The following is a 182,246-nucleotide window of genomic DNA, read 5'->3' on the forward strand; positions in this document are numbered from 1 at the left end:
TGCAGAATCCGTAGTTCATGGTCCGCGCGAGAGTACAGTTGAAAATTTGCAAAAGAATATCGGTATGTTACGGCAGCGGTTAAAAACTCCTAATTTTAAATTAGAAAAGTTTACGCTTGGGGTAGAAACCAAAACTGAAATCAATATCGCTTATTTGATAAATACAGTTAATATGGAAGTCTTAGCTGAGTTAAAAGAGCGGATTTCCAGACTAAAGCAAGTTAATGTTCTTGAGACCTCTTTTATTGAAGAGGGGATTGAGGATTCGACTTATTCTCCATTCCCTCAATACCGCTATACAGAACGGCCGGATACCGCTACTGCAGCTATGTTGGACGGTAAAATCATCGTGCTCGTCGAAGGCACAGGTTCGATTTTAATATGTCCGGGACTATTTACAGAAATGTATCAATCCTCGGAAGACTTTTACCAAAGAAGTATAATTGCCTCCCTAATTCGCTTAATGAGGATATTTGCATTTTTTATTGCTTTAAGTTTGCCCAGCATATATATTGCTTTAACGACTTTTCATCCGGAATTAATTCCTACTGTTCTTTTACTTGCCATCATGAATGCGCGTGAGGGAATTCCTTTCCCTGCGTTTTATGAAGCCGCCATCATGGAATTTTTCTTTGAACTTCTTCGGGAAGCCGGAGCGCGATTGCCAAGACAGATTGGCGCCACGATAAGTATTGTTGGCGCTCTCGTTATTGGTGAAGCAGCCATATCTGCAGGTATTGCCTCTCCGACGATGGTCGTGGTCGTTGCATTAACCGGAATTGCTTCTTTTGCCATTCCTCAATACAACATGGCTACCGCTTTAAGAATTATAAAGATTCCGCTCATGATTTTAAGCACATTCCTGGGCGGATTCGGTCTGATGATAGGTTTTCTCTGGATCTTGCTGCATTTAACGAGTCTCAGATCCCTTGGGCAGCCATATCTAACCCCTGTAGCACCTCTTCAACCGAAGCAATTATTGGATGCATTCATTCGTGCCCCGTTTAAAATTTTGCTGCGTTCACCGCGCAGCAAGAAGATATTCGGATCTGAAAAATAAAAGACAGTTTTTTTGAAAGAAGGCCTATTATGCGAAAAATCGCATTTGTCGGCTGTCTGATGGTATGCGTTCTATTGCTGCCGGGTTGCTGGGATAAGACAGAACTTACGGATCGGTCCTTTATCTTAGGACTTGCCATCGACAAAGCCGATAAAGGAATGGTTGATCTTACGGTGCAAATATACAAACCGGTACATTCCGGCGGTTCACAAGGAAAGCAAAGCGGAGATATTTCCTATATCAATGTGCAAACAAAGGGTGAAACGATGTTTGACGGGATTCGGGATATTATCCTTCATATAGGACGCAAAGGACAATGGAGCCATTTGAGAGCTATCATTGTAGAAGATCAGTTAGTACAAATACATCCTATCGGCGAGGTTTTGGATTTCTTTTATCGGGATCATGAGGCTAGACTTAGTTCTTCATTTTTTATTGCCCACGGGAAAGCATCGCAATATTTGAAAATGAAGCCTTTAATCGAAAAAACAGTAAGTCAACAGTTGTTGCAAATTTCAAAATATTCCGATCGGCACAATTACAAAACGACTAACACTTCTTTACTTGATCTTTTCGTCGGTCTTCGCAGCCAGACGGGGATTTCGTTAGTTCCTTACATCACTAAAGGCGGAAACAAAGGAGAGGATCTGGTAGCTGCCGGAATGGCAGTTTTAAAAAAAGGAAAATGGGAGGGGGTCGTTTCTCCTCAAGATTCGCAAATGATACAAATGTTACACAATAAGTACAAGGGAGGAATTATCCGCGTGCCGTGCGAAACTCAAAGCGATTCGAGCGATGCAAGCGATAGTTCCCTGGAAGTATTATCCTTCTATTCCAAACTAACTCCACAAATTGAAGGGGAAGCAGTCAAACTTCAAATATTCGTTTATTTCTCGGGAGCTATTGGAGAAATGAGGTGCATGAAGTTAAAAACTCCGGAAGATGAAAAAAAATTTGCCGCGGCCGCGGCTCGGGCAGTTGAACAATCTTTAAGAAAAACTTTGAACCGAATGAAACAAAAGAAATTAGACCTAATTGGATTAGGGGACCAAATATATCGTAAAGACCCAGCCTTATGGAAACGATGGAAGAGGAATTGGGAAGAGCGTTTCGCTAATACTCAAATCGATATTAAAGCAAAAATTGAAATAAAAAATAGCGGAACTGCAATATCAAAACCGCTTTCTATAGACAATTAGTGAAGGAGCACGAACGGATGGCTGAAAAAATGATTGTTGTGATCTCGAGTTATTTGTTAATGACGTTCTATAATCTTGCCAAAATAAAGAAAATGGCGCTGCGCGACAAGATCGCATATGGAGTGACCGTTATTGCCTCTATTTATCTTGGTATTGAGTATGTTGGGGAATTTGGAATGCCGATTCTTCATGACATCGCATCATGGCTGTATAAAGATTTGGCTCATCATATAGTTGAGTATTTAGATAAAGATTCTTAGAAAAGGAGCAACATGACCTTTATGAATAAACAAATCATAAGTCAAGATCAATTGATCGTATTGTTTTTTGTTTATTTGACTGGCTCAGTTATTGTAAACCTTCCCGGTCCATTAATTGGATTCGCCCATAACGGTGTGTGGATATCTCTGCTGCTCTCCGGCACGGTTGCCATGATTCAATTACTGTTTGTTCTTTACATGGATAAGGAATATCCCGGACTATCTTTTAGTGAATATAGCCAAGCCGTTTTGGGAACCTGGCCCACCATTGTTATTGTTATTCCATTTATTTCGCTCTTATTTGAAATGAGTACAGATATCGTACATGAAGTAGGTAAATATGCTAACAGTTCTTTAATGAGGCAAACCCCTCAATACATATTTGATATCTTTATCTTCACCACAGTGGCCATAACTGTACGTGCAGGGATTGAAGTCATGAGCAGAATGTTTACCATTTTAATTTTCATCGTGATGCTGTTCATCATCTTGACTTTGCTGTTGTCCATTCCTAATTATCACAGAGAATTTCTTTTACCTGTTCTTCCTGATGGCATAAAACCTGTATTACATGGCGCTTACCTTTCATATGGTTTCACCCACGCAGAACCGGTCTTACTCGCCCTACTTCTTCCTTTTGTTCGTCGGCCGGCCCGGGATTTACATAAAAAGCTGGTTATTGCGTTTGGTATCAGCGTCATCACATTGATTGCGGTCTCTATATCAACCATTCTTGTTTTCGGACCCTTAGCCGGGGAAAGAAAGTATTCGATGGTAGAGGTTGCACGAATGATTGATGTACAACCTATTCTTCAGCGGGTAGAATTCATTATTGGGATAGCTTTAATCGTAGGTTCTTACATGAAAGCTTGCATTATACTTTTCATATTAAATCATTTAGTTGTACGTATATGTAAATTAAAGGACGAGAAAGTGTTTATATTACCTCTGACTTTTATCAATATGATATTTGCTTTTCTTTTACAAAGAAGCGAAGCAAAATTGACCGAGCACATCACGGTAATCCTTCCAATTTGGAAGTTGACCGGATTTACAATTCCTTTGTTACTCGTGGTTACAATTCATCTGCTAAAGAAAATGTTGTTATACAAACAATAAAGTCGCCTCGACTTCTCAATGATACAATGAGTATTGTTTGATGAGGAGGGGCGAATTTCTCTACCCTTTACTCTAGATCGCATTTACGCAATCTTATCAATGGACTATATTGAAAATGCCTGAGGCATATATTACGATTCCCTTAAGATTTAACTCGGAAAGGTGAACTAAAGAAGGGAGAGGGAGTTTGGTGGCAATCCATCGCAAGATCAAACAGCTCAAGACGGGGCTCTGCCTTTTGTTTCTGCTTCCGTTCCTATGGATGATTTCAACTTCGTTAAAACAAGGTTCTCAGATATACATCCATCCCCCGCAATGGATACCGAATCCGGTTCGATGGTCGAATTACCCGGATGCCATAGAACATATCGCGGGTATTCGGGCAATAGCGCGAGCTGCCCGGCCGATGCGGCGGTGGAGGTTCGGATAGGCGGCGTCAACGGTACGCTGATCGGGAAGGTTAACACGCCTCCGACAGCCGCATCGTGGGGCACTTACAAAACCGTTACGGCGCAGCTCACCCAAACGTTGTCGGGTATCCAGGATGTCTACCTCGTGATGACGGGCACGGGCAGCGCGGCTTACAAATACATCGGCAACTACGACAACGCGAGCTTTACGTTAAGCCCGCAAGCGCCCGAACAGGATGTGACGGTCGAATTTGAAGCCCGTTCCGCTTGGACAACGGCGGTGAACACGTTTAATAACAATCCGTTAAAAACGGAAAGCAATAATAACGGGACGACCGTGGGCAACACGTTTAACGGCGCTTGGATGACCTACAACGATGTGGATTTCGGGGCAAAGGGCAAAAACTATCTTGAGATCGTCTATGATGCGCCCAGCCAAAAATCGCCGGCCAACGTATTTGCGGAAATCCATGTGAACGATAAAGACGGTGCTATCATTGGCACAGTAAGCTTGCCCAATACGGGCACCGGCTGGGGAACCTACAAAACGGCCGGCGGACGCCTGGATCAACTGGTGAGCGGCAAGCAAACCATCTGCGTCGTGTTCAAGGGGACGACGACATCCGGTCTTATGTATGTAGGGAATCTGGATCGGATGAAGTTTTCCTTGAAGGAGTAAATTGTAAAATAAAAAATTTTCGAAGGTTTCAATTCCTCTTAGCGCTTGGGCTTCCAAGCGTTTTTGTTTTTCTTCGGCGAAATCAATTGAAAATTGAGGAGACAGTGTTCTTTTGAAACTGTCGAGCATATTTTCCCGGAGCCGTACCTACGGCATTACTAAAAGTACGTATGAAATGAGCATAATCATTAAAACCGCTTTCATAACATGCTTGAGTTGTGGATATGCAGCCCTGCTCTAATAGTTCCCGTGCCTTTATAATCCGCGTATTCACCAGATATTTATGAAAGGAAATGCCGGTAACTTCCTTGAAAAGCCGGTTTAACTGATGTCGGTTTAGACTGAAGAGTTCAGCAACCTGTTGAGCATTTAAATCCTGTTGATAATTGCTGGCGATAAATTCCATAACATGCATCAAGACATGATGGGAAGCAGTTTCAGCGTTATTAGAATCTGTTGAACGTATTCCCCGCATAACCACTTCATTGAGAAAGATAAGGATTTCAGCCAGAAGAATCCTTCGCTTGATATCCCATGCATATGAATTCGAATTCACATCAGCATCTAACAATTCGTCACCATAGTATGATAATAGCTTTTGGGCTTCCTCCGTAGTTAGTTTAAGGCAGTGGGTACGGTTTGAAGCAAGTATGTCGAAACATTCCAGCAGATTGGTATTAGAAGTGCAAAGAGGCTGGATATATAAAGGATTAAAATAAAGAAAGTATCTTTCATACCCTTTTCGGTCATGAATGATGACCCGGTGCTGGTCGCGAGTACTCAACAGGAAAAGGTCATTGGCGGAAACCATGTATCGTTTATTATCGATCCACATTTCTGCTCCCGGAGTGAGGGCCAGATAAATTTCGAAAACATTGTGGAAATGGTAATAGTTCATCACTTCCTTATCTGTCCCAATGACGTGTTCCAATTTAAGATCTACATCGTAGGGTTCTCTGACTTTTTTTAGGCCAATTATGCTATCCAATAGTATCAGCCCTTTTTGTTAGATATATTTGAGTAAATTCTAATCGCGCTTAAACAAAAATGCAATAAATAAAGACAATATTGCAATAATATTTTTTTACAATTCAATATAATCGAAATATGGCGAAAAAATATTTTAAATATGAGCGAAGCGGAAGGAAGAGATGTAATCATGAGAAGAGACGAATTGCTGAAACTATTTGAAAAAGTATCCTACAGGATGCAAACCCTCGACAATGAAACAGGTGTCAATGAGATCTGTCCAATAAGCATCATTGATATGGGGACCTGGGAGTGGGCTCAGGGAGTCGGTTTATACGGTATGCAAAAATACTATGCCGAAACGGGTAATCAAGAAGCGCTTGATTTCTTGATCAAGTGGTTTGACACCAATATCGCAAAGGGCCTGCCGGAAAAAAATATTAACACCGTATGCCCTCTCTTGACACTAACCTATGTGTATGAATATACAAATAATGGAATTTATTTAGATGTTTGCAGGGAATGGGCTGAGTGGGTCATGAAGGAACTGCCTCGGACCGAAGAAATGGGTTTTCAGCATATCGTTTCCGGAGTAGAAAATCCGGGACAGATCTGGATCGATACGCTTTTTATGACGGTACTGTTCATGGCACGAATGGGCAAATTATTAGATCGAGAAGATTATTTGGAAGAGTCATCCAGACAATTTCTGCTCCATATTAAATACCTGACGGACAAGAACACGGGGTTGCTCAATCATGGTTTTGACTTTAACGGACGACACAGCTTCGGTGAAATTCAATGGGCTAGAGGTAACAGTTGGTATACCTCTGGCGTGGTAGACTACCTTGATATCATAGGGAATTCAAACTTAGGGGTAAAATGGTTCTTATTAGATACTCTCCATGGTCAGATTAAAGCTTTGGAACAGTACCAGAACGAAAACGGCATGTGGCATACTCTCATCATAGAACCGGAATCCTATGTTGAAGCTTCAGCTACAGCCGGCTTTGCTTATGGAATCTTGAAAGCAGTACGGATGGGGTACATTCCCGAAACATATCGTGAATGTGGTATTAAAGGGCTTCATGCTATCCTGGATAGAATTTCGGAGGATGGGACTGTGACTGAGGTATCATACGGCACGGCTATTAGCGACCGACTGCAGGACTACAGGGATGTTCCCATTTGCCCCATGACATACGGCCAAGCGTTAACACTTCTTCTTTTAACAGAGGCATTAAAACTGAAAGCGGACTATTCTATACAGGGGCTGAATATATGAAAATGAATAGAAAAGCATACCTCGATAAAGAACATAGATTTACAATACAAGAAGAGGAAATTCCGGTACCGAAAGCAGATGAAGTTTTAGTCAAAATTAAAGCAAATGGTATTTGCGGATCAGATATTCATTTTTACCGGGATGGAAGATTAGGCAATTTCGTTGTAGAAGAGCCCTATGTTCCAGGACACGAATCCAGTGGAATTATTGAAGCGGTGGGAAGTGAAGTTAGAGGCTTTTCTGTAGGCGAACACGTTGTTATCGAGCCTGGTATTACTTGTAGGACTTGTATCTATTGCAAATCCGGGCGTTATAATTTATGCCCGGACGTTATCTTCCTATCAGCGCCTCCGGTCAATGGTACCTTTTGTGATTACATTTCTATACGTCAAGATATGGTATTTCATATTCCCCAAACACTATCCTTTGAAGAAGCGGCAATGGTTGAACCAGTTGCAGTGGGGCTTCACGCAGTAAATCGAGCCAGATTTAAAAATGGCGATACGGCAGTAATCCTTGGTGCAGGTCCCATTGGTCTGCTTACTGCGCAAGCTTTTAAAGCGGCAGGCGGAGGAAAGGTAATTTGTGTTGATTTTAATGAAGCTAGACTCATTTTGGCCAAAAAAATAGGAATGGATAAGGTAGCCTTACCTAGTGATACAGGTATAGAAGGTGCTGTCGTTTTTGAAACTGCCGGATCAAGTAAAGCTACAGCATCGACAGTAAATTATTGCCGTCCAGGTGGCTGTGTTGTACAGGTAGGTTGGCCAGGCGGAAATATCGTGGAGATGAACATTGCTGCCTTTATAGAAAAAGAATTGGACTATGTCGCAGTACATAGATATGTAAACGCATATCCTGCTGCGATACAATGGATTTCCGATGGCAAGATCAATGTAAAAGATCTAATTACGGATACTTTCTCATTTCATCAAATTGCTGAAGCTTTTGAGTATTCAAGTACACATCCGGATAAAGTTGTGAAGACCGTAGTTGTTAATGAGTAAGCGATACATGGGGATAATCACATGGGGAAAAGAGCTTTAGTCATGCAAGCGGTTGTGCTGGAATGACAGGAAGATCCTATCAACCACATTAATTGGAATAGATACAATAAGAAGGCAGCGCTTTGGAAGCACTTACGTTAAGATATTATGTGGTTTCCGAAACCATATAGACAAAGTTAATTATCCATTGTTATATTTTTGGGGAATAAGTCGAATTTTGCGTTCAAGTTTGAAAGGAGTCATCATGTTACGAAAAAAAGTGCTTTCCTCTCTGTCGATTGCTTCCCTGCTAACAGGCATGTGGGCCCCCAATCTAGCTGTTCCAACGGTACACGCAGCATCGGGTGACCCATCTGCAGACTCAACTTCCGCAAGCGCAGGAAGGTGGATGACCGGTGAGTACCATGCCCATACCGTAGAATCGGATGACGCGAAGACGGCGTTGACGGATGTATTGGACAATGCATTTGAGAAAAACGGTCTGGACTGGCTGGCGCTCTCCGATCATTTGCGCTTATCGAGCCATGATGACACCGGAGCATCCCTGTCCGGTTCAATCCCGTTGTCCATGGGTGTTGCTCAATATCAAGCGCCGAAAATCAAGCAGCTCCAGGATGCCGGCAAATACCCGGGCAAAACGATTTTCACCGGATTCGAGTGGGACATGCCTACTCGGGATCACAGTTCTGTCGGAATCGTTACCGACACGCCGGGATCGAATGAAGCGCTGAAGGCGATCCAGCACTTCGAGTATTTATTCTCAAACCGGGCCGCCAATTTGTTCGATCCCGCGGATGTTGCAACATGGAGCTCTGAAACGAGAGCTTATTCGACGCTGGACGATACGAAGAAAGGTTTTCAATGGCTTCGTGACAATTATCCGAACAGCTATGCGCTCTTCAACCATCCTTCAAGGAAGAATGGCACGTCTTCGGAATTGAAGGTTGCGGACATTCGCGACATCAATAATTTGGCACCTAATGTTGCGTTTGGCTTTGAGGGGATGCCGGGCAACCAGATGGCCCCTGATCGGGGTGAGACGACCGACTTATACGGCGGCGCAGACGTTAGAATCGCCAAGGTTGGCGGCGAGTGGGATGCGCTTTTGGGTGAAGGCCGCAGATTTTGGAACTTCGCCAACTCCGACTATCACTTTAAAATCGACAGCACGCGTTCCTATTCCAGCGGATACTATCCGGGCGAATATTCCAAGAACTATACGTGGGTTAACGGTTCCGGCATGAATGCCGTCGTCAGCGGCATGCGTTCGGGCAAGTCGTTTTCTGTATTCGGGGATATTATCAACGCGCTTGACTTCAAAATCTCAAACAACGGCACCTCCAAGGGAATGGGCGAGGAGCTGCAGGCTGCACCGGGAGACAATCTGCAGCTGACCATCCGGTTCAAAAGCCCTGAGAAAAACAATAACGGCGACCCGGTTCAGCTGGATCATGTAGACCTGATTGCCGGCGATGTAACCGGCAAGGCGCAGCCGGGAACGGATGCATACAACAAAGATTCCAACGATACGACCAAGGTCGTCAAGCGTTTCACCAGCGCAGACTGGACGACAGATGCCGAAGGCTATCACACGATTACTTATGCATTGGGTTCGGCGAGCAAGAACCAGTACTTCAGGCTGAGAGGCACCAATCTGGGGACGGATATTCCTGGCGAAACGAGCAACGGCGAGCCGATGATTGATGTGAAAAACGTGACCAAGGACAACGAAACCCGGTTTACCGAAATCAATAAACGCAATTATACCGATATGTGGTTTTACTCCAACCCGATCTTCTTGAACGTGCCGTATTCCGATAGCCAAGCTGTCTCCAGTACGCTGGCCAACCTGAATATCGCCACATCGGGTGTGACCGCGGATTTCCTGCTGCCTTCGACGAGCGCATACGGCAGCGCGACGATCCAATGGAATACATCAGATTCCAGCGTTATATCGATAGCGAGTGGAACGGCGCATGTTACTCGCCCTGCAAACGGCCAACCGGATGCCCAGGTGACGCTGACCGCGACAGTTACATCCGGAGCGGCAAGCCAAACGAAGACGTTCGTGGTAACAGTCAAGGCTAATAATGTTACTGCCAAGGATTCCATGCTGTTGTGGTATAAATTCGACAATAATCCCGGAAACGGCGTTACTGTTCCTGATGCTTCGGGAAATGGCAAGAACGGTACGCTGCTGAACGGCGCAGCGCTAACCGGCGAGCATGGCGGAGCGGTAGCCCTGGACGGTACGGATGATTCCGTGAAGATGCCCGATGAACTGTTGAAGGGCTTGACGAATGCCAGCTTTACCATGAGTGTGAAAGTGGACCCGGCGTATGCCAAGCCTTACTGGTTATATTCGTTTGGCACGGCTGATGCGGCTTGGACCGGCCAAAAGTATCTAGGTATGGTGGAGGACGGGAGCGACGTATTCCGGGTGGCCACTGCAACAAACGGATGGGTCGGAGAATTGAATGTCTCCAAAGGCTCGAAGCTCGCGGCAAATGTATGGAAAAATGTTGCCTATACGGTTTCCGGCACTACGGCGTCGCTGTACGAAGACGGCGTTCTGGTAAAGCAAGGCACCGTTGCGACATTGCCGAGCGCTATCGAGAAGACAATCGCCAACTATCTCGGCAGACCGGCGTATTCAGGCGATAAATATTTCAAAGGCAAGATTTCCGACTTCCGTATTTACAACAAAGCTTTGAGCGCGACGGAAATTGCCGCAGTAGCGGCAGAAGAAAACGCAGGGGTCGTATACGATGACAAAACGGCTTTGACTCTTGGGGATACTAGTGCCGTAACCTCCAATCTGACTCTGCCTGCAACTGGTACGAACGGAAGTACCGTCAGCTGGCAGTCCAGCGATCCTGCTGTCGCAGCAGCAGATGGAACAGTCAGCCGAAGCGGCGCAACGGCGAACGTTACGTTAACGGCAACGATTGCCAAAGGAACGGCATCGGATACCAAAACATTTACGGTTACGGTATTGGGAACAGGTGACGCAGGAATCGTCGGTCTTGATGCACAGACGCTCAGTCTCGGAACGTCGAACATCATTTCAACGAGCACCCTGACTCTGCCTGCAACCGGGGCAAACGGCTCTGCGATTAGCTGGTCCAGCAGTGACAGTACACTGATCGAACCAAACGGAACCGTGCATCGTCCGGCCGGGGCTAACAATGGCAAGGTTACTCTAACAGCTGCTCTTTCTTATGGCGGTGCAGTAAGCACCAAAACATTCGATCTGGTCGTGCTGTCGCAAACGCCGGTCTTGGCGGATTGGAAATTCAGTCAGGATAATGTCATCTCGGGCTCCTTGAGCAATGGGGACATGCAAATCGGAGACCTGTCCGGCTATGGCAACACGCTTTCGCTGGTAACGACAGGCAACGGTCTGAACGCAGCCGCTTCCAGCATGATGAGATGGTCTGACGATGGTAAAAGCCTTATTTTTAACAACTTCCGCGGCCAGTCGGTCGGCAAGTATTTGAAGACCATTTCCGGCGCGCCGATTAACAACGAGACTTTCATGAACGGTTTTACGATTGAAGTTCTGTTCAAAATGCCCGAAGGCTTTACGGCCGCCAACAACCAATGGTCAGGCATCCTGACCCGGCAAGGGACGGGTACGGCAATTGGAAAAACGGGCGGGGAAAAAGAAATCCTTACGACTCTGTCGGTATCCAATATTAGGGAGCTTCAGTGGGAAAGCTTTCCGACCAATTTGAACTATAATCCTAATGCCTGGTCCTTCGCTCTGGATAGTGCAAAGAACTGGTACCATGCCGCCGTCGTAAATGATGGTCACAAATCAAAAATCTATATCGACGGTGTCACCGATTTCCGTAATCCTTCCGACGAAGTGAATGGTATTGCACTCAATAGCGGCAAGGGATGGAATATCGGGGCGTCCGAATGGAACGGTGCGCTTGACGGGCTTTTTGCAGGAACCATTCAGGAAATCAAGATTACGGCGAACGCATTGGATAAGAGCCAATGGATCACCACGAATTTTGATACCGATGGAATTATCGACGGCAACAATAATAACACGCCGGTTGTCAGCAATAGCGGTACGTACAGCTTTGCATTTTTACCGGACACCCAAAATATGGTCAGGTATCAGCCGGAGATTTTTAGCAGTGAGCTGGGTTGGATTGCGGACCATCACACGGACAACAATATCAAAATGACCGTGTCGCTCGGGGATATCGTAGACCAATACGATCAAGTTGCACAGTGGAAGGCCGCCGCTGCCGGCTTCGACAAGCTGGATACGGCAGGAGCGCCTTATATCACGATGAGGGGCAATCATGACTCGCGCGGCTCCAGTGTTTATAATAATTACTTCGGAAGCAGCCGATTTGCCAACAAGACCTACTGGCACGGAGGGTCGCCGAGCGGATACAGCTCCTACGCCATCTTTGAGGCCGGCAGCTATAAGTACTTGATCCTCAGCGTCGACGGGTACAATTTCAAACAAGATTTGTCATGGGCACAGGGTATATTAAGGGACAACCCGAAAATTCCTACTATTCTTGTTTCGCACCAAATTCTCATCTTGGACAGCTCTGGCGTGCTTAGTTACGACACTACCGACTATGATTCCGGCGTATCGGGCAACGGACAATCGATATTCGATAATTTGGTTAAAAACAATAATCAGGTGTTTATGACTATCTCCGGTCACAATCACGGTACGAATTACCGGACTGTGAAGAACGCCAGCGGAAACGATGTTCTCGAGATGCTGGTTGACTATCAGTCGTATTATCACGGAGGCAACGGATGGCTCAGACTGATGGAGTTCGACGAAGGCAACAACCACCTGAACTTCAGAACCTACTCTCCGTGGGTGGCATCCATGAGTGAAGCCGACCGGACGGTGTTTGACCTGACAAACCTGACCGGAAGCAAGGACGCTTTTACGTATAATTTTGATTTTAACAAACGGCTCAGTTTCTTCAACAAAATCGGTAACTTGACCGGTACGGTAACCGATGGAACGAATCCGCAGGGAGATGCCAAAGTAAGCCTGACGGTTGGCGGAGTTGAATATTCCGCAACATCGGCGTTAGACGGAAGTTTCACGATCAGCAATATTCCTGTCGGCACAGGCTATACGGTAACGGCAAGCAAAGCAGGATACGGAAACGCAAGCCTGACGAATATGAGCATAGCATCCAATAAAACCACTTCCGGCACCATGGCCTTGACTCCTTTGTCATCCACCTATTATGCGGTGACCTTTGACAAGAATGGCGGAGACACGGAAGCGATCCCGGCAGCAAAGACGATCATTGTAAACGGACCGGTGGGTTCGATTACAACGAAGCCGACCAAAGCTGGTTATGTCTTGTCAGGCTGGAATACGAAGCCGGATGGAAGCGGCACACAGGTTACGGCAAGTACGCTCGTTACCGGCGATATGACCTTGTATGCCCAATGGACGGATAAGCTTTTGTGGTATAAATTCGATAACAATGCGGCAAACGGCACAGTTGTAACGGACTGGTCCGGGAATGGCAATAACGGTACGCTGCTCGGAGGCGCTGCTGCATCCGATGAGCATGGCGGATCGTTAACCTTCGACGGCTCGGATGATTCCGTACAGATGCCTAATGGCCTGTTAGCGGGATTATCGGATATCACCATATCCATGAACATGAAGATGGATCCGTCAATCGTCGATACTGCTTGGATCTACTCCTTCTCGAACGCTCCCGCTGCTGTTGCCGGCACAAAATACTTGGCACTGCTGGAGTCTACGTGGGGCGGTTATTTCAGGGGCTCGATCACGAAAAACTGGTACACGGATGAACAGTCTGCGGGCAAGGGTGCGCTCCTTAATCGGGGCGTCTGGAAGAACATCGTCTACAAGATCTCGGGAACCACAGCAACGCTGTACGAGGACGGACAGCAGATCGGGCAGGTTGCGGGTTTGACCGTATTGCCCAAAGATATCGAATCCACCATTGCAAATTATATCGGCAGACCTGCATATAGCGGCAGTGGCGATAAGTATTACAAAGGTAAAGTGTCTGACTTCCGTATTTATACGAGAGCTTTGAGTTCCAACGAAATTACGGCGCTTGCCGCAGAAGGTCTTGCGGACCAAGGTGCGGTTAAAGGTAATGTCACAGACGGAAAGAACCCGCTCCAGGGAGCTGTCGTAACACTGACGACGGGAAGCCAAGGCGTGTATACCGCAACTACGCTGGCGGACGGCAGCTATACGATCCCTGATGTCCCGGTAGGCACGGGCTATACGGTGACAGTCAGCAAGAATGGTTATGAGAGTGGCAGCGCAGGGAATGTGAACGTTGCTGCGGATGCAGCCACAACGGGAGTGAACGTCACGTTGGCTGCACTTCCAGGCACGATCGGCGGAACGGTAACAGACGGGACGAACCCGATTGAAGGGGCAACCGTAAGTCTGACGGTTAACCAAAGCGTGTACTCGGCAACTACAGCGGCAAACGGCAGCTACATCCTCATCGGAGTCCCGGTAGGTACGGGGTATACCGTAACAGCCAGCAAGAACGGTTATGCAAGCGGCAGTGTCGGGAATGTGAGCGTAACGCCAAATGCAGCCACAACGGGAGTGAACGTCACGTTAACTTCTCTTCTGGGTGCGATTAGCGGAACGGTAACAGACGGGACGAACCCGATTGAGGGAGCAACCGTGAGCCTGACAGTCAACCAAAGCTTGTACTTGGCAACTACAGCGGCTAACGGCAGCTACACCATAACCGGAATTCCCGTAGGTACGGGCTACACGGTCACAGCCGCCAAGAACGGTTATGTAAGCGGCAGTGCGGCGAACGTGAGCGTAACGGATGGCACAGCTACGACCGGCGTGAACTTTGCTCTGACCGCGATTCCCGTTGTAGTTATACCAGGCTCCATCAGCGGAACGGTCACCGACGGAGCAATCCCGATCGCGGGGGCGACCGTAAGCCTGTCCGTTTATCAAACAGTATACTCTGCCACTACAACGATGAACGGCAGCTACGTCATACCGGGCGTTCCGGCTGGAACGGGCTATACCGTCACGGCGGTTAAGAGCGGTTATGAGAGCGGCAGTGTAGGGAACATAAGTGTGACGGAAGACAGAGCGACGACCGGCGTGAACTTTACTTTGAGTCGGACTGTGTCGCATCGTTCGGACTTGACGGCCCTGGCGCTTAGCAGCGGCACCTTGAAACCTGTATTTAACAAAGATGTTTTAACCTACCAAGCCCAGGTTGGAAATAGTGTGGACAGCGTAACGGTAACCGCATCGGTATATGATCCGGCTGCAACCTTGAAGGTGAACGGTGTATCCATAACAAGCGGTATGGCAAGCCCGCCGATCCGTTTAGTCTCGGAGACCACTAGTCTGACCGTAGAAGTGACGGCGCAGGACGGTGTTACCAAAACCGCTTATGTTATTGCCATTACCAAGGATAAAGCGGACAACAGCAGCTCGCCTTCCACTTCACCAAGTACTACGCCAGCCAATCCGGATACGAAGATCGACATTCCGGCAAGCGTCAACGGACGGAATGCGGAACAGCTTGCAGCAGGCGAAATGGTGAAGCAGGATGGAAGATCTGTCATTAAGGCGACAATCGACGGCTTCAAGCTCCAAAACAAGCTGGCCCAAGAAGCTGCAAAATCACATGTGGTCATTCCGGTAACACAGGCATCGGACGGCGTCATCGTCTTGTTGACAGGAGACACGGTGAAATCTATGGAGAACAAGCAGGCGCTCCTGGAAGTTCAGACTCCACACGCCAACTATAAGCTGCCTGCTTCGGAAATTGTGATTGACCAAGTATCCAAGCAGCTTGGCAGCTCAGTCAAGCTCACAGATATCTCTGTACAGGTAGCTATTACCAAGAGTGATGCGAAGACGGTTCAGGATGTTCAGAACAGGTCGGAAAAAGAACGGTTCTCCGTCGTGGTGCAGCCTGTAGAATTCACGGTAACGGCTTCGTACAATGGCAGAACCGTAACCGTGGGCAAATTCAGCTCCTACGTGGAACGTGAGATTCCGCTGCCTGCAGGCGTCAGCCCGGATAAAGTGACAACGGCTATCGTGATCGAGCCGGGCGGAACTACCCGTCATGTTCCGACTTATATTACGAACCGTGACGGCAAATATTACGCGGTGATTAACAGTTTGACCAACAGCGCCTACTCGTTGATCTCGCATCCGGTGACATTTGCCGACCTGCAGGGGCATTGGGCGAAAGCGGCTGTTCATGATCTGGCATCCCGTATGGTAATCAAGGGAACGGATGAAAGCCGCTTCAGTCCGGATGCTGCGATTACCCGTGCAGAGCTTGCGGCAATCGTCGTTCGGGCCCTCGGCTTGGCGGAGGACGGCAGCCATTTGTCGTTCACCGATGTGAAATCCGGCGATTGGTTCGCAGGCGCAGTGGAAAAAGCGCGGGAATACGGTATTATCAACGGATACGAGGACGGAGCCTTCCATCCGGAGAACATCGTTACCCGCGAAGAAGCGATGGTCATGATCGCCAGAGCAATGAAGCTGACCGGCCTTGACGCCAGCGCCGACAAACAAGAGCAGCAGCAAGCGTTCGCTCCGTTTGCCGACCGCAGCCTTGTGTCGGAGTGGGCGAAGCAAGAGATGGCGGCCGCTATCAAAAATAAGCTGGTAGAGGGCTCCGCAGGAGCGAAACTGCTCCCCGGCAGCAGCATTACCAGAGCGGAAACGGCAGCCATCATCGAACGGATGTTGGTACAAGCCAAGCTGATCAACTAAGTCAACCGGAAGCCTTCATCGTCATACGCCATGTGTGACGATGGGAGCTTCTGTTTGTATATCCGCGGCAGTGGATAAGCAAAGTCCGGTGCCGACGATCATTAGATTCTGCGAAGTGGTTTTTATCGACCTGTCATTATTATAAATTTATTAACAAAAAATAGGAGGTTTTTCTCGATCTATATCGAATAGTGTGATTAGTTGGGAAAATGTTGTAAAATAAGTCTGACAATAATGATACGAAACGTATCAAAAAGAGGTGGGATTTGAATGTTAAAAAGCATGCTGAGTCTGTTGTTCGTTGTGTTCTCCGCTTTTATCTTTGCAGGAAGTGCGAATGCGGCGGGAGAGGTTCGCGTTACGATCGTGTACCTGAATCAATCTACCCCACTTGAAGGAGATCCGTTTTACAAGGACTTGAAGATCAGCGCTCAAGTAAAGTCCGACAGTGAGCTGAAAACTGTTATCGCCAGAGTGGATGATAGGGAGACCGCTCTTCAACAAGATTGTGAATCTTGTATGTGGACAGGGACACTTTCGCTGGATGGTTTGGCAAAAGGGAAGAAGACGCTTATCGTAGAAGCGACCAATCAATTGAATCGAACGGGACAAGCGTCTTTTAAGTTTGTCCATGACGCTCCCCCAGAGGTGACTGTCGCACCTGCGGACCAATCTGTGATCGATGCATCAAGTCCATTTAAAGTCACCGTTACAACGGAGGATGACCGTTCCGTTCCGAAGATCTACATGGAGCTCTCTGTACAAGATGGAGTCGGATTCGGGACCTTAATCGGGGAAGGGAGCTTGGAGCATACGTTTGACCTTAAGGATTATCTGGGGAAAACGATGCAGTTGAAAGTGGAAGTATACGATTACGTGGACGGAGTAAATTCACTGGAACGGTTTAGAGGGTATTACACTTATCATGTCGTGTCGGGGGCATCGCTTGTAAAAGCGGATGAAGCCGACGGCATCGTTATTGATTATAACGATACCCAAATCCTTTACAGACAAATAAGCGACGGTTCGCTGTATGTGAAAAACCGTTCTACGGGCAAGAGTACGCTTGTCTACAAGGGTTACGGTCATATAACTGAAACCAAACTTACGTCGGAGGCTATCGTTCTTTGGCTTTTAGATACCTCGACCAGGGATGGCCGAATTTACATATGGAAAAACGGTGTGCTTACCGACACGGATGTCAAGTTCACCGAGAGATGCTGCACTGATTCAAACGTCATGCAAATAGAAGGAAAGTATGCACTGATTCCAATACCGTCAGATCAAGTAGTTTGGATAAATACGGAAACCGGTGAAGTGGACAAATCTGTCAAAAATGCCGGAAGAGCGAGCCTTGCTGCTAACGGGCAATTTGTTTTTGATTATAAACCTGGCGGAAGCAGCCTAACCAACATTTATCGTTTTGCAGCCAAAAATCAGATAGAACCTTTTATCCAAGATCCCAACTATTCGAGCCTTGATCCTGCTTGGGACGGTGACACCTTGATCTATACCCGTTCGGACGGAAAGCTGATCAAACAGTCGAACCAATCGGTTTCGGAGGTGGCCGCTTCAACTTCTTCCGATCATTACTTGGTCAATCAGGGGTGGGTCGCTTTTCCGGGAAGAACAAATGAAGGTACGAACCAAATCTTTTTGCAAACGCCTCAAGGTACGGTGACTCAACTGACCTACAATTTTACGGGTAATCCTCGCCTTGATCGATTGGCGGCGGATGGATCCGTTACGCTTACGAATGCGAACAAATTATACATTCGTACACCTGATAATGTAACACCGGTCCAATTAGGCTCCGATCAAGGGAACGCGAAAAATTTGAATGGAACATGGTACGCGGCATACGGGAAAGAAATTCTTAAGGTCAAGCAAATAGTCTCGGATACCATTCCGCCAACGTGGCCTGCACAGGGTGGACTGAAGGTATCGAGCATCACAGCGCAAACTGCATTTCTTCAGTGGGAGCCCGCTGAAGACAACTTGGGCGTGATCGGCTATAACGTCTATCAAAACGGCAGCCTGGTGACGACGAGAGCTCGTTATGAGCCTGACATAGTCGTATACGGGCTTACCCCGAATACGACATATACGTATGAGGTCGAAGCTTTTGACGATGCCGGCAATAAAAGCCCCAGGCTGAGTGTAACGTTCAGTACAGCTCCCGTTTCAACCAAAGACACCATTCCTCCGAAATGGTTTGCCGGTGCTGAGTTTTTTGTTACTGGTCTCACCTACAGCACAGTGACGTTCCAATTGCCTTTGGCCTTCGATAATGTAGGCGTAACTCAGTACCGAATTTACCGCGACGATGAATTAATCGATACCATTGCCGGATCGGTATACAGCTACCAGGCTGTCGGTTTGGCTCCGCAAACCACTTATGTATTCTCCGCGGTGGCGCTTGATGCAGCAGGGAACGCCAGTGTGGATAATCCAAGCTTGAGCGTTACAACACTCACGCAAGATACGGGTTCGGCCGCTGCAATAGCTTTCAGCTCGGGCTCGGAGATTGCCGAAGTCGGCTCCACAATCGATGTGCAGATACGCGCCAACGACGCCAAGGACTTGTACGCGTTCTTGCTGAAGCTGCAGTACGATACGAGCCGCTTGAAGCTGACGAAGATTGCTTACAGCAGCGAGTTCGGCACGGAGAACGTTACCGCTGTGTTCGGCAAGGACAACCAAGCGGCCGCTGGACTCTTGAAGCTGACCGGCGTGCAGCTGGGAGCTGTGCCGGGCAAGAACGGCAGCATCGGTTTAACGACCTTGAGTTTCACGGCGCTCAAAAACGGTGAAACGGCGCTTACGCTGCAGCCGGAGTCAGCTATAACCGACAGCAAGGGGCAGCAGCAGAATTTATCGGCAGCCTCGTTCAATATCGCAATCGGCGGCGGGGATTTCGATCATGACGGCAAGGTAGGGCTTAGCGACCTCTTCCTCATATCGCAAAAAAATGGTTTAAAGAAAGGGCAGCCGGGCTACGAGGAGCAGTTTGACTTAAAGCTGGATGGTATCATCGACAGTAAAGATATTCAGTATGTTGCCAATAAGGCGGCGAAAGGATAATAAATCGAAAGGTGGAAATTGTATGAGAAGAAATATTCTCGGTTTAAGTGTGTTCAGCTTGTTGTTTGCTATCGTGGTCAGTTTATTATTTTCAAGCAGCACCTATGCTGCCGGGGAGATCAGTGTCAAAATCCTCGAACCAAAGACAGCAGGAGACCCTATCCCTGTTGATACTAATTTCGTTGTCCAGGCGGAAGTAAATCCACCGGATATTGAGATCAAGACCGTTAAGGCAAAAGTTGAAAGCAAAGAGATTTCTCTACAAAAAGAGTGCCGGCGTGAGTATGATTGCGTATGGAAAGGCGAAATTCCGTTGGAAGGACTCGAGAAAGGCAACAAGACACTTGTGGTTACAGCAACGAATCAGATCAATCAATCCGCACAGGCGACCAGAGCAATCAAATACGACTCGGCGCCGGTGCTGACCATTGATGAACCGAAAGATCAGTCTGTCCTTACATCGAACAAGCTTCATATCGGTATGAAGGCAACGGATGATTTTTCGGTGCCTGAGATTAAGGTGGAATTGTTCAGCATAGATGATTTTAAAGTGGTTGGGACGGCTACCGGCAATGGAGTTATCGATCATTGGTTTGATGTTACGGATTATGCAGGTAAAGCTCTTCAGCTTTATATTGCGGTCTATGATAATAATTATGTTGACGGGCGCCCGTTTCCACGAATTAACAAATATGACACAACCATATATGCCGAGATTAGCGATCGATTAAACAAGGTCGACCAGGCAGAAGGGGAAATTCTCGACTTTGATGACAATCGCCTGTTGTACAAAGTGTACAATTCCGGTTTATATATTAAAAATCGTTCTACCGGTGAGATTACACTTGTGAAGCCATTAGCCCAGGAATATGTGGTTGAGGCCAAGCTAACAGCGGGTGGGGCAGCTCTTTTGATCAAAAGCACCGCAAATATAGAAACCAGGCTGTATACTTGGAAAAACAATAAACTGACATTTACCGGGATCGAATCTAAAGATTATTGCTGCTCTAATACAGACCTAATGCAAATTAAAGGCGATTACTTTCTCTACCCCTCTGGTATTCAGATAAATACGGTAACGGATGAACAGGTCGCACTTAAAGGATTCGAACAGAATCTAGCGGCAAATGGAGAATTTGTATACGTTAGTAGAGCAGATGAGAGTCAGAAGTACAACATTTACCGTTATCGCTCTAATGGCCAGACAGAAACAGTCGTTCAAGACAAAGATTACGATAGCCATTTGCCGAAATGGGATGGAAATGTGGTCGTTTATCAACGAGGAGGCAGCAGTATTTTCAAAATAGAGAATGGCACCAAGACAGAGCTTAGCTCTAATTCATCTCAAATTGATTACGAAATCAATCAAGGCTGGATCGCGTTTACAAAGGAATTGCAGGGGCAAACACAGCAAATTTACCTGCAGTCTCCAGAGGGCACAGTGACTCAGGCGACCTACTATTTTACCAATAAGCCACAGATTGATAACCTTGCGGCGGACGGTACGTTCTCGTTCACGCATTCCAATCAGTTGTATATACGCACGCCGCACGATGAGACGCCTGTTTATTTGGGATCATCCAGAGGCAGAACCAAGATCGTAAATGGCAAGTGGTACAGAGCCGTTAGTAAAGATCTATTCGAAATCAAATTAACCCCGGGAGATTCGACTCCGCCGGCATGGCCGTCACCGGATGTGCTTACGGCGGCCGATGTCACTGGACTAAGCGCGCGCTTGCAGTGGCAGCCTGCTATAGACGATGTTGGCGTGACTACTTATAATATTTACCAAAACGGCGTCCTGCTCGATACGGTCAGCGGCGATATACGCAGCTACTACGTAAGCGGACTTGCGCCGAACACAACGTATAGGTTCGAAGTAGAAGCCGTTGATGCGGCCGGCAACAAAAGCGCGGTAAAGCCGGCGGCATCGGTTACGACACCACCGGTTTCGGCCGGCGATAATGTCGTTCCCATTTGGCCGGCCGGCGCACAGCTTTCCGTGTCGGACGTAACCTACAGCAGCGCGAAGCTGCAGTGGCCGCAGGCGTCGGATAATGTAGGCGTGAGCCAGTACCAAATTTTCCGAAACGGCGAGCACATCGATACCGTGAGCGGATCCGTATACAGCTACCAGGCTGCCGGCTTGGCTCCGAAAACAACGTATACGTTTTCTGTAGTTGCGCTGGATGCGGCCGGCAATGCCAGCACAGGCAATCCGAGTGTGAGTGTGACGACACTCAGCAGTGTCCCGGCCCAGACTGCGGGAATCACGTTTACATCCGCTTCTGAAATTGCCGAAGTCGGCTCCACGATCGATGTGCAGATACGCGCCAACGACGCCAAGGACTTGTACGCGTTCTTGCTGAAGCTGCAGTACGATACGAGCCGCTTGAAGCTGACGAAGATTGCCTACAGCAGCGAGTTCGGCGCGGAGAACGTCACCGCTGTGTTCGGCAAGGACAACCAAGCGGCCGCGGGACTCTTGAAGCTGACCGGCGTGCAGCTGGGAGCTGTGCCGGGCAAGAACGGCAGCATCGGTTTAACCACCTTGAGTTTCACGGCACTCAAAAACGGTGAAACAGCGCTTAATCTGCTGCCGGAATCAGCGGTAACGGACAGTAAAGGGCAGCAGCAGAATTTATCGGCAGCCTCGTTCAACATCGCAATCGGCGGCGGGGATTTCGATCATGACGGCAAGGTAGGGCTTAGCGACCTTTTCCTCATATCGCAAAAAAACGGTTTAAAGAAAGGCCAGCCGGGCTATGAAGAGCAGTTTGACTTAAAGCCGGATGGCATCATCGACAGTAAAGATATTCAGTATGTTGCGAATAAGGCAGCCAGGAGTCTGTCCTATGAACCTCAGTAGAAGGTATCAATATCTTGTAAATCAGGAATGGTAAAATATGAATTAACAAAGAGACTGTCGCGGCACATTAGCGACAGTCTTCTGCGTATTTGTATCTCTCATCCGGAAGACTCGGGTTAGCGGCGGTGGCAGGCTGCTTCGCGCAGATCATCGGCTCCGCACGCGTTTCTTCAAGCGGACGTCCAGCACGAAGTTGCCGAACGGCAGCAGCGACGCCAGGAACGCAACGATCGTCAGTCCGTAGCTCCAGCGGTCGGCGAATTTCACGTAAACGAGGGCGAGCACGTAGATGCCGAACAACCAGCCGTGCATAGTTCCGGCAAACGCGACGGCCTCCGGGATCTCGGCCCAATATTTTAGGGGCATGGCGATAAACAGAAGCACTAAGTATGAGATGCCTTCGAGGTAGCCGATTATTCTGAACCGGCCGAGTGGTGTTCTTAGCATGCGGGCTTTATCTCCTTTTGTATTGAAAATGTCAATTTAAGTATAAGAAAGTCCCGGCGGTCTGCATAGTGAACAATAAGTGACATATCTCACATACCGCCGGGTTTGCCTGGCAGCACTCAATTGGTATCAAGGGTTATTTGAGATGCCTTGGCTAATGCTCTTATCTGTAATGATGGGGCTGGCATCAATCAGAATCCCACGAAATTTCCCGCTTGACAAAATAAAAGGTTACATTTACTATTTTAGTTGCATGCACATGCATATAACATCTAAAAGGAGAAATGAACAAAATGAGTAGAACGACATTGAAAGACTATGAAGAAATCGTCAATGCACTGAAAGGCTATATTGAAGGTAACATTTCAGGGAAAAGTGAAGTCATGAAATCGACTTTCCATGATGACGCAATTATGTATGGTTACACAAACGACGGCAACCTCAGTGCGGGATCCATTCAAAACTTGTATGATTTAATCGATCAGTTGGGGCCTGCAAAAGATCTCCAATATAGAATTGATGTTCTGGACGTCGCAGTCACTGTTGCTGTTGTTCGTGTCATTTTGGAAGGTCCAGGGGTTGTATATACGGATTACCATACTCTTTTGAAAGTAAATGGCGAATGGAAAGTGATTTCTAAAATATTCCATCAGCACTAATGTACAATAAGCAGCATCTGCCTCTGCTCGATTCATGCCTTTTTAGGCTTTGGATCGAGCTTTTGGTTTATGAAATGCGGTCATAAGGGATTTTTCTAAAAGTATACTTTTATATAGATCGGGTGTGCTGAAGTTGAAAGCGAAAAACAGACTTTTGGATACTTGGCTGTCTTTGACTCAAATTCACTCCAACATAAACGATGAACTGGAACAAGCGCTGCAACAACAGTATGATTTATCTTTGAAAGAGTTTTACGTTCTGTATTTCATATCTCAATCAGAACATAAGGAATTGCGGTTACAGCAGCTGCAAGAAATGGTTGGTTTAAGCCAGAGCGCTGTATCGAGGCTTATAGTAAGAATGGAAGCCAAAAACTGCGGGGCCCTGGAAAGACATATATGTGAGGACGATCGCAGAGGTATTTATACTGGAATTACTGAATTAGGTGAAAATAAATTACAACGGGCACTGAAAACTTTTAACGAGGTTTTACAATCTGCACTTCAAAAAGATGGAGTGGCGTACTGTGTGAGTTGACAAAAGAAAATAAAATGGTATTATATATGCGTGTGCATGCATATTTTAATTCGCTATCCAAACAAATAGAGAGGAGTCTTTCTCATGAAAGATTTATTTAGTCCTTATACAATTAAAGGCCTGGAATTAAAAAACCGCATTGTAATGTCCCCGATGTGCCAGTACTCGGTCGACAAAAAAGACGGTATTGCAACAGAGTGGCATTATTTACACTATGTAAGTCGCGCGGTTGGCGGTGCCGGATTTATTATGATTGAAATGACAGATGTAGAGCCGGATGGACGTATTTCCGACTATGATCTTGGATTGTGGTCAGATGAGCAAATTCCGGCTTTAAAACGAATTGTCGATGCTTGCCACAGTTATGGCGCCAAAGTGGGAATTCAGATTGCTCATGCCGGTCGCAAAGCGGAAGATGCCGAAGTTCCCGTAGCGCCTTCCGCCATTGCTTTTGATGAAAAATCAAAACAACCTAGAGCTCTTTCAACAGAAGAAGTTAAAGGTCTAGTGGAAAAATTCCGCAGTGCCGTAGCTCGCGCTGTTAAAGCCGGATTTGATGCCATTGAACTTCATGGGGCTCACGGATACTTAATTCATCAATTTCATTCGCCCCTCACAAACAAAAGAGACGATGAGTACGGTAAAGACCTCACTAAATTTGGTCGGGAAATTATTGCGGCAGCAAAAGCAGAAATGCCGGAAGACAGGCCGCTTATGATGCGCATTTCCGCTAAAGAATACGTTGAGGGCGGATATGGGATCAAGGAAAGCATTGCTTTCGCTAAAAAATATCAGGAAGCGGGAGTGGATATGTTTGATATCTCATCCGGCGGAGAAGGACCGATTGCTGCATGGGGCAGACCTGGCAGCCACGCGGCTTATCAAGTACCTCTAGCTCGAGAAATCAAACAAGCCCTTAATATTCCGGTAATAGCTGTCGGAAGACTCGATGATCCAATTTTGGCGAATGCCGTAGTAGGCAATGAAGACGCCGATCTGGTCGCTGTGGGAAGAGGGCTGCTAAGAAACCCTTACTGGGCACTGGAAGCCGCAGCGAGTCTGAGAAAAGAAACAGCGGTCCCTAAACAGTATACGACAGGGTTTTAAGATAGAAAGTTGTGTTGAATAATGTATCCCTTCATACACAATAATACCGTTACAGGTTTGTAATTGATGCGTCCACGTTGTAATCTTTAATTAACTATTATAAGAAAAAAGCTCGGAGGTACACTATGTCTTATTCCGAATCTGTGCATTCATTATTCCGTCCATTCTCATTGGGAGCGGCTCGGATTTGACGGGGTTGAAATTCACGGCGCCCATGGATATTTGATCGACCAATTTTTCTGGGAGAAAACAAATACACGTACGGATAGTTATGGCGGCAGCATGGTAGCACGCACCCGTTTTACAGCAGAGGTTGTTAAAGCTTGCCGTCTTGCTGTGGGTCCCGATTTCCCGATCGTGCTGCGTATCTCGCAGTGGAAAGGATCGGACTATACAGCGAAACTGGCCAAAACACCGGACGAACTGAAACAATTTTTGGCACCGCTGGTCGAAGCGGGAGTTGATATGTTCCACTGCTCGACACGTCGGTTCTGGGAACCCGAATTTGACGGTTCTGATCTAAATCTTGCCGGTTGGGTTAAAAAACTTACCGGTAGACCAACCATTACCGTTGGCTCTGTCGGCCTGGACGGTGATTTTATGACACTCTTTACCGAAGGAAAAGGTGCCGGCAACGCAAGTGTCGAGGGATTGGTGGGTAAGTTAGAGAATCATGAGTTTGATTTGGTAGCCATCGGAAGAGCATTGCTGGTAGACCCTGCGTGGGTCAGCAAAATTCGCGACGGACGAACAGACGATTTAGTTCCGTTTAGTCCTGAAGCACTCAAAACGTTATATTGATTTGGTATCCGAAAATTGGATTATGACAAATTTTTCCAATATGAACCGGAGCTGGGGCGATTGATTCGATCCAGTTCCGGTTTTTTAGCTTTTCCAAGGATGCCGGATGGAAATGATGACATTTTCCTTCTACGCTCAGCTGCTTCCAGAAATGCCGGAGTTGTTCCTTCCGCAACAAGATGTATAATGAATAATCGAAAGTCTAATGGAAAGCCGGTGAATCGTCATGAGCATCATTCAGCGAAGCAGTCTGTCGCAATGGTTCCGCAACCAGCGCATTCGAACGAAAATATTCGCGGTATACATTCCCTTGATTCTAGTCCCTCTCCTCGTTCTGGGCTACACCTCCAAGGTTATCTACTCGGAGGCGATCATCGAGAAGACGAAGAAGAACGTGTCGGACAACTCCTCGCTCATTATTACGCGGCTGAGCGGAATGCTGACGAACGCGGAGAGCTACGCCAATATGTTGACTCTGAACCTGAACAAGCTGGCTCCGGAGCTGGCGACGCCCTCAGAGCAGTTGAATCTGCAGCGCTACACCGCGATCACGAATCAGTTGAGCTTCGGATTGCTCGTGTTTCCCGATGTGGATTCGGCGGCATTCATCGACGAGCAGGGGGGCGTGTACGGCTCGACCGCACGCGTGGAGGTCAATTCCGCCACTGCTGTCGATAGCCCGCTGCATCGTCAGGTTCTCGACACGAACGGCCTGAATGTGTGGCTGCCGATGCAGCGACGCGACTATCTCGTAACGGACCCGTCCGTACCGGTGTTGACGCTTGGGAAGAAAATCGTCAATATCAATACAGGCCAAACGCTGGGCGTTCTGATTGTGAATGTCAAAGAATCCTCGCTATCCGCTGTGTACCGAAATATGGGCGCACTCCCTTCCGGCAGTTATTTCATCGCGGACAACGAAGGGAGAATCGTCTCCTCTGCGCAGCCGTCCGAGCTGCTGAAGCCGATTGCCGACCCCAGCCTGTGGCGGTGGGTGCATGATACGGAGCATGCTGCCGACATTCGTTCCATGGAGGGGATGGATCGGCTCGTCACGAGCCATAGCTTCCCCCAGCTCGGCTGGAAGCTGGTCAGCATGATTCCGCTGCGCGAGCTGACGGCGGATTTGGACCAGATCACGCTGGTTATTGCGGTTATCGGCGCACTGTGCTTGCTGTTCGCGCTGGGCGGCGCTGCGCTGCTCTCGAAGTTGATCGCCGGCCCGATCATCAAGCTGGCCAAAGGGATGAAGGGCTTCCATGAGGGCAACCTGGATGTGCGCATCGAGGTCAATTCCGCCGACGAGATGGGGCTGTTCTCGCAAGGCTTCAATACGATGACCCGGCGCATCAAGGAACTGGTGGAGAACATTACGCAGGAACAGAAGAAGAAGCGGGAGTACGAGCTTGCGCTAATTCAGGCGCAGATCAAGCCGCATTTTCTATACAATACACTGGATGTCATCTATGCCCTGGCCGAAATGGGCCGCACCAAAGATGTATCTCGGACGACGAAGGCGCTCGCCGATTTCTACCGGGTGGCACTCAGCAAGGGACGGGAGCGAATCCGAATCGATGAGGAGCTGCGCAATGTGAAGGATTACCTCGCCATTCAGCATATCCGCTACTCGGATGTATTCACGTACCAGTTCGAAGTGGAAAACGACATTATGCTGCAAGAAATTCTCAAGCTGACGATCCAGCCGATTGTGGAGAACGCTATCTACCACGGACTTAAGGAGAAGGGGGACATGGGGCGGCTGCTAATCCGAGGCTATCGGGACGCAGATTCGATCGTCCTTGAGGTGCATGATGACGGCGTCGGGATGACGCGGGAGGAACTGGCGGAGTTAAAGCGGCACATGACGGCTCGGGATAGCGGCGGACAGAGCGGATACGGATTGCATAATGTGGACGACCGGATCAAGTTGTTTTACGGAGAGGAATACGGCCTGCATATTGAAAGCGCCCCCGGCGAGGGAACGGTCGTTACGATCACGCTGCCGGCGCAGCAGGTAAATGTGGAAGGATAGGTGGAGCCAGTATGCTCAAAGTCATGATTGTCGATGATGAAGTCATTTTCAGAGATTACCTGCGAACTAGCATTTCGTGGGGGGAGTACCGTTTAGAAATATGCAGCGAGGCGAAGAACGGCGTCGAGGCGCTGGAGCTTGCCCGTGAGCACCGGCCGGCCATTGCGCTGATCGACATCAATATGCCTTTCATGGACGGTCTGGAGCTGACGGAGCGGCTGAAGCGGGAGATGCCGGATATCGGGATCGTGCTGGTGACGGGCCACAGCGAGTTCGAATATGCACGGCGCGCGCTGAAGCTGGGGGTCGAGGATTACATTCTGAAGCCGTTCTCCAAGGAGGAGCTCATCCTTACGCTGTTAAGGCTGCAGACGAGCATCGTCCGCGCCCGGGAGGAGCGGATGACGCTGCAGGCCAACCAGGTGCTGCTGAAGGAGGGCTTCCTGAACCATCTTGTCAGCAGAGACTACAACCTGACGCAGGAGGAGACGCGTCAGCGTCTGGAAACCCTTGGGATTAAGGCGCTATCTGGCCCGCTTCAGGTGGCATGCATCGAGATCGACAGTATGGATCAGAAGTGGAACAAGGTCAGCGACAAGCTGCTCTGGCGTTTCGCGGTCACGAATATTCTTCAGGAAACGATGGCTGCGGGAGAGCCGCCGCTTGTATTTAACGGCACGGAGGGCCGTATTCTCTGCATTCGGGAGCGGCAGGCCGGACAGGAGCCGATGCAGGAGCAGGAAGGCTATGAGAAGCTTTGCTTCCTCATCAAGAAGTATTTGAAATTCACCATTACCATCGGCATAGGCGGGTGGCATGAGGGCTACGCAGGGATTCGTACGTCGTATGAGGAGGCGCTTAATGCGCTTCAGAAGAAATTTCTGCTGGGCAACGACCGAGTCATTCGGTACGAGCAGCAGGGGGGCGGAGGAGCCGTAACCGATCCCAGCGGCTTCATTTCGCCGGAGACGAACGAGGAACTGCTGATCCGGCTGCGCATGAGCGATTGGAGCGCGGTAAGAAGCGGGCTGGAAGCGATTTTTACAAAAATTAACGAGCAGCGGCTGTCCATCGAATATACGTATGTCATCTGCATGGGCTTGGTATCGCTATGCCTTTCGTATGTGTCGGAAAGCGGACATCCTATTGAGGACTGCTTCGGGGAGGATTTTTTCCCGTACAGCGAGATTACCCGGATGGAATCGATCGACGCTGCAGGCCAATGGATCGAGGGATTGTTCCACAAAGCGCTGCAATACGGGCAGATGCACAAGCAGACAAAGTCGCGCAAAATTGCGGAAGCGGTGAAGAAATATATCGAGGATTATTATCAGGACTCGGAGCTGCAAGTGGAGCAGATCGCGCAGCATGTATTCATAAATTCGAGCTATTTGCGGGCGGTATTTAAGAAGGAGCTAGGCATGACGGTGACCGACTATCTTACACATACGCGGATGCAGCGGGCCAAGGAACTCATCGGCCGCGGAGGAAGCAAGCTATCGGACATTGCCGAGCAGATCGGCTACAATGATCCGGCCTATTTCAGCAGAGCTTTCAAAAAATATTACGGCTATTCGCCAAGCGATTACGAGAATCAGCGCAGTCATTAGCCGATATGCGCGAATAGTGCAAGAATGCATCGTTTAATCCATTAACGGAATGGCCGATTCCCGGTAAACTCATGACTTGCAGGGAAGATAAAAGGGAGGTTATACAAATGAAGAAGGCGCTTTCGACTATTCTAATTGCAGGTGTGGTGGCAAGCCTGGCGGCGTGCAGCTCAGGCGGGCAGAAGCCGGCGGAGCAGGCGGCCGGCGGCAAGGACGCGTCGACAACCGGCGGCACAACCAAGCTGCGCATCTACGCGCAGTATGCCGATGACGATACAAAGCTTCCGTACGACTACGCCGTTGCGGAGCTGAAGAAGGAAATGCCGAACGTGGAGCTGGAGCTTGAGGTTCAGGCGCAGGATGACGGCCAGAAGCTGAAGACGTATGCTGCGACAGGCAACCTGCCGGATATTTTCCAAGCGGGTTTGGATCAGATCAATACGTTCAAGAAGTCAAACAACATTCTGGTGCTGGACGAGTATGTAGATAAGTTCAAGTTTAAGGAGAAAATGCAACCGAGCGCGATGAACACGCTGTATGCTCCGGATGGCAAGGTGTACGCGTTCCCTTACGCGGGTAACGAGCTGGTGCTTTTGTTCTATAACAAGGAGTTGTTCGAGAAGAACAGCGTGAAAGTGCCGACGACCTTTGATGAGATGATGACTGCGGTGAAAACGTTCCAGGAGAAAGGCATCACGCCGATGTCCCTGTTCGCGAAGGAAAAATGGCCGACAGTGGCGCTGTATGATATTTTTGCAACGCGTTATAACCCGGCTGGAATTACGGCGCTCGACCAAGGCAAGGCGAAGCCTTCCGACGAGGCGTACAAGAAGGCGGCTCAAAACGTTGTGGACTTGGTGAAGGCGGGTCTGCTGCCGAAGGGCGCAACGAACCTGAACTACGACCAAGCTGCGGCCATGTTCCATGAGGGCAAGGCGGCGATGTTCTTGAACGGCCAGTGGGAGATCGAGGCGGCAACGAAGGCGCTTGGCGATAAGGCAGCCTATATGTACTACCCGGCTCCGGACGCGGCTTCCTACGAGAAGAGCAAGCTGGCATTCAGCGGCTCCGGCGGTCCTTCCGGCTACGCGGTATCGGCGAACACGAAGGATAAGGAGCTGGCTGCGAAGGTGGCAAGCTTCATGTCCCTGAAATACGCCGAGTACAAGTACACGCAGCGAGCCAACCCAATCGTAGCGACGAAGGTAGACAAGCCGATTGAGAAGAAATACCCGCCAATGATGGAACAGCTGTCCAAGGACATTCCCAACATTACAAGCACTACCGCTTTCACATGGGGCTTGTCCAATCCGAAGTTCAAAGCCGCTGTAGAGGATGCGGCGCAAAACCTGATGACAGGAACCTACACGGCAGATCAGTTCGTTAAAGATTTGGAAAATGCAGTGAAGTAAACGTCGTCTCCCTCGCACCGGTCATGCAGTTTTGTGGCCGGTGCGAGTACTTTCTAGGCAGGGGAGAGAAATGCTATGAAAAAATTTATGGGCAATAAGCTGGCGATCGCGCTTTTCACGTTGCCGACGCTGCTGCTGTTTACCGTCATGGTGTTCTGGCCGATTATACAGGTTTTTTACCGCAGTCTGTTCGATTGGGACGGACTTACGCCAGGCACGTTCATCGGACTCGACAATTATGCGCGGCTCTTCAAAGACCGCATTTTCTATACGTCGCTCTATAACGGTATCGTTTTCGCAGTCGTGCTGGTGGTGCTGCAGATCGGGATCGGTACGCTGCTGGCGCTGGCGGTATCGGATGCGAAGCTGAAGGGGCGCAAGCTGCTGCGAATCAGCTACTTCATACCGGTAGTGCTCTCGATCACTGTAGTATGCCAGCTGTGGTTGGCGATGTATAACGGGCAATACGGTCTCATCAACAAGCTGTTCGAGATGTTCGGCTGGGAATATCGTCAGGACTGGCTGACGAACGAGACTACGGCGATCTTCGCGATTGCGGCTGTCAATGCATGGCAATATATGGGCTACCACTTTGCTTTGCTGTTGGCGGCGGTTCGCTCCATCCCTGAGCAGTATCTCGAAGCGGCGCGCATTGACGGAGCCGAGCGCTGGAAGGCACACTGGCATATTACGATTCCGCTCATGGCGGAAACGTACAAGTTCTGCCTGGTGCTCGCGGTGACGGGCGGGCTGAACGCCTTTGCCAACATGTTCATCATGACGGGGGGCGGTCCGGGTACGACGACGTATACGCTCACATATCTGATGTACCGTGCGGCGTTCCGCGTCAATGAGTTTGGCTACGGCAGCGCGGCTGCGGCGTTCCTGGTCATCGAATGTCTTTTGGTGACGCTCGTGATTAACCGTCTGGTGGCTCGAGAACGGATCGTATATTAGAGGAGGTGAGGGAGAATGATCTGGGCAGCCAGAATGAGAAAGAAGCAACCGGTTTTACAATTGTTTCTGTGGATTTATGCAGTCATTTCGGTGTATCCGTTACTTTGGATGGTTTTTTATTCTTTGAAAAATAATAACGAAATTTTCGTCACGAACCCTTTCGGTCCGCCGACGAGCTTCCGCTGGGAAAACTATATGCAGGCGTGGTCCAAATTCAACGTGCCGATGTATTTTATGAATAGCCTGTTTGTTTCTGTAGTAACGGTGGTGGGGACAATTGCGCTATCCGTCATGTTCGCTTATGCGGTATCAAGAATGCAGTGGCGCCTCAAGGGAATTGCGAACACCTATGTGATCATCGGGATGTTCGTACCGGTACAGGTCATCATGATTCCGCTGGCGATTCTGGTGAGAGATTTTCATCTCGCGAATACTTACTTGGCACTGATCGTGCCGTATATTGCGTTCAACTTGTCGTTCTCCGCGATGGTGTTCTACGGCTTTTTCCGCAGCATTCCGGTGGAACTGGAGGAATCCGCCTGTATCGACGGGGCGACGATCTACCAGACTTTCCTGCGCATTATGCTGCCTATCGTGAAGCCGGCGATTGCGACGATGGTCATCTTCGTCTTCCTCGCTGCGTGGAACGAATTCCCGATGGCGCTAATGCTGATTACGAAGGAGACCTTGAAGACGCTGCCTCTAGGCCTGCTGTTCTTCCAAGGGCAGTTCACGACGGAGTGGGGCGCGATGGGCGCTGCCATGACGATTGCGAGTTTGCCGACGGTGCTGATTTACGTGCTGTTCAGCGAGCAGGTGGAAAAGGCGCTCACGGTCGGCTCGGCGGTGAAGGGGTAAGCGTTGCGTACATGAGCAGACGACGGCAAACAGAGGAAAGAGGCTGGTTCCCTGGGCAAACAAGTGTTGCCTATGGGTTAGCCTCTTTTTGTATTGGCTTATTTTGCAAGCTGAGTCTGTTTAGATGATCGCCTATGCCGATAAGCGTTAAGCTAAGCGAATTGGAAGGCTTTTAAGAGATTGGCCCATCGCTGAATCGGTCAAATGTTCGGTCACCGCGAATTCCTCCACCGAATGAATATTAGTGAACCGTTTCACAAATGCGGTTAAAGCAGTGTAAGCTTCCATACGAGCCAGCGGAGCGCCCAAGCAGAAATGCGGGCTGGACCCGAAGGTGAGATGGTGTTGATTTCCAGGTCGATGGATATCAAACTTTTCCGCATGGGCAAATTGAGATTCATCGCGGTTGGCGGCGCCGGTCCATACCATAATCATTTGACCTTGCTTCATCTCGGGCCCAAAAACTGAGTGATCAAACAGCACACGCTTGACATGTTCATATAAAAACACATTCCAGACGTCCTGCTCGGCGGCAAATTCCTCCTTATGATTTACTCACACGGGTTAAAATATCCGAATCAGAGGGGAGTCATTACAAATTATGGAAAAAAAACGATGAACGGGACCGGTTGAAAATCCCTTATCCAAGCTGTCCCATAAACTTTATTCCATTTTGAAATTTTTACAAGCCATTTCAAAAGAATTTTCACGGAAATTTCAAGGAAATTTCGCCATGCTTCTATTTTTCTTAACATGTTTTTATCTTTTTGAATTTTAGTAGTTGCACAACGTTCTGTTTTGATTTAAAATTGAGTCAAGAAAGCGCTCGCTTTTTATTTTTTATAAAATGTAGAAGCGCTTCCACAAAAACAAATCACAATAAGTATTCGTTTTTAGCGATAAGCTTGGTGTTTTTTATTCAATGTGGAAGCGCTTCTAGAACAGGGCGCTCAATCTTACCTTGGATGGAGAGAAATCAGAGATGAACACGAAAGCAGGACGGCAGACAGCAGTATCGATCGGCAAAATGAATATGGGAGGTGAAGCATGATGCGGGCTATCATGGTGATGTTTGATTCGCTGAATCGTCATATGCTTCCGAACTATGGGTGTGAATGGACCATTGCCCCGAATTTTAAGCGATTGGGTGAAAGAACGGTTACTTTTGATCAATGTTACGTCGGGAGTATGCCTTGCATGCCGGCTCGACGGGATCTTTTGACAGGACGCTATAATTTCTTGCATCGAAGCTGGGGGCCCATTGAGCCATTCGATGACTGTATGCCCGAGAGACTCAAAAAGAATCAGGTGTATACGCATCTTGTTACCGATCATCAGCATTATTGGGAAGATGGTGGGGCAACATACCATACCCGTTATAGTTCTGCCGAGTTTTGCCGGGGGCAGGAGGGCGACCCGTGGAAAGGGGAGGTTAATCACCCTGATATTGCGGAGTCCGAGATTCCTGTCGCAAAGCATCCCGTGTTTCAGAATATGCTCCGGCACGACACGATTAATCGCAAATATATGCAAGATGAGGAAAAACATCCGCAAACAAAAACCTTTAAATATGGTTTGGAGTTTATAGAAAAAAATAAAGATGCGGACAACTGGTTTTTGCAATTGGAAACGTTTGATCCGCATGAACCTTTTTTCACTTATCAGCAATATAAAGATTTATACCCTCACGAATATAATGGAAAACCGTTTGATTGGCCGCCGTATTATTTTGTTCAGGAATCCGAGGAAGTAGTCCAACACGGAAAATATCAATATGCCGCACTGCTTAGCATGTGTGATCGTAACTTGGGCCGGGTACTTGATCTGATGGATGAACACGACATGTGGAAGGACACGATGTTGATTGTCAATACGGACCACGGCTACTTATTGGGGGAACACGGATGGTGGTCCAAGTCGGTCATGCCGCTTTATCAGGAAATTGCCAACACTCCATTGTTTGTCTGGGATCCCCGGGCGGGCGTTAAAGGGGAGAGAAGGTCGGCGCTTGTCCAAACCGTGGATCTGGCTCCTACGCTGCTTGATTTTTTTGGTGTACCGCTTCCGGAACATTTGAGCGGAAAGCCGTTGAAAGATACCATACGGTCGGATGCTAAAATTCGCGATGCGGCATTATTCGGCTTTCACGGCAGTCATGTAAATATAACGGACGGTCAATATGTATATATGAGAGGCCCGGTATCTCCGGACAACGGCCCGCTATTCGAATATACGCTCATGCCCACACATATGCGTAGCTTATTTTCACCGCAGGAGCTTCAGGATATTGAGCTGCAGGACCCTTTTTCATTCACAAAAGGCTGCCGGACCATGAAAATTCATGCAGGACAAGGCAGGACAAATCCTTTTCAATACGGTTCAAAACTGTACGATCTGCTGCAAGATCCGAAACAAACCGAAGAGGTGGAGGATCTCGACGTAGAATTGCGGCTCATTCGGATGATGGCCGAAATGATGAATCAGAATGATGCTCCGATGGAGCAATATGAGCGTCTGGGCATTCCGGCGGACGGAAACATGAGCCCCTCCGAATTAATTGTTCAAAAACAAGAAGTAGCGCAAGCGATCGTACTCCCGGGCCTTGAACATCTTTCCTGGACCAAGGGAGCAAAATATCAAATGTGGACGCTTCTAAACACGGTTCCTCAAGAAATGAGAGAACAGATGCTGGAGAGTTTTGGGCATTATACGAATGGCGGAGGCATAACGGAAATCCAAGAGGATGTCATTTTGGGTTTTGTGAACTTGAAGCTGCCGCCTGAAAGAAAAGATATGGCCCTATACTTTATCCGGCTCGCAGGAAGGATAGTCTGACATCACTTGCTTTCAAAATATAATGCCCAATATGGAGGACAATAACCATGAGCACCGGTAAGCTGCAACTTGCCCAAAAAAGCGAAATTTTTCAATATGCTTTCGGCGGACTTGGCTCTAACATATTTTTCTACATTCAGCTATCGTTTCTCATGTATTTTTATACGGACGTTTTCAAAGTATCCCCGGTCGCAGTAGGGTCGCTGTTCCTGGGGGTTAGGCTCCTTGATGCCATATTCGATCCCATTATGGGAATGCTCACCGACCGTACGCGAACGAAGTGGGGCAGTTTTCGGCCTTATCTTATTTTTGGGGCACCGCTGCTGGCGGCAGTAATGATCTTGATGTTCACAGCGCCGAATTTGAGCCCAACGGGCAAAATTGTCTACGCAGCTCTCACTTATTTATGCTATTCGTTCATGTCTTCCGTTGTTAACATTCCTTACCACTCACTGACGGCGGTCATGAGTAAAGATCCGAATCAAACGACCACAATTACGATGGCCAAGCAATTTATGCTGGTTCCGGCAGGCCTCATCGTTAACGCAGGGGTTCTCCCGATGGTTGCTTTTTTCGGAACAGGCCAGCAAGGATGGTTTGTTACCGTATTTATTCTTACCATTATTGCATCGCTTTCTTTCTGGATTTGTGCAAATGGCGTAAAACGCCATGATATGACGGCGGATCGGAAGAGTACTCAGCATCAGCATCCTCCCATCAAGAAACAGTTGAGCTTGATTGTGCAAAATAAGCCTTTATTGATCTTGATGTTATCCTTTTTCATGAACTTGACGGCAACGACAACCAATGGCGCGGTATCTCTTTACTTTTGGAAGTACAATGTAAATCATATGGAACTGTATTCCCAAATTTCGCTGTGGGGCACGATATTATCTCTTCCGATCTACGCGTTTACCCCGTATTTAGCCAGGAAGATCGGTAAAAGAAATGTATTCCTTTACGGTAGTCTTGCAGCGGCCGTACCGACCTTAATCATGATGCTGATTCCTACTGATAATGTGACCGTTATTTTAATCGCGACGATTTTGAAGCAGGTTCTTGGTACATTTTGCGGTTCGATCGTATGGGCATTGATTCCCGATTGTGTGCAATATGGGAATTGGAAAACCGGAGTTGAAGGTGCCGGAACGGTTACTTCCGCCTGTACGTTCGTGAATAAGCTCGGATCGGCCCTTGGCGGCAGCTTGACGGGAGCGATCTTGGGCGCTGTCGGTTACGTGGCCGGACAGGTACAGAGTCCCGAGGTGCTTAAAGTCATTCTGTACTTATATGCTGGGGTTCCGCTTGTGGCCTACATTGGCACCGCAATAGCCTTAAGATACTTTAAAATCCCGCAAGAAGTTTTTCAAAATTCCTCAACAAAAAAAGAGCATTCAACAACGGCGGAACTCCATGCTTAATGCCTTTTTTTGATATACTGAATGAAAAAAGGTTTTGGTGGTTGGAAAAATGAAAGTTTCTATTTACGATGTGGCAAAATTAGCGGGCGTGTCCATTTCTACTGTATCAAGAGTGCTCAATAAAAGCGGGTATGTTAGCCGTAAAACGGAAACGAAGGTAGATCAGGCTATGAAGACGCTGGGGTTCGTTCCGAGCATTACCGCTCAAAACCTGGCGAAACACCAAACTATGCTGATCGGATTATATTTCCCTCATTTTATTAGTTCGAAGCACGGATTTTCGACCTATCCCATGGAGTTTATAAGGGGAGCTACTGAAAAGGTTATGGAGCAAGGATATCACTTGCTCCTTATTAACGAACCCTGTGAAGAGGATAAGCTGGCATCCGGCGCATGTCTCCCGCAGTATACGTCCTTTTTGAAACAAAAAAGAATTGACGGGCTGTTGTTCGGAAGTGCTCCATTGAGAAATTCCTCATTCTTTGAGCTGATCGAGAGCGAAGCGCCGATGGTCTATATTGGGGAAAGGCTCGTTTCGGACCGCGGGTTGAATGTGTACGCACAGTTCAAACAAAATATTTGGAAATCACTGGATTATTTATATGAACGAAATCATCGAAAGATAGCGATATTTAATTTCGTTCGGTCGGAAGTCTCCACATTCGTCACTCAATACAAAGAGTGGAGAAAAGACCCGCTTTTGCAGGTGGAAATCCGAGAAAGCAGGCGTGACCTTGACGCGCATATCGAAGTGCTTTCAGAAGTGTTTTCGCGGAATGAGAAACCGACAGCGCTTATGATCAGGGACATTGGCAAGGTGCAGCCTACCATCAATTATTTGAATAATATCGGGATGCGCGTTCCGGAGGATGTTTCGATTATAACGGAAGAACATCACTATAAAGATGGGGAACAATGCTTCCCGGCTGTTACAAGCGTATATGTACCCGTTTACCAAATGGCCGTTGAAGCGGCCGGATTGCTGTTCGATTATATAAATGAGAAGGAAAATTACGATAAGCAAATTTTATTATCTCCACAAATTATTGAACGCCAATCTGTAGCGATTCGCAGAGCGTCGGAAGAAAGATCGCTGATATAGGGCAAAACGGATCTTAAATAAGAAAGGACGAAAGTAAATGAGAATTTTATTTCTGGACTTGGATTCTACCAGTCCCGACCATTTAAGCTGCTACGGGTATCATCGGAATACTTCTCCCAATATTGACAAAATAGCTAGTGAAGGGGTTCGTTTCACCAACTATTACACTTCGGATGCCCCTTGCGCTCCTTCCCGGACAGCGCTCATGAGCGGCCAATTCGGGATTCGCAACGGTTTGGTTGGCCATGGCGGTACAGCGGGAGACATGAAGCCCGAAGGCAGCAAGCGGGAATTGATGGGGAAGCTTACACGCGGAGGTTCGTTCCCTTCTTATTTGCAGCTGATGGCAGACATGAATACCGTTTTAATTAGTCCGTTTGCCCAGCGCCATTCCACCTTCGGATTTTATGCAGGCTTTAACGAGATTATCAATACCGGAAGATATGGCAATGAATCGGCAGAGCATGTCACGCCGGTAGCTCTTGACTGGATCGAGCGAAATGCGCAGAAGGATGACTGGTTTTTGTATATCAATTATTGGGACCCGCATACCCCTTATCGTGTACCTATGGATTACGGAAATCCGTTTGAGAATGATCCGCTGCCTGATTGGCTGACGGAGGACGTTCTGGAGAAGCATAAGCAAAAAGTCGGTCCGCATTCGGTCCATGAACTAAATATTGATTTCCGCAACAAAACGTTTAACAACGAGACCGCTCCTCATTTCCCGCGTCATCCGGGGGAGATTGCCGACATGGATGGAATGAGAACCATGATCGACGGCTATGATTGCGGAATCCGCTATATGGATGAGCATATCGGACGTTTAGTCGCGGCACTTGAGAACCACGGTGTCATGGAGGATCTGATCATTATTATCACCGCCGATCATGGCGAAAATATGGGGCAGCTCGGCATCTACGGGGAGCATGGCACCGCCGATCAAGGGACCTGCCGGTTGCCGATGATTATCCGCTGGCCGGGAATGAAGCAGGGAATCGTGAATGAAGATCTTCATTACCATTTGGATTTGCTTCCTACGGTGGCGGAGATGTTGGGTACCCCGGCGATGCCGGATTGGGACGGCGCAAGCTATGCCCCGGTGCTTAAAGAAGGAGCAGACTGCGGACGGGACTATCTGGTTGTATCGCAATGTGCCCATGTGGTGCAGCGCAGTGTCCGTTTCCGTGACTGGATCTACATCAGAACCTATCATGACGGCTTCCATCTCTTTGATCAAGAGATGCTGTACAACCTGGCGGAAGACCCTCATGAGCAAAATAATGTGGCGGCAAAACACAAAGAGATTTGCATGGAAGCCGTTTACTATTTGAACGAGTGGCATGATGAGATGATGCGCCGCTCCGGTGACGATACGGACCCCTTATGGACTGTGATGAAGGAAGGCGGGCCTTTCCATGCCAGAGGGTATCTGAAAGGATACATGCAGCGGTTGGAAGAAACAGGCAGGGGCCACCATGTAGAGGAATTAAAGCGCAGGCACCCGAGCGAGTTTCCGGAAGAAACGAATCAGATTGCTGCAGCCGTTCAAAAGAAAATCGGACAAAGAATGGCCGGGCATTAAGCACACGGAAGTATGTTTAGAAAGGGTGTACATGTTGGCGATTAACTATGTGAAAAATGAAAAAGGACCTATGTTAGGATATTCGACAACTTCAGGAATCGGAATCCTTTATATAGAAGGGCATGCTTTCAAAGACTTGAACAAAAGCGGAAAACTAGAACCTTATAAAGACTGGCGTTTATCCGCAGAGGAGCGGGCTCGCGATTTGGCCTCGAAGATGACCGTTGAGCAAATAGCCGGTCTTATGTTGTATAGCCGCCATCAGTCGGTTCCAGCTGTAAAGAGAGGGCAGTTTGACAGCACCTACGGCGGAAAACCTTTTGCTGAAAGCGGAGCTAAGGCTTGGGATCTTTCAGATCAGCAAATCGAGTTTTTAACTGAGGATAATCTCCGTCATATACTCGTCACTACCGTCGAAAGCCCGGAGGCTGCCGCTCGTTGGAATAATGAGGTACAAGCTTTGGCAGAAGGTATTGGCTGGGGAATTCCGGCGAATAATAGTTCCGATCCCCGACACGGTTCCGACTCAAGCAAGGAATTTAATGAAGGTGCAGGCGGAACGATTTCCATGTGGCCGGAAACCTTGGGGCTTGCGGCCGCATTCGATCCTGAAGTGGTTGAAAAATTTGGAGAAATTGCCTCGAAAGAATACAGGGCTTTAGGTATCGCAACCGCCCTGTCGCCTCAAGTGGATATCGCGACTGATCCTCGCTGGTATCGGTTTAGCGGGACGTTCGGCGAAGATCCCAAGCTATCGGCGGATATGGCCCGTGCTTATGTGGATGGATTCCAAACTTCTGCGGGAGAGCAGGAGATCAGTGAAGGCTGGGGCTACGATAGTGTAAACGCTATGGTCAAGCATTGGCCCGGCGGGGGATCCGGTGAAGGTGGACGGGATGCACACTGGGGTTTTGGAAAATATGCAGTGTATCCGGGAAATAATTTTGAAGAACATCTGATTCCTTTTGTGGACGGCGCTTTTCAGCTATCCGGCAAAACAGCAAAGGCTTCTGCCGTGATGCCTTATTATACGATTTCATTCAATCAGGATACAGTCAATGGGGAGAATGTAGGGAATTCTTACAACTCTTATCTGATCCAGGATTTACTTCGCCGGAAATATGGTTACGATGGCGTTGTTTGTACCGATTGGCTCATCACCGCGGATGAACCCGAAACTGTGGATCAGTTTGCGGGTAAACCTTGGGGCGTGGAACAATTAACGGTGACCGAAAGACATTATAAACTGCTGATGGCCGGTGTGGATCAGTTTGGAGGCAACAATGAAGCGGGTCCCATAATCGAAGCTTACCATAAGGGAGTCGAGGAACACGGGGAAAGCTTCATGCGCAAGCGTTTCGAAGAATCGGCTGTCCGTTTGCTCAAAAACATTTTCCGCCTTGGGTTGTTCGAAAATCCTTATCTCCAGGTGGAAGAAAGTGCAGCCGTCGTTGGGTGCCCCGAGTTTATGGCAGAAGGATACCAGGCTCAGCTGAAATCGATTGTCATGCTGAAAAATAAAGATCATGTTCTTCCTCTGGCGAAAGGCAAAACCGTGTATATACCGAAGCGGTATTTCCCTGCTCAAACCGATTGGTTCGGCAACCGGATCGAAGGAAAAGTGGATAATCCCGTGAATCTGGATGTCGTAAAGAAATACTTTAACATAACGGATCAACCTGATCAGGCTGATTTCGCTCTTGTTTTCATACATGGTCCTAATTCGGGCAGCGGTTACAGCAAAGAGGACCGTGAGGCGGGAGGGAACGGCTATGTTCCGGTCAGTCTCCAGTATGGACCTTATACCGCTGCACAAGCCAGAGAGACGAGTATTGCAGGGGATCCGCGGGAAGTGCTCAATCGTTCCTACAAAGGCAAAACCGTGGTCGCAACCAACTCCACCGATCTTGATCTTGTTTTGCAAACCAGAAAAGTCATGAAGGGAAAACCGGTCATCGTATCGATGCTATTATCGAACCCGGCGGTCGTTGCTGAATTTGAAAAAGAAGCAGACTCCATTCTAGTGAACTTTGGCGTCCAGGATCAAGCTATTTTGGCAATCGTAACGGGTGAAACGGAACCTTCCGGGCTGCTTCCGATGCAGATGCCGGCCGATATGAGTACGGTTGAAGAACAAAAGGAAGATGTTCCCCATGACATGGAGTGTTATGCGGATTCCGCAGGCAATCGCTATGATTTTGCCTTTGGTCTGAATTGGAAAGGCGTCATTGCGGATCAAAGGACGGAGAAGTATAGAAAATTTGTCGATTTCACCCGTTAGAAAGAGAGGCCATAACTATGACAGATCCGATAAAGCCTTCTTGCTGCTCCGTTTCCAGAATGGAGGCTTCCTTGACGATCAACTCCGGCGTAGTGGACAAAGAGGATAAGGGGAACCAGGTTGCTCCCGCCACTCCCGCCGCACAACCGGCCAAACAGGATATGATTTATTTGCCGGGCGGGGAGTTTCTGATGGGGACCGACGATCAAGAAGGCTTTCCATCGGATGGAGAAGGTCCGGTGCGGGCCGTCACCATCGATCCGTTCTACATCGATCCGTATACGGTAACGAACGCGGAATTCAAGAAGTTTGCAGACACTGCCGGGTATTCGACGGAAGCGGAGAAGTTTGGCTGGTCGTACGTGTTTCATCTGTTTGTTCCCGAAGCCGGAGTCAAAATTTTAGGTGCGCCCAGGCAAACGCCTTGGTGGCTGGCAGTCGAAGGCGCCAGTTGGCGCGATCCGGAAGGGCCCGGCTCAGGGATTGAAGGCAGGCTCGACCACCCGGTCACTCATATTTCCTGGAACGATGCGCAAGCTTACTGCAGATGGGCCGGCAAACGGCTGCCGACGGAGGCGGAATGGGAGTTTGCCGCGCGGGGAGGACTCGTTCAGAAGCGATATCCGTGGGGAGATGAGATTAAACCCGGCGGCAAGCACATGTGCAATATATGGCAGGGGAAATTCCCGAAAAAAAACAACGCCAGTGACGGATTTCTCGGGACGGCGCCCGTGCAATCCTTCGAACCGAACGGATACGGACTGTACCAAGCTGCCGGCAATGTTTGGGAGTGGTGTGCGGACTGGTTCAGCCCCACCTTTCACTTGAACGGGCCGCGGGTGAACCCGATCGGTCCGGCGAAAGGGACGAGCCGTGTGATGCGCGGCGGCTCCTATTTATGCCACAAATCCTACTGCAACCGATACCGTGTGGCTGCCCGCAGCCAGAATATGCCGGATAGCTCGTCAGGAAATATGGGCTTCCGCTGCGCAGCCGATGCTTAGGTTTTCAATGTCGCAAGCCCGTGCCTTGATGGTGCGGGCTATTTTTCATTTTCGACATTCGTTCTAAAACCTGTTACAGCTTATGTATTATTCGCCGTTGTCTGATAACTTTTGTTGGATTTGACGCTCGTATTCGGTAAACGCTTCCGATGCCAGCCATCCCCGTTCGGACATCAGTGATTGGTAGCGGAGCCTCTTGGCCGACAACTCACGTTGAAGCTTTGTGTGCTCGGAATCGTCCCGGCAGACGGTGAGCAGGTAGCCAAGCGTTACCATTTCTTTGCGAAGCTGCATTTCCTCGGGAATGAGCCCGGCATTTTTGAGCAGCTTGAAGCCGATTCGAAGCTCCTCCGGGACGTTCTCCAGATCATCAGGGGGAAGCGGCTTGCCTGCGCCCGGCAGATTGTTTAATTCCCCGCGACGGATGGACTTCAGGATTTTCTCCTCTGCGATCGTGCGCATAAATTCCATCGGTGTATCAACTCCTCGAAATCATTTTACCATACTACAGTAAATTTCTTCATGCATATACCATTTTGAAAACCTGGATTTAAATTGGGCTGCCACAAAAAATCAAAACATTTTCGAATCATTTTCTATTTTCTAAGCATCAAAAAAAGATTACAATAATGAGTACTGCAAGCGCTTTAATTTGGTGGGCGAGAACGATGAAACCCGGGGGTACCTTCATGAGATTGTTTCGTTGGATATCCTCCAGTTTGAGGGCGAAAATGTTAGTCATGTTTGTGATGCTGACCGCCATCCCTTTAATTGTCGTAGGGATTATCAGTTACACCAAATCGTATAATACCGTTTCCAGGCATAGCATTGCCACGACAGAGCTTGTGGCGGAGCATCTGAAAAACGATATCGACGTGCTGTTTTCGGACAACCGCAAATTTTTGGACATTAGCAAAAACTCAAATGTACTGCGGTTTCTGCTGATTCAAAGCGAAACTTATGATGAAGCTAAAGATATATTAAAAACGTTCAGCCTGTATCGGGATACGTACCGGTTCAGCAACGGCCTGACGAATATTATACTTTTTAACAGGTACGGCAAGGGGATTAGCGAGAAAAAGGGCATTTTCCAAATCGATGAGGACCCGTTTCTTTATCCGGAGTTCAAAAGCTTGTTGGCCCATCGTGATGAGGTGCTTATCATACCGCCTGCCGGTTCGCGGGGGATCAGCAATTTGGACCGGGCGGAGGAGGATAATCCTCCCCTAATATCGATCGTCTCGACGGTAAAACAGGAGATTACGGACGAAGTCATCGGATTTATGGTGATGAACTTGGATGTGTCGGTCATCGAAAACTTTTGCAACAATACAAAGATGGGCGACAGCGGCTTCTTTTACGTCATGGACCCGCAGGGGAAGCCGATCATCCTGCCTGAGAGTATGAAATCAGCCGGTGCCGCTGTGGGCTTAACGAAGCAACAATTGGGAGCGGCTTCGGGCAACGACATTCGTGAGGTGGCAGGACGCAGGCAATTTATTGTGTATACGACTTCGGAGTTGACGGGCTGGAAGGTCGTCGGCGAAGTGCCTTTGCAGGAAGTGATCAAAGATGCAAAACAGATTGAAACGCTCATTTTTGTCAGCGTTATCTTCACGATTATGTTTACTATTTCGCTCTATGCCTATGTGTCCAACCGGCTGATCCGTCCGATCCGGTATTTGAAAAATAAGATGCGCCAAGCGGCGTCAGGCTATTTGGATGCCAAAGTGCCCGGCGGAGGGCAGGATGAAATAGCTGATTTGGGCGTCAGCTTCAATACGATGCTCGACAAAATCAAGCTGCTGATCGAAACCAGCATGAAAGAGCAGGAACAGATGAAGCTCGCGGAGCTGCGGACGCTGCAGGCCCAGATCAATCCGCATTTTTTGTACAACACGCTGGACTCGATTATTTGGCTGGCGGAAAATAAAAAAAGCGAAGAAGTCATCGGCATCGTGAACGCGCTTGCAACTTTTTTCAGGATTTCATTAAGTAAAGGTAAAGATGAGATTACGCTCAAAGAGGAATTGGATCATATCGCCAACTATTTAACGATCCAGCAGATGAGGTACAGGGACATTCTCGACTACGAGATCGATGTGCAGGACAATGTGCTGGGCTGCCTTATTTTGAAAATGACGCTTCAGCCGCTGATCGAAAACGCTTTGTACCACGGCATTAAAAACAAGCGGGGCAAGGGCTGCATTCGCATTACAGGAGGCTATGGAACGAACGGCAATATTGAGCTGCGAGTCTCGGACAACGGCGCGGGCATGACGAAAGAGAAGCAGGAGCAGCTTAGAGAGCTGCTTGCCGAGAGTAAGCATACCCAGGCTCAACCGGCAGGGTTTGGGATTATCAATGTGCATCAAAGAATCAATCTTTATAACGGAGATCCGTACGGTATTCGGATCGAAAGCGAATATGGCTTTGGCACGACAGTGTTCGTGAGCATACCGATAAGGAGAGAATTTGATGAAAAAAGTGTTGTTGGTGGATGATGAGGTCCTTGTCCGAGAAGGCATCCGCAACCGGATTGAGTGGGAAAAGGAGGGATTTGTGTATTGCGGTGACGCGCCGGACGGCGAAATGGCGCTTCCTTTAATCGAAAGTCTGGCGCCGGATATTTTGCTGACCGATGTTAAAATGCCTTTTATGGACGGGCTGCAGTTAAGCCGGATTGTGAAAGAGAAGATGCCGGCGATCAAAATCATTATTTTGAGCGGTCATGACGAATTCAACTATGCAAGGGAGGCTTTGCGGATCGGGGTGGAGGAATATTGCCTGAAACCGATCAATGCGATGGAGCTGATCCAAGTGCTCCAAAGTGTTGCAGCCAAAATCGATATGGAGCGCGAGGAGCTGAAAAAGAAAGAGCTGCTGCAGCTGAAAGCCAGCATCAATCAGGAAACGGTCAGGGAGCAATTGCTGATCGATTTGTGCTCCGGCTCCATCCCGACAGCGGAGGCTATTCATGCCGCGGAGACATTAGGCATCGGTCTGATTGCGAAGCATTATCTCGTGGTGCTTGCAGAGATGCCCGGCGGCGTTGAGACGCATCCGCTATTTCAAGAAGCGATGCGCGACATGGCGGACCATTTGCATATGAGGCGCAGTAAAAAAGAACATGTGTGGATTTTAAAAGGAGACGATCCGGAGCATGTGGAGTTTGCGGCCCAAAGCTTTATCCGCAAGCTGAAGCTGCTGGAGGAGCGGGTTGGCGGCACGTTTTATCACGGCAAAGGAACGGTCAGAGGGCGGGTCCAGGAGATCGCGGTCTCATTTTCCGAAGCGGAACGAAATAAAAGCTACCATTATTTTTTGCGCAACCGTCCGATTGTCAGCATCGATAAAGGAGGATTGGCCGGTTACGACCGTAATCAAGTGCCCAATTTTTTGAAAATGGGCGATGTCTCCAAGATCGACAGTTTTGTTTGCGGTTACATACAAGGTATCGGCGATCATACGGAGGCTGAAAGCAAGTTTTATTGGCATTATCTCATTTTGGATATGATTGCAGCCGTAACTGCGTTTATCCACGAGTCCAATGGAGACGTGCAGTCTTTTTTGTCGGAGATGGCCGCGGTGGAGGAAGCGCTGTTGATCAGCAATAGGCTGGAGGAGGTGCGGGCCTGCGCTGTCTCTGTACTTGCGCTCGGCCTTAAACATCGTGACCGCATTACGGACAAATATGGCGAGCTGCTTGCCAAGGCCAAAAACTATATCGATAAAAACTTTGACAATCCGGATATTTCCTTGCAGGTTGTTGCGGCTTATGTGAACGTAAGCGCAAGCCATTTTAGCGGGATTTTTTCTCAAGGAATCGGGCAAACGTTTATTGATTATTTAATTAAAACCCGCATTAAGAAGGCGATGGAGCTGCTCAAAACGACAAACGCCAAGTCATACGAAATTGCCGCCATGGTAGGCTATAGCGATCCGCATTATTTTAATTCGGTATTTAAAAAAATCGCCGGCGTCACAACCAAAGCATTTCGTAATCAGGTGTAGCCATGTGAAGGAGGAAACGGCCATGCGGGCTCGCTATAGGAATATGGCATTCCTGTTTCTATGCTGCATCCTCGTGAGCCTGACGGCGGGCTGCGGGCTTGAGCCGGCAGCGCCCGCCGGTCCGGAGCATAAGGAATCCGCCGTTGAAGTGCAGAAGCCGGGACGGACGTTCGCCATCGTTTATTCGACAGCCGATGTTTTTCATAAGGTGGTGACGAGCAGGGCGGAGGCAGTCTCCCGCAATCTCGGTACTGAGCTTATTGTCAAGGCGCCGGATGAAGCCAATCTCGAGCAGCAGATCCGGATGATGGAAAATTTGATCAAGCAGCATGTCGACGGCATAGCAATCAGTCCGGTGAACGCCGCCGCGCTGGAGCCCTACATTAATAAAGCCGTTGACGCCGGCATTCCAGTCATTTGCTTCGATAATGACGCTCCGCAAAGCAAACGCGCCGCCTTCATAGGAGTCAACAATTACGAGGCCGGCCGTATGCTTGCTGCGTATATCGATCGCGCCTTGGGCGGAAAGGGCATGATCATTGCCGAGACGGGCACTGCCTCGTTTTCCAGCATTCAGCAGCGGGTTGCAGGCTTCAAAGATTATTTGGCCAGACTGCCGGATATACAGCTCCTTGAGCTGAGAACGAACGGAGACAGTCTGGATAAAGCGATCGTCAATTTGGAAAAGATGATAGACGCGCATCCGCATTTTGAGGCTTATGTCGGGCTGGATTCGTTGGCGGGTTCCGCGGCTATCCTCGTCTGGAAAGCCAAGGGCTTAAGCCAATTATCGGTTACGACCAGCGGTTCGCCGGAGCTGCTGGACGGAGTTGCGAACAAGCAGATTACCGCTTTGATGTCGCAGCAGGAAGAGGCTTGGGGAGATATGATTGTCAATCTGCTGAACGACGCTTGCGACGGAAAAGCGGTGCGGGAACTGAATCAGTTAGAGCCGACTTTTGTTACGCACCAGTCGCTCAAGAGCATCAAGTAAAATTCGTGAGTCTTCATTTCAGGAAGGAGGGTGAATTTGTGCATAAGCGTTGGGGGAAGGCGGTCATCCTTTTGTTCGTGTTTCTCTGTGCTTGTTCATCTGTGCCCGGACCGCAGGAGAGCCCTGCGAAGACTCCCATCATGCTCCAAACGGATTCCAGAACGACAACAGCTCCCGAGGCAGAGGAGAGGCCGGTCGTATTGGGGTTTTCGCAGGTTGGTTCGGAAAGCCGTTTTCGAAACGCCAATACCAAATCGATTCAAGACGCCGCCAAACAGGCAGGCATCGATTTGAGATTTTCGAATGCTGAACAGCAGCAGAACAAACAAATCGAAGCGATTCGTTCGTATATTGCGGCAGGGGTGGATGTGATTGCTTTTTCACCCGTCGTGGAGACCGGTTGGGACAGCGTGCTGAAGGAAGCGAAGGAGGCCGGCATTCCTGTTATCGTAACGGACCGCTCGGTGGATGTACAGGACCACTCACTGTATGTCACGCTCATTGGCTCTAATTTCGTGGAAGAAGGCCGTAAAGCCGGCAAATACGTACTTGACAAAATGAGGGACGTTAACGGACCGATTCATATTGCGGAAATTCGCGGCACGGAAAATTCGGCGCCGGCTTTGGACCGGAAGCGGGGCTTTGAGGAAGTCATAAAGGAAAATCCGAATATGAAAATCATCGCCAGCGAAACGGGCAATTTTACGAGAGAAGAGGGCAAGGAGGTCATGACGCGTTTTTTGCAGCAGCATGGTCATGATATTCAGGTGTTGTTCGCCCATAACGACGACATGGCGTTCGGTGCGATGGAAGCGATGGAGGCCGTCGGCTTGAGGCCCGGGAATGACATCGTTATTGTCTCGGTGGACGGGGGGAGAGAAGCGTTTCAAGCGCTGCTGGACGGCAAGCTTAACTGCACGGTGGAGTGCAACCCGCTGTTCGGGCCGCTTCTAATGCAAGCTGTCCGCGAGCTTGTGGCGGGAAGAAATTTGCCGAAGCGGATCGTGGTAAAGGAAGGCGTATTCACCCAAGGGACCGCCGCCCGCGAGATCGAAAACCGCAAATATTGAGATAAACCAGAGCCGATCGTTACAATCTGCCATGCACATTGCAAAAAATGCCTGGAAAAACTCCCATGATGTCGTGACGTCACTCCATAGAATGAAGATATTCAGGTCTGCTGCGTTCTATTTTCGTATAAAGTGCAGCTTTTTGCCCGCTGACGCTACCCTGGCCGCAAAATATTTCTGCAATTGTGCAGGCTGTGGAAAAAACCACACGTTAGAGGGGGAACCATAATTTGCTCTCCTGCACGAAGATAACCTGCAAAAATACATGAATTTGCGTCCTTGATCGCCGTCCACGAACAATTCCTGCAATAGTGCAGGCTTTTCGCCGAACCCATAGGCTCATACTCACTTTCAGCGAAAATTCCTGCACTTTTGCAGGTTTTTCGCCAAAATAAGCCGATTTCCGATGAAAAACCTGCACTTTCGCAGGTTTTTTCCCTGTCAGTCTGCCTTGTGCCCCCCTGCATCAGATACGCATCCCGTGCAGAAGAGGCGCGGGGCGGGGATGCGTGCTCTAAGATGCATCTCTCAACAGACCTGAAGCCTCATAAAATGAGGCTTATTTAACCATTTATAAGTTTTGGGGTGACCGAGGGGTTGGGTTACCCCTTATTTATTCGCGCCGTGCCGAGTGACCGGCCGTCGAAAAGCTGTTGGGGCCAGGACAACGCCGGCCTTGCGAAAAAAAACTGCAAAAGTGCATCCTTTTGCCCCAAGATGCGCTTGCAGCGATAAATTCCTGCAAATATGCAGTTTTTTTCGCCGAATTCGGGGCTCAGTTCTATCTGGAGCGGGAATTCCTGCACTATCGCAGGCTTTTCCTCCAAACGAGCCGCTTTTGCCGAAAAAGCCTGCACTTTTGCAGGCTTTACGGCTAGCGAGCCGCTTCACAAACGGCAGCCCCGGTTTCTGGGAGGTAAAAGAATAGTTACCCGCGCGTCCCCACGCAATAGCGGACTTAGCCGTCCTGGTCGGCCGCCCCCCCACGCAATAGCGGACTTAGCCGTCCTGGTCGGCCGCCCCCCCACGCAATAGCGGACTTAGCCGTCCGCGTCGGGCCGCCCTGCGCTCGCGCTCAGCGTGTTAGGCTGCCAGCTAAAATCCTTGTTCTTCAATTATGCCTTTCAGTACTTTGACGAACTCTTGGGCGGCTCGGGATAAATGTTTGTTTTTGGGGCGGATCCAGCCGAAACAGAGGATCAGATCGTTGTTTTCGATCTCCAGCGGGATGACGTCGCCGGACTGCACGTAGGCGTCTTTTTTTATTTGCAACCCGCTATATGGAGGGGTATTCCGGGTCTCTCCAGCTAGACACGTGAAAAAATTCAAATTGATTCGTAAAAAAACAATATTTTGGTTCCCGCCGCCGCAAATAACCGAATAAGAGTCTAATTTATTCAGAATGGATTCTATTCATTCGCAGTTGAAAGCGTTTTAAAATGAAGCTACGCCAAACGATGGTGAACCATAAGGAGGGTTTAACGAATGAAAAAGATGTGGAAATCAGGCGCTGCCGTTTTGATGGCAGCAACGATGCTTCTTACTGCGGCTTGCGGAAGCGCACCGGCAAGCGGGACCAAGGACACGGCAGCCAAAGGAGCCGAGGCGACTAAGCCGGCCGACAAAAAAATTACGCTCGGCTTCGCGCAAGTTGGTGCGGAAAGCGGCTGGCGGACAGCGAACACCAAGTCGATTCAGGATTCGGCGAAGGAAGCGGGAATTGATCTGAAGTTTTCCGACGCCCAGCAAAAGCAGGAAAACCAAATTAAGGCGATCCGCAGCTATATTGCGCAAAAGGTGGACGTTATCGCTTTTTCCCCGGTTGTTGAATCCGGTTGGGATACGGTTTTGAAAGAAGCGAAGGATGCGAACATTCCGGTCGTGCTGACTGACCGTGCGGTAGATTCCAAAGACACCTCACTCTATAAAACGTTCCTTGGCTCCGATTTCGTAGAAGAAGGCCGCAACGCGGGCAAATGGCTGCTTGGCAAAGTGAAGGATCAGAAGGGTCCGATCAACATTGTCGAGCTGCAAGGAACGACTGGCTCCGCACCGGCTATCGACCGTAAAAAAGGCTTTGAAGAAGTCATTAAAGATAACCCTAACCTGAAAATCGTAAAATCCCAAACCGGCGACTTTACGCGCGCTAAAGGGAAGGAAGTCATGGAGGCGTTCATCAAATCCGCGAAGGCGGAGAACACCAAAATGGACGTGCTGTACGCGCACAACGACGATATGGCGCTGGGCGCTATCCAAGCCCTTGAAGAAGCAGGCATTAAGCCGGGCAAAGATATTCTCATCATCTCTCTGGACGGAACCAAGGACGCTTTCCAAGCAATGAAAGACGGCAAAATCAACGTGATTGTCGAATGCAACCCTCTGATGGGGCCGCAAGTGATGCAAATCGTAAAAGATGTCGTAGCGGGCAAAGAAGTGCCTAAACGCATTTTGACCAAAGAAGGCGTATTCCCGCAAGAAACGGCGGAAAAAGAATTGCCGAACCGCCAGTACTAATTTGATCTGACTGTAACATGGATTGGACCGGGATGACTCTCGCAAGCTGCCAAACAGCTCACTACGCCGCATCAAAGTGCAGCTTGGCGAGAGATTTTCCGGTTCCGGATCGTTATTCAGGATAGGAGGCCAAGAAGGTGACAGATAAAAAACCTCGCTTGCGCATGGAGCATATTCATAAGCAGTTTCCCGGAGTCAAGGCTTTGACCGATGTGAACTTTCGCCTGTTTCCGGGGGAAATTCACGCGTTGATGGGCCAAAATGGTGCAGGTAAATCGACCCTCATTAAAGTGTTAACCGGCGTGCATGCCATTGACGAAGGCCAAATTTGGCTTGACGACCGGCAGATTCGCGCGGAAAGCCCGCTGCAAGCGCAGGAGCTCGGCATCAGCACCGTTTATCAGGAAGTCAATTTATGTACGAATTTAACGGTTTCCGAAAATATTTTTATCGGCCGCGAGCCGATGCGCAGAGGCTTTATCGATTGGAAAGAAATGAATTCCCGTTCCAAGGAGCTGCTCAAACGATTACATATGGACATCGATCCGTCCAAGCTGCTTGGATCGTATTCCGTAGCGATTCAGCAAATGGTGGCGATTGCCAGAGCTTTGAATGTTTCGGCGAAGGTCTTGATTTTGGATGAGCCGACGTCCAGCTTGGATACGAATGAAGTGAAACAATTGTTTCATGTGATGCACAAGTTGAAATCGGAAGGCTTGGCGATTTTATTCGTCACGCATTTCCTGGATCAAGTCTATGAAATGTCGGATCGGATTACGATTTTGCGAAACGGCCAATTTGAAGGGGAATATTTGACCGAAGAGCTGTCGCGCATGGATCTCGTATCCAAAATGATCGGCAAAGATATGAGTGAATTGGAACAGTTGCCTAATAGAATGGCTTCACATAAAACGAACAGCGCAAAGCAGCCTTTCCTGCAGGCCAAGCAGGTTGCGCGCAAAGGCTCGATCGAGCCGTTCGATTTGAATTTGTACCCGGGAGAAATATTGAGCCTGGCCGGTTTGCTGGGTTCCGGCCGAACGGAAATCGCCCGCATTTTGTTCGGAGCGGACCGTGCGGATCAAGGGGAAATTCAAATAAACGGCAAAGCCGTCCAGTTGAATTCGCCGCGCCAAGCGATAGACGCAAGGATCGCCTTCTGCCCTGAAAACCGGAAAACGGAGGCCATCATCGAGGATCTGACAGTGCGGGAAAATATGATTCTCGCCATGCAAGCGACACTCGGCATTTTCCGGTTTTTACCGAAGAAGAAGCAGACCGAGCTTGCGGATCAATATATCGAGCTGCTCAATATTAAAACGCCGGGTCCCGAGGCATTAATTAAAAACTTAAGCGGCGGCAATCAGCAAAAGGTGATTCTTGGGCGGTGGCTGCTGACGAATCCGGAGCTGCTCATCCTGGATGAGCCGACGCGGGGGATCGATGTCGGAGCGAAGACGGAAATCCAGAAGCAAATGGCGCTGCTGTGCGAGGAGGGAATGTCGATTCTGTTTATTTCTTCCGAGCTGGAGGAAGTCGTTCGTTCTTCCCAAAAAATTGCCGTCCTGAGGGACCGGCGTAAAATTGCCGAAATCGCAAACGTTGGCATAAGCCAGCAAGATATTATGAAAGCAATCGCAGGAGGGGAAGCCAAATGAGCAGCCGTTTGTTCTGGCCTTTAGTCACTTTGGCTTTCTTATTGATCGCCAACGTCATTCATAATCACGATTTTTTTTCCATTACGATGAAGGAAGGTCATTTGTTCGGCAGCCTGATTGATATTTTGAATCGCGCGGCGCCCCTCGTACTCATCTCGATCGGTATGACTTTTGTCATCGCCACTAAAGGGATCGACTTATCCGTAGGCTCCGTCGTTTCCATCGCAGGCGCAATGGCCTGCCTGCTCATTTCCAAGCAAGGCGCCGGCGATATGAGTACGTTGTTTATGGCTGTAGGTATTGCGCTATTACTTTCCTTGGCTGCAGGGGCATGGAACGGGCTGCTTGTCAGCTTCCTCGGCATTCAGCCGATCGTTGCAACGCTGATCCTGATGGTCGCCGGACGCGGCGTAGCGCAATTGATCACGAACGGACAAATCATCACCGTCTCCTCCAAACCTTATTCCTTTATCGGAGGCGGATATTTGCTAGGTCTCCCGTTCTCGATATTTATTATCGCGTTCTTCTTCATTATAGCTGCAGTCTTAACAAGAAAAACTGCAATCGGGCTGTTTATCGAATCGGTCGGTTCCAATCCGACGGCGAGCCGCCTGGCAGGAATCCGGTCGAGCTCCATCATTTTTACCGTCTACGTGCTGTGTGCTTTCTTGAGCGGCCTTGCCGGCATCATTTTGAGTTCCAACGTATCCAGCGCAGACGGAAACAATGCCGGGCTATGGTATGAGCTCGATGCCATTTTGGCGGTCGTTATCGGCGGCAATTCGCTGAACGGCGGAAGATTTTATTTGTCCGGCACGATTATAGGTGCGCTCATTATTCAGACGCTGACGACTTCCATCTACTCGATCGGCGTACCGCCGGAAATTACGCTGGTCGTCAAAGCGGTCGTCGTACTGATCGTCTGCCTGATCCAATCGGAAGCGTTCCGCAAATCGCTCGCATCCAAACGCAAATCCAAACAAAAAACAGTGGAACAGGAGGTTGCCGCATGAGGCTGCGCACCATAGATAAAAGATATCTTCCGCTGCTCGCGACCGTCGCTTTATTTATTGTCATGTTTGCGGCGGGCTCGATAGAGTACAGGGGATTTTTCTCTCTGCAAGTATTTTTTAATCTGCTGATCGATAATTCATTTCTGCTCATTGCAGCCATCGGGATGACCTTCGTCATCATTTCGGGCGGCATTGATTTGTCAGTCGGCTCGGTAATCGCTTTAACTACAATGATATCGGCAAGCCTGGTACAAAATCATCACTGGTCGCCGGGCGTCGTTATTCCGTTAGTACTGGTCATGGGCAGCGTATTTGGCTGGTGCATGGGCAGCCTGATACATCACTTTAACCTGCAGCCTTTCATCGTGACTCTGGCGGGGATGTTCCTGGCGAGAGGATTGTGCTACGTCATCAGCATCGAGAGCATTACGATTGAGAACGAATGGTACAAAGCGGTTTCGCAAACCAAAGTGTATGTACTTGGCGGCTCGTATGTGTCCATAAGTGTCATTATTGCCCTATGCGTGGTGGCGGGGGCGATCGTGCTGGCTCATTACACTCGGTTTGGCCGCAACATTTATGCGTTAGGCGGCAACGAGCATTCCGCCATGCTGATGGGTTTGCCTGTAAAACGGACAAAAGTGTTCGTATATACCCTGAGCGGTTTTTGCTCTTCCCTGGCCGGCGTCGTCTTCACCTTCTACATGCTGTCCGGTTACGGTTTGCATGCGCTGGGCGCAGAGTTGGATACGATAGCTGCTGTTGTGATCGGCGGTACGCTGCTGACCGGCGGAACCGGCTTTGTGGCGGGAACACTGATCGGTGTTCTTATTCAAGGCATCATCCAGACGCTGATCATGTTTGAAGGCACCTTAAGCTCCTGGTGGACGAAAATTGCGATCGGACTGCTTCTGTTCTTGTTCATCGTTTTGCAAAAAGTGCTTGGGGTAAGAAAGAAGGTCGGCGAGGAGGCCGCTTAACATGCATAATACGACGGAAATCGGTTGGGAAATCTCGAAGACGGCGAATCAATTCGAATCCTCATGCGTACTGAAGTTCGGGAATGTGATTGTTGACGCCAAAAGCATTCTCAGTGTTTTTGTAACACTGGCGGATCATCACAATTACGAGCTGTACGTCATGGGGCCGGACGCGGCGGAAGCCAAGAAAGCGATGTCGGATTTATTTGCCCGTTATGATTTATCGTACGCGATTAAATAACCCGGACCCGGGTGGCAAGCAGCAGAGAAAAAAATGGAGACGGTCGGCAACGATGGCGGGCCATTTTTTTTGTCTATTTTTGACGTAAATATTTACATATAAAGGATTTATTGTTTGGGTCTAATGAATCATTGATAAAAGATATACGGATAACTTAAAATATATACTAATGGTATAAAAATATACTAAAAGTACAAATTTCGGATATTTCAAATTTCTAAATGGAGGTGCATTTCTTATGAACAAAGAATTGATTTCACTCCAAGACATTACCAACTTTCAAACGAGATCCGAACAATTTTTCCCGCTTGAATGGTACAAGAAGATGCTGCTTGATAACCCTGTACATTATCATCAAGAAACAGATACCTGGAATGTATTCAGGTACGATGACGTCAAACAGGTATTGAGCAACCATGAACTATTTTCAAGCGAAGGCTCGAGAACGACGTTCATTGTCGGAGCGAATAATAAAGAAGGATCGGCACCTGAGAAAACAAGTATTTCAAACATGGATCCGCCGCGGCATCAAAAATACCGTTCCCTGCTGTCGGGAGCTTTCACCCCTCGCAGCTTGAAGATATGGGAACCGCGGATCCAACAGGTTGCGAATAAACTTGTCGATGACATGGAGGCAGGCGCCACGGTCGATATCGTCCACGCACTGGCAGGACCCTTGCCTTCCATGGCAATGGCTGACTTGCTTGGTATCCCTTTAGAAGATAGTTATAGGTTTAAAAGCTGGGTCGATATTTTATTCCAACCTCCCACCGCAGAAAACAAACAGGAAATCGAGTATAATAAGCAGGTTGCTGCCAAAGAGTATTACCAATACCTGTATCCGATCGTCGTTCACAAACGATTAAATCTAGCTGATGATATCATCTCGGACTTGTTGAATGCCGAGCTCGACGGCGAGAGATTTACGGACGATGAGGTCGTTCGAACGACAATGCTTTTATTAGGAGCGGGCGTCGAAACGACTAGTCATATGCTTTCAAGTACTTTTTACTCCCTTCTGTACGATGACGAGACTTTATATGAACAATTAAGAAACGACTTGGAACTCGTTCCGAAAGCTGTCGAAGAAATGCTTCGCTACAGGTTTCATATCTCGAAAAGGCATCGTACCGTCAAACAGGACAACGATATGTTGGGTGTCAAGCTGAAAAAGGGGGATGTTGTCATAGCGTGGATGAGCGCGGCCAATATGGATGAAAGTATGTTCGAGAATCCGTATGCACTTGATATTCATCGAAATAATAACAAAAAGCATTTAACCTTTGGCAATGGCCCGCATTTTTGTCTTGGCGCACCTCTCGCAAGATTGGAATTGAACGTTGCCTTGACAGCATTCCTGCAACGAATTTCTCGCATTGAGCCGATTGAGTTCGACTTGGAAAACAATCTGGTTGCTTCCGCTCCGGGCCAATCCTTGAAACATCTACCGTTGAACATATATAAATGAGTAAATGACATCGTACCAAGCAACAAGCAGCAAGCCGTATGTTAAAATATTGTTATATTTAAAAAAGGCATTGTGCAGGGGTCTACGTTCCTGTACAATGCCTTTATGCTATTGTTGATGCAAGCTGCAGAGGCCCTGCTAACATAGCAATCGATAAGAAATGACGGTCTGGGCCGCATGTTACAATAGTTTGGCATGCAGAACCGGCTTACCGGAAAAGGAGAGAGGAGAAAGAGAGTGGATACAGTAAACAAACAAGCGGCGCATCCCGGCAGTGAAGGGATGTTCGGGAGCAAAGGCAATCTGCTGGTCGTCATGGTGATGATTCTTGGCGTGTTCGTTGCGATCCTGAATGAGACGCTGCTGAATGTAGCTTTGTCGAAAATTATGGCGGACATCGGGATTTTGCCGAGTACGGCTCAATGGTTGACCACCGGCTATTTGCTGGTGATCGGCGTGCTGATTCCGGTCACGGCTTTTCTCATCCAACGCTTTACAACAAGAGCATTGTTCCTTACGGCTATGTGTCTGTTTTTCGCAGGCACAGCCATAGCGGCACTAGCTCCGGGGTTCGCAACGCTGTTCATAGGCCGGATGCTGCAGGCGTCGGGAACGGGGCTGCTCTTTCCGCTGCTGACCAACGTCGTATTCTCCGTCGTGCCGATGGAAAAACGGGGCTCCGCTATGGGCACGATCGGCATCGTCATCACGTTTGCTCCGGCGATCGGACCTACTTTGTCGGGGATTATCGTCGAACATTTCAGCTGGCGGGTTCTTTTTTACAGTGTGCTGCCGGTTGCGTTATTAGTCATTGTTTTCGCCTTTATCAAGCTGAAAAATGTAACCGAAACGACGAAGCCGAAGATCGACTTGCTGTCCTTGCTGCTCTCTACGATCGGTTTCGGCGGTATCGTATACGGCTTCAGCAGCGCGGGCGAGGGCCAGGGAGGGTGGTCTAGCCCTGAAGTTGTTGCCCCTGCGGGCATCGGCGTCGTTGCGCTGGCGCTGTTCACCTGGAGGCAGCTGACAATGGAGCAGCCCCTGCTCGATTTGCGGACCTTTACGTATCGGATATTCAGAATATCGACGGTGATCATGATGATCGTCATGATGGCGATGTTCTCCGCGATGATGCTGCTCCCGATCTTCCTGCAAAATGCGCTGGGCTACAGTCCGCTGCAGGCGGGTCTGGTCATGCTGCCGGGCGGTTTCCTGATGGGCATCATGTCCCCGATCACCGGCCGGCTGTTCGATAAATTCGGCGCCAAGTGGCTGGCGATTATCGGATTGGTGCTGGTGGGCAACACGCTATTGCAGTTCGCTTTCATCACCTTGTCGACCTCCTACATCACGATCATGATTCTGAATACACTCTTGATGCTGGGGATTTCGATGCTCATGATGCCGGTTATGACCAATGCGCTGAACGAGCTTCCGGCCAGGCTGTATGCACACGGGACAGCTATTATCAGTACGCTGCAGCAAGTATCGGGCGCAGTCGGCACGGCATTGCTGGTGACGGTGATGACGAACAGTTCCGGCAAATATTTGGCCCAAGCAGGCGGCGGTGAAACGGCGGAGCTCAAGATTTTATCCTTGATAGCGGGAATGAAAAGCGCCTTCCTGGTTGCTTTTGCGCTGGTTGCCATTGCCTGGCTCGGCGCGTTCTTGCTGAAGCGCGCGGCTCAGTCGGAGGGAGAACCTGAAGGGGAGCGTTTGTCCGCGCATTGATGCACTAATGAAAGTCTGTTCATTTGGAGTGAGCTCGCTCATGTCTAAAGGAACAGGCTTTTTTGTTTTCGTCGGCAATCATCGCAAAATAATACAAATTATCGGCTGTGCTTGATCCCGTAATGCAACTCGTTGCTGTTCACGGCGATAAGCCCACCAGTCCTTAGATAGCACAATCGTGCAAATAAAGAGCATGCTTATTCATGGTCATATACGTCTATCCCATTATAATACGATTTATAGAGCAAATGCTTGGCGAACTAGAGGAGAGTGGCGTGTATGAATCAGATTAACATCGGCATTATTGGCACGGGATCCATTTCGGAGCTTCATTTGAAAGCGTACGCAAGCCATCCCGTCGCAGTCATTGCGGCTATCTGCGATTTGAAAGAAGCAAGAGCCCGTGCAGTAGCGGCGGCATACGGCGCGGGGAAAACGTACACGGACTACCGCGATCTGCTCGCCGATCCGGACATCGATGCCGTCAGTATTTGTACGTGGAACAATACCCATGCGGAAATTTGCATCGCCGCGCTGGAAGCCGGCAAGCACGTTCTCGTGGAAAAGCCGCTTTGCCGCACAGTAGAGGAGGCGCTGCGAATCGAGCAAGCGGTCAAGTCGTCCGGGAAGCTGCTGCAAATCGGCTACGTTCGCAGGTTCGATCCGAACGTCCAAATGCTGCGCCGATTCGTCGATAACGGCGAATTCGGGGATTTGTACTTTGCGAAAGCGTCCACGATTCGCAGGCTCGGCAATCCCGGCGGATGGTTCGCCGACGTCGAACGTTCCGGCGGGGGGCCGCTGATCGATATCGGCGTGCACATCATCGATTTGTGCTGGTATTTGATGGGCAGGCCGAAGGTAAAGACGGTCAGCGCCAATACGTACCGGAAGCTTGGCAACCGGGCGAACGTCCGCAATATGTCTTTTTACAAAGCGGCGGACTACGATGCGTCGAGAAATACGGTCGAAGATCTGGCAAGCGCGCTGATCCGCTTTGAGAACGGCGCATCGCTGGTCGTCGATGTGAGCTTCACCCTGCATGCCAAGCAGAATGAGAATACAGTGAAGCTGTATGGAGATAAGGGCGGCTTCGAAATCGATCCGGAGGTCGTCATCGTAACCGAAAAATACGATACGATGCTGAACGTCCATCCGCAAACGGATCACGCCGGACTCGATATTGAATCGGCTTTTCGGAATGAAATCGATCATTTCCTTACATGCGTTCTGACAGGAACACTGCCGCTTAGCCCGGTGGAAGACGGGGTGGAAATGATGAAAATTTTGTGCGGCATCTACGAGTCCGCGGAGAAAGGCGAGGAAATCCGCTTATGAAAATCGGCGTCAGCACCTACAGCTTTTGGCAGGCTATGCAGACAGGGGAGATGACCGTCGTCGAAGCGATCGATCATATTGCGGCGATGGGCGGGGAGCACGTTGAGATCGTGCCGCTTGGTTTCAGCTTAACGGACAACCCGGACCTCATCGAAGCCATTCGCAAAAAAGCGTCAGAGGCCGGCCTCGACATTTCCAATTACGCCGTCGGCGCCAACTTCGCAGGCTTGGACGAGGCGGCCTACGAGCGGGAAATCGAACGCGTGATGCGGGAAGTCGACATTGCGGCCGCCCTTGGCGCAAAGCGGATGAGGCACGACGTTGCGGCTTCGCCCGACACCTCGATTCGCAGATTCGCCGCGGACTTGCCGCGGCTCGCCGAAGCGTGCCGGCGAATTGCCGATTATGCGGAACCGCTCGGCATTATCACAAGCGTGGAAAACCACGGCTACTACGTTCAGGCCAGCGACAGGGTGCAGGCGCTGCTGCATGAGGTGAACCGCAGCAATTTCCGGACGACGCTCGACATCGGCAATTTCGTTTGCGTGGATGAAGATCCGCTGACGGGAGTTCGCAATAATGCACCTTATGCATCCATGGTTCATGTCAAAGACTTTTACCGCAGACCGGCGACCCATGATCCTGGGGAAGGGTGGTTCAGATCGGCAGGCGGAAATTATTTGCGGGGCGCGATTGCCGGGCACGGAGACCTCGATGTCAGGGGGGCGCTGCAAATCGTGCGCCGTTCCGGCTATGACGGGTACTTATCCGTTGAATTCGAAGGGATGGAGCCTTGCGTGCGGGGAACGAAGCTTTCTTTGGACAATGCCAAACGCTTCTGGGAAGAGGCCGAATAATCCGATCCGATATGGATTAAAGGAAGGGGAAATGAGAAATGGCGGCAGCGAATCGCAACAAAATCGGCGTCATTGTGGACAGCTTTCGCGTTGGAGTAAAGGAAGGATTGATCAAGGCGCAAAAAATCGGGGCGGACGGCGTTCAAATATACGCTGTGCACGGCGAAATGGATCCGGCGAACCTTTCCGCCGCGGCGCGTAAAGAATGGAGATCGTATATCGCATCGCTCGGGCTGGAGATTTCCGCCTTGGTCGGCGACCTTGGAGGGCATGGCTTTCAGGATGAAGCCGCCAACCCGCACAAAATCGAGAAGTCGAAGCGAATTCTCGATCTGGCGGCAGATCTGGGGACGAACGTGGTGACGACGCATATCGGCATTGTGCCGGACGACCCGAACGACCGGGTCTACGAGGCGATGCACCGCGCTTGCGAGGAATTGAGCCGGTACGCGACCGGGATGAACGCTTACTTCGCGATCGAAACGGGACCTGAACCGGCTGCATGCCTGAAGCAGTTTCTCGACGGGCTTGGCTCGAAGGGCGTCTCGGTCAATTTCGATCCGGCCAATATGGTCATGGTGACCGGCGACGATCCTGTGCAAGGCGTCTATACGCTCAAGGATTACATCGTTCATACGCATGCCAAGGACGGCATTCGCCTGCGCGAAGTCGATCCCCGCGAAATTTACGGCGCGCTCGGTTATGAGCCGCTTGATCACCAGGCAATCGCCGACATGGCCGAATCGGGAGAAGCGTTTCGAGAAGTGCCGCTCGGCGAAGGAGCCGTGGATTGGACCGGCTATTTGAACGCCCTGCGGGAGATCGGGTATAAGGGCTACCTGACGATCGAGCGGGAAGTCGGCGCAGATCCCGAAGCGGACATCGCTAAGGCCGTTAACTTTTTGAAATCATTTTAAACGGGTCGGCATGCCAGATATCTCCTGATTTTTGCTGTATACGGAAAGTCAGGGGTCTCATCATCGTCAAATCCGGATTGCCTGGTCCACATCCCCCGAGGTGTATGAGATCCAGGCTTTTTCATCGTTCTTCAAATGCTTGTCAAACCAGGCGAGAAGCAGGCGTCGAAGCATCCATTTAGCCCGGGGCCGGCCCCGGATGCCGTGATCCTCCTCGTGAAAAATAATCAAGGAAGCCTCTTTGCCGAGCGCCTTCAAGGCGGTAAACATTTGCTCCGACTCCGTTAAGGGAACAACAGCGTCAAACTCCCCGTGAACGAGCAGCAGCGGCGCGGCGATCCGATCCGCTTGAAAAAGCGGGGAGGATTCGACGTAAAGCGCCGGATTTGTCCACGGAAATGACCGGGGCAAAGCGCTGAGCCCATATTGGTATCCGTAATGGCTGGAGCCCCAATAACTAGCCAAGCTGCCGATCCCTGAAATCGAGCATGCAGCTTTGAAGAGCTTGGAATGCGCAATGCACCGCATCGTTAAAAAGCCGCCGTAGCTGCCCCCATAGAGAGCGACACTAGCAGGGTCTAATTGCGGATGCCGCTGGAGCACAATGCCGATGCTCTCCAGCGTCTCCGGGACGGTGATCGTCCCCCAGTCATTCAGGTGCCGGTCCGCCCGGGTTCGGCCGAATCCTGCGCTCCCGGACGAGTTGATGGCCAGCACGGCATAGCCCTGATTCGCAAGCAGTTGATGCGTGTCTTCATAGGCCATGCAAAGGGGGGCGGCGCCGCCGTACACGTAAACGATTAGCGGCACGGAAGCGGGCGGCGCGCCGTTCCCCTGACGCGGCGTGTACAGCCATGCCCCGCTCGCCGGAATGCCCTCTATCTCAACAGGGGGACACCATGTCAACTCAGATGGAAACATGAAGGGCAGCATTTCCATGAAAATACGCATCCTGGGGCTGTCCGCGGAAAACATGGCGGGAACGAAGGGGACTCCGTCCTCCGAGTGGATGCACAGGCATGTGCCGTTCGAGGAGAAGCTGTGGCAGCGGGAAGAGCCTCTGCCGAGGACGTCCCACAACAGCGTTGTCTCATCGCGAATATGCTGCCGGGCCAGCGCCGTTTTATTGCCGCAGGTGGCAATATAGCAGATTTCCTCTTCGCCCGTCCAATGGATCTCTTGTGTAACCACGCCCATCCCTACGGGGATGCCGGCGCATAGCGGGGCCTCTGCCCCAAGCTGATAAAGGAGAAGATCGTGCTGATCGAGTATATGGATTCGGGTATCGTAGGCGTTTACCCCGAAACCCGTCGGATCGGAGTTCTCATGAACGTAATCCTGAAGAGCAAACGGAGAAGTCTCAAGTTCTTTCGTCCGGGCGCCGACATAAGCAAGATACCGCCCGGAAGGCGAAGGGACGGGAGTGCCCATGAAGCTGTGAGGCAGCGGAATACAGATTCGTCGTTCCTTTGATTCCAAGTCCAATCGGTGCAGTTGAAGCTGAGTATGGACCCGGTTCACGCAAATTTCTTCTGCAAAATAAAGCGTATCTCTTCGGGGAGAGAGTGCGAGGTGACTGATCTCGTAACAGGGCCCGGCAAGCTTCTCCAAATGGCAGGCATCCGATTCGTTCGAATGCAGGGGCACGTGCAGGAGAACTCTCCGCTTGCGCCACCAGGACCATCGTTGGGGGATGCTTGCGATATGCCAATAATCGCTGAACTCCTCTTCGGACTCGGGACAGGGCTCGTCGCATACGACGTAAAATCCTTTTCCGTCCTTGTCCCAAACTAACCAAGCCGCGCCGTTCAGCTTATGGGTCAAGGTTTGGACAGTACCGTCCCGCAGCGTCATAACGGAGATTCTATCGTGGTCGCCTTCATTCGATGCGCCGAGGAAAGCAAGGAAGCTTCCGTCTGGGGAAAAGCGCGGGCATCGAAAGCCGGCCGATTCTATCGACCACAGACGGTTCAATGAATCTTTCCGGCACGCGCATACATGCAGCCCGGAAATAAACTGATCAGTTCCAAGATCCCCGCGGCTGCTGATCAAGGCGGCATGTTTGCCGTCCGGAGAAAGCATCGCTTCCTTGAATTCGGTGATTTCCGCCAATCTCCGCAGCTCTGCAACCCCGATTTTCATTCGTTCAACTCCTCATGAAATAAAGTCCCGGAGTCGGTATGTTCAAAACACAAGTTGACTGTGCGCACCAGCGAACGGGTGCGGTGAATAGTTCCGGCAGGAATCGTAACGAAATCATTCGGCTGCAGGATAATCGGGTCCTGCCCCGAAATCTCGATAATAAGTTCGCCTTCAACGACGAGAAACAATTCGTCCGAGTCCGGATGAGAATGCCAAGGATAGTCGCCTGTGAACACGGCAAGCCGCAGACAGCTTTCATTGATATGCCCCACAATAAAATTTCGGTAATTCTCGGAAATTGCCTGATGCAGAGCAGTCAGATTCTGCTTTTGAAGTCTGGTCTCCAAGCTCATAACCTACCTCCCAATAGTAATAGGCATTAATGATTTCTGATAAATGTAATGAAATATAACGCGAAATACACTTAATATTGTAAAATATTCCTGTTTATGATGCAATGAAATTATATGAGCAAAGTAATTGCATATGAATCTTAATTTTAATGTGAGAAATTTTAACAAAATAGCGTCAGGTATATTGTAAAAAAGCCCCAAGCGTGATATGCTTGTTTCAGATGGGCATTGTAGTATATTATGTAATTTTTATACTATTGATTTAACGTGTCCATACATTTACTTGGAAGCGAGGTGTGGAAAATGATTAAAAAAACTTCCAAGAAATCCAGCACAATTCGGACAACAACGCCTTACATCGCGAACTAATTGCAGTGAAAAGAGAGACCTAAAGCTTGACTTTAGGTCTCTTCTTTTCATTGACGCTAATCCATTTTCAGGGAGGTATGTTATAATGATCCATACAGCTATGAGAGTCAGGCTTGAAATATTTCCGCAATTGGACCAGGCCTGGAGCCGGCTGCTTGAAGGAAACCGTCTCTTTATTTCCGTTTATGGAGAATCCGGCATCGGCAAAAGAGATACGGTACAGGCTTGGGCAAATAAGAAACTAGCGGATGAGTCCGTCCTTTTATCGAACGGAGGTCGATTAACGCACGGATATTTTGCCGCATTATATCCGCTTCTCCGGACGGTATTGCGTGACGCGTCGGAAACGAAACCGGAACTCATTCATCGTCATGAGCAATCTTTGAAGCGGTTGTTTCCTTTTCTGCCTTCCGACTATTTCAAGTATCCGAAGGATTTGACGAACCTGGCTCCCCAAGAGGAGCGCACCCGCTTTTATCATCATGAATATCAAGAGAAGCTGCTTCACGGTGTGTATGAATTTCTACTCGATTACTGTCAGACTCTGAACCGCCGGTTTATGCTTATTGTCGATCAGGGTCATGACGTTTCACAGACCGTAAAATCTTTTTTGCGCATTCTGATGCGCCGCCGCAAGCTCGCCGCTTCCCTGCGGGTTATCCTGCTGTGCGACCGCCCTTTGGATCAGGATATTGAGGAAGCCTGCGCCATGACAGAGATAAATCGGATGAGCCGCGGGGAATTCGAGGCGTTTCTTTCATCCGTCCCTCAGACAATCAAGGTGTCTCCCAGACAAGCCGATCAACTCTACGCGTTGTCGGGCGGTAATCCTTCCAAGCTGCATTCCTTGCTGGACGGAGCCGCGGTCGGCCTGGAGGCAAATCCGTATCTCTCATTCGACACCTACCTGGATTTTTATTTGAATCTGAAGGGGGAGAAGTTTCGTTTCGCTTTATTGCAGACCTATATCGAAGACCACTGCGTCTCGGACGACCCCGCGGCGGTTCGGAACTACGAGACGTTCCATCCGCAAATCCGCGCCAAATACCACAGAGAACAAATCATGAAGCTGAACGCTGCGGGCGGCGGCGAATCGCTTTTACATCCGGTTCATTGCCTGGCGCTGGAGACGCAGACCGAACAATTGGAGGCGCTCGCCCCGGTCTCGATCAAATTGCAGGAAATCGGCCTGTACGATACCTGGTTCGAAATGTTTTCGCCCTATTACACTTCTTCTCACTTGCGAATTCTACCGGACGGCGAACAACCGCACAACGCGGTGTTTATCCGCATGTCGTTCATTTTGTATTCGCTCGGCTTGGCGCGGCTCTCGATTCCATACTTGGAATTTTTCTACCAGCAATTTCCGGAAAGCCACTCCGTCCCTATGATTTTGTATTCTCAGAGCATGACCTACGGACGCTATCAAATTCCCGTCGATTTGCCCAGAGCTGAACATTACGCGCTGCTTAATTTAGAGAAAATCGACAGTCTGTTTCACAATCATCCCAAGTACGATTACATAAAGGTTTTTGCGGAAAATGCGCTCGCCTACATCCGTGCCCGGCAGGGCCGTCTGGAAGAAGCGATTGAGCTATGCACGCGAGGTCTCGAAAGAATGGAGCAAATTTACGGCAATGAACGTTACGCGCTGCATCAGTCGATCCTCGTTTACAATACGGGACAGGTATACGAGATCATCGGCGATTTCCCGAAAGCTTACGAGACTTACAAGCAAGCGATCGCGCTCGATCCAAATTACGGCGAATATTATAACGATATGGCTAACCTGCTGAAAAAATACGATCGCGACGAAGAAGCGCTCTCCTACTACAACCAGGCGATAGCTTTATGCCCTCCCTATTACGAGGCGCATATCAACCGGGCCGATTTGTATGACAAATTGGGAGAAAGCGAGCTGGCGGAAGCGGATTACCTTCGCGCTCTGGAACTCAAATCGGACGCTGTTCCCGCATATGTAGGGCTCGGCGTGATCTACTACAACGCGGCCCGGTACGAAGAAGCGCTGGAGATGCTGAACATGGCCGTCTATTATCAGCCTAAAGAGGCTCAAGCGTATAACAACCGTTCTCTGGTATATCAGGAATTGGATCAGTTGGATAATGCCCGACAGGATCTTGACATGGCCATCTCCTGCAATCCGAAGCTGAGCGAAGCTTACAATAATCGGGCTGTCTTTTATTTTCAAAACGGCCTGTACGAGGAGTGCCTGAACGATTTGCGCCAAGCGATCGATCTTCAGCCTGATCCGGAATATTACATCAATCTCGGCCTGCTGTATCGCCGGTTAGGGCGGACAGATGAGGCGCTGCGCCAATTGCAAGCGGCCAAACAAAGCTTCGGAGCATCGGAGCAGCTGGACACATTGCTGACAGAATTGGAAGATGAAGTTGCTTCCTGAGGAGGATACACATGGAAAGCTCACAGCCTGCTGCGCCGGATTCCCATCTTCGGCTCCGATCGCTATGGCCGCTGTTCATCGCTTATGCCGTCAGCCAGCTAGGCAATTGGATGTTCCGGGCAGGGGCGGTATATGACATATTCGATAAACAAGGCGGGGCGGGGACACTGCTCGGATGGACGATCTTATGCGTATACTTGCCCATATTGGCGGGCGGGAAATGGCTGGCGCCTTTAGCGGATAAATATAACAGCCTCTTTATCCTGATTCTGCTGGACCTGTTATGTTTGTTTCTATTGATTCCGATTATGATTTGGTCGGACATGAGCCGTCTATCGAATGTTATTCTGGCGTTGATTGTCATCGTCGGATTGAGCTTGGCGACTCCGCTTTTTACATCGGCCCAGTCCAGCATCATCAGGAAAAACGTCGCACCTGAACAGGTAGCCTCGGCTATGTCGTTGCTATCCAATATCAGTTGGGCGACCAATGTACTTGGAGCCATGTGCGGTTCCTTGCTTTTGCTTGTTTTTAGCTTCAGGAGCATTATCATAATCGATTTGGCTACCTTTGCCATTTCGGTTTTGATCCTGTTTGTCTTTATGAGGCGAACGGCATTCTTATCCGCGGCTCCGCAGGCCAGGCAAATTTCCGCATTTGCGCCGGATGCGTCCAAGGTAAAGTGGGTGCTCCTGCTATCCATATTTTTTCTTAATTTGGGAGCCGGTGTGATCAACATGTTTCCGGCAGTTGCGGCTCGAGACATTTACCATACCGATCAAATCGGGCTCAGTTATTTTTATTTGGGCAACGGAATAGGCGGATTTCTCGGTACTTTGCTGATTCCCGGATTGCGCAAAAGCGCAGCCGACGTTCCGTTGATGGCTGTGTCCAGCCTGCTGGTCGGCATATTTTTGCTGGCGATGGGATGGTTTCCCGGCGCGTTGTTTTCCGTTGCGGCCAGTTCCCTGATGCTGCTGTGCGGACAAGTGTTTGGAGTCGTCGCACATTCTTATTTGCTGACTTCGCATGCCCCGGAGCAAGCGGGACGGACTTCCGGGCTCTTTATGTTTGCGACGTTTCTGGGAGTAGCTGTGAATGCCGGTTTGTTTTCGCTCCTGTTCGCGGAAGTGAAGGGCAGCGTCTTTTCCGCTTTTTTGCAATTTTGCGGCGTATGCAGCCTGATCGCGTTTGCGATGCTGGCCGCGCATGAGTACCGCAAAGGGCACAAGCTGAAATATGCCCGGGATTCGCGGACGGAATCGTCAGGCAAAGGAATACGATAAAGCTTGCCAAGGGCTGTTCCTTAAGCGGTTGCTGCTGCTTTTGGAATAGCCTTTGCTTATAGTTCCGCAGAATGCTTTTCCGAAGACGTTATGTTCCTGTCTTGTTCTCGCTCGCCTATGGGCTTCGCGGCTTGGGACAATAATCCTGCGACGGTTACGCCGACAAGCACGACGATCAACGCCTGCAGCAATCCGACGGATTTGCCGATCACGCCCAAAAGAGGCGGTCCTACGAGGAAAGCAAGATAACCGGCCGTCGAGACCGCCCCTACTCTGGCAGCAACCCCGCGGGGATCGTCGCCTGCGGCAGACAGGCCCACAGGAAATCCGAATGCGGCGCCGAATCCCCACAATACGACGCCAATCGAAGCGATCATATAAGTCGGACTGAATATGACAATGAGCAAACCGGCAACGGCAGACACCGCGGAAGCCCTTAATATGGCGACTCTGCCGAACTTGTCCAGCAGTATGCCGCCTGCTGCGCGGCTGATCGTCATCGCGGCTACAAATAGGCCGTATACGAACGATCCCGTTGCCGGCGTAACCTGATAGCCGTCCACCATGATCAAAGGCAGCCAATCGTTTGCGGATCCTTCGGCAAAAGCCATTCCCAAAACAATAATGCCGATCAGAATTGTCCGCGGCTCTTTCCATACGGCCAAGCGATCCATCGCGGTCATCGGCGGTTTGTCCGCATCGCCCGTGCGATCCTGGCCCGTTCCGGAAGGAACGAATCGATATATATAAATAATTGACAGCAATACGATGATCGCCGCAAGCACCAAATGAACAAGCACCGGGATATTGGCCCTGGCCGCAGCCGATCCGGCGATTGCGCCGATCAGGTTGCCTACGCTGAAAGCTGCATGAAAGCCCGTCAAAAGCGTCTTTTTGGCGGCACGCTCCACCGCCGTTCCTTCTACATTCATGGCTACGTCACAGATGCCGTTCCCAAAACCAAAAACAGCCAGCCCGATGAACACAACGATCCCATACGGCAGCCACGAAGCGCCTGCTCCTACGATTAGGAGCCCTATTGTTGTAACGATTAATCCGGCCACCATGACAAAACGCCCGCCCCTGCTTGCAATGAGGTGACTGGCGCAGAGCAGCCCGATAATGGAACCTACGGCCAATCCGAAAATAATCCAACCCATCTCATCCGTTGCGGCGCCCAATGTATCCCGTATAGCGGGTGTGCGCGATACCCAGGATGCAATTGCAAAGCCGGGCAGAGCAAAAATAAAATAAATCGCAATACGCCATAATTGAATTTGCCGGACACTAAGCAGCTTTTCCATGTGAAACTCCTTTGTACGATTAGTCGTGCCATCAAACTTATTAAAGATCTTTAATAATTACGAACATAACACACAAAACACTGGAAATCAATTAAAATAATCAATTTTTAAATGAGAAAATAGTTAATTATTGGGGTATTTTTACAAAACAAGTACTGGTAAAATTTTTTGTAAGCGCTATCATAATAGTGGCGTTGAACTTGACCGGCGAAGGAGGGATGGTTCGGAAAGCGGCTGTTCACATTTTATAAGCAAAGGAGAGTATGTCATGTACACAAAAAAATCATTTTTATCAGCGATGATGGCCTTTTTCTTGTTGTTTGGTCTCTTTTCATTCACCGCTTCGGCCAGTGCCGCACCAACGAACATTCAGACCTATGTCAGTGCAATGCAGCCAGGGTGGAATTTAGGCAATTCGTTCGACGCGACAGGCGCTGACGAAACGTCTTGGGGCAACCCGGTCGTAACCAAAGCGTTTATTCAAAAGATTGCTGCCCAAGGCTTCAAAAGCATCCGGATTCCGGTAACCTGGAAGCAGCACACAGGTCCGGCTCCGACTTATACGGTCGATCCGGCGTGGATAAGCCGGGTTCAGCAAATTGTCGACTGGTCGCTGGAATCGGGTTTGTACGTCATGATCAACATGCACCACGACTCGTGGCAATGGGTCAATACGATGGGGGCGAATCATGACCAAGTGCTGGCCGAATATAAGGCTATTTGGACTCAAATCGCCAACAATTTTAAAAATCATTCCAATAAACTGATGTTCGAGAGCATCAACGAACCGAAGTTCGATGTGGATACGTCGACGCAAATTACGCTGCTCAATGAGCTGAATACGGCCTTCTTCCAAGTTGTCAGAGGTACCGGTGGCGGGAATGCCGTTCGTCCGCTTGTTCTTCCTACGTTGTCGACAAATGCCGGACAGCAGTATTTGGATGCTCTGCACAGCACGATCGTCAATCTGAACGACCCCAATTTAATTACCACCATCCATTATTACGGGTTTTGGCCGTTCAGCGTGAACATTGCGGGCTATACGAAATTTGATTCCACTTCGATCAACGATATCCAGACATCGATTGACGCCGCCTATAATACGTTTGTGGCAAAGGGGATTCCGGTTATCCTCGGGGAATACGGGTTGCTCGGCTTTGACAGCAGCCTGGATGCGGTCGAGCACGGCGAGATGCTGAAGTTTTTTGATTACCTGCTGCAATATGCGAGAACGAAGAACGTCACCCATATGCTCTGGGATAACGGCCAGCATTTTAAGCGCACCGCATACACGTGGAGCGATCCGGACCTATACAATGTAATCAAGCAAAGTTGGACGGGACGTTCGTCCGCCGCGGATACCGATCTGATTTTCTTGAAGAACGGTGCGACCGCCCAGGACGCTGCGCTCAATCTAAATTTGAACGGCAATAGCTTCGTCTCACTTAAGAACGGCAGCACTACATTAAAAGCCGGCAAAGACTACACGATAAACGGCAGCGTGTTGACCGTCAAAGCAAGCTATCTCTCCAAGTACGCTTCCGGCGCTTTCGGCGAGAAAGCGGTATTGTCGGCCCAATTTAATTCGGGCCCGGCCTGGAAAATCCATGTGCGCTACCATAGCGCGCCGACTCTGAGCGCCGTTTCGGGCACGACCGGCAGCTTTGCGATTCCGGCGTCCTTCAACGGCGACCTTCTTGCCACCATGGAGGCCGTATACGCCACCGGAGGCAACGCCGGTCCGCAAAACTGGACTTCGTATAAGCAGTTTGCTTACGCATTCGCCCCCAATTATACGAATAACAATATTACGCTTACGCCGAACTTCTTCGCTGAAACGAATGACGGAACGATAAAACTGACGCTTCACTTTTGGAGCGGACAAATCGTCCAATATACAATTACGAAGAGCGGTACGACGGTTACAGGCACTGCTTCATAAAAGCCTGTCCGCAACCGAGAGGCTTGGAAGCGGGCGCGCAGGAACTGCTGCCAATCTGTCTCTTGCGCGCAACAACAAAAACGGAGCCACGCGGATATGCGGGCTCCGTTTTTTTTATCGAATGCTCGTGATTCCGCTATTGAAATCGTTCTGCATGCTCACGCAGAAACTCATCCAAGGTGCGGGGGGCTTTGCCGAGCAAACGGGCTACCGTGTCCGTAGGCTTTTCCGGGATGGCTATGGACATCGTCTGAATTTCCACGACATGATCCGCAAGCCAAGGTGGCATGTGTCCGTACTGGATGAGATCGCGTCGCAGCGCTTCGGGATCCATATTGATATAACGGACGGTTCGTCCCAGCAGGACGGAAAGTTTAGCTGCAATCTGCGGGTAGCTGAAAAGCTCGGAACCTGTCAATGTGTACATCTGGCCGGCCAGCTCGGGGCGGATCAATGTTTGAACGGCAACTTCCGCGATATCCCGGCAATCGATAAAATTGCAGGAAGTATCGCCCATGGAGCCGTAAAATACGTGTTGAGCGGCGATGGATGGCGCATGGCGCAGCAAGTTTTGCATAAACGCATATGGGCGCAAGGCGGTACAAGCGATGCCGGATTTAAACAGGAAGTGTTCGGCTTCTTGATGCCATTTGGCGACTGTCACCGGAGATTTAGGATCGAAGGCCGGACTGGATATTTTGACGATATGTTCAATTCCGGCTTGAACGGCGGCGCGGATGACCGCTGTTTCCAGCTCAACCTGCTTTGGACTGTTGGACATGGCGAGGAAAAGTTGGTTGGCTCCGGCAAATGCGCGGCGCAGTGATTCGGGATCGGAAGCGTCGGCAGATGCGATTTCAAGCGTTGTTCGGTTTATTGTGCCATGCCGGGCAAGCAATTTTTCAGGCTCTCTGCTCAGTGCGCGGGCGGGCATGCCCAAGTCCGCCAACCGTTTTAAAACCTCGCTGCCAATTGTTCCTGTTGCTCCAATAATAACAATCATCATCAATCTTCTCCTTGGAATGAATTTCTTTTGTTCAAAATGAGACGCCATCGCCATGTTACGATCGTGCTTGCGATCGCCCCGGACAAAGCGAAATCGCCCCACACCCGGCCGAACCAGGCCAATTGATCGAACGGCAGCGTCATTGCCAGTAACTCGGTTGTTACCCACGCGAGGATAAGGCCCAGCGCGACCCCGATTCCTGTGAAAAATCCCGTCACCACCAAAGGATTTGCGCCGCCAACCCATTGGTTGCGGATCCCCCGGATCTGCAGCCAGAGACCAATCATGCAGGCGATCAAGGCTGATGCTCCACCGATTGTAGTCATCGCCGCGATGAGAAGATCCCGGTCGCCGATAACCATGCCACCAATGCCTGCCATGATGGCAGGGGAAGCATAAGAAGTAATAACTTCACGCCACAGCACAAACGGCATCGAACCGGAACCCACTGTCTTGGTCACGCAAGCGAGCTGTGTTTTGTCCGCAATGATCCTTTTGCTCATCCATGTCCCTCCAATAGTTAGCAGCATCTATCCCATATAATTAGGAGCCTAACTATATGAGGGATAAAACGGGCCGGTTTTTCCAGCCCGTCACACCCGTTTCTTGCTTGTTTCTTTTCCTTCGCTTGATATGTCCGCCAACGCTGAGATACCTTGCGTCACTCGGTCAAGCAGTTCGAGAAAGACGCTTCGTTCCTCAATGCTGAGCAAGCCGACCATGGCTTCCAGCCATGCAAAATGCTCCGGAGCCATATCACGCAGCTTTTTCGCACCTTGTTCCGTTAACACGACCGATCTCTGACGTCCGTCCTCTGAACTGCTCCGGCGGGAGACCAGACCATCCCGGTCAAGAATGTCGATAAGACCGGTGACAGTAGCCCGCGTCACGCCCAGATGCTCCGCCAATTGCGAGGGCAGCTCTTCGCCCCCGTTATCTTCCAGGTCGGCTAATAAACGATACCGCCCGGTCGATAAACCGAATCTGGAGAAATGAATTTCCGACGCGTGTCCAAGCTTGGCTCCGGCGGCCATCAGCCTGGCCGCGACGAGCACGGCTTGCGCGTCAACGTCAAGGTTGTAGCGCTCAATCTGGCGTTTGGATTGCAGAAGCGAAGGAATGGCGTCGTTGATTGAGGGAAATTTATTTTCGTTGTCCATGGGTATAGTATGGTACCTAACTAATTTGATGTCAACATTTTTTTGTTGTTCCGGTAGGAAGAGCGGAAGAACGCTGGCCCATTTTAAATTTTTTGTCGTATATTGGCATGGCTTTCGAGAATAATAGGAAGAATACGGATTATCGGGGAGGGACCCCAGGTGCAGCAGGATATGTACGACAGGCAGCTTCAAGAGAAAATCGAATTTTTCCGCAAAGAAATGGGCTACAGCTCCGATCTATCCGTACGGGAATGCATAATCGGGAGCAATGAAGTCTCTGCCGCCGTGATTTGGATAAGCGGAATGACGGACTCGCAATTGCTGAACGAAAACGTGATGGCCCCACTGCTCCACCAGACGCAGGAGGCCGGCGTGTTCGAGACTGCGGAAGAGCTTTACGAATGGCTCAATAGCTCTATTATTTCGGCAGTCGTGTCGTACACTGCATCGCTGGGTGAGGCAGTTTCGCTGCTGCTCTCAGGGCAGACGATCGTGATTGCCGACGGTTTCTCGGGCGCTGTTGCAGTAGGAACGCAAGGGTACGAAACAAGAAGCATCGAAGAGCCGGCATCCACGGTCGTTGTGCGCGGCCCGCGGGATGGGTTTGTGGAATCGCTTGAAGTGAACATTTCGCTCATTCGCAGGCGCATCAGGAACAAGAAGCTGCGCGTCGAGTCATTGATGATCGGAACGGCCACGCATACCTCGATTGCCATGGTTTTTTTGCAGGATCGGGCGCCGGATACGATGGTTGGCGAAGTGCGCGAGCGATTGAGACAGATCGACATCGATGCCGTGCTGGAGTCGCAATATATTGAAGAAATGATCAGAGATAGTCCGGTCTCGTTTTTTCCGACCGTCTTCAGCACAGAACGCCCGGATGACGTGGCAGGGGGGATTCTCGACGGCCGGGTGGCGATCATCGTAGACGGCACTCCGTTTGTGCTGCTTGTGCCCTGTACTTTTTTCCATTTGATGAAATTTTCAGAGGATTATTACCAATCCTATGCAGTGTCGACCTTCATACGCTGGCTTCGCTTTATCGGATTTTTCATTACCTTGCTGTTTCCGTCGGTTTATGTCGGGGTGCTTATGTTTCATCCCGAAATAGTTCCACCGCAGCTATTGAGCAGCATCCTGTCTTCGCGCGAAGGCGTGCCGTTTCCCCTGTTGGTCGAAGCGCTGCTGATGGAATTAACCTTCGAGGGATTGCGTGAGGCGGGTGTTCGCATGCCACGCGCCATCGGCAGCGCAATCAGCATTGTCGGGGCGCTCGTGATCGGCGATTCGGCGGTAAAAGCGGGAATCATATCTTCACCGACCATCATTGTCGTCGCGGGAACCGCCATTGCGTCCTTTACTATTCCGTCGACCGAACTGTCCGGGGCCGTTCGATTGCTGCGTTTTTTTATGCTAATTTGCGCTTCGCTGCTTGGGTTGTACGGCGTTTTTATCGGCTTGCTCTTGCTTGGCATCCATTTGACAACTATGCGTTCTTTCGGGATGTCGTATTTGGCGCCGCTTGCGCCTTATTCGCGGGATGAGGCTGTGAAAGCCGTAACAAGGGTTCCACGATGGGCATTTTGGTCAAAATGGAGAGGACATCGATGATTGGCGGGATCGCAAGTGAAAAAACGGACGACGTTCGCAGACTTTATAAAAATAGCCGCACTTGTCTGTCTGCCGCTGCTTGTCAGCGGCTGCTGGAGCCAGAACAATTTCGATCAGATCACTGTTGTTTCCGCGATCGGCTTGGATGCGGCTCCGAACGACCAGGTTGAAGTCACCGTCCAATTGGTCAACCCTAAGCTGCCTGTGGCGGCGGGGGGAACCGAGCAGCGGCGGCCGTTTGCCATGTATTCGGCTGTCGGGGATACGATTTACGAGGCGCTGGATCAAATTCGCAAAGAAGCGAAAAAAAACGTGTTTATGGCCCAGACGAGAATCGTGCTGATCGGCGAGAAGCTGGCCAGACGGGGGATCGAGGATTATATGGATTTGTTTTGGCGCGACAGCCATCAAAATATGAGCAGTTGGGTGCTGATCTCCAAACAAACCGCCCGTCATACGCTGCAAACATCGAAGGAATTGGAGGACGTTCCGGCTGACGAGTGGGGCAGATATTTCAAACGGCGGAATCGGGCATCTTCTTCGGCGATGGAGATGTACAGATTCCTGCCCCGTCTGGAGCAAGTGGGCTACCAGGCGACATCGGCAGGTATATCGGTGGCGCCGGACCCTGACGGACAGTCGACGATGATGATCGGCAAAACGGCTGTATTCAAGGGAGACAAGCTTGCAGGGTGGCTGATGGATGACGAATCGCTGATCGTTTCCTGGCTGCAAAGCAAGATAAGGGACGGCATGTTCGAAATCAAGCTGCCCGACGGGGAGGCCAAAATCGTCGCTTTCGATCTAAACCGGATTCGGGTTCAGGTTACTCCAGTTCTCTCCGCCGACAAGCTGGCGATGCGCATTCGTGTTAAAGCCGATGCCGATCTCAAAATGTCGGAGAAAAAAATAAATTTGGCGGATATCCGGACCTACGCGATGCTTGAGACGGAACTATCGGAACAAATGAAGCGGTCCTTCGAGCAAACCATAAGCAAAGTAAATCGAGCTTTTAACAGCGATATCATCGGGTTCGGCGAAGCGCTTCATCGGAAATATCCGCGGCAGTGGAACAAGATGCAGAACGACTGGAACACGCAGCTTGCCAATCTGGATGTGCAGGTAAGCGTATCGGTCAGCATTATCAAGTCCGGCATGAAAAAAGATGTGCTAAGGAAGTGAATCTGTGTGCAACGAATCCAATTGTCGGGCGGCCAGTTTTTCTTTATCATCTTTGTTTCGATTACTTCGCTCACCTATTTTTCTCTCCCCACACAGCTTATTGCGCTTGCGAAACAAGATGTATGGCTATCGATGGTCATAGGAACGTTAATTGATATTTATGTTGCCTACATTCTTTTTTGGTTGGGACGGAGATACCCCGATCAATCGCTTATCCAGTACAGCGGCACTATACTTGGAAGGATTGGGTGGCTGATCGGTTTCATTTTTGTCCTGTTCTTTTTCGTAGTGATCGCATCGGCCATGTGGTTATTTTGTAAATTTTTGTCATCCTCCTTTATGTCGGATACGCCGGGAATCATCTTCTCGGCGACGATGACGCTGGCCGCGGGACTGGCTGCTTATTGCGGCTTGGAATCGATCGCAAGAATGGCGCAAATTATCGCGATCCTCATTTTGCTCGTTACGGTCGCTCTGTTCCTGCTCTCTATTCCCGAGATGGATCTGCATAATTTGCTGCCCCAATTCGAAAATGGACTCGGACCGGCTGTGAAGGGGGCCGTTTACCCGGGGAGCTGGTTTGGCATATGTATAATGATGGGCCTATTAATGCCGCATCTCGCGACCCCGGAGCAGACATTTCGCATGAAAGCTTCTGCGGTTATTCTCGGTTCGTTCATTATGACGCTTATGCTGCTGTATTCCATAGCGGTACTTGGGTCTTACATGGCAACCCATGTGGATTTTCCGACTTACGTGTATACCCGGGTGATCCATTTGGCTTTTTTGGAGCGTTTTGATATTTTGTTGATGCTGATATATATTTCCGGAACCTTTATTACGTTTTCGACGCTGTATTACGTTTTGTCGGAAGGGGCCGCTCAATTGTTCGGAACTCGAACGCACCGCAGCTGGGTGCTTGGTTTTGCCATTTTTTTTGTGGCTAGCCCGCTGATTCCTTTTAGCAGCAATTCCTCGTTTTCTTTTCTGTACTTTAACAATTGGTTTCCGGTATGCAGTTTGGCGATTGAGGGAGGATTAACGACGATTCTTTTCGTTACCGCCTGGGTAAAAAGCAAATATAGAACAAGAAAGGAAGCAACTTCTGATGAACATTAAGGAAATATGTTTAGGCACGAAGCAGCTCGAAGCGATCTCGGAATGACAGTCCATGCTTCGCCGGCGCTGCGAGAATAGCCCGATCGAGTCATATTCAGAAAAGGGCCGGTCAGTTATGATAATAAAAGAAGCATTTGGCCGCAGTAGATGCAGTCATTATTCATTTGGCATGCACAAAAGTAACTCCGTCGGATAGAATGCTAGACCTTAGTCCGGGAAAAATACAGTCTTCGGGTCAGTTTATTAATTGGTCTTCTCCCTATACACTTGAATTAAGGAGGTAAATAGTAATTAATAAGCAACTAGAAAAAACCAAGGGAGAGAAAGTAATTGAAAAAAGTATGGCGTTTCATCGTGTATGTGTGTGTTTTTGTTTTGGTTGTGGGAGGAATGGGGGCGATCGGTTCCATGAGCACGATGCAGGAGGCGATGTCGGTTTACGATAAGCCGGTTCCTGCTTCTTTACAAAGCATCCAGGCTCCAGCCTATGATTCGAAAAAGCCGACCGTAGCCGTTATTTTGGCGAATGAAGTGACCGAGGTGTTCGATTTTCTCGTTCCATACGAAATGTTCTCCATGACGGACTCGTACAATGTGTTTGCGGCGGCTCCCGACAAAAACATCAAATCGTTGACCGGCGGTGTTGATGTTGTACCGCATTACACTTTCGACGAGTTGGACAAACTGACGGGCAAAGGTCCGGATGTGATCGTGATCCCATTCATGCCGATTATGGATGAGGCGAAATACAAGCCTGTCCGCGATTGGATCAGGAAGCACTCAGGCAAGGAAACGACCTTGCTATCGATCTGCAACGGGGCGGAAAATTTGGCGGATACCGGCCTGCTGAACGGGAAGTCTGCGGCAACGCATTGGGGAGAAATCGCCAGATTGGAAAAAACATATCCCGAGGTGACTTGGAAAAGGGATCAGCGTTACGTGCCTGACGGCAACATAGTCTCTTCGGCAGGTCTGACTTCGGGAACCGATGCCACGCTGTACGTCATATCCAAGCAAATGGGAGAGCCGGCGGCGGCAAAAGTGGCGAAGGCAATGAATTATCCTTCCTACGATTTTGTTCAGCATCCGCAAATGGAGCCTTTCACGGTCGGATTGAGCGATATCGTCTATGTTATGAACAACGCGTTTCAGTGGAGCAAGAAAAAGAACGGGGTTCTGCTGTATGACGGTGCCGACGAGCTGGCGTTGTCCTCGGCTTTTGACACGTATGGGGCTTCCGGCACGACGACGACATTGACGATATCAAGCAAACGCGAGCCGGTAGTAACCCGGCACGGTCTGAATCTGGTCGCCCGCTATCAAATAGCGGATGCTCCGAAGCTCGACAAAATGATTTTTGTCGGGGCTGACGTTAAGACGCGCGCTGCGGACGATATCCGAAGCTGGAACGAGCACGGCGGCAAAGCCGAGCAGCTTTATCTGCACAGCGATGCGCCGCAGCGGTTCGCGATGGAGCCTGCGTTTGAAGACTTGGCGAAGCAGGAAGATGTCCGGACGGCGAAATTCGCCGCCAAGCGGCTTGAGTACCGCGCCACAAGCCACCTTAAGCTTGAGGGAGCGCCATTTTCGTACGAAGCGTTCGGCATACCGATCGGTGTCGGCTTGTTGTCTCTGATCGTCGTTTATTTGGCGGACAGACGATTCGTAAGGAAAAAGGCCGTTCCCGCATAAAACGGGAAGCCAAAGAAGCATCGCAGACAGAGGGTCTGGATGCTTCTTTTTCGTTGTTCCGGGAGGAGCAGCCGGGAAGGGGCCGGGGAGGCGCTGCGGCCTGCAAAGCGGCTTGGCAGCGTGAAAGCCTCCCACGCGCCAGAGCCGCTGATCGCACCGCGCAGCCCCCGGCGCGCGAGTTTCGCAGCCTGCCGGCGGTCGGTCGACTGCGTGCAGAAAACCTGCAAAAGTGCAGTTTTTGCTCGCTGGATGCGCTGCTCACGGGAAATTCCTGCAATTGTGCAGGCTTTTCGCCGTGAACCTGCGCTCAGCGCCATTTTCACCGAAAATTCCTGCACAATCGCAGGCTTTTCGCCAAAACGAGCTGCTTTCATGGAAAAAGCCTGCACTTTCGCAGGTTTTTCTCCCTGTCAAGCGGTCTTGCCCTCCCTTCAGCACCCCAACAGTAGAGGGGCGGGTTGGGGAAGAGCGGCTGTGCCCCCTCTGGTTTCTGATTTTCGCAAGTTTTCTACGTGCATTTGCCGGCGACTGGCATCTGAGAACGAGCAGCCGTTAACCGATGCTTCCGGCTCCTCTCCGAGAGTTGCACAGCAAGTTACCGCTTTTTGAAATCATCGGTAAGCACGCCGGCAAAGCCCCAGTTTTCATCCTCAATTTCTTGAATGACGATATGCGTATGTTCAGGTTTTTTGCCGAGCACGCGGACGAGCGTATCGGTAAATTCTTTCACAATCTGCGCTTTCTGGTCGCGGGTGGCGCCTTTTGTAATTTGCAGGTTGATATAAGGCAATGTGATTCATCTCCCTATCTATTTTTTTGCTTTGAAGAGTATTCCATCCTGAACGGTTGGATTACTAGCCATTTTAGGCCAAAGAGATCCGATTGTAAACATCGTCCAAGCGTAGCGGCTCTTGCTCCTTGTTCTGCTCGTGCCGAGCAGTGGGTGAAACCGGCGTAATCCGCCTTCGGAAAAGCCGAAGACGATGATCGTGGAAATTTTCGGCTTCGTCGGCGAATACGCGTCCCGGTGGGATATGGTGTTCGCCGGAACGGCCATTTCGATCGTCCCCGTGCTTGTTGCGCCGCCGGGGCGACAAAGGGCTGACCGTTCCCCGGACCGCAGCAGGCAGAACCTCCGTGTTTCATCGTTTCGCGCGATGAGCCGGAGGTTTTGTGCGCTGCGCTTCATTTTGCTATCTTGCGATTATATTCGATTTTTCTTACTTTTCGAGTCTGTTCAAGTATACTATTGTTAATGCATTGAATATGTAGTGGAGGAAAACGCTTGCAAACCGTTCGAACAAAGTTTTTTGACTATGGCCAGGAAGAGATCGATTATCTGAAAAGCGTGGACGAGACGCTCGGGGCCGCGATGGCACGGATGGGAAAGGTGGAGCGCGTTATCATTCCCGATCTGTTTGCGGCGCTCATTCATGCCATTGTCGGCCAGCTGATTTCGGCCAAGTCCGCGCAAACGATTTGGGAGCGCATGCAGGTTCAGTTCGGGGACATTTCTCCGTCCAATTTGGCCAGGCAGTCTGCCGACGATATTCAAAAATGCGGGATGACGATGAAAAAGGCGGTTTGCATCCGGCATATCGCGGAAATGGTCGACCAAGGCTTGTTGTTTCAACTGGATGAGCTGTACGATTTGTCCGATGCGGAAGTCATCGAAAAGCTGACGACGATTCAAGGAATCGGCAAGTGGACGGCGGAAATGATGCTGATCAATTCCATGGAGCGCCCGGATGTCGTCAGTTGGGGCGATATCGCCATACGCCGCGGGATGATGAAATTGTACGGCCTCAGCACGATTACGAAAAAGCAGTTTGACCAATACTGCCGCACATATTCACCGCTGGGCTCGGTCGCGTCCATTTATTTGTGGGCTATTTCATTTGAGTAATGCGGCAAACATCAAGCGTAAGGAGCAGTATAGGTGGAAAAAACGTTGAAAGCGCAATTGCTGGAGCTGGCGGACGAGGGCTATCAAAAATTTTCCGCAGCGCTGATCCCGAATATCAACAATGTGTTGGGCGTACGGCTGCCGGAGCTGCGCAAGCTGGCCAAGTCGATCGCCAAGGGCGATTGGCGCGCTTATCTTGCACATGCCGAAAGCGAATATTTTGAAGAAGTCATGCTGCAGGGCATGGTCATCGGATATGCACAAGCAGACGTGCCGGAAATACTGCGCCATATCGCCGATTTTGTGCCCAAAATCGATAATTGGTCGGTATGCGACAGCTTTTGCACAGGATTAAAATTTACCAAAGCGAATATGGAGCCGGTGTGGAACTTTTTGCAGCCCTACCTGTCGTCCGACCAAGAGTATGAAATACGTTTCGGCGTAGTCATGCTGCTTGATTTTTACGTGGAAGCAAACTACGTGGATCGGGTATTGCACATATTGGACGGCATCAGGCATGAAGGATACTACGTCAAAATGGCGGTTGCCTGGGCGGTATCAATTTGCTATGTGAAGTTCCCCGAGCCAACCATGGCGTATTTGGCGAACAATTCGCTGGACGATTTCACCTTCAACAAATCGCTGCAAAAAATTACCGAATCCTTCCGGGTGGACCAGGATACAAAAGCATGGATCCGCAGCATGAGGCGGAAATAATGGGTGGCATTACTATTGCTTTTTGGAAAGGAGTCCTAACCCTTGTTCGTCGAATAAGATAGAAATCGCCGGGATCTGTCGGCGATATACGAATTCAAAGGGGCGCAGTAAGATGGCCAAAATACTTGTCGCAGATGACGATGCGCATATTCGCAAGCTCATGGCGCTGTATTTGAAGAACGAAGGGTTTGAAATTGTCGAGGCGGCTGACGGTGTCGAGGCGCTTACCGTTATGGAAAACTCGGCAGTCGATGTCGTTATCCTCGACATTATGATGCCCCATATGGACGGGTGGGAGCTGTGCAGGGAGATCCGCAGCCAGTATCCGGACATTCCGCTTCTGATGGTAACGGCGAAAGGTGAATCGGGACAGAAAGTGAAAGGCTTTCAGTTGGGGACGGACGATTATGTAACCAAACCTTTCGATCCACTCGAGCTTGTGATGAGAGTCAGAGCACTGTTGAAACGGTACCGTATTGCTGCCTCCCAGATCATCCGGCTAGGCGAGATTGAGTTGAACCGGCTGGCTTTCAAAGTTTTTCGCGGTGACGAAGAACTGGTTATTCCGTTCAAAGAGTTCGAGCTGCTGTTTAAGCTGGCTAGCCATCCGGGGCAAATTTTTACAAGAGAACAGCTCATCGTACAAATTTGGGGGATGGATTATGAAGGTGATGACCGGACCATCGATGTTCACATCAAAAGAATAAGGGAACGTTTTGCCGGCGATGCGAATCATTTCCGCATTGAAACGGTCCGCAGCCTCGGATACCGGCTTGAGGTGAATAAATGACGAGATCTTTATACGTCCGCATCGTGCTCACGTTTGTGGCCGCAATGACAGTAGGCTTGCTCGTATCCGTTCTTGCCGGGCTTGCCCTTTTCGAGAAAAAAATAAATGCTATCGGACAGAACGATTTGATAGCTGCCGGCAAGGAGATCATTCGGGTCTACGAACAGACGAGTCCGGAAAATTTGGATCGGTTCCTGGAAAGTATGGTGGCGCTTACCTCCTATTCTGTACAACTATACACCGGTTCCGGCGATGTAAAATCATTTAAATATAGTCCTGACACGGACGATTTTGCGATTTCCCGGCAGTCCGTTCAACAAGTCCGGGAAGGAGGGATTTACCGATCGACCTCCGAAGATCATGAGACATTCGTCGGGCTGCCGTTTCCGATCAACGGTGAGCGTCAAGCACTATTTCTGAAACCTTCTTCCAAAAACGAAGCAACTATCATTCGCTTGTTTCTGACTATTTTATTGTTCGTCCTAGTGACGGGAAGCGTCTGCATTCTCATTGCCGCGATGTATGTCGTGAAGCCGATCAAACATTTGACCAAAGCGACCAGACGGCTTGCGAAGGGGGATTTCGAGGTGGAGCTGGGAACCCGGCGCAAGGACGAATTGGGAGAACTGGCGCAGAGCTTTAACGAGATGACGATTGGCCTCAGGCAGTTGGAGCAGATGCGGCAAGATTTTGTCTCGAATGTATCGCACGAAATTCAATCCCCGTTAACGTCCATATCCGGGTTTGCAAAAGCGCTAATGGACACCGATCTGATTGCCGAAGGCGAGCGCGTGCAGTATTTGGATATTATTTTGGCGGAGTGCGGGAGACTATCCAGGCTCAGCGACAATTTGCTCAAGCTCGCTTCTCTTGAATCGAATCACTATCCTTTGGAGCAAGACACATTTCATCTCGACGAGCAAATCAGGCAAGTAGTCGTGAGCTGCGAACCTTTATGGTCGGGAAAAAGCATTCGCATTGATCTGGACCTGCTCAGGGCCGTCAAAATAACGGCTGATCGCGATCAGCTTAATCAAGTGTGGATAAATTTGCTTGGCAACAGCATCAAATTTACGCCCGAAGGCGGGCGTATTCATATTCGGATAAACTCCCGCATGAACGGATATTCCGTGACGATAGCCGATTCCGGAATCGGGATTGCGCCGGAGCAGTTAGGCCGTGTTTTCGAGCGGTTTTACAAGACGGACCGGTCCCGGAACCGCAGCGAGGGCAGCGGTCTTGGGCTCGCCATCGCTAAAAAAATTGTTGATCTTCACCAAGGAAGCATTCATATAGAAAGCAAGGCAGGACAAGGCACGACAGTGATCGTTCAACTGCCTGCCGCTCCGCCTGACAACTCATAGATCCGTTCACGCTCCGTTCATATTTCTCCACTACTCTTCCGAATGTAATGCATGAAACATTAGGAGAAAGTGAATGGGAGGAGATTGGAAATGAGCATGATCGGCACGATGGATTCGATGAAATGGCTGACGGTATATGAACTGGTTTTGTGCGCCATTGCGCTATTCGTTTTGACGATGCACGCAGTACCTTTTAAGAAATACTACAAATGGATGGATTATTTTCCGAGTTTGGGCATGCTGGTATCCATTGCTAGCCTGCTGTCAGGAGACGCTACGCTGCTGGCTCTGGTCCTTTACTCGCTGGTGTTGATCCTTTTTTTGTGCACGCTCAGGAGACTGTTTCGGTCAGGCCGGCCTTGGGCCGCTCCGAAGAAGAAGTTGTTTCGGTTGTTCAGGCTCGCAGGCTGCACATGCGGGGCTGTACTCCTTGTATTCGCGATTATGTACGCAGGTGTATTGCGTTACAACCCGCCCGGCGATTTCAGCGGGATGAGCTACTCCGCAGCATTTCTGGCAATGAACGAGAGATTGTCGCGGGAATATCCGTTCGGAACATGGAAGCAAATCGATTGGAATGAGCGAAAAGACAAGTACGAACCTATATTCAAACAGGCCGAGAAAGACAAAAACATTGACTTGTACTACAAAACTTTGCGAGAGTATTTGTTTTCTATGCGGGATGGGCATATCAAAATTGTGAACGACAACGTATATGACGGCAACAAAGTGTTTAAAGACGAGGTGGGCGGCGGCTTTGGCCTAAGCACCGTTCAACTGGATGACGGCAAGGTGCTTGTCAGCCTTGTTCTGGAAGGCAGCCCGGCTTTCAAAAGCGGCATCAAGCTGGGGGCGGAAATTATCGTCTGGGACGGAAAATCCGGGAAAGAAGCTTTTGACCGGACTGTCTGGAGCGAGACCGGCATGGCAACGGATGAAGTGAAGAAGTTCAATCAAGGGCGGTTCATGGTCCGGGCTCCAATCGGCAAGGAAATACAAGTGGTGTTTCGAAATTGGGGAGAAGCGGGCTCCGTCAAAACGAGCCTGACCGCTTATGACGATCAATTCGAGACTTTAAAGAAGACAAAAGTAAAACTCACACAAGCAGATTTGGACGGCTCGCCCATCGAAGGCAAAATTCTCGACAATGGATATGGCTATGTGAAAATCAAGCATTTTCTTCCCAATTCAAACGTCGGTTCACCTGAAAAAAGCTTGGCTGATACATTGAAACTGTTTCAGGAGAAGGGCATTAAAGGCCTGATTATCGACCTTCGGAACAATCCGGGCGGAGATGATCAGCTTGCCGCCAATTTGGCCGGCTTTTTTGTCAACGAGGAGAAGCACTATGAATATGTCAGTTATTACAATAGATACACGGGAAAATTTGAGCTGAACCGCAATGAAGTTGTCAAAGTCAAGCCTATGGAGCCGTATTACAACGGAAACGTAGCCATATTGGTCAACAGCAGAACCGGAAGTTCGGGAGAAGGGATTCCGCTGGTTTTAAAAGGTTTGCCCCGCGTTAAGATCGTAGGGTTTACATCTACGGCCGGTTCTTTCGGACTGATGAGCCGCCCCATAGAAATAAAGATGCCGGAAGGATACGTGATCGAATTCCCTGATGGAAGGTCGCTTAATCAAGACGGGGTCATTCAAGGCGATGCTGACGCGACAGGGGTAGGGGGCGCAGTCCCCGACATCAAAATTCCCCTGAACGAAGAAACGTTCAAAGAAAGCGTAATGGACGGACAGGACGTCGAATTGAAATACGCGATAGAAAAAGGATATCGGTAAGCTTTTGGAGCGGAAGGTAGATTTTTTTATTTATCAGCCGCCTGCATGCAAAATAGGTAACTCGCTCAGGGAGATGGCACAGTCTCATATACTTTTTTTTCATACATTGTAGATGTAGTAGAAATAAATCCATATAAACGCATTTGCTTCGGAATATGGGCTAGTCGGCATATTTTTGTTAATCGCGTGTCATAGCTGCATGAAGGAGGGATAACTATTGCGCATACTTCTAACGACCAAATGGGGGATTCCGGACGTAGGCGGCGTATCGGCTCATATGCTGCAGATGCAAAAAGAATTGACATCAAGAGGGCACGAAGCAGATATTATGGGCTATTCGCCGGACGGCTCCGCATACCATTTTATCAACCGAAATCTGGCGCTCTCCATCCAAGAATTAACCCCTCTCTTATATGCAAAAAATCAGGCGATGTTCGCCCGCTTGCGGGATCCCCGGGTTATGTACGCCGAAGTCAGCCGCTATTGTATGGAACTTGCCGCCGCTTATTTCGGATTGAACGAATACGATATCATCCATGCCCATGATGCTATTGCGGCTTTGGCGATCAGCCGGGTAAAGCCTTCGCATATTCCTCTGCTGGCCAGTATCCACGGAACGATTCCGAAAGAAGTGTACCTGCAAATGAAAAGCGAAAACATTCACTTGACTGAAGATGAGTTTAAAGAATCGTTCATAGGCCGGTACTATTTGATTTTGGAACGAAGCGGCATCCAGGCGGCCGGCAAGGTGATCGTTTCGAATCAATGGATGAAAACAACGATCGTTCGGGAGCACGGCATTTCCCAGGATAACATCATCATTTCAAATAACGGGATGGACATCGCTTCCTTTTTGCAAAAAGCCGATATGTATGATTCCGTATTGACACCTCTTCCCGGCAAAAAGATCATCCTCTGCACGGCCCGGTTGACTTTAATCAAAGGCATTCACCACCTCTTGCCGGCTCTTGCGCTGCTGAAGCAGGAACGGGATGATTGGGTATGCTGGATTGCCGGCGACGGCGATATGAAAAACGAACTGCTGCAGCAAAGCGCAGCGCTTGGGATCGAACAGCATGTTGCGTTTTTAGGCCAACGCCAAGATGTGCCGTATTTGCTCAAGCAGGCGGATATTTTTGTACTGCCGAGCATTCAGGATAATCATCCTTTTTCCGTCATAGAAGCCCAAGCGGCCGGCAAAGCGGTGGTCGTGTCCGATTCCGGCGGCTTGCCGGAGATGGTGGATCACGGGCATACGGGGCTGGTTTTTCCTACGGGTCAAAGCGACATATTATTTCAGCATGTAAAACTCCTTTTGGAAAATGACTCCTATCGACACCGGTTGGGCCATAATGCGCAAAAGTGGGCCGCGGATAACTGGTCTATAGACAGTGCGATGAAACGAGTGGTATCGATTTATGAAAGTTTGATCAAAAAGGAGGGACATGCTTGAAAATATTGCTTGCCACATATTGGATCATTCCTCATTTAGGCGGCGTTTGGACCTTCATGCAGCAGCTGCAAAAACAGTTGGAATCCATGGGGCATGAAGTCGATATATTGGGCAGCACTCCTGACGCTACAGGGTTTCATCTCAATCATCACGCAGTGATATCGAAGCAGGAGTTTCTCCCCTTGCTGCATGAAAAGCTGAAGCAGCCTATGTTTGCGTACTATTTTGCGAATCAGCAAATTTTGAGTGCCGAAGCGGACCGCCTTGGCATGGAACTTGCAGCAGCGTATTTCGGACTGGACAAGTATGATCTCATCCATGCTCAGGATATTATTTCCGCCCGGGCGATCGGCCGGGTCAAGCCGCCGCATATTCCGCTGATCGCCAATATTCATGGAGCCGTTTCACGAGAATTGTTTCTCGTTTCACAAACGGCCAATCCTGCTTTAACGGAAGAAAATTTTCGAAAAACGCAGGTTGGACAATATTATTTGGCTCTTGAAAGGGAAGGCCCGATGTCGGGCGATATGATCATTACGTCGAATCACTGGCTTAAAAACATATATGTCAACACGCTCGCTATTCCCGAACAAAAAATAACCGTGTGCCCGACAGGCATAGATATCCCGGCGTTTCTGCAAAAAGTGGATACTTATGACGCTCCGCTTTCCCCGCCGCCAGGCAAAAAAGCGATTCTTTGCACGGCGCGTCTTACTTTAGTCAAGGGCATTCATCATCTGTTGTCGGCTCTGGCCCGGCTCAAGCAGGTGCGGGATGACTGGGTATGCTGGATTGCCGGAGAAGGCGAGATGGCGGCGCAATTGAAGCAGCAGTGCATTCATTTTGGCATAGAGCACGACGTTTTGTTTTTGGGATATCGCCATGATGTGCCGTATTTGCTGAAACAGGCGGATATTTTCGTTATGCCGAGCATTCAGGATAACCAGCCTTTTTCCGTTATCGAGGCCCAAGCGGTCGGAAAGCCTGTAGTCGTGTCCGACGCTGCCGGACTGCCGGAAATGGTGCTGCACGGACAAACAGGGCTTGTTTTTCCGTCCGGCCAAATCGAGGTTTTATTTGAACAGCTGAGGCTTCTCCTTGAAAACGACGACTTTCGAAAGCATTTAGGCATGACTGCGCAAATATGGGCTTCGAACTATTGGTCTGTAGACGCCATGATGGGCAGAATTATGAAAATATACGGAAACGTAACGAAGGAGGCGAAACCGCATGGTTCCTAGCGACATGTATATCTCCTTTTTTTATGATATGACGCCAACCCCGCATATATGGGTGAATGAATACGTTTGGAACAAAATCAAAGAGGCCGTCCCGGAAGGGTACAAAATTCCCGACTTGGCGATCATTAATTTCCTCCTCGCCAATAATGGCTGATGCGCTGCTGTCAGGGTGACTTCCCTGACGGCTTTTTTGTTGTGCCGGCGCAGCCGGCGGGAAAAGCCTGCGAAACCCCCATGACGCCATAGACGTCACCCCTAGGAACCTTCCGCTCGCCAGAGGCGGTCGCATCATTTGCCCTGGTGCGCGAAGAAAGCCTGCGAAAGTGCAGGCTTTTGCTCGGGTGAGACGCTGGCCACGGAATATTCCTGCAATTGTGCAGGCTTTTCAGCGCGAACATGGGTTTAGATTCAATTTCATCGAAAATTCCTGCACAATCGCAGGCTTTTCACCAAAATGAACTGTTTTTGCGAAAAAAACCTGCACTTTGGCAGGTTTTCCCTTTGCAGGCCGTCTCGTGCCTCCCGCTTTATCACCACAACCTTTGCGGGAGAGGTGTGAGTTGGAGGGGAGCGGCTGAAGAATGGTTGAAGAGCAGTTGCGCCGCCCTCTGATTCCTCTACCCCCTCACTTTATCGACAATTTGCAGAATTGCAGGAATGCTGTCAGCACGAGCACATCAACGAGCAAAAAGATGCATGTTCGCGGCTATTTGTCAAACTGGACAAAGTGCGTATGAACCGCGTCATTGCCAATTTGATCGGCAATTCGCTCAAGTATAATCCGGCGGGAACCGTGTTGTATGCGTCTTGCGAAAGCAAGGACGGGCAGGCTGTGCTGCGGCTCGGGAATAGCGGCATCGGTGTTCAGGAGCCGATCAAAGAGCTAGTTTTCGAACAATTTGTGCACAGCGACAGTCCGGTGAAGGATAGTACAGGGATAGGTCTTGCGATTTGCAAAAAAATTATCGGCTTCATCACGGCACTATCGAGCTGGAGGCGGACCCGCGATATTCCCCCCTGTTCAGAATCACTCTGCCGTGTGCGGAAGTAAAAGGCGGGGCGGCGAACCCGGGAGCGAGCGTGCATCGCGGGCAGAGAAAGCAGTTCAAATTTTTAAAATGTTCTCCTTGGAGTCTGGCGGGCGGAGTTGCTTTTGTGCATACGCAATGAATGATGGCTGCATCTTTACCGCTAAAGCTGCATAAATCAAGCTGCCCGAGAAAGTGTGGTCGACCGACCGCCATCATGCAGCGCAACACCGCGCACTTGGAGCTGTGCGGAGGGCTAGGGGAACAAGAGGGCCTTAATTTGGGGGCCAGCCGCTTTTTCTGGGCGCTGGCCTCTCCCGGCGTAGGTCGCGGAACTGCGCAACTAGGCAGGAAGCAGCTTAATAGGGGAAAAACCTGCGAAAGTGCAGGTTTTTTCTGCAATAATGGTCCATTTCGGCGATCAGGGATGCAAATTCATGTATTTTTGCAGGTTTTCTTCGTGCGGCTGGGCAGAATGTGTCCGCGTGTGGTCGACCGACCGCCGACATGCAGCGCAGCACCTCGCGCTGCGGGGCGGTTCGCAGTCATTTTGAGTCATTTTGCAAAAACATGCCGTCTACATAAGTGCATCAGACAGACTCCTTGCTGCCCCATCTGCGGAGTGGCGAGGAGACAATTTGTAGCAATTAAATAAAGCGCTTCCATAAAATCGGCGCAAAGGTTGGAATTTTTAAAAAAGTGGTTGAAGTTTTGGGTCGTCAAACAGGCCCGATTTCAGTATGATGAACTTGTAGCGCTTACAAAAAAGTTTAATCGTTTAACTTGAGGGGGCAGGATCATTGTCCAGAATCAGCATGAAAGATATTGCGGCACAGGCCAATGTATCCACGGCGACGGTTTCTTACGTGATCAACGGCACCCGCAACGTTCGCTCAAAAACGAGAGAGCGCGTTCTTGAAGTTATTCAGCAGTTGAATTACAAACCCAACGATATCGCCAAAAGCTTAAAGCGCAGAAGGACGAACACGATCGGCGTCATCGCCGAGGACGTAACGGTGTTTAATGTGCCGGAAATTATCGACGGCATTCACGACTATGCGGACCGCCACGACATGCATGTTCTGCTGACGAATCTGCGGCTTGACAAAAGGATCGGCAAAAATTTTACCGATGTCGATATTTACCGCAAATACGCGGAGGAGGCCGTATCCGAGCTGCTGAGCAAGCAGGTGGAAGGCGTTATCTACATCAGCATCCATACGAGGGATTTGACGGGTTTGATCGATACCGGCGACAGACCGCTTGTGTTTACATACGGCTACGCGCAGACGCATGCGTCCGTTCAATACAACGACGAGCAGGCGGCTTTCGATGCGATGACGTTTTTGGTCAAGCAGGGGCACCGCCGCATCGCGCTCATTAGCGGCGGCATCGATTCGATGCCCTCCCGCCTGCGGCTGCAGGGATATTACAGATCCGTCACGGAGTGGGAGCTCCCTTTTGACCCGGAACTGATCAAGATCGGCGATTGGGAGAAGAGTTCCGGTTACTTGCTGGCGGTGGAGCTGCTGAATGCGGCGCGTCCGCCAACGGCGATTTTGGCGATGAATGACGTGATGGCCGCCGGCGTTCTGCAGGCTGCCGCCGAGCTCGGCGTCGCCGTTCCCGGGCAGTTGTCCGTCATGGGCATCGACAACCGCGAGTTTTGCGAGTTTTTGACGCCGCGCTTGACGACGATGGATTTGCCGCTGCATGAAATCGGTTATTACGCGATGGAGGAGATTACCCGCATGATCGGCCCTGACCGGAGTATGCTCGGGAAAATGCTCGCTTGCCGGCTCGTGGAACGGGATTCGGTAGCGCCGCCTGCAGCCGCGCCGCAGTCGCATGAGGCTTAATTTAAACGTTTAACAACGAAGAACGATCCGCCGCCATTTTCAGCTTGAATCCGACAAGGGTTGAGCATAGATTGAAAAAATGAAAAATTAGGGGATGAAAGAAATGAAGAAAACTTTGTTTACGACGATGGCGCTAAGCTTGGCTATCTCCAGCGTGTTGAGCGCATGTTCAAGCACCCCGGAAGCAAAATCATCGCCAAGCGCGGCGGCCGGAAGCGGCACCCAGGAATCCGCCAAGCCCGAAGGAGGCAAGAAAGGGGCTGCGGCGCCGACCAAATTAACGTTTTGGACATTCGTCGATCTGCATCAGAAATATTGGGAAAGCATGGCGAAAAGCTGGAACCAGACGCATCCCGACGAACCGATCGAGCTCGAGGCGACGACGATTCCTTACGACGATATGCACTCCAAGCTGCTGATCGCGCTGCAAACCAAAACCGGCGCGCCGGATTTGGCGGACATCGAGCAAAGCAAATTCCCGAACTTTGTGCGCGGGCAGTCCAATCTCGTTCCGCTCGACGACATCGTCACGCCGATGCTTCCGAAGATCGTCAAATCGCGCGTCGATATTTACAGCAAAAACGGCAAATATTACGGCGTCGATTACCACGTAGGCGCAACGGTCATTTACTACAACAAGGAAATTCTCGATAAAGCGGGCGTCAATCCGGACAACATCAAGCTGTGGAGCGATTTGGAAGAAGCGGGCAAACAGGTGCTGGCCAAGACGGGCAAGCCGATCATCACGTTCGAAGGCAACGGCAACTGGTCCTGGTGGCCGGCCATTTCGCAGCAGAAATCGGACCAGGTCGATGCGCAGGGCAATGTGACGATCGACAACGACATCAATATTAAAACGATGCAATTTTTCCAGAAGCTCGTGAACGAAAAGGTAGCGGCCGTAGCGCCGGGCGCCGGTCACGATACCGAGGAATACTTCGGCTTTATGAACAAAGGCGGCGCCGCTTCCGTATTCATGCCGTTCTGGTTCATGGGCAGATTCACCGACAAAATGCCGGATCTGAAAGGCAAAATGATCGTTCGTCCGATGCCTGCCTGGACGGAGGGCGGCAACCGCTCTGCGGGAATGGGCGGAACGGCCACATCGATTACCGATCAGTCCAAGCATGTCGAGCTGGCCAAAAAGTTTTTGACTTACGCCAAGCTGACCAAAGACAGCGGCATCCAGATCTGGAAGCAGCTCGGCTTCGATCCGATCGTAACGGAAGCCTGGACAGATCCGGCGATGAAAGAGTCCAACAAATTCACCGACTACTTCGGCAACGACATTTTCGATACGCTGCTCAAAGTGAAAGACGAAATCGCTCCCGTCAACATTACGGATAACGAGCCGATCGTATTCGATGCGATCCGCAATAAAGCGATGCCGCAAATTTTCCTCGATAAAAAAGATCCGGCTCAAGTGCTCAAAGCAGTCGGCGACGAATTGCGAAAAAAATAAAGCTTTGCGAAAATAGGTCGCTGGCACGGTCATGAACATGGCTGTGCCGGTGAACTGTTCTTTTCGGCGGAGGAGGATGAGTATGCGTATTCTGGGCCAGCAAGCAACCGAACGAATGCCGGCGCGAATCGCCGGACAAAGGGCCGTAACAAGGAGATCGTTATCTCTGGCTCCGTATTTGTTCGTCATGCCGTTTATCGTGTCATTTCTGCTTTTCTTTGCTTATCCGATCGTCAGCTCGGTCATCATGAGCTTTCAGCAAATGATTCCGGGCGAAGAGAAATTCATTGGCTTGGACAATTACGTCAAACTGTGGAATCCCGATTTCTTCAAAGCGATTTATAACAACGCGCGCTATACGTTTTGGACGCTGCTGATTTTGATTCCCGTGCCGATGGTGCTGGCGGTATTTCTCAACGCCAAGCTGCTGCCGGCCCGCAATTTTTTCCGTTCGGCGTTATTTATACCGGCGCTGACCTCGGTCGTCGTGGCCGGCGTTATTTTTCGCCTTATTTTCGGCGAGCTGGACGGCTCCTTCATGAATTCGGTCATGCATCTGTTCGGGCTGCCGAGCCAGAAGTGGCTGCTGACTTCGAATCTGGCCATGGTGGCGATGGTCGTGCTGGCGTCGTGGCGCTGGATCGGTATTAACATTTTGTATTACTTGTCGGCGCTTCAAGGCATTCCGAAAGATTTGTACGAATCGGCGGAAATGGACGGCGCAGGGACGCTCAGCAAGTTTTTCCGCATTACGGTGCCTATGTTGAAGCCGATCACGATCTACGTGCTGACGATCAGCATCTACGGCGGATTCGCGATGTTTACGGAGAGCTACATGCTCTGGGCGGGCAAACCTTCGCCGCAAAACATCGGGCTGACGATCGTCGGCTACATCTATCAGCAAGGGTTCCAATATTTTAATCTCGGCTTCGGGGCGGCGATCGGCATTGCCTTGCTGGCCATCACGCTGCTGGTCAATCTCGTGCAATTAGTCATATTCGGCTTGTTCCGGAAGGAGGAATAGGGGCATGAAAACAGGTCGCGCCCAAGCGGTTTCAACGGCGTTGCTGATTATTCTGTTTGCGGTTTTGTCCGTGCTTGCGCTTTTTCCGCTTTACGCGCTTTTTCTCGGTTCCATGAAACCTTCGACCGAATTGTTCCGGTACGGGCTGAACGTCAGATGGGACTTCGATCTCATGAGCTTCAAAAACTATAAGGCGATATTTGCCGGCACAGGCTCGGCCAAAAATTATTTTGTGTGGTACAAAAACAGCGTGGTCATCACCTTTTTGTTTACGTTGATCAGCTTGCTGTTCTCGTCTGTGGTCGGCTACGGCTTGGCGATGTATAAATTCATTGGTAAAAATTTCATTTTTTCCCTCGTGCTCGTGACGATGATGGTGCCGGTGGAAATCATTATTTTGCCGCTTTACAAAGAAATGATCGCGCTGAAGCTGATCAACACAATCTGGGGCGTTATTTTGCCGTTCGCGGTAGCGCCGCTGCCGATTTTTTTCTTCCGCCAGTTCGCCACCGGGCTGCCCAAAGATTTTATGGATGCCGGACGGATTGACGGCTGCAGCGAAGGCGGCATCTTTTTCCGCATCATGGTTCCGCTTATGATCCCGGCTTACGGGTCGATGGCGATTTTGCAGGCGTTGTCGAGCTGGAACAATTTCCTGTGGCCGATCATCGTCATGCGGACGACGGACCAGTTCACACTGCCCATCGGGCTCGCCACCTTCTTATCCCCGCTCAGCGACAACTATGACGTGCTCATCGCCGGGGCGGTGCTGTCGATTGTGCCGATTTTGATTTTGTTCGTGTTTTTCCAACGCTTTTTCATAGAAGGTCTCACCGTGGGCGGCGTCAAAGGCTAACCGCGATTGCCGGCCGTAAAGATAACAGGAGGAAGAGAAATGGCTGCTGAATGGAAAGCTGCAATGAAAATTGATAAAGATTTCCGCGTGGCGGAAGTCGACAAGCGTCTGTACGGATCTTTCATCGAGCATTTGGGACGCGCCGTATACGGGGGCATTTATGAGCCCGGCCATTCCACAGCGGACGAACTGGGATTTCGCCAAGACGTCCTCGAGATGATTCGCGAAATCGGCGTGCCGATCGTCAGATATCCGGGTGGCAATTTCGTATCCGGCTATAACTGGCAGGACGGCGTAGGTCCTGTCGCGGAACGCCCGGCCAAGCTTGAGCTGGCGTGGCGGGTGCTGGAGCCGAACTTGTTCGGCACGAACGAATTCATGGCCTGGTCGAAGCGCGCAGGCGCAGAAGCGATGATGGCGGTGAATCTCGGCACAAGAGGAATCGACGAGGCCAGAAATTTGCTGGAATATTGCAACCATCCCGCAGGCTCGTACTGGAGCGATTTGCGGGTTGCGCACGGATATAAGGAGCCTTACGGCATCAAGACTTGGTGTCTCGGCAATGAAATGGACGGCCCGTGGCAAATCGGCGCCAAAACGGCCGACGAATACGGCCGGCTGGCGAACGAAACGGCAAAGGCGATGAAATACGTAGACCCGGGCATCGAGCTTGTCGTCTGCGGCAGTTCATTCCGCAGCATGCCGACATACGCCCAGTGGGAAGCCGCCGTGCTTGATCATACGTATGAGAACGTCGACTATTTGTCCCTGCATACGTATTACGGAAACGCAGATAACGATACCGCCAATTACTTGGCCAGATCGTTGGATATGTCGGCCTTTATCCGGGAAATTACGGCGGTGTGCGATTATATAAAAGCGAAAAAGCGCAGCAAGAAGACGATGATGCTTTCTTTTGACGAGTGGAACGTGTGGTTCCATACGCTGGAGTCGGACAAACAAATTACGCCTTGGCAGGTCGCGCCTCCGCAGCTGGAGGATGTGTACACGTTCGAGGATGCGCTCATGGTCGGCAGCATGCTCATTACGCTGCTGAAACATGCGGACCGGGTGAAAATCGCCTGTCTGGCGCAGCTTGTCAACGTCATTGCGCCGATTATGACCGAAACGGGAGGGGCGGCGTGGCGCCAAACGATTTTCTTCCCCTATATGCATGCCTCGGTGTACGGCAGAGGAACTGTCCTGCATGCGTTTGTCGATTCGCCCAAATACGATTCGAAAGATTTTACCGACGTTCCTTATTTGGACGTTGTCGCGGTTCACGATGAAGAACGGGAAGAACTGACGCTGTTCGCCGTTAACAAAAGCCTGGATCGCCCGATGAGCTTCGAATGCGACGTGCGCAGCTTCGCAGGATATCGCGTCGCAGAGCATATCGTCCTGGAAAATAACGATGCGAAAGCGGTCAACACCGCTCATCGCATGCACGAAGTGGCGCCGCATTCCCGAGGGGACGCCGCCGCCCGCGACGGCCTGCTCAGCGCGAGGCTGCCGCAGCTTTCCTGGAACGTCATCCGGCTGCGCAAGCAGGACACACAGCCATAAAAGAAAGAGGTGCTTGATATGATAAAGCCGCAAGCGGCGCAATTCCGGGATTCCGTCAAAGTCAGGATTGCCGATGCATTTTGGTCCCCCTATATTCAATTGGTTAAAAATGTCGTGATCCCGTACCAATGGGATGCGCTTAACGATCGGATCGACGATGCGGCGCCCAGCTACGCGATACGCAATTTCCGCATTGCGGCGGGAGAAGAGCAGGGCCCGTTCGGCGGCATGGTGTTTCAGGACAGCGATTTGTACAAATGGCTGGAAGCCGTCGGGTTCATGCTGGAAATACAGCCGGACCCCGATCTGGAAAAGGTGGCGGACGACGTCATCCGTCTCGTCGAAAAAGCCCAGCAGCCGGACGGCTACCTCAACACGTATTTCACGCTCAAGGAGCCGGACGGCCGCTGGACGAATTTGGCGGAATGCCACGAGCTATACTGCGCCGGGCATTTGATCGAAGCGGGCGTCGCGTATTACCGCGGAACGGGCAAGCGGGCGCTGCTCGACGTATGCTGCCGGTACGCGGACTATATCGATGCCGTCTTCGGCAGCGCCCCGGGAAAGCTGCGGGGATATGACGGGCATCAGGAAATCGAGCTTGCGCTCGTGAAGCTGTACGAAACGACCGGCGAGGAGCGCTATTTGAAGCTCAGCCAGTTTTTTCTGGACGAACGGGGGCGTCAGCCGCACTTTTACCGGCAGGAGTATGAAAAGCGGGGCCGCAAGGTCCATTTTCCGGAGCTGGACATTGCCCATGATCTGGCTTACAGCCAGGCCCATCTGCCCGTTCGCGAGCAGGAGTCGGCGGTCGGACACGCCGTGCGGGTCGTCTACATGTGCGCAGGCATGGCCCATGTCGCGGCGCTCTCGCAGGACGAAGGGCTGCTCGAAGCATGCCGAAGGCTGTGGGCCAACATCGTCGGCAAACAGATGTACGTTACGGGAGCGATCGGCGCCATGGCTTACGGCGAAGCGTTCACGCTCAATTACGATTTGCCAAACGACACGGTATACGGCGAAACGTGCGCTTCCATCGGGCTCATTTTTTTCGCCAGACGCATGCTGGAGATCGAAGCGAAGGGCGAGTATGCGGACGTGCTGGAGCGGGCTTTGTACAACACGGTCATCAGCGGCATGGCCCGGGACGGCAAACATTTTTTCTACGTCAACCCGCTTGAGGTTTACCCGCCGGCCAATGCCGTCAACAAAATTTACGAGCACGTCAAGGTGCAGCGCCAGCGGTGGTTCGGCTGCTCCTGCTGCCCGCCGAACATAGCCAGGCTGCTGGCTTCGTTGAATCAGTACGTGTACACATGGAACGACGGCACGCTTTACGCGCATCTGTACATCGGCGGCGAAGCGAGCATTCAGGCCGGCCGGCGCCAATTGAAGCTGGAGCAGGTGTCGCAGTATACGGCCGACGGCAGCGTCAGCTTCCTGCTCGGGACCGGCGGTCAGCCGGCCGACTTCACACTGGCGCTGCGCATTCCCGGCTGGTGCGGCCAGTCGTTCAGTGTCCGGGTGAACGGGGCCGATTGCCCGGTTTCGCAGGCGGCGGACGGGTACGCCCGCATCACCCGCAGCTGGAACGACGGCGACCGGGTCGACGTGCGCTTCGCGCTGGAAGTGAAGGCGGTCAAGGGGCATCCGCTCGTCCGCCAGCTTGCCGGCAAAGCGGCTTTGCAGCGCGGGCCGTTCGTGTACTGCATGGAGGAAGCCGATAACGGCGGCAATCTGCATCTCATCTATTTCAACGGCGAAGAGGATTGCCGGGTGGAGTACGATGAAACTTTGCTGGGCGGCATGCACGTCATCAAAGCGCCTTGCGTGCGGACCGCGGTGCCCGAGGAGGGGAACGCGCTGTATGTCAGCGGCAAACAATGGCCTGCCAGCGCAGCCGACGTCACGTTCATTCCGTATTACGCCTGGGGCAACCGCGGCGTCGGAGAGATGAGCGTATGGGTGAAGGAAAATCCGGCGGCAGCCCCAAATCTGCCATGATTTGAGCCCTCCCGGCGCATGAAGGAGCACTTTCCGGCCCGCCAAGCTGTGCGAAAATCCGCGGCTGCGAGCGGGGGACGTGCTCCTTTTTCATGCGCGTTTTCATGCGGTTAAAGTTGAAATTTTTAAAAAAGGTGTTGGAAAGATTAATGTCAATTGCGCTCGCATCCTATATGATACTTGTGTATACAAACTCCGGGACGAGCTTGATGGAAAGAGATGGCTGCGGAGAATTGAACAGACAAGGCGGTGGTTGGAAGGAGCGGCAGCAGGGCAATTTGGCAGCGGGTTAAAAGCATCCCGGCAATTTGGTAAGCGAATACAATAATGAGGAGGACAATGATGAAACGAACGTTGCTTAATTATTGGAACAAGTTTTCAAGTTCTCGGAATCTTCAAATGTTAGTCGCTTCGACCATTACTGCAAGCGCTATCATGTTGATTCCCCAGCTGGCTTCGGCCAACACGATCTCGAACGGCAACTTCAACGTGCAGACGGGAACGAACGGCGAGATTACCTCTTTGCAAATAACGGGAGATACGTATCCGACGAACTATGTATTGAATGCGACGAACGCGCCGAATCAAAATACGGCCGATCACCAATGGGTCGGGGAGCTGATGTTCACCTACCGGCTTGGCAGCGGCGCCTGGACGCCGGCGCTGACGAACAAGTCGTCGGATGCCAGAACGATTTCGCAAAGCGGCAACACTATTAATGTAACTTACCAAAATTCGAGCAACAGCCAGGGAATCCGCAATTTCAAAGTCGACGAATCTTACTCGCTCGCAGGCGACTACTTGAAATGGCAAATTACCGTGACGAATACGAGCAGCCAAACGCTTGAAATCGGGGATTTCGGCCTGCCGATCCCGTTCAACGAATTTTTCACCGCCGGCAACAATGATGAAATCTATGAAACGCGCACGATATCGCATGCTTTCATCGGCAATAACAGCTCCTACCTCGTAGCCCAGCGGCCGAGCGGGATCGGTCCTTTCCTGTTGATGGTTCCCGACACGACGACCGGCGCGGGATTTGAGTACCAGGACAACTGGAGGGTGGAGGAGCATCCGAACAGCATGTGGGCAGCCGATCAAGGCGGCTACGCCAAAGGGCTGAACGTGTATTATATTCATTCGAACGTGATCAAAAGCAACAACCGGGGCTATTTGCCGAACACGAGCCTGACGCTCGCTCCGGGAGCAAGCAAAACGTATGCGTTCAAATTTTTTAAAGTCGCAGACGAATATGCGGTTCAAGACAGACTGTACAACGAAGGCATGGTCGATTTCAACGTAGTGCCCGGCATGATCGTGCCGACGAATCAGACGGCCAAATTCGACCTTCACACATCCAAAACGATCACTTCCGTAACCCCGCAATATCCTTCCGAAACGAACGTTTCGTTTGTGAACACGGTAGGAACGGATCATAAAATTTACCAGCTGACGATGAGTCATTTGGGCCAGAACAACATTACGGTGCAGTACGGCAACGGCGAGAAAACCGTGCTCCAATTTTACGCGATCGAGCCGGTCGACACGGCCTTGCAGCGGCACGCTACGTTTATGGTCAACAACCAGCAGTGGAACGTGCCCGGCGATATCCGGGATAAAGTGTTCGACGACTGGATGATGCAGTCGAAGGCCAAACGCAACAATTTTGCCGGTTATTGGGGCTGGGGCGACGATTGGGGATACACCCACGCACAGTTCTTGGCTGAGAAAAACGCAATGTCGCCTGTCGCTACCGAGGTGACTGCGCTTGACAATTATTTGGAAACCGCGATCTGGACGAACTTGATGAGCGGCCATCACAGCGATTATCTGGTACCCGATTTCCTGATGGCGCCGCCGAACACGACGCCGACGTATCGCGGCTACGCGTACCCGCACATTTACAACACGTATTTCAGCATGTACAAAATCGCCAAGATGTACCCGAATCTCATCACGTACAAAAACCCTAAAAATACGTACTTGCTGCGCGCCTACAACATCTTCAAAGCGCTGTACGACGGACCTGTCTCCTACAACTGGAATACCGGGCTGATGGGCGAAATGACGACACCGGACATTATCAAAGCTTTGCAGGATGAAGGCTACAACAACGAGGCCAACGATATCATCAGCAAAATGGCGACCAAATACAACAACTTCTCGTCCAGCCCTTATCCGTACGGTTCGGAGTACAGCTATGACAATACGGGCGAAGAATCCGTCTATATGCTGGCCAAAATGAACAACAACAACACGATTAAAGGCAAAATCAACGCCAAAACGAGAGCGTCGCGCGGTCATATGCCGATTTGGTACTATTACGCCGATCCCGTCACGATTACCGGCGACAACTGGTGGAACTTCCAATACACCACTTCGCTCGCAGGCTTTGCGATGGATGACTGGATCAAGAACAACTCGGCGACTCCGGAGGTTGAGCAGCGCTTGTCCTATGCGGCCAAAATCGCCAACATCGGTGCCATCAACTCCGGGCAAATCAGCAGCGATCCTGCCAACATCGGCGCCGTATCCTGGACATATCAGGCGAACAAAGGCAACTACGGCGCGCTTGGCCTGGACGGCGGTCCGCTGTTCAACGGCTGGCGCGGCATGAGCGGCGAAGCCGATCTCGGTTTGTTCGGAGCGCTGAAAGTGCTTAGCGCCGATGTATCTGTAGATCCGATTTTCGGCTTGTACGGATACGGCGCAGACGTCACGCTCAGCGGCGGCAAGTACACGGTTACGCCGAAGGACGGCCTCTCCAAGCGGCTGAATCTGATCACGGAGAAATTCTCCATGGAGCTTGAACGCGATCAATACACGACGGCTACGGTTGCAACGGCCAAGAACGATGTCAGCTTCACTTTGAAAAACACAATGACTTCGGCTGCGCATACGACTAAAGTTACGTTCTCCGGGCTGGCCGCCGGCACTTATAACGTGCTGGTTAACAATGTCAGCGCAGGTACGGCGATTGCCACAAACGGCGGCAAAACCGTCGTCAACCTGAACATCGGTACGGCAGCTACTTATGATGTGAAGCTGCAAGCGGGAGGACAACTGCCGGATACGATGGCATACTACAAGTTCAACGAAACGACCGGAACGACAGCGTCCGATTCCTCAGGCAACGGATTTAATGCGACGCTGAACGGAGGCATCACCTGGGCGGCCGGCAAAAGCGGCAATGCCGCCAGCCTGAACGGCACGAACGGCTACGTGTCCCTGCCGTCGGGAGCGATCAACGGTTTGACCGATTTCACCGTCGCAACTTGGGTCAAAGTCAATTCGTTGGACGACTGGGCGCGGATTTTCGACTTCGGTTCAGGAACGAACTCGTATATGTTCCTGGCTCCAAGGGCGGGAGGCGCAGGGCTCAGGTTTGCGATTACGAACAGCAGCAACGGTGCAGAGCAGCAGCTTAATACGACTGCCGCGCTGGCAACAGGCGTGTGGAAGCACGTCGCCGTGACTCACTCGGGCAGCACGGGCATTTTATACGTGGACGGAGTCGAAGTGGCAAGAAATACAAGCATGACGCTATCTCCGGCCAACCTGGGCAATTTGACGCAAAACTACATCGGCAAATCGCAATGGTCGGACCCGTATCTGAACGGCCTGATCGATGAGTTCAAAATTTACGGCAGAGCCCTGAGCGCTTCGGAAATTTCCGCGCTGGCCGCAAACTGATCCGGGAAGGCTTTGCCGGATCGAAAAGAAGCCCCTGCCTGTGACGGCAGGGGAATACAAGAGACGCCTTCAAACCCGTTAGGGATGAAGGCGTCTTTTGCCGTGCCGTGGAGGAGATTGCCGTGCCGTGGAGGAGATTGCCGTGCCGTGGAGGAGATTGCCGTGCCGTGGAGGAGATTGCCGTGCCGTGGAGGAGATTGCCGTGCCGTGGAGGAGATTGCCGTGCCGTGGAGGAGATTGCCGTGCCGTGGAGGAGATTGCCGTGCCGTGGAGGAGATTGCCGTGCCGTGGAGGAGATTGCCGTGCCGTGGAGGAGATTGCCGTGCCGTGGAGGAGATTGCCGTGCCGTGGAGGAGATTGCCGTGCCGTGGAGGAGATTGCCGTGCCGTGGAGGAGATTGCCGTGCCGTGGAGGAGATTGCCGTGCCGTGGAGGAGATTGCCGTGCCGTGGAGGAGATTGCCGTGCCGTGGAGGAGATTGCCGTGCCGTGGAGGAGATTGCCGTGCCGTGGAGGAGATTGCCGTGCCGTGGAGGAGATTGCCGTGCCGTGGAGGAGATTGCCGTGCCGTGGAGGAGATTGCCGTGCCGTGGAGGAGATTGCCGTGCCGTGGAGGAGATTGCCGTGCCGTGGAGGAGATTGCCGTGCCGTGGAGGAGATTGCCGTGCCGTGGAGGAGATTGCCGTGCCGTGGAGGAGATTGCCGTGCCGTGGAGGAGATTGCCGTGCCGTGGAGGAGATTGCCGTGCCGTGGAGGAGATTGCCGTGCCGTGGAGGAGATTGCCGTGCCGTGGAGGAGATTGCCGTGCCGTGGAGGAGATTGCCGTGCCGTGGAGGAGATTGCCGTGCCGTGGAGGAGATTGCCGTGCCGTGGAGGAGATTGCCGTGCCGTGGGAGGAGATTGCCGTGTCGGTGGAGGAGATTGCCGTGCCGTGGAGGAGATTGCCGTGTCGGTGGAGGAGATTGCCGTGTCGTGGGAGGAGATTGCTGTGGCGTGTCGGGGATGCGGCGGCGAGGAGTTGGGGGACGATGGAGGCGGAATATGCCGGGGCCGGAGCATCTATCCGCCCAGTTGCGCGAGGAAAACCCGCAAAAGTGCAGGCTTTTGCCCATTCATATGCTGGCAGAGAAATATTCCTGCAAAAGTGCAGGCTTTTCACCACACACATGGGCCTAGGATCATTTTCATCGAAAATTCCTGCACATTTGCAGGCTTTTTGCCAAAATGGACTATTTTTTCGGTAAAAGCCTGCACATTTGCAGGTTTTTCGCGAATCGGCCTGTCCAGCTGCCTTATGGCCACCCGCCGTGCAGCGGCGCAACCCGCGCTGGAAGAGGCGCGCGTTGGGAAAGAACGACTGCAATCCCCAACAAAGGCGTCGTCAATTTCTCAAACGTCTGAAAAATGCGGCTTCTTACTCTCTAGTACTCTTGCAGCGAACAAACATTCCTCTAAATCTGCAGTAATTTCTCTTAAATTCGAGGCCCCGCCAGTCCTAGCATGCATGATCGGATATGCAGCACAAATAAAGCGGGTGGAATGAAATAGGAGGATGGAGCGGGCGATATCGGAATCATCCACATTAAAGGTCGGTTTTCTCAATTGTTCGGCGCTTTCATTTTGACTATTCTGAAAGGAAGATGCGCTGTTCGCAGCCGTCATGCGCGCGGCAATCTTGTAAGCGATTACGATATGAAAAATATTGGGGGCTGCATTTATGAATGAACCGGTGGGCGTAGAGCCGGATTGGTCGAATCTGCATGTGCTGGAAAAAAACGCGGAGCCTCCGCGGGCGCCGCTTATTCCTTATGCCAGCCCGGACGGCGCGATGAAAGGCGACCGGGCGTCGTCGCCGTATTACCAATTGCTGGGCGGCAATTGGTCGTTTATGTATGCGGAGTCGCCGCTTTCGGCTCCGGCTGATTTTATGAACCCGGAATATGAGGCGGCCGACTGGCCGCAAATTCCGGTTCCGTCCAATTGGCAGCTGCACGGGTATGGAATACCCCAGTACAGCAGCTGCCCATATCCTTTTCCGATCGACCCGCCGCTTGTGCCGAAACAGAATCCGACGGGATGCTACCGGACGGTTTTTACGGTGGATGCATCTTGGGAGGATAAGGGGCTTCGGCTTGTTTTTGAGGGCGTCGATTCGGCTTTTCATGTGTGGGTGAACGGTCGGTTGGCGGGGTACAGTCAAGGCAGCCACATGCATGCCGAATTCGATATCACTTCATTGGTGCATGCCGGGAGCAACGTGCTGGCGGTTCGCGTATATCAATGGTCGGACGGGAGTTATTTGGAAAGTCAGGACAAGTGGCGGCTCAGCGGTATTTTTCGGGATGTGTATGTGCTTGCTTTGACCGGCGTTCACATCAGGGATGTATTCGTTCGAACGATGTTTGAAAACGGCTATGGCGAGGCTCGGCTGGATGTTCGCATTCAGGCTGCCCGATTGCCGGGATGCGAGGCGGAATACCGTATAGCGGCGGCGCTGCTGGATGAGAACGGCGTGCAGGTGCTTCGGCACGATCATTCGGCGGCCGTCAAGTATGAGCCTGACACGGTGGAGTCGCAGCTGCTTGTGTCGGAGAACATCGCGCAGCCAAAGCTCTGGACCGCGGAAACGCCTCATCTATATGCGCTGATCCTGACGCTATATGACGAGCAGGGGCAGATAGCTGCGGTTCATCGCCTCGATGTCGGGTTTCGCGAAATCCGGGTTGAACAAGGCAGGATGCTGATCAACGGCAAGCCGATCCGGATCAAGGGCGTAAACCGCAATGAGTTTGACCCGGATCTCGGTTACGTTACTACTTTCGAATCGATGGAGCGGGATATCGAGCTTATGAAGCTCCATCATATCAATGCGGTTCGCCTGGCCCATTATCCGAATGATATGAGATGGCTCGAGCTGTGCAGCCGTTTCGGGCTGTACGTGATCGCCGAAGCGGATTTGGAGACGCACGGCTTCCATTTTCTCGGCGATGAAAGCTATTTGTCCGCCCACCCGGACTGGCGGGAAGCTTACTTGCACAGGGCCAGGAAGCTCGTCGAGCGGGATAAAAACCACCCCTGCGTCATCATGTGGTCGCTCGGCAACGAATCCGGCTACGGGTCCAACCACGACGCCATGGCCGAGTGGATCCGGGAGCGCGACTCGACCCGGCCGATCCATTACGAGCGGGCATACGATGCGGCAGTGGTCGATGTCGTCAGCCAAATGTACCCGGCCGTGGAGTCGGTCATCGAGGAAGGGCGCAAGGACGATCCGCGGCCTTATCTGATGGTCGAGTACGGCCATGCGATGGGCAATTCCGTCGGCAATCTTAAGGAATACTGGGAAGCGATTTATACGTATCCGCGGCTGCTCGGCGGCTTGATCTGGGAATGGGCCGATCAGGGCATCCGGCAGTATGACGAAGCGGGGGAGCCGTGGTATGCGTACGGCGGGGATTTTGGCGAAGAGCCGCACAGCGGCCATTTTTGCCTGGACGGGTTATTGTTCCCGGACAGAAGCGTGAAAGCGTCGATCCTGGAGCTTAAAAAAACGCTCGAACCGGTCCAAATCGCCTGGGCGGACCCGGCGCAATCGCAATCGCAAACGCAACCGGAGGCACAGCCGCAAGCCCATCAGCAAGCGCAACCGGAACCAACAGCCAGGAGGCTGCGTGTGACGAATCGGTACGATTTCGTCAGCCTTGCCCATCTGCAAGGCGAGTGGACGCTGCTCAGGGACGGCGAGCCTGCGGCAAGGGGCGAGCTGCCTGCCCTGCGAACGCTCCCCGGCGAAACGGAGGAGCTGACGCTGGCGCTTCCCGCAGACGGCATGACCCAAGCGGGCGAATACGTGCTGCGCGTCCGGTTCGCGCTGCGCGAGGATACGCCGTGGGCGAAGCGCGGCTACGAAATCGCCTGGGCGGACCTGCCGGTCGCGGTCATCGGCGAACGGTCGCTCGCGCACGTCAGCCGCAGCACGGCTGCGCTGGCGTGGGATGACACGAGACGTCACGTCTTCGTGCAAGGAGGGCATTTCGCCGCCGTCTACGACAAGGAAGCGGAGGCGATGAACGACTGGCGCTGCCGCGGCGTGCGGCTGTTGAAAGCCGGCCCGCGCATTCAATTGTGGCGCGCGCCGGTGGACAATGACGTCCAGCTCGCGAAGGCGTGGAAAAAGGCGGGGTATGACCGCCTAGTCACGCACCAGCGGACGCTGGAAGTATCCGCGTGGGGCGCACAGGGCGTGCGGATTGCCGCGGATGCGGTCATCGGGGCCCGCGGCGAGCCCGTCGCTTTCCGGTCGCGGCTCGTCTATTCGATCGACGGCAGCGGCGAACTGCAGCTGGAAGCGTCGATCGAGCCGCTGCGCGGGGAGCTGCCGCCGCTGCCGCGGTTCGGCATCGAGCTGCGGATGCCGGGCGGTTTTGACAGGCTGCGCTGGTACGGCAGAGGGCCGCATGAATGCTATGCGGACCGCAAAGAGAGCGGCAAGCTCGGCATTTACAGCGGCACGGTGCAGGAGCAGTTCGTGCCGTACATCAAGCCGCAGGAAAACGGCAGCAAAGCCGACGTCCGCTGGGCGGAGATCAGCGATGCGTCGGGCAGCTGCCTGATTTTCAGCGGCCCGTCGCTGCTGCAAGTAAGCGCACATCATTATACGACGGAAGATTTGACGCTGACGAAGCACGTGCACAAGCTTGCAAGGCGCGATGAGACGATTGTGCACATCGATGCCGCGCAAAGCGGTCTCGGCAATCACAGCTGCGGCTATGCGCCGACGCTCGACGCCTATTTGCTGCAGCCGCAAAGCATGAAGCTGGAAGTACGAATCAAGCCGATCAAGGGGGAGTTTCCATGACATTAAGAGTCATTTCTTGCAAGACCGAATATATGCATAATCCGCTCGGGCTGGATGAGCGCCGGCCGCGATTGTTTTGGCGGCTTGAGTCTGACGAACGGAACGCCATACAGACGGCTTATCAGGTCATCGTCTCGCAATCCCGCGAGAGCCTTGAGAGCGGCGTGGGTGAGATGTGGGACACGGGAAAAACAGCCTCCGGGCAATCGGTTCATCTCGTATACGAGGGCAAGCCGCTGCAGTCGGAAGGGCGCTACTACTGGAAAGTGCGCGTGTGGGACGGTGAAGGCCGGGCGTCGGCCTGGAGCGAATGCGCCTTTTGGACGATGGGGCTGCTGTCCCGCGACGAGTGGAAGGCGCAGTGGATCGGCCGCAAATCCGAGCCGAATAAACAGATGCAGCCAGCCCCTTATTTTCGCAAAACGTTCACCGTCCGCAAACAAGTGCGCCGCGTCACCGCTTATGCGACGGCACTCGGCCTGTTCGAGCTGCACCTGAACGGGCAGACGGTCGGCGACCGCTTCGCTCCGGGCTGGACCGATTACGACAAGCGCGTGCAAGTAACGGCGTTCGATTTGACGGAACAGGTCCGGGCAGGCGGCAATGCCTTCGGCGTCATCCTCGGCGACGGCTGGTATGCGGGGACGGTGGGCTTTTTGGGCGCGCGCATTTACGGGGAAAGGCCGTTCTTCCTCATGCAGGCGCATATCGATTACGAGGACGGGACGCGGGATTGCATTTGCACCGATGCGAGCTGGACGACGTCCGGCGGGCCGATCGTGTATTCGGACATGATTCTGGGCGAGACGTATGACGCCCGTCTGGAGCATGAGGGCTGGGAACGGCCGGATTTTGCGGACGCGCATTGGGAACGGCCGGACGTCAGGCCGGGCTACAACGGACTCCTGGTCGCGGCGGTCGAGCCGCCGATCCGCATCGTGCAGGAGAGGCGCCCCATCGACGTCAGGCGGACGGAGCAGGGCACGTATATTTACGATATGGGGCAAAATATGGTCGGCTGGACGGAGCTGAAGGTGGCCGGAACGCGCGGCGCGAAGGTGACGCTGAGCCATGCGGAGATGCTGCAGCCTGACGGCTCTTTGTATCTGGACAATTTGCGGGTCGCTGTCCAGCAGGATCATTACATTTTAAAAGGCGAAGGCGAGGAACGCTACGAACCGCGGTTTACGTTTCACGGCTTCCGGTACGTCGAATTGATCGGTTTTCCGGGAGAGCCGGATTTGGATACGATCGTCGGCAAAGTCGTTCATTCGGACACGCCGGTTACGGGGACGCTGGAAACGTCGGATGAGATGGTCAACAAGCTTTATTCCAACATTACCTGGGGGCAGCGCGGCAATTTCCTCTCCGTGCCGACGGATTGTCCGCAGCGTGACGAGAGGCTGGGCTGGACCGGGGACGCGCAAATTTTTGCCCGTACCGCTTCCTATAATATGGACGTAGCGCGCTTTTTCACCAAATATATGTGGGATATGCGGGATTGCCAGCAGCCGTCGGGCGCTTTTACAGACGTGGCCCCCGATGCGGGCTGGATCCGGTACAAAATGTGGAGCACCCGGCTCAACTGGTTCGCTCCCGACAATGCCGGCTGGGGAGATGCGGGCGTTATTTTGCCGTGGACGCTGTACGTGATGTACGGGGATACACGAATTTTGGAAGTTCATTACGAGGCGATGGTACGGTGGGTTGACTACTTGCAGGCGAACAGCGACGGTCTCGTCAGGCCGGCTTACGCCAACTACGGCGACTGGCTGTCCATCGAGGCCGATACGCCGAACGAAGTGCTGGCTACCGCTTATTTCGCTTACAGCGCGAAGCTGTTGGGACAAATCGCCGGCGTCCTCGGCAAAAAAGAGGACGAGGCGAAGTACGCCTCGCTGTTCGGGGACATCGCCGCGGCGTTCCGCGCCGCTTTTGTCGATACCGAAGGCCGCATTCACGGCGGTACGCAAACCGTCTACGTGCTGGCGCTGCAGTTCGGCCTGCTGACGGAGACGCTGCGCGAGCAGGCCGCCGGCCATTTGGCGGCCGACATCCGCCGGCGCGGCGGGCGGCTGTCGACGGGCTTCCTCGGCGTCGGCTATTTGCTGCCGGCGCTTACCGATCATGGCATGCTGGACATTGCCTATGAGCTTTTGACTCAGGAGGCGTTCCCGTCATGGATGTACTCCATCAAGCACGGAGCGACGACGATTTGGGAGCGCTGGGACGGATGGACCGAAGACAACGGCTTCCAGACGCCGCAAATGAACTCGTTCAACCACTACTCCCTCGGTTCGGTCGGCGAGTGGATGTTCCGCTATATGGCCGGCATCGATACCGACGCGGCAAAAGCGGGCTTCCGGCATAGCGTCATCCGTCCGCGGCCAGGCGGGCGCTTGACGCGTGTTAACGCGCAGTACGACTCTTTGTACGGCACCGTTCGGTCGGCTTGGAGCCTGTCGGACGGCAGGCAGTTCGATTTGCGGGTCGCGGTGCCCGTCAACACGACGGCGACCGTCCATTTGCCAAGCCCCGGCTCGCTGCTGAACGGGGTTAACCCGGAAGCCACAGCCATCGCCGCCGGTCCGCTGTCCGCACAATTCGATATAGGTTCAGGCGAATACCATTTTAGATGTATAATTGAAAAGTAGCATGCCGCATCAGGGGAGCCGCACGTTCTCCTGCGGACGCGCCGGACGCGTATGTCGGTGGGGAATACGCCCCGCCGTCTGCCGTCCGGCCGCGCGCATGCAGAAGAAGGGGGGAAGCTCTGACCTATGTTTTCCAGAATCCGCATCGTGCTGCTCTTCAGCTATTTCATTATCATCCTTATTTGTATCGCCCTGGTCGGAACGATCTCCTTCTATATTTCGTACCGCTCGACGTCGGAAAAAGCGGAGCAATCGAGCAATCAGATCGTGCGCCAAATCGAGAAAAATATGAACAACGATTTTCAAAACAAGCGCAATCTGCTGCTGGCTCCCTATTACGGCCAGGAATATATAGACGGCATTAACGCTTATGCGACGATGGACGAGCAGGACAAGTTTCTGTTCAAGCGCAAGCTCGGCGACCTCTTTTTGAAAAGCTTCAACATTACCCCGATTCCCGATTTCATCCGTTTTCAAATTTATTACAGCAACGGCGAGCTGCTGAACGCCTCGGACGACCGGAAGCCGTGGACGGCCGAAGAAGTGACGCAGTCTGAATGGTTCCGGCAGACGATCGTCAAGGACGGCCGGGTTCATTTCAGCGGGCCTCCCGCCGGGGAAAACCGGGAAAATGAGCGGCCCGCTTTTTCATCTTCCATTTTGATCCGCGATTTCTCGAATCCCGTTTATTTCATCATCGTGCGCGCGGAGTACAGCGCCGAATTGTTTCGCGCCATCGGGCAAAACGACAGCCTTTCCGCGAACAGCGTGCTGCTCGTGCTCGACGAGCTTAACAGGCCCATATTCAGCTCCGCGGAGCCGCAGGACGCTTACTTGCGGACAGACATGCTTGCGCAGATTACGAAGGACAACGGCACGTTTTGGTACGGAGACAAGCAGGGCGACATGCTCGTCACGTATACGAGGTCGGATTTTTCCAACTGGAAAGTCGTGCTGCTCATGCCGAAGAAGGAAATTTTCAGCTCGCTCGATCGAATTAAAACGACGACGCTCATAACGGCGCTGATCGCTTTTCTGGTCACTTCGCTCATCTCCGTCCTGTTCGGACAGCGGATCACGAATCCGATTCTGGAGCTTTACAAAACGATCAACCGCGTCAAAAGGGGGGATTTTTCCATTCGCGTCCCCGTGCGGAGGAACGATGAAATCGGCCGGATCGCGATGAATTTCAACGATATGCAGGATGAGCTGCAAAACTTGATCGAGAGCAAATACATTTACCAGATCAAGCTGCAGCAGGCCGAGCTGGCGATGCTGTATTCGCAGATCAATCCCCACTTTTTGTACAATACGCTCGACAGCATTAAGGCGATGGCCGACTATTACGACGTGGAAACAATCGGCGGCATGGCGCAGTCCCTTGCGGATATGTTCCGTTACAATATTAAAAATAAGGATGAGGTCGTCACGCTCAGGGAAGAATTGGAGCAGGCCGAAGCATATATGAGCATTCAGCGCATTCGTTTTGAGGACAAAATTACGTACGAAACGGATATCGAGGAAAGCTTGTACGACCATCCGCTCCTCAAAATGACGCTGCAGCCCCTGGTCGAAAACGCCGTATTCCACGGCATTGAGCCCAAGCTCGGGCCCAGCACCATTCGCGTAGCCGCACGCCGGCAGGGTGAGGACTTGCTGCTCACGGTGAGCGATGGCGGCGTCGGCATGACCGCGGAGCAATTGGACGGCTTGCGGGCGAGGCTGGATCAGCCGGTTTATTCGGAGACGGTTTCCGCGCAAGCCCCGGCGGGCGGCCTCGGCATCCGCAATGTGTACGCCCGGTACGCGATTCGTCTGGGCAAACAGTTCGACTGCATTATCGAGAGCAGAAAAGGGGAAGGCACGAGCGTGACGCTCGTCATCGGCCCCGGGAACTTGTAAGAATATTAAACATTATTAGTCGAAATCGTGAATAGAGCGAACGAAAGCGGTTTCATATAATTGAATTGTAAGCGATTCCTTCAACAAATGCTTACGCGGCAAGTTTTCTCACGAAACTACAGGGAGGGTGCTAAAGAAAATGAAAAAAATGAAAACGGTCTTTTCGGCGCTCACAGTCTGCTTAACCGTCGGCGCTATCACGGGCTGCGGCGGCGGTACCGGAGCGGCCCCGGCAGCGGACAAGACGGCGGCGGGGACAGCGGCGCCGAAGACGTCCAAAGCTCCGGTTACGCTGACGTTCGTCATTTCCAATACGGTCGATGCGGCGCCGTTCAACAAAATTTTCGAAGCTTACGAAAAACAGACCGGCAACAAGGTCGAACTGCAGGCGCTGCCCGGCGGCGACTTCGACAACATGATGAAAACCCGGTTCTCGACCGGCGATTTCCCGGATTTGTTCCTTATGCAGCCGGGAACGAAGCAGAACGTCAAATTGCGCGCGGAAGAGACGCTGCACGAATGGAGCGCCGAAGCGGGCGTATGGGACCGGATCATCCCTTCGATGAAAGACTTCCAAACGACGGCAAGCAAAAAGATTTACGGCGTACCGTTCGGGGCTACGGGCATGATGGGGGTTTTCTACAACAAGGATGTGTTCGGCAAGGCCGGCGTGCAGCCGCCTAAAAACTACGCGGATTTGCTTGAAACGGCGAAAAAAATCAAGGCCTCCGGCGTCACTCCGTTTTACGATGCAGTGAAAGACGGCTGGCCGACGCAAATCTTTTATTTGACGGGCTGGGTGTCCAACGTCGATCCGGCGATTGGCGACGCCGGCGTCCAAAAGCTCGAAAAGAACCAATTGAGCCTTGCCGATATTCCGCAGGTGAAAGATTTGTTCGTCAAGCAAAAACAGCTGAAAGATTTGGGGCTGATTCAGGACAACCCGATGGCCGGCACGTATGACGAGCTGCAGACGAAATTGGGTGACGGCAAAGTGGCGATGACTTTCATGCTCGACGGCATTATTCCGCAGCTGGAAAAAAAATTCAGCAAAGATTTCGTGAAAGACCACATCGGCTTCTTCCCGTTCCCTTCGGAGAGCGACGCGGGAACGGCGCTGATTACGCCTCCGAACCAGCTGATGGTGCCGGAAAAAGCGAAGCATGCCAAAGAAGCGATCGAGCTGATCAAGTTCATGATTTCGCCCGATGTGGTGAATCTGTACTACCAGACGGCACCGGGCATCCCGATTTTCAAAGACGCAAAAAGCGAGCTGTACCCCGTGCAGCAAACAGTCAAAGAGATGATCGACGCGGGCAAAGCGAAAATCAATATCCAGAACCGTCTGACGCCTACATTTGCCGATCTTCAGAAAACGCTGCAAAACTTCTACATTCTCGGCAATGTGGACAACGCTGTGAAAGAATTCGACGCCAACTACAAGAAGGACGGCAAAACCAAACGACTCGAAGGGTTTGAGTAAGCATGGGAACAAGCAAGTACCCGCTTTACTTTTCATTTCCGGCATTGGCTGTGTTTCTGCTGTTTTTTATGACGCCGACGCTGATCGGCTTTTACTACAGCTTTACGGACTGGAACATTAACGCGCCCGATATCCGTTTTATCGGGCTGCGGAATTACGTCGAGCTGTTTCGCGAACCGCGGTTGATGACAGCTTTGCTGAACACGCTCATTTTTGCGGCTGCGGTTACGGTGCTGCAAAACGTGTGCGGGCTCGGACTCGCACTCATTTTGAACGAAGCGCTCGTGCTGAAGAATGTGCTGCGGATGATTTTTTTCCTGCCCTACGTGATCGCACCGATCGTCATCGGCTACATCTTCCGGGCGATTTATCATCCGGAGCACGGCATTGTGAACCAGTTGCTGAACAATATCGGCCTCGGCATGCTGGCGCACGATTGGCTGAACGATCCGAAGTATGCGCTGTTTTCCATCATCGTCACCGACATATGGCGCGTAGCGGGTTTTTCCATGGTCGTCTATTTGGCCGGGCTGCAGTTCATTCCGAAGGATCTGATTGAAAGCGCGTCTATGGACGGAGCGCACTACTGGAGCCGGTTCCGGCAAATTATGTTCCCGCTGCTGGCTCCCGCTTTTACCGTGAACGTGCTGCTGTCGATGATCGGCTCCATGAAAGTGTTCGAAATCGTCATGGTGCTGACCGAGGGCGGTCCGGGCTATTCGACGGAAGTATTTTTCACCTATATCCGCAGCATGTTCAGCTCGGGCGAATTCGGTTATGCGACGGCGGTGAACGTTGTGCTGTTCGTTCTGGTTACTTGCGTGGGCGTGCCTGTGCTCATGAAAATGAAAAAAAGGGAGGTGGAGATGTGATACGGCGAAGCGCATGGCTCATATTGCTTGAACTGGCGGCGATCTGTATGGCGCTTGTCATCCTCATCCCCTTCCTGATGATTCTCGTCAATTCGTTCAAAGATATCCGGGAATCGGCGCTGTTCGGCTTGTCGCTGCCCTCCGAATGGCAGTTCGGCAATTACAGGGATATTTTCGGCCAGGCTCATATTTTGCGCGGGTTTACGAACAGCGTTCTGATTTCTGGCTGTGTGGTCGTATGCGTGAACATTTTCGCCTCCATGGCCGCTTTCATTATTCAGCGGAGAGACAGCCGCTTTCTGCGGACCGCGTATTATTTGTTCATTACGGGCCTGATCGTGCCGGTTTCGATCGTGCCGACGATCAAGCTGATGGGCGATCTGCACATCAGAGGCACATATTTCAGCCTGATCATGTACTACACAGCCGTTCTGCTTCCATTCGCCGTGTTCCTGCTCGTCGGCTTTATGAAATCGATCCCGCGCGAGCTGGATGAGGCGGCTCTGCTCGAAGGCTGCGGCTATTTCCGGCTGTACTGGCAAATCGTGCTGCCCCTGATTGTGACGGTGCTGGTCACGGTGACGATCGTCGTGATGGTGTCGGTGTGGAACGACTTTTTCGGACCGTTTTACTTGATGACCGACAGCACCAAGTGGACGATCGTGCTGCAAATTTTCAATTTCGTCACGATGTACAGTACGAATTGGGGCGTCGTTTTCGCCTTTATGACCGTTGTCGTCGCGCCTGTGTTAATCGTCTATTTATTCCTCCAGAGATACATCATCGACGGTTTGACGGCCGGTTCTCTGAAAGGATAACATGTCAGTAACATAAGAGCGGGAGGGCTAAATCCATGCGCAAAGTTGTCATAGTCGATGATGAAATATGGATTCGCAGAGGGCTGATCCAATCGATTCCCTGGGAGCGGTTCGGGCTGAAGCTCGTCGGAGAAGCGTCGAACGGCGAAGAGGCGCATGCGATTGCGCTCGCGGAAAAGCCGGATCTGCTTTTTCTGGATATGCGGATGCCCGGTTTGGACGGAAAACAACTGATCGGGATGCTGAACCGGGATTTGCCCGAATTGCTGACGATCGTGGTCAGCGGCTATTCCGATTTTGAATATACGAAAGAGGCGATCCGGCATAAAGCTTTCGAATATTTGCTGAAGCCGGTGAAGAAGGAAGAACTGGTTCAAGTGTTGGAAAAAGCGGCGGCCGAGCTGGACCGGAGGGAAAGCGAGAAGCGCAGGGCGCCCGGCGAGAGCCCGGAGGACCGGCTGCAGCGCATGCTGCACCATGCGGAAGCGGAACCGCGGGACGGCGAGGGGCTGTCCCATACGCCGCCGGACTGGTGGGCGGGGGAAGCTCGTATCGTCGTCCTGCAGCCGGACGCTTATGGGGACAACGCCGATCCGGCGAAGCTGCTGCCCCTGATCAGGGAACAGCTCGAGCGGAACCGGCCGTTTCTGTTCGGCGGACAGTGGAGCTATGTCGTGACGACGGCTCCAGACGCCGCAAGGGAAACGGTGCTGGCCGTCACAGGGCAACGGCTGAAGCGCGAAGACTTCGACAAGCTGTGCCGGACGCTGCAAGCGGCGTTTAAGCAAGCGGGCATCGACGGCTGCAGCTTTGGCGTCAGCGGCGCAAAGACGGACGCGCAGCAGGCGGGGCGCGCTTATGTCGAAGCGGTTCGGGTGCTCAAGACGAAAAGCCTGGGAGAACGCAACGCCGTACTGTTTGCCGGCAGCGAAACGAACGCCGCACCGCCCTGCTATCCGCGGGAGCTGGAAGACGCCTTCCTCCTGTCGCTGCAGATGGGCAGCGAGAGCGCGGCGCACGACTTTGACAGGCTGTTCGCGGCTTTCAGCGCGCCGGAGATGACCGTCGATCATATGCAGCGCAGCGCCACAGTCCTGATCCACTCGGTTGAAAAACAGCTGCGCGGATCGGAGAGCCGGCTTGAGGATGTGTGCGGCCAGAGCCCGCTCGCTTTCGCCGAAAGGATCAGGCAAATCAACGACGCCGCATCGGTCAAAGGCCTTTTTGCCCAAGAGTTGATCCCGCCGCTGCTGGCATACGGCAAACGCTCCAGCGAAAAGCAGGGCGAGAAAATCGTGCGCGACATCCAAAAGCTGATCGAAACGCATTACGACAGGCCGCTGTCGCTGCATCAAATCGCGGAAAGCCACTATATGAACACGGATTATTTGAGCCGGTTGTTCAAAAAAACGACGGGCCACAACTTTGTAGACTATATGACCGATTACCGGATCGGCAAATCGAAGCAATTGATGAAACACGCCAAATATAAAAATTATGAAATCGCGCAAATGGTCGGTTACGAAGACTACCGGTATTTCAGCCAAATTTTTAAAAAGAGAACCGGCATGACGATCGGCGAATACCGGAGCAAGGAAGAAACGGCCCCGCCGCTTATGAACAAGGAGTGATTTGGGAGATGGACAAACGACTGATTCCGGATACATTAATGCTCGAGGAACGCGCCAGGCATGCGATCAATGCGATGGTAGGGATGGCGGATAAGGATCATAACTACATTCCTTTTTTCAACGCCGATCTGATGCATAAGCCCGCTTTCATGACGCACGGAGACTGGGACTACGGCTCATCGCACGGGAGAATGATCGACGGCCTCATATTGGCCAGACATATGTCCGGGGAAACGTTCGGTAAAGACGTGGAGGAGCGGTACAGGGCGAACTTGCTGTCGTTTTTCAAAGAGGACGGCATGAGCTACCGGCAAATCAATCCGACGCGCAATTGGGAGCCGAACGCCAACCTGATCGACCAGCGTGCGGTCATTTTGTCGCTGACGACGTGGTATATGGAGACGGGCGATCCGAAGGTCAAGGAGGCGGCCGACCGGCATGTCGCGGCGCTGAAGCGCATTGCGGTCAAGGAGCGAGATGTGTGGTACTATCCGGCGTCCGAGTACAAGGAGACCGGCTGGCCGTCGGCGAACGGCGTGCAGCTTCGGCTGGCGCCGGACCCGGCTGCTTTTTGCGGCCGGCTGGTGATGCCGCTGCTCAAATATCACGAGCTGACGGGCAACCGGGACGCTTTCGATTTGTGCCAGTTTTTTACAGCGCTTATTATCGAGCGCAGCGGAGTATTCAACCAGGACGGCAGTTTCAATGATGCCCTGGCTTACCGCAGCGGCCATTTCCATACGCGGCTCGGCACGCTGGACGCGATAGCGCGGTTCGGCGTTTTCACGGGCGATGCGGCGATGATCAGCTGGGTGAAAAAGTGCTACGACTGGGCGCTGACCAAATGCACGGCTTTCGGCTGGACGCCCGGTGATTTGCATGAGCAGGCTTATGAGCATGAAACGTGCTCGCTGGTAGATCTGATCGCGACGGGCATCACGCTGGCGCAGAGCGGCTACGTGGAATATTGGGGAATGGTGGAGCGGTTCCTGCGCAATCATTTGACCGAATCGCAGCTGCTCGATCTCGATTGGGTCGAGGAAACCGACGACAAATCGGGCGACATTCCGATGAATAAATCGTTTTACAAAGTGGCGCAGCGCACGCGCGGGTCGTTTGCCGGCTATTCGGCCCCTAACGATTTCATCTGCGATGTCAACGAAGGGCGCGGTCACACGAGCGATTTGCAAATTTGCTGCCTCGGCTCGGGCACGCGCGGACTGTTCATGGGCTGGAGCAACAGCATCACCGAGAAAAACGGCGCGGTCAGCATCAACTTCCTGCTGAACCGGGGCTCCAAATGGCTCGATGTAAGCAGCTATTTGCCGCATGAAGGCAAAGTCGTCATCGACGTCCATACGGATGTGCCGCGGCTGCAGATCCGCATACCGGAGTGGGCGGGCTTCACGAAAATCCGCTATACCCGCGAGCTGGACGGTCAAGTGACGGAGGGTAAGGGCAGCGAGGAAAGCCGCTGGGTGAACAAACATTTTCTGCTGCTGGGCAGCGCAGCCGCCGGAGAGAAAATTACGGTCACGTTCCCGCTCAGTTTCCGCAAAACGTTGGAACATGCGGTCGGCCAGACGTTCGAAACGGAATGGCGCGGCGACGACGTCGTGAACATTACGCCGAAAGGCACGAAGAAGCCTCTGTACAGCGATCGTAAGGTTTACGACAAGGCACCGATGCGCGAAGGCGATTACCGGAGATTGGATAAGGAATTCGTTTGGTAAGAGCCGGTACAAAAAAGGAGGAACCTATATGCCCAAAACGGTTGTGGCCGTTTATACAGGCCAAGGCTTGGCCGATCCCTTGAAGGCCGTGTTTAAAGAATTGCTTCCCGACTGCCGGCTGGTCAACATTATCGACGACAGCCTGATCGGCGACGTGGTGCAGGCCGGACATGTCCCGGCCGGCGTGGCCCGACGGCTGATCCAGTACTTTCACCACGGCGAGGAAATCGGCGCGGATGTGATTTTGAACACGTGCTCCTCCGTCGGCGAAGTGGCGGACGATGCGCGGCGACTGATCGGCGTGCCGATCGTCAAAATCGACGACGCGATGACGGCGGCGGCCGCTGCGGCTTACAAGCGGATCGCCGTGCTTGGGACCCTGCCATCGACGCTGGAGCCGACGATGCGGCTCATTCGGAAGCAAGCGGCTGCGGCCGGCAAAGAGGTGGAGCTCGTAAACGGTCTGGCCGCTGGCGCCTTCGATGCGCTTGTAGGCGGCAATCCGGCCGAGCACGACCGCATCCTGCTGGCAACCGCCGAACGGATTGCTGCAGAAGCGGACGTGCTCGTGCTGGCCCAAGGCTCCATGGCGCGGATGGAACAGACGCTCAGGGAAGCGACGGGCAAGCCTGTACTGTCCTCTCCGCGGATGGGCGTAGAAGCGGTAAAAGCGCTGCTGGAGCAGAGCGAGAAGCAGCAGAACGGATAGCGTTTCGGTCGAAGGAGAGGAGATGCCTGATGAATCAGGAACGGGTTATCGCAACTTATTTGGTGGAGACGCCGTATTCGCTGGAACATGTGGCGGCGGTCATCGCCGGGGAGCAGTCTACGGGCACTTTCACGGCCGTTCCGGGCGAAACGGACGAATTGAAGGCGAATCACGGCGCGGTTGTCGAACATATCGAGCCGCTCGACGAGGCAGACAGGCCTTCGCTGCCCGGAGCGAAGGTGCCCGCCGGGCATGACGGCAAGTTTCGGCGGGGCCGCGTCCAAGTATCCTTTCCACTGCACAATTTCGGCCCTTCCATTCCGAATTTGCTGTCGGCGGTGGCGGGCAATTTGTACGAACTGCAGGAGCTGTCGGGCTTGAGGCTGGTGGACCTGGAGCTGCCCGAAAGCTTCAAAACGCGGTATTTCGGGCCGAAATTCGGCATCGAAGGGACGCGCAGGCTGACCGGTGTCTACGGCCGTCCGCTGCTAGGCACGATAGTAAAGCCGAGCATCGGGCTGTCTGTCGAACAGTTGGCGGAGCTGGTAGAAAAGCTGGCTAAAGCCGGCATGGATTTTATAAAAGACGACGAGCTGAATGCGAATCCCCCGTTCGCGCCTCTGGAGCAAAAGGTGAAGGCCGTCATGGAGGCCGTGGAGCGGGCGGCGGATGCGACGGGCAAAAAACTGATGTACGCCTTCAACATTACCGGCGATATGGAGGAGCTGAAGCGCAATCACGAGACGGTCGTTCAAGCCGGCGGAACTTGCGTCATGGTCAGCATTCTCAGCATCGGCTTGAGCGGGCTCGCGTACTTGAATCAATTCAGCGAAGTGCCGATTCACGGCCACCGCAACCAATGGGGGGCGCTGACGCGCAGTCCGCTGCTGGGTTTTGAATTTACCGCTTACCAAAAGCTGTGCCGTCTGGCCGGCGCGGATCATCTGCATGTGAACGGACTGAACAGCAAATTTTATGAAAGCAACGAATCGGTACTGCGCTCGATCGAGGCGTGCATGACGCCTCTGCTCGGCGGCTGTATGGCGATGCCTGTCGTCTCTTCGATGCAGTGGGCCGGCACCGCGCCGGCTACTTACGAAGCAACGGGCTCCGTCGATGTGATGCACTTGGCCGGAGGCGGCATGCTGGCCCATCCGGACGGGCCTTCAGCCGGCTTCGAAAGCATGAAGCTCGGCTGGGAAGCGGCTGTCCGGGGCATTCCGCTGGACGCTTATGCCGCACAGCATCCGGCGCTCAGACGGGCGATCGAGAAATTCGGGAAAGGTTGAGCCGGCCATGAGCGTTAAAAAATCGGGGGACGGCAGCGGCAAGCCGCGCCGTCTGCTCGGCTACTACGGAGATGATTTCACGGGCTCGACCGATGTGCTGGAAGCGCTGTTTCGGGCCGGGCTCAATACGGTGCTGTTCCTTGAGCCGCCTACGCAGGAGATGCTGGAAGGGCGGTTCCGCGATGCGGAATGCTTCGGCGTCGCCGGCGTAGGGCGCTCGTTAAGCCCCGCGGAGATGGAGCGCGAGCTGGCCCCGCTGTTTGTAACGATGCGGGCGGCAGAGCCCGCCGTGTTTCATTACAAAGTTTGCTCGACTTTCGATTCATCGCCGGCTATCGGCAGCATCGGCAAAGCGATCGAAATCGGCCGCAAAGTATTCGGCGGCCGCTACGTTCCCGTCATCGCCGGCGTGCCTTATTTGGGCAGGTATACGGTTTTCGGCCATCATTTTGCCGCTGCCGGGGTCGGCACTGGAGCGGGAGCGGACACATACCGTCTGGATCGCCATCCGACGATGTCGCGCCACCCGGTGACGCCGATGGCAGAATCCGATCTGCGCCTGCATTTACAGGAACAAACCGCATTGCCCAGCGCTTTGTTCGATATTTTAGCGCTGGAAGGCCCGCAAGCGGCTGTGCGGGAACGTTTCGCCCGCAAGCTGGACGAAGAGCGGCCGGACATCGTGCTGTTCGACGTGCTGGATGAAGCGCGCCTGCATACGGCCGGCAGGCTGCTGTGGGAAGAAGCGCAAGCAGGCGGGACGCTGTTTGCGGTCGGCTCGTCCGGCGTCGAGTATGCGCTCGCCGCCTGCTGGCGGGAAGCCGGCCTGCTGCCTGCGGAAGCGCAGGCGGGCCGGTCGCCCGAAGCCGTCGAGCGGCTGCTCGTCGTCTCAGGCAGCTGCTCGCCTGTGACGCAGCGGCAGATCGGGCGCGCGCTTGCCGCCGGCTACGCGGGAATCCGCGTGCCGGCCGAGGAGCTGCTGCGCCCGGAGCTGGCCGCAGCAGCGCGAAGCCGGCTGCTGCAGGAAGCGCGGGCTGCGCTGGACAGCGGCCGCAGCGTGGTCGTCTACTCGGCCGCGGGCCCGCAGGACGAGGCGATTGCCCGCGCGCGCGAAGCGCTGGCCGCGCAGGGGCTGCCGGCAGGCGCCAGCGGCGAGCTGCTCGGCAAGGCGCTCGGCGCGTTGACCCGCGAGCTTGTGCTGGCCTGCGGCCTATCCCGGGTGCTGATCGCCGGCGGCGATACATCCGGGTACATCACGCGCGAGCTGGGCATCTATGCCCTCGCGTGCAAGTCGCTGCTCGAACCCGGCGGCCCTTTGTGCCGGGCGTTTTCGCGGGCCCCGCAATTCGACGGACTTGAGCTGGCGCTCAAGGGCGGGCAGGTCGGCGGGGAACATTTTTTCGAAAAAGTCCGGCTAGGCAGCCGATACCCGCTTATGTAGTCTGCATCGAAAAAGCCTGCTGCACCTTGCTCTTGGCAGAGTCGGGTGCGGCAGGCTTCTTTGCGGCTGTTCACTCATCGGGCGCAACGAATTCTCCGTTCGTCAATGGACTTGTTTACGCAACTGTTCGATCTTTTCCACTGAAAACCCGGTCGCTGTCGCAATAGCCGGGTTGTCCAGTCCCATTTCAATCAGGTTTTTTGCAACGTCTTTTTTACCCTCTTCTTTTCCCTCTATTTTACCCTCTTCTTTTCCTTTGAGCTTGATTGCTTCCAGATTTTTTTGCAGCCCCATAGTGGTCCCTCCCTTCTCTTTGATTTCCTGGATCAACTTCTCGACGTCTTGGCTATCCGGCGGCAGCTGTACGCTGATTATGTTTGCGAGCCAGCTGATGAACTGTCCCTGCAAATCTTCCGGCATACGCCGGATCGTGCCCATCAGCTTGCGCAGTCTTTCCAGCAGCAGTTCTTGGTCCGCAGTTTGATCTAGTAAAAATACAGAGCCGATCGTGTTCGACAACGCGAGCAACTCTTCCTCAGTGTAGCGCTCCACGTCCAGCAGGATATACTCGAAATCGAGCAGTTCCGGCCCGAACGCTTCCTCACCGGCGAGCAGTTCGCGGAATCGACGCTTGGCCGTCCACGGACGACTGCCGTTATATAGCACGATAGGTACGATGGCTGGCAGTGCAAAAGCTTTTCTTTCGCCCGCATCGTCCTGGTTTCGAAGCACATAGCGCCAAATTTCCACCTGATACAGCAAAAGGCGGTAAGGCATCTCTACATCGACCGTAGATTGATACTCCATCAGCAAGTAAAAAATAACATCCCGCCCGTTCAGACGCACCTTGTACACCAGATCGGCTTTTTTGCGTTTGAAATCAGGCAGCACAAACGTTTGGTTAATAGTCTCGACATCCGTTTCGTCGACTTGCTCGACCCAACCTCTGCGGACAAACGAGCGGAGCAATTCGATAAACAGCTTCTTGCTGGACAACAAAAAGCGGTAAGAACTGTCATGCGGTTGGTGAATATCCGGTCCTGTCCGGCTTGAATCCATCGTTCTCCTCCTATTCGGCGGGTTATGGTTAATTTCCTGGATCACAGCCTTCAATGCTTCAAAAGATTGGCTTCCGGCCATCTTAATCCGCTTTCTTCTATTATACCGTAGTTTCTTCTGCAAATGGAACAACGAGCAGAAGAATGATGTGTTTGTCGGTTAGGCGCCGGCTGTATTGAATATCGACTTCCCGAAAAATTTAATGTAATTTATACATTCGGAAAAATGAATAATTTAAGGCGGTCTGAACGAATAATTCGCGAGTTTTTTGATAAAAAGACGAACGATTTACTTGATTAATTCTGAAAACCTATGTATTATAAAAAGAAATGCAAGAAAAGTCGATTATTGTTCTGAAGGTGATTGCATGTCCCTCCCGGATTCTAACGAATATAAGAAGAAGCTGTGTCACCTGTATAACGACATTTCCAAAGAGCTGTTCGGCTTTGGTACGATCTTGCTGAAGGTATCGCTGGACGGCAACATCATCACGTTTCATGCCAAGCACCGCCGGTCACCGCGCTCAACGGCATTGGAAGGCGAGGCTCCTTCGCTCAAGCATGAGGTCGATTTTTACATGTCTTCGATTTATAAGAAGAAGATCCGTGAGAAGCTGGAGCAGGAATTAAGCTTACCCATCGAAGCGGTATTAAGGGATTATGATCCGCCGACTCAATGGGCCATTACGAATATTATTTTGAAACAAACGGAATTCTGAAATACGACGGTGTTTCTCTTTTGATCTATCTTAAGAGGAAACCGCATGTACGGCAACAGATGTCTCTTTGCATTGTTTACAATGAAAAGTGCTCTTGTTAGAAGTTTTCTTCTTCTATACAAGCGTGCTTTTTCTTTTTTATATGTAAACCGATATAATCCACATTGGGAGGACGATGAACATGAAACAAACTATGATCCGCGGGTTGCTTACCCTTTCTGTAGCAGGACTGGCCTTGACAGGATGCGGAACTTCGCCTGCAAAAGAACAGGGTAACGCCAGTCCCGCCGCTTCGGCGACAGCCGCCGCCTCCAAAGGGGAACCGGAACAATTGGTGATTTCCACCTGGGGGTTTTCCGACGATTTCTTCAAGAAAGAAGTATATGCGCCGTTTGAGAAAGAGCATAATGTTAAAATCGTGCTGGAAGTGGGCAACAACGCAGACCGTTTGAACAAAGTGAAGCAGGGCAGCTCGAGCGTCGACCTTATTTATTTGTCGGATTACTACGCGCAGCAGGGTATTGAAGCGGGATTGTTCGACAAAATCGACCGCAGCCGCATCCCGAATTTGAAAGACATTTACGACATCGCGAAAGCGCCGCTCGGTGAAGATTACGGTCCGGCATACACGATCGGCCGCCTGGGCATCGCCTATAATCCGAAAGCTGCGGGCAAGGAAATCAAGTCGTGGAGCGACCTGTGGAGCCCTGAGCTCTCCAAAAAGCTGACTATGCCGAACATTACGTCGACGACGGGCCCGATGGTGCTGGATGCGGCCTCGATCGTTGCCGGCAGCACTACGTTCAATGAAGACCAGGCGTTTGCCAAGGCGAAGGAATTGAACAAAGGGGTCGTCAAATATTACGGGCAAACTTCCGAGTTCGTCAACATGTTCGCGCAAGGAGAAATCGCCGCCGGCCCGATTATGGAAATGTATGTAAAAGATTTGAAAGCGGCCGTGCCGGAAACGAAATTCATTTCCCCGGAAGAAGGGGCCTACGCCGTTATGAATACGGTCAACGTTATCAAAGGAAGCAAGCATAAGCAGCTGGCGGAAGATTTTATCAACTGGCATTTGAGCAAGGAAGTTCAGGAAAAGTCGGCCAAGGCAAAAGTGGACTCGCCCGTTAACACGACGCTTCAGCTTTCGGCTAACGAGGCCGAAGGGATTACGTACGGTGCCGACGTTGTGAACAAGCTGCGCAAGCTGGATATGAAATTCGTCAACGAGCATTTGAAATCGTGGATTGACCGCTGGAATAAGGAAGTTGCCAAGTAAGTGAAAATGAGTCAAGGGTATATGAACGTATATACCCTTGCTTTTTCTTGTACAGGACGGAAAGGAGCGTACTTATGAAAAAGAAAGTGATCCTCGATGTGGATACGGGAGTGGACGATGCGCTCGCTATTTTGCTGGCGATTCGCAGCGGGGAGCTCGATGTGCTCGGCATCACGACGGTGAACGGCAACGTCTCGCTGGACCAGGCTACCGAGAATACGTGCAAAATCCTTCAGCTGGCCGGAATGGAACGGGAAATTCCGGTCGTTCGGGGGGCTAACAAGCCTTTGATGCGGAGTTCTTTTTTCGAGCACCGGGTTCACGGCAAGGACGGAATCGGCGGCGCGTTAGCCGATATGGAGGTTCTCATGCAGCCGGCGGCAGGGCATGCAACCGACTTTATCGCTGAACAAGTGAAGCGGTACGACGGCGAAGTCACTTTGGTCATGACGGCGCCGCTGACGAATTTGGCCATGACGGTCATGAAGTATCCTGAGCTTGTGCACCAGGTGAAGGAAGTGATCGTAATGGGAGGTGTCGTCCAAGGGTTCGGCAATGTAACCCCTACGGCGGAATACAACATGTACGTCGATCCCGAAGCGGCCAAGCTCGTTTTCCAGGCCGGTTTTCCGGATTTGACGCTCGTAGGACTGGATGTGACGCGCAAGGCGCTCATGACCGAAGAACATATCCGGGAGCTCGGGGATTCTCCTCTGGCCGAATATGTCAAGACGAGCACGGCTGACTATATGCAGCGCTACTATGAGCGCAACGGCGTTCGGGCATGCGCGCTTCACGATCCGCTGGCCGTCGGAGTCGCGCTGAACAAGCAATTGGTCACAACGCGCCATTACTACGTAGATGTGGAAACCAAAAGCGAGCTGTGCGACGGGCAGACCGTGTGCGATTTCCAAAACCGCTTGTCCAAAGCGGCTAACGTTCATGTGAGCCTGGACGTGTCGGCGGACGAATTTCTCAAGCTATTTGTCGGCGCGCTGCGTGCCTAAGCGAACCGTGGAACAGGAGTAAGTTACATGAAAAAAACGTACTTGCCTTTCATGCTGCTGCCGGGACTGGCGTTCCTGGCGGTATTTATGGTAGTTCCGATCGTCCTGACGATCGGTTCGACCTTTTTCGATAACGGTACTTTTACGCTCGCCGGGTACTTGAACTTTTTCAAAGACCCTTATTTTCTGCAAATTGTGTGGACCACGCTGCGCGTCAGCCTCGTAACTACGCTTCTATGCGTGCTGCTGGGTTTTCCGGTCGCTTACTTCATTTCCAAGCAAAGTCCGCGGCATAAAGCGATTTTGCTTGCGCTGGCGATTTTTCCGCTGCTGACAAGCTCGGTGGTCAGGTCGTTCAGCTGGATGATTATTTTGGGCAAAAAAGGGCTGCTCAACAACGCCTTGCTGGCCATCGGCCTCATTAAAGAGCCGCTTGACATCCTGTATACGCCGACGGCGATGATGATCGGCCTCATCCATCTGTTTTTGCCGCTCATCATTATTACACTGGTCGGCGTTCTTGAGAATATAGATGCGGATCTGCTTAAAGCAGCGGAGAGCCTCGGAGCGGGCCGGCTTACGGCTTTCGTCAAAGTGATCGTGCCGCTCAGCGTACCCGGATTGATCATAGGCAGCATTCTAGTTTTTGTCGGAAGCTTGACGGCTTACACGACGCCGGCTTTGCTCGGAGGCAAGCAGCGGGTCATCTCCACATTTTTGTATCAAAATGCGATTACGCTTAACGACTGGCACCTCGCCTCCGTCATTGCCGTCATTATGATTGCGATCACCTTCGCGGTTATCGCGCTGATGAACAAGCTGGCCACTAAATTGAATCCGAAGGGGTAGAAATATGCGGGAGAAAAATCGGGGGCTGGCCTTGTTTACGCTTCTTGTGTATATATTTTTGCTCGGGCCGCTCGTCATTATCGCCTTTGCTTCATTTGAGCCGGGCAGCGTGCTGAAATTTCCGCCGCAAGGCTTCTCTTTAAAATGGTACCGGAACATCCTGGAGGTCAAAATGTTCATGACGACCTTCAACACCTCGATTATCGTCTCGCTGCTGGGGAATTTGCTCGCGCTGCTGCTCGGCATTCCTGCGGCATATGCGCTGAGCCGGTTCCAGTTCAAAGGAAAAGAGGCGCTGAACGCGATTTTCATTTCGCCGGTGCTTATTCCCGGTATCGTGCTTGGTTTTGCGATGCTCAAATACATTATCGTCATGTACCACCTGCCGATCTATGCGGCGCTGCTCGTCGGCCATACGGTGATCATGCTGCCGTTTATTATCCGCGTCGTTGCGTCGAGCTTGGCGAATTTCGATTTTGCGGTGGAGGAAGCGGCATTAAGCCTCGGCGCCGGCCAATTGAAAACATTTTTCAAAGTCGTTTTGCCGAATATCAAATCCGGTATTATCGCCGCCATTCTGATCGCATTTCTGGAATCGTTCAACAATGTCGACATTTCGGTCTTCATGACGGGGCCGGGCGTCAGTACGCTGCCGATTCAGATGCTGACGTATGTGGAGAACCATTTTGACCCTACGATTGCCGCGATTTCCGTGCTGCTGATGATGTTCACCGCGGTACTTATGTTCATTATTGAACGGTTGATGGGATTGTCCTACTTCACCAAACGATAACGGAGGCTTTTGTCCATGGCATTGCTATCACTGGAAAATATATCGGTCGCCTACGGCCAGCAATATATTCTGCAAAACTTCAACCTGAGCGTTGAAAAAGGCAGCCTTATTTCGCTGCTCGGTCCGAGCGGATGCGGGAAAACGACGACTTTGCGGCTTATTGCAGGGTTCATCGAGGCGAAGGCGGGCACTTTCTCGCTGGGCGGCAAAGATTACACGCGCGTCCCTGTAAACAAACGAAACTTCGGTTTCGTGTTTCAGAGCTATGCCTTGTTCCCGCATTTGTCCGTTTACGACAATGTCGCCTTCGGTCTCCGGCTGCGCAAAGTGAACCGGGCCGAGATCGAGCGGCGGGTACGGAACATACTGGACATCGTCAGCTTGTCCGGCTTCGAGCAGCGGTTTCCGAAAGAACTGTCAGGGGGCCAAAGACAGCGGGTAGCGATTGCCAGAGCGCTCGTCATCGAGCCCGAACTGCTGCTTTTCGACGAACCGCTGAGCAATCTGGACGCCAACCTGCGCGTCAATATGCGGGTGGAGATCCGCCGCATCCAGCAGGAGCTTGGCATTACGACCGTCTACGTATCGCACGATCAGGAAGAGTGCTTCTCGATCTCCGATCAGGTGGCGATTATGAATAAAGGAGTGATCGAGCAGTTGGGCGCTCCGGCCACGATTTTCAAATATCCGAAAACCGAATTTGTCGCCCGTTTTACCGGTTTTACGAATTTTATCGCTTTCGATGAAAGAACCGAAGCCGGAGATGCGATTGAGCTGAAAGCGAAGGGGATTGCGTTTTCCGTAACGAGGCACCCCGGCAAAGGGGAGCAGGCCGGCAAGCAGGGAGCCATTCGTCCGGACGATGTCATCATCGCAAGCACGAGCGAAATGGAGGAAGGAGCGAACCGGTTGACCGGCCGGGTCAAAGTAAGCACGTTTCTCGGCAGAAGCTATCAGTACGTCGTCGAGACGGCGCTGGGCGATTTTACCGTCAATAAAGAAATGGAGCTCCCTTATCCGGGCGGTCAGGAAGTGCGGCTTCTTTTTCCGGGCGAGAAGCTGGTTTTAGTTGAGTAGCGTACGTGGAGGGGAAGGCAGATGCGTGTAGATACATGGATTGAAAATGTACGAATTTATAACGGTTATTTGAAAACGTTCATTCGGGGCAACGCGGCTATTTTGGACGGAAAGTTTCTATATATCGGGGAGCGGGGAGGCGACAGCTTCGAAGCGGCGGAGCGCCTGGACGGGGAAGGACGCTTCCTGATTCCCGGCCTCATCGATATCCATTTGCATATTGAAAGCACGATGGTTACACCGGAGACGTTCTCTTACGGCCTGATCCGCAACGGCGTCACGACGATCGTTCCTGAACCTCACGAGATGGCCAATGTGTTCGGGCTGAGCGGGGTAAAGGAAATGATCAAGGCCAGCGCGCACTGCGTGGCGGACATGTTCTATGCCATACCAAGCTCTGTGCCCGCGACTTCTCTGGAAACGACCGGGGGCACGATAGAGATCGAAGATATCGACGAACTGCTGCGCACGGAACGAATCATTTGTTTGGGCGAGATTATGAACTACGTGGATGTGATTTCGGATCCCGACTGCAAGACGAATCGCATTTTAAACCATGTTCGCAGCCGCTACCCGCATCTCATTATTGAAGGGCATGTGCCGAAGCTGCTGGATCTGGACTTGCACCGGATGATTTACAGCGGAGTCGATTCCGATCATACGCACCAGACGATTGAAGGCATGGAAGCGCGGATCGCCGCCGGGATGTTTATCGAAATTCAGGAAAAATCGATGACGCCGGAAGTGATGGCGTATTTGACCGGCCGCGACGTATCCGAGCATTTTTGCTTCGTGACCGATGACGTGATGGCCGATTCTTTTGCGCGCCGCGGACATCTGAATCACATCGTCCGCAAAGCGATCGGCATGGGAATGAAGCCGGAGCATGCGATTTATGCCGCTACGTTTTCTCCGGCCAAACGCATGAGAATGCATGACCGCGGCGTCATCGCCCCCGGGAAAATCGCCGATTTTCAGCTGCTGACCGATCTGGAGCAGTTGACGATCGACCAGGTTTTCAAGGGCGGCCGTAAAGTTTACGACCGGCGCGAGGCGTACGTTCCTGCCGCAAGTACAAAAGCCTTTCCGGCGCATTACTACCAAAGCGTACAGATGGAGGAGCTGACGGAAGCGGATTTCGCGGTAAGCGTGGGCGCTGACGATAACCGGTATGTGGCCCGCGCGATGACGGTCAAGGACGGATCGACGTTCACCGAGGAGCGTCAGATCGAGGTCGAAGTCCGCGAAGGAAAGCTTCGCTGGGAGGAGAGCGGCTGCGCGCTTATCGCGACGTTCGAGCGCTACGGCAAAAACGGCAACCGCGCGTACGGCCTCATCGGCGGCGATACGATCCGACGCGGAGCCGTGGCGACGACGTACTCTCACGACAATCATAACCTGCTCGTTGTCGGGCATAATCCGCTCGACATGATGATAGCGGCCAACGAGGTGATCCGCAATCAAGGAGGCTTTAGCGTTGTCGAGGACGGAAAAGTGATCGCCGGACTTCGCCTGCCTGTCGGCGGCATTTTAACGGAAGACCCGCTGGAGCAGGTCGCCGAGGAAGTGGAGCGGCTGCGCAAAGCGATGGAATCGCTGGGCTACCGGCATTATAATCCGATTATGTCCATCAGCACACTATCCTTACCTGTAAGCCCGGCGCTGAAAATAACGGACTTCGGTTTAATCGACGTCAATAAAGGGAGCGTCGTTCCTTTATTAATCCGCAGCTAAGTGGCGTGGGGACACGGCTGGGCGGCTGGGGCTGCTCGCCGCTCCCGGCTTCTGAGCTGCGAGCCCGTGTGCGGCGTCGGCGCAGCGAGAAATATCGCGCCGTCGCAATCGTCTCCGGCAGCGCCGCCAAAGACGCGCAGCAGCCGTTCGTGATGCGGCGGTTGGGGCACGCCGAAAAGGCTGCGAAAGCCCTCGAAAGCCCTCGAAAGCCCGCGGCCAAGTAGAATTGCCTGCTCCAGTGTGGCGAGTTTTTCGCCAAGAGCAGGCATATTCCCGGCAGGCGGTCAGTTCAGAGGAAAAGCCTGCGAAAGTGCAGGCTTTTCCGGTGAAAGTGGCCCGTTCTGGGTAAAAGCCTGCAAAAGTGCAGGTTTTTACCGGTTTTGACGGGCAGAGGGCTTGTATGAGCAGAAATTGCTGCAGATTTGCAGGAATTTCTCGAAGTTGGTGCATCTAGGCGGTAAAAAGATGCACAATTGCAGGTTTTTTCCGCGCGCAATGCCAATTAGAATTGCCTGCTCTCACGTGGCGAGTTTTCGCCTATGAGCAGGCATATTCCCGGCAGGCGGTCAGCCCGGAGGAAAAGCCTGCGAAAGTGCAGGCTTTTTCGGTGAAAGTGGCCCGTTCTGGGAAAAAGCCTGCAAAAGTGCAGGCTTTTACAGGTTTTGACGGGCTGAGCGCTTGTATGAGCAGAAATTGCTGCAGATTTGCAGGAATTTCTCGAAGTTGGTGCATCTAGGCGGTAAAAAGATACACTATTGCAGGTTTTCCCCAGCTTTAATGGGCTAGCCCTTGTAGCTGTCAGCACTACGCTTTTTCCGACGCCCGGGTCGCCCTCCCTGCGAGGGCGACCTTTTTTCCGTTATTGCAGCTGCACCCATTTAACGGATTTATTTTCCGGGGAAACGAACACGATCGCATCGTTGCCCGCAAAAAGTTCGGAAACCTGGTCGGTCACGGCCAAACTGAGTTCGCCTGATTTATCAAACACTTTTAACCCGTAATCTCCGCCTGCCGCCACCTTGCATATCAATTTACCGTTCACGATTTGGACGTCATCCAAAGCTTCCTTCAACACAAGCGTATCGTCTTTGGCCGGGTCCGCCTTGTAAAGATGGCTTTGGCCGTTTTCATCTGCGGAGGTGTAGTACAGTTGGCCCTCGATTTCGTCAAACCAATTCTGATACTTCTTGTCGGACAGTTTTTGCTCGTTCGATCCGTCCATGTTGGATGAATATAAGTAACGATCCGCGTCTTTTATATAGTAAAGTTTGCCGTTGATGATTTTGAAGTTGTAAACCCCAAATGGGGTAACCGCCACCGTATCGTTGGTATTCAAATTGATTTTGTAAATTCGATTCAAGCTCTGGTTGTCGACGGGAAACGGCGAACCCATCACATACGCGTCGCTGCCGATGATTGTCGTGGAACGGTTGCCCCCAAAGCCTAGGCCGCCACCATCGCCATACACGATATGCTGTCCGTAAATGAGATTCGGATTGCCCACATGTTTGCGCCCGCCGCTATCTTGCCCTGTCGGCACCAGATTCAGATTGTTGCCTGACGGCGGCACAGACTGGTCAATGATTAAAGTGCCGTTCGGCGTATTTTTAAAATCAAGGTATCCTCGCTGCACGATGTCGGCTTTTCCGTCGGCTTTTCCATCGGTGTTCACTTTGCAGTACACATCGTAGCCCATAGTAGCTCCTCCGATATGGTAAGCAAACCACAGCTCACCGTCGGACACCCAATAACTTATATGCGGGTGAAGGCCGTAAACGGAACTGCTATCATATTCATACACCGGTTCTTTGGCCGACACGTTATTTACGGGCGCTCTGTAAATCCGGTTCATGTTGTCCGTCGCCTCGGAAAAATAATAGTACCCTTTAAACACGGCGACACCGTTTTCACCGACGCCGGCCGGTAGATTCGCCGTTGTAACCCGCGGGTTGCCGGAATTGACGGAAAGTCCTTCCGAGTCGCTCCATGCGTAGTCCCAACCGAACTCATCATGGGCGAATTTCCATGTCAGCGGGAAATAGGTGACATCGTTAAAGCTCAAGAGCGGGTAAGGCTCTTCGGCATTATCGATTTTCTTTCCGCCAATGGAAATTTCGGATGCAGAAACGGTTGCTTTGTACGAATTCGAATTTTTATTACTTGTTGTGTACGGCATATACGACGAAGTGACGCCGCTTTTAAAAATGTTCAATCCTCCTTCCGGCGACCACTCCGTCTGCAGCCCCAAAAGCCTGCAATCGAACCATGTCATCGGGACGTAGGTGATATCCTTATAAACGAGCAGCGGATACTGTCTGTATCGATTGTCAACTTCATTTCCGTTTAACTTCACCGTAAAGTCCGGAAGCGTAACCCTGACGCTTTGCCCGGCAGCCGAGCTTTTCGCGGGAGCCGCCATCAAGCCCCAACAAGCGGTAATGAACACCGCCCCTAACAAAACTTTACGCTTCATTCCAATTCCCCTCCCTTTCCTCACAAGCAATTCTTTTCCATAACCTTAGACGCGCAGTTTTGAAAAAGGTTACGAAGCCGGCGCTATCATGCGCGAAGCGGTACGGCAAAGTGCTTGGGTCACCGCCACCGCCCGCCATTTCAATTGAATTTTTCTATTTTTAAATTGAAATTTTCTATTGAAAAGCGCATTGACGATGGCAAAAAGCAGTGATAAGTTTATAACAAATCTAAAACCGATATAAAGCATAGGAATTATCGACTTTAGTATTGCAGCTCGATTTCTATTCGAAAACGGAAGGGGAATATGATCATGACAACGATAAAAGCATCTGCCGAAGACGTGCGCAGCGAAGACTCCGCGCAATTGATCCGGGAGCTTAGCGCTGAACTTGCGGCGCTGTATCAGCATTCCGACGGAGGCGCGGGCTTCAAGCCGGAGGACGTCGAAGCGCCCCGCGCAGCGTTCGTCGTCGCCCGCCTTGACGGCCATCCGGTCGGCTGCGGAGCGCTTCGCCCGCTGGACGAGACGACCGTCGAAGTCAAAAGAATGTACACGCGCGCCGATTACCGCCGCAAGGGCGTAGCGCAGGCGATTCTCGCCGAGATCGAGCGCCTTGCGGCCGCATTTGGCTACAGCAGCATCAAGCTGCAGACCGGCCCTTTGCAGCCGGAAGCGGCTGCGCTTTACGAACGGGTCGGCTACTACCGGGTCCCGATCTTTAGCGGGGACTGGGACCGCGTGCTGGCCTACCAAAAAGATATTGCGCCCGTACCCGAACGAACGAAATAAAGTTCCGGCCCACAACCAATAAACAGGTCCCGCGCACAGGGGAGCTGTTTTTTTGCTTAATCGGTTATAGTCGCTGAACGAATTGGCGGCCCAGTCCCATCATGTGGTACTATTTTCATACCTAATGAACTGCTGCTGTGGAGGGGGCCTATTGATGCGGAATAGCGAAGGTACGGAAATCAAGATACGCCGGTTGGGGCATATGGAAGTGGAAAAGGTACGGCTGCTAATGCTTGACGTGATTTCACGGCTCCCTTCCCAAGAGCTTTTTGCCATGGATGATGAAGAGTACTTGCAGCAGCACGTTGAAGAAAAAGGTGAAATTTACGGCGCCTACCTGGGCGGGAAGCTTGCGGCATATTCGGTTCTGGTGTTTCCCGGTATGAGTGAAAGCAATCTCGGAAGAGAATTCGGGGTGCCGGAGCGGGAATTGCCTCTCGTTGGAGTTTTGGATTCAACGGTAGTCCATGAATCCGTTCGCGGTCTTGGTTTGCAGAGACATTTTCATAAGCTGCGTGAACTTCGCGCCCGGGAGAGAGGCTGTCGATACCTGTATTCAACTGTTCATCCCGACAACCTCCCAAGTATGAACAATTTGGAAGCCGCGGACTTTATCCTGCAATTTACCCGACCGATGTATGGGGGGAAAATCAGGCATTGCTACTCAAAACGACTATTCGGCTGATTAGCTGATAGTGGACGTTAGCCGGATGAGCCGCTCATCCGGCCGGGTTTGTATGGTGGACAAAGCGGATTAAGAAATGTATTGACACCGGTGAGGATGTGGATTATATTGAAAACAATCTTAATTCCGAGTTAATGCATTGGAATAATCGAATTAAAATGTTTCATTATTGTTGGGGGCTGCCGCAATGAATATTGAGAATATCGAAGCATTCGTTTACGTCATTCACTATGGTAGTTTTATGAAGGCGGCGGAGCTGCTGTTTTTGTCGCAGCCGTCGGTGACAGCCCGCATTCAATCGCTGGAGCGCGAGCTGGATTGCAAGCTGTTTGACCGGATCGGGAAGCAGATTCACTTGACCGAGGAAGGGAAAAAGTTTTTGCCCTATGCGCAGCAGCTGCTGCAAACGTACCAGAAAGGCAAAATCCAGCTTAAGCAAAAAAAAGCGCTGCCGAACGAGCTGCGCATCGGCTGTACGGTGTCCGTATCCAATTACGTGATACCGAAAATGATCCCGAAGCTGAAGCTCAAATATCCGGATATACATTTTCATTTGACGACAGGCGTGACGGATGAGATCGTCCATAAAGTTTTGAACAAGGAGCTGGATTTAGGTTTCGTGCGCGGTGTGACGCATCCCAACATTTTATCGGCAAAGCTCTATGAAGATCCGATTCGTCTATATGTCTATGAAGGGCATCCGTTTATAGGAAACAGGCAAGTATCGATAGAGGAGATTGCCAAGCATCCGCTCGTGTTTTTTGAATGCGGGTCGCTGGATTGGATGCGGATCCATCGCATTTTCGAAAGCTTGAATGTGCCCCCGAATATCGAAATCAAGACGGACAACTCGGAAACGGCGAAAAAGCTTGTGCTGCAAAAAGCCGGCATTTCGTTTTTGCCTGGGCTGTGCGTCAGCCGGGAAGTGGAGGACGGCAAGCTGTTTCCTATTGATTTTCCGGAAACTTCGAGCGTTTCCCTGCAAACCAATTTGATCGCTCTTAACGGCGGCAGCACGTTGTTTTTCAACAGCATTATAGAAATATGTAAAATGTTGCCGATCTAAGAAAGCCATTCATATTCGAATGTTTAATATGCATATAGAAAAACTCTATTATCCATTTTGCGGCGAAAATGATAAATTAGTTTCAAGCTTAATTCATATAAAACCTGTAGGAATTATGTGTTAAATAAAACAACTTTGAAGCGCATGGGGGAAACGAATATGAAAAAATGGACGGTTTGGGCAGCAACACTTACTTTGGCATTGACGGCGGCGGGCTGCGGTGCGAAAAGCGCGGACTCTACAGCGGACAAAGCGGCGGAAGGTACGAAGGCGCAGGCAGCGGCAGCCGGAACCGAATCGGCAAAGGTGAAAAAAATTATCGTAGGAACGGGCACCCAGTTCCCTAACGTAGCTTTTCTGGACAGCAGCGGCAAGCTGACCGGTTACGACATCGAGCTCGTCAGAGAGATCGACAAGCGTCTTCCCGATTATGAGTTCGAGTTCAAAACGATGGATTTCACCAACCTGCTTCTCAGCCTGGAAACGAACAAAATCGATTTCGTCGCTCACGAAATGGAGAAAAATCCGGAACGGGAGCAGAAATATTTGTTTAATAACGAACCATACGCTTTCTGGAAAACGAAGGTGATCGTGTCCAAAGACAACACGGCGATTCAATCGATCGACGATCTGAAAGGCAAGAAGGCGCTGACGACCGCTACGAGCGCGGAAGCGACGCTGCTGGAAAAATACAACAAGACGAATAACAACGCCATCAATATCGTGTACCAAAGCGGAGCGGCTAACGATTCCGTCAGCCAGCTGACGTCGGGACGCGCAGACGGAATGCTGGGGGCGGACTTCCTGCTTCCGCTGATCGATCCGCAAAGCAAACTGAAAGCGGTAGGCCCCATTCTCGAAGAGGCCGAAGTGCGGTTTTTGTTCCGCAAAAACGATAAAGACGAGCAGGTTCTCGCCGACAAAATCGATGAGGCGCTGAAGGCGATCAAAGCCGACGGTACGCTTTCCAAGCTCAGCACGCAATGGCTCGGCGGCGATTTCACCAAAAAAGAAGATACCAAGTAGTGAGCATTTAATTCCGGATTTTAAGGAAGGTGAAGTCGTCATCATGGGCAAACAATTCGATATCACCTATGTGTTTGATTTTATCCCGAAACTGTTGTCGTATTTGAATATTACGCTGTTTATCGTCGCTTGTTCCATGCTGCTCGGGGTTGTCGTCGGACTGCTCGTCGCCCTCCCCAGGCTGTACGATATCCCGGTGTTAAAGCGTTTTTCGCAAGTGTACGTATCCTTCTTCCGGGGAACGCCGATTTTGATCCAGCTGTTCCTCATTTATTACGGTTTGCCGGAGACGCTGAAGCTGATCGACGTGGACGTCTCCAGAGCTCCCGTGCTGACTTTCGTCATTTTGACTTTCGGGCTAAACGCCGGAGCCTTCATATCGGAGGTGATCCGGGCGGCGGTCAAAGCGGTGGACCGGGGCCAGGTCGAAGCCGCTTATTCCGTCGGGATGACCGGGTATCAGGCGTTCACGCGAATTATTGCGCCGCAGGCGCTGGCGATATCGCTGCCCAATTTTGCCAACCTGCTTATCGCCCATTTAAAAGATACGTCGCTCGCTTTTTCGCTGGGGGCGATGGAACTGATGGGCAAGGCGCAGACGCTCGGCGCCGCTACGCAGCATTTTATAGAAACGTATATTTCGCTTTCGCTGATCTATTTTGTCATCTGCTACGGTCTGGAAAAGATTTTCCAGTTGATCGAAAAACGTTTGCTTCGCTACGAGCAGCGCATCGTTTCCGAACAACCGCAGCCGAAATCGCGGCGCTTGTTCAAAGGAGTCTGGGCTGCGCAGCCCGGTAAAGGAGGGTATCAGCCATGAAGCTCGATCCCGTGTTTATTTGGACGGCTTTCGTTCAACTGCTGTCTGCGCTGCCGACTACGCTCGTCATTACGGTTGTCTCGGTATTTTTCGGCTTTATGATCGGTTCGGCGGTCGCTTTGATCCGGATTTACCGCATTCCTGTGCTTCATTACTTGGCCGCCGCCTATGTTACGTTCGTTCGCGGCACGCCGATGCTGATGCACCTGCTGCTCATTTATTTCGGGCTGCCGATGCTGCTGGACGCTTTTGCCGCCGCAATCGGCTGGAGCTTCAGATCGACATCGATTCCGATGATCGGTTTTGCTTTTATATCCTTCTCGATTACGGCAGGGGCTTATTTATCCGAAGTGGTCCGCTCGGGAATACTCGCCGTCAATCGCGGGCAGATGGAAGCGGCCTATTCGATCGGCATGACGACGCCCCAGGCGCTCAGGCGGATCGTGCTCCCGCAGGCACTTGCCGTCAGTTTGCCGAATTTATCCAACTCGCTGATCGGCATGCTGCACGGGTCGACGCTCGCTTTTACCGTATCGGTCGTTGAAATTAATGCCAAAGCGCAGATTGTCGCTACGACAAACTGGAAATTTTTTGAGGCATACATTGCCGCGGCCCTGCTTTTTTGGGGAGTGACCATGCTGATCGAAAAGCTGACAGGGCAGCTGGAAAAACGAATCAATCTGTACAACCGAGGTGGCGTATCATGATCAAACTGACGAATATTACGAAAGCTTTCGGCAAGCACGAGGTGCTCAAAGGCATTGACCTGACCGTGAAAAAGGGTGAAGTCGTTTGTATTCTCGGCCCCAGCGGTTCCGGCAAAACGACGCTGCTCCGCTGCCTGAACTTCCTGGAGAAGCCGAATGACGGCGAGGTGGCGATCGGCGATTTCAGCGTCAACTGCAAGCGTCCGAGCAAAGCGGACATTCATACCCTGCGCCGCAAAACGGCGATGGTGTTCCAGCATTACAATTTGTTCAAGCATAAAACGGTGCTGGAAAATGTGATGGAAGGGCTCGTGATCGTACAAAAGCAATCGAAGGAAGCCGCCCGCGCCAAAAGCGTGCAAATGCTGGAAAAAGTCGGGCTGGGCAGCAAGCTGGACGCATTTCCGAGCCAGTTGTCCGGCGGACAACAGCAGCGTGTCGGCATCGCCCGGGCGCTGGCGCTGAACCCGGAAGTCATTTTGTTCGACGAGCCGACTTCGGCGCTGGACCCCGAGCTTGTGGGCGAGGTGCTGGACGTGATCCAGAAAATCGCCAGGGAAGGGATTACGATGATCGTCGTCACCCATGAAATGGGCTTTGCCCGCGACGTGTCCAATCATGTCGTTTTCATGGACGGCGGGGTCATCGTGGAAGAGGGCAAGCCGCAGGAAATTTTCGGTTCGGCTAAAGAGGAGCGCACCCGGCAGTTTTTGAAGCGGATTACTCCCGAGTGGAGCTATACGATATAACGATATTCAGATAGGAGTGCTGAGCCATGGGAATCAAATTTGGCATTTTGGATCAAAGCGTTATTTTACCCGGAGAGAATGCGGAGGACGCCTTGCGGCATACGGTTGAACTGGCGAAAAAAGCGGAGGAGTGGGGCTATGACCGTTTTTGGGTTTCCGAGCATCACGATTCCGATCAATTGGCGGGTTCCTCGCCGGAAGTATTGATTTCTCACCTGCTGGCCAAAACGGAGCGCATCCGCATCGGCTCCGGCGGCATTATGCTGCAGCATTACAGCCCTTACAAAGTGGCTGAGAACTTCAATGTGCTCGCTTCGCTGGCGCCGGGCAGAATCGATCTCGGCATCGGCAGAGCGCCCGGCGGTCTGCCGCGCTCGACGCAGGCGCTGCAGCAAGGAATTGCCGAGCCTGCTTCCTTATCGGATAAGCTGAAGGAGCTCCAGCAATTTGTGAGCAACCGCCTGAAGGACGATCACCCGCTGGCAGGCTTGCGCGTTTCGCCGATTCCGGCGCAGCCTGCGGACATTTACCTGCTCGGAGCGAGCAGGGCCAGCGCCGAACTGGCTGCCGAACTCGGGCTTCCGTACGTGTTCGCCCTGTTCATCAACGGCGATCACGCCGTGGCCGCAGCGGCTTTCGAAGCTTACCGCAGCGGGTTCAACCGCAGCGGCGGGGCTGAGCCGAAAGCGATACTCGCGCTTTCACTCATTGTCGCCGACTCGGAAGAGGAAGCGAAGGAACTGGCCGGTGAGTACAAAAACGTCAAAATTCATTTGGAAAACGGCAAAACGCTGACTGTCGGCACGCTGGAGCAGGCCGAAGAGTACGGACGCCAGACTAACGCCAAATTTACCGTCGAAGAAAAGCAGGCGGAAGTGACGAAGGGCTCGAAAGAAAGCGTGCGCTCCCAATTGCTCGACATTCAAAACAAGTACGGCCTGGACGAATTTATGATCACGACGCCGGTGAAAGATTTCGCAAAGCGCATTCGTTCCTTCGAATTGCTGAAAGAAGCTTTCTCCGGGCTGCACGTATGAGACGTGCACGGAGGGAAGGAGAACGCTTATGAGCGGTGAAACTTTGGCGCCGTCTTTGACGGATTTCGGGCAAAAGCTGGTTGCTATCCGGCGTCAACTGCACCAAAACCCGGAATTGTCCAACGAGGAATTCCAGACGACCGCGTCGATCCGCGAATGGCTGCGGGAAGCGGGTATCCGGATTGCCGATTTCCCTCTCCGGACCGGCGTCATCGCCGAGGTCGGCGGGCGAAGCGGAGGCCCCGTTATCGCGCTCCGGGCCGATATCGACGCGCTGCCGGTCCAGGAGGAAACGGGACTGCCTTACGCTTCGCAGACGGCGGGAAAAATGCACGCTTGCGGGCACGATTTCCATACGGCCGCCATACTGGGGACGGCGTTTTTGCTCAAGCAGCGCGAGCATGAGCTGCAGGGCACGGTGCGGTTTATTTTCCAGCCGGCCGAAGAGAAGGCGCAGGGAGCCGAGCAGGTCATCGCCAGCGGAGCGCTGCAGGATGTGCAGGCCATCTTCGGCATGCACAATAAGCCCGATCTTCCGGTCGGGACGATCGGCATCAAGTCCGGCCCGCTCATGGCTGCCGCGGACGGGTTCGTGATCGAAGTCAAAGGGCACGGCACGCATGCCGCGGTCCCGGATGCGGGCATCGATCCGATCGTTGCGGGCGCCCATATCATTACGGCGCTCCAATCTATCGTGAGCCGCAACATCAACTCGCTGCAAAGCGCTGTCATCAGCGTCACCCGCATCCATAGCGGAACGGCCTGGAACGTCATCCCGGAGAAAGCCGTTCTGGACGGCACGGTGCGCACGTTCGACGAAAAGGTCCGCTCGCTTGTCATCCGCCGCTTGGAGCAGGTGGTCGAGGGCGTGGCTGCGGCTTACGGGACGACGGCGTCCGTGCGCTGGGTGAAGGGGCCGCCATCCGTGCAAAATGACGCGAAGCTGGCGGAGCTCGCCGCCCGGGCCGCGAACGGCACAGGCTTGAACGTCGTTGTGCCGACGCCTTCGCCAGCAGGGGAAGATTTTGCTTTTTATCAAAAACAGGTGCCTGGCGTATTCGTGTTTATGGGCACTTCCGGTTCGAAGGAATGGCACCATCCGGCATTCGATCTGGACGAACGCGCTCTGCCCGTCAGCGCGCAATATTTTGCCGAGTTGGCCGAGCTTGCTTTGAGTCAGCCGGAATTATTCGGGAGCACATTGGAGGTTAAAAAATGAGTGTGAGCGAAATCGATATTCAATCTTATCTGGATAAGCATCAACAGCTGAAAACCGCGATAGAAGGGCTCTCCGACGAGCAGTTGAAGTGGAAAGCGGCGCCGGAATCGTGGAGTGTGACCGAGGTGCTGTCGCATCTGGCCGATCATAACATCGTCGTTTCTTTCCGCATCCGGGAAATTATTTCAGGCTCGACCGCCCAGCTGCCGGCATTCAGCCAGGACCCTTGGGTCAGCGCGGCAAAGGCAAACGAAGGCTCTGCTGCGGATATTTTGGACATTTTCCATGCGTTATTGGTTTATAACAGTTTATTGTTCAAACGGCTGTCGGCGGAGGATTGGGACAAAACGGCCGTCAATTTTAAAGGGCAGACGGTGTCGCTGAAAGACGTCGTTTCATCGTTTGTCGCCCACGTACAAGTGCATCTGGCGCAAATTAGCCGGATCAAGCTGGCGGAGAGCGAAGCAAGTAAAGTCGGCTGACCGGGGCCGGGGAAGAACGGAGGCGGGGAACTATGAGCGTGCAAGAGGTGCGGATTCGCGAAGCGAATAGCGGGGACCGGCAGGCTATCCTGCAAGTTACGCTGGACGCGTATGTGCAGTATGCAAATACGCTGCCACCTGAGGGTTGGCAGCAGTACAAGGATTCGATCGTCGCTTCGGTCGAAAGCGATGGCGCTGAAGCGCGGCTCGTCGCCGAAATCGACGGGGAGGTTGTAGGCAGCGTGCTGCTGTTCGCGTCGTCTGCGGCGGCATACGGCGTACCGGAGCTGGACATCAACTCCCCGATCATCCGGCTGCTGGCCGTTTCCCCGCAGGCCCGGGGGCGCGGCATCGCCACGGCGCTCATTAAAGAAAGCGCCCGGCGCTCGCTGGAGTCCGGCGCGGAGACGCTTCATTTGCACACGTCGGACATGATGGCGTCGGCGGTGAAGCTGTACGAGCGGCTCGGCTTCGAACGGGCCTTCGACAAGGACATTCAAAAAGGCGACACTCTGGTCAAAAGCTACCGGCTTCATTTAAAACAAGCAGCTTTATTATGAGAGGACGGAACGAACATGCCAAAACGTAAACAACTGAAATTGGGCGCCATCATTCACGGCGTAGGCGGCAATGTGTCCGGATGGCGTCATCCCGACGCGATTACGGACGCCAGCGTAAACTTCGGATTTTACAAGCAGCAGGCGCAAAAAGCCGAATCCGGCAAGTTCGATCTGCTGTTCATTGCGGACGGCCTTTATATTACGGAAAAATCGATCCCGCACTTTTTGAACCGTTTCGAGCCGATTACGATATTGTCCGCGCTTGCGGCCGTAACGAAGAACATCGGTCTTGTAGGCACGTTATCGACCACGTACAGCGAGCCGTTCACGGTGTCCAGGCAGTTCGCTTCCCTCGATAAAATCAGCGACGGGCGCGCAGGCTGGAACATTGTTACTTCTCCGCTTGAAGGCTCGGCCAAAAACTTCGGCAAAGAGAACCATCCGGCCCATCCGGAGCGCTACCGGATTGCCGGCGAGTTTTTGCAAGTAGCGCGCGGGCTGTGGGATTCGTGGGAAGACGATGCGTTTGTCCGGGATAAAGAGAGCGGCGTATTTTTCGATCCGGCGAAAATGCATACGCTCAATCACAAAGGGGAATTTTTCTCCGTGCAGGGCCCGCTCAACATTGCCCGTTCGAAGCAGGGGCAGCCGGTTATTTTTCAGGCGGGAGCGTCCGAGGACGGCCGTGCGTTTGCGTCCAGGGTGGCGGATGCCATTTTCGCCGGTCATGAGACGATCGAAGAAGCCCAGGCTTATTATCAGGATATTAAAAGCAGAGCGGCCGCTCACGGGCGTTCGCCGGACGACGTCGTGATTTTGCCGGGAATCGGCCCGATAATCGGGCGCACTGAAGAAGAGGCGGAGCGCAAATATCAGGAACTCGCGAATTTGGTTACGATCGATAAGGCGCTCGATTTCCTCGGCCGCTTTTTCGAGCATCACGATTTTTCCCAGTATCCGCTTGACGAGCCGTTCCCGGATCTGGGCGATTTCGGCAGCAACAGCTTCCGCAGCGGCACGGATAAAATCAAGCGCGATGCCAAGGAGAACAATTGGACGCTCCGCCAGGTGGCGCTCCGTGCGGCGACCCCGCGCGGCGAATTTACAGGAACGGCGGAGCAGGTTGCGGACCGCGTGCAAAAATGGTTCGAGGAAGGCGCGGCGGACGGCTTCATCATCGCTGCCTCCATTCCGAAAGCGCTGGACGATTTCGTCGATCTGGTCGTCCCGATTTTGCAGGAACGCGGCCTATTCCGGAATGATTACGAATCCGACACGCTGCGAGGCAATCTGGGGGTTCCGTTTCCGGCGAACCGCTACACGAAGGTGGAAGCGCACAGCTGAGGTGAGGTATGGATACGGCATCGATTTGGGGCTATATCGATACTTTGGAGGAAGAGCTGGTGGAGATCCGCAGGGATTTGCACAGACATCCGGAAATTTTGTTTGACATAGTCCGCACCTCGGCCATAGTGGCTGATTTACTGGAACGATGGGGTTTGGAAGTGGAGCGCCGCTGCGGCAAGCATTTCGGCATGGGCGTTGTCGGCACGCTGCGCGGCGGCAAGCCGGGAAAGACGGTCGTGCTGCGCGCCGATATGGACGCCCTGCCGATTCGGGAAGAGAACGAAACGCCGTACAAATCGCTGCAAGACGGCGCGATGCACGCTTGCGGCCACGATGCTCATACCGCGATGCTGCTCGGCGCCGCCAAGGCGCTCAGCCGGTTCCGGGATGAGCTGCCGGGTACGGTCAGGTTTGTGTTTCAACCGGCCGAGGAGGGGGCGCAGGTCAGCCCGCTGGACGGACGGCTGATTAGCGGCGGCGCGGATTTGGTGGAATCCGGCGTGCTGGACGGCGCGGATCTGTGTTTCGCGCTGCACGTATGGCCGGAGCTGCCGATCGGCACGATCGGCGTCCACCCCAAATATGCGATGGCTGCGTCCACGCATTTTAAGGTGCAGTTTCACGGCGTGTCCGGGCATCACAGCACGCCGCATTTGGCGGCGGACGCGCTGCTGATGGCAGCCCAGTTCGCCGTGGACATGAAAGTCGCGGTGGCGAGCGAAATCGACCCGCTGGAGCCTGCGGTGCTGTCCTTCGGCACGCTAAAAGCAGGCACTGTCCTGAATGCGATTGCCGCGGACAGCGAAATCACGGGCTCTTACCGCACGTTCAGCGACGGGGCAGTGGAGCGGATCAAGCAGTCGATCGAGCGCCGTGCGCAGGCGATCGCCGGCAATTACGGCGGCACCTGCGCGCTGAGCTTCCGCATGGGCACGGCGCTGCGGAATGACAGCGAAGCCGCCCGGCTTGCGCTGCAGGCGGGTGCCGAGGTACTGGGCCGGGCCCAGGCGGTTTCGCTGGAAACGCCGAGCCTGGCAGGCGAAGATTTCGCCTTGTATCTCAAGCGCGTTCCCGGCGCGTTTGCTTTTATCGGCGTCGGGAACCGCGATAAAGGATTTACGCATTCCGTTCATCATCCCCGATTCGATCTCGATGAACGCGTTTTGCTGTACGGGGCCAAAGTCCACGTACAATTCGTGAAAGAGGCCTCGCGGCAGTAAGCGCGCGTGCTCGTGTGTACGCACGCGTGGCGGGGCTGGGCTGGGCGCGAGAAGGCGGGCCGCGCGCGGGTGTAGTGCCGGCTGCCTTTTTGTTTTGCGGCGCCCGCTTGACTCTCCGGCGAGTGAAAAGGTATCGTTTGAGGCGTTGACAGCGGCCTGAAACGATCCATCCGCCCCTCGGAGCGTTGAAGTGGGCTCATGTGCGCCAAAAGCCTGCAAAAGTACATCTTTTTTCTCCTTGATGCCCTTCCCTCGAAATATTCCTGCAAATCTGCAGTTTTTTTCGCCAAATCGCCTGTTCAGGCGGGTTATTGCCGAAAATTCCTGCACTATCGCAGGCTTTTCCCCCAAATGCCCCGCCGCCTGAGAAAAAGCCTGCACTTTTGCAGGCTTTCGGGCCGGCAAGCGCTCCACAGACGGTTGTATCGGCTCAGCAGGCGGCAAACCAGCCCATCTACTCCACTCGACCAACCACTCTAACTAGTCCAATCCCACCAGCCGCACCCAACCAGTCAAATCAATCCACCACACCCGCAGAAATTAACTAGTCTAACCAATCCAATCGCACCGGCAGAATCAACTCGTCCAACCAGCCCATCTACTCCACTCGACCAACCGCCCTAACTAGTACAATCACTCCAACCGAGCCAGCCAACCGAATCAGTCCACCCGCACCGGCAGAAATTAAGTCCCTGCGCTTCTCCAAAAGCGGCGCGCAGCAAGGCGAATTCCGGCCAACTGCTGCCGGTGCTAACTGTCGCCCGTTCGCGGTACAGCGATCTTTTGACAATTGGATGGGCATAATAACGCAAAAGTGGTTGATGAAGTGAGCGCTTGTTTCATATATACTTCTTTTTATAACACGTTGATTGTGTAAAGAAAGGGCGGTTTGCTATGTCTATGTATGCTTATTATGCGATTTTTTCCGTGATTTTGCTGTTTGGCCTGGTCGGCACGTTTATGGTCGGTTTTTCGCGCAAAAACAGGGAAGGGGATCAAACTTACTTTCAAAAAACGGGGACGAAATGGATCCGGCTTTCGGCCCTTTATGTGATAGCCATTGCCGCGGGAGTGCTGGCGCTGATCGTGTACATCCGGCAATAGGCCGGATAAATTATCGCCGCGCCAACGCTATTTGCTGCGGGACGCGGCCATTTTGCCCTGCAGCTGCAGGGCGTCGCGAAGGCACTCAAGCCCAGGTGCAATTTGCTCGAAGCGCGGTCTCGCAAAGCTGATGCGAATGCAGCCCTGATCCGAGCCGTAAACGCTTCCCGGCACGAACAGGACGCCTCTTTTTATCGCTTCGTCCAGCAATTTGAAATCGTCGACTTCGCGATTGATTTTGCACCAGAGGTTGAGTCCTCCCTGAGGCGGAGTAAATGCAACGGAATCGCCCATGATCGACCGCAATCCTTGCATGAGCTCGTCTCTCCTGATGCGCAGGCGTTCACGCAACCCGGCGATTTGAGTCTGAAAATGCCCGTCCCGGATAAATTGATTGGCTACCCATTGCGGGATGCTGCTTAAGCCGAAATCCATCTGCTGTCTGGCATCCGTCAAGCGGTTCACGACGGTTTGCGGGGCGATCATCCAGCCAATCCGCAGGCCGGATGCGGCGATTTTGGATAAGGAGCCGATGTACAGTACATTGCCGGTCTTATCCAGCGATTTAAGTGTGGGCGGCGGATTTCCGTCAAAAGCGGTCAGCGTAAAAGGATCGTCCTCGACTATAGGGATTCCGAGCTCCGCGGCAATTTCCAGCAAGCGGATTTTGCGCTCCGCAGCCAGGACGCTGCCTGTCGGATTTTGAAAGTTCGGATTCAAAAAAATCATGCGTATCCGGTGCTGCTTGTACAGGTTGGCGACATCCTGGGGATCGATTCCTTGATCGCCGACAGGCAAGCGGAACAGGCGGAGCCCCGCCGATTGGAACATCGGCAGCGAATAGCAGTAGGACGGATCTTCTATGGCAACGGCGTCTCCCGGACTGAGGAGGCACTGGGTAATCAAGTACAACGATTGTTGGGAACCCGAAGTGATCAAGATCGACGAATCCGTGCTTTGGATTTGAAGGTGCCGCTCAAGAAACGAAACGAGAGTTTCCCGAAGCGGAGCGTATCCTTGCGGATCGTCGTAGCCGAGCTGCTCCTCGAAGGGCTGTTTTTGCAGCAAATCGCGCACGATTTCGTTCGGAAACAGGTCGGGGGACAGTTCGCCGCTCGCAAAATCGATGATAGACGGTTTTTTTCGCAGTTCCTCGCGGATGCGGCGGATAAAGGGAAGATTCGGAAGGAACGTGCCGCCTTCCACATAGGTTTTCCAGTTGGGCGTCTGTTTGGGGGCAATTCCCCATTTATGCCGGGTTACTCTGGTGCCGCTTCCTTTGGCGCTCTCGACGATGCCGGATGCCCGCAGTTCCTCGTAAGCTTGCACGACGGTGCTGCGGTTGACGCCAAGGCTGTCCGCTAATTTTCTTTCCGAAGGAAGGACGCTTCCGGGAGGAAATTCTCCAAAAGAAATTCTCCGTTCCACGTAATCCGCTATTTGCCGGTAGATGGGCTTTTTGCTCGATCGGTCCGGTTTCCACATATGTTCTCATCACCTTATTTCATTATGGCCAAGTAGCAAGCAGAGTAAAGCATCATTAGTATATCATCCGGGGCGGAAAAGCATATAGCCGGGTTTGCCGCTATTGTTCCAAATTTTTGAACTTGATAGGGCCAAAAAGAAAATCGTCTTGCCAAACAGCCGTTTGCCTATTACTATAAACGGGTTAGGGTATTGTTTGCTTGTTCGAAAGGGGATTCATACATAAATGGACAAACTGTTCGGTAAAAAAATTGCGATTGCCGGGTCGAGAAAAACGGATGAGATGAGCGTACTGATTGAGAAGCAGGGCGGGATTCCGCTCGTTCGCCCGCTGCAAGGGCTGCTTCGGTTCGATGAAACGGCGGTTGAACAAGAGCTGCATGTTTGCGCGAACGAAAAGGTGGACTGGTTCGTCCTTACGACAGGCATCGGAACGGAAACGCTGCTGGATGCTGCCGCGAAGCTCGGCATTCACACGGCTTTGCTGCAAAAGATGAAGGAAGCGAAGGTGGCGGCGCGGGGGTATAAGACGTTCGCCCTGCTGAAGAAGTTGGATATCCAGCCTGAAGTTGTCGACGAGGATGGGACGACACAAGGATTGATCAATGGTTTGGCCGATTGCGATTTCGCGGGCCGGACGGTAGCCGTTCAGCTGCATGGGGAGCCGCAGCCGGCGTTGATCCAATTTTTGGAAGAGAGGGGCGCTCGTGTCATTCAGCTGCTTCCTTATCGGCACGTTGCGCCGGACTCGACGGTACTGGAAACGATTTGCGGCGAGCTGTTGGGCGGAATGATCGATGCAGTTTGCTTCACTACCGCGGTACAAGTGCGCTATTTGTTTGACTATGCGAGGCAGCAAGGGATTGACGGCGCGGTTCGGGAAGCTTTTGCCGAGCGTGTCCAAGCGGTTGCGGTCGGCAAAGTGACGGCCGAGGCTTTGAATAACGAACAGATCGATCTTGTCATCGTGCCGGAGAGCGAGCGGATGGGCGCGATGATTATCGAGCTGGCGAAGCACTACGCGGGTGCGTCAACCGAAGGTTAACTCGCGGCGAAAGGGGGGATTCCATGCCATTTGAGGTCACTCCGTATCCGGAATGGTCCTGGTCCGTATCCCGGCACCAAGTTTTGCTGGACTGCCCGCGAAAGTATTATTTTCAGTATTACGGCGCGCACAACGGATGGTTGAGAGAGGCGGAAGCAAGCCGGCAAACGGTTTACAGACTCAAGCAGCTGCAAAACTTGTATCTGCTGTTCGGCTCCGTTTTGCACGATAAAGCATTGAAAGCGGTGCTGCAGTGGCAAAAAAACCGGACGCTGCCGGAACGGGAGACGATGGCTGCCGAGATGCGGGCTGAGCTGAACCGGGCTTACGTGGACTCCCGGAACAAACAGGCGTGGTGGCACCAGCCCAAAAACAAAACGATGCTTCATGAAATGTATTACGAAGGCAATCTGCCGCCTGACCGTGTGCAAACGATAAAAGCGAGGCAGCAGGTGTGCTTGGATCATTTGCTCGGTTCCGAAAGTTTGGCTGAATTGTGTAGGGACACGAATTTGGAAATTTTGGAAATGGAGCAATTGGATTACATACTCATCAACGGGACTAAAGTATACGTAAAGCTGGACTTATTATACAAAAATAAAGACGGTTTCTGGACGATCGTAGACTGGAAAACGGGCAAAGACGACGAAAGCTACAAAGAACAAGTACAGGTATATGCCTTATACTTGAACGTGAAATACGGGGCTCAGCCTGAAAAGATGAAAATTAAAATTGAAAACTTGCTCTCCGGCGAGTGCAGCGAAATAGAAGTGAACGACTCCGACCTGGAGGAAGTCAGGAAGCAAATTACGGACAGCCAGTTGGAGATGGCAAAGTTTCTGGAAGACATAGCGGCCAACAAGCCGAAGCCTATCGATTATTTTTCTTCATTTCCTAGGAAATATAAGTGTGCCTCTTGCAATTACCGGGAAGTTTGCGGCGATGCATTTGTATGAATTGTCTTGTTTGGGAAAAAGAGGGGATTGGTGGGCGGCAAATTGGTCTGCGTGCGACTTTGTGGTAATATATGAACAGTCGTAACTAAAAGTATTCATAGATGCAGGCCGGTTTATTAGACATATGTTGCAAGCGGCGGCAAAGTGGCTAGGTGGTGGTCCCAACATGCTGTCCATGACGGCTGACATTCTTCAAATGATAAGAAAATCCAAACTGCCGCTCTCAAAAGCGGACATAGCAAGCAAAGCCGGCGTATCCTTGTCGGCGGTTTCGGATCATATCGAACGGCTGCTGGAAGGGAACCTGATCGAAGGTTCCAGCATCGGCGCATCGAGCGGCGGAAGAAAGCCGAAACAATACGCGCTGAACGCGGGCTGCGGATTTATTGTTTCAATTGAGCTGGGCACCGCGGTCGCTCAGGTGGCGATAACCGATTTTAATTGCCAAATCATAGACTCGGCTGCGTCAGCGATTCAGATCCAGGATGGACCTGAAACCGTTTTGACCCGGTTGCACGAGTGCGTGGAACGATTGCTGAAAACAAACGGTATCGAGAGCCGTTCGGTCAAAGGAATCGGGATCGGCATCCCGGGCCCTGTCGAATTTTCGTCCGGCCGGCCGGTTTCGCCGCCGATTATGCCGGGTTGGGACCAGTATCCGATCAAACAGTTTTGGTCCGCTTATTTCGATTGCCCTTGCTACATCGATAACGACGTCAACATTATGGCGCTCGGGGAGTACGCCAAAGGCTTGAACTTCGAGGTCGAGCATTTGATTTTTGTCAATGTCGATACGGGAATCGGTTCCGGCGTTATTTATGACGGCAAGCTGTACCGGGGAGCGACCGGAAGCGCCGGGGACATCGGGCATTTTGACATCGGCAGTGAAGTGGTCTGCTGGTGCGGCAACCGCGGATGTCTGGAAGCGACGGCCGGAGGCAAAGCCATCGTCACGAAGGCTAAGGAGCTTGCGCTGTCGGGGAAAAGCGAGTATTTGCTGAAAATCGTCCAAGAGGAAGGGAACATTTCGCTCGCGCATATTGAAGCGGGCTTGCTGAGTCTGGATCCCGTTTCCACCCAACTTGTCCGCGAAAGCGGGGCGGCGATCGGCCGCGTTATCGCTGCGGTCGTAAACTTTTCCAACCCGTCTCTGGTATCGATCGGCGGCGCTGTTTCCGGGTTCGGAGACTTGTTTCTGGCGGCAATCCGCCAAAGTGTGTATCAGCGCTCTTTGCCGCTCGCTACCCGCAAATTGATCATCGATAAATCAGTGCTGGGAAGTACGGCCGGCTTGATCGGCGGCGCTTATATGACTATCGACCAGTTGATCATACAAGCGACGAACGATAAAACCGAGGCGTCTCTCGGTTGAATTTCATATAGTATGGACAATGTAAACTTTGCCTTGGGCAAGGTTTTTTTGCATGGAATGGCGGGCTAGCGGCTTCACAAACGGCATAATCCGGCCGGCAAAGCTGTGAAGGTGCAGGCTCGTTCGCTGGAAGCGGCCGGTTTTTGGCGGGAAAGCCGGCCATGGCGATAATGCAGGAATTTCCGGTCGGGACGGGCCTGAGGGGTGCCTGCAGGATTGCTTTGAGGAAAGGCATCCAGGGGGGAAAGCTGTGTTTTTCAGAATGTTGAAAAACTCGCACGTCAGAGCCGGCAGCACATCTGCTTGATAGAGCGAGGAAAGCCTGCAAAAGTGCAGGTTTTTTGCTCGTCGATATGTCAGCCGAGATAAATTCCTGCAAAAGTGCAGCAATTTTCGCCGAATTCGGGGCTCAGCTCAATCTGGAGCGAAAATTCCTGCACAATCGCAGGCTTTTCGCCAAAATGAGGTACTTTCAGCGGAAAAGCCTGTACTTTTGCAGGTTTTTTGCTCCAAGACGCGCTTGCAGTGAGTTGGCGCAAACAGTGCATGGGCACGCGCCATCCAGTCAAGTCAGCACACGCTGTTGGCGAAAGGTGCGGCCATAGCTGGGACAAAGCGGAGGCTTATAACCCCTTGCGCTAAACTGTTGAAGCATTCACACGGTTGAACGCCATTCCATATACTTTTAACATTGAATGTTAAAAGTATAACTGATATAATCAAAAGTATACTACGAACAAATGAAAAGGAGAGGCGCTATGAAAAAAGTCAAGGCAGCTGTTATAGGAGCGGGCTTTATTGGAAGGGCGCATATCGAAGCTGTACGAAGGCTCGGTTTTGCAGATATTGCAGCGGTCAGCCAGAGCAATCAGGCTAAGGCCGAGCAATATGCCGCAGAATTGAACATCCCCAAGGCTTATGGACATTATATGGAACTGCTGCAGGACGAGGAAATTGAAGTTGTACACAATTGTACGCCGAACCATTTGCACCATGAAATCAATAAACAGGCGCTGCTGCACGGTAAACATCTGCTTTCGGAAAAGCCGCTCACTCTACTAAGTGAGGAAGCCAGGGAACTATATGAACTGGCCGCGGAAAAGCAGCTGTATACCGGCATCAATTTCAATTACAGGCAGTTTCCGATGGTGCAGCAGCTCAAAAGTATGGTTAAAGACAAAGATCTGGGCGAGATCCGCATCGTCAGAGGAAGCTATTTGCAGGATTGGCTGCTTTACGACACGGACTACAACTGGCGTATGGAGCCGGAGTTCGGCGGACGCACGAGAGCGATCAGCGATATCGGGTCCCATTTGTTCGATTTGGTCCAGTACGTTACTGGACTCGGGATTTCTGAAGTTTTGGCGGATTCGTCCATCGTTATTCCAAAGCGGTACAAATCGCGAGAAACCTCGGAACTCGTTGACGTCCACACCGAAGACTACTGCTCGGTTCTGGTGAAATTCGATAACGGAAGCAGGGGCGTTTTTACGGTATCGCAAGTGTCGGCGGGAAATAAAAATGCTCTGGAAATTCATTTGGACGGCTCTTTTTCGTCCGGTTCTTGGAAACAGGAGGAACCTTTTGTGCTTCATATGGGTTATCGGGATAAACCGGCGGAAGCGATAAAGAGAGAGGCCGGCATTTTAAAAAGTGAAGCGCTTCCATTTGTGCATTATCCGGGCGGGCATGAGGAAGGCTGGCCGGATAGCTTGAAAAACATGATGAGGCATTTTTACGACGCCATTAGAAATAAAAAGCCGCTCGCCGACTCCGTGGCTACATTCAAAGAAGGCTACCGAACCATGCTCGTCAATGATGCGATCGTCAGAAGCGTAAATTCGGGAGGGTGGGAAAAGGTACACCGGGTATAATTCATACATGATTGAAAAAAATCTGGAGCTGCCGCGGCAGCTCCTTTTTGCGAGCTTGCCCGCCGACCCGGCGCGATAGAATGACTCCCCGCAGCAAACATTTTGCGCCTCCACATTCGTCATATACCGTTCCCCGCGGTAGCGATGCTCTCCAAGGGAACTCCAATCCAGCTTGACGTCACACGCACCGGAGGTCTTCTGGGAGCGCGTCAGGTAAAGCGAGTTCCTCCGATTGGTCAAACGACACAACAAGCAGGCCTGTCCCAAGATTTTCGCACCGCGTGCAGCTCCCAGCGTGTGGTGTTGGCTGCATGACGGCGGTCGGTCGACCACATTTTGCCAGAAAAACTGCAGACGATCGGCCCGGAGCATCGGACCACGAGTCTGACAGTGGACTTTGAAACCAGCCGGACGGATCCTGACGCGCTTCCACATTTACGCACGGCCATTTCCCGGCGAAATATCGTCCGCTTTGATTATATCAATGCAAAGAATGAACGCACGACCCGTGAAATGGAACCGCTGCGGCTTCATTTTAAATATCGTAATTGGTACATTTACGGGTTTTGCCGAACTCGGCGAGAGTATCGGGAGTTTCGACTGTCCCGGTTGATGAATTTGTTTCTGACACAGGAAACTTTCGAGCCGCATCACGAAGTGCCGGAAGAGGCTGCTTTTTCATACAAGGAATGGCAAGATCAGTTGGAGGATGTAGTGATCCGGGTGGGGCCGGAGGCTTTGGCGGAAGCGCTGGATCAGTTTCACCAGGTCGATAAGCAATTTCATGCCGATGGAAGTATGACACGCTGTTGTCAAACTTCTTTTTTTATACTGACATCAGGAAACAACTTCAAATCCATAGCAAATCAAAAAGGAGACATTACCCACCATCGCCCATGCCCTTAATCATATTTATGCGGTTGATAAGATGTGGTATCTGGTTTTAACGGGCACTGGCATGAAAGAGGCTCTGCAAGCATGCATACCGCTAAATGAGAGCATCCTGCATTCTGTGGATGAATACGCCAATATTTTTGCCCAGTTATCGGAACAATACGGGGAATGGTTCCGAAGTCAAGCCGATTTGGAACAAACCATTTTGCTTGACAATCCATACGCCGGAATCCGCCAAACACGCTTATCGGAAATTGTGCTGCATATGGTCAATCACGGGACCTATCACAGGGGCAATGTTTCTACAATGTTGCGTCAGTTGGGCCACGCATCCGCCATGAACGACTATGCACTTTTTTGGTATCAGCAGCCTGCGGAATCCATTTAATCCCTTACGCCGTAAGATTGGTTAAGGGCACTGAGTAGTGTAAAAGGGCGATATTTCTGAGATCAGAGAAATCGCCCTTTTTACTTGTCAATCACTCTCCATACTTAGAAAGGAGATTGTATTTTATCCATGGAAATTGAAAATCTAATTGCAGTAAAATCAAGAGAAGAATAAAGAACGTGTCCGCCGCCTCGAAAAGTTGGGGTTAATGAGAGACGAAGGAAGAAAGGTACTTCCTGATATGGGGCATGATTCTTTTAAAATAGATTGGGTTATAAAGCAAAGGCTAACAGAGGAAAGGCAAGTATATGAGAATTTTTTGGCATTTCCGGCACTTTATAAAAGAGTTCGGATCGACACGATACAAAGCAATAAAAATCAGCCGGAATTATTTAAAAGTAGATTAGACAAATTGATAACAAACACTAGAGAAAATATAATGTTCGGTCAATGGCATGATAATGGACGCCTGCTAGATTATTGAGATGCGCTAAGGTCGTGGCGTTCACAGTGACGGCAGGCTGCATCTGCCTCACATGCTCCGCCACCTTGACCAACCTGTACCGGTACCACCGCGATTTCGCGACACGTCTCCGTACTCATCCCATGCAAAGTTCCCCTGTAGTACTCGCAATTTGCTCGCCCTCGGGGAGCGAATAGACGACGGTTGTCGTTTTCCAGCCCGCACACACCCGAAAACCTGCAAAAGTGCAGGTATTTTTCAGTAATCCGCTCGTTTGGAAGAAATGCCTGCAATTGTGCAGGCATTTCGGTAGCTTGGTCAGTCTTAGCCCCAAATTTAGCGAAAAAAACTGCACATTTGCAGGAATTGCTCAGATTCAGCGTATTGGGGAATAAAAAAGATGTATTTTTGCAGGTTTTCTGCGCATCCGCTGTCCGTTTTGCGGTGGAGACGTCGAAAGAAGTGACGAACGGCACGTGCGCCTTTTACAGTGAGGAAGAATTTGGTAAAATGCAGCAAATTTGCGGTCCGATGAAAGTTTTCCAAACGATTGTCTGTCAACGGGTCTCCCCGTCATGTTGTCGAACGCGCCGGTGTCCAAAATCATTTCGGAAATTATTTGAGACGGGAAGCGAAATCGATGGACTAATCTTTGATCGAAACGAGCAGGGCGCGATTTCCGCCGACTATGACAAGGTCAGTCAGTTAACCGACAAAGTGACAGCGGTGCTCAGCCGCGGTAAGCAAGGCGATCTGCTGATTAAATAGCAAAAAGCCTGGTCCTTCGCCGAACCGAACGGCAGGGGGCCGGGCTTTTTCGTATCAGAGCCGTCCGGGCGGCTTTAAACGACGACGATATGCCCGGCATCCGGCTGCAGCCGGATATGTTGTCCTGGCTTTACGTCCTCTTGAAGACCGCAGTTCACAACGATTTCATGCAAATCCCGAACGCCCTGAATATGAACGGATACTTCCTGAACCGGGCCCATGAACGAGACGGATTTGACGATCCCCCGTATCGTTCCTTCGGCGCACAGGGTCAGACTTTCCGGGCGCAAACAAACGGTTGCCTGGCTGCCGCGGTCGGGAATGTCGCTGCAGGGGAAAGCGCCTATATCCGTCTGCACGAGTCCGTTCGCAATGTCGGCCTGTCCGGGCAAGGTGTACGCTCCGCTAAGAAAAGAGGCGACAAACGCCGTGCGCGGCCGGAGAAACACCTGCTGCGGCGTCCCGGCTTGCTCAATCGCTCCGTCTTTCATGACCAAAATCTGATTCGACAGCTGCAGCGCGTCCTTCTGATCGTGGCTGACGAAAATGGCCGCGACCCGTTCCCGGTTCAAAATTTGCTTCACTTCTTTGCGCAGCCCTTTCTTCAGCTCTTCATCCAGATTGGAGAACGGCTCGTCCAGCAATACGACCGCAGGCTTCGCCGCCAGGGCGCGGGCCAAAGCAACCCGCTGCTGCTGGCCGCCAGACAGTTCATGCGGGTAGCGGCCGGCCAAAGCTGTTAGCCCGACCAGCTCCAGAACTTCTTCAGTGCGCTGGCGGCGGGCTTTTTTCGGTAATTTGAAGAGTGCAAAGCTAATATTGTCATAAGCGGTCATATGCGGGAAAAGCGCATAATTTTGAAACACCATCCCCAGACCGCGGCTCTCCGGCGGAAGCGATGTTTCGGCGGAGGAAACGAGCCTGCCCTGAATGTAAATCTCGCCTGCATCGGGAGTTTCCAAACCCGCAACGAGACGCAAAGCCGTCGTTTTTCCGCATCCGCTAGGTCCAAGGAGCGTAATAATTTCCCCTTCGCCGACTGACAGGTCTATCCCGCATAAAGCTTGCTTGGAACTGCCCGGATAAGTTTTTGCAAGCGAACGGATGCGTATCACTTCTTTTGATGCATGATCTGTCACGTTGTTATCCTCCCATTGTTTTGGTTCCCAGCAGCGATTTTAAAGAAATAAGCGATAGGATCACGAGGATAAGCGCTACCGGTGAAGCTTCCATGAAGTAATAGCCTTGAGCTTCCGTCCAGACGCGAAAAGCCAATGTCTCAAAGCCGATGGGACGAAGCACCATAGTAGCCGGAAGCTCCTTCATGGAATTGACGAAAACGAGCGACCAGCCGGCGACAAGCCCCGGTGCGATAAGAGGCAGCGTCACTTTGGCCAGTGTCCGCAGCGGCGTATGCCCCATTACGCGGGATGCTTCATTCAGAGACGGGGCGAGCTGCTGCAAGGAAGCTTCCTGCGACTGCATCGCTTGCGGTAGAAAGCGGATGACATAAGCCAAAACGAGAAGCGCAACGGTTCCGTACAAAACAGGCACATAACGGTTAAAGAAAAAGATGATGCCCAGAGCTACCACTGTTCCGGGAAGCGCGTAACCGGCGTACGAAAGGCGGGACAACAGCTCGCTTGAACGCGATGGATATTGGGTGCGCAGGAAAGCGACGGGAAAAGCGAGCAGTGTCGCGGCCGTTGCCGACAGGGCGGAGACCGATACGCTGTTCCAGGCGTACTGCAGCGTTTTAAAGCCTATCATGTTCGTTTGCAGTGCCTGCACCGTCCAAAATACCAACATGCCCAACGGGAGGGCGGCAGCGATGAAAACAATGAAAATCACATACAGCAGAGCGGCCGGCTTCCATTTCCCGAGCGGAATAAGTTTGACGTCTTTTGTCGAGGCGCCTGTCTGGAAGTATCGGACCCGTTTGCGGCTGCCCCATTCCAGTCCGATCACAAGCAAGGTCATGAGCGTCAGCACGAGGCTGAGCACGGCCGCCCCGGAACGGTCCGAGCCGCGGTTCAGCTGATCGAAGATCGCGTAGGTGAACGTGCTGTAGCGCAGCATGCCGACAGCGCCAAAGTCGGACATTACGTACAAGCTGACGAGCAGCGCCCCGCTTGCCACGCTCGGACGAAGCATCGGCAGAATGATTCGGAAAAAAGCGTGTGCCGGTGAATAGCCTCCCACCCGCGCCGCTTCTTCCAGGCTGACGTTCATTCGATTCAGCGCAGCCAGCACGAGCATATATACATACGGAAACATGAAGATCGACATAATGATCCACACGCCCCAAAAATGGTATACGGAAATGTACTTGAACGTATAGACGGGAGCGCCCGTCAACCGGCTCAGCCATTTAGGCACGAGTCCTCCCGGCGTCAACAAAGAAATATAGGCAAATGCCCCAACATAAATCGGGATGACCATCGGCGTCGCCAGAAGCCAGCGCCACGCCTTGCGCCCGGGCAAATCCGTGCGGGCGACCAGCCAGGCCAGCGATACGCCAAGCGCCAGCGACAGCAGGGTGACGCAGACGGTCAAAGAAATGGTGTTCCACAGCAAGAACGGCAAAAGGTGGCGGCTCAGTTCGCCCCACAGTTCGAGCTTGGCCGATAATGCATGGACGATAACGAAAACAAGCGGCAAAAGCATAAGAAGTACTGCCGCTACAGCTAAAGCGGCAGTACTTGCAGAAGGTCTCTTTCGATTGCGGATTCTCAGTGTCAAAGTGATGACCGTCCTTCTATTTAATCGGCAAGCCTCCGACCGAATCGATCAGCTTGCGGGTTTTGTCCAACTCGGCGGCGAGCTGCTCCAGCTTGACATTGGCGAATTTCAGCTCGCTCATAGGTTTGCCCCGCTCCTTGAACGGAACGCCCTGCACAATCGGAACCTCGCTGTTCAAGCCCGCAAACATTGCCTGGCCTTCATTCGACAGCAAAAACTGCACGAACTTTTCGGCTGCGTCTTTGTGCTGAGCTCCTTTGACGATGCCGATAGCGGCAACATCGTTGACAATGCCCATTTGGCCTTCCTGTTGGTCCGGATAAACGATCCCGACATGGTTGTTGTCTTTCTCGTCCAACTGCTGGTAGTAATAATAGTTGTTGATCAGGCCGAACTTTCGTTCGCCGGCTCCGACAGCTTTGCGGATATCGTCGTGATTGCTCAAGACGGAAACGTTATTTTTGACCAGACCGTCCAGGAACGACTTTGCCGCATCTTCGCCTTTAACAAGCCGGATTGCCGACACTTGAGCTTGCAGCGATTGATTGGACCCTGGCGTAATGAACAGCTGGTCTTTATATTTAGGGTCGCTTAGCTCAAGAACGGAGGTAGGCAGCTCGCTTTCTTTGACAAGATCCTTATTGTATAAAATGACCCGATAGCGCGAAGACAGGCCGGTCCAATAGTTTTTGGAGGAATGCCACGCAGGGTCGACCGGTTTCAGCGTCTCGTCGCTCATTTGCTCAAGCAGGCCGTTATTGCCCATGGAATCAATAATGCCCGCATCCAGCGATATATAGACATCTGCTGCGGGATGCGCCGCTTCTTCCTTGATTTTGTTGGCAAATTCATTGGAGGCGCCGAACTGGGCTTTCACTTTAATGCCGGTTTTCTTCTCAAAAGCGTCCATGATCGGAACAAGCAGCTTCTCCTTGCGTCCGGAATACATGACGAGCTCTTTGGATTCGGCTGCTGCCTTGGCTGTTTCCGCAGGCACGGCGGACTTGTCGTCAGGCTTCGGGCTTGTCCCGCAGGCGCTGACGATAGCGGCCATAATGACGATAAGGGAGGCTAGGGTGACAGCTTGTTTTTTTGCATGTCTGCGGTGCGGGTGTTTCTGGTTCAACTTGTTTCTCTCCTTTAAAATTGTTTTCGTAAAAAAGGTGATTTTGATAATCATTATCGTTATAATACATTAGAGTTGTGTAATTCGTGTGAATCGATTCAAAATAAATGAATTTTAATGTTAACATAGATGGCGCAAGAGAAATGAATGAGGTGAAAGCGTGCGGAGAACTGTTTTGATAATTGAAGATGAAAGGCGGATTCGCGAAATTGTAGCCGATTACTTTAGCGAGGCCTCATGGCATGTTTACGAGGCGCAGAACGGCGTCCAGGCGCTTGAACAATTCGGCAAGCATCGGGTCGATCTCGTTATACTTGACATTATGATCCCCCAGTTGGATGGATGGTCCGTATGCCAGCGCATCCGGCAAATGTCTGCGGTGCCCATCATTATGCTGACCGCCAAATCGAATGAAGAGGACAAGCTGCTCGGTTTTGAGCTGGGTGCGGACGATTACGTGACCAAGCCGTTCAGCCCGAAGGTGCTTGTGGCCCGTGCGAAAACGCTGATGAAACGGGTCGAAAGAACCGTCGGTCATGAAGATCATATCGTTTCATTCGGCAAAGTCAAGCTTGATAACTTGGCTCACACGGTGCACGTCGACGGGCAAAGCATCGATCTGTCGTCCAAAGAGTACGACGTTCTCTTGTTTTTAATTAAAAACGAGAATATCGTTTTGTCCAGGGAAACGATTCTTAACCATGTATGGGGGATCGACTATTATGGCGACCCGCGGGTCGTGGACACCTATATCAAAAAGTTGCGCGGCAAGCTGGGTGCGGATGCCCGGCATATCGCCACTGTTTTTCGAACCGGTTATAAATTCGGGGAAGTTCAATGAAAAGACAGGGGATTGTAGCAAAGCTGTTTGCCGTGACGTTTTTGTTTTTCGTCGTGTTCTTTGCCGTCGTCATCTTGGGGCAGTTCTGGTTTTTTGAAAAATTTTATCAGCATCAACGAGCCGAGGAACTGGATCAGAAGGTGGCGGAGTTTACAGAACAGTACACGCGCCAAAATTGGACGCGAAGCGAAATGATGCCGGTTATCGCCCGTTTTATTAATCAAAATAGAGCGCAAGTCGCCATTCTTGATGCTGAAGGCAATGTCAAATACGACAACCCGTTTCGAATCCGCCTGCTGACGGATCAAGGGTTGTCCGTCGCAGTCCCCGTCTCCTTCTTCCCCGATATAGAGCGTTTGACGGAGCTTGGCCTGAAGCGCGGGGACCGGATTACAGTCCGAGGCAATTATTATTCGGAGATCAACAATCAACTGTTCTCTCCCTATGTGATCTCCAAGCAAGGCGTGCCTGCAATCGGCAGCTTGCCTAACGGTCTTGCTGAGGGGCAAGCTCAAGAGGTGAGCGGTACGATAACGGACCTGCTGCTGCCTGCACCGGCACAATGGAACAAGCGTGAAGGGATTTTGGCCGCTGCGTTGAAAGAGTGGCTGCCGATTCCGCCTAAATATGCGGACAATGTGAAGAATGGACAGGCGTTTCATGCGGAGTGGACCGAACCGGTCAGCGGGGTCAGCAATATTATATTTATACGGCCTATTATGGCGGACGGCAAAATCAGGGAATATGTATTCGTTCTTACGCCGCTAACACAGCTCACGGAGTCATTCGGCGCGCTGAAAGTTTATTATTTATATTTGGGAATCGGCGGATTGTGTCTGATCGCCGTATTGTCCTTCCTTTTTTCCAGAATGGTTTCCCGGCCGCTTATTTCATTAAACCGCACTGCCGTTCGCATGGCGAACATGGATTTTTCAACGAAATCCCCCATCCGCAGTCATGATGAAATCGGCAGCTTATCCAAAAGCTTGAATACGTTATCGGAAAATTTGAACCGGACGCTATTTGAGCTGCAGCAGGCGAACGGCAAGCTGGTGGCGGACATGGCGTATAAAAACCGCATGGAACAGTTGCAAAAAGATTTCGTATCCGATGCGTCGCACGAATTGAAAACGCCGATCAGCATCATTAAAGGATATGCGGAAGCATTGCGTGATAATGTGAAGCAAAATAAAAGAGAGAGTTACATCGAGGTCATTCAAGACGAAGCCGAGAAAATGGAGAAATTGGTCGCCAGCATGCTGGAGTTGGCGAAGCTCGAATCCAAAACGGTTAAATTGAGAAAAAGATACTTTTCCATCCATCGTCTTATTCTGGATTCCGCGGAAAAGCTGGCTAAGCTTCTGGCCGACCGCAAATTGGAAATCGTTGCGGACGGAGCCGTGGAAACCGAAGTATTCGCGGACCCGGAAAAAATCGAGCAGGTCGTTCTCAATCTGCTCGGCAATGCGATCCGCTATGCGGCGGAAGGCGGCTTGATTCGGGTTCATGTCGAAGTCGAAGCCCGGCAAGCCGCCATTTTCATTGAAAATGAAGGGGAACGGATTCCCGAAGATCAGCTCGGGCAAATATGGGAACGCTTCTACCGCGGAGAACGCTCCAGAAACCGCGACAGCGGCGGAACGGGATTGGGATTGTCGATTGTCAAACATATTTTGGAGCTTCATCAAAGCGAATACGGAGCCGCGAATACGGATCGGGGAGTCGTATTTTCTTTCCGCCTGCCTGTCCGTTAACTTGGCTTGCATTTGCCGGAGATCAGCCGAGCAGTGCGCCGGCCGAACCCCGGGAAAGCGCGCAGTTGCGGAAAGCTTTCATCCGCAAGCAAGCCGGTTCAGAGAGCGAACTGCTTAACGATTCCGTCCGTGATGGCGTCCGACATGTCCAAAGCTTCCTGCTCGATTTTGTCATAGGTGTCGATGCTCGCCTTATAGTCCTTGTTCAGCATAGTGACCGCTTCGTTTTTGGTCAGCGCCAAATGCTCGTAGAACATTTTTTTCACGTCTTTTTCGGATAAGTAAGGATTGATGCTATGCAGGAATTTGGCGATCTCGTCCGCATTCGCATACCACGCTTTTTCTTTCGCTTTTACCGCTTTTTGGTCTCCGGCTTTCGCCGCTTTGACGAGATCCGCCGCTAGAACCAGATGTTCTTTGATCAGGTTTGCGTACGTATCTCCCGCCTGGTCGCCGTAGTAAGGCTTGAGCAAGTTCCCCATATCCGGAGCGTTGCGGAGGAGACGAGCGATCGTATCGTTCGCATCCGGCAGGCCGAAGACGATGCTGACGATGGCAAGCCGCGTCCACGTAATATGCTGTTCCCAAAGCAGCCGCATCTTTCTTTGCAATTCGACTTCCGCCTGGCTCAGGCATGGGGCGGCCTTCTCCGCGCGGAACATCGGCTCATCGGGCATCCAGCCCGGAAATGCCGGCGGCATGCTTGCCGAATAATAGGGCTGCCATCCCGAATAGGCCGCATTGGCGGCGGGATAAGTCCGAACAGGCCAAGGCCGGTAGCTCTCCCGCGGATCTGAGGGATATTGGAATCCCTCGTACGGATAAGGATACATGAGGATACGCTCCTTTAAAAAGGTTATATCACATACTATGGGCGATCTGCCCAATGGGTTCATCGAGGGGGGGGCGGCCGCAAACATACGTATATTTCAAAAAAAAAATAAATAATTATAACTTTTTCTAAAATAATTCCATTTTTATCCATATTACTTCGCCTTATAATGGGGGTACGCCTTCAAGGGTGAATCTCAGAATGAAGGGGAGATGCGATGGAGGCAACTGCCTGTATTTCCGCTGCGGACGGCATGATGCGGGTTTTGAGGTAACGGCACATGCGTCCGGGTAAAAATGATTGCGCTTTCAATACATGCTTGTCATTCCAAATTTTCGAGGAAGGAATGAACATAATAGTGAAAAGAAGTTTTTCTCTGCTCATAATTAGCAGCATGATCTTCAGTTTGTTGACGGCAATTCCGGTCCCATCCCTGGCGGCGCAGCCCCAGCCCCAGCAGCAAGAGCAGGGGGGCCCAATCCTGTGGTACAAGTTCGATCAGGCGAACGGATCGACGGTCACCGATGCGACCTACCACGGGTGGGATGGGACGCTGCATGGCGGAGCATCGATAGGGACCGGGCCTACCGGAGGCGCGTTAAGCTTGAACGGAACGGACGGTTATGTCAGCCTGCCGGAAGGCATTTTTCAGCAGGTCAACGATTTTACCGTTTCCGCCTGGGTGAGAGTGAATCAGAACAAAAACTTTCAACGCATTTTCGACATCGGCACGAGCAAGGACAGCAACATGTTTATGACTCCGAATGCAGCTGAAGCCGGGCTTCGGTACGCCATTACGATCGGCGGCTTGAACAACGAGGACAGAGTCAGTAAAAATGCGAATATGGCTTTGAACGTCTGGAATCATGTGGTTCTTGTGCAGCAAGGCCGTACGGCAACGATCTACGAGAACGGCATTGAGGTTGCTCAACATACAAGCATGAACTTAAAACCGTCGGATTTGGGCCGCACGACCAACAACTGGATCGGCAAGTCCGTGTATGCCGCAGACCCTTATTTTGCGGGACAAATAGGCGATTTCCGCATCTATGACCGGGCGTTGAGCGGCCTGGAAATCAAAGATTTGTCCAGCGTTTCCGGCTTAACCGATAACGAGGCTGTAAACGCCGTGCAGCAGTCGCTCACAATCGGCGATACGAGCGCAGTCAAGGCGAATGTGCAGCTGCCGACAGCCGCGGGGCTGGGCGTAACGGTCAGTTGGGCTTCGAGCCATCCGGAAACGGTAAGCGCTGACGGTACCGTTGTCCGTCCCGCCGGGGGAGAGGCGGATAAGAACGCAGTCCTGACGGCGACGATCGCGAAAGGATCGGCGAGCGTTACGAAGTCGTTCAATGTCCGCGTGCTTGCGCAAACTTCCGTCAAGACGCTGACGGTGGATGCCGCTCATCCCGGCATCGAGATAAGTCCGACTTTGAACGGCATCTTTTTTGAAGATATCAACCATGCCGGCGACGGCGGAATTTATGCCGAGCTTGTCGCCAACCGTTCTTTCGAGGACAATGCCTCGAATGCGGCGAACTGGTCGCTCCTTAAGAACGGAACCGCCGGCGGGACGATCTCGCTTATTACGGACGGCCTGTTGAACCAGGCCCAGCAAAGGGCGCTTCGCCTGCAAATCGATTCCGTCGGAACCGGCGAAAGTGTCGGCATTGCGAATTCGGGCTACTGGGGAATCGGCGTTAAAGCCGGGGAGCGGTACGAACTGTCATTTTTCTCCAAAAGGGATGCGAATTTTAGCGGACCGCTTAGCGTTCGGCTTGAAAGCGCCGACGGCACCAAAGCTTATGCGGAAAGCAGCGTCGAGCAAGTGACCGAAAGCTGGCAGCGGTACCGCGTAACACTGATGTCAACCGGCACGGATCCCAAGGCAAGATTGGCCATCACAGCCAGCCATGCCGGAAGCCTCGATTTCGACGTCGTTTCTTTGTTCCCGCAGACATGGAAAAACACGCCGAACGGTCTGAGAACCGATCTGGCAAGCAAGGTGGAGGAGATGAACCCCCAATTCGTCCGTTTCCCAGGGGGCTGCTTCGTGGAGGGAGATGTGCTCGCGAATGCGCTGCGCTGGAAGACGACGATCGGTGATATTTCGGAGAGGCCGGGCCATTACAATTTGTGGGGCTATCAATCGACCGACGGGCTCGGTTTTCACGAGTTTCTCGTATGGGCCGAAAAGTTGGGTGCAGAGCCGCTTTATGTGACCAATGTCGGCATATCGCATAAAGAGAGCGTGCCGCTCGATCAAATTCAGCCGTGGATTCAAGACGCCCTCGATGCGATCGAGTACGCCAACGGCTCTGTGACCAGCACATGGGGCGCCAAACGCGCAGCGAACGGGCACCCTGAGCCATTCAATCTGAAATATGTGGAGATCGGCAATGAGAACAACTTCCAGATGACGGACTATTTGCAAAGATACCCGCTCTTCTACAACGCTATTAAACAAAAATATCCGGAAATTACAACCATTGCCGATTCCTTCCTGAACGGTTTGCCTGTGGAATGGGTCGATGAGCACTACTATCAAACGTCAAAATGGTTCATGGACAACTCCAACCGCTATGACAATTACGACCGCAGCGGCCCGAAAATTTATGTCGGCGAATATGCGGTAACGACAGGCGCAGGCAAAGGAAACTTGGGCGCTGCGCTCGGGGAAGCTGCGTTTATGACAGGCATGGAGCGCAATTCGGATATCGTCAGAATGTCCTCCTATGCTCCGCTTCTCGTTAATTCGAACGACCGCACATGGAACCCGGACGCGATTGTATTTGACAGCTCGCGCTCTTACGGAACGCCCTCTTACTATGTGCAGAACATGTTTGCCGGTAATCAGGGCGACCGCGTGCTGCCGACGACGCTGACGGGCGGCGGTCAGGCTGCGAAGAACGACGTAACAGGAAGCATCGGCTTCGCTACATGGAAAACGCAGGCCGAAATTGACGACGTCGCGGCTACGAGCAACGAGAATGGCAGCACCCTGTTCAGCGACAATTTTGCGGCGACGAACGGCAGCTGGAAGACGAGCGGGGGAACCTGGAGCGTCCGGAACGGGACTTACGGCAATGCCGGCAACGGGGAAGGAGACCGCTCCACAGCCGGAGATGCGAGCTGGAGCAACTATACGTACACGCTCAAAGCGAAGAAGAACGGCGGCAATGAGGGATTCCTGGTCATGTTCGGCGTCAAAGACAGCGGCAATTATTACTGGCTGAATTTGGGAGGCTGGGGAAATACGCAGCATGCGATCGAGAAAGCGACTGACGGAACCAAATCGTTGATCGGAACCGCCAAAGCGGGCACAATCGAAACCAACCGTTGGTACGACATCAAGATCGAGGTGTCGGGCAACCGCATCCGGTGCTATCTGGACGGAACGCTGCTGTTCGACGTGAAAGACAATCCTCCGAATCCGGGGCCTCTGTATGATGTGACGAGCATGGATCAGGACAGCAAAGAAATCATTATGAAAGTCGTGAACAGCTCGGACAGCGAACAGCCGGTGCAGATCAAGATTGACGGAGTGGCGCATGTCAGCGAAAAGGGCCGGGCTATCGTGCTGACCTCCGGCAGCCTGAACGACGAGAATACGTTCGAGGCGCCGACGCGCATCGTACCGGAAGAAAGGCAGTTGACCGGATTGGGGCCTCAATTCGAGTACAGCGCAGATCCGTATTCCGTCACTATTTTGCGGCTTTCAACCGCGGATTCGAATCCTTCTTCGCCGGGAGCGGTTCTGCACGGGCCGGATCAGGCCGTCAAGGGCGCGTCGTTTGATTTGAATTACGGTCTAAACGAAATCCGGCAAAACGTATATGCGCAAGATTTAACTTTTACGTTCGATCCGAGTCAAGTGGAATACGTATCGGCGGACGCTTTGAAAGAGCAGGTCGTCGTCGATCAAGCGCTGAAACTCGGTCAAGTCCGGCTGATCGTTGCGAATATCGGAGCCGATCCTAAGCCGGGCGGCGAGCTGCTGAAGCTGCACTGGCAAGTGAAAGCCGATGCGCCGGAGGGTTCGGCGACGATCGCATTGACGAAGGCTGTGCTTGCCGATGAAACCGGGCGGGAAACCGAATTGGCGGGCAAGTCGCACATGGTTCAATTGAGCGTTGTCGACAAAGCGGCGTTGAATGCCCTGATCGCAGACGCACAAAGCAAGCATGACGCAGCCGGCGAAGGCTCAAGTCCGGGCCAATATCCTGCAGGCTCCAAAGCGGCGCTGCAAGCGGCCATTCATCAGGCGCAGGCTGTCGCCGGCAGCGCTTCGGCAACGCAGCAGCAGGTGGAACAGGCGCTGAGCGCACTGAATGCGGCGCTGCAATCGTTCCTGGACTCGGTCGTTCGCACCCTGCCTGGCGATACGAACGGAGACGGCCGCTATTCCATAGGCGACCTGGCCATTGTCGCAGCCGCCTACGGCAAAACGTCCGCCGATCCGGATTGGGCGAATTACCGGAAGGCCGATTTGAACAATGACGGCAAAATCGACATCGAAGACCTCGCCGCCATGGCTCGAAAAATATTGCAGTAGGGCCAATTTGTGTGTTCGATGATACAAATTGTATCAGAATCGCGAAGATGGCGTTAATCGATCAAAAACACAAAATAGAGGCTGTCTCAAAAGTCATGAATAATGACTGAGGGACAGCCTCTTCCGAGCTTGATTTTGAGGAAAGGTCTGCGATTGTGCAGGAATTCCCGTTAAAAATGGACCTGAGCTCATGCAGCAGCCAAAAAGCCTGCACATTTCAGGCTGTTGAAAAACCCCCGCGATTAGAGGAGATAGCCGTAATCTGCCTGTCTGCACGAAAAAAACCTGCAAAAATACATGAATTTGCGTCCTTGATCGCTGGCATGAAGAATTCCTGCAAAAGTGCAGGTTTTTCACTTAACACATGGACTCAGATTCACTTTCAGCGAAAATTCCTGTACATTTGCAGGTTTTCACCAAAATAGGCCGATTTCGCCGAAAAAAAACTGCACTTTCGCAGGTTTTCTCCCTGCAAAGCTATCTCCTGCCCAGTTGTGTAGCTCCGCGACCAACACTGGGAGAGACGCGCGCCCAGAAAAAGCGGCTGCTCCCAAATTAGGGCCCCTCTTAAGGTTATATCACATACTATGGGCGATCTGCCCGATGGGGGTTCGTCGAGTCAAGCCGGTTCGGGCGCCAAAAGACCTCGCGCAGCCGGATCCCGCGCCCGAACGCAGTAGAAGACGCCTCCATGGAGGCGTCTTTTATATTGCCGAAGGGCGGGGCGCCCTACCTTATGCGCCGACGGTCGGGCCGGCTGCCGGAATGCTGCCGGCGGCGGAATCGGCCTCTTTGCGCTGTTTGCGCGATTTCCGGAAGAAGAACAGTTCGTAGACGACTGGAATGATGATCAGCGTCAGCAAGGTGGCTGCGCTAAGACCGCCGATGACGACGATCGCCAAGCTTTTGGAGACGATGCTGCCCGTTTCGGATTTGCCGAAGATGAGCGGCAGCATCGCGCAAACTGTAGCTACAGCGGTCATCAGAATCGGGCGCATCCGCGTGGCAGCGGCTTCCAGCAGCGAATCGCGAATCGTCATATGCTGCTCGTTATGAATGACCCGGTCGATGAGCACGATGGCATTGGTGACGACGATGCCGATCAGCATCAGCGCGCCGAACATCGCGGTGAAATCCGGCGTAACGCGGGAGATGACGAGCCCGAGCACGGAACCGATCGCCGCCAGCGGCAGCGAGGTCATAATGGCCAGCGGCGAGCGGAACGTTTTGAACGTGATGACCATGATCAGATAGACGATGCCGATGGAGATGAGCGCCGTCTTGCCGATCTCGGCAAAATCGTCCGCTTGCTGGGCGGAAGCTCCGCCGAACTTCATGGTGATGCCGGCATACTGGGGCATTGCGCTCACTTGAGCCTGCACGTCGTTGCCGACGAAGGACAGCTTGGCAGGTTCGGCCTCCGCGGTTACGCGAATGTACGGCTTCCCGTCTTTGTGGAACAGCGAGCTCGCTTCATTCGTTTTTTCGACTCTGGCGACCGAGGATACCTGGACGTTGCCTTTGGTCGTGCGGATCATAATTCGGGAAAGATCCAGCGTGCTGTTCGGCTCCACAACCGGCGCCATCTTCACGATCGTATCGTGGTCCTTCAGCTTGATTTGGCCAATCGCCACTTCATTCAGCATCGACTGCAGCTGCGCACCGACTTCCTGCGTGTTGGCCTTGGAAGGATCGACCTTGAAGGAGAATACAGGCTTGGTCTCTTCCTGGTTGCTGGTCACTTTCTGCACGCCGCTCACCGTTTTCATTTTATCCATAAGCTCGGCGGCGGCGACCTCGACCATTTTGGAGTCTTCGCCCATAACGTCGACGTAAACGGCGGAGGAGCTTGTGCTGCCGGTTTCCAGCTTGGCTTCGGGATAATTGTCTTTTTGTTCCTTGATGCGATTGGTAAACGCAGTGGCGTTGACGTCTTTGTTCAAGACGATCGAATAATCCACTTTGGACGGCGAAGTCACGTTCCCCCATTTGGCGGCGTCCGCGCTGTTGCCGTTTTGCATCAAAACGTATTTGGCTTCCGGCTGCTGCATAAGGAACGCCTCCAGCTTTCTGCCCTCTTCCAGCACTTTGCTGGACGGCGTGTCGCTCGGGTACGTGAGGGTAACGCTCGCAAAGGTGGAGTCGGACGAATCCAGCGCGCCTTTCGGCATCATCATATAAGTGGCGATCGATCCGACAAAAAGCACGATCGAGACGACGAGCGGCACCCACTTATGATTTAAATTCCATTTTAAAAAGCCGACGAACCGCTGTGAAGGCGGATGCTCTTTCATTTTGTTGTTTTTCAGCAGCACCGAGCTGAGCAGCGGCACTACGGTTAAGGCGACAATGAGCGAAGCGAGCAGGGAATATGTCACGGTCAGGGCAAAAGGAAGCAAAAACGCCTGCAGAGAGCCCTTCAAAAGTCCCATCGGCATGAACACGGCGACGGTCGTAATCGTCGAGGAAGTGATAGCCGTCGAAACTTCTTTCGTCGCTTCGATGATCATGCCGATCGAAAATTTCTCTTTTTCCAGCTTGCGGTAAATGTTCTCGATGACGACGATACTGTCGTCCACGAGCCGCCCTACGGCGACGGCAACGCCGCCTAGTGTAATGATGTTGAGCGTGACGCCGGAAATTTGCAGCAGGTAAAGCGTAATTCCGAGCGAGAGCGGGATCGAGACGATGGTGATCAGCGTTGCCCGGACATTCCGCAGGAACAGCAGGATGACGACCGTTGCGAACAACGCGCCCATCAACACTTCCCGCAGCATGCTGTTCACCGAAGTGACGACCATGTCGGAGGAGCTGTAGAAGACGGCGAGCTCCGCTTTGGGTATATCCTTGTTCATACGGTCCACGGTGTTTTGCACGTCATGGGCTAGCGTCACCGCATTCGCGCTGGCCGCTTTCGAGACGATGGCATATAGCACGTCTTTTCCGTTCAAGCGGCTGACGCTGTCTTTGGAATCCTTGAGTTCTATGGTAGATATGTCTTTCAAAGTGATATCAGACGTTACTTTTAAATCTTGCAGCGTCTTCAGATCTTCGATGCTTGTGCTGACTTTGATGTTGCCGGCTTGCCCTGCGATCGTTTTTTCGCCGACGGCAGCGGAGATGTTGCGTCCTTGCAGTACGGTTGCCACATCTTGCGAAGTCAGGTTGTACATCGTAAGTTTATCCGGGTCCGTTTTGATCAGGACGATCGGCGACGTTTTGCCGTAAAGAATAACGCTGCCGGCGCCATTTATTTTTTGCAGCTCGGGAATAATTTTCTTTTCCGCCGTTTCCACATTTTCCTCGGTCAAGCCGTCCTGGAATGCAATGGAAATCTGCGAAACCGGAATCATCGACGTGTTGAGCTGCAGCACGTTCGGCTTCGATACGCGGTCAGGCAGCGTCACTTGCGCAAGCGCCTCTTGAACTTCGGTTTTGGCATCCTTCATGTTGGTCTTGGATTCGAAGTTCAGATCGATTTTGGCGAATCCTTCCCCCGATGTGGAGAACATGTCCTTTTTTCCTTTAACGAGCATGACGGCATCTTCGATCGGTTTGGTGACAAGGCTTTCCATCGATTTGGCATCGTAGCCTTGCCCGATTACGGTAATCGACACCTGCGGATTATCGGCCTGAGGCAGAAATTCCATGGGCAGCGATCTGTAGCTCATGAACCCCATGGCCAGCGCCATAATGACGAGAAACAGGATGGCCGCTTTATTGCCGAAGGACCATTTTGTAAGAAAAATCATTTATTTTACTCCCTTCAATTCCACTCGATCTTGTATGCTCCATTTTCCATTATAAAGTAGCATTACCAAATGAATAGATGAAGAAAGGCATTTTCTGACATGACTTCGGTCATATGACTTGGACGCATTTCTTTCAAAATGTTCAGAAATCCTTTAGAATATCATCAACCCGTTCTGAAGAATTGGCGGCTATTATAAAAGATATCAGGAAAAGGAAGGGAGCATCTTCATGATCAAGGCGCTTCAAGAAAAGCTGTTGTTTTTATATAAATTTTCCCAGGCTCCGGGGCAAATCGGCAGTGTAACGCCGAGCTCCGTGTTTTTGGCGAAAAAGATGATCGAGGCCGTTTCCTGGAGCCGCGTCCGGTACGCAGCCGAGCTGGGAGCGGGTACGGGAGCGATTACCAAATATTTGGAAATGGCGAGAGACGATGAGACGAAAATTCTTTTGTTTGAAAAAGATCCCATTCTCCGCGCCCAACTGGCCAGGCAATTTCCCGAATCGTCCTGCTATCCCGATGCCTGTGAGCTTGACCTGGTGCTGCTGAAAGAAGGTATCGAGCAACTGGATTGCATTTTGAGCGGCCTTCCGTTTTTTAACTTTCCGCAGCAGCTGCGCGATCGGCTTATGGAGCAAATCATAGCCTCGTTGAAACCGGGCGGCATGTTCATCGCTTTCCAGTACTCGCAGCAGATGAGAAAGCAGCTTGGCGAGCATTTTGACATCGAGCAAGTCCATTTCGTTCCTTTCAATCTCCCTCCGGCGTTCGTATATGTGTGCAGGAAAAGAGAAAATCCGGCTATTTCCAAACCTGTTGAAGGAGATGGGAAGGAAAGGGAGAATGCAGTCCATGAGCTATGAGACCCTGCTGACGTTTATTCAGCATTACGGCTATGCGGCGCTGTTCTTCGCCTTATGGCTCGGCATCGTCGGAATGCCTATTCCCGATGAAGTCGTGGTGATGACGGGAGGAGCCGCAGCCGGCAGTACGCTGCTGCATCCGCTGCCGGCTTTCATCGTCACTTACCTGGGCGTAGTGTCCGGTTTGTCGCTAGGCTACGTGCTGGGCCGGTTCATGGGAGTGTCGGTACTGGATCGGCTGAGGCGCAAAAACCGCTTCGCCAAGCAGCTTGAAATTTCCGAAAAGCTGGTGCAAAAATACGGCAGCTTCGCCTTATGCATCGGCTACTTTTTTCCGGTAGTCCGGCATGTGATGCCTTATGCGGTCGGTCTGAACAAAATGTCGTTTAGACGCTACGCCCTATTTTCCTACACGACGGGCTTCGTCTGGACGCTCCTTTTCTTTACGCTCGGCCGTTATGTCGGCGACCATACCCAGGAAATCGGCACGCTCATTTATCAATACGGATTGCGCTTCCTGTGGCTGCCGATTCTGCTTATTGCTGTCATTTATTGGATACGGAGAAGGAGGAGTTCGATTTGAGCTCAAAAGTGTTAGTGACTGACGACGATCCCGAGATTCGGGATGTAATCCGTATTTATATGCAAAATGAAGGCTTTCAGGTGTTTCAGGCTGAAGACGGTGTCCAGGCTTTGGAACTGTTGAGCGTGGAAACGGTCGATTTGATCATCCTCGACGTTATGATGCCGGTCATGGACGGAATCAAGACCTGCCTCAAGATTCGGGAAATTACGAAGGTGCCCATCATTATGCTGTCGGCGAAAGGCGAAGATATCGACAAAATTACCGGGCTCACGACGGGGGCCGACGATTACCTGGCCAAGCCGTTTAACCCGCTGGAGCTGATCGCAAGGGTCAAGGCGCAGCTGCGCAGACAAACTTTCACCAGCGCCGCGGCAGACAGGACAGTCGATGAAACCGTCATTGAAATCGGCGATCTGATTATTAATAAAAACCGCCACATGGTTTCCGTGCGGGGCAAAGAAATTACGCTCACCCCGATCGAATTCCAGATTTTGGAGCTGCTCGCGACCAATCGCGGGCGCGTGTTCAACGTGGAGCACATTTACCGGAAGGTGTGGAAAGAGGATAAGCTCGCATCGGATAACACGGTGATGGTCCACATCCGGAAAATCCGCGAAAAAATCGAAGACAACCCGCGCGAGCCGCAGTACATCAAAACCGTATGGGGAGTGGGATATAAGGTTGAATAGAGACCTGCTTTCGACTCTGAATTGGAAAAAAAACATCCGGGTCCGCATGTTTTTGGCCGCATTTCTGAGCTTTGTCATTGCCGTAGCCTTATCGTCGGTTTTGGATCATGCGGTAAAAATAGTAACGGGCCCCGTCGGCACTTTATTGGTTCTTTTTATATTGTTCCTGGTTTTCTTTTTCTTTTTTACGCGACCTATCGCCCGCTATTTGCGGACGCTTGCCGACGGCCTTATGTATATCGCCAAAGGGAACCTCGATTACCGGGTGCCGCTGTCCACCCAGGACGAGCTTGGCTTTGTGGCGCAAAACATCAATTTTATGGCGGAACAACTGCAAATCATGATGAACAGGGAGAGGCAGATTGAAATGTCGAAAATGGAGCTGATTACGAATGTATCGCATGATTTGCGCACGCCGCTGACGAGCATTATCGGATATTTGAATTTGCTTAAAAACGACGATTACAAAGATCTTGACGAGCACAAACGATACATAAACAACGCATACAACAAAACGCAGCAGCTGAAAAAGCTGATCGACGATTTGTTCGAGTATACCCGCCTGACGAGCGGGAACGTGAGCTTTTCGTTCGAAACGATCGACCTGAGCGGTTTGCTGGAGCAAATTATTATTGAATTCGAGCCGATTGCCCAGGAGCACGAGCTGACGATCCGCAAGATCTGGGAGCAAAAGCCGGTATTTGCCCCTGTGGACGCCGAAAAATTGGTGCGGGCGATCGACAACCTGTTGATGAATGCGCTTAAGTTTTCCAACAAACCGGGAGAAATTACCGTTCGCCTCAACGAAGAGGAGCAAAAGGTCGTTCTCGCCGTGGAAAATTCCGGCGTCCCGGTGACCGAGGAACAGGAGCAGCTTTTATTCGAGCGGCTTTACAAAGTCGAGCCCTCGCGCAATGTGAAGGATATGCCGTCCGGGGCGGGGCTGGGTCTCTCGATCGGGAATTACATCGTAGGCTCGCACGGAGGGCGCATGGGGCTGAACCATCAGGACGGGTATTTTTCGTTTTTTATTGAGCTGCCCAAGGCTGGCGCTGGCGGAATCCGGAGCGATAGAGCGGCGGAGAAATGAACTGCCGTGGAAAGCAGCCGCTTTCACGGTATCGGAGTAACGGCCGTTGACAAGCGCCCCGAACGCTGTTTAAATGTAGTAGTATTTATCTTACTAACGGGGTGTACATGTTGAACTCTTATCCGCCGGTTTTCCCTTATTCCGAGACGATGAACGATTTTACCGAGCCGGCGCCGCCGCCCGATATGAAAGAGATATGTTCGAAGTACGGGGCGTCGATTTTTTTTCGAAGATGGGCCGCGACGGTCCTGGACGCTGTAATCGGACTTTGCCTGCTCGGGATACCGTTCATTATCCGGCATTATTACGGAGAAGACGCCTATTATACGGCATTCGGGGTCTTTACTTTATGCTGTTTGTTTTATTACTTGTTTCTTGAAGGATATTCGGGCTACACGTTCGGCAAGTTCGCGCTGCGCATTCGCGTCGTGAATCAGGAGGGGAGAGCCCCCGGGTTTGTCAAATCGCTGCTCAGGACCTTGCTTCGCCTGTTTGAAGTCAATCCCTTCTTCATAGGCGGCCTTCCCGCAGGGATCAGCGTCCTGGCTTCGCAGAAGAAGCAGCGGCTGGGCGATATGGCTGCGAATACATACGTCGTCAGGACGCGAGATTTGGAGCAGGAGGCGCAGGGCAAAACGACGGCTATGATCGTCTTTTTCTCCGGTATGCTGCTGGTAGCATTGGTTTCCGCGGTCTGGGGCCTGTATGCAATAGGTGCGGAGAGCGGCAAATTAAAAATGTTTCACAGCAGCGACAGGCAGTTTCACGTCTCGGCCCCTTCCGGCTGGACAGCCGACAAAAGCTTGAACGAGGACGCAGATATCGCCATTTCCAACCGGTATTCGGAAAAATATTTGTTGGTCATGTCGGAATCCAAAGACGATTTCGATGAGGATATGACGGTCAAGGACTTCGAAAATTTGGTCGAGCGGCACATGATGAAGCAGTTGGACGGAGCCCGCATGAAGGAGCGTCCTTATCCCGTCACCGTAAACGGTAATGACGGTTATCAATTTGTGCTGCAGGGAAAAGTGGACGGATATTCGATCACTTATATCATTACAGCGCTGGAAACTTCGGATCATTTCCACCAAATTCATACATGGACGGAATCGGCGAAATACGAACGGGTGCGCGAGGAGCTTCTGAATATCGTATCCAGTTTCAGCGACGCCGCCGAAATTTCCATTTGAAAAAAGGGCCGGTCACCAGGAGGTGGTGACTGGCTCTTTTTTTGCGAAGTGCAAAACATGGACTCCAGTCCGCCTCCCGCTGGTAAAACTTGCTCCCGGTGTAGGCCGCAGAACTTCGCAGCTGGGCAGGAAGCAGCTTGACAAGGAGAAAACCTGCGAAAGTGCAGGTTTTTTTCGCGAAATCGGCTCGTTTTGGTGAAAAACCTGCGAAAGTGCAGGAATTTTCGCTGAAAGTGATCCTGAGTCGTCCATGTATTTGCTGAAAAGCCTGCACTTTTGCAGGAATTGTTCGTGGCCGCCGATCAAGGACGCAAATTCATGTATTTTGCAGGTTTTCTTCGTGCAGCCGGGCGGATTGCGGCTCTTGCCTTTGACGCGGGGGGTTCTGGGCATTTTGCAAAGGGAGCCCTTCTTTGTAGTAAAGAGCGGGGGACAACAGGATGAAAAATATATGCACCTGGCTGAATCCGTACCGGCAGAGCAGCGCGTGCATATCCCGAGCGATTGTATCGTGCATCTCCTGTTCCCGCGGAAACATCAATATTTCCAGCGAAAGGGGCGAGTTGGCAATCAGCTCCGCCTGAAGCAGCTCGACTTTCACTTTTTCATGAAGGAGATGGGCCGCTTCCGCGAACGTTTCCACGATTTCTTGGGAAATATCGGATAAAAAATGTTTGTCAAAACCTTTGAATCTAAGATAAGGCATGTCGGTTCCTTCTTCGCAAAGTAGTTGGAATTGTGCCATTATAGTCTAGTAAAAATAGCACATGGAAATCAAAATAAATATTAGATCGAATCATTCTCGGTTTTAGAATGAAGGAACCGCTTAAGAGCGAATCGTCACCCCGGTATGAAGCGGGACAAGCCTGGCTAATTCGAGCACGTCATGGTTGTGCAGCCGGATGCAGCCGTGCGAAACGTGCCGTCCGATCGAGGAAGGGTCGTTCGTGCCGTGAATGCCGTAGTGGGGCTTACTGAGCCCCATCCAGAACGCTCCGAACGGGCCTCCGGGGTTCGGTACTTTATTGATAATGGTAAAGTGCCCGGTCGGCGTTTGCGTGAGCATTTTGCCTATGCCGATCGGATAAGATTTGACTACCGTATCGCCATCCAGGAGATAGAGCCGGAAGCTGGGAAGGTCGATAATGATGCGGTATTTGGGCATGATCGAATCACCTCGCTATATTCTATGCGGCGGGCGATGCGGCAAATTCAACTGCGACAAAAAAATAACAGTTGTTGTTATTTACCCGAAAACGCTGAATACAATATTAATGTGAGAGCGCTGCCATTTGCATGCCGGCCGGTCGGCTCCATTCATGTCATTCTTTTTCACGTGTGCGAAACAGCCCAATCGTTTGGATGGGTTTATTATATAAGAGAAAATGTAATCGCTTACAACGTGTGATATGAAAGGGAAGGCGCCCTGCGTCCGACCTTGCATATACCATATGGGAACTTTTCCAAGTTTTCATATGAAATTACATGAATGGAGGGGCATACATGAAGTTTAAACATGCCGGCAGCCCGATTGCTGCGCTTACCATGGCGGCAGTCATGTTCACAGGATGCACCACACCGCCGCCTACCACCGCGAGTCAGCAGCCCAGTCCGACAGTGGGGCAAGAAACCGCCCGGACCGCAACCCCGCAGCCGACGGCGGCACAGCAAGCAGGGACGGGTGATGCCAAGGAAACGCCGAGAAACGAGACGCTTTACGTCAACGGTTTGCAGTGGGGGGCTCCCACCAACTTCAACCTGATCAGCGGCAACCCGGCTTTTCCAATCAACTACGGAAATTCCCGGGAATTGATTTACGAGACTTTGTTCATGATCAACCAGTTGGATGGCAAAATGGAACCGCTGCTCGGCTCCAAATACGCCTGGACCGACGACATGACTTTAAAAATCGATCTGAATAAGGATGCGAAATGGAGCGACGGCAAGCCTTTTACGGCGGACGATGTCGTCTACACTTACAAGCTGGCGAAAAAATATGACATTAACTGGAGCAGTTACTGGGCTTATATAGAGGATGTATCCGCCGACGGAGCGAATGCGGTCAACATCAAACTGAGCAAAACGAATCCGAACAAGCTTACGGTGCTCGAAAGCATCGAAATGATCCCCATGCTTCCGAAGCATGTATGGGAAGAGGTGGAGAAGAAGGCGGGCAACGACCTGGCCGCGATCCGCAAGGAAGTCAATGCCGATCCGGTAGGAACGGGTCCGTACAAAATGTATTTTTACAACGACCAAAAAATTGTCGTCAGCCGGGATGACAACTACTGGGGCAAATCGCTGTTCGGCAAGCTTCCCGCGCCCAAATATATCGCGCACATCATTTACAAGGATAATGCCGCAGGCGACCTTGCTTTCAAGAACGGCCAGGTCGACGTATCCCAGCAGTTCACTCCGCAGGTATGGAACATGTGGAAGAACGGCGCTCCCATCAAAACGTATTTGAAGGACGCCCCTTACTATTTGCCGGGCTCGATGCCGTCCATTTTCTTCAATTTGTCGAAAAAAGGGCTGGATAATGCCGATGTCCGCCGGGCGCTCGCGATGAGCATCGACTACAAAAAAATATCCGATCTCGCCATGAGCGGATATTCGGCGGCCATGCAGCCCTCGCTGACGCTGGCCACCGATGCCGAAGCCAAGTATGTCGATCAGGCCGCCATCAAGCCGCTGCAGTGGACGACGGACGTCAAAGGCGCGAACGAGCTGCTCGACAAAATCGGCGCAAAGAAAGGCGCCGACGGCATCCGCGTGCTGAACGGCACAAGGCTCGGGCCTTACGACATCGAATGTCCGTACGGGTGGTCCGATTGGAACGCCGCGCTGGAAATCGTGGCGCAAAGCGCCAAGGCGATCGGCATCGAAATCAGAACGAAATTCCCCGAGGCGCCGGTATGGACCAACGATTATCAGACAGGCAAGTTCGATATCATTATGAACACCCCGGCCGGCGGAGTCAGCCCGAGCCAGCCATGGAACAGGGCGCGGACGATTATGTACTCCAAGGGCGTTGCGCCGATCGGTGAAATGGCGTTCTGGAACTGGGGCCGGTACAAAAACGACAAGGCGGACGAAATTATCGATAAAATCCCGACCCTATCCGACGGGGCGCAGCTTAAAAATCTGTATACGGACCTTACCACAATGTGGCTGACCGACGTTCCGTCCGTGCCGCTGATGTACAGACCATGGGTATTTCATACCGTAAACGAAACTGTTTGGAAAGGGTTCCCTGTGGACGGCGACGGAAGCAACATTCCTCCGCAGATCGCCATGGACGGGGCCGGCGTCAGAGCGCTGTATCAAATTCATAACTAACCGGAAAGGGGCCTGTATGGGAGAAGCGGATTTGTCCTGTATAGGCTTCTTTTTGTCCGAAAAGCTCAAGCAGGAGGTGCTCAAGCTTTGAATGCCTATGCCAAATATTTTGTCAAAAAGTTGTTCTGGTATTTGCTTACGCTCGTCATAGCGGTCGCCTTAAATTTCATTTTGCCGAGACTGATTCAGGGAAACCCTGTCAGCAGCATCGTCTCGCAAGTGACCCAGGGCATGACCGACAGCGATACGATCAAAAAAGTGTACGAAACGTTCATGACCGAATTCGGCGTCGATAAGCCGCTCGGCACGCAATTTGCCATCTACGTCAAAAACTTGCTGACAGGCAACCTGGGTACGTCCTTCGGCCTGTATCCGAAAAAAGTGACGGACATTTTGGCTTCCGCCATTCCGTGGACGGTTGCGCTCCAACTGCCCGCCATATTGGTCGGGTGGCTGCTGGGCAACATGCTCGGCGCCGTAGCGGCTTACAAAAAGGGCGTTCTGGACAAAGTGATTTTTCCGGTCGCTTTATTTATTAATTCGATTCCTTTTTTTACTTTGGCGATTATTATGCTGTTCGTCTTTGCGCTTCACTTGCATTGGTTTCCGCCGTCCGGAGGGTACGATTACCAGATGATTCCGAACCTGAGCATGGATTTCATCCTTTCCGTCATCAGGCATCATACGCTGCCGTTCCTCTCGATTGTGCTCGTAACCATCGGCGGGCAGGCGATCGGCATGAGGGAGATGTCGATTTATGAATTGAATTCCGACTATGTGCTGTACAGCAAGCTGCTCGGCATCCGCGATTCGAAAATCGCCAAGTACGTGTTTAAAAATGCGATGCTGCCGCAAATTACCGGCCTCGCTTTATCGATCGGCACGATGGTTGGCGGTTCGCTCATTTGCGAAATCGTATTCAGCTATCCCGGTATCGGCACTTGGCTGTTTACGGCGATCCGGCAGTTGGATTACCCGCTCATCTCCGGCTGTACGCTGCTGATCGCGGTCACCGTCCTGCTGGCGAATTTCCTGATCGAAATCATTTACGGCATTGTCGATCCGAGAATCAAGGCTGCGCAAATGGAGGATCAATGACTATGACGCATACGGTCCGAATTTTACTGAAATCTCCCAAATTTATGATCGGAGCGGTGGCGCTGGTGATCATGCTGGCGCTAGTTACCGTGTACCCGCTTATTAACCGCAGCGATCCGCTTGAGATGGTCGCGCTCGCTTTCCAGCCGCCGGGCGGCGGCATGATTTTGGGCTCGGACAACTTCGGCCGGGACATTTTTCTCGAACTGATGTACGGGATACGGACTTCCGTCAAGGTAGGGCTGATCGCAGGCGTCTGCGCCACCGTCATCGGGCTCGTTATCGGGCTGGCCTCGGGCTATATCGGAGGCTTGTGGGACAACATTTTGACGACCGTCACCAACATTTTTATCGTCATCCCGTCTTTTATTATTTTGATTCTGGTCTCGGTCAGCATCAACTCCCGGAGCTCCCTTGTGACGGCGCTGATCATCGGCATAACGAGCTGGCCGTGGACGGCGAGGTCGGTGCGGGCCCAAACAACTTCGCTACGGGGCAGGGACCATGTGAACATCGCCAAAATTTCCGGACACAGTACGCCGACAATTATCGTTTCCGAAATTCTTCCTTACATCGCCTCCTATGTCGTCATGGCTTTCGTTCTGCAAACCGCATCCGGCATTTTGGCGGAAGCTTCCATTTCCATGCTGGGTCTGGGGCCTTACAACACCATTTCGCTCGGTATTTTGATGAACTGGGCTCTGGTGTTCGAAGCTCCGGTGGCAGGGGCCTGGTGGGCGTTCATTCCGGCGGCTTTCTCCATTGCGGTCATTACCTTCTCGCTGTACATGATGAATACGGGGATGGACGAAATATTCAACCCTAAAATAAGGAGCTAGCTATGAGCAAACTTATTCTGGAAGTGAAAAACTTAAAAACCTATTACAAAACCCGGTTAAAAGAAAAGGTGTACGCGGTCGACGGAGTTGACTTCGTGCTGGAAGACGGCAAAACTTTGGGGATCGCCGGCGAGTCCGGCTGCGGCAAGTCCACGCTGGCACTCAGTCTGATGGGCTTTTATTTCGCTCCGCTCCATTATGGCAGCGGCTCCATCTCGGTCGACGGCACGGATATTATGAAGCTTGACAAGGAGCAGCTCAGGAAGCAGGTCTCCGGCCGGGAAATCGCCTACATTCCGCAAGCGGCCATGAACGCGTTAAATCCGACGATGAAAATCATTCGCTTTATTGAAGATATAATGAAAGAGCATCGGCCCGAGCTGACCAAACAGCAGGTGTGGGCGCTGGCAGCGGAACGTTTTGAAACGTTGAATTTGTCGCCGAACGTGCTGAATGCGTATCCGAATGAGCTTTCAGGAGGCATGAAGCAAAGAACGGTGATCGCGATTTCCACCATACTGAACCCGAAAGTGCTGATCGCCGATGAACCGACCTCCGCGCTGGACGTCACCTCGCAGAAGGCGGTGGTTAAGCTTTTGAAGGATTTGCTGGAAAAAAAATTCATCCGCTCGCTCGTGTTCATTACGCATGAACTCCCGCTGCTCTACCATGTTACCGACGATATTGTCGTCATGTACGCCGGCGAAATCGTCGAAAGGGGGGCGTCGCACCAGATGATTTTCGATCCGCTTCACCCTTACACGAAAAAGCTGATGGGCTCCATCATCGTTCCGGAAGAAGGCATGAAGCGGCACAAGCTGGCAGCGATTCCGGGGGCTCCGCCGAACTTGAAAAATGTGCCCGACGGGTGCAGGTTCGCAGATCGCTGCTCCTATGCGCAGGATGCGTGCAAGGCGGGCAAAGTAGCCGGCGTAACGGTGGATGGCCGCATGTACCGGTGCCATTTTGAAGTCCGGACGTTAAAGGAGTGGTATGCGAATGAGCGGCAGTGACGTACTGATTAGCGGGCAGCAGATTACGAAAGTTTTCGGGTACGGCAAAAACAAGACGACCGCCGTGCAGGATGTGAGCTTCGACTTCCGCGAAGGGGAGATCGCCTCCATCGTCGGGGAAAGCGGCAGCGGCAAAACGACTGTGGCCAAAATCATCATGGGGCTGCTGAAGGAGACAAACGGGACTATCGAGTACAAGGGGGAGCGGCGGCAGCTAAAAACGCACGCAAGCCGGAAGGCGTACTGGAAAGATATCCAGGCAATATTCCAGGACCCTTTTTCCTCGTTCAATTTGTTCCACAAAGTCGACAAGCTGCTGATGGATTGCATCAAACTGCAAGGGCTGAAGCTAACCAAAGAAGAGCAGTTTCAAAAGATGAAAGAAGCTTGTTCGTTCGTCAATTTGAAATTTGAGGAGCTGTATAACAAATATCCGTTCGAGCTTTCCGGCGGGCAGATGCAGCGGCTTATGATCGCGCGGATTTTCATACTGCACCCGAAGGTACTGATTGCCGACGAGCCGACATCGATGGTGGATGCCTGCTCCCGCTCGACGATTCTCGATATGCTGCTGAAGCTGCGCGATGAAAACAACATGACGATCATTTTCATTACGCACGATGTCGGGCTGGCCTATTATGTAAGCGATACGATATACATTATGGAAAAAGGCAAAATCGTGGAAAGAGGCAGCGCGGAGGACATCATTCTCCATCCGTCGCACCGGTATACGAAGCAGTTGATCGCCGACGTGCCGAAAATTCATTCAGCCTGGAATCTGGCTTGAACATGCGGAAAGACGCCTTCCCGAACCCGAAGGGGAGCGTCTTTTTGCATCTTTCGCGTGCCGGGCGGGGCTCGTCCGCGGAGTACCGGCGCGGGCGAATCCCGGGCGCGGGGGGGGGGGGGGGGGGGGGGGGGGGGGGGGGGGGGGGGGGGGGGGGGGGGGGGGGGGGGGGGGGGGGGGGGGGGGGGGGGGGGGGG

134 protein-coding genes and 5 pseudogenes (1 of these 139 only partly in view) are annotated in these 182,246 nt (G+C 52.0%); 116 read left to right on the top strand and 23 right to left on the bottom strand.

The window, feature by feature from the left end; translation table 11 throughout:
* The 5 genes from AC6RNO_RS05470 to AC6RNO_RS05490 all read left to right on the top strand — a co-directional run.
* Positions 1 to 1,060: the 3' portion of a spore germination protein gene (locus AC6RNO_RS05470; protein ID WP_497104873.1), read on the top strand. It extends 458 nt beyond the left edge of the window; the window shows 1,060 of its 1,518 coding nt (coding positions 459-1,518); its start codon lies off the left edge, out of view; it ends in the stop codon at positions 1,058 to 1,060.
* 29 nt (positions 1,061 to 1,089) lie between these two features.
* Entirely contained in the window at positions 1,090 to 2,259 is a 1,170-nt protein-coding gene (locus AC6RNO_RS05475) for a Ger(x)C family spore germination protein (RefSeq protein WP_488437277.1), read from the top strand.
* Positions 2,260 to 2,276: 17 nt separating this feature from the next.
* Positions 2,277 to 2,519, top strand: coding sequence for a hypothetical protein (locus AC6RNO_RS05480; RefSeq protein ID WP_474679243.1), 243 nt, complete (start codon positions 2,277 to 2,279; stop codon positions 2,517 to 2,519).
* A gap of 21 nt (positions 2,520 to 2,540) precedes the next feature.
* Positions 2,541 to 3,638, top strand: coding sequence for a GerAB/ArcD/ProY family transporter (locus tag AC6RNO_RS05485; RefSeq protein ID WP_488437278.1), 1,098 nt, complete (start codon positions 2,541 to 2,543; stop codon positions 3,636 to 3,638).
* 336 nt (positions 3,639 to 3,974) lie between these two features.
* Positions 3,975 to 4,727, top strand: coding sequence for a carbohydrate-binding protein (locus AC6RNO_RS05490; RefSeq protein ID WP_497104874.1), 753 nt, complete (start codon positions 3,975 to 3,977; stop codon positions 4,725 to 4,727).
* A gap of 82 nt (positions 4,728 to 4,809) precedes the next feature.
* On the opposite strand, the gene AC6RNO_RS05495 is transcribed toward AC6RNO_RS05490, so the two are convergent.
* On the bottom strand, positions 4,810 to 5,715 hold the full coding sequence (locus AC6RNO_RS05495; protein WP_474679240.1) for a helix-turn-helix domain-containing protein: 906 nt from the start codon (positions 5,713 to 5,715) through the stop codon (positions 4,810 to 4,812).
* 171 nt (positions 5,716 to 5,886) lie between these two features.
* Between AC6RNO_RS05495 and bglB the strand changes: the two genes are divergently transcribed.
* The 5 genes from bglB to AC6RNO_RS05520 all read left to right on the top strand — a co-directional run bounded on the left by bglB (position 5,887) and on the right by AC6RNO_RS05520 (position 22,723).
* On the top strand, positions 5,887 to 6,981 hold the full coding sequence (gene bglB, locus AC6RNO_RS05500) for a beta-galactosidase BglB (RefSeq protein WP_497104875.1): 1,095 nt from the start codon (positions 5,887 to 5,889) through the stop codon (positions 6,979 to 6,981).
* On the top strand, positions 6,978 to 7,988 hold the full coding sequence (locus AC6RNO_RS05505; protein ID WP_497104876.1) for an alcohol dehydrogenase catalytic domain-containing protein: 1,011 nt from the start codon (positions 6,978 to 6,980) through the stop codon (positions 7,986 to 7,988). Before bglB ends, AC6RNO_RS05505 begins: the two co-directional genes overlap by 4 nt.
* 388 nt (positions 7,989 to 8,376) lie before the next feature.
* The gene (locus AC6RNO_RS05510) at positions 8,377 to 16,770 is read left to right on the top strand and encodes an immunoglobulin-like domain-containing protein (RefSeq protein WP_497104877.1); all 8,394 of its coding nucleotides are present in this window, start codon (positions 8,377 to 8,379) and stop codon (positions 16,768 to 16,770) included.
* A gap of 270 nt (positions 16,771 to 17,040) precedes the next feature.
* Positions 17,041 to 19,854 carry a fibronectin type III domain-containing protein gene (locus AC6RNO_RS05515; RefSeq protein WP_497104878.1) on the top strand — a complete coding sequence of 938 codons (2,814 nt, stop codon included), beginning with the start codon at positions 17,041 to 17,043 and terminating at the stop codon, positions 19,852 to 19,854.
* 22 nt (positions 19,855 to 19,876) lie between these two features.
* Positions 19,877 to 22,723 (top strand): fibronectin type III domain-containing protein, encoded by a 2,847-nt coding sequence (locus AC6RNO_RS05520; RefSeq protein WP_497104879.1) that lies wholly within the window; start codon positions 19,877 to 19,879, stop codon positions 22,721 to 22,723.
* 147 nt (positions 22,724 to 22,870) lie between these two features.
* Here AC6RNO_RS05520 and AC6RNO_RS05525 read toward each other — a convergent pair whose 3' ends face one another.
* Entirely contained in the window at positions 22,871 to 23,170 is a 300-nt protein-coding gene (locus tag AC6RNO_RS05525; protein WP_497104880.1) for a DUF3817 domain-containing protein, read from the bottom strand.
* 293 nt (positions 23,171 to 23,463) lie between these two features.
* On the opposite strand from AC6RNO_RS05525, the gene AC6RNO_RS05530 reads away from it, so the two are divergent.
* The 9 genes and pseudogenes from AC6RNO_RS05530 (at position 23,464) to AC6RNO_RS05570 (ending at position 33,144) form a co-directional block, all read left to right on the top strand.
* Positions 23,464 to 23,829, top strand: coding sequence for a nuclear transport factor 2 family protein (locus AC6RNO_RS05530; RefSeq protein ID WP_497104881.1), 366 nt, complete (start codon positions 23,464 to 23,466; stop codon positions 23,827 to 23,829).
* A 133-nt stretch (positions 23,830 to 23,962) separates the two neighbouring features.
* Complete coding sequence (locus AC6RNO_RS05535; protein WP_497104882.1) at positions 23,963 to 24,367, top strand: MarR family transcriptional regulator; 405 nt, start codon at positions 23,963 to 23,965, stop codon at positions 24,365 to 24,367.
* Positions 24,368 to 24,451: 84 nt separating this feature from the next.
* Positions 24,452 to 25,474 carry an oxidoreductase gene (locus AC6RNO_RS05540; RefSeq protein WP_497104883.1) on the top strand — a complete coding sequence of 341 codons (1,023 nt, stop codon included), beginning with the start codon at positions 24,452 to 24,454 and terminating at the stop codon, positions 25,472 to 25,474.
* A gap of 165 nt (positions 25,475 to 25,639) precedes the next feature.
* Positions 25,640 to 26,275, top strand: a pseudogene (locus tag AC6RNO_RS05545) (oxidoreductase); the annotation flags it as partial.
* Between the two features lie 226 nt (positions 26,276 to 26,501).
* Positions 26,502 to 28,307: a histidine kinase gene (locus tag AC6RNO_RS05550; protein WP_497104884.1), complete on the top strand. Its 1,806-nt coding sequence runs from the start codon at positions 26,502 to 26,504 to the stop codon at positions 28,305 to 28,307.
* 11 nt (positions 28,308 to 28,318) lie between these two features.
* Entirely contained in the window at positions 28,319 to 29,917 is a 1,599-nt protein-coding gene (locus AC6RNO_RS05555) for a response regulator (RefSeq protein WP_497104885.1), read from the top strand.
* Positions 29,918 to 30,024: 107 nt separating this feature from the next.
* Positions 30,025 to 31,329 (top strand): ABC transporter substrate-binding protein, encoded by a 1,305-nt coding sequence (locus AC6RNO_RS05560; RefSeq protein WP_474679226.1) that lies wholly within the window; start codon positions 30,025 to 30,027, stop codon positions 31,327 to 31,329.
* 75 nt (positions 31,330 to 31,404) lie between these two features.
* Complete coding sequence (locus AC6RNO_RS05565; protein WP_474679225.1) at positions 31,405 to 32,286, top strand: carbohydrate ABC transporter permease; 882 nt, start codon at positions 31,405 to 31,407, stop codon at positions 32,284 to 32,286.
* 15 nt (positions 32,287 to 32,301) lie between these two features.
* Positions 32,302 to 33,144, top strand: a complete 843-nt coding sequence (locus AC6RNO_RS05570) for a carbohydrate ABC transporter permease (protein WP_474679224.1) — start codon at positions 32,302 to 32,304, stop codon at positions 33,142 to 33,144.
* Between the two features lie 147 nt (positions 33,145 to 33,291).
* Here AC6RNO_RS05570 and AC6RNO_RS05575 read toward each other — a convergent pair.
* Positions 33,292 to 33,612 (bottom strand): annotated as a pseudogene (locus AC6RNO_RS05575) (cytochrome P450); the annotation flags it as partial.
* A 600-nt stretch (positions 33,613 to 34,212) separates the two neighbouring features.
* Between AC6RNO_RS05575 and AC6RNO_RS05580 the strand changes: the two are divergent.
* From AC6RNO_RS05580 to AC6RNO_RS05605, 6 genes are read left to right on the top strand one after another with little or no spacing between them, the layout of a single operon-like run.
* Entirely contained in the window at positions 34,213 to 35,979 is a 1,767-nt protein-coding gene (locus AC6RNO_RS05580) for a sulfatase-like hydrolase/transferase (RefSeq protein ID WP_497105014.1), read from the top strand.
* A 47-nt stretch (positions 35,980 to 36,026) separates the two neighbouring features.
* The gene (locus AC6RNO_RS05585) at positions 36,027 to 37,400 is read left to right on the top strand and encodes an MFS transporter (protein ID WP_488437292.1); all 1,374 of its coding nucleotides are present in this window, start codon (positions 36,027 to 36,029) and stop codon (positions 37,398 to 37,400) included.
* A gap of 49 nt (positions 37,401 to 37,449) precedes the next feature.
* On the top strand, positions 37,450 to 38,502 hold the full coding sequence (locus AC6RNO_RS05590) for a LacI family DNA-binding transcriptional regulator (RefSeq protein ID WP_488437293.1): 1,053 nt from the start codon (positions 37,450 to 37,452) through the stop codon (positions 38,500 to 38,502).
* 37 nt (positions 38,503 to 38,539) lie between these two features.
* On the top strand, positions 38,540 to 40,087 hold the full coding sequence (locus AC6RNO_RS05595) for a sulfatase-like hydrolase/transferase (protein WP_497104886.1): 1,548 nt from the start codon (positions 38,540 to 38,542) through the stop codon (positions 40,085 to 40,087).
* A gap of 31 nt (positions 40,088 to 40,118) precedes the next feature.
* Positions 40,119 to 42,368: a glycoside hydrolase family 3 N-terminal domain-containing protein gene (locus AC6RNO_RS05600; RefSeq protein WP_497104887.1), complete on the top strand. Its 2,250-nt coding sequence runs from the start codon at positions 40,119 to 40,121 to the stop codon at positions 42,366 to 42,368.
* Between the two features lie 17 nt (positions 42,369 to 42,385).
* Complete coding sequence (locus AC6RNO_RS05605; protein WP_497104888.1) at positions 42,386 to 43,372, top strand: SUMF1/EgtB/PvdO family nonheme iron enzyme; 987 nt, start codon at positions 42,386 to 42,388, stop codon at positions 43,370 to 43,372.
* Between the two features lie 87 nt (positions 43,373 to 43,459).
* On the opposite strand, the gene AC6RNO_RS05610 is transcribed toward AC6RNO_RS05605, so the two are convergent.
* On the bottom strand, positions 43,460 to 43,843 hold the full coding sequence (locus AC6RNO_RS05610) for a DnaJ family domain-containing protein (RefSeq protein WP_497104889.1): 384 nt from the start codon (positions 43,841 to 43,843) through the stop codon (positions 43,460 to 43,462).
* A gap of 218 nt (positions 43,844 to 44,061) precedes the next feature.
* Here AC6RNO_RS05610 and AC6RNO_RS05615 point away from each other — a divergent pair, with 218 nt between their 5' ends.
* From AC6RNO_RS05615 to AC6RNO_RS05630, 4 genes are read left to right on the top strand one after another with little or no spacing between them, the layout of a single operon-like run.
* Positions 44,062 to 45,876 (top strand): cache domain-containing sensor histidine kinase, encoded by a 1,815-nt coding sequence (locus AC6RNO_RS05615; protein WP_474679216.1) that lies wholly within the window; start codon positions 44,062 to 44,064, stop codon positions 45,874 to 45,876.
* A complete protein-coding gene (locus AC6RNO_RS05620) occupies positions 45,851 to 47,386 on the top strand; it encodes a response regulator (RefSeq protein WP_497104890.1) in 1,536 nt (511 codons plus the stop codon). Before AC6RNO_RS05615 ends, AC6RNO_RS05620 begins: the two co-directional genes overlap by 26 nt.
* 22 nt (positions 47,387 to 47,408) lie before the next feature.
* Positions 47,409 to 48,380, top strand: a complete 972-nt coding sequence (locus AC6RNO_RS05625; protein ID WP_497104891.1) for a substrate-binding domain-containing protein — start codon at positions 47,409 to 47,411, stop codon at positions 48,378 to 48,380.
* A gap of 38 nt (positions 48,381 to 48,418) precedes the next feature.
* Positions 48,419 to 49,450: a substrate-binding domain-containing protein gene (locus tag AC6RNO_RS05630; RefSeq protein ID WP_497104892.1), complete on the top strand. Its 1,032-nt coding sequence runs from the start codon at positions 48,419 to 48,421 to the stop codon at positions 49,448 to 49,450.
* Between the two features lie 1,095 nt (positions 49,451 to 50,545).
* Here the strand turns inward: AC6RNO_RS05630 and AC6RNO_RS05635 are convergent.
* The gene (locus AC6RNO_RS05635) at positions 50,546 to 50,722 is read right to left on the bottom strand and encodes a hypothetical protein (RefSeq protein ID WP_497104893.1); all 177 of its coding nucleotides are present in this window, start codon (positions 50,720 to 50,722) and stop codon (positions 50,546 to 50,548) included.
* A 213-nt stretch (positions 50,723 to 50,935) separates the two neighbouring features.
* On the opposite strand from AC6RNO_RS05635, the gene AC6RNO_RS05640 reads away from it, so the two are divergent.
* From AC6RNO_RS05640 to AC6RNO_RS05685, 10 genes are all read left to right on the top strand, one after another.
* A complete protein-coding gene (locus AC6RNO_RS05640; RefSeq protein ID WP_474679211.1) occupies positions 50,936 to 51,964 on the top strand; it encodes an ABC transporter substrate-binding protein in 1,029 nt (342 codons plus the stop codon).
* Positions 51,965 to 52,101: 137 nt separating this feature from the next.
* Entirely contained in the window at positions 52,102 to 53,622 is a 1,521-nt protein-coding gene (locus AC6RNO_RS05645) for an ATP-binding cassette domain-containing protein (RefSeq protein WP_497104894.1), read from the top strand.
* On the top strand, positions 53,619 to 54,635 hold the full coding sequence (locus tag AC6RNO_RS05650; protein ID WP_497104895.1) for an ABC transporter permease subunit: 1,017 nt from the start codon (positions 53,619 to 53,621) through the stop codon (positions 54,633 to 54,635). The genes AC6RNO_RS05645 and AC6RNO_RS05650 overlap by 4 nt, the downstream gene beginning before the upstream one ends.
* A complete protein-coding gene (yjfF, locus tag AC6RNO_RS05655; RefSeq protein ID WP_474679208.1) occupies positions 54,632 to 55,615 on the top strand; it encodes a galactofuranose ABC transporter, permease protein YjfF in 984 nt (327 codons plus the stop codon). Before AC6RNO_RS05650 ends, yjfF begins: the two co-directional genes overlap by 4 nt.
* A 1-nt stretch (position 55,616) precedes the next feature.
* Positions 55,617 to 55,856: an HPr family phosphocarrier protein gene (locus tag AC6RNO_RS05660; RefSeq protein WP_474679207.1), complete on the top strand. Its 240-nt coding sequence runs from the start codon at positions 55,617 to 55,619 to the stop codon at positions 55,854 to 55,856.
* A 238-nt stretch (positions 55,857 to 56,094) separates the two neighbouring features.
* Positions 56,095 to 57,324, top strand: a complete 1,230-nt coding sequence (locus AC6RNO_RS05665) for a cytochrome P450 (protein WP_497104896.1) — start codon at positions 56,095 to 56,097, stop codon at positions 57,322 to 57,324.
* A 282-nt stretch (positions 57,325 to 57,606) separates the two neighbouring features.
* Positions 57,607 to 59,055 (top strand): DHA2 family efflux MFS transporter permease subunit, encoded by a 1,449-nt coding sequence (locus tag AC6RNO_RS05670; protein ID WP_497105015.1) that lies wholly within the window; start codon positions 57,607 to 57,609, stop codon positions 59,053 to 59,055.
* Between the two features lie 279 nt (positions 59,056 to 59,334).
* On the top strand, positions 59,335 to 60,393 hold the full coding sequence (locus tag AC6RNO_RS05675) for a Gfo/Idh/MocA family oxidoreductase (protein ID WP_497104897.1): 1,059 nt from the start codon (positions 59,335 to 59,337) through the stop codon (positions 60,391 to 60,393).
* Positions 60,390 to 61,250, top strand: coding sequence for a TIM barrel protein (locus AC6RNO_RS05680; RefSeq protein ID WP_497104898.1), 861 nt, complete (start codon positions 60,390 to 60,392; stop codon positions 61,248 to 61,250). The genes AC6RNO_RS05675 and AC6RNO_RS05680 overlap by 4 nt, the downstream gene beginning before the upstream one ends.
* Before the next feature lie 38 nt (positions 61,251 to 61,288).
* Positions 61,289 to 62,167 (top strand): TIM barrel protein, encoded by an 879-nt coding sequence (locus AC6RNO_RS05685; protein ID WP_497104899.1) that lies wholly within the window; start codon positions 61,289 to 61,291, stop codon positions 62,165 to 62,167.
* A gap of 66 nt (positions 62,168 to 62,233) precedes the next feature.
* Here the strand turns inward: AC6RNO_RS05685 and AC6RNO_RS05690 are convergent, their stop codons facing one another.
* Together AC6RNO_RS05690 and AC6RNO_RS05695 are read right to left on the bottom strand one after the other, a co-directional pair.
* Positions 62,234 to 64,309 (bottom strand): prolyl oligopeptidase family serine peptidase, encoded by a 2,076-nt coding sequence (locus AC6RNO_RS05690; protein ID WP_497104900.1) that lies wholly within the window; start codon positions 64,307 to 64,309, stop codon positions 62,234 to 62,236.
* Positions 64,306 to 64,662 (bottom strand): cupin domain-containing protein, encoded by a 357-nt coding sequence (locus AC6RNO_RS05695; protein ID WP_474679201.1) that lies wholly within the window; start codon positions 64,660 to 64,662, stop codon positions 64,306 to 64,308. The genes AC6RNO_RS05690 and AC6RNO_RS05695 overlap by 4 nt, the downstream gene beginning before the upstream one ends.
* 454 nt (positions 64,663 to 65,116) lie before the next feature.
* Between AC6RNO_RS05695 and AC6RNO_RS05700 the strand changes: the two genes are divergently transcribed.
* Positions 65,117 to 67,453, top strand: a complete 2,337-nt coding sequence (locus tag AC6RNO_RS05700) for a tetratricopeptide repeat protein (RefSeq protein WP_497104901.1) — start codon at positions 65,117 to 65,119, stop codon at positions 67,451 to 67,453.
* 11 nt (positions 67,454 to 67,464) lie between these two features.
* A complete protein-coding gene (locus tag AC6RNO_RS05705; RefSeq protein WP_497104902.1) occupies positions 67,465 to 68,739 on the top strand; it encodes an MFS transporter in 1,275 nt (424 codons plus the stop codon).
* A gap of 56 nt (positions 68,740 to 68,795) precedes the next feature.
* On the opposite strand, the gene AC6RNO_RS05710 is transcribed toward AC6RNO_RS05705, so the two are convergent.
* Positions 68,796 to 70,043: an MFS transporter gene (locus AC6RNO_RS05710; protein WP_497104903.1), complete on the bottom strand. Its 1,248-nt coding sequence runs from the start codon at positions 70,041 to 70,043 to the stop codon at positions 68,796 to 68,798.
* 268 nt (positions 70,044 to 70,311) lie between these two features.
* Between AC6RNO_RS05710 and AC6RNO_RS05715 the strand changes: the two genes are divergently transcribed.
* Complete coding sequence (locus AC6RNO_RS05715) at positions 70,312 to 71,985, top strand: cellulase family glycosylhydrolase (RefSeq protein ID WP_474679197.1); 1,674 nt, start codon at positions 70,312 to 70,314, stop codon at positions 71,983 to 71,985.
* 136 nt (positions 71,986 to 72,121) lie between these two features.
* Here AC6RNO_RS05715 and AC6RNO_RS05720 read toward each other — a convergent pair whose 3' ends face one another.
* The 3 genes from AC6RNO_RS05720 to AC6RNO_RS05730 form a co-directional block, all read right to left on the bottom strand.
* Positions 72,122 to 72,988 carry an NmrA family NAD(P)-binding protein gene (locus AC6RNO_RS05720; protein ID WP_497105016.1) on the bottom strand — a complete coding sequence of 289 codons (867 nt, stop codon included), beginning with the start codon at positions 72,986 to 72,988 and terminating at the stop codon, positions 72,122 to 72,124.
* Positions 72,989 to 72,990: 2 nt separating this feature from the next.
* Positions 72,991 to 73,494, bottom strand: coding sequence for a hypothetical protein (locus tag AC6RNO_RS05725; RefSeq protein ID WP_497104904.1), 504 nt, complete (start codon positions 73,492 to 73,494; stop codon positions 72,991 to 72,993).
* Between the two features lie 90 nt (positions 73,495 to 73,584).
* Complete coding sequence (locus AC6RNO_RS05730) at positions 73,585 to 74,151, bottom strand: MarR family transcriptional regulator (protein ID WP_497104905.1); 567 nt, start codon at positions 74,149 to 74,151, stop codon at positions 73,585 to 73,587.
* 159 nt (positions 74,152 to 74,310) lie between these two features.
* On the opposite strand from AC6RNO_RS05730, the gene AC6RNO_RS05735 reads away from it, so the two are divergent.
* From AC6RNO_RS05735 to AC6RNO_RS05750, 4 genes are all read left to right on the top strand, one after another.
* Positions 74,311 to 75,762 carry a spore germination protein gene (locus AC6RNO_RS05735; RefSeq protein ID WP_497104906.1) on the top strand — a complete coding sequence of 484 codons (1,452 nt, stop codon included), beginning with the start codon at positions 74,311 to 74,313 and terminating at the stop codon, positions 75,760 to 75,762.
* 15 nt (positions 75,763 to 75,777) lie between these two features.
* Positions 75,778 to 76,944, top strand: coding sequence for a Ger(x)C family spore germination protein (locus tag AC6RNO_RS05740; RefSeq protein ID WP_497104907.1), 1,167 nt, complete (start codon positions 75,778 to 75,780; stop codon positions 76,942 to 76,944).
* Positions 76,945 to 76,950: 6 nt separating this feature from the next.
* Complete coding sequence (locus tag AC6RNO_RS05745) at positions 76,951 to 78,063, top strand: endospore germination permease (RefSeq protein ID WP_497104908.1); 1,113 nt, start codon at positions 76,951 to 76,953, stop codon at positions 78,061 to 78,063.
* Positions 78,064 to 78,393: 330 nt separating this feature from the next.
* On the top strand, positions 78,394 to 79,755 hold the full coding sequence (locus AC6RNO_RS05750; protein WP_474679191.1) for a DJ-1/PfpI family protein: 1,362 nt from the start codon (positions 78,394 to 78,396) through the stop codon (positions 79,753 to 79,755).
* Here the strand turns inward: AC6RNO_RS05750 and AC6RNO_RS05755 are convergent.
* On the bottom strand, positions 79,707 to 80,129 hold the full coding sequence (locus tag AC6RNO_RS05755; protein ID WP_488437309.1) for a hypothetical protein: 423 nt from the start codon (positions 80,127 to 80,129) through the stop codon (positions 79,707 to 79,709). The genes AC6RNO_RS05750 and AC6RNO_RS05755 overlap by 49 nt on opposite strands.
* Before the next feature lie 221 nt (positions 80,130 to 80,350).
* Positions 80,351 to 80,545 (bottom strand): tautomerase family protein, encoded by a 195-nt coding sequence (locus AC6RNO_RS05760; RefSeq protein WP_474679190.1) that lies wholly within the window; start codon positions 80,543 to 80,545, stop codon positions 80,351 to 80,353.
* 495 nt (positions 80,546 to 81,040) lie between these two features.
* Here AC6RNO_RS05760 and AC6RNO_RS05765 point away from each other — a divergent pair, with 495 nt between their 5' ends.
* The 28 genes from AC6RNO_RS05765 (at position 81,041) to AC6RNO_RS05900 (ending at position 121,903) form a co-directional block, all read left to right on the top strand.
* Positions 81,041 to 81,661, top strand: coding sequence for a DNA-3-methyladenine glycosylase family protein (locus AC6RNO_RS05765; protein WP_497104909.1), 621 nt, complete (start codon positions 81,041 to 81,043; stop codon positions 81,659 to 81,661).
* 33 nt (positions 81,662 to 81,694) lie between these two features.
* Positions 81,695 to 82,378 carry a DNA alkylation repair protein gene (locus tag AC6RNO_RS05770; protein ID WP_497104910.1) on the top strand — a complete coding sequence of 228 codons (684 nt, stop codon included), beginning with the start codon at positions 81,695 to 81,697 and terminating at the stop codon, positions 82,376 to 82,378.
* A gap of 112 nt (positions 82,379 to 82,490) precedes the next feature.
* The gene (locus AC6RNO_RS05775) at positions 82,491 to 83,168 is read left to right on the top strand and encodes a response regulator (RefSeq protein ID WP_497104911.1); all 678 of its coding nucleotides are present in this window, start codon (positions 82,491 to 82,493) and stop codon (positions 83,166 to 83,168) included.
* Entirely contained in the window at positions 83,165 to 84,532 is a 1,368-nt protein-coding gene (locus tag AC6RNO_RS05780; RefSeq protein ID WP_497104912.1) for an ATP-binding protein, read from the top strand. The genes AC6RNO_RS05775 and AC6RNO_RS05780 overlap by 4 nt, the downstream gene beginning before the upstream one ends.
* A gap of 90 nt (positions 84,533 to 84,622) precedes the next feature.
* Positions 84,623 to 86,329, top strand: a complete 1,707-nt coding sequence (locus tag AC6RNO_RS05785) for a S41 family peptidase (protein WP_497104913.1) — start codon at positions 84,623 to 84,625, stop codon at positions 86,327 to 86,329.
* A gap of 217 nt (positions 86,330 to 86,546) precedes the next feature.
* Positions 86,547 to 87,782: a glycosyltransferase gene (locus AC6RNO_RS05790; protein ID WP_497104914.1), complete on the top strand. Its 1,236-nt coding sequence runs from the start codon at positions 86,547 to 86,549 to the stop codon at positions 87,780 to 87,782.
* Positions 87,779 to 89,023 (top strand): glycosyltransferase, encoded by a 1,245-nt coding sequence (locus AC6RNO_RS05795; protein WP_497104915.1) that lies wholly within the window; start codon positions 87,779 to 87,781, stop codon positions 89,021 to 89,023. Before AC6RNO_RS05790 ends, AC6RNO_RS05795 begins: the two co-directional genes overlap by 4 nt.
* Positions 89,013 to 89,177, top strand: coding sequence for a hypothetical protein (locus AC6RNO_RS05800; RefSeq protein ID WP_474679182.1), 165 nt, complete (start codon positions 89,013 to 89,015; stop codon positions 89,175 to 89,177). The genes AC6RNO_RS05795 and AC6RNO_RS05800 overlap by 11 nt, the downstream gene beginning before the upstream one ends.
* A gap of 579 nt (positions 89,178 to 89,756) precedes the next feature.
* Complete coding sequence (locus AC6RNO_RS05805) at positions 89,757 to 90,074, top strand: ATP-binding protein (RefSeq protein WP_497104916.1); 318 nt, start codon at positions 89,757 to 89,759, stop codon at positions 90,072 to 90,074.
* Positions 90,075 to 90,851: 777 nt separating this feature from the next.
* Complete coding sequence (locus tag AC6RNO_RS05810) at positions 90,852 to 91,910, top strand: substrate-binding domain-containing protein (protein WP_497104917.1); 1,059 nt, start codon at positions 90,852 to 90,854, stop codon at positions 91,908 to 91,910.
* Between the two features lie 103 nt (positions 91,911 to 92,013).
* Positions 92,014 to 93,372: an ABC transporter substrate-binding protein gene (locus AC6RNO_RS05815; protein ID WP_488438228.1), complete on the top strand. Its 1,359-nt coding sequence runs from the start codon at positions 92,014 to 92,016 to the stop codon at positions 93,370 to 93,372.
* Positions 93,373 to 93,448: 76 nt separating this feature from the next.
* Positions 93,449 to 94,396, top strand: coding sequence for an ABC transporter permease subunit (locus AC6RNO_RS05820; protein WP_497104918.1), 948 nt, complete (start codon positions 93,449 to 93,451; stop codon positions 94,394 to 94,396).
* A 4-nt stretch (positions 94,397 to 94,400) separates the two neighbouring features.
* On the top strand, positions 94,401 to 95,252 hold the full coding sequence (locus tag AC6RNO_RS05825) for an ABC transporter permease subunit (RefSeq protein ID WP_497104919.1): 852 nt from the start codon (positions 94,401 to 94,403) through the stop codon (positions 95,250 to 95,252).
* Between the two features lie 39 nt (positions 95,253 to 95,291).
* Complete coding sequence (gene arfA, locus AC6RNO_RS05830) at positions 95,292 to 96,818, top strand: arabinosylfuranosidase ArfA (protein ID WP_497104920.1); 1,527 nt, start codon at positions 95,292 to 95,294, stop codon at positions 96,816 to 96,818.
* Positions 96,819 to 96,836: 18 nt separating this feature from the next.
* Entirely contained in the window at positions 96,837 to 98,822 is a 1,986-nt protein-coding gene (locus tag AC6RNO_RS05835; protein WP_474679175.1) for a glycoside hydrolase family 127 protein, read from the top strand.
* Between the two features lie 435 nt (positions 98,823 to 99,257).
* Positions 99,258 to 102,515 carry a DUF5695 domain-containing protein gene (locus AC6RNO_RS05840; RefSeq protein ID WP_497105017.1) on the top strand — a complete coding sequence of 1,086 codons (3,258 nt, stop codon included), beginning with the start codon at positions 99,258 to 99,260 and terminating at the stop codon, positions 102,513 to 102,515.
* A gap of 929 nt (positions 102,516 to 103,444) precedes the next feature.
* Positions 103,445 to 104,056: a hypothetical protein gene (locus AC6RNO_RS05845; RefSeq protein ID WP_497104921.1), complete on the top strand. Its 612-nt coding sequence runs from the start codon at positions 103,445 to 103,447 to the stop codon at positions 104,054 to 104,056.
* A 174-nt stretch (positions 104,057 to 104,230) separates the two neighbouring features.
* A complete protein-coding gene (locus tag AC6RNO_RS05850) occupies positions 104,231 to 107,371 on the top strand; it encodes a glycoside hydrolase family 2 TIM barrel-domain containing protein (protein WP_497104922.1) in 3,141 nt (1,046 codons plus the stop codon).
* Complete coding sequence (locus AC6RNO_RS05855; RefSeq protein ID WP_497104923.1) at positions 107,368 to 110,025, top strand: family 78 glycoside hydrolase catalytic domain; 2,658 nt, start codon at positions 107,368 to 107,370, stop codon at positions 110,023 to 110,025. The genes AC6RNO_RS05850 and AC6RNO_RS05855 overlap by 4 nt, the downstream gene beginning before the upstream one ends.
* A 126-nt stretch (positions 110,026 to 110,151) precedes the next feature.
* Positions 110,152 to 111,927, top strand: coding sequence for a histidine kinase (locus tag AC6RNO_RS05860; RefSeq protein WP_497104924.1), 1,776 nt, complete (start codon positions 110,152 to 110,154; stop codon positions 111,925 to 111,927).
* 139 nt (positions 111,928 to 112,066) lie between these two features.
* Entirely contained in the window at positions 112,067 to 113,410 is a 1,344-nt protein-coding gene (locus tag AC6RNO_RS05865) for an ABC transporter substrate-binding protein (RefSeq protein ID WP_488438217.1), read from the top strand.
* A 2-nt stretch (positions 113,411 to 113,412) separates the two neighbouring features.
* Positions 113,413 to 114,282: a carbohydrate ABC transporter permease gene (locus AC6RNO_RS05870; protein ID WP_474685804.1), complete on the top strand. Its 870-nt coding sequence runs from the start codon at positions 113,413 to 113,415 to the stop codon at positions 114,280 to 114,282.
* Positions 114,279 to 115,100 (top strand): carbohydrate ABC transporter permease, encoded by an 822-nt coding sequence (locus AC6RNO_RS05875; RefSeq protein WP_474685806.1) that lies wholly within the window; start codon positions 114,279 to 114,281, stop codon positions 115,098 to 115,100. Before AC6RNO_RS05870 ends, AC6RNO_RS05875 begins: the two co-directional genes overlap by 4 nt.
* 35 nt (positions 115,101 to 115,135) lie before the next feature.
* Positions 115,136 to 116,731 carry a response regulator gene (locus AC6RNO_RS05880; protein ID WP_497104925.1) on the top strand — a complete coding sequence of 532 codons (1,596 nt, stop codon included), beginning with the start codon at positions 115,136 to 115,138 and terminating at the stop codon, positions 116,729 to 116,731.
* An 8-nt stretch (positions 116,732 to 116,739) separates the two neighbouring features.
* On the top strand, positions 116,740 to 118,464 hold the full coding sequence (locus AC6RNO_RS05885; RefSeq protein WP_497104926.1) for a glycoside hydrolase family protein: 1,725 nt from the start codon (positions 116,740 to 116,742) through the stop codon (positions 118,462 to 118,464).
* Positions 118,465 to 118,492: 28 nt separating this feature from the next.
* Positions 118,493 to 119,173, top strand: a complete 681-nt coding sequence (locus tag AC6RNO_RS05890; RefSeq protein WP_497104927.1) for an aspartate/glutamate racemase family protein — start codon at positions 118,493 to 118,495, stop codon at positions 119,171 to 119,173.
* Positions 119,174 to 119,202: 29 nt separating this feature from the next.
* A complete protein-coding gene (locus tag AC6RNO_RS05895) occupies positions 119,203 to 120,462 on the top strand; it encodes a RuBisCO large subunit C-terminal-like domain-containing protein (protein ID WP_497104928.1) in 1,260 nt (419 codons plus the stop codon).
* Between the two features lie 7 nt (positions 120,463 to 120,469).
* The gene (locus AC6RNO_RS05900) at positions 120,470 to 121,903 is read left to right on the top strand and encodes a four-carbon acid sugar kinase family protein (RefSeq protein WP_497104929.1); all 1,434 of its coding nucleotides are present in this window, start codon (positions 120,470 to 120,472) and stop codon (positions 121,901 to 121,903) included.
* Positions 121,904 to 122,005: 102 nt separating this feature from the next.
* On the opposite strand, the gene AC6RNO_RS05905 is transcribed toward AC6RNO_RS05900, so the two are convergent.
* Positions 122,006 to 122,962: an Rpn family recombination-promoting nuclease/putative transposase gene (locus tag AC6RNO_RS05905; RefSeq protein ID WP_497104930.1), complete on the bottom strand. Its 957-nt coding sequence runs from the start codon at positions 122,960 to 122,962 to the stop codon at positions 122,006 to 122,008.
* Positions 122,963 to 123,329: 367 nt separating this feature from the next.
* Here AC6RNO_RS05905 and AC6RNO_RS05910 point away from each other — a divergent pair, with 367 nt between their 5' ends.
* The 7 genes from AC6RNO_RS05910 (at position 123,330) to AC6RNO_RS05940 (ending at position 130,419) form a co-directional block, all read left to right on the top strand.
* Positions 123,330 to 123,680, top strand: a complete 351-nt coding sequence (locus AC6RNO_RS05910; RefSeq protein WP_488438211.1) for a DUF2294 domain-containing protein — start codon at positions 123,330 to 123,332, stop codon at positions 123,678 to 123,680.
* A 181-nt stretch (positions 123,681 to 123,861) separates the two neighbouring features.
* Complete coding sequence (locus AC6RNO_RS05915; protein ID WP_474685820.1) at positions 123,862 to 124,959, top strand: ABC transporter substrate-binding protein; 1,098 nt, start codon at positions 123,862 to 123,864, stop codon at positions 124,957 to 124,959.
* 74 nt (positions 124,960 to 125,033) lie between these two features.
* Positions 125,034 to 125,966 (top strand): nucleoside hydrolase, encoded by a 933-nt coding sequence (locus tag AC6RNO_RS05920; RefSeq protein ID WP_497104931.1) that lies wholly within the window; start codon positions 125,034 to 125,036, stop codon positions 125,964 to 125,966.
* 27 nt (positions 125,967 to 125,993) lie between these two features.
* A complete protein-coding gene (locus AC6RNO_RS05925) occupies positions 125,994 to 126,815 on the top strand; it encodes an ABC transporter permease (RefSeq protein ID WP_474685825.1) in 822 nt (273 codons plus the stop codon).
* Positions 126,816 to 126,819: 4 nt separating this feature from the next.
* A complete protein-coding gene (locus AC6RNO_RS05930) occupies positions 126,820 to 127,608 on the top strand; it encodes an ABC transporter permease (RefSeq protein WP_474685827.1) in 789 nt (262 codons plus the stop codon).
* Positions 127,609 to 127,623: 15 nt separating this feature from the next.
* Positions 127,624 to 128,685, top strand: a complete 1,062-nt coding sequence (locus AC6RNO_RS05935) for an ATP-binding cassette domain-containing protein (RefSeq protein ID WP_497104932.1) — start codon at positions 127,624 to 127,626, stop codon at positions 128,683 to 128,685.
* Between the two features lie 21 nt (positions 128,686 to 128,706).
* Positions 128,707 to 130,419, top strand: coding sequence for an adenine deaminase C-terminal domain-containing protein (locus tag AC6RNO_RS05940; protein WP_497104933.1), 1,713 nt, complete (start codon positions 128,707 to 128,709; stop codon positions 130,417 to 130,419).
* A gap of 859 nt (positions 130,420 to 131,278) precedes the next feature.
* On the opposite strand, the gene AC6RNO_RS05945 is transcribed toward AC6RNO_RS05940, so the two are convergent.
* Positions 131,279 to 132,892: a DUF5050 domain-containing protein gene (locus tag AC6RNO_RS05945; protein ID WP_497104934.1), complete on the bottom strand. Its 1,614-nt coding sequence runs from the start codon at positions 132,890 to 132,892 to the stop codon at positions 131,279 to 131,281.
* A gap of 312 nt (positions 132,893 to 133,204) precedes the next feature.
* Between AC6RNO_RS05945 and AC6RNO_RS05950 the strand changes: the two genes are divergently transcribed.
* The 14 genes from AC6RNO_RS05950 (at position 133,205) to AC6RNO_RS06015 (ending at position 145,706) form a co-directional block, all read left to right on the top strand.
* On the top strand, positions 133,205 to 133,684 hold the full coding sequence (locus AC6RNO_RS05950; protein WP_474685835.1) for a GNAT family N-acetyltransferase: 480 nt from the start codon (positions 133,205 to 133,207) through the stop codon (positions 133,682 to 133,684).
* Positions 133,685 to 133,838: 154 nt separating this feature from the next.
* A complete protein-coding gene (locus AC6RNO_RS05955) occupies positions 133,839 to 134,369 on the top strand; it encodes a GNAT family N-acetyltransferase (protein WP_497104935.1) in 531 nt (176 codons plus the stop codon).
* 187 nt (positions 134,370 to 134,556) lie between these two features.
* On the top strand, positions 134,557 to 135,435 hold the full coding sequence (locus tag AC6RNO_RS05960; RefSeq protein WP_497104936.1) for a LysR substrate-binding domain-containing protein: 879 nt from the start codon (positions 134,557 to 134,559) through the stop codon (positions 135,433 to 135,435).
* 159 nt (positions 135,436 to 135,594) lie between these two features.
* Positions 135,595 to 136,461: a transporter substrate-binding domain-containing protein gene (locus AC6RNO_RS05965; protein ID WP_474685841.1), complete on the top strand. Its 867-nt coding sequence runs from the start codon at positions 135,595 to 135,597 to the stop codon at positions 136,459 to 136,461.
* 43 nt (positions 136,462 to 136,504) lie between these two features.
* The gene (locus AC6RNO_RS05970; RefSeq protein ID WP_474685843.1) at positions 136,505 to 137,281 is read left to right on the top strand and encodes an amino acid ABC transporter permease; all 777 of its coding nucleotides are present in this window, start codon (positions 136,505 to 136,507) and stop codon (positions 137,279 to 137,281) included.
* A complete protein-coding gene (locus AC6RNO_RS05975; protein ID WP_474685845.1) occupies positions 137,278 to 137,988 on the top strand; it encodes an amino acid ABC transporter permease in 711 nt (236 codons plus the stop codon). The genes AC6RNO_RS05970 and AC6RNO_RS05975 overlap by 4 nt, the downstream gene beginning before the upstream one ends.
* Positions 137,985 to 138,737: an amino acid ABC transporter ATP-binding protein gene (locus AC6RNO_RS05980; protein ID WP_474685847.1), complete on the top strand. Its 753-nt coding sequence runs from the start codon at positions 137,985 to 137,987 to the stop codon at positions 138,735 to 138,737. Before AC6RNO_RS05975 ends, AC6RNO_RS05980 begins: the two co-directional genes overlap by 4 nt.
* A gap of 26 nt (positions 138,738 to 138,763) precedes the next feature.
* Complete coding sequence (locus AC6RNO_RS05985; protein WP_488438200.1) at positions 138,764 to 139,774, top strand: LLM class flavin-dependent oxidoreductase; 1,011 nt, start codon at positions 138,764 to 138,766, stop codon at positions 139,772 to 139,774.
* Between the two features lie 28 nt (positions 139,775 to 139,802).
* Entirely contained in the window at positions 139,803 to 140,993 is a 1,191-nt protein-coding gene (locus AC6RNO_RS05990; protein ID WP_488438199.1) for a M20 peptidase aminoacylase family protein, read from the top strand.
* The gene (locus AC6RNO_RS05995; protein ID WP_497104937.1) at positions 140,990 to 141,475 is read left to right on the top strand and encodes a DinB family protein; all 486 of its coding nucleotides are present in this window, start codon (positions 140,990 to 140,992) and stop codon (positions 141,473 to 141,475) included. Before AC6RNO_RS05990 ends, AC6RNO_RS05995 begins: the two co-directional genes overlap by 4 nt.
* Before the next feature lie 32 nt (positions 141,476 to 141,507).
* Positions 141,508 to 142,035 carry a GNAT family N-acetyltransferase gene (locus AC6RNO_RS06000; RefSeq protein WP_497104938.1) on the top strand — a complete coding sequence of 176 codons (528 nt, stop codon included), beginning with the start codon at positions 141,508 to 141,510 and terminating at the stop codon, positions 142,033 to 142,035.
* Positions 142,036 to 142,050: 15 nt separating this feature from the next.
* Positions 142,051 to 143,379: an NtaA/DmoA family FMN-dependent monooxygenase gene (locus AC6RNO_RS06005; protein WP_497104939.1), complete on the top strand. Its 1,329-nt coding sequence runs from the start codon at positions 142,051 to 142,053 to the stop codon at positions 143,377 to 143,379.
* Between the two features lie 8 nt (positions 143,380 to 143,387).
* Positions 143,388 to 144,602 (top strand): amidohydrolase, encoded by a 1,215-nt coding sequence (locus AC6RNO_RS06010; protein WP_497104940.1) that lies wholly within the window; start codon positions 143,388 to 143,390, stop codon positions 144,600 to 144,602.
* Positions 144,603 to 145,496: 894 nt separating this feature from the next.
* Entirely contained in the window at positions 145,497 to 145,706 is a 210-nt protein-coding gene (locus tag AC6RNO_RS06015) for a hypothetical protein (RefSeq protein ID WP_488438197.1), read from the top strand.
* A 27-nt stretch (positions 145,707 to 145,733) separates the two neighbouring features.
* Here the strand turns inward: AC6RNO_RS06015 and pdxR are convergent, their stop codons facing one another.
* Positions 145,734 to 147,191 (bottom strand): MocR-like pyridoxine biosynthesis transcription factor PdxR, encoded by a 1,458-nt coding sequence (gene pdxR / locus AC6RNO_RS06020; protein WP_497104941.1) that lies wholly within the window; start codon positions 147,189 to 147,191, stop codon positions 145,734 to 145,736.
* 226 nt (positions 147,192 to 147,417) lie between these two features.
* Here pdxR and AC6RNO_RS06025 point away from each other — a divergent pair, with 226 nt between their 5' ends.
* From AC6RNO_RS06025 to AC6RNO_RS06060, 8 genes and pseudogenes are all read left to right on the top strand, one after another.
* On the top strand, positions 147,418 to 148,236 hold the full coding sequence (locus AC6RNO_RS06025) for a uroporphyrinogen-III synthase (protein ID WP_474685865.1): 819 nt from the start codon (positions 147,418 to 147,420) through the stop codon (positions 148,234 to 148,236).
* 23 nt (positions 148,237 to 148,259) lie between these two features.
* Positions 148,260 to 149,192 carry a PD-(D/E)XK nuclease family protein gene (locus tag AC6RNO_RS06030; protein WP_497104942.1) on the top strand — a complete coding sequence of 311 codons (933 nt, stop codon included), beginning with the start codon at positions 148,260 to 148,262 and terminating at the stop codon, positions 149,190 to 149,192.
* 166 nt (positions 149,193 to 149,358) lie between these two features.
* The gene (locus AC6RNO_RS06035) at positions 149,359 to 150,564 is read left to right on the top strand and encodes an ROK family transcriptional regulator (protein WP_474685869.1); all 1,206 of its coding nucleotides are present in this window, start codon (positions 149,359 to 149,361) and stop codon (positions 150,562 to 150,564) included.
* 758 nt (positions 150,565 to 151,322) lie between these two features.
* Complete coding sequence (locus AC6RNO_RS06040; RefSeq protein ID WP_497104943.1) at positions 151,323 to 152,438, top strand: Gfo/Idh/MocA family oxidoreductase; 1,116 nt, start codon at positions 151,323 to 151,325, stop codon at positions 152,436 to 152,438.
* Positions 152,439 to 152,780: 342 nt separating this feature from the next.
* Positions 152,781 to 153,242 (top strand): annotated as a pseudogene (locus tag AC6RNO_RS06045) (helix-turn-helix transcriptional regulator); the annotation flags it as partial.
* 73 nt (positions 153,243 to 153,315) lie between these two features.
* Positions 153,316 to 153,720 (top strand): annotated as a pseudogene (locus tag AC6RNO_RS06050) (DinB family protein); the annotation flags it as partial.
* Positions 153,721 to 153,883: 163 nt separating this feature from the next.
* Positions 153,884 to 154,204 (top strand): annotated as a pseudogene (locus AC6RNO_RS06055) (YdeI/OmpD-associated family protein); the annotation flags it as partial.
* A gap of 183 nt (positions 154,205 to 154,387) precedes the next feature.
* A complete protein-coding gene (locus AC6RNO_RS06060) occupies positions 154,388 to 154,951 on the top strand; it encodes a DUF1177 family protein (protein WP_497104944.1) in 564 nt (187 codons plus the stop codon).
* Positions 154,952 to 155,025: 74 nt separating this feature from the next.
* Here AC6RNO_RS06060 and AC6RNO_RS06065 read toward each other — a convergent pair whose 3' ends face one another.
* From AC6RNO_RS06065 to AC6RNO_RS06075, 3 genes are all read right to left on the bottom strand, one after another.
* Positions 155,026 to 156,090, bottom strand: coding sequence for an ATP-binding cassette domain-containing protein (locus AC6RNO_RS06065; protein ID WP_497104945.1), 1,065 nt, complete (start codon positions 156,088 to 156,090; stop codon positions 155,026 to 155,028).
* Positions 156,091 to 156,094: 4 nt separating this feature from the next.
* The gene (locus tag AC6RNO_RS06070) at positions 156,095 to 157,618 is read right to left on the bottom strand and encodes an ABC transporter permease (RefSeq protein WP_488436567.1); all 1,524 of its coding nucleotides are present in this window, start codon (positions 157,616 to 157,618) and stop codon (positions 156,095 to 156,097) included.
* 91 nt (positions 157,619 to 157,709) lie between these two features.
* Entirely contained in the window at positions 157,710 to 158,819 is a 1,110-nt protein-coding gene (locus AC6RNO_RS06075; RefSeq protein WP_488436568.1) for an extracellular solute-binding protein, read from the bottom strand.
* A gap of 160 nt (positions 158,820 to 158,979) precedes the next feature.
* On the opposite strand from AC6RNO_RS06075, the gene AC6RNO_RS06080 reads away from it, so the two are divergent.
* Positions 158,980 to 159,660 (top strand): response regulator, encoded by a 681-nt coding sequence (locus AC6RNO_RS06080; RefSeq protein WP_497104946.1) that lies wholly within the window; start codon positions 158,980 to 158,982, stop codon positions 159,658 to 159,660.
* Positions 159,657 to 161,414, top strand: a complete 1,758-nt coding sequence (locus AC6RNO_RS06085; protein ID WP_497104947.1) for an ATP-binding protein — start codon at positions 159,657 to 159,659, stop codon at positions 161,412 to 161,414. Before AC6RNO_RS06080 ends, AC6RNO_RS06085 begins: the two co-directional genes overlap by 4 nt.
* Before the next feature lie 98 nt (positions 161,415 to 161,512).
* On the opposite strand, the gene AC6RNO_RS06090 is transcribed toward AC6RNO_RS06085, so the two are convergent.
* Positions 161,513 to 162,076, bottom strand: coding sequence for an acetylglutamate kinase (locus AC6RNO_RS06090; protein ID WP_474685917.1), 564 nt, complete (start codon positions 162,074 to 162,076; stop codon positions 161,513 to 161,515).
* 528 nt (positions 162,077 to 162,604) lie between these two features.
* Between AC6RNO_RS06090 and AC6RNO_RS06095 the strand changes: the two genes are divergently transcribed.
* A complete protein-coding gene (locus AC6RNO_RS06095) occupies positions 162,605 to 166,801 on the top strand; it encodes an alpha-L-arabinofuranosidase family protein (protein ID WP_497104948.1) in 4,197 nt (1,398 codons plus the stop codon).
* 734 nt (positions 166,802 to 167,535) lie between these two features.
* Here the strand turns inward: AC6RNO_RS06095 and AC6RNO_RS06100 are convergent.
* Positions 167,536 to 170,553 carry an efflux RND transporter permease subunit gene (locus AC6RNO_RS06100; RefSeq protein WP_497104949.1) on the bottom strand — a complete coding sequence of 1,006 codons (3,018 nt, stop codon included), beginning with the start codon at positions 170,551 to 170,553 and terminating at the stop codon, positions 167,536 to 167,538.
* A 229-nt stretch (positions 170,554 to 170,782) separates the two neighbouring features.
* Here AC6RNO_RS06100 and AC6RNO_RS06105 point away from each other — a divergent pair, with 229 nt between their 5' ends.
* From AC6RNO_RS06105 to AC6RNO_RS06125, 5 genes are all read left to right on the top strand, one after another.
* Positions 170,783 to 171,415 (top strand): class I SAM-dependent methyltransferase, encoded by a 633-nt coding sequence (locus AC6RNO_RS06105; RefSeq protein ID WP_474685893.1) that lies wholly within the window; start codon positions 170,783 to 170,785, stop codon positions 171,413 to 171,415.
* Positions 171,405 to 171,998, top strand: a complete 594-nt coding sequence (locus tag AC6RNO_RS06110) for a DedA family protein (protein WP_474685895.1) — start codon at positions 171,405 to 171,407, stop codon at positions 171,996 to 171,998. Before AC6RNO_RS06105 ends, AC6RNO_RS06110 begins: the two co-directional genes overlap by 11 nt.
* The gene (locus AC6RNO_RS06115; RefSeq protein ID WP_474685897.1) at positions 171,995 to 172,690 is read left to right on the top strand and encodes a response regulator transcription factor; all 696 of its coding nucleotides are present in this window, start codon (positions 171,995 to 171,997) and stop codon (positions 172,688 to 172,690) included. Before AC6RNO_RS06110 ends, AC6RNO_RS06115 begins: the two co-directional genes overlap by 4 nt.
* Positions 172,683 to 173,780 (top strand): histidine kinase dimerization/phospho-acceptor domain-containing protein, encoded by a 1,098-nt coding sequence (locus AC6RNO_RS06120; protein WP_497104950.1) that lies wholly within the window; start codon positions 172,683 to 172,685, stop codon positions 173,778 to 173,780. The genes AC6RNO_RS06115 and AC6RNO_RS06120 overlap by 8 nt, the downstream gene beginning before the upstream one ends.
* Positions 173,781 to 173,887: 107 nt before the next feature.
* Positions 173,888 to 174,973, top strand: coding sequence for an RDD family protein (locus AC6RNO_RS06125; protein ID WP_497104951.1), 1,086 nt, complete (start codon positions 173,888 to 173,890; stop codon positions 174,971 to 174,973).
* Positions 174,974 to 175,289: 316 nt separating this feature from the next.
* Here the strand turns inward: AC6RNO_RS06125 and AC6RNO_RS06130 are convergent, their stop codons facing one another.
* Together AC6RNO_RS06130 and AC6RNO_RS06135 are read right to left on the bottom strand one after the other, a co-directional pair.
* Positions 175,290 to 175,679: a DUF1904 family protein gene (locus AC6RNO_RS06130; RefSeq protein ID WP_497104952.1), complete on the bottom strand. Its 390-nt coding sequence runs from the start codon at positions 175,677 to 175,679 to the stop codon at positions 175,290 to 175,292.
* Between the two features lie 120 nt (positions 175,680 to 175,799).
* Positions 175,800 to 176,138: a L,D-transpeptidase gene (locus AC6RNO_RS06135; RefSeq protein WP_474685905.1), complete on the bottom strand. Its 339-nt coding sequence runs from the start codon at positions 176,136 to 176,138 to the stop codon at positions 175,800 to 175,802.
* A gap of 338 nt (positions 176,139 to 176,476) precedes the next feature.
* Between AC6RNO_RS06135 and AC6RNO_RS06140 the strand changes: the two genes are divergently transcribed.
* The 5 genes from AC6RNO_RS06140 to AC6RNO_RS06160 all read left to right on the top strand — a co-directional run bounded on the left by AC6RNO_RS06140 (position 176,477) and on the right by AC6RNO_RS06160 (position 182,049).
* Positions 176,477 to 178,312 carry an ABC transporter substrate-binding protein gene (locus AC6RNO_RS06140; RefSeq protein ID WP_497104953.1) on the top strand — a complete coding sequence of 612 codons (1,836 nt, stop codon included), beginning with the start codon at positions 176,477 to 176,479 and terminating at the stop codon, positions 178,310 to 178,312.
* Between the two features lie 87 nt (positions 178,313 to 178,399).
* A complete protein-coding gene (locus tag AC6RNO_RS06145) occupies positions 178,400 to 179,410 on the top strand; it encodes an ABC transporter permease (protein WP_474685909.1) in 1,011 nt (336 codons plus the stop codon).
* A gap of 2 nt (positions 179,411 to 179,412) precedes the next feature.
* Entirely contained in the window at positions 179,413 to 180,249 is an 837-nt protein-coding gene (locus tag AC6RNO_RS06150; protein WP_474685911.1) for an ABC transporter permease, read from the top strand.
* A gap of 2 nt (positions 180,250 to 180,251) precedes the next feature.
* Positions 180,252 to 181,262: an ABC transporter ATP-binding protein gene (locus tag AC6RNO_RS06155; protein WP_488436576.1), complete on the top strand. Its 1,011-nt coding sequence runs from the start codon at positions 180,252 to 180,254 to the stop codon at positions 181,260 to 181,262.
* Positions 181,249 to 182,049 (top strand): ATP-binding cassette domain-containing protein, encoded by an 801-nt coding sequence (locus tag AC6RNO_RS06160; RefSeq protein WP_497104954.1) that lies wholly within the window; start codon positions 181,249 to 181,251, stop codon positions 182,047 to 182,049. The genes AC6RNO_RS06155 and AC6RNO_RS06160 overlap by 14 nt, the downstream gene beginning before the upstream one ends.
* Positions 182,050 to 182,246 lie beyond the last annotated feature (197 nt).

Source organism: Paenibacillus sp. sgz302190, assembly GCF_059820445.1.

Excerpts from the sequence above, each read along its gene's own strand:
- AC6RNO_RS05680 (WP_497104898.1), top strand. The coding sequence starts at position 60,390 with ATGAAAATCGGCGTCAGCACCTACAGCTTTTGGCAGGCTATGCAGACA.
- AC6RNO_RS05615 (WP_474679216.1), top strand. The coding sequence starts at position 44,062 with ATGAGATTGTTTCGTTGGATATCCTCCAGTTTGAGGGCGAAAATGTTA.
- AC6RNO_RS05685 (WP_497104899.1), top strand. The coding sequence starts at position 61,289 with ATGGCGGCAGCGAATCGCAACAAAATCGGCGTCATTGTGGACAGCTTT.
- AC6RNO_RS05995 (WP_497104937.1), top strand. The coding sequence starts at position 140,990 with ATGAGTGTGAGCGAAATCGATATTCAATCTTATCTGGATAAGCATCAA.
- AC6RNO_RS06035 (WP_474685869.1), top strand. The coding sequence starts at position 149,359 with ATGCTGTCCATGACGGCTGACATTCTTCAAATGATAAGAAAATCCAAA.
- AC6RNO_RS05550 (WP_497104884.1), top strand. The coding sequence starts at position 26,502 with ATGAGCATCATTCAGCGAAGCAGTCTGTCGCAATGGTTCCGCAACCAG.
- AC6RNO_RS05885 (WP_497104926.1), top strand. The coding sequence starts at position 116,740 with ATGGACAAACGACTGATTCCGGATACATTAATGCTCGAGGAACGCGCC.
- AC6RNO_RS05805 (WP_497104916.1), top strand. The coding sequence starts at position 89,757 with ATGAACCGCGTCATTGCCAATTTGATCGGCAATTCGCTCAAGTATAAT.
- AC6RNO_RS05905 (WP_497104930.1), bottom strand. The coding sequence starts at position 122,962 with ATGGATTCAAGCCGGACAGGACCGGATATTCACCAACCGCATGACAGT.
- AC6RNO_RS05705 (WP_497104902.1), top strand. The coding sequence starts at position 67,465 with ATGGAAAGCTCACAGCCTGCTGCGCCGGATTCCCATCTTCGGCTCCGA.
- AC6RNO_RS06010 (WP_497104940.1), top strand. The coding sequence starts at position 143,388 with ATGGATACGGCATCGATTTGGGGCTATATCGATACTTTGGAGGAAGAG.
- AC6RNO_RS05850 (WP_497104922.1), top strand. The coding sequence starts at position 104,231 with ATGAATGAACCGGTGGGCGTAGAGCCGGATTGGTCGAATCTGCATGTG.
- AC6RNO_RS05955 (WP_497104935.1), top strand. The coding sequence starts at position 133,839 with ATGCGGAATAGCGAAGGTACGGAAATCAAGATACGCCGGTTGGGGCAT.
- AC6RNO_RS05975 (WP_474685845.1), top strand. The coding sequence starts at position 137,278 with ATGAAGCTCGATCCCGTGTTTATTTGGACGGCTTTCGTTCAACTGCTG.
- AC6RNO_RS05600 (WP_497104887.1), top strand. The coding sequence starts at position 40,119 with ATGTTGGCGATTAACTATGTGAAAAATGAAAAAGGACCTATGTTAGGA.
- AC6RNO_RS05505 (WP_497104876.1), top strand. The coding sequence starts at position 6,978 with ATGAAAATGAATAGAAAAGCATACCTCGATAAAGAACATAGATTTACA.
- AC6RNO_RS06025 (WP_474685865.1), top strand. The coding sequence starts at position 147,418 with ATGGACAAACTGTTCGGTAAAAAAATTGCGATTGCCGGGTCGAGAAAA.
- AC6RNO_RS06155 (WP_488436576.1), top strand. The coding sequence starts at position 180,252 with ATGAGCAAACTTATTCTGGAAGTGAAAAACTTAAAAACCTATTACAAA.
- AC6RNO_RS06070 (WP_488436567.1), bottom strand. The coding sequence starts at position 157,618 with ATGCTTTTGCCGCTTGTTTTCGTTATCGTCCATGCATTATCGGCCAAG.
- AC6RNO_RS06140 (WP_497104953.1), top strand. The coding sequence starts at position 176,477 with ATGAAGTTTAAACATGCCGGCAGCCCGATTGCTGCGCTTACCATGGCG.
- AC6RNO_RS05900 (WP_497104929.1), top strand. The coding sequence starts at position 120,470 with ATGAGCGTTAAAAAATCGGGGGACGGCAGCGGCAAGCCGCGCCGTCTG.
- AC6RNO_RS05490 (WP_497104874.1), top strand. The coding sequence starts at position 3,975 with ATGGTCGAATTACCCGGATGCCATAGAACATATCGCGGGTATTCGGGC.
- AC6RNO_RS06000 (WP_497104938.1), top strand. The coding sequence starts at position 141,508 with ATGAGCGTGCAAGAGGTGCGGATTCGCGAAGCGAATAGCGGGGACCGG.
- AC6RNO_RS05950 (WP_474685835.1), top strand. The coding sequence starts at position 133,205 with ATGACAACGATAAAAGCATCTGCCGAAGACGTGCGCAGCGAAGACTCC.
- AC6RNO_RS05590 (WP_488437293.1), top strand. The coding sequence starts at position 37,450 with ATGAAAGTTTCTATTTACGATGTGGCAAAATTAGCGGGCGTGTCCATT.
- AC6RNO_RS06135 (WP_474685905.1), bottom strand. The coding sequence starts at position 176,138 with ATGCCCAAATACCGCATCATTATCGACCTTCCCAGCTTCCGGCTCTAT.
- AC6RNO_RS05570 (WP_474679224.1), top strand. The coding sequence starts at position 32,302 with ATGATCTGGGCAGCCAGAATGAGAAAGAAGCAACCGGTTTTACAATTG.
- AC6RNO_RS05945 (WP_497104934.1), bottom strand. The coding sequence starts at position 132,892 with ATGAAGCGTAAAGTTTTGTTAGGGGCGGTGTTCATTACCGCTTGTTGG.
- AC6RNO_RS05675 (WP_497104897.1), top strand. The coding sequence starts at position 59,335 with ATGAATCAGATTAACATCGGCATTATTGGCACGGGATCCATTTCGGAG.
- AC6RNO_RS05585 (WP_488437292.1), top strand. The coding sequence starts at position 36,027 with ATGAGCACCGGTAAGCTGCAACTTGCCCAAAAAAGCGAAATTTTTCAA.
- AC6RNO_RS05865 (WP_488438217.1), top strand. The coding sequence starts at position 112,067 with ATGAAAAAAATGAAAACGGTCTTTTCGGCGCTCACAGTCTGCTTAACC.
- AC6RNO_RS05610 (WP_497104889.1), bottom strand. The coding sequence starts at position 43,843 with ATGGAATTTATGCGCACGATCGCAGAGGAGAAAATCCTGAAGTCCATC.
- AC6RNO_RS05985 (WP_488438200.1), top strand. The coding sequence starts at position 138,764 with ATGGGAATCAAATTTGGCATTTTGGATCAAAGCGTTATTTTACCCGGA.
- AC6RNO_RS05815 (WP_488438228.1), top strand. The coding sequence starts at position 92,014 with ATGAAGAAAACTTTGTTTACGACGATGGCGCTAAGCTTGGCTATCTCC.
- yjfF (WP_474679208.1), top strand. The coding sequence starts at position 54,632 with ATGAGGCTGCGCACCATAGATAAAAGATATCTTCCGCTGCTCGCGACC.
- AC6RNO_RS05595 (WP_497104886.1), top strand. The coding sequence starts at position 38,540 with ATGAGAATTTTATTTCTGGACTTGGATTCTACCAGTCCCGACCATTTA.
- AC6RNO_RS05890 (WP_497104927.1), top strand. The coding sequence starts at position 118,493 with ATGCCCAAAACGGTTGTGGCCGTTTATACAGGCCAAGGCTTGGCCGAT.
- AC6RNO_RS05785 (WP_497104913.1), top strand. The coding sequence starts at position 84,623 with ATGAGCATGATCGGCACGATGGATTCGATGAAATGGCTGACGGTATAT.
- AC6RNO_RS05530 (WP_497104881.1), top strand. The coding sequence starts at position 23,464 with ATGAGTAGAACGACATTGAAAGACTATGAAGAAATCGTCAATGCACTG.
- AC6RNO_RS05970 (WP_474685843.1), top strand. The coding sequence starts at position 136,505 with ATGGGCAAACAATTCGATATCACCTATGTGTTTGATTTTATCCCGAAA.
- AC6RNO_RS05925 (WP_474685825.1), top strand. The coding sequence starts at position 125,994 with ATGAAAAAAACGTACTTGCCTTTCATGCTGCTGCCGGGACTGGCGTTC.
- AC6RNO_RS05620 (WP_497104890.1), top strand. The coding sequence starts at position 45,851 with ATGAAAAAAGTGTTGTTGGTGGATGATGAGGTCCTTGTCCGAGAAGGC.
- AC6RNO_RS06090 (WP_474685917.1), bottom strand. The coding sequence starts at position 162,076 with ATGTTCCGCGCGGAGAAGGCCGCCCCATGCCTGAGCCAGGCGGAAGTC.
- AC6RNO_RS05670 (WP_497105015.1), top strand. The coding sequence starts at position 57,607 with ATGTTCGGGAGCAAAGGCAATCTGCTGGTCGTCATGGTGATGATTCTT.
- AC6RNO_RS05475 (WP_488437277.1), top strand. The coding sequence starts at position 1,090 with ATGCGAAAAATCGCATTTGTCGGCTGTCTGATGGTATGCGTTCTATTG.
- AC6RNO_RS05690 (WP_497104900.1), bottom strand. The coding sequence starts at position 64,309 with ATGAAAATCGGGGTTGCAGAGCTGCGGAGATTGGCGGAAATCACCGAA.
- AC6RNO_RS05920 (WP_497104931.1), top strand. The coding sequence starts at position 125,034 with ATGAAAAAGAAAGTGATCCTCGATGTGGATACGGGAGTGGACGATGCG.
- AC6RNO_RS06130 (WP_497104952.1), bottom strand. The coding sequence starts at position 175,679 with ATGCCTTATCTTAGATTCAAAGGTTTTGACAAACATTTTTTATCCGAT.
- AC6RNO_RS05870 (WP_474685804.1), top strand. The coding sequence starts at position 113,413 with ATGGGAACAAGCAAGTACCCGCTTTACTTTTCATTTCCGGCATTGGCT.
- AC6RNO_RS06100 (WP_497104949.1), bottom strand. The coding sequence starts at position 170,553 with ATGATTTTTCTTACAAAATGGTCCTTCGGCAATAAAGCGGCCATCCTG.
- AC6RNO_RS06150 (WP_474685911.1), top strand. The coding sequence starts at position 179,413 with ATGACGCATACGGTCCGAATTTTACTGAAATCTCCCAAATTTATGATC.
- AC6RNO_RS05480 (WP_474679243.1), top strand. The coding sequence starts at position 2,277 with ATGGCTGAAAAAATGATTGTTGTGATCTCGAGTTATTTGTTAATGACG.
- AC6RNO_RS05820 (WP_497104918.1), top strand. The coding sequence starts at position 93,449 with ATGAGTATGCGTATTCTGGGCCAGCAAGCAACCGAACGAATGCCGGCG.
- AC6RNO_RS05990 (WP_488438199.1), top strand. The coding sequence starts at position 139,803 with ATGAGCGGTGAAACTTTGGCGCCGTCTTTGACGGATTTCGGGCAAAAG.
- AC6RNO_RS06085 (WP_497104947.1), top strand. The coding sequence starts at position 159,657 with ATGAAAAGACAGGGGATTGTAGCAAAGCTGTTTGCCGTGACGTTTTTG.
- AC6RNO_RS05895 (WP_497104928.1), top strand. The coding sequence starts at position 119,203 with ATGAATCAGGAACGGGTTATCGCAACTTATTTGGTGGAGACGCCGTAT.
- AC6RNO_RS05915 (WP_474685820.1), top strand. The coding sequence starts at position 123,862 with ATGAAACAAACTATGATCCGCGGGTTGCTTACCCTTTCTGTAGCAGGA.
- AC6RNO_RS05485 (WP_488437278.1), top strand. The coding sequence starts at position 2,541 with ATGAATAAACAAATCATAAGTCAAGATCAATTGATCGTATTGTTTTTT.
- AC6RNO_RS05715 (WP_474679197.1), top strand. The coding sequence starts at position 70,312 with ATGTACACAAAAAAATCATTTTTATCAGCGATGATGGCCTTTTTCTTG.
- AC6RNO_RS05510 (WP_497104877.1), top strand. The coding sequence starts at position 8,377 with ATGACCGGTGAGTACCATGCCCATACCGTAGAATCGGATGACGCGAAG.
- AC6RNO_RS05840 (WP_497105017.1), top strand. The coding sequence starts at position 99,258 with ATGTTGATTCCCCAGCTGGCTTCGGCCAACACGATCTCGAACGGCAAC.
- AC6RNO_RS05825 (WP_497104919.1), top strand. The coding sequence starts at position 94,401 with ATGAAAACAGGTCGCGCCCAAGCGGTTTCAACGGCGTTGCTGATTATT.
- AC6RNO_RS05730 (WP_497104905.1), bottom strand. The coding sequence starts at position 74,151 with ATGGACAACGAAAATAAATTTCCCTCAATCAACGACGCCATTCCTTCG.
- AC6RNO_RS05855 (WP_497104923.1), top strand. The coding sequence starts at position 107,368 with ATGACATTAAGAGTCATTTCTTGCAAGACCGAATATATGCATAATCCG.
- AC6RNO_RS05700 (WP_497104901.1), top strand. The coding sequence starts at position 65,117 with ATGATCCATACAGCTATGAGAGTCAGGCTTGAAATATTTCCGCAATTG.
- AC6RNO_RS05555 (WP_497104885.1), top strand. The coding sequence starts at position 28,319 with ATGCTCAAAGTCATGATTGTCGATGATGAAGTCATTTTCAGAGATTAC.
- AC6RNO_RS05965 (WP_474685841.1), top strand. The coding sequence starts at position 135,595 with ATGAAAAAATGGACGGTTTGGGCAGCAACACTTACTTTGGCATTGACG.
- AC6RNO_RS05540 (WP_497104883.1), top strand. The coding sequence starts at position 24,452 with ATGAAAGATTTATTTAGTCCTTATACAATTAAAGGCCTGGAATTAAAA.
- bglB (WP_497104875.1), top strand. The coding sequence starts at position 5,887 with ATGAGAAGAGACGAATTGCTGAAACTATTTGAAAAAGTATCCTACAGG.
- arfA (WP_497104920.1), top strand. The coding sequence starts at position 95,292 with ATGGCTGCTGAATGGAAAGCTGCAATGAAAATTGATAAAGATTTCCGC.
- AC6RNO_RS05980 (WP_474685847.1), top strand. The coding sequence starts at position 137,985 with ATGATCAAACTGACGAATATTACGAAAGCTTTCGGCAAGCACGAGGTG.
- AC6RNO_RS05515 (WP_497104878.1), top strand. The coding sequence starts at position 17,041 with ATGTTAAAAAGCATGCTGAGTCTGTTGTTCGTTGTGTTCTCCGCTTTT.
- AC6RNO_RS05725 (WP_497104904.1), bottom strand. The coding sequence starts at position 73,494 with ATGAGCAAAAGGATCATTGCGGACAAAACACAGCTCGCTTGCGTGACC.
- AC6RNO_RS05940 (WP_497104933.1), top strand. The coding sequence starts at position 128,707 with ATGCGTGTAGATACATGGATTGAAAATGTACGAATTTATAACGGTTAT.
- AC6RNO_RS05880 (WP_497104925.1), top strand. The coding sequence starts at position 115,136 with ATGCGCAAAGTTGTCATAGTCGATGATGAAATATGGATTCGCAGAGGG.
- AC6RNO_RS05605 (WP_497104888.1), top strand. The coding sequence starts at position 42,386 with ATGACAGATCCGATAAAGCCTTCTTGCTGCTCCGTTTCCAGAATGGAG.
- AC6RNO_RS06040 (WP_497104943.1), top strand. The coding sequence starts at position 151,323 with ATGAAAAAAGTCAAGGCAGCTGTTATAGGAGCGGGCTTTATTGGAAGG.
- AC6RNO_RS06030 (WP_497104942.1), top strand. The coding sequence starts at position 148,260 with ATGCCATTTGAGGTCACTCCGTATCCGGAATGGTCCTGGTCCGTATCC.
- AC6RNO_RS05665 (WP_497104896.1), top strand. The coding sequence starts at position 56,095 with ATGAACAAAGAATTGATTTCACTCCAAGACATTACCAACTTTCAAACG.
- AC6RNO_RS05710 (WP_497104903.1), bottom strand. The coding sequence starts at position 70,043 with ATGGAAAAGCTGCTTAGTGTCCGGCAAATTCAATTATGGCGTATTGCG.
- AC6RNO_RS05565 (WP_474679225.1), top strand. The coding sequence starts at position 31,405 with ATGAAAAAATTTATGGGCAATAAGCTGGCGATCGCGCTTTTCACGTTG.
- AC6RNO_RS05560 (WP_474679226.1), top strand. The coding sequence starts at position 30,025 with ATGAAGAAGGCGCTTTCGACTATTCTAATTGCAGGTGTGGTGGCAAGC.
- AC6RNO_RS06110 (WP_474685895.1), top strand. The coding sequence starts at position 171,405 with ATGAGCTATGAGACCCTGCTGACGTTTATTCAGCATTACGGCTATGCG.
- AC6RNO_RS05960 (WP_497104936.1), top strand. The coding sequence starts at position 134,557 with ATGAATATTGAGAATATCGAAGCATTCGTTTACGTCATTCACTATGGT.
- AC6RNO_RS05800 (WP_474679182.1), top strand. The coding sequence starts at position 89,013 with ATGGTTCCTAGCGACATGTATATCTCCTTTTTTTATGATATGACGCCA.
- AC6RNO_RS05695 (WP_474679201.1), bottom strand. The coding sequence starts at position 64,662 with ATGAGCTTGGAGACCAGACTTCAAAAGCAGAATCTGACTGCTCTGCAT.
- AC6RNO_RS05835 (WP_474679175.1), top strand. The coding sequence starts at position 96,837 with ATGATAAAGCCGCAAGCGGCGCAATTCCGGGATTCCGTCAAAGTCAGG.
- AC6RNO_RS06105 (WP_474685893.1), top strand. The coding sequence starts at position 170,783 with ATGATCAAGGCGCTTCAAGAAAAGCTGTTGTTTTTATATAAATTTTCC.
- AC6RNO_RS06015 (WP_488438197.1), top strand. The coding sequence starts at position 145,497 with ATGTCTATGTATGCTTATTATGCGATTTTTTCCGTGATTTTGCTGTTT.
- AC6RNO_RS06125 (WP_497104951.1), top strand. The coding sequence starts at position 173,888 with ATGTTGAACTCTTATCCGCCGGTTTTCCCTTATTCCGAGACGATGAAC.
- AC6RNO_RS05625 (WP_497104891.1), top strand. The coding sequence starts at position 47,409 with ATGCGGGCTCGCTATAGGAATATGGCATTCCTGTTTCTATGCTGCATC.
- AC6RNO_RS05640 (WP_474679211.1), top strand. The coding sequence starts at position 50,936 with ATGAAAAAGATGTGGAAATCAGGCGCTGCCGTTTTGATGGCAGCAACG.
- AC6RNO_RS05720 (WP_497105016.1), bottom strand. The coding sequence starts at position 72,988 with ATGATTGTTATTATTGGAGCAACAGGAACAATTGGCAGCGAGGTTTTA.
- AC6RNO_RS05650 (WP_497104895.1), top strand. The coding sequence starts at position 53,619 with ATGAGCAGCCGTTTGTTCTGGCCTTTAGTCACTTTGGCTTTCTTATTG.
- AC6RNO_RS05520 (WP_497104879.1), top strand. The coding sequence starts at position 19,877 with ATGAGAAGAAATATTCTCGGTTTAAGTGTGTTCAGCTTGTTGTTTGCT.
- AC6RNO_RS06005 (WP_497104939.1), top strand. The coding sequence starts at position 142,051 with ATGCCAAAACGTAAACAACTGAAATTGGGCGCCATCATTCACGGCGTA.
- AC6RNO_RS05775 (WP_497104911.1), top strand. The coding sequence starts at position 82,491 with ATGGCCAAAATACTTGTCGCAGATGACGATGCGCATATTCGCAAGCTC.
- AC6RNO_RS05780 (WP_497104912.1), top strand. The coding sequence starts at position 83,165 with ATGACGAGATCTTTATACGTCCGCATCGTGCTCACGTTTGTGGCCGCA.
- pdxR (WP_497104941.1), bottom strand. The coding sequence starts at position 147,191 with ATGTGGAAACCGGACCGATCGAGCAAAAAGCCCATCTACCGGCAAATA.
- AC6RNO_RS05935 (WP_497104932.1), top strand. The coding sequence starts at position 127,624 with ATGGCATTGCTATCACTGGAAAATATATCGGTCGCCTACGGCCAGCAA.
- AC6RNO_RS05580 (WP_497105014.1), top strand. The coding sequence starts at position 34,213 with ATGTTTGATTCGCTGAATCGTCATATGCTTCCGAACTATGGGTGTGAA.
- AC6RNO_RS06160 (WP_497104954.1), top strand. The coding sequence starts at position 181,249 with ATGAGCGGCAGTGACGTACTGATTAGCGGGCAGCAGATTACGAAAGTT.
- AC6RNO_RS05755 (WP_488437309.1), bottom strand. The coding sequence starts at position 80,129 with ATGAAAGCAGCTCGTTTTGGCGAAAAGCCTGCGATTGTGCAGGAATTT.
- AC6RNO_RS05910 (WP_488438211.1), top strand. The coding sequence starts at position 123,330 with ATGTCCCTCCCGGATTCTAACGAATATAAGAAGAAGCTGTGTCACCTG.
- AC6RNO_RS05525 (WP_497104880.1), bottom strand. The coding sequence starts at position 23,170 with ATGCTAAGAACACCACTCGGCCGGTTCAGAATAATCGGCTACCTCGAA.
- AC6RNO_RS05660 (WP_474679207.1), top strand. The coding sequence starts at position 55,617 with ATGCATAATACGACGGAAATCGGTTGGGAAATCTCGAAGACGGCGAAT.
- AC6RNO_RS05930 (WP_474685827.1), top strand. The coding sequence starts at position 126,820 with ATGCGGGAGAAAAATCGGGGGCTGGCCTTGTTTACGCTTCTTGTGTAT.
- AC6RNO_RS05860 (WP_497104924.1), top strand. The coding sequence starts at position 110,152 with ATGTTTTCCAGAATCCGCATCGTGCTGCTCTTCAGCTATTTCATTATC.